The organism is Methylophilus sp. Leaf414 (assembly GCF_001425425.1).
Lineage (GTDB): Bacteria > Pseudomonadota > Gammaproteobacteria > Burkholderiales > Methylophilaceae > Methylophilus.
This window is the reverse complement of the sequence record NZ_LMQQ01000001.1, coordinates 230,687-461,372: the sequence shown is the minus strand read 5'-3', so window position 1 is coordinate 461,372 and position 230,686 is coordinate 230,687. Positions and strand designations below refer to the sequence as shown.

The 230,686-nt window shown below is 48.0% G+C and carries 226 protein-coding genes, 3 tRNA genes, 1 pseudogene and 1 riboswitch (2 of these 231 cut by a window edge); of the genes and pseudogenes, 133 read left to right on the top strand and 97 right to left on the bottom strand.

What is annotated here, in order from left to right; translation table 11 throughout:
- Together ASG24_RS02195 and ASG24_RS02190 are read right to left on the bottom strand one after the other, a co-directional pair.
- A protein-coding gene (locus tag ASG24_RS02195; RefSeq protein WP_055867356.1) for an inorganic phosphate transporter crosses the window boundary here: on the bottom strand, window positions 1-295 show its 5' end (the start). It extends 707 nt beyond the left edge of the window; the window shows 295 of its 1,002 coding nt (coding positions 1-295); it begins with the start codon at window positions 293-295; its stop codon lies off the left edge, out of view.
- Window positions 296-304: 9 nt separating this feature from the next.
- A complete protein-coding gene (locus ASG24_RS02190; RefSeq protein ID WP_055825894.1) occupies window positions 305-961 on the bottom strand; it encodes a DUF47 domain-containing protein in 657 nt (218 codons plus the stop codon).
- A gap of 168 nt (window positions 962-1,129) precedes the next feature.
- On the opposite strand from ASG24_RS02190, the gene prfB reads away from it, so the two are divergent.
- Window positions 1,130-2,234 (top strand): peptide chain release factor 2 gene (gene prfB / locus ASG24_RS02185; protein ID WP_156376504.1). Its coding sequence is split into 2 segments (ribosomal slippage): window positions 1,130-1,210 and window positions 1,212-2,234, totalling 1,104 coding nucleotides; the frame shifts between segments, so codons are not numbered across the junction.
- A 61-nt stretch (window positions 2,235-2,295) separates the two neighbouring features.
- Here prfB and ASG24_RS02180 read toward each other — a convergent pair.
- The 4 genes from ASG24_RS02180 to acs form a co-directional block, all read right to left on the bottom strand.
- On the bottom strand, window positions 2,296-2,676 hold the full coding sequence (locus ASG24_RS02180; protein ID WP_055867347.1) for a YchJ family protein: 381 nt from the start codon (window positions 2,674-2,676) through the stop codon (window positions 2,296-2,298).
- A gap of 79 nt (window positions 2,677-2,755) precedes the next feature.
- A complete protein-coding gene (locus ASG24_RS02175; protein WP_055867346.1) occupies window positions 2,756-3,220 on the bottom strand; it encodes a hypothetical protein in 465 nt (154 codons plus the stop codon).
- A gap of 28 nt (window positions 3,221-3,248) precedes the next feature.
- On the bottom strand, window positions 3,249-4,823 hold the full coding sequence (locus ASG24_RS02170) for a peptide chain release factor 3 (RefSeq protein WP_055825887.1): 1,575 nt from the start codon (window positions 4,821-4,823) through the stop codon (window positions 3,249-3,251).
- A 151-nt stretch (window positions 4,824-4,974) separates the two neighbouring features.
- Complete coding sequence (acs, locus tag ASG24_RS02165) at window positions 4,975-6,951, bottom strand: acetate--CoA ligase (RefSeq protein ID WP_055867343.1); 1,977 nt, start codon at window positions 6,949-6,951, stop codon at window positions 4,975-4,977.
- A gap of 156 nt (window positions 6,952-7,107) precedes the next feature.
- On the opposite strand from acs, the gene glnE reads away from it, so the two are divergent.
- Window positions 7,108-9,861: a bifunctional [glutamate--ammonia ligase]-adenylyl-L-tyrosine phosphorylase/[glutamate--ammonia-ligase] adenylyltransferase gene (glnE, locus tag ASG24_RS02160; RefSeq protein WP_055867339.1), complete on the top strand. Its 2,754-nt coding sequence runs from the start codon at window positions 7,108-7,110 to the stop codon at window positions 9,859-9,861.
- A 28-nt stretch (window positions 9,862-9,889) separates the two neighbouring features.
- On the opposite strand, the gene dhaK is transcribed toward glnE, so the two are convergent.
- Both dhaK and dhaL read right to left on the bottom strand, forming a co-directional pair.
- Complete coding sequence (dhaK, locus tag ASG24_RS02155; protein ID WP_055867336.1) at window positions 9,890-10,888, bottom strand: dihydroxyacetone kinase subunit DhaK; 999 nt, start codon at window positions 10,886-10,888, stop codon at window positions 9,890-9,892.
- 82 nt (window positions 10,889-10,970) lie between these two features.
- Complete coding sequence (dhaL, locus tag ASG24_RS02150) at window positions 10,971-11,600, bottom strand: dihydroxyacetone kinase subunit DhaL (RefSeq protein ID WP_055867333.1); 630 nt, start codon at window positions 11,598-11,600, stop codon at window positions 10,971-10,973.
- Between the two features lie 393 nt (window positions 11,601-11,993).
- On the opposite strand from dhaL, the gene rpsB reads away from it, so the two are divergent.
- From rpsB to rnhB, 15 genes are all read left to right on the top strand, one after another.
- Window positions 11,994-12,749, top strand: coding sequence for a 30S ribosomal protein S2 (gene rpsB / locus ASG24_RS02140; RefSeq protein ID WP_055867330.1), 756 nt, complete (start codon window positions 11,994-11,996; stop codon window positions 12,747-12,749).
- 142 nt (window positions 12,750-12,891) lie between these two features.
- Complete coding sequence (gene tsf / locus ASG24_RS02135; protein WP_055825873.1) at window positions 12,892-13,767, top strand: translation elongation factor Ts; 876 nt, start codon at window positions 12,892-12,894, stop codon at window positions 13,765-13,767.
- Between the two features lie 132 nt (window positions 13,768-13,899).
- A complete protein-coding gene (pyrH, locus tag ASG24_RS02130) occupies window positions 13,900-14,616 on the top strand; it encodes a UMP kinase (protein ID WP_055825869.1) in 717 nt (238 codons plus the stop codon).
- Between the two features lie 41 nt (window positions 14,617-14,657).
- Window positions 14,658-15,215 carry a ribosome recycling factor gene (frr, locus tag ASG24_RS02125; RefSeq protein ID WP_055825866.1) on the top strand — a complete coding sequence of 186 codons (558 nt, stop codon included), beginning with the start codon at window positions 14,658-14,660 and terminating at the stop codon, window positions 15,213-15,215.
- Window positions 15,216-15,240: 25 nt separating this feature from the next.
- Window positions 15,241-16,005 (top strand): polyprenyl diphosphate synthase, encoded by a 765-nt coding sequence (gene uppS, locus ASG24_RS02120; RefSeq protein ID WP_055867327.1) that lies wholly within the window; start codon window positions 15,241-15,243, stop codon window positions 16,003-16,005.
- A 13-nt stretch (window positions 16,006-16,018) separates the two neighbouring features.
- On the top strand, window positions 16,019-16,846 hold the full coding sequence (locus ASG24_RS02115) for a phosphatidate cytidylyltransferase (protein WP_055867323.1): 828 nt from the start codon (window positions 16,019-16,021) through the stop codon (window positions 16,844-16,846).
- A 9-nt stretch (window positions 16,847-16,855) separates the two neighbouring features.
- On the top strand, window positions 16,856-18,064 hold the full coding sequence (gene ispC, locus ASG24_RS02110) for a 1-deoxy-D-xylulose-5-phosphate reductoisomerase (protein WP_055867321.1): 1,209 nt from the start codon (window positions 16,856-16,858) through the stop codon (window positions 18,062-18,064).
- On the top strand, window positions 18,061-19,437 hold the full coding sequence (gene rseP, locus ASG24_RS02105) for an RIP metalloprotease RseP (RefSeq protein WP_055867318.1): 1,377 nt from the start codon (window positions 18,061-18,063) through the stop codon (window positions 19,435-19,437). Before ispC ends, rseP begins: the two co-directional genes overlap by 4 nt.
- 11 nt (window positions 19,438-19,448) lie before the next feature.
- Entirely contained in the window at window positions 19,449-21,770 is a 2,322-nt protein-coding gene (gene bamA / locus ASG24_RS02100; protein ID WP_055867313.1) for an outer membrane protein assembly factor BamA, read from the top strand.
- A gap of 52 nt (window positions 21,771-21,822) precedes the next feature.
- Window positions 21,823-22,320, top strand: coding sequence for an OmpH family outer membrane protein (locus tag ASG24_RS02095; RefSeq protein ID WP_055867310.1), 498 nt, complete (start codon window positions 21,823-21,825; stop codon window positions 22,318-22,320).
- 40 nt (window positions 22,321-22,360) lie between these two features.
- Window positions 22,361-23,419 (top strand): UDP-3-O-(3-hydroxymyristoyl)glucosamine N-acyltransferase, encoded by a 1,059-nt coding sequence (lpxD, locus tag ASG24_RS02090; RefSeq protein ID WP_055867307.1) that lies wholly within the window; start codon window positions 22,361-22,363, stop codon window positions 23,417-23,419.
- 8 nt (window positions 23,420-23,427) lie between these two features.
- Window positions 23,428-23,892: a 3-hydroxyacyl-ACP dehydratase FabZ gene (fabZ, locus tag ASG24_RS02085; protein ID WP_055825847.1), complete on the top strand. Its 465-nt coding sequence runs from the start codon at window positions 23,428-23,430 to the stop codon at window positions 23,890-23,892.
- 43 nt (window positions 23,893-23,935) lie between these two features.
- On the top strand, window positions 23,936-24,715 hold the full coding sequence (gene lpxA, locus ASG24_RS02080) for an acyl-ACP--UDP-N-acetylglucosamine O-acyltransferase (protein ID WP_055825844.1): 780 nt from the start codon (window positions 23,936-23,938) through the stop codon (window positions 24,713-24,715).
- 12 nt (window positions 24,716-24,727) lie between these two features.
- A complete protein-coding gene (gene lpxB / locus ASG24_RS02075; protein WP_055867303.1) occupies window positions 24,728-25,897 on the top strand; it encodes a lipid-A-disaccharide synthase in 1,170 nt (389 codons plus the stop codon).
- The gene (gene rnhB / locus ASG24_RS02070; protein WP_055867299.1) at window positions 25,894-26,511 is read left to right on the top strand and encodes a ribonuclease HII; all 618 of its coding nucleotides are present in this window, start codon (window positions 25,894-25,896) and stop codon (window positions 26,509-26,511) included. The genes lpxB and rnhB overlap by 4 nt, the downstream gene beginning before the upstream one ends.
- Before the next feature lie 63 nt (window positions 26,512-26,574).
- Here rnhB and fdxA read toward each other — a convergent pair whose 3' ends face one another.
- The 7 genes from fdxA to ASG24_RS02035 form a co-directional block, all read right to left on the bottom strand.
- Window positions 26,575-26,898, bottom strand: a complete 324-nt coding sequence (gene fdxA / locus ASG24_RS02065; RefSeq protein WP_055825835.1) for a ferredoxin FdxA — start codon at window positions 26,896-26,898, stop codon at window positions 26,575-26,577.
- Between the two features lie 106 nt (window positions 26,899-27,004).
- On the bottom strand, window positions 27,005-28,279 hold the full coding sequence (gene cysN / locus ASG24_RS02060; protein WP_055867296.1) for a sulfate adenylyltransferase subunit CysN: 1,275 nt from the start codon (window positions 28,277-28,279) through the stop codon (window positions 27,005-27,007).
- 78 nt (window positions 28,280-28,357) lie between these two features.
- Window positions 28,358-29,287 carry a sulfate adenylyltransferase subunit CysD gene (gene cysD / locus ASG24_RS02055; RefSeq protein ID WP_055825829.1) on the bottom strand — a complete coding sequence of 310 codons (930 nt, stop codon included), beginning with the start codon at window positions 29,285-29,287 and terminating at the stop codon, window positions 28,358-28,360.
- 76 nt (window positions 29,288-29,363) lie between these two features.
- Complete coding sequence (locus ASG24_RS02050) at window positions 29,364-30,122, bottom strand: phosphoadenylyl-sulfate reductase (RefSeq protein ID WP_055867293.1); 759 nt, start codon at window positions 30,120-30,122, stop codon at window positions 29,364-29,366.
- Window positions 30,119-30,736: a DUF934 domain-containing protein gene (locus tag ASG24_RS02045; RefSeq protein ID WP_055867290.1), complete on the bottom strand. Its 618-nt coding sequence runs from the start codon at window positions 30,734-30,736 to the stop codon at window positions 30,119-30,121. The genes ASG24_RS02050 and ASG24_RS02045 overlap by 4 nt, the downstream gene beginning before the upstream one ends.
- The gene (locus ASG24_RS02040; protein WP_055825821.1) at window positions 30,733-32,406 is read right to left on the bottom strand and encodes a nitrite/sulfite reductase; all 1,674 of its coding nucleotides are present in this window, start codon (window positions 32,404-32,406) and stop codon (window positions 30,733-30,735) included. The genes ASG24_RS02045 and ASG24_RS02040 overlap by 4 nt, the downstream gene beginning before the upstream one ends.
- Before the next feature lie 39 nt (window positions 32,407-32,445).
- On the bottom strand, window positions 32,446-33,216 hold the full coding sequence (locus ASG24_RS02035) for a sulfite exporter TauE/SafE family protein (protein WP_055825818.1): 771 nt from the start codon (window positions 33,214-33,216) through the stop codon (window positions 32,446-32,448).
- 106 nt (window positions 33,217-33,322) lie between these two features.
- On the opposite strand from ASG24_RS02035, the gene ASG24_RS02030 reads away from it, so the two are divergent.
- The 6 genes from ASG24_RS02030 (at window position 33,323) to ASG24_RS02005 (ending at window position 39,777) form a co-directional block, all read left to right on the top strand.
- Window positions 33,323-34,249 carry a CysB family HTH-type transcriptional regulator gene (locus ASG24_RS02030; RefSeq protein WP_055825815.1) on the top strand — a complete coding sequence of 309 codons (927 nt, stop codon included), beginning with the start codon at window positions 33,323-33,325 and terminating at the stop codon, window positions 34,247-34,249.
- Window positions 34,250-34,393: 144 nt separating this feature from the next.
- Window positions 34,394-34,894 carry a DUF302 domain-containing protein gene (locus ASG24_RS02025; protein WP_235562310.1) on the top strand — a complete coding sequence of 167 codons (501 nt, stop codon included), beginning with the start codon at window positions 34,394-34,396 and terminating at the stop codon, window positions 34,892-34,894.
- Between the two features lie 95 nt (window positions 34,895-34,989).
- Window positions 34,990-36,486 carry a helicase HerA-like domain-containing protein gene (locus tag ASG24_RS02020; protein ID WP_055867284.1) on the top strand — a complete coding sequence of 499 codons (1,497 nt, stop codon included), beginning with the start codon at window positions 34,990-34,992 and terminating at the stop codon, window positions 36,484-36,486.
- Window positions 36,487-36,525: 39 nt separating this feature from the next.
- A complete protein-coding gene (locus ASG24_RS02015; protein WP_055867281.1) occupies window positions 36,526-38,175 on the top strand; it encodes a formate--tetrahydrofolate ligase in 1,650 nt (549 codons plus the stop codon).
- 10 nt (window positions 38,176-38,185) lie between these two features.
- Entirely contained in the window at window positions 38,186-38,743 is a 558-nt protein-coding gene (locus ASG24_RS02010) for a YigZ family protein (protein ID WP_055867279.1), read from the top strand.
- 29 nt (window positions 38,744-38,772) lie between these two features.
- The gene (locus tag ASG24_RS02005; protein ID WP_055825798.1) at window positions 38,773-39,777 is read left to right on the top strand and encodes an AI-2E family transporter; all 1,005 of its coding nucleotides are present in this window, start codon (window positions 38,773-38,775) and stop codon (window positions 39,775-39,777) included.
- A gap of 64 nt (window positions 39,778-39,841) precedes the next feature.
- On the opposite strand, the gene ASG24_RS02000 is transcribed toward ASG24_RS02005, so the two are convergent.
- From ASG24_RS02000 to ASG24_RS01990, 3 genes are read right to left on the bottom strand one after another with little or no spacing between them, the layout of a single operon-like run.
- Window positions 39,842-40,756 carry a M48 family metalloprotease gene (locus tag ASG24_RS02000; protein WP_235562279.1) on the bottom strand — a complete coding sequence of 305 codons (915 nt, stop codon included), beginning with the start codon at window positions 40,754-40,756 and terminating at the stop codon, window positions 39,842-39,844.
- A complete protein-coding gene (locus ASG24_RS01995) occupies window positions 40,753-41,247 on the bottom strand; it encodes an SH3 domain-containing protein (protein WP_055867276.1) in 495 nt (164 codons plus the stop codon). The genes ASG24_RS02000 and ASG24_RS01995 overlap by 4 nt, the downstream gene beginning before the upstream one ends.
- An 11-nt stretch (window positions 41,248-41,258) precedes the next feature.
- Window positions 41,259-42,965 (bottom strand): CHASE2 domain-containing protein, encoded by a 1,707-nt coding sequence (locus ASG24_RS01990; RefSeq protein WP_055867273.1) that lies wholly within the window; start codon window positions 42,963-42,965, stop codon window positions 41,259-41,261.
- 444 nt (window positions 42,966-43,409) lie between these two features.
- Between ASG24_RS01990 and ASG24_RS01985 the strand changes: the two genes are divergently transcribed.
- The 8 genes from ASG24_RS01985 to ASG24_RS01950 all read left to right on the top strand — a co-directional run bounded on the left by ASG24_RS01985 (window position 43,410) and on the right by ASG24_RS01950 (window position 51,561).
- Window positions 43,410-44,156 (top strand): PEP-CTERM sorting domain-containing protein, encoded by a 747-nt coding sequence (locus ASG24_RS01985; RefSeq protein ID WP_235562278.1) that lies wholly within the window; start codon window positions 43,410-43,412, stop codon window positions 44,154-44,156.
- A 36-nt stretch (window positions 44,157-44,192) separates the two neighbouring features.
- Window positions 44,193-45,734: an alkaline phosphatase gene (locus ASG24_RS01980; RefSeq protein ID WP_055867268.1), complete on the top strand. Its 1,542-nt coding sequence runs from the start codon at window positions 44,193-44,195 to the stop codon at window positions 45,732-45,734.
- Window positions 45,735-45,954: 220 nt separating this feature from the next.
- A complete protein-coding gene (locus ASG24_RS01975) occupies window positions 45,955-46,701 on the top strand; it encodes a hypothetical protein (protein ID WP_055867265.1) in 747 nt (248 codons plus the stop codon).
- A 127-nt stretch (window positions 46,702-46,828) separates the two neighbouring features.
- Window positions 46,829-48,205 carry a DNA recombination protein RmuC gene (locus ASG24_RS01970; RefSeq protein ID WP_055827251.1) on the top strand — a complete coding sequence of 459 codons (1,377 nt, stop codon included), beginning with the start codon at window positions 46,829-46,831 and terminating at the stop codon, window positions 48,203-48,205.
- Window positions 48,202-48,459: a molybdopterin converting factor subunit 1 gene (moaD, locus tag ASG24_RS01965; RefSeq protein WP_055867262.1), complete on the top strand. Its 258-nt coding sequence runs from the start codon at window positions 48,202-48,204 to the stop codon at window positions 48,457-48,459. Before ASG24_RS01970 ends, moaD begins: the two co-directional genes overlap by 4 nt.
- A 2-nt stretch (window positions 48,460-48,461) precedes the next feature.
- Entirely contained in the window at window positions 48,462-48,953 is a 492-nt protein-coding gene (locus ASG24_RS01960; protein WP_235562277.1) for a molybdenum cofactor biosynthesis protein MoaE, read from the top strand.
- Entirely contained in the window at window positions 48,950-51,115 is a 2,166-nt protein-coding gene (locus ASG24_RS01955) for a Lon protease family protein (protein WP_055867260.1), read from the top strand. Before ASG24_RS01960 ends, ASG24_RS01955 begins: the two co-directional genes overlap by 4 nt.
- Before the next feature lie 8 nt (window positions 51,116-51,123).
- On the top strand, window positions 51,124-51,561 hold the full coding sequence (locus ASG24_RS01950) for an RNA-binding S4 domain-containing protein (protein WP_055867258.1): 438 nt from the start codon (window positions 51,124-51,126) through the stop codon (window positions 51,559-51,561).
- Window positions 51,562-51,574: 13 nt separating this feature from the next.
- Here ASG24_RS01950 and epsA read toward each other — a convergent pair whose 3' ends face one another.
- Entirely contained in the window at window positions 51,575-52,354 is a 780-nt protein-coding gene (gene epsA / locus ASG24_RS01945; RefSeq protein ID WP_055825772.1) for an XrtB/PEP-CTERM-associated transcriptional regulator EpsA, read from the bottom strand.
- Between the two features lie 224 nt (window positions 52,355-52,578).
- On the opposite strand from epsA, the gene ASG24_RS01940 reads away from it, so the two are divergent.
- From ASG24_RS01940 to ASG24_RS01900, 9 genes are all read left to right on the top strand, one after another.
- Complete coding sequence (locus ASG24_RS01940; protein ID WP_055867255.1) at window positions 52,579-52,911, top strand: hypothetical protein; 333 nt, start codon at window positions 52,579-52,581, stop codon at window positions 52,909-52,911.
- A 235-nt stretch (window positions 52,912-53,146) separates the two neighbouring features.
- Window positions 53,147-53,521, top strand: coding sequence for a 30S ribosomal protein S6 (rpsF, locus tag ASG24_RS01935; protein ID WP_055825765.1), 375 nt, complete (start codon window positions 53,147-53,149; stop codon window positions 53,519-53,521).
- A gap of 6 nt (window positions 53,522-53,527) precedes the next feature.
- Window positions 53,528-53,836, top strand: coding sequence for a primosomal replication protein N (gene priB / locus ASG24_RS01930; protein WP_055825761.1), 309 nt, complete (start codon window positions 53,528-53,530; stop codon window positions 53,834-53,836).
- A complete protein-coding gene (gene rpsR, locus ASG24_RS01925; protein ID WP_055825757.1) occupies window positions 53,837-54,070 on the top strand; it encodes a 30S ribosomal protein S18 in 234 nt (77 codons plus the stop codon).
- Window positions 54,071-54,091: 21 nt separating this feature from the next.
- Window positions 54,092-54,541: a 50S ribosomal protein L9 gene (rplI, locus tag ASG24_RS01920; RefSeq protein ID WP_055867252.1), complete on the top strand. Its 450-nt coding sequence runs from the start codon at window positions 54,092-54,094 to the stop codon at window positions 54,539-54,541.
- A gap of 159 nt (window positions 54,542-54,700) precedes the next feature.
- Entirely contained in the window at window positions 54,701-56,083 is a 1,383-nt protein-coding gene (gene dnaB / locus ASG24_RS01915) for a replicative DNA helicase (protein WP_055825751.1), read from the top strand.
- A gap of 18 nt (window positions 56,084-56,101) precedes the next feature.
- Window positions 56,102-57,169 (top strand): alanine racemase, encoded by a 1,068-nt coding sequence (alr, locus tag ASG24_RS01910; protein WP_055867249.1) that lies wholly within the window; start codon window positions 56,102-56,104, stop codon window positions 57,167-57,169.
- A 123-nt stretch (window positions 57,170-57,292) separates the two neighbouring features.
- Window positions 57,293-58,648, top strand: coding sequence for a DNA repair protein RadA (gene radA / locus ASG24_RS01905; protein WP_055867248.1), 1,356 nt, complete (start codon window positions 57,293-57,295; stop codon window positions 58,646-58,648).
- A gap of 501 nt (window positions 58,649-59,149) precedes the next feature.
- Window positions 59,150-59,434: a hypothetical protein gene (locus ASG24_RS01900; protein WP_055867246.1), complete on the top strand. Its 285-nt coding sequence runs from the start codon at window positions 59,150-59,152 to the stop codon at window positions 59,432-59,434.
- A 22-nt stretch (window positions 59,435-59,456) separates the two neighbouring features.
- Here the strand turns inward: ASG24_RS01900 and hpnE are convergent, their stop codons facing one another.
- Genes hpnE through hpnC form a run of 3 tightly spaced genes read right to left on the bottom strand, consistent with a single transcriptional unit; the run spans window position 59,457 to window position 62,473 of the window.
- Window positions 59,457-60,761 (bottom strand): hydroxysqualene dehydroxylase HpnE, encoded by a 1,305-nt coding sequence (gene hpnE / locus ASG24_RS01895; protein ID WP_055867245.1) that lies wholly within the window; start codon window positions 60,759-60,761, stop codon window positions 59,457-59,459.
- Window positions 60,762-60,770: 9 nt separating this feature from the next.
- The gene (gene hpnD, locus ASG24_RS01890) at window positions 60,771-61,607 is read right to left on the bottom strand and encodes a presqualene diphosphate synthase HpnD (RefSeq protein WP_055867243.1); all 837 of its coding nucleotides are present in this window, start codon (window positions 61,605-61,607) and stop codon (window positions 60,771-60,773) included.
- Window positions 61,604-62,473 carry a squalene synthase HpnC gene (gene hpnC / locus ASG24_RS01885; protein ID WP_055867240.1) on the bottom strand — a complete coding sequence of 290 codons (870 nt, stop codon included), beginning with the start codon at window positions 62,471-62,473 and terminating at the stop codon, window positions 61,604-61,606. The genes hpnD and hpnC overlap by 4 nt, the downstream gene beginning before the upstream one ends.
- A gap of 75 nt (window positions 62,474-62,548) precedes the next feature.
- Here hpnC and ASG24_RS01880 point away from each other — a divergent pair, with 75 nt between their 5' ends.
- The 7 genes from ASG24_RS01880 to pnuC all read left to right on the top strand — a co-directional run bounded on the left by ASG24_RS01880 (window position 62,549) and on the right by pnuC (window position 67,779).
- A complete protein-coding gene (locus tag ASG24_RS01880) occupies window positions 62,549-63,304 on the top strand; it encodes an S-methyl-5'-thioinosine phosphorylase (protein ID WP_055867237.1) in 756 nt (251 codons plus the stop codon).
- Between the two features lie 33 nt (window positions 63,305-63,337).
- Window positions 63,338-63,871: a peptide deformylase gene (def, locus tag ASG24_RS01875; RefSeq protein ID WP_055867233.1), complete on the top strand. Its 534-nt coding sequence runs from the start codon at window positions 63,338-63,340 to the stop codon at window positions 63,869-63,871.
- Window positions 63,872-63,895: 24 nt separating this feature from the next.
- Window positions 63,896-63,985, top strand: a tRNA-Ser gene (locus tag ASG24_RS01870).
- Window positions 63,986-64,061: 76 nt separating this feature from the next.
- Complete coding sequence (locus ASG24_RS01865) at window positions 64,062-64,337, top strand: cupin domain-containing protein (protein ID WP_055867231.1); 276 nt, start codon at window positions 64,062-64,064, stop codon at window positions 64,335-64,337.
- A gap of 173 nt (window positions 64,338-64,510) precedes the next feature.
- Window positions 64,511-64,614: riboswitch (TPP riboswitch) on the top strand.
- Between the two features lie 96 nt (window positions 64,615-64,710).
- On the top strand, window positions 64,711-66,825 hold the full coding sequence (locus ASG24_RS01860) for a TonB-dependent receptor (protein ID WP_055867227.1): 2,115 nt from the start codon (window positions 64,711-64,713) through the stop codon (window positions 66,823-66,825).
- Between the two features lie 49 nt (window positions 66,826-66,874).
- On the top strand, window positions 66,875-67,135 hold the full coding sequence (locus ASG24_RS01855) for a YkoF family thiamine/hydroxymethylpyrimidine-binding protein (protein WP_055867224.1): 261 nt from the start codon (window positions 66,875-66,877) through the stop codon (window positions 67,133-67,135).
- Between the two features lie 35 nt (window positions 67,136-67,170).
- Complete coding sequence (gene pnuC, locus ASG24_RS01850) at window positions 67,171-67,779, top strand: nicotinamide riboside transporter PnuC (protein WP_055867221.1); 609 nt, start codon at window positions 67,171-67,173, stop codon at window positions 67,777-67,779.
- A 27-nt stretch (window positions 67,780-67,806) separates the two neighbouring features.
- Here the strand turns inward: pnuC and ASG24_RS01845 are convergent, their stop codons facing one another.
- From ASG24_RS01845 to map, 4 genes are all read right to left on the bottom strand, one after another.
- Window positions 67,807-68,682 (bottom strand): hypothetical protein, encoded by an 876-nt coding sequence (locus ASG24_RS01845; protein ID WP_055867220.1) that lies wholly within the window; start codon window positions 68,680-68,682, stop codon window positions 67,807-67,809.
- Between the two features lie 110 nt (window positions 68,683-68,792).
- Complete coding sequence (locus ASG24_RS01840) at window positions 68,793-69,275, bottom strand: acyloxyacyl hydrolase (RefSeq protein ID WP_055867215.1); 483 nt, start codon at window positions 69,273-69,275, stop codon at window positions 68,793-68,795.
- Window positions 69,276-69,562: 287 nt separating this feature from the next.
- Window positions 69,563-72,136 carry a [protein-PII] uridylyltransferase gene (locus ASG24_RS01835; protein WP_055867213.1) on the bottom strand — a complete coding sequence of 858 codons (2,574 nt, stop codon included), beginning with the start codon at window positions 72,134-72,136 and terminating at the stop codon, window positions 69,563-69,565.
- 15 nt (window positions 72,137-72,151) lie between these two features.
- Window positions 72,152-72,946: a type I methionyl aminopeptidase gene (map, locus tag ASG24_RS01830; RefSeq protein WP_055825702.1), complete on the bottom strand. Its 795-nt coding sequence runs from the start codon at window positions 72,944-72,946 to the stop codon at window positions 72,152-72,154.
- Window positions 72,947-73,178: 232 nt separating this feature from the next.
- Here map and ASG24_RS01825 point away from each other — a divergent pair, with 232 nt between their 5' ends.
- Window positions 73,179-74,015: an HDOD domain-containing protein gene (locus ASG24_RS01825; protein WP_055867210.1), complete on the top strand. Its 837-nt coding sequence runs from the start codon at window positions 73,179-73,181 to the stop codon at window positions 74,013-74,015.
- Here ASG24_RS01825 and ASG24_RS01820 read toward each other — a convergent pair whose 3' ends face one another.
- Window positions 74,016-75,851, bottom strand: a complete 1,836-nt coding sequence (locus tag ASG24_RS01820; RefSeq protein WP_055867207.1) for a tetratricopeptide repeat protein — start codon at window positions 75,849-75,851, stop codon at window positions 74,016-74,018.
- Window positions 75,852-76,125: 274 nt separating this feature from the next.
- On the opposite strand from ASG24_RS01820, the gene ASG24_RS01815 reads away from it, so the two are divergent.
- Together ASG24_RS01815 and ASG24_RS01810 are read left to right on the top strand one after the other, a co-directional pair.
- Entirely contained in the window at window positions 76,126-76,665 is a 540-nt protein-coding gene (locus ASG24_RS01815) for a peroxiredoxin (RefSeq protein ID WP_055867204.1), read from the top strand.
- 10 nt (window positions 76,666-76,675) lie between these two features.
- Window positions 76,676-77,161, top strand: coding sequence for a dihydrofolate reductase (locus ASG24_RS01810; RefSeq protein WP_055867201.1), 486 nt, complete (start codon window positions 76,676-76,678; stop codon window positions 77,159-77,161).
- A 205-nt stretch (window positions 77,162-77,366) separates the two neighbouring features.
- On the opposite strand, the gene ASG24_RS01805 is transcribed toward ASG24_RS01810, so the two are convergent.
- The 4 genes from ASG24_RS01805 to gnd form a co-directional block, all read right to left on the bottom strand.
- Window positions 77,367-79,613 carry an arginine/lysine/ornithine decarboxylase gene (locus ASG24_RS01805; RefSeq protein WP_055825685.1) on the bottom strand — a complete coding sequence of 749 codons (2,247 nt, stop codon included), beginning with the start codon at window positions 79,611-79,613 and terminating at the stop codon, window positions 77,367-77,369.
- Between the two features lie 110 nt (window positions 79,614-79,723).
- Window positions 79,724-80,293 (bottom strand): dCTP deaminase, encoded by a 570-nt coding sequence (gene dcd / locus ASG24_RS01800; protein ID WP_055825679.1) that lies wholly within the window; start codon window positions 80,291-80,293, stop codon window positions 79,724-79,726.
- A 182-nt stretch (window positions 80,294-80,475) separates the two neighbouring features.
- Window positions 80,476-81,951: a glucose-6-phosphate dehydrogenase gene (zwf, locus tag ASG24_RS01795; protein WP_055867199.1), complete on the bottom strand. Its 1,476-nt coding sequence runs from the start codon at window positions 81,949-81,951 to the stop codon at window positions 80,476-80,478.
- 108 nt (window positions 81,952-82,059) lie between these two features.
- A complete protein-coding gene (gene gnd, locus ASG24_RS01790; protein WP_055825673.1) occupies window positions 82,060-82,965 on the bottom strand; it encodes a phosphogluconate dehydrogenase (NAD(+)-dependent, decarboxylating) in 906 nt (301 codons plus the stop codon).
- A 231-nt stretch (window positions 82,966-83,196) separates the two neighbouring features.
- Here gnd and pgl point away from each other — a divergent pair, with 231 nt between their 5' ends.
- Entirely contained in the window at window positions 83,197-83,883 is a 687-nt protein-coding gene (gene pgl / locus ASG24_RS01785; protein ID WP_055867197.1) for a 6-phosphogluconolactonase, read from the top strand.
- A gap of 69 nt (window positions 83,884-83,952) precedes the next feature.
- Here the strand turns inward: pgl and ASG24_RS01780 are convergent, their stop codons facing one another.
- Window positions 83,953-84,510 carry a DUF1003 domain-containing protein gene (locus tag ASG24_RS01780; RefSeq protein WP_055867195.1) on the bottom strand — a complete coding sequence of 186 codons (558 nt, stop codon included), beginning with the start codon at window positions 84,508-84,510 and terminating at the stop codon, window positions 83,953-83,955.
- 11 nt (window positions 84,511-84,521) lie between these two features.
- On the bottom strand, window positions 84,522-85,610 hold the full coding sequence (gene apbC, locus ASG24_RS01775; protein ID WP_055825664.1) for an iron-sulfur cluster carrier protein ApbC: 1,089 nt from the start codon (window positions 85,608-85,610) through the stop codon (window positions 84,522-84,524).
- A gap of 260 nt (window positions 85,611-85,870) precedes the next feature.
- On the opposite strand from apbC, the gene ASG24_RS01770 reads away from it, so the two are divergent.
- The 10 genes from ASG24_RS01770 to ASG24_RS01725 all read left to right on the top strand — a co-directional run bounded on the left by ASG24_RS01770 (window position 85,871) and on the right by ASG24_RS01725 (window position 96,292).
- Window positions 85,871-86,329 (top strand): fasciclin domain-containing protein, encoded by a 459-nt coding sequence (locus ASG24_RS01770; RefSeq protein WP_055867193.1) that lies wholly within the window; start codon window positions 85,871-85,873, stop codon window positions 86,327-86,329.
- A 232-nt stretch (window positions 86,330-86,561) separates the two neighbouring features.
- Window positions 86,562-88,610: a methionine--tRNA ligase gene (metG, locus tag ASG24_RS01765; protein ID WP_055867190.1), complete on the top strand. Its 2,049-nt coding sequence runs from the start codon at window positions 86,562-86,564 to the stop codon at window positions 88,608-88,610.
- A gap of 213 nt (window positions 88,611-88,823) precedes the next feature.
- Window positions 88,824-91,115 (top strand): cation-translocating P-type ATPase, encoded by a 2,292-nt coding sequence (locus tag ASG24_RS01760; RefSeq protein ID WP_055868381.1) that lies wholly within the window; start codon window positions 88,824-88,826, stop codon window positions 91,113-91,115.
- 4 nt (window positions 91,116-91,119) lie between these two features.
- Window positions 91,120-91,257 carry a cbb3-type cytochrome oxidase assembly protein CcoS gene (gene ccoS / locus ASG24_RS01755; protein ID WP_055825655.1) on the top strand — a complete coding sequence of 46 codons (138 nt, stop codon included), beginning with the start codon at window positions 91,120-91,122 and terminating at the stop codon, window positions 91,255-91,257.
- A 103-nt stretch (window positions 91,258-91,360) separates the two neighbouring features.
- A complete protein-coding gene (gene ccoN, locus ASG24_RS01750; protein WP_055825652.1) occupies window positions 91,361-92,797 on the top strand; it encodes a cytochrome-c oxidase, cbb3-type subunit I in 1,437 nt (478 codons plus the stop codon).
- A 10-nt stretch (window positions 92,798-92,807) separates the two neighbouring features.
- The gene (gene ccoO, locus ASG24_RS01745) at window positions 92,808-93,434 is read left to right on the top strand and encodes a cytochrome-c oxidase, cbb3-type subunit II (protein WP_055825648.1); all 627 of its coding nucleotides are present in this window, start codon (window positions 92,808-92,810) and stop codon (window positions 93,432-93,434) included.
- A gap of 11 nt (window positions 93,435-93,445) precedes the next feature.
- Window positions 93,446-93,586, top strand: a complete 141-nt coding sequence (locus ASG24_RS01740) for a CcoQ/FixQ family Cbb3-type cytochrome c oxidase assembly chaperone (protein ID WP_055825643.1) — start codon at window positions 93,446-93,448, stop codon at window positions 93,584-93,586.
- A 30-nt stretch (window positions 93,587-93,616) separates the two neighbouring features.
- Window positions 93,617-94,513: a cytochrome-c oxidase, cbb3-type subunit III gene (gene ccoP / locus ASG24_RS01735; RefSeq protein ID WP_055825641.1), complete on the top strand. Its 897-nt coding sequence runs from the start codon at window positions 93,617-93,619 to the stop codon at window positions 94,511-94,513.
- 15 nt (window positions 94,514-94,528) lie between these two features.
- The gene (gene ccoG / locus ASG24_RS01730; RefSeq protein WP_055867187.1) at window positions 94,529-95,974 is read left to right on the top strand and encodes a cytochrome c oxidase accessory protein CcoG; all 1,446 of its coding nucleotides are present in this window, start codon (window positions 94,529-94,531) and stop codon (window positions 95,972-95,974) included.
- A 69-nt stretch (window positions 95,975-96,043) separates the two neighbouring features.
- A complete protein-coding gene (locus ASG24_RS01725; protein WP_055825635.1) occupies window positions 96,044-96,292 on the top strand; it encodes a FixH family protein in 249 nt (82 codons plus the stop codon).
- Window positions 96,293-96,454: 162 nt separating this feature from the next.
- On the opposite strand, the gene fnr is transcribed toward ASG24_RS01725, so the two are convergent.
- Window positions 96,455-97,219: a fumarate/nitrate reduction transcriptional regulator Fnr gene (gene fnr / locus ASG24_RS01720; protein ID WP_055867184.1), complete on the bottom strand. Its 765-nt coding sequence runs from the start codon at window positions 97,217-97,219 to the stop codon at window positions 96,455-96,457.
- A gap of 239 nt (window positions 97,220-97,458) precedes the next feature.
- Between fnr and hemN the strand changes: the two genes are divergently transcribed.
- From hemN to ASG24_RS01675, 9 genes are all read left to right on the top strand, one after another.
- Window positions 97,459-98,844 (top strand): oxygen-independent coproporphyrinogen III oxidase, encoded by a 1,386-nt coding sequence (gene hemN, locus ASG24_RS01715; protein WP_055867179.1) that lies wholly within the window; start codon window positions 97,459-97,461, stop codon window positions 98,842-98,844.
- A gap of 9 nt (window positions 98,845-98,853) precedes the next feature.
- The gene (locus tag ASG24_RS01710; RefSeq protein WP_055867176.1) at window positions 98,854-99,558 is read left to right on the top strand and encodes a sulfite exporter TauE/SafE family protein; all 705 of its coding nucleotides are present in this window, start codon (window positions 98,854-98,856) and stop codon (window positions 99,556-99,558) included.
- Between the two features lie 116 nt (window positions 99,559-99,674).
- Window positions 99,675-100,511 carry a DNA ligase gene (locus ASG24_RS01705; RefSeq protein ID WP_055867173.1) on the top strand — a complete coding sequence of 279 codons (837 nt, stop codon included), beginning with the start codon at window positions 99,675-99,677 and terminating at the stop codon, window positions 100,509-100,511.
- 16 nt (window positions 100,512-100,527) lie between these two features.
- Window positions 100,528-100,947, top strand: a complete 420-nt coding sequence (locus ASG24_RS01700) for a hypothetical protein (RefSeq protein WP_055867170.1) — start codon at window positions 100,528-100,530, stop codon at window positions 100,945-100,947.
- Window positions 100,948-101,932: 985 nt separating this feature from the next.
- Window positions 101,933-105,925: an ATP-dependent RNA helicase HrpA gene (gene hrpA / locus ASG24_RS01695; RefSeq protein ID WP_055868378.1), complete on the top strand. Its 3,993-nt coding sequence runs from the start codon at window positions 101,933-101,935 to the stop codon at window positions 105,923-105,925.
- A gap of 40 nt (window positions 105,926-105,965) precedes the next feature.
- Window positions 105,966-106,883 (top strand): hypothetical protein, encoded by a 918-nt coding sequence (locus tag ASG24_RS01690; RefSeq protein ID WP_055867167.1) that lies wholly within the window; start codon window positions 105,966-105,968, stop codon window positions 106,881-106,883.
- Window positions 106,884-106,900: 17 nt separating this feature from the next.
- The gene (locus tag ASG24_RS01685) at window positions 106,901-108,454 is read left to right on the top strand and encodes a DUF4118 domain-containing protein (RefSeq protein ID WP_055867163.1); all 1,554 of its coding nucleotides are present in this window, start codon (window positions 106,901-106,903) and stop codon (window positions 108,452-108,454) included.
- Window positions 108,451-109,128, top strand: coding sequence for a winged helix-turn-helix domain-containing protein (locus ASG24_RS01680; protein WP_055825608.1), 678 nt, complete (start codon window positions 108,451-108,453; stop codon window positions 109,126-109,128). Before ASG24_RS01685 ends, ASG24_RS01680 begins: the two co-directional genes overlap by 4 nt.
- A 105-nt stretch (window positions 109,129-109,233) precedes the next feature.
- Window positions 109,234-111,114: a potassium transporter Kup gene (locus ASG24_RS01675; protein WP_055867159.1), complete on the top strand. Its 1,881-nt coding sequence runs from the start codon at window positions 109,234-109,236 to the stop codon at window positions 111,112-111,114.
- 91 nt (window positions 111,115-111,205) lie between these two features.
- Here the strand turns inward: ASG24_RS01675 and ASG24_RS14890 are convergent, their stop codons facing one another.
- Complete coding sequence (locus tag ASG24_RS14890; RefSeq protein WP_055867158.1) at window positions 111,206-113,695, bottom strand: methyl-accepting chemotaxis protein; 2,490 nt, start codon at window positions 113,693-113,695, stop codon at window positions 111,206-111,208.
- 375 nt (window positions 113,696-114,070) lie between these two features.
- Window positions 114,071-116,629, bottom strand: a complete 2,559-nt coding sequence (locus ASG24_RS01665; protein WP_055867153.1) for a methyl-accepting chemotaxis protein — start codon at window positions 116,627-116,629, stop codon at window positions 114,071-114,073.
- A 418-nt stretch (window positions 116,630-117,047) separates the two neighbouring features.
- Between ASG24_RS01665 and ASG24_RS01660 the strand changes: the two genes are divergently transcribed.
- The 3 genes from ASG24_RS01660 to ASG24_RS01650 all read left to right on the top strand — a co-directional run bounded on the left by ASG24_RS01660 (window position 117,048) and on the right by ASG24_RS01650 (window position 118,954).
- Window positions 117,048-117,380 (top strand): cupin domain-containing protein, encoded by a 333-nt coding sequence (locus ASG24_RS01660; protein ID WP_055867149.1) that lies wholly within the window; start codon window positions 117,048-117,050, stop codon window positions 117,378-117,380.
- A 180-nt stretch (window positions 117,381-117,560) separates the two neighbouring features.
- Window positions 117,561-118,337 carry a hypothetical protein gene (locus ASG24_RS01655; protein ID WP_055867146.1) on the top strand — a complete coding sequence of 259 codons (777 nt, stop codon included), beginning with the start codon at window positions 117,561-117,563 and terminating at the stop codon, window positions 118,335-118,337.
- A 71-nt stretch (window positions 118,338-118,408) separates the two neighbouring features.
- Window positions 118,409-118,954, top strand: coding sequence for a cysteine hydrolase family protein (locus tag ASG24_RS01650; protein ID WP_055825592.1), 546 nt, complete (start codon window positions 118,409-118,411; stop codon window positions 118,952-118,954).
- 105 nt (window positions 118,955-119,059) lie between these two features.
- Here the strand turns inward: ASG24_RS01650 and ASG24_RS01645 are convergent, their stop codons facing one another.
- Window positions 119,060-120,688: an inorganic phosphate transporter gene (locus ASG24_RS01645; protein ID WP_055867142.1), complete on the bottom strand. Its 1,629-nt coding sequence runs from the start codon at window positions 120,686-120,688 to the stop codon at window positions 119,060-119,062.
- 175 nt (window positions 120,689-120,863) lie between these two features.
- Here ASG24_RS01645 and ppk2 point away from each other — a divergent pair, with 175 nt between their 5' ends.
- Window positions 120,864-121,814 (top strand): polyphosphate kinase 2, encoded by a 951-nt coding sequence (ppk2, locus tag ASG24_RS01640; RefSeq protein WP_055867138.1) that lies wholly within the window; start codon window positions 120,864-120,866, stop codon window positions 121,812-121,814.
- A gap of 58 nt (window positions 121,815-121,872) precedes the next feature.
- Here the strand turns inward: ppk2 and ASG24_RS01635 are convergent, their stop codons facing one another.
- Window positions 121,873-122,262: a DUF6232 family protein gene (locus ASG24_RS01635; RefSeq protein ID WP_055867135.1), complete on the bottom strand. Its 390-nt coding sequence runs from the start codon at window positions 122,260-122,262 to the stop codon at window positions 121,873-121,875.
- Window positions 122,263-122,506: 244 nt separating this feature from the next.
- Here ASG24_RS01635 and ASG24_RS01630 point away from each other — a divergent pair, with 244 nt between their 5' ends.
- Window positions 122,507-123,211 carry a PEP-CTERM sorting domain-containing protein gene (locus tag ASG24_RS01630; protein ID WP_055867132.1) on the top strand — a complete coding sequence of 235 codons (705 nt, stop codon included), beginning with the start codon at window positions 122,507-122,509 and terminating at the stop codon, window positions 123,209-123,211.
- A 288-nt stretch (window positions 123,212-123,499) separates the two neighbouring features.
- Here ASG24_RS01630 and ASG24_RS01625 read toward each other — a convergent pair whose 3' ends face one another.
- From ASG24_RS01625 to ASG24_RS01565, 14 genes are all read right to left on the bottom strand, one after another.
- Window positions 123,500-124,039, bottom strand: coding sequence for a TIGR00645 family protein (locus ASG24_RS01625; RefSeq protein WP_055825577.1), 540 nt, complete (start codon window positions 124,037-124,039; stop codon window positions 123,500-123,502).
- 112 nt (window positions 124,040-124,151) lie between these two features.
- Window positions 124,152-125,189, bottom strand: a complete 1,038-nt coding sequence (locus ASG24_RS01620; RefSeq protein WP_055867127.1) for a GTP-binding protein — start codon at window positions 125,187-125,189, stop codon at window positions 124,152-124,154.
- Window positions 125,190-125,325: 136 nt separating this feature from the next.
- The gene (locus ASG24_RS01615; protein ID WP_055867126.1) at window positions 125,326-127,491 is read right to left on the bottom strand and encodes an AAA family ATPase; all 2,166 of its coding nucleotides are present in this window, start codon (window positions 127,489-127,491) and stop codon (window positions 125,326-125,328) included.
- Between the two features lie 34 nt (window positions 127,492-127,525).
- Window positions 127,526-128,104, bottom strand: a complete 579-nt coding sequence (mntP, locus tag ASG24_RS01610) for a manganese efflux pump MntP (RefSeq protein ID WP_055867125.1) — start codon at window positions 128,102-128,104, stop codon at window positions 127,526-127,528.
- A 389-nt stretch (window positions 128,105-128,493) separates the two neighbouring features.
- Window positions 128,494-129,978 (bottom strand): diguanylate cyclase, encoded by a 1,485-nt coding sequence (locus ASG24_RS01605; RefSeq protein WP_235562276.1) that lies wholly within the window; start codon window positions 129,976-129,978, stop codon window positions 128,494-128,496.
- 249 nt (window positions 129,979-130,227) lie between these two features.
- Window positions 130,228-131,457: a cation:proton antiporter gene (locus ASG24_RS01600; RefSeq protein WP_055867124.1), complete on the bottom strand. Its 1,230-nt coding sequence runs from the start codon at window positions 131,455-131,457 to the stop codon at window positions 130,228-130,230.
- Window positions 131,458-131,671: 214 nt separating this feature from the next.
- Window positions 131,672-133,216: a GGDEF domain-containing protein gene (locus tag ASG24_RS01595; RefSeq protein ID WP_055867121.1), complete on the bottom strand. Its 1,545-nt coding sequence runs from the start codon at window positions 133,214-133,216 to the stop codon at window positions 131,672-131,674.
- A 262-nt stretch (window positions 133,217-133,478) separates the two neighbouring features.
- Window positions 133,479-133,727: a hypothetical protein gene (locus ASG24_RS01590; protein WP_055867118.1), complete on the bottom strand. Its 249-nt coding sequence runs from the start codon at window positions 133,725-133,727 to the stop codon at window positions 133,479-133,481.
- Window positions 133,728-133,834: 107 nt separating this feature from the next.
- A complete protein-coding gene (locus ASG24_RS01585; RefSeq protein ID WP_156376503.1) occupies window positions 133,835-134,437 on the bottom strand; it encodes a membrane integrity-associated transporter subunit PqiC in 603 nt (200 codons plus the stop codon).
- 13 nt (window positions 134,438-134,450) lie between these two features.
- Window positions 134,451-136,214: an intermembrane transport protein PqiB gene (pqiB, locus tag ASG24_RS01580; protein WP_082487953.1), complete on the bottom strand. Its 1,764-nt coding sequence runs from the start codon at window positions 136,212-136,214 to the stop codon at window positions 134,451-134,453.
- Window positions 136,198-137,481, bottom strand: coding sequence for a PqiA/YebS family transporter subunit (locus tag ASG24_RS01575; protein ID WP_082487952.1), 1,284 nt, complete (start codon window positions 137,479-137,481; stop codon window positions 136,198-136,200). Before ASG24_RS01575 ends, pqiB begins: the two co-directional genes overlap by 17 nt.
- 189 nt (window positions 137,482-137,670) lie before the next feature.
- On the bottom strand, window positions 137,671-137,811 hold the full coding sequence (locus ASG24_RS14310) for a DUF2474 family protein (RefSeq protein ID WP_082487951.1): 141 nt from the start codon (window positions 137,809-137,811) through the stop codon (window positions 137,671-137,673).
- A 12-nt stretch (window positions 137,812-137,823) separates the two neighbouring features.
- Window positions 137,824-138,840, bottom strand: a complete 1,017-nt coding sequence (gene cydB / locus ASG24_RS01570) for a cytochrome d ubiquinol oxidase subunit II (protein ID WP_304437664.1) — start codon at window positions 138,838-138,840, stop codon at window positions 137,824-137,826.
- On the bottom strand, window positions 138,841-140,286 hold the full coding sequence (locus tag ASG24_RS01565; protein WP_055867115.1) for a cytochrome ubiquinol oxidase subunit I: 1,446 nt from the start codon (window positions 140,284-140,286) through the stop codon (window positions 138,841-138,843). It abuts the gene before it with no gap.
- Between the two features lie 347 nt (window positions 140,287-140,633).
- Here ASG24_RS01565 and ASG24_RS01560 point away from each other — a divergent pair, with 347 nt between their 5' ends.
- From ASG24_RS01560 to ASG24_RS01545, 4 genes are all read left to right on the top strand, one after another.
- Entirely contained in the window at window positions 140,634-142,952 is a 2,319-nt protein-coding gene (locus ASG24_RS01560) for an FdhF/YdeP family oxidoreductase (protein ID WP_055867112.1), read from the top strand.
- Window positions 142,942-143,274, top strand: coding sequence for a hypothetical protein (locus ASG24_RS01555; protein WP_055867109.1), 333 nt, complete (start codon window positions 142,942-142,944; stop codon window positions 143,272-143,274). Before ASG24_RS01560 ends, ASG24_RS01555 begins: the two co-directional genes overlap by 11 nt.
- A 109-nt stretch (window positions 143,275-143,383) precedes the next feature.
- Window positions 143,384-144,817 carry a PLP-dependent aminotransferase family protein gene (locus ASG24_RS01550; protein WP_055867107.1) on the top strand — a complete coding sequence of 478 codons (1,434 nt, stop codon included), beginning with the start codon at window positions 143,384-143,386 and terminating at the stop codon, window positions 144,815-144,817.
- A gap of 327 nt (window positions 144,818-145,144) precedes the next feature.
- On the top strand, window positions 145,145-146,176 hold the full coding sequence (locus ASG24_RS01545; protein WP_055867104.1) for a helix-turn-helix domain-containing protein: 1,032 nt from the start codon (window positions 145,145-145,147) through the stop codon (window positions 146,174-146,176).
- 38 nt (window positions 146,177-146,214) lie between these two features.
- On the opposite strand, the gene ASG24_RS01540 is transcribed toward ASG24_RS01545, so the two are convergent.
- The 10 genes from ASG24_RS01540 to ASG24_RS01505 all read right to left on the bottom strand — a co-directional run bounded on the left by ASG24_RS01540 (window position 146,215) and on the right by ASG24_RS01505 (window position 151,961).
- Window positions 146,215-147,264: a tyrosine-type recombinase/integrase gene (locus tag ASG24_RS01540; RefSeq protein WP_055867101.1), complete on the bottom strand. Its 1,050-nt coding sequence runs from the start codon at window positions 147,262-147,264 to the stop codon at window positions 146,215-146,217.
- Between the two features lie 18 nt (window positions 147,265-147,282).
- Window positions 147,283-147,486: a DUF4224 domain-containing protein gene (locus ASG24_RS01535; protein ID WP_055867096.1), complete on the bottom strand. Its 204-nt coding sequence runs from the start codon at window positions 147,484-147,486 to the stop codon at window positions 147,283-147,285.
- Between the two features lie 51 nt (window positions 147,487-147,537).
- Window positions 147,538-147,768 carry a hypothetical protein gene (locus tag ASG24_RS01530; protein ID WP_156376502.1) on the bottom strand — a complete coding sequence of 77 codons (231 nt, stop codon included), beginning with the start codon at window positions 147,766-147,768 and terminating at the stop codon, window positions 147,538-147,540.
- 85 nt (window positions 147,769-147,853) lie between these two features.
- Window positions 147,854-148,003 (bottom strand): hypothetical protein, encoded by a 150-nt coding sequence (locus ASG24_RS14555; RefSeq protein WP_156376501.1) that lies wholly within the window; start codon window positions 148,001-148,003, stop codon window positions 147,854-147,856.
- A gap of 11 nt (window positions 148,004-148,014) precedes the next feature.
- Window positions 148,015-148,188: a hypothetical protein gene (locus tag ASG24_RS14550; RefSeq protein ID WP_156376500.1), complete on the bottom strand. Its 174-nt coding sequence runs from the start codon at window positions 148,186-148,188 to the stop codon at window positions 148,015-148,017.
- Between the two features lie 2 nt (window positions 148,189-148,190).
- Window positions 148,191-150,074, bottom strand: coding sequence for a ParB/RepB/Spo0J family partition protein (locus tag ASG24_RS01525; protein WP_055867091.1), 1,884 nt, complete (start codon window positions 150,072-150,074; stop codon window positions 148,191-148,193).
- Between the two features lie 138 nt (window positions 150,075-150,212).
- Window positions 150,213-150,707: a hypothetical protein gene (locus ASG24_RS01520; protein WP_055867090.1), complete on the bottom strand. Its 495-nt coding sequence runs from the start codon at window positions 150,705-150,707 to the stop codon at window positions 150,213-150,215.
- A 2-nt stretch (window positions 150,708-150,709) separates the two neighbouring features.
- Window positions 150,710-150,967, bottom strand: coding sequence for a hypothetical protein (locus tag ASG24_RS01515; protein WP_055867087.1), 258 nt, complete (start codon window positions 150,965-150,967; stop codon window positions 150,710-150,712).
- A 2-nt stretch (window positions 150,968-150,969) separates the two neighbouring features.
- The gene (locus ASG24_RS01510; protein WP_055867078.1) at window positions 150,970-151,251 is read right to left on the bottom strand and encodes a hypothetical protein; all 282 of its coding nucleotides are present in this window, start codon (window positions 151,249-151,251) and stop codon (window positions 150,970-150,972) included.
- Between the two features lie 269 nt (window positions 151,252-151,520).
- Window positions 151,521-151,961, bottom strand: coding sequence for a helix-turn-helix domain-containing protein (locus tag ASG24_RS01505; RefSeq protein ID WP_055867073.1), 441 nt, complete (start codon window positions 151,959-151,961; stop codon window positions 151,521-151,523).
- Here ASG24_RS01505 and ASG24_RS14305 point away from each other — a divergent pair.
- The 32 genes from ASG24_RS14305 (at window position 151,960) to ASG24_RS01345 (ending at window position 178,345) form a co-directional block, all read left to right on the top strand.
- On the top strand, window positions 151,960-152,229 hold the full coding sequence (locus tag ASG24_RS14305; protein WP_082487950.1) for a YdaS family helix-turn-helix protein: 270 nt from the start codon (window positions 151,960-151,962) through the stop codon (window positions 152,227-152,229). The two genes, ASG24_RS01505 and ASG24_RS14305, sit on opposite strands and share 2 nt — an antisense overlap.
- Window positions 152,229-152,504 (top strand): hypothetical protein, encoded by a 276-nt coding sequence (locus ASG24_RS14545; protein WP_156376499.1) that lies wholly within the window; start codon window positions 152,229-152,231, stop codon window positions 152,502-152,504. Before ASG24_RS14305 ends, ASG24_RS14545 begins: the two co-directional genes overlap by 1 nt.
- 237 nt (window positions 152,505-152,741) lie before the next feature.
- Window positions 152,742-153,200 carry a phage regulatory CII family protein gene (locus tag ASG24_RS01490; RefSeq protein WP_055867066.1) on the top strand — a complete coding sequence of 153 codons (459 nt, stop codon included), beginning with the start codon at window positions 152,742-152,744 and terminating at the stop codon, window positions 153,198-153,200.
- On the top strand, window positions 153,200-155,692 hold the full coding sequence (locus ASG24_RS01485) for a VapE domain-containing protein (protein ID WP_055867061.1): 2,493 nt from the start codon (window positions 153,200-153,202) through the stop codon (window positions 155,690-155,692). The genes ASG24_RS01490 and ASG24_RS01485 overlap by 1 nt, the downstream gene beginning before the upstream one ends.
- Before the next feature lie 261 nt (window positions 155,693-155,953).
- Window positions 155,954-156,259, top strand: a complete 306-nt coding sequence (locus tag ASG24_RS01480) for a hypothetical protein (RefSeq protein WP_055867060.1) — start codon at window positions 155,954-155,956, stop codon at window positions 156,257-156,259.
- A 211-nt stretch (window positions 156,260-156,470) separates the two neighbouring features.
- Window positions 156,471-156,857: a hypothetical protein gene (locus ASG24_RS01470; RefSeq protein ID WP_055867055.1), complete on the top strand. Its 387-nt coding sequence runs from the start codon at window positions 156,471-156,473 to the stop codon at window positions 156,855-156,857.
- Window positions 156,854-157,306: a hypothetical protein gene (locus ASG24_RS01465; protein WP_055867053.1), complete on the top strand. Its 453-nt coding sequence runs from the start codon at window positions 156,854-156,856 to the stop codon at window positions 157,304-157,306. The genes ASG24_RS01470 and ASG24_RS01465 overlap by 4 nt, the downstream gene beginning before the upstream one ends.
- A gap of 93 nt (window positions 157,307-157,399) precedes the next feature.
- Entirely contained in the window at window positions 157,400-157,834 is a 435-nt protein-coding gene (locus tag ASG24_RS01460) for an HNH endonuclease signature motif containing protein (RefSeq protein WP_055867051.1), read from the top strand.
- A 128-nt stretch (window positions 157,835-157,962) separates the two neighbouring features.
- A complete protein-coding gene (locus ASG24_RS01455; protein WP_055867048.1) occupies window positions 157,963-158,520 on the top strand; it encodes a phage terminase small subunit P27 family in 558 nt (185 codons plus the stop codon).
- 3 nt (window positions 158,521-158,523) lie between these two features.
- Window positions 158,524-160,242: a terminase large subunit gene (locus ASG24_RS01450; RefSeq protein ID WP_055867046.1), complete on the top strand. Its 1,719-nt coding sequence runs from the start codon at window positions 158,524-158,526 to the stop codon at window positions 160,240-160,242.
- Window positions 160,243-160,246: 4 nt separating this feature from the next.
- On the top strand, window positions 160,247-161,497 hold the full coding sequence (locus ASG24_RS01445; protein WP_055867044.1) for a phage portal protein: 1,251 nt from the start codon (window positions 160,247-160,249) through the stop codon (window positions 161,495-161,497).
- Window positions 161,472-162,164 carry an HK97 family phage prohead protease gene (locus ASG24_RS01440; RefSeq protein ID WP_055867040.1) on the top strand — a complete coding sequence of 231 codons (693 nt, stop codon included), beginning with the start codon at window positions 161,472-161,474 and terminating at the stop codon, window positions 162,162-162,164. The genes ASG24_RS01445 and ASG24_RS01440 overlap by 26 nt, the downstream gene beginning before the upstream one ends.
- A gap of 60 nt (window positions 162,165-162,224) precedes the next feature.
- Window positions 162,225-163,562 (top strand): phage major capsid protein, encoded by a 1,338-nt coding sequence (locus ASG24_RS01435; protein ID WP_055867038.1) that lies wholly within the window; start codon window positions 162,225-162,227, stop codon window positions 163,560-163,562.
- 48 nt (window positions 163,563-163,610) lie between these two features.
- The gene (locus tag ASG24_RS14730; protein ID WP_200936956.1) at window positions 163,611-163,922 is read left to right on the top strand and encodes a hypothetical protein; all 312 of its coding nucleotides are present in this window, start codon (window positions 163,611-163,613) and stop codon (window positions 163,920-163,922) included.
- A gap of 76 nt (window positions 163,923-163,998) precedes the next feature.
- Window positions 163,999-166,080 carry an SGNH/GDSL hydrolase family protein gene (locus ASG24_RS01425; RefSeq protein WP_055867032.1) on the top strand — a complete coding sequence of 694 codons (2,082 nt, stop codon included), beginning with the start codon at window positions 163,999-164,001 and terminating at the stop codon, window positions 166,078-166,080.
- 9 nt (window positions 166,081-166,089) lie between these two features.
- On the top strand, window positions 166,090-166,326 hold the full coding sequence (locus ASG24_RS01420; protein WP_055867029.1) for a hypothetical protein: 237 nt from the start codon (window positions 166,090-166,092) through the stop codon (window positions 166,324-166,326).
- 45 nt (window positions 166,327-166,371) lie between these two features.
- Window positions 166,372-166,941 carry a phage head-tail connector protein gene (locus ASG24_RS01415; RefSeq protein WP_055867027.1) on the top strand — a complete coding sequence of 190 codons (570 nt, stop codon included), beginning with the start codon at window positions 166,372-166,374 and terminating at the stop codon, window positions 166,939-166,941.
- A gap of 12 nt (window positions 166,942-166,953) precedes the next feature.
- The gene (locus ASG24_RS01410) at window positions 166,954-167,301 is read left to right on the top strand and encodes a head-tail adaptor protein (RefSeq protein WP_055867025.1); all 348 of its coding nucleotides are present in this window, start codon (window positions 166,954-166,956) and stop codon (window positions 167,299-167,301) included.
- Window positions 167,294-167,821, top strand: a complete 528-nt coding sequence (locus tag ASG24_RS01405; RefSeq protein ID WP_055867022.1) for an HK97-gp10 family putative phage morphogenesis protein — start codon at window positions 167,294-167,296, stop codon at window positions 167,819-167,821. The genes ASG24_RS01410 and ASG24_RS01405 overlap by 8 nt, the downstream gene beginning before the upstream one ends.
- Window positions 167,818-168,162, top strand: a complete 345-nt coding sequence (locus ASG24_RS01400) for a DUF3168 domain-containing protein (protein ID WP_055867019.1) — start codon at window positions 167,818-167,820, stop codon at window positions 168,160-168,162. Before ASG24_RS01405 ends, ASG24_RS01400 begins: the two co-directional genes overlap by 4 nt.
- A gap of 14 nt (window positions 168,163-168,176) precedes the next feature.
- Window positions 168,177-168,356, top strand: coding sequence for a hypothetical protein (locus ASG24_RS01395; RefSeq protein WP_055867017.1), 180 nt, complete (start codon window positions 168,177-168,179; stop codon window positions 168,354-168,356).
- 69 nt (window positions 168,357-168,425) lie between these two features.
- Window positions 168,426-169,352 carry a hypothetical protein gene (locus ASG24_RS01390; RefSeq protein WP_055867013.1) on the top strand — a complete coding sequence of 309 codons (927 nt, stop codon included), beginning with the start codon at window positions 168,426-168,428 and terminating at the stop codon, window positions 169,350-169,352.
- 58 nt (window positions 169,353-169,410) lie between these two features.
- Window positions 169,411-169,755: a hypothetical protein gene (locus tag ASG24_RS01385; protein WP_055867010.1), complete on the top strand. Its 345-nt coding sequence runs from the start codon at window positions 169,411-169,413 to the stop codon at window positions 169,753-169,755.
- Between the two features lie 47 nt (window positions 169,756-169,802).
- On the top strand, window positions 169,803-170,147 hold the full coding sequence (locus tag ASG24_RS01380; RefSeq protein WP_055867007.1) for a DUF1799 domain-containing protein: 345 nt from the start codon (window positions 169,803-169,805) through the stop codon (window positions 170,145-170,147).
- Between the two features lie 2 nt (window positions 170,148-170,149).
- Window positions 170,150-173,857, top strand: a complete 3,708-nt coding sequence (locus ASG24_RS01375) for a hypothetical protein (RefSeq protein WP_055867004.1) — start codon at window positions 170,150-170,152, stop codon at window positions 173,855-173,857.
- A complete protein-coding gene (locus tag ASG24_RS01370; protein ID WP_055867000.1) occupies window positions 173,854-174,777 on the top strand; it encodes a hypothetical protein in 924 nt (307 codons plus the stop codon). Before ASG24_RS01375 ends, ASG24_RS01370 begins: the two co-directional genes overlap by 4 nt.
- 9 nt (window positions 174,778-174,786) lie before the next feature.
- The gene (locus tag ASG24_RS01365) at window positions 174,787-176,076 is read left to right on the top strand and encodes a hypothetical protein (RefSeq protein WP_055866996.1); all 1,290 of its coding nucleotides are present in this window, start codon (window positions 174,787-174,789) and stop codon (window positions 176,074-176,076) included.
- Between the two features lie 2 nt (window positions 176,077-176,078).
- Window positions 176,079-176,432: a hypothetical protein gene (locus ASG24_RS01360; protein WP_055866993.1), complete on the top strand. Its 354-nt coding sequence runs from the start codon at window positions 176,079-176,081 to the stop codon at window positions 176,430-176,432.
- 79 nt (window positions 176,433-176,511) lie between these two features.
- A complete protein-coding gene (locus ASG24_RS01355; protein WP_055866990.1) occupies window positions 176,512-176,859 on the top strand; it encodes a hypothetical protein in 348 nt (115 codons plus the stop codon).
- The gene (locus ASG24_RS01350; RefSeq protein ID WP_055866987.1) at window positions 176,860-177,426 is read left to right on the top strand and encodes a hypothetical protein; all 567 of its coding nucleotides are present in this window, start codon (window positions 176,860-176,862) and stop codon (window positions 177,424-177,426) included.
- On the top strand, window positions 177,408-177,782 hold the full coding sequence (locus ASG24_RS14300) for a DUF6527 family protein (protein ID WP_082487949.1): 375 nt from the start codon (window positions 177,408-177,410) through the stop codon (window positions 177,780-177,782). The genes ASG24_RS01350 and ASG24_RS14300 overlap by 19 nt, the downstream gene beginning before the upstream one ends.
- A complete protein-coding gene (locus tag ASG24_RS01345) occupies window positions 177,782-178,345 on the top strand; it encodes a hypothetical protein (RefSeq protein ID WP_055866983.1) in 564 nt (187 codons plus the stop codon). The genes ASG24_RS14300 and ASG24_RS01345 overlap by 1 nt, the downstream gene beginning before the upstream one ends.
- Window positions 178,346-178,866: 521 nt before the next feature.
- Here ASG24_RS01345 and ASG24_RS01340 read toward each other — a convergent pair.
- Window positions 178,867-180,147 carry a Y-family DNA polymerase gene (locus ASG24_RS01340; RefSeq protein ID WP_055866981.1) on the bottom strand — a complete coding sequence of 427 codons (1,281 nt, stop codon included), beginning with the start codon at window positions 180,145-180,147 and terminating at the stop codon, window positions 178,867-178,869.
- 67 nt (window positions 180,148-180,214) lie between these two features.
- Here ASG24_RS01340 and ASG24_RS01335 point away from each other — a divergent pair, with 67 nt between their 5' ends.
- A complete protein-coding gene (locus ASG24_RS01335; protein ID WP_055866979.1) occupies window positions 180,215-180,844 on the top strand; it encodes an SOS response-associated peptidase family protein in 630 nt (209 codons plus the stop codon).
- Window positions 180,845-180,921: 77 nt separating this feature from the next.
- Here ASG24_RS01335 and ASG24_RS01330 read toward each other — a convergent pair whose 3' ends face one another.
- Complete coding sequence (locus ASG24_RS01330; protein ID WP_055866976.1) at window positions 180,922-181,140, bottom strand: hypothetical protein; 219 nt, start codon at window positions 181,138-181,140, stop codon at window positions 180,922-180,924.
- A gap of 124 nt (window positions 181,141-181,264) precedes the next feature.
- Window positions 181,265-181,340: transfer RNA gene (locus ASG24_RS01325), tRNA-Asn, on the bottom strand.
- Between the two features lie 229 nt (window positions 181,341-181,569).
- On the opposite strand from ASG24_RS01325, the gene ASG24_RS01320 reads away from it, so the two are divergent.
- Window positions 181,570-182,148, top strand: a complete 579-nt coding sequence (locus ASG24_RS01320; protein ID WP_055866971.1) for a hypothetical protein — start codon at window positions 181,570-181,572, stop codon at window positions 182,146-182,148.
- Between the two features lie 63 nt (window positions 182,149-182,211).
- On the opposite strand, the gene ASG24_RS01315 is transcribed toward ASG24_RS01320, so the two are convergent.
- Window positions 182,212-183,426 carry a pyridoxal phosphate-dependent aminotransferase gene (locus ASG24_RS01315; protein ID WP_055868365.1) on the bottom strand — a complete coding sequence of 405 codons (1,215 nt, stop codon included), beginning with the start codon at window positions 183,424-183,426 and terminating at the stop codon, window positions 182,212-182,214.
- Between the two features lie 168 nt (window positions 183,427-183,594).
- Window positions 183,595-184,614, bottom strand: a complete 1,020-nt coding sequence (locus ASG24_RS01310; RefSeq protein ID WP_055866970.1) for a trypsin-like peptidase domain-containing protein — start codon at window positions 184,612-184,614, stop codon at window positions 183,595-183,597.
- 156 nt (window positions 184,615-184,770) lie between these two features.
- Here ASG24_RS01310 and uvrB point away from each other — a divergent pair, with 156 nt between their 5' ends.
- The 4 genes from uvrB to ASG24_RS01290 all read left to right on the top strand — a co-directional run bounded on the left by uvrB (window position 184,771) and on the right by ASG24_RS01290 (window position 188,606).
- The gene (gene uvrB / locus ASG24_RS01305; RefSeq protein WP_055825542.1) at window positions 184,771-186,804 is read left to right on the top strand and encodes an excinuclease ABC subunit UvrB; all 2,034 of its coding nucleotides are present in this window, start codon (window positions 184,771-184,773) and stop codon (window positions 186,802-186,804) included.
- Window positions 186,801-187,097 (top strand): SemiSWEET transporter, encoded by a 297-nt coding sequence (locus tag ASG24_RS01300; protein WP_055866967.1) that lies wholly within the window; start codon window positions 186,801-186,803, stop codon window positions 187,095-187,097. Before uvrB ends, ASG24_RS01300 begins: the two co-directional genes overlap by 4 nt.
- An 80-nt stretch (window positions 187,098-187,177) precedes the next feature.
- Window positions 187,178-188,047: a UTP--glucose-1-phosphate uridylyltransferase GalU gene (gene galU / locus ASG24_RS01295; protein WP_055825536.1), complete on the top strand. Its 870-nt coding sequence runs from the start codon at window positions 187,178-187,180 to the stop codon at window positions 188,045-188,047.
- A 13-nt stretch (window positions 188,048-188,060) separates the two neighbouring features.
- A complete protein-coding gene (locus ASG24_RS01290; protein WP_055866965.1) occupies window positions 188,061-188,606 on the top strand; it encodes a hypoxanthine-guanine phosphoribosyltransferase in 546 nt (181 codons plus the stop codon).
- Window positions 188,607-188,739: 133 nt separating this feature from the next.
- On the opposite strand, the gene ASG24_RS01285 is transcribed toward ASG24_RS01290, so the two are convergent.
- Entirely contained in the window at window positions 188,740-190,197 is a 1,458-nt protein-coding gene (locus tag ASG24_RS01285; protein ID WP_055866963.1) for an acetamidase/formamidase family protein, read from the bottom strand.
- Window positions 190,198-191,168: 971 nt separating this feature from the next.
- Here ASG24_RS01285 and ASG24_RS01275 point away from each other — a divergent pair.
- The 3 genes from ASG24_RS01275 to ASG24_RS01265 all read left to right on the top strand — a co-directional run bounded on the left by ASG24_RS01275 (window position 191,169) and on the right by ASG24_RS01265 (window position 192,825).
- The gene (locus ASG24_RS01275) at window positions 191,169-191,954 is read left to right on the top strand and encodes a hypothetical protein (RefSeq protein WP_055866957.1); all 786 of its coding nucleotides are present in this window, start codon (window positions 191,169-191,171) and stop codon (window positions 191,952-191,954) included.
- Between the two features lie 65 nt (window positions 191,955-192,019).
- Window positions 192,020-192,370, top strand: a complete 351-nt coding sequence (locus ASG24_RS14705) for a hypothetical protein (protein WP_055866955.1) — start codon at window positions 192,020-192,022, stop codon at window positions 192,368-192,370.
- Window positions 192,280-192,825 (top strand): DUF4393 domain-containing protein, encoded by a 546-nt coding sequence (locus tag ASG24_RS01265; RefSeq protein ID WP_082487948.1) that lies wholly within the window; start codon window positions 192,280-192,282, stop codon window positions 192,823-192,825. Before ASG24_RS14705 ends, ASG24_RS01265 begins: the two co-directional genes overlap by 91 nt.
- Window positions 192,826-193,922: 1,097 nt before the next feature.
- Here ASG24_RS01265 and ASG24_RS14930 read toward each other — a convergent pair.
- Window positions 193,923-194,129 (bottom strand): DUF3924 family protein, encoded by a 207-nt coding sequence (locus ASG24_RS14930; RefSeq protein WP_055866947.1) that lies wholly within the window; start codon window positions 194,127-194,129, stop codon window positions 193,923-193,925.
- Window positions 194,130-195,190: 1,061 nt separating this feature from the next.
- Between ASG24_RS14930 and ASG24_RS01250 the strand changes: the two genes are divergently transcribed.
- The 3 genes from ASG24_RS01250 to ASG24_RS01240 all read left to right on the top strand — a co-directional run bounded on the left by ASG24_RS01250 (window position 195,191) and on the right by ASG24_RS01240 (window position 197,758).
- A complete protein-coding gene (locus ASG24_RS01250; RefSeq protein WP_055866944.1) occupies window positions 195,191-196,012 on the top strand; it encodes an HNH endonuclease in 822 nt (273 codons plus the stop codon).
- A gap of 183 nt (window positions 196,013-196,195) precedes the next feature.
- Window positions 196,196-196,741, top strand: coding sequence for a hypothetical protein (locus tag ASG24_RS01245; protein WP_055866939.1), 546 nt, complete (start codon window positions 196,196-196,198; stop codon window positions 196,739-196,741).
- Between the two features lie 24 nt (window positions 196,742-196,765).
- Window positions 196,766-197,758: a DUF2971 domain-containing protein gene (locus ASG24_RS01240; protein WP_055866938.1), complete on the top strand. Its 993-nt coding sequence runs from the start codon at window positions 196,766-196,768 to the stop codon at window positions 197,756-197,758.
- Between the two features lie 80 nt (window positions 197,759-197,838).
- Here ASG24_RS01240 and ASG24_RS01235 read toward each other — a convergent pair whose 3' ends face one another.
- The 14 genes from ASG24_RS01235 to guaB form a co-directional block, all read right to left on the bottom strand.
- Entirely contained in the window at window positions 197,839-198,147 is a 309-nt protein-coding gene (locus tag ASG24_RS01235; protein WP_156376497.1) for a hypothetical protein, read from the bottom strand.
- A 112-nt stretch (window positions 198,148-198,259) separates the two neighbouring features.
- On the bottom strand, window positions 198,260-198,625 hold the full coding sequence (locus ASG24_RS01230; protein ID WP_055866927.1) for a DUF6232 family protein: 366 nt from the start codon (window positions 198,623-198,625) through the stop codon (window positions 198,260-198,262).
- 156 nt (window positions 198,626-198,781) lie between these two features.
- On the bottom strand, window positions 198,782-200,296 hold the full coding sequence (locus ASG24_RS01225; protein ID WP_055866923.1) for an ATP-dependent endonuclease: 1,515 nt from the start codon (window positions 200,294-200,296) through the stop codon (window positions 198,782-198,784).
- A gap of 57 nt (window positions 200,297-200,353) precedes the next feature.
- On the bottom strand, window positions 200,354-201,922 hold the full coding sequence (locus ASG24_RS01220; protein ID WP_235562275.1) for a site-specific integrase: 1,569 nt from the start codon (window positions 201,920-201,922) through the stop codon (window positions 200,354-200,356).
- A gap of 97 nt (window positions 201,923-202,019) precedes the next feature.
- A tRNA-Ser gene (locus ASG24_RS01215) sits at window positions 202,020-202,110 on the bottom strand.
- 84 nt (window positions 202,111-202,194) lie between these two features.
- Window positions 202,195-203,577 carry an ATP-binding protein gene (locus tag ASG24_RS01210; protein WP_055866917.1) on the bottom strand — a complete coding sequence of 461 codons (1,383 nt, stop codon included), beginning with the start codon at window positions 203,575-203,577 and terminating at the stop codon, window positions 202,195-202,197.
- A 14-nt stretch (window positions 203,578-203,591) separates the two neighbouring features.
- Window positions 203,592-204,353 carry a response regulator gene (locus ASG24_RS01205; protein ID WP_055825531.1) on the bottom strand — a complete coding sequence of 254 codons (762 nt, stop codon included), beginning with the start codon at window positions 204,351-204,353 and terminating at the stop codon, window positions 203,592-203,594.
- Between the two features lie 81 nt (window positions 204,354-204,434).
- Window positions 204,435-204,929 (bottom strand): Spy/CpxP family protein refolding chaperone, encoded by a 495-nt coding sequence (locus ASG24_RS01200; protein WP_055866915.1) that lies wholly within the window; start codon window positions 204,927-204,929, stop codon window positions 204,435-204,437.
- Window positions 204,930-205,169: 240 nt separating this feature from the next.
- Complete coding sequence (locus tag ASG24_RS01195) at window positions 205,170-206,765, bottom strand: ABC-F family ATPase (protein WP_055866908.1); 1,596 nt, start codon at window positions 206,763-206,765, stop codon at window positions 205,170-205,172.
- 72 nt (window positions 206,766-206,837) lie between these two features.
- Entirely contained in the window at window positions 206,838-207,443 is a 606-nt protein-coding gene (locus ASG24_RS01190; RefSeq protein ID WP_055866906.1) for a nitroreductase family protein, read from the bottom strand.
- A 7-nt stretch (window positions 207,444-207,450) separates the two neighbouring features.
- Window positions 207,451-207,948: a GreA/GreB family elongation factor gene (locus ASG24_RS01185; RefSeq protein WP_055866902.1), complete on the bottom strand. Its 498-nt coding sequence runs from the start codon at window positions 207,946-207,948 to the stop codon at window positions 207,451-207,453.
- Window positions 207,949-207,972: 24 nt separating this feature from the next.
- Entirely contained in the window at window positions 207,973-208,992 is a 1,020-nt protein-coding gene (gene trpS / locus ASG24_RS01180; RefSeq protein WP_055866898.1) for a tryptophan--tRNA ligase, read from the bottom strand.
- Window positions 208,993-209,036: 44 nt separating this feature from the next.
- The gene (gene guaA, locus ASG24_RS01175) at window positions 209,037-210,644 is read right to left on the bottom strand and encodes a glutamine-hydrolyzing GMP synthase (RefSeq protein WP_055866893.1); all 1,608 of its coding nucleotides are present in this window, start codon (window positions 210,642-210,644) and stop codon (window positions 209,037-209,039) included.
- 99 nt (window positions 210,645-210,743) lie between these two features.
- Entirely contained in the window at window positions 210,744-212,204 is a 1,461-nt protein-coding gene (guaB, locus tag ASG24_RS01170; protein ID WP_055866886.1) for an IMP dehydrogenase, read from the bottom strand.
- Window positions 212,205-212,382: 178 nt separating this feature from the next.
- On the opposite strand from guaB, the gene ASG24_RS01165 reads away from it, so the two are divergent.
- Complete coding sequence (locus tag ASG24_RS01165; RefSeq protein WP_235562274.1) at window positions 212,383-212,859, top strand: DUF4124 domain-containing protein; 477 nt, start codon at window positions 212,383-212,385, stop codon at window positions 212,857-212,859.
- Between the two features lie 17 nt (window positions 212,860-212,876).
- Here ASG24_RS01165 and ASG24_RS01160 read toward each other — a convergent pair whose 3' ends face one another.
- Complete coding sequence (locus ASG24_RS01160; protein ID WP_055866884.1) at window positions 212,877-213,251, bottom strand: RnfH family protein; 375 nt, start codon at window positions 213,249-213,251, stop codon at window positions 212,877-212,879.
- Between the two features lie 6 nt (window positions 213,252-213,257).
- Entirely contained in the window at window positions 213,258-213,692 is a 435-nt protein-coding gene (locus ASG24_RS01155; protein ID WP_055866876.1) for a type II toxin-antitoxin system RatA family toxin, read from the bottom strand.
- Between the two features lie 47 nt (window positions 213,693-213,739).
- On the opposite strand from ASG24_RS01155, the gene smpB reads away from it, so the two are divergent.
- Window positions 213,740-214,231 (top strand): SsrA-binding protein SmpB, encoded by a 492-nt coding sequence (gene smpB, locus ASG24_RS01150; protein ID WP_255352312.1) that lies wholly within the window; start codon window positions 213,740-213,742, stop codon window positions 214,229-214,231.
- Between the two features lie 28 nt (window positions 214,232-214,259).
- On the opposite strand, the gene ASG24_RS01145 is transcribed toward smpB, so the two are convergent.
- The gene (locus ASG24_RS01145; protein WP_055866874.1) at window positions 214,260-215,099 is read right to left on the bottom strand and encodes an NAD(P)H-hydrate dehydratase; all 840 of its coding nucleotides are present in this window, start codon (window positions 215,097-215,099) and stop codon (window positions 214,260-214,262) included.
- Window positions 215,100-215,230: 131 nt separating this feature from the next.
- Between ASG24_RS01145 and ASG24_RS01140 the strand changes: the two genes are divergently transcribed.
- The 4 genes and pseudogenes from ASG24_RS01140 to ftsB all read left to right on the top strand — a co-directional run bounded on the left by ASG24_RS01140 (window position 215,231) and on the right by ftsB (window position 218,940).
- Complete coding sequence (locus ASG24_RS01140; protein ID WP_055825496.1) at window positions 215,231-216,862, top strand: CTP synthase; 1,632 nt, start codon at window positions 215,231-215,233, stop codon at window positions 216,860-216,862.
- A gap of 145 nt (window positions 216,863-217,007) precedes the next feature.
- A pseudogene (locus ASG24_RS14780) lies at window positions 217,008-217,163 on the top strand (3-deoxy-8-phosphooctulonate synthase); the annotation flags it as partial.
- An 81-nt stretch (window positions 217,164-217,244) separates the two neighbouring features.
- Window positions 217,245-218,531 (top strand): phosphopyruvate hydratase, encoded by a 1,287-nt coding sequence (gene eno, locus ASG24_RS01135; protein WP_055825491.1) that lies wholly within the window; start codon window positions 217,245-217,247, stop codon window positions 218,529-218,531.
- 28 nt (window positions 218,532-218,559) lie between these two features.
- Window positions 218,560-218,940: a cell division protein FtsB gene (gene ftsB, locus ASG24_RS01130; RefSeq protein ID WP_082487947.1), complete on the top strand. Its 381-nt coding sequence runs from the start codon at window positions 218,560-218,562 to the stop codon at window positions 218,938-218,940.
- A gap of 61 nt (window positions 218,941-219,001) precedes the next feature.
- Here ftsB and ASG24_RS01125 read toward each other — a convergent pair whose 3' ends face one another.
- On the bottom strand, window positions 219,002-220,006 hold the full coding sequence (locus tag ASG24_RS01125; RefSeq protein WP_055866870.1) for a folate-binding protein YgfZ: 1,005 nt from the start codon (window positions 220,004-220,006) through the stop codon (window positions 219,002-219,004).
- A 56-nt stretch (window positions 220,007-220,062) separates the two neighbouring features.
- Between ASG24_RS01125 and ASG24_RS01120 the strand changes: the two genes are divergently transcribed.
- Window positions 220,063-220,569 (top strand): hypothetical protein, encoded by a 507-nt coding sequence (locus ASG24_RS01120; protein ID WP_235562273.1) that lies wholly within the window; start codon window positions 220,063-220,065, stop codon window positions 220,567-220,569.
- Window position 220,570: 1 nt separating this feature from the next.
- Here ASG24_RS01120 and ASG24_RS01115 read toward each other — a convergent pair whose 3' ends face one another.
- The 7 genes from ASG24_RS01115 to ASG24_RS01085 form a co-directional block, all read right to left on the bottom strand.
- Window positions 220,571-221,605, bottom strand: a complete 1,035-nt coding sequence (locus tag ASG24_RS01115) for a VWA domain-containing protein (RefSeq protein WP_055866866.1) — start codon at window positions 221,603-221,605, stop codon at window positions 220,571-220,573.
- A gap of 69 nt (window positions 221,606-221,674) precedes the next feature.
- Complete coding sequence (locus tag ASG24_RS01110; RefSeq protein ID WP_055825480.1) at window positions 221,675-222,703, bottom strand: vWA domain-containing protein; 1,029 nt, start codon at window positions 222,701-222,703, stop codon at window positions 221,675-221,677.
- 44 nt (window positions 222,704-222,747) lie between these two features.
- Entirely contained in the window at window positions 222,748-223,287 is a 540-nt protein-coding gene (locus tag ASG24_RS01105; RefSeq protein ID WP_055825477.1) for a hypothetical protein, read from the bottom strand.
- The gene (locus tag ASG24_RS01100) at window positions 223,272-224,258 is read right to left on the bottom strand and encodes a VWA domain-containing protein (protein ID WP_055866863.1); all 987 of its coding nucleotides are present in this window, start codon (window positions 224,256-224,258) and stop codon (window positions 223,272-223,274) included. Before ASG24_RS01100 ends, ASG24_RS01105 begins: the two co-directional genes overlap by 16 nt.
- Before the next feature lie 4 nt (window positions 224,259-224,262).
- Entirely contained in the window at window positions 224,263-225,264 is a 1,002-nt protein-coding gene (locus ASG24_RS01095; protein ID WP_055866861.1) for a hypothetical protein, read from the bottom strand.
- 11 nt (window positions 225,265-225,275) lie between these two features.
- Complete coding sequence (locus tag ASG24_RS01090; RefSeq protein WP_055866858.1) at window positions 225,276-226,133, bottom strand: DUF58 domain-containing protein; 858 nt, start codon at window positions 226,131-226,133, stop codon at window positions 225,276-225,278.
- 21 nt (window positions 226,134-226,154) lie between these two features.
- Window positions 226,155-227,171 (bottom strand): MoxR family ATPase, encoded by a 1,017-nt coding sequence (locus ASG24_RS01085; RefSeq protein ID WP_055866856.1) that lies wholly within the window; start codon window positions 227,169-227,171, stop codon window positions 226,155-226,157.
- 264 nt (window positions 227,172-227,435) lie between these two features.
- Between ASG24_RS01085 and fabA the strand changes: the two genes are divergently transcribed.
- Both fabA and fabB read left to right on the top strand, forming a co-directional pair.
- The gene (gene fabA / locus ASG24_RS01080) at window positions 227,436-227,951 is read left to right on the top strand and encodes a 3-hydroxyacyl-[acyl-carrier-protein] dehydratase FabA (protein ID WP_055825461.1); all 516 of its coding nucleotides are present in this window, start codon (window positions 227,436-227,438) and stop codon (window positions 227,949-227,951) included.
- Between the two features lie 175 nt (window positions 227,952-228,126).
- Window positions 228,127-229,350, top strand: coding sequence for a beta-ketoacyl-ACP synthase I (gene fabB, locus ASG24_RS01075; RefSeq protein ID WP_055866851.1), 1,224 nt, complete (start codon window positions 228,127-228,129; stop codon window positions 229,348-229,350).
- Window positions 229,351-229,458: 108 nt separating this feature from the next.
- Here the strand turns inward: fabB and ASG24_RS01070 are convergent, their stop codons facing one another.
- Both ASG24_RS01070 and ASG24_RS14775 read right to left on the bottom strand, forming a co-directional pair.
- Window positions 229,459-229,824 (bottom strand): prepilin-type cleavage/methylation domain-containing protein, encoded by a 366-nt coding sequence (locus ASG24_RS01070; RefSeq protein WP_235562272.1) that lies wholly within the window; start codon window positions 229,822-229,824, stop codon window positions 229,459-229,461.
- Window positions 229,791-229,991: a type II secretion system protein gene (locus ASG24_RS14775; protein WP_235562271.1), complete on the bottom strand. Its 201-nt coding sequence runs from the start codon at window positions 229,989-229,991 to the stop codon at window positions 229,791-229,793. Before ASG24_RS14775 ends, ASG24_RS01070 begins: the two co-directional genes overlap by 34 nt.
- Before the next feature lie 79 nt (window positions 229,992-230,070).
- Between ASG24_RS14775 and ASG24_RS01065 the strand changes: the two genes are divergently transcribed.
- A complete protein-coding gene (locus ASG24_RS01065; protein ID WP_235562270.1) occupies window positions 230,071-230,619 on the top strand; it encodes a DUF1439 domain-containing protein in 549 nt (182 codons plus the stop codon).
- Here the strand turns inward: ASG24_RS01065 and ASG24_RS01060 are convergent, their stop codons facing one another.
- Window positions 230,620-230,686 carry the 3' end of an Mth938-like domain-containing protein gene (locus tag ASG24_RS01060; protein ID WP_055868352.1) on the bottom strand. Its footprint extends 323 nt past the window's final position, so only the last 67 of its 390 coding nucleotides appear in the window; its start codon lies off the right edge, out of view — the gene reads right to left on this strand; it ends in the stop codon at window positions 230,620-230,622.

Below are 230,686 nucleotides of genomic sequence, written 5' to 3'. Positions count from 1 at the left end.
ACCAGGTGATCACGTTCCAGGCGATTGCGCCAAACAGGGCGCCGAAGATAATAGTATTGTTGACGATATTCGGGTCTATGATCCCTTTACCTACCGTGTCTGCCACATGCAAACCAAAAAACAGGAAAGCGACAAAGTTAAAGAAAGCAGCCCAGATAACGGCTGCCTGAGGGGTTAGCAAACGGGTTGAAACCATCAGGGCTATGGAGTTGGCGGCATCATGAAAGCCGTTCATAAAATCAAAGATCAGGGCGACGAAGACTAGCACCGCCATGACGATTATCACGTGATCCATGACGATTCCTTAAATGCGTTCCAACACGACGCCGTGAATCACATCCGCGACATCCTCACAGCTGTCGACAGCCTCTTCGAACAAATCATATAGTTGCTTGGAACGGATCAGGGTGCGGGCATCATGGTCTTCAGAAAACAGCCTGTGCATGCCAGAGCGCATAATGTGGTCGGCCTCACCTTCGATGGTGCTGATTTCCTCACAAGTGCGCAAAATGCGTTCGGCATCTTTCATATCTGACAGCATATGCACGGCATCGCGTACTTTTTCCGCCGCTCTTAAGAGGATCTGCGCAAGTGCTACCATTTCAGGGGTGAATTTGGTATGGCCGTAAATTTCCGCACTCTGCGGAATCGCTTCCATATAATCAATGATGTCGTCGAGCGCCATTGCCAGCTCACGGATTTCACGGCGGTCAAACGGGGTAATAAAGGTTTTATGTAGCGAGAGCAGGATCTCTTTGGTGTATTCGTCCGCTTCGGATTCAATTTTGCGGATTTCGGCAAAATGTGTGTGAAACCCGGCCTGATCTACCTCTGCGGCCATTAACGCCAATACTTTGGAACCACGCACAGCACAGTCGGCCAGACGGTTAAACAGCACAAAATAGTTATCGTTTCTAGGGCTGATTGCAGCCATAATGCGGCCAAAGGTGGCATGCGCCATTGAGGACTCCCGGACGGTTACAAAGTTTTGTGACCGTGATTTTACTATTTTGTGACAGTGTATGTGACAAAAATATGAATTCTTTACTAAATTGATGCCCATCTATGACCCTGAATCACGTGCCCGGCTGCGGTATAATGCTGGCTTTTACACTCTGACCAATCAAAAATGGAAGCCGAACACCTCAATAGTATCGCCAATGCGCTCAGCGATTTGACACAACGTCACCAGGCCCTTCGGGGGTATCTTTGACTACGAAAACAAACAGCAACGTTTAGCCGAGGTCAACGGGCTGCTCGAAGATCCCAAGATTTGGGACAATGCAGAAAAGGCACAAAACCTGGGCAAGGAAAAACGCATGCTGGAAACCGTGGTCATGACGCTGGATGATGTGCATCAGTCATTGTCTGATAGCAGTGAGTTGTTTGAGATGGCGCGTGAAGAGAATGATGATGACACCTTATTGAGTGTAGAAGCAGACACAAAAAAGATTGAGGAAATCATCGCTGCCATGGAATTCAAACGCATGTTCTCGCAGCCTTTGGATGCCAACAACTGCTTTATCGAATTCCAGTCTGGCAGTGGCGGTACCGAAGCACAGGACTGGGCGGGCATGTTATTACGTATGTATTTACGTTATGTCGAGCGCAAAGGTTTCAAAGTCGAGGTGCTGGAGGAATCAGAAGGTGATATTGCCGGGATTAAGGGCGCATCGATCAAAGTCAGCGGTGATTATGCGTTCGGCACATTGCGTACTGAAAGCGGCGTGCATCGCCTAGTGCGTAAATCCCCGTTTGACGCCAACTCCAAGCGTCATACCAGCTTTGCCAGCGTGCAGATATTCCCAGAGGTAGATGATTCGATTGAAATTGACATCAACCCGGCCGATTTGCGCATTGATACCTACCGCGCCAGCGGTGCCGGTGGTCAGCACATTAACAAAACCGACTCGGCGGTGCGTATCACCCACTTGCCGACCAATGTGGTGGTGCAGTGCCAGAATGACCGTTCGCAACATCGTAACCGAGAGGAAGCGATGAATATGCTGAAGGGTGCTTTGTATAACCTAGAGCTGAGCAAGCGAAACGAGGAAAAGCAGGCGCTGGAAGATGCCAAAACCGATATCGGCTGGGGTCACCAGATCCGAAGTTATGTGCTGGACCAGGGACGTATCAAAGACCTGCGTACCAATGTCGAGATTGGCAATACGCAGGGCGTGCTGGATGGCGACCTGGATCCGTTTATTATGGAAAGCCTGAAGCAGGGGCTTTAAGTTAATATTCAGGTAATTAAAAAGGCAGCGGAGTCGCTGCCTTTTTATATTGAATAATCACCTAGTCAGCTTGCCCATCAATATAAAGCCACTGCCCACTTTCTCGGCTAAATCGGCTATATTCGGTCAGCTGTTCTTTCTTCTGTTTAGCACTCTGAAAAGTCGCCACAAACTTTACAAACGCCGTATCCGCATCCGGCTGCTCATGTGAAAGCACCTGCAGTTTTAACCATTTGATACCTCCTAAATCTTCTTGAGTAAGGCTTTTAGGTTGTGTGTCTTGATGCCAGGTATGCAAAATATATTCTGGCAATTTTAATGCATAGGCGCTGTAACGCGAACGCATCAAACGTTCAGCATCTGGTGCGGGTGTGCCGTTATGCAAAGGCTGGCAGCAGTCTGTATAAGCTTTACCGCTGTAACATGGGCAGGCATTTTTCATTGGGTATTCCGAATCTCAGTATGCAAGTCGTTTAGCGATCAAGTGATTGTCGATAATCTGTTCTACGGTCGAGTCTGCATCAAAACAACTCTGTTTGTGCTGCCGGCGGGGCCGCCAATAACTGATCGATATCAAGCTCGAAGATACCAAGTTTGCCCGCACATGGCATTAACGGTAGCGGTCTTGCCTGTTCAAATAAAAAACCAAAATAGTCATGATGCACACCGCCGAAATGCGCGCGCTGATCGCGACTAACTCCTGTTGGTAGTTCCCCCGGTTTGCAGCACAGCACAAGTTTGGCAATGCCAACCACACCGCCATATTCCAGTTTATCCACATCAGGGATGGGAACGTCGGTGTTGTATTTAATGTGCTGATAATACTGCTCGTACAACCCTTTGCTGGCATGAATGAGCATGGGGCCGCGATATTGCGTGCCCCAGGTGCGGTCATCGACCAGCAAGTAGCCGTTTGCGATCAGCCAGGCAAACGGTTGCTTGAAAGATAAAGCCTTGATCACGCCTAACGGCATTGAAATAGACATAAGTCCTGCTGACAACGAATGTATGGATTTAAGCGATTTCCCGCGTTTCCATAAACTGGATATCCGGGTAACGTTCTTGCGCCATCTGCAGGTTGACGCGGTTAGGTGCCAGGTATACATAGTCATCTGCACTATCCAGGCCAACATTGAAACCGTATTTATCAGCGATGGCCTTCAGATCTGCATCTGAGCCTTTCAGCCAGCGCGCCGTATAACAGTCATATGGCTCGAAAATCATATCGACGCCATATTCATGTTCCAGGCGATGCGACACTACGTCAAACTGCAGCATACCTACGGCGCCAAGGATCAGATCGTTGGAAAGTAGCGGACGGAACAACTGCGCTGCACCTTCTTCGGAGAGTTGCTTGAGGCCTATTTGTAACTGCTTCATTTTCATCGGATTTTTAATGCGCGCACGGCGGAAAAATTCCGGCGCGAATGAAGGAATGCCGGTGAATTTCAGTGCTTCGTTTTCGGTAAATGTATCGCCAAGCTTAATGGTGCCATGGTTAGGAATGCCGATAATGTCGCCGGAATATGCTTCATCCATAATAGTACGGTCTTGCGCCATAAACGTAATGGCGTTATTGACGTTAAGCATTTTGCCGGAAGCCACTTGCTTGATTTTCATGCCACGTTCAAAACGGCCGGAACACACCCGCAGGAATGCAATGCGGTCGCGGTGTTTTGGGTCCATATTGGCCTGGATCTTGAATACAAAGCCTGCGAATTTTTCTTCATTAGCGGCTACAGAGCGGGTTGCCGTGTTGCGTGCCTGTGGCGGTGGCGATAAGTCTACCACTGCATCCAGCAAGGATTGCACGCCGAAGTTGTTTACGGCAGAACCGAAAAAAACCGGTGTCTGCTTGCCGCTTAAATAACGCTCTTTATTAAACTCATTCGATGCACCACGGACCAGTTCAATGTCCACGCGTAGCTCTTGTGCCTGATAGCCTATCAGCTCGTCCAGACGCGGGTTGTCGATACCCTGGATAGTTTCCGAAGTGCCTTTTTCAGCACGTGGATCGAAAAACAGAATACTGTCAGTCACCAGGTTATAAACACCACGGAAAGTTTTACCCATACCAATCGGCCAGGTCATGGGCGCACACTCCATGCCCAGTGTCGTTTCGATTTCATCCAGCAACTCAATTGGCGCACGGCTTTCGCGGTCAAGCTTATTGATGAAGGTGATGATAGGCGTGTCGCGCATACGGCAGACGTTGAGCAGCTTGATGGTTTGCGCTTCCACGCCATTGACAGAGTCGATCACCATCACGGCCGAGTCAACCGCTGTCAGCGTACGATAGGTATCTTCAGAGAAGTCATCATGGCCTGGTGTATCCAGCAGGTTGACCATGTGGTCACGGTAGGGAAACTGCATCACGGAAGAGGTGACTGAAATACCACGTTGCTTTTCCAGTTCCATCCAGTCAGACGTGGCATGGCGCGCAGCCTTGCGGCCACGCACTTCACCGGCGACCTGGATGGCGCCGCCGAACCACAGCAGCTTTTCAGTCAGCGTGGTTTTACCCGCATCCGGATGGGAAATAATGGCAAAGGTGCGACGGCGTTGGACTTCTTGCTGCAAACTGGACATGAAAAAATAGCGGCTCGTTTAAAAGCCGCTATTTTAACCTATTTGCCTGATGGGGATGGCTGTGAGTAAGCTGATTGCTATTTTCGCATCAGGAAAACAGCAATTGCGATAAATACCGCCAGGATAATCAGGCCTTCCATACTGCTCTGTCTTAACTCACTGGTTGTTTCAACTGCTCCAGAATCGCCGGGTTATCCAGGGTGGAAATATCAGAAGTGATTTCTTCCCCTTTGGCCAGACTGCGCAGCAAACGGCGCATGATTTTCCCTGAACGCGTTTTTGGTAAATTATCACCAAAACGGATTTCATCGGGCTTAGCGATCGGGCCGATTTCCTTGCCTACCCATTCACGCAATTCAGCGACGATTTTCTTGGCTTGTTCGCCTTCCGGACGTTTGCCTTTCAATACCACATATGCCACCACGGACTCGCCTTTAATCGGATGCGGTTTCCCCACGACAGCTGACTCAGCGACCAATGGGTTAGCAACCAGTGCCGATTCAATCTCCATGGTGCCCAGACGGTGACCGGAGACATTGAGCACATCGTCAATCCGGCCCATGATGGTGAAGTTACCAGTGGTGGCATCACGTACGGCGCCATCCCCCGCCAGGTAAATATTGCCACCCAGTTCAGCCGGGTAGTAACTGGCTTTGAAACGTTCTGGATCATTGTAAATAGTGCGGATCATGGACGGCCAGGGTTTCTTGATTACCAGCAGACCGCCATTGCCCCAGGGAATATCTTTGCCGGTTTCATCCACCACATCAATATCAATGCCGGGGAAGGGCAGGGTACATGAACCCGGAACTAGCTTAGTAGCGCCCGGTAGCGGTGTAATGACATGACCACCGGTTTCTGTTTGCCAGAAAGTATCCACGATAGGGCAGCGGCTGCCGCCTACTTGCTCGTAGTACCACATCCACGCTTCAGGATTGATCGGTTCACCTACCGTGCCCAGCAAGCGCAGGCTGGATAAGTCATATTTTCCAGGGTGCGTAGCAGCATCAGATTCGCCAGCTTTAATCAATGAACGGATTGCGGTCGGCGCAGTGTAGAACACGCTGACCTGATGGCGCTGTATCATTTCCCAGAAACGGCCCGCGTTAGGAAAAGTAGGAATACCTTCAAACACGATTTGCGTTGCGCCCATGGCCAACGGGCCGTAGGTCACATAACTATGGCCGGTAATCCAGCCTACATCGGCGGTACACCAGTAAATGTCATCCGGTTTGATATCAAAAGTCCAGCGCATAGTGTTCATGGCATGGAGCAAATAACCTGCCGAGCTGTGTTGTACACCTTTAGGTTTACCGGTGGAACCTGACGTATACAAAAGAAATAAAGGATGTTCGGCCTCGACCATCACCGGCTCGCACTCGTCGGATTTTCCTGCAATCAGGTCATGCCACCAGGTACATTTGCTGTCCCAGGCCACATCCTGTCCGGTTTTCTTGAACACCACCATATTGCGGATGCTGTCACAGCCCCCCATCGCGATACCTTCATCCACTGCTTGTTTCAATGGCAGTGTTTTGCCGCCACGGTATTGGCCGTCAGAGGTAATGACTGCGACAGCACCGGCGTCAATGATGCGCTCATTCAGGCTTTTGGCAGAAAAGCCGCCAAATACCACAGAGTGGATAAGGCCGAGGCGCGCACAGGCCTGCATGGCGACAATGGCCTCAATGCCCATAGGCAGGTAAATAATGACGCGGTCACCTTTGACCAGATTGAGTGATTTGAGGCCATTAGCAAACTGGCAAACCTGATGATAAAGCTCTTTGTAAGTGACATTTTTAATGTCGCCGTTATCGGCTTCAAAGATAATGGCTGTCTTGTTCGGGATGGTTTTTAAATGCTTGTCCAGGCAGTTGGCTGAAACGTTTAATTCACCATCTTCAAACCACTTGTAAAACGGAGCTTGCTCTTCATTCAGTGTTTTAGTGAACGGTTTGTGCCAGATCAATAATTCCCGTGCCAGGTTGGCCCAGAATCCTTCGTAATCCTGTGCAACTTCTTTGCACAAACGGTTGTATTCCTCCATGCTGCCCACGGCTGCCTGGCTGGAAAAAGCTGCGCCCGGTGCAAACACGCGGTGCTCATGAAGTACAGATTCGATAGACATAGCGTCCCCCAAAAATCAATGTCAAAAAATGCCAAAAATCAATCTTAAAAAATCAAACCCAAAATGCAGGTTTGGTGAACCTCAGGTATTATTGTTCTGGTTCTGATTGACCAACTCTCCGAGCACACAAAACACCCTCATTAAGAGCGATATCTCATGCAACAGCTTGCCGAAATTCTAACAGAAAAGCAGGTGCCGTCTACAGAAGCGGCCTATTTGCTGCATGCGGCGGCATGTAGCCCGTTTTTTGCCAGATTCGCTACAAAAAATACAGATTTCCTGACTGATCTGTTAGATAACTTATACAAGACCTATAAGACTACAGATGTCGCCAAGCTATTTTCAGTCGAAAAAAATCTGGATTCAACTGAAAAAAATCAGGCAGAAGCGGTTTTTTTGCAACAAATCAGGCAGATTCGTCAACGCTTGATGGCACACATGATAGCTCGCGACCTGAATGGTCTGGCTAATTTTGAAGAAGTTGTAGAGACCACCAGTGCGCTGGCGGAAGCGGCGATTGCTGCCGCGGCAGATTTCTATCACGCCGAACTGGTCAAGACTTATGGCACGCCGCGTAATGCGCAAGGCCATCCTCAGCAACTAATCGTAGTTGGTATGGGCAAGCTGGGCGGGCGTGAACTGAATGTGTCATCTGATATAGACCTGATTTTTGCCTATGAGCACGAAGGCGACACTGATGGGGAAAAATCCATCAGCAATCAGGATTTCTTTACCAGGCTGGGTAAAAAATTGATTGTGGCGCTGGATGATGTGACTGCCGATGGCTTTGTGTTCCGCGTGGATATGCGTTTGCGCCCGTATGGTTCTGAAGGCGCACTGGTTTGTAACCTGGATGCACTGGAAGATTATTACCAGAACTACGGACGCGAATGGGAGCGATATGCCTGGATTAAGGGAAGGGTGGTCTATGGGCCAGCGGGAGCTTTGAATAAGCTAATCCGGCCATTCGTCTTCCGTAAATACCTGGATTTTAACGCGTATGCCTCAATGCGTGATCTGAAAACCCAAATCCAGCGCGATGTGGTGCAACGCGGCATGTCGAACAATATCAAGCTGGGTCGCGGTGGCATACGCGAAGTTGAGTTTATTGCACAGGTGTTCCAGTTGATCCGTGGCGGGCAGTTGCCGGACTTACAGATCAAGCCAACATTGGCTGTGTTGGCGCGTCTGGCTGAACGCGGCATGCTGCCTGCGGAAGATGTCGCAGCACTCACAGAAAGTTATATCTACCTGCGTAACCTGGAGCATAGATTGATGTATATCGATGACCAGCAGACACAGGATCTACCGGATTCAGAGACCTATCGTGACTACCTGTTACGCATGCTTAAACATCAGAGCTGGAACAGTTTTATCGACGAGCTGAATCAGCACAGGGACCGTGTGCAGCGATTCTTTGATGATACTTTCAAGGATCAGAAAACTAATGATCAGCAAGCAAATGATTTAGAACAGGAAGTAGCCATTTGGCAAGGCACGATTGCCGCAAGTGAGGCTGAGAAATGGTTGCAGGAGCAAGGCTATACCCGAGCTGCCGATATTGTACAGCTGCTGCAAAACACGCGTGCCAGCCAGAGAATTCAGCAATTACCCGAACAAAGCAAACGCCGCCTCGATCAATTAATGCCACTACTGCTGCGTGAGGCGATACAGCAGCAAAGCATAGTGCCGGACACGGCATTGATTCGTACGCTGGATTTACTGGAAAGCATTTGCCGCCGCGCCAGCTATTTAGCCTTGCTGACTGAGTTCCCCGATGCTTTGGCTTTGATCGTGAAATTGTGTGCCGCCAGCCCGTGGATTGCACAATATGTGTCCGCACACCCGGTCTTACTTGATGAATTACTGAATAAACAAACCCTGTTTAAACGGCTGGATGCCGCGCAATTAAAAGCCGAATTGATCCAGCATATGGCGCATCTGGCGGGTGATGTGGAAGCGCAAATGGATGCCATGCGCCACTTCAAGCATGCCAATGTACTGAAAATCGCCGCACAGGATTTGATGACTGCATTGCCGCTGGAAGCGATTTCAGATGACCTGAGCGCGCTGGCTGAAGTGGTGCTACAGGTCAGCCTGCAAACTGTCTGGCAGAATGTTTCGTTCAAACATAGAGAAACGCCACAATTTGCAGTGATTGGCTATGGCAAGCTGGGTGGCAAGGAACTTGGCTATTTATCCGACCTGGACATTATTTTCCTGTATGACGATGACGCCGATAACGCGCAGGAAGTCTATGCCCGTTATGCGCAACGGCTGAATACCTGGTTCAATACCATCACCAATGCCGGTTTGCTGTATGACACCGATCTGCAATTACGGCCGGATGGTAACAGCGGCTTGCTGGTGAGTAGTGTGGGTGCTTTTGAGGAGTACCAGAGAAATAAAGCCTGGGTATGGGAGCACCAGGCCATTACTCGTGCGCGTTTTGTCGCCGGTGAAGCCAAAGTGGGGCAGCAGTTTGAGCGTATCCGTATGGAGATATTGAAGTCTAGGCGCAATCAGTCAGATATCAAGCAACAGATACTGGATATGCGGCAGAAGATGCGTTCTTCCCATCGTTTTGACCCTGCCATGTTTGACCTTAAGCATGAAGCTGGCGGCATTATAGATGTTGAGTTCTTAGTGCAATATCTGGTGTTATTGCATGCGGCAGATTACCAAAAATTAACCGAGAATATTGGTAATATTGCCTTGCTGGGGGTATTGGCAGAAAGTGGCTTGATCAATGCGCCACTTGCCGAGCTGGTGCAGCAGTCATACCGTCAGTACCGTGCCTGGATACACGCAAGTAAATTACAGGGTGAGCCGGCCAAGGTCGAAAAAGCATTGGCAGAACCATTGCAACAGTCAGTGATTGCCCTATGGCAGTCGGTATTTGAATCCTAAGGCTGACAAAGAGGAAGCCCCCAGATTCTTACACTCCCCAGCGCAGGCCCGCAGTATGCACCGGGCTATCCCAATGTTGCTTAATTTCTTCGTCCAGCAAGCAAACGGTCATTGATGCACCTGCCATATCAATAGCCGTGATGTAATTACCAACCAGGCTGCGGGCGACAGTAAAGCCTTTTTCTTTCAGCAGTTTGGCAGCGGTATTGTAGATCAAATAAAGCTCCATCAATGGTGTCGCTCCCAGGCCATTGACCAGCAATAGTACTTCGCCATTGAGCGGTAATTGTTTAGCTTCAATATCGTGCAAAATCGCAGCCACCATGTCACTGACGATTGCATCTGCCTCACGCATCTTTTCACGTCGACGGCCAGGTTCTCCATGAATGCCAACGCCCATTTCAATTTCGCTTTCTGAAATATCAAAAGTAGGGCGGCCCGCAGCCGGCACCGTACAGCTGGTCAACGCTGCGCCTATACTGGATGTGCGCAGGTTGATTTTTTCACCTAGTGTTTTGCATGCTTCCAGATCCGCGCCGGTTTCTGCCAGGCTGCCTACACATTTCTCTACAATCACGGTACCAGCCACACCCCGGCGGCCAGTCGTGTAAGTGCTGTTAACTACAGCGCAATCATCTGAGGTGTATACCGTTGCGTGCTCAAATGACAGCATTTCAGCCGCCATTTCAAAGTTCATCACATCGCCGGCATAGTTTTTCACGATAAATAGCACACCTTTATCGGCATGCACCGCTTCGGCTGCCGCCAGCATCTGGTCCGGTGTTGGCGAGGTAAAGACTTGCCCGGGGCAGGCGGCATCCAGCATGCCTTTACCCACATAACCTGCGTGTAAAGGCTCATGTCCAGAACCGCCGCCGGATATAATCGCGACTTTATTTTTTGCTTTCTGTTTGCGGATGACAAAGGTAGGCTCGAATTGCACTTCAACCAGATCGGCATGCGCAGTAGCAAAGCCACTCAGGCTTTCGACCAGCATATGATCTACATTGTTTAGAAATTTTTTCATATTTACTCCTGTGCCCGACATAGTAAGCCGCTAATCGTTTTTAATTGTTTGGTTTTGCATCGCGTATCAGTTTGCAGACGATTTAATTGCTTAAGACCAGATCACAAACGCTATGTATCATCACCTGGCAGCTTTTGGCGCCGGCATCCAGATGGCCGATAGCACGCTCGCCCAAGCCGGAAGCGCGACCTTTGGTGGCTAGCATATTGCGCGTAGATTCCAGGCCTTCACTGGCAACCACTTTTAATGCTGATGCGATTTCTTTTGCAGATTTATCTTGTTCGGCTAATTGTTTAAATGTAGTCGACACTGGAATCAGTACATCAAGCATGGTTTTTTCACCCGTCTGCGCTTTGCCGCGCTGCATGATTGCCTGCACGCCAGCGTCAAAAGCCAGCGCGATTTCCTTAATGGTTATGTTATCGAAGGCCTTGAGGGTTTTACCCATGCTCATGAAGAAGCTGGCGAACAAAGGGCCGGAGGCGCCGCCTATCGTGCTCAGCAATTTCATGCCGATTTTATTAAGCGCATCAGTGGCTGACAAAGCCTCCAGTTCCGGGGCAATGCCGACAATTGCCTCACAGCCGCGCTTCATATTAATGTAGTGGTCGCCATCACCGATTTCGCGGTCCAGGCCTTCGATATCCGCTTCATGTTGCAGAATGGCAGCGTGAATGGCTGCAGCCTTAAGGTTAATTGTGTCGCTATTCATCTTGGGTTAATGTCATCATCTATGTGTTTTCAGGCAGGCTTTTAAGTATGCAAACATTATGCTACTGATAAGCAATTGTGGATTGCAAGCTTGTTTTTTCTTCTGCTGGATTAGGCGTTTTGACCACTAGCGTTTAAAATGCTGCCGCTGTCCTCGTGGTGAAACAGGATATCACCAGCCCCTCCTAAGGGCTAGTTTCAGGTTCGAGTCCTGACGGGGACACCCATTTCGTATGAATAATCGTGGTAAGTGCTTGAAAACAAGCGTTTTCTGCCATATAATTGCGGATTGACTTTTTTGTCAATTAACTTGGCATGTATTCACATAGGGTGCCCGCAAGGGTGTTATTGAATGCATGTGAATGAATAACCCTTTGAAATAGAAAGACTTATTATGTCAGTGACTATGCGTCAAATGTTGGAGGCTGGTGTTCACTTTGGCCACCAAACTCGTTACTGGAACCCGAAAATGGCTGAGTTCATTTTTGGCGATCGTAACAAAATCCATATCGTTAACCTTGAAAAAACCCTGCCTTTATTTGAAGATGCACAAAAATATGTGCGTACTCTGGCAGCCAACAAGGGCCGTATTCTGTTCGTAGGCACCAAGCGTCAAGCCCGCGACATCGTTAAAGAAGAAGCGCAACGTGCCAGCTGCGCATACGTTAACCATCGCTGGTTGGGTGGTATGTTGACTAACTTCAAAACTGTTAAACAATCTATCAAGCGTTTAACTGACTTCGAAAACATGATGCAAGACGGCAGCATCGACAAGTTCGGTAAAAAAGAAGCTTTGGGCATCAAACGCGAAATCGAAAAACTGGAGCGTTCCATCGGTGGTATTAAAGAGATGGGCGGCTTGCCAGATGCGATTTTCGTGATCGACGTTGGTCATGAAAGTGGCGCGATTACTGAAGCACGCAAACTGGGTATTCCAGTGATTGGTATCGTGGATACCAACAACTCACCAGATGGTATTACTTATGTAATTCCTGGTAACGATGACTCATCACGTGCGATTCGTCTGTACGCTCGTGGTATGGCAGATGCAGTGCTGGAAGGCCGTGCTAACGCGATTACTGAAATCGTGAAAGCAGCACAAGAAGAAGCCGCGCCAGCAGCCGCGAATACAGAGGCTGTTGCCGAGTAATTACTCGCAGCGAAAAAAGGGGCTATGCGCCCCTTTTTCTATTGCATCGCATGCAATATGGCTGACACATCGTCAGTGTATTGTTGATTAAAAGAATATTTAGTAAATCCTCAAGCAGGAATCCTAACAAAAGGAGTAGTAAATGGCTGAAATTACCGCAGGCATGGTGAAAGAGTTACGTGAGCGCACCGATGCACCAATGATGGACTGTAAAAAAGCATTGACTGAAGCTGAAGGCGATATGACACGTGCCGAAGAAATTCTGCGTGTGCGTTTTGGTAACAAGGCAAGCAAAGCTGCTGGCCGTGTGGCAGCTGAAGGTACCGTAGGTATCAATATTGCCGCTGGTGGTAAAGTTGGTACTTTGATCGAAGTAAACTCTGAAACAGATTTCTGTGCCAAAAACGAAGAGTTCCTGAAATTTGTGTCTGAACTGGCACAAGTGGTTAATGAAAATAACCCGGCCGATATCGAAGCGGTTGCTGGTTTGCCTATGCGTGGTGAGACTGCTGAAGCTGTGCGTGCGCAACTGGTTGGTAAAATCGGTGAAAACATCACGCCACGTCGTTTTGTACGTACTGAAGCCAAAGGCCAGTTGTATAGCTATGTACACGGTAGCAAAATCGGTGTGCTGGTTGACTTGGTTGGTGGTGACGAGAATCTGGGTAAAGACCTGGCCATGCACATAGCTGCTGCGAAACCGAAATCACTGGATGCCAGTGGCGTGGATGCGGCTTTGATCGAAGCAGAGCGTCGCGTAGCGATTGAGAAAGCTAAAGAAGCTGGCAAACCAGACGCCATGCTGGAAAAAATCGCTGACGGTACTGTGCAAAAATTCTTGAAAGAAGTGACTTTGCTGAGCCAGACTTTTGTGAAAGATGACAAACTGTCGATTGAGCAATTGCTGAAAAATAACAATGCAAGCGTTGCTTCATTTACGATGTATGTTGTTGGTGAAGGCATTGAAAAAGTAGTGGTGGATTACGCAGCTGAAGTAGCTGCTGCGGCAAAAGTTTAATTGCTTTCAAGCAATCACTAAAAAGTGGAATCTGCGGATTCCACTTTTTTTATGCTTAACGGGTCGGTTTCTGGCCCAAGAAACCGCGTTTTGTGATTAAATAGGCACATTTTGAGTTTGGGAAAAATAGCAATGGCACAACCTGTTTTCAAGCGTGTTCTCCTTAAATTATCCGGTGAGGCGCTAATGGGCGATGATGCTTACGGCATTAATCGTGAGACAGTGAATGCGATTGTTTTGCAAGTCAAAGAAATCGTCGATATGGGCGTGCAAGTAGGGATTGTGGTTGGTGGCGGCAATATTTTCCGTGGTATCGCACCTGCAGCCGAGGGGATGGACCGTGCGACTGCTGATTATATGGGTATGTTGGCTACGGTCATGAATGCCATGGCATTGCAGGACGCCATGAAGCACGCGGGTGTCGCTGCGCGTGTACAAAGTGCATTGAATATCGAAGCAGTGGCTGAACCTTATATTCGTGGCAAAGCAATTCGTTACCTGGAGGAGGGTAAAGTGGTGATTTTTGGTGCCGGTACCGGTAACCCGTTCTTTACCACCGATACGGCTGCTGCATTGCGTGGCGTAGAGATTGATGCAGAAATCGTTTTAAAAGCGACCAAGGTCGATGGCATTTATACAGCTGATCCGAAAAAAGACCCGACAGCGACCCGCTACGACACCGTTTCATTTGATGAGGCGATTAATAAAAACCTGAAAGTAATGGACGCTACGGCGTTTACTTTATGCCGTGACCAGAAAATGCCAATTGCAGTATTCAGTATTTTCAAACAAGGCGCGCTTAAGAACATTATTCTGGGTGAGAACGAAGGCACACGCGTCAAGGCTTGATGCTTGACGGTTGCGGAAGTAAAGTGAGATTGGAGAAAAACATGGTTGAAGACATTAAAAAATCTGCCGAGCAGAAAATGCAAAAGTCTCTGGACGCATTAAAAACAGATTTGGCAAAGGTACGCACAGGTCGCGCACATGCCGGTTTGCTGGACCATGTCATGGTTGAGTACTATGGTTCTATGGTGGCGGTTAACCAGGTTGCCAACGTTAACCTGGGTGATGCACGTACGATTAATGTGCAGCCTTACGAAAAAAACATGATTGCAAAAGTAGAAAAAGCTATTCGCGACAGTGATCTGGGATTGAATCCGGCAACCAACGGCGATCTGATCCGTGTACCTATGCCTATGCTGACTGAAGAGCGTCGTCGCGACTTGACTAAAATTGTACGCACAGAAGGTGAGAGCGCCAAAGTGGCGATTCGTAATATACGCCGCGATGCCAACGATGCATTGAAAAAACTGGAAAAAGACAAAGCGATTTCAGAAGATGATGAGCGTCGTGCTGAAGAAGAAATACAAAAAATGACCGATAAAGCGGTGGTTGAAGTGGATAAACTGCTTCAACAGAAAGAAACGGATTTGATGGCGGTGTAAGCTGCTATCTAGTTGAGCGTATATTTTGGGTTTCTTTTCCAGTTCTACCAAGCAAGTCCCCGACACCAACGAGCTGCCGCAACATGTGGCGGTGATTATGGATGGCAATGGCCGCTGGGCAAAAAAACGTTTTTTACCCAGAGTTGCAGGACACCAGCGCGGCCTTGAGTCTGTCAGGCAGTTGGTGAAAGCCTGCGTGCGGTTGGATATCAAATTTCTGACCTTGTTTGCGTTTAGCAGCGAAAACTGGCGCCGTCCTTCTGAAGAAGTGACCTTCCTGATGGGTTTGTTCCTGGAAGCGTTGGAGCGGGAAGTCAGCAAGTTGCACGAAGCCAACATCATTCTCAAATTGATAGGCGACCGTAGTCTGTTTAATGAAGTGTTGCAACAAAAAATGCTCGAAGCCGAGCAGAAGACAGCTGGTAATAGCGGACTGACCCTTTCCATTGCCGTTAACTATGGCGGACGCTGGGACGTGATCAATGCAGTAAATGCTCTATTGCAAGCCAAGGACGGCAAGGTCACTGAAATCAATGAATCTGACCTGACGCCATATCTCTCAATGCCTTATGCACCGGAACCGGATTTGTTTATCCGCACCGGCGGTGAAACACGCATAAGTAATTTCTTGTTGTGGCAGCTTGCCTATACAGAGCTCTATTTCACAGATACTTTGTGGCCTGATTTTGATGAAGCCGCCTTTGAAGCTTCGTTAGTTTCTTACCGTCAACGTGAACGTCGTTTCGGGCGTACCAGTGAACAATTCAGCAGCGATAATAGCGCGACTTAATTTATTTATATCTATGTTGAAAACCAGAGTGATCACGGCAGTAGTATTGCTAGGGCTATTTCTCCCGGCGTTGTTTTACCTGCCCATGATGTGGTGGGCGTCTGCGATGTTACTGCTAACGCTGGTCTGCTTGCATGAATGGGCCGGTTTTTTGCAGCTAAGCCCGACGCAGACCTGGATCTATTTAACATTTTCTACACTCACTGGCGTGGCCTTGCTGTTTTTGTTGCAGCGATGGGGTTTCCATTGGTTTTTCTATCATGCCTTGCAAGTGTTTACAGGGATGACATTTTTCTGGTTAATTGTTGTGCCAGTGGCGATGTTTTTTAATGCCTTTTTCAAGCAGAAGGCAATTAATCTTTTCCTCGGCTGCTGCCTGATGCTGTCATTGTGGATGGCACTGGTGACTGCGCAAGAGGTCAATCCTTACGTATTGCTGGTTATCATTTCTACTATCTGGCTGGCTGACACCGCGGCCTACTTTTTCGGTAAAAAATTTGGGCAGCATAAACTGGCACCAGCCATCAGCCCGGGCAAAACTTGGGAAGGCGTGCTGGGTGCTTTGCTGGTGGTTGGGGTGTATGCTGTTACTTTGAAAGCTACCGGAGCCGTGACAACCTGGTGGGTACTGCCCGGCCTGTGGATTATCACCATTGTCGGTGTATATGGCGACTTATTCGAATCGTTTTTCAAGCGTCGCGCTAACCTGAAGGATAGTGGACAGTTTTTGCCAGGGCATGGGGGGTTTTTGGACCGTGTCGATGGCGTGATCCCGGCACTGCCGGTAGGTTTATGCCTGGTATTCTGGTTTCATTACTGGCAACAGTCTTACTCATTTTAAAAGGCCATTTTGCAATACGTCACTATACTGGGCAGTACCGGCACCATTGGTCAGCAGACGCTGGATGTGATTTCACAACATCCGGACCGCTACGCCGTGTTTGCCTTGAGCGCACACCAGAATGTGGATGCCATGTTGCAACAATGCGCGCGCTACAAACCACAATATGCCGTGATGCAGGATACAGATGCAGCGCAGCGTTTACGCCAACGTGTACAGTCTGAAAATCTTAAGATTGAAGTGCTCTCTGGAATTGAGGGGTTGATCGAAGTTTCAGCGCATGAAACCGTGAATGTTGTCATGGCCGCGATTGTAGGCGCCGCCGGATTATTGCCTGCGCTGGCAGCTGCCAACGCTGGCAAAAAGATATTGCTCGCCAATAAAGAAACGCTGGTGATGGCCGGCCAATTATTTATGAATGCGGTCAAGCAAGGGCAAGCGACACTTCTGCCGATTGATAGCGAGCATAACGCCATCTTCCAGGCCATGCCGGGCCAGGCGTATGAGGACATCGCGGATGTTGGCGTCAATAAGATAATCCTGACCGCTTCCGGTGGTCCGTTCCGCAGTTATACGCACGCGCAGCTGGCTGAAGTGACGCCCGCGTTGGCGCTTAAGCATCCCAACTGGGTGATGGGCGCAAAAATTACCGTTGACTCTTCTACCCTGATGAATAAAGGCCTGGAAGTCATTGAAGCGCACTGGTTGTTTAATGCACGTCCTGACCAGATTGAAGTGGTGGTGCATCCTCAAAGTGTCATTCATTCCATGGTGTCTTATGTGGATGGCAGTATCCTGGCACAATTGGGTAACCCCGATATGCGCACGCCGATTGCCTATGGTCTTGGTTACCCGCAACGGATCACTTCAGGTGTCAAACCGCTGAGCCTCGTCGATATAGCTAAGCTCGAATTTGAAGACCCTGATACTGATCGTTTCCCTTGCCTGCAACTGGCCTATGATGCGCTGGCCGCAGGGGGAACCGCGCCTGCTGTCCTCAATGCTGCCAACGAAGTTGCGGTGGCGGCTTTCCTCAAGGATAAAATTCATTATTTAGATATTCCGCGGTTGCTGCATGAAGCGCTGCAAAAACTGCCGGTCGAAAAAGTGAATTCCATAGAGCAATTACTGGAAATTGATGCAAAGGCGCGTACCTGTGTCCAGAATGCGATTGCGAAAACAACAGTCACCTCTGTTTTTAAAGCGGTAGCGCTATGACATCTGTATTGGCATTCATTATCGCCATCGGTGTGCTGGTCACCATCCACGAGTTTGGTCACTACCTGGCTGCAAGAAGTTGTGGCGTCAGGGTGCTTAAATTTTCGATTGGTTTTGGCAAGCCTATTTTTAAATACCAGCACTCGCCAGAATCCACTCAGTGGGTACTATCCTGGATTCCACTGGGCGGCTATGTCAAAATGCTTGATAGCCGTGAGTCCGAATCCCTCGAAACGCCAGTATATCAAGCCACCACCACCGACTGGTCGCGCGCTTTTGACCGCCAACATGTTGCCGCTAAAATGTGGATTGTATTTGCAGGGCCGCTGGCTAATTTATTACTGGCCTTTGTCTGTTACTGGGGCTTGATTGCGCAGGGCGAGGTAGGCCTGAAACCATATATTGGCCCGGTAGAATCAGGTTCACTGGCAGCCGAGGCTAAACTGCGCTCAGGCGACCTGGTGGTTTCCCTCGATAACAAACCGGTCACTACCTGGCAAGACGCCCAATGGCAGTTGCTTGAAGCCTGGGTGGCGCATCAGTCAATCAAAGTGGTCACCCGCACAGTGCAGGGCGAAGCGCATACGCATATCCTGCCAATGGCGGCCTTACCTGGCGAGCCAGAAGGCGATGTCTTGCAGAAAGTCGGCATTTCCATGCAGATGCCTGTCATTCCTGCAGTGGTCGGTGAGGTTCTGCCGGGCTCGGTCGCGGAAACCAGTGGCTTGCAGGTAGGCGATCATATTCTTAGCGTTAATAATAAACCGGTCGAAGACTGGCAGCAGTTTGTGAAGTGGGTGAGGGCCAACCCATCGAAACCATTGAAAGTTGAATATCAGCGTGGCAGCGAAATATTAAAGGTGAAATTGCTGCCGGAAACGGTGGTAGAAGCCGGACAAAAAATCGGGCGCCTTGGTGCAGCGGTCAATATGGAGGCTGTTGACCTGGCACCCTACCGCGTTGAACGCCATTACACCGTAGCCGAGGCAGCCATACGCGCAGTGCACCGTGTACAGGAAACCATCGTATTTACCTTAAAAATGATTGGTAAAATGCTGACCGGGCAAGCCTCTTTAAAAGCGATCAGTGGCCCTGTCAGCATTGCTGATGCAGCTGGGGAAACCGCTGGGCTAGGACTTAAGCCTTATATCGGCTTTATCGCATTGTTAAGTATCAGCATTGCAGTCATGAATCTGCTACCGATACCAGTATTGGATGGCGGGCATTTGTTGTATCATATGGCGGAATTGATTCGAGGAGAACCTTTGCCTGACAAGGTGCTGGAGATTGGCCAGCGTCTTGGTTTGGGGTTGCTGGGTGCTTTAATGTTCATCGCCTTTTTCAATGACATTAATCGTTACCTGGTAGGTTGAGAGCATAGTTAATGAGAATAAAGTCTAGTTCCAAGTTATTGTTGTGCCTGTTAACAGCAATTATCCATCTGAAAGCCTACGCGACAGAGCCTTTTGTCATCTCTGACATTCGTGTAGAGGGCTTGCAACGTACCGAAGCCGGTACGGTGTTTAATTACCTGCCGATGCAGGTAGGCGATGTGATGAGCGATGAAAAGGCCGCACAGGCGATTAAATCGCTGTATTCCACCGGTTTTTTCAAGGATGTACGTATTGAAAATGATGGTGACGTATTAGTGGTGACTGTCCAGGAACGTCCTTCCATTTCCCAGATTGACTTTAGCGGTAACAAATCTTTCCCAACTGACAAAGTAAAGGAAGGCCTCAAACAAATCGGTATTGCCGAAGGACAGATTTTTGATAAATCCTTACTGGATCGTGCCGAGCAGGAAATCAAGCGCCAGTACCTTTCGCAAGGCAAGTACAGTGCAGAAGTAAAAGCAACTTCCAGTCCGCTTGAGCGCAATCGCGTATCTATCCGCTTTGAAATCACTGAAGGCCCGGCTGCTAAAATCCGCGATATCAATATCGTCGGTAATCATCTATTCAAAACAGAGGATTTACGCGCTAACTTTTTGCTGACAACGCCAAACTGGATGAGCTGGTGGAATAAGGATGACCAGTATTCCAAGCAAAAACTGACCGCTGACCTTGAAGCTTTGCGTTCGTTTTATATGAATCAGGGTTATCTGGAATTCTCCATTGATTCAACACAGGTATCGATTTCTCCTGATAAACGTGATGTGTACATCAACGTCAATATCACCGAAGGCGAAAAATACAACATCAGCAAAACCAAGCTGGCTGGCGAGATGCTATTACCTGAAGAGGACCTGCGTAAGCTGATCAATATCCAGGATGGTGATGTATTTAACCGTCAAAAAGTGACAGATGCCAGCAAAAACATTAATGACAAGCTCGGTGAAGAGGGTTATGCGTTTGCCAATGTCAATGCAGTACCTGAAATTAACAAGCTTGAGCACACAGTAGCATTTACTTTCTTTGTTGATCCAGGCCGTAAAGTCTATGTACGCCGCATAAACGTGCAAGGTAACACCAGAACGCGTGATGCCGTTGTCAGACGTGAAATGCGCCAGCTGGAATCCGCCTGGTATGCCGGTGATAAGATTAAGCGTTCTAAAGAACGTATCCAGCGTTTGAACTTCTTTGATAGCGTTGAGTTAGAGACTCCATCCGTCCCAGGGATTAACGACCAGGTCGATATGACGGTGACGGTGGCTGAAAAAGCTACCGGTAGCGTCCAGTTTGGTGCAGGTTTGTCGAGTAGTGATGGTGTGGTGCTGGGCTTTAACGTCAACCAGCCTAACTTCCTCGGTACAGGTAACCGTGTGGCTTTGCAGGTGAACACCAGTAGCTACAATACGGTGTATTCATTGTCCTACACAGATCCTTATTTCACGCCGGATGGCATCAGCCGTGGCTTCGATGTCTATCGTCGAGATGTAGATACCAGCAGAAGAAACTCTTCCACCTTGAACGTGGGTACCTATAACAGCCAGTCTTACGGTGTGGGTATGCGTTTCGGGATGCCTCTGTCTGAAATGGATTTCCTCAGTGCCGGTGTGACGCTGGATTTTACCAGTGTTGATTTGTCCGCTGACAGTCCAATTCAATACCTGAGATTCTGTGAAAACAGTAATGGTTGTAGCAGTAACTCTGTGGTGCTCAATGCGGGTTGGACTTTCGACTCCAGAGATAATATTCTTTTCCCACGCCGTGGTGTGTTGCAACGGTTGTCTGGCGATGTGTCATTGCCAGGCCTGGATTTGCAATATTACAAAATGAGTTACCAACATAGCTGGTTTAAAGACATGGGCAAAGATTTCACCTTGATGTTGAATGGTGAAGCAGGTTATGCGAAAAGTTATGGCGGCAAAAATTACCCGTTTTTCAAGAACTTCTATGCCGGTGGTGTGAACAGTGTACGTGGTTTCCTGAACTCATCATTAGGCCCGCGTGATGTAAACCCGATTTCAGGTTCCGATTTTGCGATCGGCGGTACCAAACGGTTGGTTGGAAATATCGAATTGTTTATGCCAGTTCCATTTGTCTCGCAGTCTAACCAGTTCAGGTTAAGTGCATTCGTGGATGGCGGTGGTGTTTTTGGTGAGAACGATTCTATCAATTCCGATTATTTGAGATTCTCAACTGGTGTCGGTGTGACATGGGTGTCACCATTCGGCCCATTGAAGCTTGTTCTTGCCAAGCCGCTTAAAGAAAAAGAAAATGATGATACACAAACATTGCAATTCCAGTTTGGTCAGCAATTTTAATGGCATCCTGGCTTAAGTTTAGGAATAATGCATACGCAGAAAGGGTAGCTGCATGAGAAGTTTTCTGGTGGTGTGGCTGGGCCTTATGCTGTGGTGCGGACAAGCCTGGTCTGCCGATTTCAAGGTAGGCTACGTGCAGGTCGATAAACTGCTGCAAGAAGCACCGCAGACGGTTGAAACGGGCAAAAAGCTGGAGAGAGAGTTTAGTCCACGCTCTCTGGATCTGGAAAAACTGCAAAAGCAAATTCGTGATCTGGAAGCACAGCTTGATCATGATCGCACGAGCATTAATGAGTCTGATCGTCGTGTCAAAGAACGCCAGCTGAATAATATGCGCCTGGAATTCCAAAGCAAGCAGCGTGAGCTGCGTGAAGATATCAACTTACGCAAGAATGAAGAATTGGCCGTGTTGCAGGAACGTATCAACAAAGCAGTACAAACCGTTGCCGAAAATGAAGGCTACGATCTGGTTGCCTACAGTGGCATTGCCTACGCTAGCAAACGTATCGATATCACCGATAAAGTACTCAAGTTGCTTGGCAAAAAATAGCCTGCGATATAGTCAGAAAGCATTCTAAGGTCTGGTATCCATGACGCAACTTTTTTCATTGCAAGATATTGCGGCGTCATTGGGAGGCGAAGTCAGTACAGGGTCATCGCCTGAAGAAACATCCGTTAAAGTCTCTCGCATGTCTTCCCTGGCGCAAGCCCAGGCTGGATCCATCGCTTTTTTCAATGACACCAAATACACGCAGTCTTTGCAAGCGACGCAAGCCTCAGCGGTTATTTTGCGTGCTGAGCACAGGCATCTGACTGAATTACCGTGCATCCTGACAGAAAATCCCTATGCCTATTTTGCCAAGCTATCGGCTCTGCTAAATCCGCCCAAGCAATATAGCAATCATATTCATGATAGTGCTGTGATTGGCTATGAGACTAAACTCCCTCATGAGCTAACCATAGATGCGATGGTCACGATTGGTGACCGGGTGACATTAGGTAAGGGCGTACGTATTGGCGCAGGCTGCGTAATTGAAGATGATGTCATTATCGGCGAACATACGGTTCTCGAGCCGCGCGTAGTCGTCAAGCATGGCACTGTCATCGGTCATGACTGTCATCTGTTTTCTGGCAGTATTATTGGAAATGATGGCTTTGGCTATGCCGAAGAGCAGGGTCAATGGGTTAAAATACCCCAAATAGGCCGCGTCGTTATTGGTGATCATGTAGATATAGGTGCTAATACCACCATAGACCGGGGTGCCCTGGATGATACTGTCATCGAAGATGGTGTGAAGTTGGACAATTTGATACAGGTCGCCCATAATGTCCGCATTGGCGCGCATACAGTGATTGCAGGCTGTACCGGCATTGCTGGCAGCGCTGTGATAGGTCAGCATTGTAAAATTGGAGGCGCCGCAATGATATTAGGTCATCTGCAGATTGCTGATGGCGTAACGATATCACCAGGCTCCATGATCATGCGTTCAATCCAGCAACCGGGTACTTACACTGCGTTGATGCCGTTCCAGAAACATGAAGACTGGTTACGGACAGCTGCGAATATCCGGCATTTAGAACAAACCAATCTCAAGCTCAAGCAGCTTGAGCAAGCAGTAAGCAGTATAAAAAAACATACAGAAGATTGAGAGAATTTATGGCTGAGAATGCAGTGAATAGCATGGATATTCATGAGATTTTGGAACACTTGCCGCATCGTTACCCGTTCGTATTAGTGGATCGCGTTTTATCGATGGAACTAGGCAAGGAAATTGTGGCAGTGAAAAATGTCTCAGTGAACGAGCCGTTCTTTCCAGGTCATTTCCCTTATCATCCTGTGATGCCAGGTGTATTGATTGTGGAAGCAATGGCGCAAGCAGCTGCCATCTTGTCATTCAAAACCATGAACATTAAACCGACGAATGACTCTGTGTATTATTTTGCCGGAATCGATAATGTGCGTTTTAAAAAGCCGGTTTCCCCAGGTGACCAGATTATTCTGAATGTCAAAATTGATCGTATCTTAAAAGGTATCTGGAAATACAATGCGGTTGCCAAAGTGGCTGACGAAGTGGTGGCTGAAGCCAGCATGATGTGTATTCTCAAAGCGATTGAAAAATAACCCTTATCTACGTATTGCTGCGGTATGCAGCACACATTAAAAGATGCAAAGCCTGATTCATCCTACTGCCATTATTGACCCCAAAGCTGAACTGGATAGTTCGGTTGAAGTGGGTGCATTCACCACCATAGGCGCTGGTGTACGTATTGATGCGGGTACCAAAGTTGGCTCTCATGTGGTCATAGAAGGGCCGACCACTATCGGCAAACAGAATGAGATATTCCAATTTTCTTCCCTGGGTGCAAAACCCCAGGACAAGAAGTTCAAGGATGAACCGACGACACTGGAAATCGGTGACCATAACACCATACGCGAATTTTGTACTTTCAACCGCGGCACCATCCAGGATAAAGGCACGACTAAAATTGGCGACCATAACTGGATTATGGCCTATGTGCATATTGCGCATGATTGTATCGTCGGTAACCATACGATTATGGCCAATAACTCATCCCTGGCGGGTCACGTCACCATTTACGATCACGCTATCCTCGGCGGGTTTACCCTGGTGCATCAGTTTTGCCAGATTGGCGAACATATTATTACTGCGGTTGGTTCTGTTGTATTCAAGGATATTCCACCTTACGTCACAGCTGCCGGCTATGATGCGCAACCGCATGGTATTAACGCGGAAGGCCTGAAGCGCCGCGGATATACTCCGGAAGCGATTCAGCAGATCAAGCGTGCTTACAAAGTGCTTTACCGCCAGGGTTTGTCATTTGAAGAAGCAAAACTGGCTTTGGCTGAAATGGAAAAATCATGCCCTGAAATCGGCCTGATGACCCGTTTTCTCGCGCAAACTACGCGCGGCATTGTGCGTTAGTTCAAAAACACTATGGCTAAAATTGCAATGGTGGCGGGCGAGGCCTCCGGTGATTTGCTGGGTTACCACCTGATCCAGGAGCTCAAGTCACTGCATCCAGATATTCAGATTTTTGGCATTGCCGGACCTAAAATGATGAGTTTAGGGGCTAAATCTCTTTACCCGATTGAACGCCTTTCGGTACGTGGTTACCTGGAAGTGCTCCGGCATCTTTGGGGCTTGCTCAAGCTACGCAAAGAGTTACTCAAACAAATCCTGATACAGAAACCTGATGTGTTTATTGGCATTGATGCACCTGATTTTAATTTCTGGTTAGAAAAGAAACTGAAAGCCAAAGGCATTGCGACTATTCACTACGTGAGCCCTTCCATCTGGGCATGGCGCAAAAACCGTATTCACAGTATTAAACGTGCGGTATCGCATATCTTGGCACTGTTCCCGTTTGAGCCCCCCCTGTATCAGCAGATAGGCGTTCCTGTGACCTATATCGGTCACCCGCTGGCAGATGCTTTGCCTATGGAACCAGATGTGTCGCAAATGCGTGAAAAACTCAAATTGAAGAAGAATAGTGTAGTGATTGCACTATTACCTGGCAGTCGTCAGTCAGAAGTGATTTTTCATGCTGAGCTGATGCTGGAAACGGCCATTTCATTTGAGCGGTTGATGCGCGAGAATGGCAATACCGTGCAATTCCTGGTGCCACTGGTGACGCGTGAAACACGCGATATATTCCAGAATGCATGGCATCAGTTACTGACACAAAAGCCTGATATCGACATCGATATGCAGATCATGTTCGGCCATGCCCATGAGGCCATGATAGCCGCTGATGCTATTGTGGTTGCTTCAGGCACGGCAACGCTTGAGGCAGCCTTGCTTAAAAAACCGATGGTAATCACTTACAAAATGTCTAATATGAGCTGGCAACTGCTGAAACGCATGCGTCTGCAACCTTATGTAGGTTTGCCGAATATCCTGGCGGGTGAATTTATTGTGCCTGAGTTATTGCAGAAGGACGCCAATCCCGAACAAATTGCACAGACGCTGTATAACTTACTGGCAGATAAAACTGGCCTGGCGGTGCTGCGCGAAAAATATCGCGCTATCCATACGCAATTAAAACAGAACAGTGCGCAAAAGGCGGCTGCTGTCATCAGGCAGTTCTTGCCGGCCGCATCATGACTATTCAGCGGCTCTGTGGCATTGATGAGGCGGGTAGGGGTCCATTGGCCGGCGCGGTATATGCAGCGGCTGTGATTCTTAATCCAGAACGCCCCATCCCAGGGTTGGCGGATTCCAAAAAAATATCTGAAGCCAAACGTAATTCACTAACTATTGAAATTAAAGCACATGCCCTGGCTTGGGGCATTGCCAGTGTCAGCGCGCAGGAAATAGACGAGATCAATATCTTGCAAGCCAGTATGCTGGCGATGCAGCGCGCGTACCTGGCAATGGTGAACGATTTTGATGTGCATGCGACCTTGATTCAAGTAGATGGTAATCGGCGGCCAAAGTTTGATTTGCCTTGTGAAGCCATTGTTAAAGGCGATAGTAAAGTCGCTGTGATTTCTGCGGCTTCTATCCTCGCAAAAACAGCCAGGGACGCTTCTTTGCTGGAACTGGATACACAATATCCCCAGTATGGCTTTGCCCAGCATAAAGGCTACCCGACTGCGTTGCACCTTGAGCGCCTGGCGGAATACGGTGTAACGGCTGAGCACCGTCGCAGTTATGCGCCTGTGAAAAAACTGCTTGTTGTGGGTTTAAGCCATCAGTCCGTCACGGCAAGTGGTTAAAACCCAAGCGTGAACAAATAAAAAACCGCTCACTTGAGCGGTTTTTTATTTGGAGCAGATTGGTTACTCAACCAGCAATGCAGTTTTACCTGGTTTACCGTTCATATCGTCTGCTTCAGGCAGAGGATCTTTTCTCGAGGTGATGGTAGGCCATACCGTTGATAGACGCGCATTCAGTTCGATAAAGTGCTGCTGGTCGGCTGGCACATCGTCTTCCGAGAAAATGGCTTCAGCAGGGCATTCCGCGACACACAGGGTGCAATCAATACACTCATCCGGGTTAATGGCGAGAAAGTTAGGGCCTTCAACAAAGCAGTCGACCGGGCACACATCTACGCAATCGGTATATTTGCACTGAATACAATTTTCGGTTACTACATAGGTCATTTTTTCAAATCCTTAGCGGCTTGGTTTCAGCCAAAATATTAGGGTCAGCCAGAACGATATTTTATTGCAAATTAGTCTAATTGACGATGAGTTGCGTTGCGATTGATCAAACAATCATACCCGCGCCAACGGTATTGTTGGTACTTTCGTCGATGACGATAAACGCGCCAGTGGCACGGTTTTTATCATAACTATCCACCATCAACGGCTGGGCCAGTTTAAAGCTGACACGCGCAATGTCATTCATTTTCAAGTCAGCGGTCGATTGTTGTTCCAGCGTATTCACATCTACTTTGTATTGAATCATACCAATTTTGGCCTTGGATTCACGAGAAGTGTGGCGCACAACATACGTACGGGCTGGAGACAGCGGTGTTTCAGACAACCAGCAAACGTGAGCTTCAATCTGTTTCACCGGCTCTATCACTTCTGCGGTTTTCACAATCATATCACCACGCGAGGTGTCGATTTCGTCTTCGAGCAACAGGGTAATACTTTGTTCTGTTTGCGCGCTTTGCAACTGATCATTGCCAATCTGAATGGCTTTGACTTTGGATTGGTAGCCGTTAGGTAATACGGTAACAGCATCGCCTACAGCAATCTCGCCAGACTCAACTCTGCCCATAAAGCCACGGAAGTCATGCAGTTCAGGGTTGGCAGAATCATGTGGGCGACAAACAAATTGCACCGGGAAGCGGAATTGTTCTGCCGGGTCGCTGTGCGCTGCAGGCACCTGTTCCAGGATTTCCAGCAGCGTCTCGCCTTGATACCAATCCAGATTGTCCAGGCGGTCTACCAGCATGTCGCCGTTAAGGGCAGACATCGGGATAAACTTGATATCACGTGCTTGCGCCAAGCCAATTTCGGTAGCAAATGCCAGGTAATCCGCTTTAATTTTTTCATATGTGGCCTGGTCATAATCAACCAGGTCCATCTTATTTACTGCTACCACAATATGCTGCAGACCTACCAGATGCGCCAGGTAGCTGTGTCTGCGCGTTTGTGTCAGCACACCACGGCGGGCGTCGATCAAAATGATTGCCAGATTCGCTGTAGAAGCGGCAGTCACCATATTACGCGTGTATTGCTCATGACCAGGCGCATCAGCGATGATGTATTTACGCGTGCCGGTGCTGAAATAACGGTAAGCCACGTCAATGGTAATACCTTGCTCACGTTCAGCTTGCAGGCCATCAGTCAGTAATGACAGGTCCACGGCATCCATACCGCGTTTACTCGAGGTACGCTCAATATTACTTAGCGTATCGGTCAGAATGGTTTTAGTATCGTATAGCAGGCGGCCAATTAAAGTGCTTTTGCCATCATCCACGCTGCCGCAAGTCATAAAGCGTAGCAAAGAATCATTGTGTTGTGTTGTCATAATGTTCACTTAATTAAAATGCTGAAGAACTCTTGGGAAACGCCCTATGGAATGCTACCCATGGATTTATCTGCATTTTTAGAAATAACCTTCTTTTTTACGCTGCTCCATCGAAGCCTCGGAGGTCTGGTCATCCAGACGGGTCGCACCGCGCTCGGTGATAGTCGTTGTAGCCGTCTCTATCACGATTTTGCTGACATCATCAGCATCCGAAATCACTGGCGCCGTGCAAGTGATATCCCCTACAGTACGGAAACGCACCTGCATGTTGATGACTTCTTCAGCCGCTTTTGGCTGATTAATCAGGCTACCGTCAGACAGGGGCACATTCACCGGGAAAATCGAGCCATTACGCATCACGACATCGCGCTGATGCGCAAAGTAGATGCTAGGCAGTTCCAGTTTTTCGCGCTCGATATATTGCCAGACATCCATTTCGGTCCAGTTTGAAATCGGGAAGGCGCGGATGTTTTCACCCTTATGCACGCGGGCGTTGTACAGGTTCCACAATTCAGGACGCTGGTTTTTTGGGTCCCACTGACCGAATTCATCACGGAAACTCATGATGCGTTCTTTGGCACGCGCTTTTTCTTCGTCCCTGCGGGCACCGCCAATGCAGCAGTCGAAGCCGAATTCTTCAATGGCTTCCAGCAAAGTCACAGATTGATGCTTGTTACGCGGTTCATCGGCCGATTTCAATACCACCGTGCCGCGTTTGATCGAGTCTTCCACTGAGCGCACAATCAGGCGCTCACCCAATTCAGCCGCACGCTGGTCACGGAAGTTCACCACTTCCAGGTAGTTATGACCGGTGTCAATATGCAAAAGCGGAAACGGAAAACGGCCAGGGCGGAATGCTTTTTCTGCCAGGCGTAAAATACATAATGAGTCTTTACCACCCGAAAACAGCAATACCGGGTTTGAGCATTGGCCAGCGACTTCGCGCAAAATATGTATGGCTTCAGCTTCCAGCCAGTCGAGGTGGGACAAAGGTTGTTTAGTTGTCATTTCAATCTTCTATCAATCAGCCACAAATGCTTTCAGGTTCAACACAGCATATGGATTGAACCGTAGTCATTTGTCGTTACTTTTTAACATGCAGTCCGCATTCTTTATTCGTCGGGTCTTCCCACCACCAGCGGCCAGCACGGATATCTTCGCCCATGGCGACTGCACGCGTACATGGCGCGCAGCCTATACTTGGGTAAAACTGGTCGTGCAAATCATTGTAGGGCACGCTATACATGCGGATATAGGCCCATACTTCTTTTTCAGTCCAATCACTTAAAGGATTGAATTTTTCCAGCTTGTTGCCTGCATCGTATTCACGGGTCGGCAGGTTGCTGCGTGTAGTCGCCTGTTCAGCACGCATACCTGTGATCCATGCCCGTTTGCCGGAAAGGGCGCGCTGCAATGGCTCGACTTTACGCATATGGCAGCAGGCTTTACGCAGCTCAATGCTTTCGTAAAAAGCATTAATGCCTTGCGTGCGCACATAATTTTCAACCGCTTCGTGCCTGGGGAAAAACACCATTGGTTTAATGGTATAGGTATTTTCCACATCAGCCATCAATGTGTAAGTTTCAGCAGGCAGGCGACCGGTATCCAGTGAGAAAATCTCGATAGGCAGTTGCTCTTTTGCGATCAGGTCTGTGAGCACCATATCTTCAGCGCCATAACTGTTGGCGAAGGTGATTGCCGGAAATTCGGCAACGGCTGCTTTCAGCAATTCTAACGCTTGCGCACGCTTGGCCTGCACACTGCTGACCAATGCATCAATCAGTTCAGGACTGGTAGCCGGATTTTTAGCGGCCGGCTTAAGCATGCTGACAGCACCACTCATGAGCGATTTACTCTCCGCCAGACAGGCACGTCATCCACAGCACCCTGGTAAGGCTGGCTAAAGTCATTCAGGCTGGCGACGGCCTCTTGTGCAGAGCGGTCAGCGCGGATCAGGAAGCTGTTAAAGCCGGAACGTTTATGGAAAAACAACTGGTCGCGCAATACGTCACCAATGGCGCGCAATTCATTTTTGTAACCGAAGCGGGTGCGCAACCAGTTGCCGAGGGTGAAAATGCGGCCATCAGCAAAGCGCTCAACGAATACAGCAACTAGCGGCAGGCTATTCATATCTGAAAATTCTGCCTGCAAAGCTTCTGCTGTTTCATGGGTTGCCAGCACAATGCCAACATCACCAGCGTCAAAACGAGCTTGCAACTCAGCCTTGCGAGCCTGCCACACCGTCAGCGGTACCAGCACTTTGCCAGTTGCAGGGATTTGTGTGTCGGCAATTTGTTCAGGTGTAAAAGTGGTTTCGCCAGTCAACTTGAACAATACGACTTTACCCGCTTGCTTGCGTACAGACTCTTCACCGAGGGCAGGGGGGATCACACGTATCCATTCATCCTGCACGATTTCAGCTACACCTTCGGCATTCAGACGAATCAGGTTACTCATGCCGTGGCTCCTTTTTTCTGGTCTGCATAAACATGCGCTTTGAATGGCGCGATGCCTAACCGGCGGACAGTATCGATAAAACGCTCATCTTCATGACGTTCACGGATATACACTTCTATCAGTTTTTGCACTACGCCCGGCATCTCTTCAGCCGAGAAAGAAGGACCAATCACGCTGCCGATACTGGCGTCATTGCCTTGCTTGCCACCAATAGTCACCTGATACCATTCAGAGCCGTCTTTATCCACGCCAAGCACACCAATATGGCCTACATGGTGATGGCCGCAAGCGTTCATGCAACCGGAAATATTCAGTTCGATGTCACCAATTTCATGCAGGTAATCCAGATCATCAAACTGGTTTTGAATCGCTTCTGCAATCGGGATGGATTTAGCATTGGCAAGGCTGCAGAAATCACCGCCAGGGCAGCAAATAATGTCTGTTAGCAGGCCAATATTAGGCGTTGCCAAACCGGCTGCGCGTGCTTTTTCCCAAACGGCAAACAAATCAGATAGTTTCACATCTGCCAAAATCAGGTTTTGCTCATGTGAAGAACGCAGTTCGCCAAAGCTGTAAGCATCTGCAAGATCAGCAACTACATGCATTTGTTCGCTAGTGACGTCACCTGGCGCTTTGCCATGTGGTTTCAATGACAAGGTCACTGCACGGTAACCAGGTACACGATGTGGTTGTACTGAACGCTTCACCCAGGTCGCAAATGCCGGGTTGCAGGCAATAGCAGCATCAAATGATGGATCATGCGCTGGCAAGGTTTCATAAGGCATAGGCTCAAAATATTGGGCCACGCGGTCGAGTTCGGCATTGGTAATCGTGAGCGGGCCGTCTTTCAAATGCGCCCATTCTTCTTCTACCTGGCGTTTGAATTCTTCAATGCCCAGGGCTTTCACCAGAATCTTGATACGCGCTTTGTAAGCGTTATCGCGGCGGCCATGCACGTTGTACACACGAATGACGGCTTCGCAGTAAGACAGGATATGCTGCCATTCAAGATGCTCGCGAATTACCGTGCCCAGGATAGGTGTACGGCCCAGGCCACCACCAACCCAGACCTTAATTGCCATCTGGTCATTGCTGTCTTTGTAAAATTCCAGGCCGATATCATGCGCTTGCACAATGGCGCGGTCTTGCGTTGTACCGGAAACTGCAATCTTGAATTTACGAGGTAACAACGCAAATTCCGGGTGGAATGTACTCCATTGACGCATGATTTCTGCAATTGCACGCGGGTCAATAATTTCATCCGGTGCAATCCCTGCAAACTGATCAGTCGTGATATTGCGGATGCAATTGCCCGAGGTCTGGATGGCATGCATCTCGACAGTGGCAAGCTCCGCCAGGATATCCGGCGTATCTTCCAGTTTTGGCCAGTTCAATTGCAGGTTTTGGCGGGTGCTGAAATGTCCGTATCCGCGGTCATATTTTTTTGTAATATCTGCCAGTTTGCGCAACTGTTTGCTTGCAAGCAAACCATAAGGGATCGCAATACGCAGCATAGGCGCATGGCGTTGGATATACAGGCCGTTCTGTAACCTTAACGGGCGGTATTCTTCATCGGATAACTCGCCAGCGATGTAGCGGCGGGTCTGGTCGCGGTATTGGGCGACACGTTCGTTGACAATTTGTTGGTCTATAGGGTCGTATTTGTACATGCTTAAATCACTTTTTCGCCATTGCGAAGAGGCAGTATTTTAATGGAAAACCAGCTTAAAGCCTACATAAATCAATATCATAGCCAGCACAATACGCACCCAGTGCTCGGCAACCCGCGAACTCAGGTGGCTACCGAGATAGATGCCAGGGATTGAACCTATCAATAATGTGCCTAGCAAGGTGTAGTCTATTGTGCCCAAAGAGGCATGACCTACACCAGCCACCAGCGTCAATGGCACCGCATGCGCGATATCACTGCCGACAATAGTGGTGATCTTTTCTTTAGGGTAGAGCATGATGAGCGCAGTTACGCCCAAAGCGCCGGCACCGACTGAAGTGAGGGTCACTAATCCGCCAAGTATGATGCCGAGAATTATCGTCGCTGCGGGCACATAGCGGACGGGAATCCATTCTTCACTGGCAACCAGGGAGATCAGTTTGTTTCGCAGCAACACAGCGATAGAAGTGATAATCAGTGCAATGCCCAACCAGAACTTAATGGTGGAGACGGCACTGCTAGATTGCAAGTCCATACTTTGCAGCGCCCACAATGTGACCATAGAGGCAGGTACGCTACCGATAGCCAGGCGCTTCACAATGCGCCAGTCAATGTTCCCCAGTTTGCCATGCGCAAAAATACCGACAGATTTGGTGATGGATGCATAAAGTAAGTCTGTGCCGACTGCTACCGCTGGTTTCACGTTATAAACCAGCAACAAAATGGGTGTCATTAACGAACCACCGCCAACGCCTGTTAAACCCACCAAAAAACCGACAACAAAGCCTGCCAGTATGTATCCGAATTCCATGAGGAGTATCTTCTTAACTTTAGTGCGCGAAATGTACCAGATTTTTAATTATTGATTTAATAACCAGTTGTTCTATGATATAGCTTTTGGTTATATTGAGCAGGCAATGAAATTTCACCAATTACGCTATATACATGAGGTTGTCCGTCAACAGCTGAATATCTCTTCTGCTTCAGAAGTGCTGCACACTTCACAGCCGGGTGTGAGCAAACAGATTCAGTTGCTTGAAGAAGAGTTGGGCCTGCAAATATTCCAGCGTAATGGCAAACGCCTGATCGGTGTCACCGAACCCGGCCGTAAGATTGTAGATCTGGCAGCACGCGTGATCCTGGATATGCAGAATATCAAACGCGTGGGCGATGAATATAGCCAGGAAGATAGTGGTGAACTCACCATTGCTACGACACACACACAGGCGCGGTACCGTTTGCCGTCTGCAGTTAAACAGTTCATCGCGCAATATCCTAACGTCAAACTGGCGATCCACCAGGGTAACCCGGCACAGGTCACCGAGCATGTGGCTTCCGGTGAGGCCGATATCGGCATCGCAACCGAAAATATCAGTGATGACGAGCGTTTGTCGTGCCTTTCATGTTACGAGTGGAACCGCTGCCTGGTAGTGCCGCCGCAACATCCCTTGCTGCAAAAAGGCAAACTGACATTAAAAGACCTGGCGGATTACCCGCTGATTACCTATGACTTTGCATTTACCGGTGGTACTTTGGTTTCTAAAGTATTTCATGACGCCGATTTACAACCGAACGTTGTGTTTACCGCGATTGATGCCGACGTAATTAAAACTTACGTCAACCTTGGTCTCGGGATAGGTCTTATTGCGAATATGGCCTATGACGAAGTACGAGATGCGCCCCTTAAAAGCCTGGATTGCAGTCATTTATTCCCGAATAGCACGACTTATCTGGGCGTGCGTCGTGATGCTTTTTTGCGTGACTATATGTTGAATTTTATTACCATGCTGTCGCCGCAATACGACAAACGTACGGTGCAGCGCGCTTTTCATCAAGACTTATAAACCCTGCTGGTGATTTGCCGTGATTTTAGTCACATGACTGCTTAGGGCGCTGTGCTGTAATGAACTTCAATTAAAAAAGGAATGTTGACCATGCATCGCTGCATCTCGGGCTTATGTTGTTTGCTATGGCTATGTATGCCGATTATGGGATGTGCGCAGGCGATGGATAAAGGGCCGCACATGCGTGCAATCGGCCATGGCATGCCTGATGTAGATCTGGATAACGCGATTTATGAAGTACCGGTTCAGCCAAATGTCAGCTACCAGGATCTGGTGGATAGCTTAAAGTCTATTTCTGAAGGTTTGAATTTTGTCAGTCCGGCCAATTTCCCGATTGGCGAACATATGAAATTGCGCGGGCAAGACCCACAAGGGATCAAGGAGGTCCGCACCTTTTGTAACCTCAGCATGGGCACGGAAATTATCCTGGATCATCCCGAGTTCCTGGTATTTGCGCCTTGCAGGGTGGCTATATATGAGAAACCGGATGCGCAAGGCAAGCGGCGTTTATACCTAGGGCTGGATAGGCCTACGCATGATCTGAAAAATATCAAAAATCCTACCCCCAGGGCGCAGGCTTCAGCGCAGCAACTGGAAGATGCCTTGATTGGTTTGATGGAAAAAGCACGTCGCGGTGATTTTTAAGCGATTCTTGATCTATCGTTTGCCGCCAACTACCTTCCACTTTTCTGGGGCATCACCTATACTCAACCAAACAATTACTTAAACGAGTGCTTCCCATGATAGAACCGATGCTCATCGCCAAAAATAATGAAACCGACAGTGTGATGTTGCCAAAAATGGCCAACCGCCATGGCCTGATTGCAGGTGCCACCGGCACAGGCAAAACCGTGACCTTGCAAAGTTTGGCCGAACAGTTTTCACGTATTGGTGTGCCGGTATTTATGGCTGACGTCAAAGGGGATTTATCCGGCATGAGCCAGGTTGGCGGTGGCAATGCCAAAGTCGAGGCACGCGTGCAGCAGCTGGCGCTAACGGGTTACAGCAATAAAGCTTACCCGGTCATGTTCTGGGATATGTTTGGTGCTAAAGGGCATCCGGTTCGCACCACACTTAGCGAAATGGGCCCTTTGTTACTTTCCCGCATGCTTAACCTTAACGAAGTGCAAAGCGGTGTACTGAACGCGATTTTCAAGGTGGCCGATGACAATGGCATGCTGCTCTTGGATTTGAAAGATTTACGTGCCATGGCGCAGCACTGTGCTGAAAATGCCGCGACCTACCAGACGCAATACGGCAATATTTCAACCGCCAGTGTGGGCGCGATTCAACGATCATTACTGCAACTGGAAACTGAAGGCGGTGATGCTTTGTTCGGAGAGCCAGCGCTAAACCTGGAAGATATGATGCAAACCGATGCCAAAGGTTTGGGCTATATCAATATCCTTGCGGCGGATAAATTACTGAATTCACCACGTGTTTATGCCACTTTACTATTGTGGCTGTTATCCGAGCTATTCGAAAAACTGCCGGAAGTGGGTGACCTGGAAAAACCAAAACTCGTCTTCTTTTTTGATGAAGCGCATTTGCTGTTTAACGATGCACCCGCAATGTTGATGCAGAAAATCGAACAAGTGGTGCGATTGGTGCGTTCAAAAGGGGTAGGCATCTATTTCGTGTCGCAAAATCCGCTGGATATTCCGGATGTGGTGCTTGGGCAATTGGGTAACCGTGTCCAGCATGCTTTGCGCGCTTTTACGCCGCGTGACCAGAAAGCAGTGCAGGTCGCGGCGCAAACCTTCCGCGCTAATCCAAAATTGAATGTGGCTACTGCCATTACCGAGCTAGGGGTAGGCGAAGCGCTGGTTTCATTCCTGGATGAGAAGGGTGCCCCAACGCCTGTAGAGCGCACATTTATCTGTCCGCCGGAAAGCAGGGTGGGTCCCGCAACCGATGCTGAACGTAACCAGGTAATGACGCAGTCACTGGTTGCGGGAGTGTATGACAAGTTAGTGGACAGGGAATCTGCCTATGAGACTCTCAAGCAACGGGCTGAGCAAGCCGCTGCGGCCACTCAGGAAAAAGCCCCGCAAGAGCAAGAGTCCTCTTCCGGATTTGATCTGGGCGGAATTCTCAGTGGTAAAACAAGCCGCTCCGACTCGGTATTAGAGTCTGCAGCGAAATCTGCAGCACGGGCGATTGGCTCTCAACTGGGCCGTGCCATTATCAGGGGCGTGCTAGGATCTATTCTCGGAGGCAGCAAATCCAAACGTTAATCATCAAACTTGACCTTGAAACCTGAACCAGGGATACGCATGTTAAGTGATATCGAAATTGCGCAAGCGGCCACATTAAGCCCTATCACTGATATTGCCCGGCGATTAGGGCTTTCTGATTCAGATTTGCATCTTCATGGCCAGCATATGGCCAAGCTTACGCAATCCACCGTGAATCAACTGCGTACACAACCGGTGCGTGCCAAACTGATTTTGATGACAGCCATCAATCCGACGCCAGCAGGCGAAGGCAAGACCACCACGACGGTGGGTTTGACCGATGCCTTGAACCTGGCTGGCTACAAGGCATTGGCCTGTTTGCGCGAACCCTCTTTAGGCCCCGTATTTGGCATGAAGGGCGGCGCCACCGGTGGTGGTTACGCGCAGGTCGTGCCCATGGAAAATATCAACCTGCATTTCACCGGCGATTTTCATGCCATCAGTGCTGCCAATAACCTGCTGGCTGCTTTAGTGGATAACCATATTTACCATGGCAACGCCTTGCAGTTTGATCATATTAGCTGGCGGCGCTGTATGGATATGAATGACCGCGCCTTGCGCAGGATTACCATTAACCAGCCGTATGCCTATGACACCGGTTTTGATATTACGGTAGCCAGTGAAGTGATGGCGATTTTTTGCCTGGCGACTGATCTGGCAGATTTAACCCGTCGTCTGGGCCGTATGCAAGTGGGACAGTCAACAAAACGCGAGCCTATTTTTGCCAGTGATTTGCAAGCGGAAGGCGCAATGACCGCCTTATTAAAAGATGCCTTTCAGCCTAATCTGGTGCAAACCCTGCAAGGGTCGCCAGCGTTGTTACATGGTGGCCCATTCGCCAATATCGCTCACGGTTGTAATAGCCTGGTCGCCACGCAAACCGCTTTGCGGCTGGCAGATTACGTAGTGACTGAAGCGGGCTTTGGTGCCGATCTCGGTGCCGAGAAATTTATGGATATCAAATGCCGCCAATCCGGGTTAAGGCCGGATATGGCAGTAGTGGTGGCGACTATCCGCGCACTCAAATATCACGGTGGGGTGGAAGTGGCTGATCTGAATACAGAGAATCTTCAAGCGCTCTCTGTCGGTATGGCTAACCTGAAAAAACATGTAGATAACATGCGCCAGCATTTCGGTTTGCCGGTATTGGTCGCACTTAACCACTTTACGCATGATACCGAGGCTGAAGTTGCGTTGTTACAGTCAGCCGTTGAATCCTGGGGAAGCAGTCTACATGTATGCCGGCATTGGGCGCAGGGTGGTAAGGGTGCACTCGACCTGGCACATGCGGTTGCCAACCTGACGCAACAAACAGCCAATCCAACATTGCTATACCAGGATGATTTGTCACTGACTGATAAACTGCATGCCATTGCACGATCGCTATATGGTGCTAAAGATGTGACATTCAGCGCGCAGGCAGAACAACAGTTAGAGGCCATGGCCGAAGCAAGTCGCGGTTTGCCGGTATGCGTAGCAAAAACACAATATTCATTATCCTCTGATGCCAAGCTGCGCAACGTACCGGTAGGGCATACCTTGCATGTGCGAGAGTTGCGATTATCGCGTGGTGCCGGTTTCGTTGTCGCTGTATGTGGCGACATTATGACCATGCCGGGCTTGCCGAAACAGCCCGCCAGCCAGCGTATCACCGTGGATCCCAGTGGTAGAATAATCGGCCTTTCCTGAAATCTTAGTCATGCAGACGTTTAGTCAACTCGGCCAGGCCGACCAAACCATCAACAAGTCACGCTTTATTGCCCGCGCTGCGCGGTGTGAAAACGAACGCGAGCTCGCATTGTTTTTGCGCCAGTTTGCCAGTGAGCATCAAGGCGCAGGTCACCTGGCATATGCTTTCCGCATGAAAACCGCTGAAGGCATAGTCGCTCGCTTTTCTGACGCGGGCGAGCCTGCAGGCACTGCGGGCAAACCGATTCAGCAAATGCTGGACGGTCAAAATTATGTCAATTGCTGCGTCGCCGTGGTCCGCTATTACGGCGGGATTAATCTGGGCACTGGTGGCCTGGTGCGTGCCTATGGCGGCACTGCCAGGCAGGCCATGGATCAGGCTGGGACAATCCCGTTTATTGAAATGGTACACCTGAAAATTTCCACTTCTTACAAACGCGTTGATGAGCTGACGCGGGAAGTACAAAGATTAAACGGGGAAGTGCTGGACAAGCAGTTTGATGAAGCTGTCCACTTCCTGCTTAAATTACCGGTCGATGCTGCCCGGCAGTTGCAAGCCAAATATTAGCCATTCATGACGAAAGTCCGGAGTCTGCTGTGACCCAAACCCAAAAATTTGATACCGCCACCTATGTGCTGATGGCCGTTTTGATGTGGCTGGTATTAAAAGTACAGCTACTGCCCGCTTTACTGGTAGGCCTGCTGGTATTCGAGCTGATTCATGTGATTTCACCGATTATTGCGCGCAGGGTGCCTGGCAAATATGCCAAGTGGCTGGCAGTGGTTCTGCTCGCGACCTTTGTGATTGGTTTACTGGTGGCGATGGGTATGAGTATCGTGACCCTGATCCGCAGTGATACTGGCGGCCTGACCATGCTGTTTGACCAGCTTGCCCGTATTATTGAAGACTCGCGTGCAGTGCTGCCAGTCTGGCTGAATGACCGCCTGCCCGATGATGCCATTACACTGCAGCAAACGGTGATCGAATGGTTACGTGCGCATTCGGCAGATTGGCAGTTGCTGGGTAAAGAAGCCGGGCACCATTTTGCACATATTCTCATTGGTATGGTGATTGGTGCGATGGTCGCTTTGCATGACGTGCAAACCAAAACTAACCAGCGTCCGTTTGCACAAAGCCTATTGCAGCGAGTGGGGTTATTTGCACAGGCGTTTAAGAATATCGTATTTGCGCAAGTCAAGATTTCTGCGGTGAACGCCAGCCTGACTGCTATTTACCTGGCGATTATCCTGCCGCTTTGCGGCATCCATTTGCCATTTACCAAAACCATGATTTTGCTGACTTTCCTGGTTGGTTTGCTGCCGGTGGTCGGTAACCTGATCTCTAATACCGTGATTGTGATTGTGAGTATCAGTCACTCCTTTATCGTCGCCATCGGGTCACTGTTATTTTTAATTGTGATTCATAAACTTGAGTATTTCCTCAATGCGCGGATAGTCGGCAGCCAGATACGCGCACACGCCTGGGAATTGCTGGTCGCGATGCTGCTAATGGAAGCCACTTTCGGTTTAGCGGGCATAGTAGCTGCACCTGTGTATTACGCTTATATTAAAAATGAGTGCCGCGAGCGCGGTTGGGTATAGGTGCAGGTTGTTAGATTAAATAAGGCTCGCCACGGCGAGCCTTATTTGTTTTCAGCAATAAAGTTTACTTCAGCTTGTAAAGGCGGTTTTCCAGGGTTTTACCACCACTGATTTTATCTATCTGGTCACCGCTGACCAGGCTCAGTTGCGCCACACGGTCATCCGGGTGAGGGTGGGTCTGGAAAAGCAGCGCTACGCTCCCATCATTATTGCCTAGCAGTTCCATCTCCTGTAATACTTCTGCCAGGCCATACGCGTCATAACCGGCCCTTGCGGCTAATACTGTGCCCATGCTGTCAGCCTCGTATTCAGCGCTTTTATCCAGGTTGCGTGCACTGATTTCGGCACCGGTAGTCACGGCACGCTGCGTGATTTTATTTTTGCTGATCTTTTCTTTCAGGAATGATGTGCCGGCATCCATCAGCGCCTGTTTTTGCATCACTTTTAAATGATGCCTTTGTACGACATGGGCGATTTCATGACCCAGTACACCAGCCAGTTGTGCCTCGCTGGCTAAACGGTGATACAAGCCTTTGGTAATCAGTACATACCCACCCGGCGCTGCAAATGCGTTGATATCTGTACTATCAATCACGCCAAAATGCCAGGGCAGGCTGGTACGCTCGGACTGGCTGGCGACCCAGCGCCCGACTTTATTGACGTATGCTTGCAGCTTGGCATCATTGACCAGCGGCGCGGCGCCAAGTATGGTACCGGTCACGTTACGGCCTACTGCAATTTCGTCTTCCTGGCTGGGATTTTTCCAGTTGATATTGGCTAGTTTATCCTGCGCAGAAGTATTCTGGCCCTCAGTGGCTTGTGCAGGCTGTTCAGTCTTGCCGCCAAGTTGCTCATTCACCGCATCTTTAAGCACCCCTTTCAGGTCCAGGGCGACGGCGGTGCCAGCCATCATGCCGCTACAGATAGCCAGCATGACTGCCTGTTTTAACAGGTTTTTGTTCAATAATCTGTGATTCATGGCTGGCTGGCTCCCTGAAAGTATGGATATTGGCGGCTGCTTAAGCCACCGCTGGCGGCAAATTGTTTTGCCTCATCCGCACTGACGGTGTAACTCTCCATTTTTTTGGTTTCAGCTTCATTGAATTGTGCTGTTTTCAGATCCTCGGCACTCAGTCCGCGGATACCGGTCGTGGAAACCACTTTGCCCGTGCCACTGCGGCCGGTAGCCACACCAACTACGCCGGCGACATTATTACCGCCAGCACTGTTACGTTTAACCGTCAGCAAACGCACCCAGCCGGTTTTGCCTGCGGATTTGATTTGCAGCCAGGCGCCTTTTTTATTCAGAATATCTACAGCGTCGTTTTTATTCACATTACCGACTACTTTGGCATCGCTAAAAGCATCGGCGCGTAATTGATCAGGTTTTAATACAACGCCAGTCTCGGCTGCCATCGCGCTGCTGCAAGCGAGTGCGGTCAACAGTCCCAGTAGACTGTTCTTTATCATGCTTCTTTTTATCATCTAGGTGTCTCAACTTTCTCCGTGGTTGATAAATAGTCTTTTTCCAGTTCTATCATCGCCTGTGCAAACAATAGCCGCCATTGTGCCGCCAGTTGGTCGGCCCGGTTGACGATATTGCCCTGGTGCATGCCATAACGAAGCGTTGGGTGATGTGGCAGACCCAGCTTATTCAGCAATGACGGTAATTGTGTCGCCAGTTGCTGCGCATCTTGCGCTGCAGCCTCACGATAAGCGTCTTCAGGTTTATATTGCCAGCTAACAATGACCATGTCGCCAAACAAGCCCCAGATGCCGCTTTGGGTGCCAACCAGAATATCAGTCTGGTTGGGTGCGCGGCAGGCAAATTCGATTTCTTTGCGGACCAGTTTCATCACTGCGTCACCCAGGGTTTCCGGGCTTTCAATCGCTATCGGCATCAGCAAAACTTCCAGTTCTTCACTGTTAGATGTCAGCCCAAACGCCAGCCAGCGCTGCAGGGCACGGTCAGTCGCCAGTGCGTAAATTTTGGCGATACCGAAATAAGCGACTGCCCAGACAATAGGCGCGGCCAGGTCGAGATAAGTATGAATAAAGTTGATCGCCAGGTATGACAATACCAGCAGGCCGATCTGGCTGCCGGTAAAGATGCCATTGAAACGGTCGCGGTCTACCTTGAAATAAAACGCCAGTGTGGTCAGCCACACCAATAACAGGCTAAGCAAAATATAAGGCAGTTTGCCCCGCCAGACTTTCAGGTAATCCTGGTGCAAGGTGTTATCCAGCGCCGTTGCCAGAATCTCCACGCCGGGAAATTGCTTATCCATCGCAGTTGGCTTGATATCAAACAGTGCCGGCGCGGTGGAACCTATGATGACAATCTTGTCCTTGAATTCATCACCAGCACGTTTTGGCTGTGAGCTGGAGCTATCGGTGTAAACATCACTGAATGAAACATACTGGTAGGTAAACGGTTTGCCGCGCCAGTTCAGCAGCATGTCATCCGGTGTGTTGCTGGTCTCGAACTGCATGGCATCTGCCACCAGCAAGGGCAGGGCGGGTAAGGTCCAGCCTCTGTCGTGATGGCGCATGCGGTATTGGCGCACCACGCCGTCACTATCTGGGTAGACATTATGGGTACCCATACGCTGCTGCTTCCAGGCCCCTTTGAAATACGGGGGGATAGCCGCGAACGTCGCTTGCTGGTCTGCATCAGTGCTATGGGTCAAGCCGGGGATTTGCGCGTAAGTCAGCTGGCTTTTACTGTCCTGGCTGGCGTCCAGCCGCAACAACGGGAAGAAGCAGTTTTCACAAGCGGTAATGACATCATTGAAGTAGCTGTCACTATCCGGGTTATACACATCGGCATCCGAAAACACGATATCGAAGATGATCGCTTTCGGTTGCTGGCGCTGGATATTCTCGACCAATTCGCCTATCACCTGGCGCGGCCACGGCCAGCGGCCATATTCCTTGGACATCGCTTCCAGGCTGGCTTCATTGATATCGATAATGACGATGGCAGGATCAGGGTCCGGTTTGAAAATGCGGTTTTTCACCATCATGTCAAACGCCTTGTCACGCATGTTCTGCCCGACATGGAACACACCTGCATCCAGCAAAATAAAAGCGCTGAACAGCAATGCCAGATACAGGTAAAAATTATTTTTCAGCCTGCGGGTCAGGCTGGCCAGCCAGAACCCCAGCATGAGTTTTAGTTTTAGCATATCGCTCCCTTGTGATGACGTGTGACGCCAAGGTGGGATGGTTAGTATTATTGTCGTACGCCATGCCTGAATTGACCCAAACGGGCCATTGAGAGACAAATGCGATAGTCCTATTCTAGCAACATCACAAATGCACAGGGCCGTTTATGAGTTTAAATCTGAAAATTCTGTTTTTTGGATTTATGCTACTCATGATCATCAGCATGATGGATGCCTTCGTGTGATTGTGTCGTGTTTTCAAGTTAAAGTCATTTATAACCCCGTTTATTCGGGGTTTTTTCTTTTCTAGCACCTAGTCCAACTAGCCAGTAGTCTTACTAGTCACATAAGCTTCACGCGAGTGAAACCTTTCTGCAACAGATGTTTTTAACAATACTCAGGTAAGTACGCAGGCCTAAACACCCGCGTACAAGTTAATCACAGACAATCAGGGAGAATATTCACATGAAGCTTAACTCTTGGGCGATGACTGGCATGCTGGTAATGGCAGCACTGTCACCTGCAACACAGGCGGCCGAACTCATACAAAACGGCGGTTTCGAATCACACGGCGCGGATGTTTACGATATCACCGGCTGGCAAGTGGCGGAGCAGGGCTTTTTTGGCAGTGTGCTGGCGCAAACCGGCACTTCTACTGAAGTCACCGCAAACAATACCGTTGGCGCTTATCAGGGTAGCTACTATGGCATTCTGGATAACTACGGTAATGCCAGCAATGCATTGTTCCAGACCTTCAACACCGGCGCGGTTTCATCAGCTACTTTAAGCTTCCAGATGTTTGTAAATAATCAGAACAGCACCACTAATATCGATGCTGCAGGCTTGGATTACAGCGTAGATGCGACAGACAATCCTAACCAGCACGTGCGTGTAGATATTTTGAAGGCAGGTGCGGACCCTTTCTCTATCAATAGCGCGGATGTTGTACAAAGCCTTTATATCGGCGGCGCCAATGGTGTGCTGGCAGCGAACAACTATGTGAATTACAGCTTTGACCTGAGTGCTAGCCTGGCTTCAGGCGGAAGTTATATCCTGCGCTTTGCCACTGTGGCAAACCAGAATTCATTACAGCTGGGTGTCGATAACATCAGCCTGAATACAGTATCTTCCGTCCCGGAAGCCGATTCAGTTGCCATGTTGCTGGCTGGGCTGGGCCTGATGGCAGGTGTGATGCGCCGCCGCAAAGATTAATTAAAAATACTATAAACTCTAAATAAAGGAATCATCATGGACTTTTTAAACTTGAAACGCACTGCCGTGGTTGCCATGCTGCTGGGCTCACAACTCGCACTTTCTAACGTTGCCCTGGCTGAAGATGCACAGTTCTGGCTGAATGATGGCGCTGCCAGCCTGAATGACAGCAAAAAACTGGTGCCAAATGCTAAAAAAGCTAAAAACATCATCCTGTTTGTGGGGGATGGTATGGGTATCTCTACTGTAACTGGTGCCCGTATTTTTGAGGGCCAGTTAAAAGGCATAGATGGCGAACGCAACCGCTTGTCATTTGAAGAGTTTCCTTACGTAGCCTTATCCAAGACTTACTCTACTAACCAGCAGACTTCTGATTCTGCACCGACCATGACGGCGATCGTCTCTGGTGTTAAAACCAATGACGGCATTATTTCGCTGAACCAGTCTGTGGCAAGAAACGAAGCCAATCCATCTGTGATCAACGCTGGCAAGGTAACCACTATCCTGGAACAAGCTGAAGCTGCCGGTAAATCTACAGGCGTAGTGTCTACTGCGCGTATTACGCATGCAACTCCAGCGGCAACTTATGCCCACATTTCAAACCGCGACTGGGAAGCGAACTCCAACCTGTCATCCGCTGCTGCGACTAACGGCGTGAAAGACATAGCTGCGCAACTGATAGACAACTTTGGTAGCGGCAAGATTGGTGATGGTATTGATGTGGTGTTTGGTGGAGGCCGCAGCTACTTCCTGCCAAATACAGTGACTGATATTGAAGGTAGCAAAGGTCGTCGTACCGATGGTCGTAACCTTGCGCAAGAATATGTGAGCAAATTTGGTGGTGTATATATTCAGGACAAGAACGGGTTTGATGCATTGAACCCAGTGACTACCAACAAGGTGATCGGTTTGTTCAATCCATCACATATGGAATACGAGCAAGACCGTCCGAACGATATCGCTGGCGAGCCTTCATTATCTGAATTGACCGGCAAGGCGATTGATATCCTCAAGAAAAACCAGAATGGTTATTTCCTGATGGTGGAAGGTGGCCGTATCGACCACGCATCACACGCAGGTAACGCTTACCGTACATTTAAAGATGCAGTGGCATTGTCAGACGCAGTACGCGAAGCCGCAAGCAAGGTGAACTTGAACGACACGCTGATCATCGTGACGGCTGACCATAGTCATACACTGACTATCGGTGGTTACCCGAAACGTGGCAACCCGATTTTGGGTAAGGTCGTTGAGCCTGGCAAAACAGCGCCAACCCTGGCGGCTGACGGCAAGCCTTACACCACTGTGAGCTTTGCCAACGGCCCTGGCTTCCACACCAACTCACCAGGCGACGCTGTGTATAACGAAGCGATTGCTGCAGGTCGCGTCGTAGATATGTCAGGTGTGGATACTGAAGATCCTGATTTCCACCAGGAAGCTTTGGTGCCATTGAGCTCTGAAACCCACGCCGGTGAAGAGGTAGCGATTTACGCGGTGGGACCTAAATCTTACCTGGTACATGGCGTGCAAGAGCAAAGCTATATTTATCAAGTGATGAAAGACGCTTTTGGTTATTAATTGAGGAGCCAAGTGGCTGCGCGGGCAAATTACTGCGTTGCGCGGTACTCAAAATCCTCATGTACTCATCATGTACATTCCGGTTTTTGCGTGTCGTGCGGCTTGTACTTTATCCCGCTCGCTCACTTCCGGGTTCTTTAAAAAGTGTCCGTACCTAGTTTAGGTGTTTTGCAATACAGGGCGGCAATGTGTCGCCCTGTGCCACATGATGGAAAAAAGTATGAAAATAATTCAAACGCTAGGATTAGCGACAGTGTTGATGATGGCTGCCAAAGCAAGTATTGCCGAGGAAATCGTCAATGCACGTTTTGAAACGACACAGTGCGCGACACCTTGCACAGATGCCTCGGCGAAACGCTTGCAGTGGTGGTTAATGCGTGAAGACGACCAGGTCGAGATCCGCCACCTGTACCAGAATGGCCAGCCAGCACACAATAGCAGTCTGTGGATGAAAAAGCCGGCCGGGCAGTTTAACTACAGCTACCTGATGCATGAAGATGGCCGCGCCATTGATTATTCAGATGTAGACTTGAAACTGCTGGCGATTAAAACCGATGCGCAAATCTGGCAGGTGAAGTCACAACTGATCACTGATGAAGAGTTGGCGAAGTTAAAAAAAATACCGGCAGACAAGCAACAGCAATATGGCCAGGATGTGGAAAAGTATGCTGGTGAACTAGGTAACGGTGTGCGTACAGAAGTATTGTGGATGCCTGCGCTGAAATTGCCATTTACAGTGCAATACCACTATCCGGAGCATACAGTCACCATCCAGATGCAAGCTTTGCAAACCGGAGCGCTTGCTGCCACCGATGCTGCCAAGCCGCCCAAGGCAACACTGGCGACATTAAGCAATTACCAGCATGTAGATTATGCCGACCTCGGTGACATGGAACATAACCCATCAGAAATGCAGTGGCTGGCGCGTGCGCATGGTGCACCTGGCTTGCAGGAGCACAATCATTAGTAAGTGCCTGGCTTAAAAGTATTCATACTTAATCTTTAAGAGTTTCCCGTGCCGGGAGACGCAACCCCGTTAGCCGTTATTTTCCTGAGTCCATGTGGCTGCTATTGTCATCGGCTATAATGCCGTCATGGCACTTCAAATTATTCAATTACTGTTATTACTGCTGATTATCGGCATTCTGCTCTGGCATTCACGCAAGCAGCAACAGAACTCACAGCAAGCCCTGGCGCTATTGCTTTCACAGCAACTTGAAGAAAAGCATCGCTTGATGATGGGGGAAATGCATCAATCTCTCAATCTGCTGGCAGATAGATTGCAAAGCCTGAACGCTGACCAGCAGGACCGTTTGCGTGCGCAGTTGTCACAGGAATTGACCGCTACGCGCGAATCCATGCAGACATTGCGCGTCGCCATGCAGGAGCTACAGGTTGCCCAGCGTGATCATTTAACCCAAAGTACAGAGCAACTCAGCCTGAGTTTGCGGAATGGCCTGGCTGAACAAGGCATATCGCAGCAAAACATGCTGAAGACTGCCTTGCAAACGACCACACAAACATTGTCGCAAAGCGTTGAAGCGCTGACCAAGATTGTAGATTCGCGCCTTGAGGAAATGAGCGGCAAGGTTTCCGAGCGTCTGGAAGCCGGATTCAAGAAAACCAACGAGACTTTTGTCAGCGTGATGGCACGCCTGGCCACCATTGATGAAGCACAAAAGAAAATTGACGGTCTCAGCGTCAACATGGTCAGCTTGCAGGAATTATTGGGAGACAAACGCAGCCGTGGTGCCTTTGGTGAAGTGCAACTGGAAGGGCTGGTGCGCAATGTGCTGCCCAGCAACAGTTTTGCCATGCAGCACACTTTCAGTAATGGCGCACGCGTGGATTGCGCGTTGTTCCTGCCTGAACCAACAGGGACTGTGGCGGTGGATAGCAAATTCCCGCTCGAAAATTACCATCGCATGTATGAAAGCAGCCTGGGCGAAGTATTGCAGGCGCAAGCAGGGAAACAGTTTAAGGCGGATATCAGGAAACATATCGACGATATCAGTCATAAATACATTATTGCCAATGAAACCTCGGATGGTGCGGTGATGTTTATCCCGGCTGAGGCGGTGTTTGCCGAGATTCACGCCTACCATAGCGAAGTCGTGGATTATGCCATGCAGAAACGTGTGTGGCTGGTATCACCAACCACCCTGATGGCCGTGCTGAATACTGCCCGCGCTGTGTTGAAAGATGTGGAAATGCGTAAGCAGGTGCATATCATTAAAGATGAACTCGGCAAGCTCAGCAAAGACTTTAACCGCTTTGATACGCGCATGAAAAAACTGGCTGATAATATCCGCCAGGCGCATGAAAATGCCCAGGATGTGCATATCAGCAGCCAGAAGATCACCCGGCGCTTTGCCCAGATTGAAAAAGTGGAGCTGGCCCAGGAAGAAGGATTGGGTACGTTGGAACTGCTGGATGAACTAGAAGAAATTGAGAAGAGTAACCCGTCATGAAGATCACCATTTTGTATTTTGCACGCATCAAGGAAGTTGTTAATTACTCGTCCGAAGATGTGGTGTTGCCTGAGGGTATAGAGACTATTATCGCCTTGAAGTCATGGCTGTCTAAACGCGGTGAAACCTGGCAGAAACTGTTTAACGGCAGTGGCGTGGTACGTGCTGCAATTAACCATGAACTGGTTGATGATATGGCGACCATGGACGAAGGCGATGAAGTGGCATTTTTCCCGCCGGTGACAGGAGGCTAAGCTTGAGCACGCCTGTGTATCTCAAGATTTCTGTACAGCCGGAGGATTTTGATACCGGGGCTGAGTTGCAGCAGCTAAAAGCGGCCACGCCGCGGGCGGGGGCATTGGTCAACTTTATCGGCATGGTGCGAGATTTATCGGCAGATGGCAAACTGGATGAAATGGTCATTGAACACTATCCGGGCATGACGGAAGCCGCTTTGCAGCGCATTGCCGAACAGGCTTGCCAGCGCTGGCCATTGCTGGGGATACGCTTGATCCACCGTGTGGGATCATTGGCTGCACAATCACAGATCGTGCTGGTGGCGACTACCAGCCTGCACAGGCAGGCGGCATTCGAAGCCTGTGCTTTCATGATGGATTATTTAAAAACAGAAGCACCTTTCTGGAAAAAAGAAATAGGCGATTTTGGTGAGCGCTGGGTAGAAGCCCGTGCGACCGATGAACATGCCAAACAACAGTGGCAAAAGAATAATGGAAAGTCACCTACATGATGCAAGTATTAAACCCTAATGAACTGACCGTTTCTTACAAACTGTCGCCGATGTCGTTTGAATCAACCGAAACGCTGCTGGAAGCCAGCGACTTAAGCCTTACCGATTATGGCTGGAAGCTCCAGCCTGAGGCACAGAAAACGCTGATGATGGGGTTGTCGATGCAGCAGTCCGGTTGCAATGTGCTGGTGCAGGGTACACCAGGCTCCGGCCGTGCCGGGCTGACCATGGCCGCCATGAAAGCGGCAGCCGTGACCGGTATTGATACTTCACTCACAGACCTGGTCGCCTTGTACGATTTTAGCCAGCAATCCGGTGTTAATTACATCAAGCTTCCCGCCGGACTGGGTTCACAGTTGCGTACGGTAATGGATATATTTATCAAGACGCTGATGGCAGAAATGCCGCAGTGGCTGGATAGCAATGGGCAAGCCAATCTTTCGCTGGCTGAAGTTTGGCTGGAAGAGCGTATTGATAGCATGCGCGCGCAGCTGAGCAGCGCCAAATTATCTCCACTTTTCAATGTGATCAAGCCTGAAATTTTGGCCTATTTGCAGGCTTGGCAGCAATTAGGTAATGAACCCGAAAATAACGCGGATGGCCTGGTAAATGAAGGCTTTTTGTCGCGCTTTAGAGTCAATCTGCTGGTGGATCAGCGCGCCAACCTGACTGCAGGAGTTAAGCAGCCTATCGTGGAAGAAAAAGACCCTGGCTTTGCTGCCTTGTTCGGCACGCTGGAGAGCGCTGCCGGCGAAGCAGCGCAATGGCCTGAGTTTTTACGCTTGCGTGCCGGTAGTTTGCACCACGCCGACGGCGGTATGCTGATGTTGCATTTGCGTGACCTGATGCAGGATGAAAGTAACGGCGGCGCCTTGCTGGAGAAGCTGTACCGTTTGATGCGTAATCATGAGATTCAGATCGAAGACTGGGCCAACCATGCGCAACAAGGCACAGGCGGTAATCGTCAAAGTGCGTTGCCTGTCAATGTGAAGCTGATCATGATTGCCAGCCGCGAAGATTATTATGATTGCCTGGAAGCGCAGCCGGATTTCTTTGATTTTTTCCCGGTCAAGGTTGAGTTTGAGGACCGGGTATCGGCGACACTGGAAAATTATGCCTGGGTGGCAGGTTATATCGCACAAAAATGCCAGCAGCAAGCGCTGCCGCATTTTAGTGGTGCAGCCGTCAATGTGTTGCTGCAATTCATGCACAGGCTGGAAGAGGATCAAAGCCGCTTCAGTATCCGCTTTGCACACCTGGATCAACTCATGCATGAAAGTGCAGCCGCAGCCGGGGATGAGCGTCTGGTGACAGATACGCATGTGAATCAGGCATTATCTGCACGCCTGTTGCGCCAACAGTTTTTTGAAGCACAAATCCGTGATTCGATTATTGATAATGAACTATTAATTCAGGTCCATGGCGACGTGGTCGGCCAGGTAAATGGCTTGACCCATATTGAATTGGGCGATGCCAGTTTTGGCTCGCCGATTCGGATTACTGCGCGCTGTTACCCTGGCCGTAGCGGAGTGATTAATATTGACCGCGAAGTCGAGATGAGTGGTCCCAGTCACGATAAAGGCATCTATATTCTGCAAAACTGGTTAAGCGCCAGCTTTTGGGCACTGGCACCATTAAGCCTGAGTGCTTCATTAGTGTTTGAGCAGGAATACAACGGCGTTGAAGGCGACTCCGCCTCATGCGCGGAATTGTTTGCATTATTGTCGGCATTGACCGGTTTGCCTATCAAGCAGGGCATCGCGGTCACAGGTGCCCTCAACCAGTTTGGTGAAGTGATGCCAATTGGTGGCGTCAACGAAAAAATTGAAGGTTATTTCCGAGTTTGCCAGGCATTGGGCTTGAATGGAGAGCAGGGCGTCATTATCCCGAAACGTAATCAGCGTCATTTGATTCTGGATGAAAGCGTAGTGACGGCAGTTAATAATGGCATGTTCAAAATTATCACCATCGATCATGTGCTGGAAGGCATTGCCTACCTCACCAATAGTGAAGCAGGCACACAAGAGGAGGATGGTACTTACACCGGTAATACGCTGATGGCGCGCGCGCAAACGGTGCTCGCTAGCTTCAGGGCCACGCTGGAACGCAATCAGGCGCACATGGCTTACATTCAACAGCAGGCTGACACAAGCAAGCCTTAATAAAGATAATGGCCAGAGCACACAACCAAAAAGCAGAAAAAAAAGCCACGTCAGAGAATGACCAAAACGACAGTTGCCGCCTGGATAAATGGTTGTGGGCGGCACGCTTTTTTAAAACGCGTAGCCTGGCAGCAGATGCGGTGGATGGCGGTAAGGTGCGGGTAGATGGTGACCGCGCCAAAAATGCCAGGGAGATGAAGCCGGGTATGCGCGTCAGCATCAAAAACAAAGACATGCAAATAGAAGTTGAAGTGCTAGCGCTTAGTAATGTGCGTCGTGGAGCGCCAGAAGCAGCCTTGCTCTACCGCGAAACTGAAGAAAGTTTGCGTGTGCGGCAACAGGCCCAGGAAAGCGGCGCTGATCACTTTGCCGAACGGGATCGGGGTGTAGGCCGCCCCACCAAACGGCAATTGCGTGATATTCAGCGCTTTACTGGTCGGGATTAAATATGGAGCTAGCCTAGTTAGGCTTGGAGTAGGCCGTCACAGTACCTGTTTTGGCCACCGCCTGGGCACGACAAGAAACATCCAGTTTCTGGAAAATACGTTTCAGGTGATTTTTCACTGTATTGGCACTGATCTCCAGGATCATGCCGATTTCCAGATTGGTTTTACCGCTGCGTACCCAATGCAGAATTTCCTGCTCGCGATCTGATAATCCACCTTGCGCCATAGTATCGAGCAGGTCTTCATCCTTCACAATTGGCTTCAGGTGTTCAACGCGGCGAGTGGCTGCGTCCAGGTGCGGCATGATCATGCCTAATAACTGGTCCGGCACATGAAATTCTTTGCTGCGGTCAAAAAATACATAAATGCAATCAGCCTGGCGGCGGGTATCGCGAACCCCATACACCATCAGTGAGTGCATCTTTTTCAATTGCTGGGTAAACGGGTTGGGGGATTGTGTATAAATGCCATTGGCATCGAATTGATTAACGACATACCACTTTTCTTCGTTTTCAATCCAGCGTTTGTACAGGTTGCACATCAGGTAATTTACGATGGCTGAGTCTTGTAACAGGCACTGCGTTGTCACATCTGGTAATGATGAGCACACATCAAAATGCAGGTCACCTGTGCTGAAATTGCCCCATGCGGCAAGCAGTACATCGTGACGCATCAGTGGATGAATGTCCTGTTTCAGCCAGTTAAACAGGTCAACATGGCGTTTAATGGCATAGGAAGTCTGTATGGCATGCAAGACGCCTTCCCAATGAGTTTGTTTTTTTTGTGCCTGCATGAAGCCACCTCAGTTGTTATGCTCAGGGCAAACTTTGCCCGTGAATATTCATGGTCTGAGTTTTTTACGGCTGAATTCTGGGTTTCTTTAATATGAGATTTTATGCAGAGCCAAGCTTATCGAATGAAACAATCATTTAAGAATATCTGAATGACACTGGATTAGAATGAAACAATCACTATTTTTAGTGTCTACCAAGTTAAGTAGTTTAAGTGAGTAATGAGATGGGATTGTTGAACAAGCTTCCGAATGGTGTGCGTTACCCAAGCCATAAAGAATGGCAGTTATTAAAAAAACTGCCAAAGTGGTGGTTATTGGGAACCCTGATATTTGCCAGTCCGCTAGTCTATACCTGGTGGCAGCAAGGCGAATTGCTGACGCAGAACCTTGAGCGGACCTCCATGTTTTTGGGGTTGCTATTCACGTTCTGGTTTTTTATCGGTGCCATGATCATAGGCCTGGTGGTGATTATTATCATGAAGGGGCCAGGCTATGTGGCTGACCCTTATTACCTGCCCAAAGAAGATAAAGAGCTTGAGAATAAAATTCAAAAGTGATTTAAGAAAAAGTGCTTTAAAGCATTGGTAAATTTAATTCTGGAAGGCAAACTTTTCCGGTTTTCTTTGAAATCCCTGATGCCAGGTATTTTTTCCCTGGCGAAACTAAGCTCCCTTTGAGGCATTCAAGATAAGTCCTTGATTCAAACTGGACTTATAGTCTATAATCCCGCTCTTTTCCAACCTTGCCACACCTGATTCGCATTTAGGGTGGCTTTAACCGTAAGGAGATCTCATGCGACATTATGAAATCGTATTTATTGTCCACCCTGACCAGAGTGAACAAGTGCCTGCGATGATTGAGCGTTACCGTACGCAAATCACCGGCAATGGCGGCAACATCCATCGTCTGGAAGACTGGGGCCGTCGTCAACTTGCCTACCCAATTCAAAAAGTACACAAAGCACACTATGTTCTGATGAATATTGAAGTGAGCCAAGAGTTGCTGGAAGAGTTGGAACACGGCTTCAAATTTAACGATGCTGTATTACGTCACCTGACTATTTCGACGAAAACAGCAGTAACTGCACCTAGCCCAATGATGAAAGAGGAAAAATCCAAAACCATCGTTGGTGACGCACCTGCAGCCACTACTGAGGCAGCCGCCTAAATCGTTGTGAATACGCTGGTGATTGCAGCGACGGTGCAAGCAATTGAACCGTTACGCTATACACCGGCCGGGTTACCCTTGTTGCGTTTGCAGTTGCAACATGATTCAGAGCAGCAGGAAGCAGGTCTGAATCGCAAAGTGCAGTGCCAGTTAGCGGCAGTGTTGATTGGTGAAAAAGCCAACCTGACATTGCAAAGCGGAGATCAGATCAAAGTTAAAGGTTTCCTGGCGCAGCGCAGTGCAAAAAGCACACAAGTGGTCATGCATATACAAGAAATACAGCTAATACAGCATAAAGAATTGAAGGAGTTTTAAATGGCAAGAGATATGTACAAACGTCGCCGTTACTGCCGTTTCAGTGCAGAAGGCATCAAACACGTAGATTACAAAGACGTAGATCTGTTGAAGGATTTCGTTTCTGAAAACTTTAAAATCATTCCAGCCCGTATGACTGGTACTAAGGCTAAATACCAACGTCAACTGACAACTGCGGTTAAACTCGCACGTTTCTTAGCGTTGATGCCTTACACAGACAAACACCCAGGTTAATTGGCGGCTTAGGAGAATAACATGCAAGTAATTTTATTAGAAAAAGTAGCAAACCTGGGCACTTTGGGTGACGTGGTTCGTGTGAAAGACGGTTACGGCCGTAACTTCCTGATTCCTCAAGGTAAAGCAAAGCGTGCAACTGAAGCTAACCAGGCTGAGTTTGCTTCGCGTCGTGCAGATCTGGAAAAACAACAAGCTGATTTGCTGACTGTTGCGCAAGCACGCGGCGAAAAATTGGCTGGTTTTGCTTTGACAATTGCACAAAAAGCAGGTGTTGATGGTCGTTTGTTTGGTTCTGTCACCAATCTGGACATCGCAACCGGTCTGCAAGCACAAGGTCATGAAGTGAAAAAATCAGATGTACGTTTGCCTAACGGCCCGTTGAAAAATGTGGGTGAGTTCGTTGTGAGCGTTGCACTGCATCATGATGTTGTTGTTGATATCAATGTCACAGTGGTTGCTGAAGCTTAATTCAAGCGTTTAGTAACACATGAAAAGGCTACTTCGGTAGCCTTTTTTATTTTGTAAAAGATACATCCTCAACTAATAATCTACTCACTTTAACTGCCTTGGCCCACAGTTAATTTCAAAACTCGAAAACGCTGATTCGCTTTTCGGTATAATCGCCAGATGGCTGATGAACAACTCGAATTTCTCAAACTTCCCCCGCATTCTATCGAAGCCGAACAATCCGTCTTAGGCGGCCTGTTGCTGGACAATGAAGCGCTGGACAAAATCGCTGATATTTTATCGGGACAAGACTTTTACCAGCACGACCATAAGCTGATTTATGAACATATTGCCAGGTTGATTGAACGCAATCAGCCAGCGGATATTGTGACTGTCGCCGAATCGCTCGAAAGCACGGCTGAGCTGACTACCATTGGTGGTGTCGCCTATCTGGGTGCGCTGGCACAAAACACACCAACTGCTGCGAATATTCGCCGCTATGCTGAAATCGTGCATGAGCGATTCGTGATGCGCCAGTTGGTGACTGTAGGTACCGATATCGCCGAAAGCGCTTATCTGCCAAATGGGCGTAATGCGCAGCAATTGCTGGATGAGGCTGAGGCCAAGATTTTCCAGATTGCTGAAGGCGGCAACCGCAAAAGCCAGGGCTTTTTGGGGATGCAGGTATTGCTGCCACAAGTTGCTGACCGGATTGATTACCTGTATTCGCGAGAAAACCATTCGGATGTGACTGGTACGCCTACGGGTTTTAGTGATCTGGATTCCATGACTTCAGGCTTGCAGGGTGGCGATCTTGTGATTGTTGCCGGCCGTCCTTCCATGGGTAAAACTGCCTTTGCGATCAACATTGCCGAGAATGTCGCTTTGGAAACCAACAAGGCAGTGGCCATTTTCTCGATGGAGATGGGCGCCACACAATTAACGACGCGTATGATCGGCTCCATTGGCCGGTTGGACCAGCACAAAATGCGTAACGGTAACCTCGAGGATGAAGATTGGGAAAAACTGACCACTGCGCTGGGTAAGCTCAACGAAGCGCCGATTTTTATCGATGAAGGTGCAGGCTTAAGCAGTTTTGATGTGCGTGCACGTGCGCGGCGATTGCACAGGCAAACGGGTGAACTGGGACTGATCGTGATCGATTATTTACAGTTGATGTCAGCACCTTCTGGCCGCTCAGGTGAAAACCGCGCGACGGAAATTTCCGAAATTTCACGTTCTCTCAAATCGCTGGCAAAAGAGCTGAACGTGCCGTTGATTGCCATTTCCCAGTTAAACCGCAGTGTGGACCAGCGTCCGGACAAGCGCCCGGTCATGAGTGACTTGCGTGAATCGGGCGCGATTGAGCAGGATGCTGACTTGATCATGTTCGTGTACCGCGATGAGTACTACAACCCTGACAGTGCTGAAAAAGGCTCTGCCGAGATTATTATCGCCAAGCAGCGTAACGGGCCGATTGGCCGGGTGCGCCTGACCTTTATGGGCGCGCATACACGCTTCGAAAATTATGCCAATGCGGCATACATGCAAGACGAATATTAACGCACCGGGTTTTTCAATATGCGTCCTATCGTTGCTTATATTTCAGAAAAAGCATTGGCACACAACCTGGCACGAGTCAGGCAGTATGCGCCAGAGTCCAAAGTCATTTCCGTAGTAAAGGCGAATGCCTATGGTCATGGTTTGCTGAATGCTGCGCGTGGGCTAAAAGAAACCGATGCGTTTGCGGTCTTGAATATCAGCGAGGCCGTCACTTTGCGGGATGCCGGATATCAGCATCCCATCCTGTTGCTGGAAGGTGTTTTCTCAGCTGAAGAAATAGCACAGGTGGATCGTTACCGGCTGGATATGGTTATTTCTCACCAGGGTCAGCTGCAATGGCTACTGGAATACCAAGTGAATTTACCAGTCCGTGTCTACCTGAAGCTGGACAGCGGGATGCATAGACTGGGTTTCCAGCCTTCTGCTTATCAAGCAGCTTTAGATCAATTGGCCGCCAGCGGAAATGTCAGTGAAATCGTGCTGATGACCCACTTTGCTAATTCAGATATTGCAGACGGTGTCACTCAGGCCATGACTATCGTTGGGCAAGTCATGCCAATACAGCCTTTCAAGCGTTCACTGGCTAATTCAGCGGCGATAGTCCAGCAGCCACACACCCATGCTGATTGGGTACGCCCGGGCATTATGCTGTATGGTGCTACACCGATTGCAGATAAAACGGCCGTTTCATTGGGGTTGCGGCCGGTGATGACATTGCAATCCGGGTTGATCGGCGTACAGGAAATTCAGGCGGGCGAGAGTGTAGGTTATGGCAGCTTGTTCACTGCCGATAAACCCATCAGAGTAGGCATCGTCGCTTGCGGCTATGCAGATGGCTATCCTCGCCACGCACCTACCGGAACGCCTGCCGCTGTCAACGGCGTGCTGACACGGACTTTGGGCCGAGTGTCTATGGATATGCTGGCGGTTGATATCACGGATATTCCGGATGCCAATATTGGCAGTAGGGTTGAATTATGGGGCAGTTTGGTCCCTGTCGATGCAGTGGCACAGGCCAGCGGAACTATAGGCTATGAGCTGCTTTGTGCAGTGACAGCACGCGTGCCTATGCACGTGATTGATTAGTCGCAACCGTTCGGCTTGTGAAGAAAAATCAGTTGAGATTTACGGGTGATCTTTAACCACGGTTAGGTTACAAACGCAGTCTCTGTCATTCATGGTCACACAATAAGCAAAATCAAGGTCTTCATGGCTAAAGCAAAAACACAATATACCTGTACCGAATGTGGTGCTAGCGAGCCTAAATGGCAAGGGCAGTGCCCTAGTTGCCACGCCTGGAATACCTTGGTGGAAACAGTGCCGGAAACCGTTACCCAAAGCCGCTTTGCCAGTTTGGCACCCACGGCACAGTTGCAGAAGCTGGCAGATGTTGAAGCACAGGATGTTTCGCGTCAGCCAACCGGAATCGCTGAATTTGATCGTGTGCTCGGTGGCGGTCTGGTGGCTGGTGGTGTGGTGCTGATCGGTGGTGATCCCGGCATCGGTAAATCGACGCTATTGTTGCAAACGGTATGTAAAGTTTCTGAAACCCTGAAGTCGTTTTATATCAGTGGCGAAGAATCCGCCCAGCAGATTGCCATGCGGGCAATGCGTTTGGGCTTGAATGCCCGCCAGGTGGATGTACTTGCTGAAATTAACCTCGAAAAGATCAGCCAGATACTTCAGCAACATCAACCTGATGTGGTGGTGATTGACTCGATTCAAACCGTTTATTCCGAAGCTTTGCAATCCGCGCCAGGTTCGGTGGCACAAGTACGTGAATGCAGTGCGCAGCTCACACGTATCGCCAAGCAATTAGGCATCAGCATGATACTGGTCGGCCATGTCACCAAAGAGGGGTCATTGGCAGGGCCGCGTGTGCTGGAGCATATTGTCGATAGCGTGCTGTATTTTGAAGGTGACCAGAATTCGAGTTTTCGGCTGATCCGCGCCTTCAAGAATCGTTTCGGTGCCGTGAATGAGCTAGGCGTGTTTGCCATGACCGAAAAAGGCTTGCGCGAGGTCAGCAATCCGTCTGCCCTGTTTTTGTCGCATCACGATACCCCTGTTCCAGGATCATGCATTACAGTGACTCAAGAGGGTACCCGTCCCTTATTGGTTGAAATCCAGGCATTGGTTGATACCTCCCATGCCCCGAACCCCAAGCGATTGTGTGTTGGGTTAGAGCAAAACCGCTTGGCAATGCTGCTGGCGGTATTGCATCGACATGCCGGCGTCGCGTGTTTTGACCAAGATGTATTTATCAATGCAGTGGGCGGCGTGAAAATCAGCGAGCCCGCCGTGGATTTGGCTGTACTGTTGTCGATTGTTTCATCCTTTAAGAATAAGCCATTGCTAAACAAATTAATTGTGTTTGGCGAAGTAGGGCTGGCGGGAGAAGTTCGGCCAGTACAACGCGGTCAAGAGCGTCTTAAAGAAGCTGCCAAGCTGGGATTCACCCATGCCATTATCCCCAAAGCCAATGCGCCTAAAGGGGGCGTGCCTGGGTTGCATATTGATGCGATTGACAGGCTGGAACAAGCCATCGAGCTGTTGAGGGGATAAAAAAATGGCAACGATGTCAGGGATTGGCATCGTTGCCTTGAGTGGTGGTTGTTCAGAAGAGGTTGAACAGCCACAGGGAAGTGGGTTTGATATTTGATAATCTAGCTTCGCGATTTATCTGCCTGTAGTTTTTTCAATTTTATTCACTGTGCCAGCAGGCATTTCCAGGGCAACTGCCCGCTATGCATAAAATCCTGTTTTATTCTTAACAGAGCATTTTAAAGACTGTGTATTGATTCATGACTGCGTATTGATTCCAGTGAGTGCAGTATAAGAAGTTTAAACTGGTAAGTCAGTTACAAAGCGCCCGGTTTTGTAGCAGTTTGTAGCCGTCTGGATACAAGTCTGTGTAAGGCTTGGCGTTGAATCGACGCGGTTATTTTCACAAAATCTTCATGAAACTATATGGTTCGTTTCTTGCCTTATTCTGTGTGTGTCCTTAACACACCAATATGACAATAATATGACGGGATGTAATAAAGGTGGAAATGGAGAGAAACAATGAAAAAAACGCTAATACTGATTTCCCTGCTGCTATCTGCTTGCGCAAGTAACCAGCCAACGCCACACGCTACCAGCGATGGCAGGCCGGGTTACAAACTTACCTGTAGCGAATTTAATACCACGCTGGAGCAATGCAAGGAAAAAGCCAGTGAAAACTGCTCACATGGTTTTGAAGTTGATCCGCATCTTTCCTATCGTGAGACTTATCCGGATGCAGGTGACGGTATCTATGTCCCGGCCAGAAACCATTTGGTAGTAGGCTGCAAAGATCCGCAAGCTTGAAGCTGGCAGAGCGGAGTTCGGTCTAGCCCAATATCAGATTGGCAGCCGCGACACCACTTCTGACAGCGCCTTCAATGGTGGCTGGATAGGGCCCGGCAGTATAATCGCCCGCAAGGTAGATATGCGGCTGGGAAGTCTTGTTTTGCGGGCGATGTAAATATGGCGTGCAACTGAACGTGGCGCGCTTTTCGGTAATGATTTGCGTCCACAATGGTGCTGTTTCAAGTTGGATGTCATGCAATGACAATGCCTGATTCAACTCATTGATACATTGTTGTATCAATGCTGCCTTATCAACATTTAATGGCCCATGTGCACTGATCACTACCGCCAGCAAACCTGCCTGGCCACAGCATTGCCCTCTGTCGAATACCCATTGTGCCAGACCGTCATACAATCCCATGACTGGGTAAGGTAGCCTGAAATGAGTGGAATATTGCAGGTACACCGTGGTGATCGGCTTGTATTCAAATGTTGGCACCGCAATGTCACTAGCCACGGTTTTCAATTGATGCGGGCCTACAGCCAGAATCACATCATCGAATAACTGTGTGCCTTCTGAGGTTTCCAGCACGCAATGAGAGTGTTCGTTTTTGACAGAAATCACAGGCGTGCGCAATGATACTTTGCCACCTGAGATGGTAATTTTCCCCAGCAAAGGCTCAATCAGGCTGCTGGATAAATCCGACTTCAGAATCAGAAAGTCACTGTCTGACCGCTTTTGCTGAAAGCTGTCACGCAATACATTCAGAAATACCTGCGCACTGGCAATCTGGATAGGGGTATTCAATGCGGCCAGGCACAAAGGCTCCCATAAGGCCTTGATAGCAGTTTCTGTTTGGTGGCCTTGCTGTAACAGGTTTTCAACAGTGGTATCTTGCGCTAATGTAAATGCAGATTGTTTTAACCACAACATCCAGCGGACGGCTCGCCATTTGCTGTTAACAGTCAATCCACGCGCGGTGAGCAATCCCCACAATAAATGCAGCGGAGCAGGTAACCAGGTGGATGTAACGAGTGACATGCGACCTGAGCGATGATGCATATGCAACGTCAGGGGTAAACGGATAAAGAGATGCTCAGTGTCAAGGCCAGCTTCAGCTAATAATGCCAGCGTCGCCTGATAGGCTCCTATGCATAAATGCTGGCCATTATCTAGCATGGCTTCAGCATGTGGCACACCACGCGCACGGCCACCGGCTTGCAGGGCAGCTTCAAATAGCGATACCTTATGTCCTGATTTCAGTAAGGTGTATGCGGCCGCCAGCCCGGCCAGCCCGGCACCGACAACCGCGATATTGCGGGGAGTAGGCGTGTGGTTAAGCATTCCAATGTATCAGCGGCGTTTAAACCATACGCCCAGGGCCAGTTTCAGTTTCCTGAAAGGGGGCAGCATGACTTTGTGGTTAAGCACCAGATTAGGGTCTTGCTTGATTTCCCGCAGTAGTGCGCGGTAAATGGCTGCCATCATCAGGCCAGGTAGCTGGGTTTTGATATCAGCTTCAGGCAACTGGTTGATGGCTTTGTCATAAAACATTTCTGCACGCTCAATCTGCTTGAGTAATAAAGCCTGTGTTTGTACAGAGGCCTGGCTTTGCAGTAACTGCTGTTCAGTCACACCCGCTTTTTCCAGTTCATCAATCGGGATATAAATCCTGCCGCGTCGCGCGTCTTCGCCAATATCGCGAATAATGTTGGTCAGCTGGAAAGCCATCCCCAGGTCATGCGCATAGCCCAGGGTGGATTTATCACTGTAGCCAAAAATTTGCGCCGAGAGCAGGCCGACGACGCTGGCGACGCGGTAGCAATATAATGCCAGTTGCTCAAAATCGGCATAGCGGTTGTACTGCGTATCCATTTGCATGCCATCGATAATTTCTATGAAATGCGCTTCTTGCAAGCCAAATTCTTCCACCACTGGCTTCAATGCCTTGGTGACCGGGTGCTGCGGGGTTTCATGAAATAAACGATGTATTTCCTGTTTCCACCATTGCAGCTTGGTTTGTGCGATCTGGTAATCCGTACATTCATCGACGACATCATCCACTTCTCGACAAAATGCATACAGCGCAGTCATTGCTTCACGTTTTTGCCTGGGCAAAAACACAAAGCTCAGTGTAAAGCTGGAGCCGCTTTGTTTTGTTTTTTGCTGGCAGTATTGTTGCGGGGTCATTGTTTAAACAGGGCTTTCAGCAAAATAATCGGCCAATCAAAAGCATTCAGTGTTGGACGGTGATGGTAAATATCGCCACGGCAACGCTTCAATTTGTAAATAATACGTTCGCCACCGGCGACTATCATGCGCAGCTCGAACCCGATACGGCCAGTCAAATGTCTGCCCAGCGGTTTACCGGCCTGCAATAATTGCTCGGCGCGGGCTACATTGTACAAAAAGAATGCCTGCCAGATAGCATCTAATCGTTGCTGGCGTAAATCCTGTTCGGTGATACCGGCAGCGAGCATTTCGTCCTGGCATAGATAAATGCGCCCGTTTAGGCCATGCTTTTGCAGGTCAATGGCAATGTCCTGGTAGAAATTAATCAACTGCAAAGCGGTGCAGATTTGGTCTGACCATTGCCGGTTTTGCGCTGTATCCGCGCCATATAATTGCAGCATCAACCTGCCAACCGGATTGGCGGAGCGGCGGCAATAATCCAGTAAATCTTCAAAATTGGCGTAGCGGGTTTTAACGACATCTTGCTTAAAGGCACTGATTAAATCCAGCAGGGATTGCACCTCAAGCTTGTGTGCTCTGACTACATGCTGCAACGTTTTAAACAGCGGCCGTTCAGCCTGAATATAGGCCTGGATCAGTAATAACTCATCTTCGTAGGACTGTAGTGCCTGCAAACGCTCCGATTCACTGGCGTCGCCTTCATCGGCAATATCATCGGCTTCTCGCGCAAACTGGTAAATCACACTAACTGCATAGCGTAAATGCGCGGGGAGCAACAATGAAGCTACCGGGAAATTCTCATAATGTGTCTGTGCCAGTGGCAGGCTGGCCGGTGTCTTCACTGGCTTGGAAAAGGCTTGCATGGCTTAAGTATGCCATAAATCCGTGATACGCTTACACCTTGGATATAACTAGCGTTAATAGAGAGAGATCATAGGATGTTAGGCATTATTGGGGGCACCGGGCTGACAGAGCTCACCAATCTGAATATTTCAAAACGCCTGATTGTGCGCACGCCATATGGCAAACCTTCACAGCCACTGGTTTTTGGTGAAATAAACGGTAAGGAAGTGGTTTTCCTGGCGCGACACGGCGGCGGACATACCATTCCACCACATGCAGTCAATTACCGCGCTAATATCTGGGCGTTGCATTCGGTAGGTGTGAGAGACTTGCTGGCAGTAGCGACAGTAGGGGGTATTTCACAAAACCTTATTCCTGGCGATATCGTTTTGCCTAACCAGATTCTGGATTACACCTATGGCCGGGATAACACCTACCACGACGGTGTGGAGTTGCCGGTAAGGCACATTGATTTCACCCAGCCTTATTCGCAAACCATGCGTGAGCGCTGCCAGAAAGCAGCTCTTGATGCAGGCTGTGGATTGGTGGAAGGTGGCGTTTATGCCTGCGTACAAGGGCCCCGACTGGAAACCGCCGCTGAAATTGACCGATATGAACGAGATGGCGCAACCGTTGTGGGTATGACTGGTATGCCGGAGGCGGTGTTAGCACGCGAGCTGGGTGTTTCCTATGCCGCGCTTTGCCCGGTAGCTAATTTTGCTGCCGGTCGCGGCGATAGCGCGCAAGCCATTCATTTTGAGCAGGTGATGCCTTTATTGCAGCAAACCATGGAAAAAGTGAAGTGTGTGATTGCGCAATATTTATCTGACCACAACTGCGCGACCGCATGATCTATTTTTCGATATATGTAATGGAGCCTGATCATGGCTATTAAACCAGTGCTCAGAATGGGCGACCCGGTGTTGTATCAAGTGGCTGAAAAAGTCACCGAGTTTGATACAACAGACTTGCATGCATTAATACAAGACATGCATGACACCATGACCGAGATGAATGGTGCCGGGATTGCCGCGCCTCAAATTGGCGTGAGTCTGCAGGTGGTCATGTTCGGTGTCGGCAAAAATCCGCGTTACCCGGATGCTGAGGAAGTGCCATTTACCATCCTAATTAATCCTGAGCTCATACCTGTTGGAAACGAAGAGGAAGATGGCTGGGAAGGGTGCTTGTCGGTACCCGGCATGCGTGGTGTTGTTCCAAGGTTTCAGCATTTACGTTATAAAGGTTTTGACCCGCAAGGTAACGTGATAGATCGCACTGTCAGCGGTTTCCATGCAAGGGTAGTGCAGCACGAATGTGATCATCTTTTTGGCATACTTTACCCCATGCGTATCCGCGATCTAACAAAATTTGGCTTTAATGATGTACTTTTTCCTGGAATAACACTTCCAGACGACTGATTGTTTGCTATAATTCTGCCTTCCGGAAGAGTGGCAGAGCGGTTTAATGCTACAGTCTTGAAAACTGTCGAGGGTTCACGCCCTCCGTGAGTTCGAATCTCACCTCTTCCGCCAGTTACCAAGATGCCGCATAAATGCGGCATTTCTATTTAAAGTTTTATAATCACTTTAATTTATTAAGGAATATGTCATGACTCAAATCATCATCGACCACAATCCATCTGAAGAAAAATTGAATGACCTGGGCGTAAAAAGCTGGAATACCTGGGATTGCGCACCTTCAAAATTCCCTCTGGATTTCACTGCGACTGAAAAAGCTTACGTGTTGGAAGGCGAATTCAAAGTGACTCCACAAGGTGGCGACACAGTAACAATCAAAGCTGGTGACTACGTTGAGTTTCCAAAAGGCCTGAAATCCCAGTGGGAAGTTGTAAAGCAATTGAAAAAACACTACAAACATTTCTAATAGATTGTAGTAGCAAGTATTCAATAAAAAAGCCCTGCATCGCAGGGCTTTTTTATTGAATCAATCTTTATCTTTAAATTTTGCAAAGTATGCAGAGTATTTAAACGCAATACAGCATCACTCTCTAGCAAAGTAATCGATATCAACCTACAATCTCATCCTGATTGAAAAATCAAATCGCCTTGGGGTGGCTAACACCTGAGATCTCGCGCTAGTGAGAAACCCAATGAACCTGACCCAGATAATGCTGGCGTAGGGACAGGCAGAGCATCTACAACGCAAATGTTTTTGGTTTGTTGTCCCTCAACAAACCTACTCACGTCATTGTCACTCTCCCCCTGTCCTTTTTATGTGTCTTATAGAAAGGATTTTCATGAAACCGATTACAAAACCCTTGTCCCTGATTGGGCTTTTACTGAGCACGCCATTGCTGGCCGCCGAAGATGATAAGGCAGTGAAGCTCCAGGACGTTGTGGTGAGTGCGGATTTCCGCCCTAGCAACGCTCAGAAAACCGCTGTCAGCCTGACTGAAATTGATAAAGAAACCATAGAGGCGCGCAGCGCGCAGCATCTGGAAGAAGTTTTGAATCTGGCACCGAATGTTAATGTGTCAGCAGGCGCATCGCGAGGGCGATTTTTCCAGATTCGCGGGATGGGGATACTCAGTCAATATGATAATCCTGTGAATCCATCCGTTGGTCTGATCATTGATGGCATCGACTTTAGCCGACTTGGCGGTGCCGCGACCTTGTTTGATATCGATTCTGTAGAAGTGCTGCAAGGACCTCAAGGTACAAAGTTTGGCCCCAATGCAATCGCTGGCGCGATTACTATGCGTAGTGCTGAACCTACCAAAGAATTTAAAATGCGTGCACAGGCTGGTGTGGGTGAATATAACACGCGTAATTTTGGCGTAGCAGTTGGCGGCACTATTGTTGAGGATCAGTTACTCGGGCGTGCTTCCATCTATACTCACAAATCTGATGGCTATATGCAGAACGACACTTTAGGCCGTGATGATACGCAAAAACAGGATGAATTAACGTTCCGCAGTAAATTCAAGTTATTTGCGACCGAGGATTTAACCTTAGATTTCACCTTGATGCATGTGAATGTGAATAACGGTTATGACGCATTTACCTTAGACAACTCAAGGCGCAGTAAATCTAATCAACCAGGTGCAGATACACAGAATACCAATGCTTTTAGAGTAAAGGCTAATTGGCAGGCCTCAGATGCGGTGATTATTCAGTCTGAAGCCACTTATTTAAACTCCTCATCGACTTATAGTTTTGATGGTGACTGGAGCACAGCAACTGATGGTGAAAAGTATAATCGTGACCGAGATAATTATTCGTTTGAGTTGCGTGCGTTATCTGACAAGGCTGGCCGTATTTTCAACGGCACAACCGATTGGACGGTTGGTATTTATCGCTTTGTGCAAGATGAGAATTTTAAGTCTTTTTCAGATTACAGAAGTACCTATGGGCCTACCTACTTGAATCAATTGGCGGGTGATTATAAAACTGAAAATACCGCGATATTCGGACAATTTGATAGTCATTTGACAGACAAATTAACCTTGGTTTCCGGTTTGAGAGTTGAGGATTTCAAGGCGAAATATTCTGATGCTGGCATCGTAGAGTTAGCACCAAGCAGTTTGCATAAAAAAGTGAATGAAACACTATTGGGCGCCAAGTTAGGCTTGAATTACCAGGCTAACGCGGATCAACTCCTTTATACCTCATTGACGCGCGGTTATAAGCCCGGGGGCATTAATAACAAGGCTGGTTTGCCTCAAAGTCAAAGACAGTTTAACACTGAGTATATGTGGAATTTTGAAACAGGACTTAAATCCAGTTGGTTGGATGGGGCCTTGATTACCAATCTGGCTGCGTTTTATGCAAAGCGTTTAGATGCGCAAACACAAAGCTCAGCACAAATACCTGGATCAGGCAGTTTTGTAGAGTTTTATGAGAATGCTTCCAAAGCTACACATCAGGGCTTGGAAGCCAGTGTGGACTGGTTTGTTACTGATAAATTTCGCATGCTGGGTTCACTAGGATACTTAGATGCAACATTCGATAATTATAGTTTTATTAAGAATGTAGCCAGTGTACCAACAACGATTAACTACGATGGCCGCCAAGTAGCCCATGCACCTAGATATACCTTGAATCTCGGTTCGGAGTTTTATGCCAATGCAGCCTGGACGTTACGCGCAAATGTAGAGGGTAAGTCAGACTTCTACTTTTCAGACAGTCACAAGGCAAAATCCAACGGCTATGCCTTATTAAATGCCAGTGCTGAGTATAAGTACGATAAGCACTGGAAAGTCAACGTGTGGGCGAGAAACATATTGGACAAAGACTATGCCACGCGCGGTTTTTACTTTGGTAACAACCCGGCCAAAAACTTTATAGATGAAAAATACGTTCAGTTTGCCGAGCCACGCGTTGCTGGTGTCACGGTCACTTACGATTATTAAATCAAAAGGCCGCCCTGGCCTTTAAACTATTTTACTTGTTGGAGTTTATATGCGTATTTCAGTCGATATCAGTTTATACCCTTTAACCGAAGGTTATGTAGAGCCTATTCTCGAGTTTATTAATAAACTCGAAGTCAATAAAAATCTGGTGGTAAAGCGCAACAGCCTGGCGACGCAAGTATTCGGTGAATATCGCGAAGTGATGGATTGCCTGGATGCGGAAATGGAAGCAGTGTTCAATGCGCTGCCACACAGTGTGTTTGTAATGAAGTTTATCGGCACTGACAGGGCTGATGTTGTTGATGTATAGCCACCATTTGTTAACTTCTTAGGTGCTTTCCAGCCATGAACCAAGATAATCTTCAGCCTGTCCTGACTGCATTTCAGCAAATGTCTTCATGGGAAATTGCCGCAGCCTTGATGGGTGTTGCCTATATTCTGCTGGCATCTAAAGAGTCGCAGTGGTGCTGGCTGTTTGCTTTCTTGAGCACGCTGGTTTACACCGCGCTGTTTTGGGAAGGTCAGCTTCCTATGCAGGCGCTGCTGAATTTCTATTATATGGGTATGGCGATTTATGGCTTTTGGCTATGGCATACACATGGCAAGCAAACTGACACGTTATCGATCAGCCGTTGGCCCTGGCTTTGGCATGTTGGTTTTATTGCTGTCGGCGTGGTCGTGAGTGCTATGGTAAGTGCCTATTTGCAAAAAAGCGGACAATCGCAAAGCCCTGTCTTAGATGCATATACGACGGTTTTTTCTGTCATGAATACCTGGCTGATCGCCAGGAAGGTGTTGGAGAACTGGCTATATTGGGCGGTGATTGATGGCGCTGCCACGCTTTTGTATATTCAAACAGGTTATTACGCTACTGCCGCTTTATTTGTGCTGAACACTATCCTGGCGATTGTAGGCTTTATCAGTTGGGTGAAGCTTTACCGGCAACAAGCTTGAATGCTAAAGGCGATAAAAGTGATTGATTTATATACGCTGCATCCACTTTGCCAAATCAGTTTCACCCAGTATATTCATCAAAAATAACAGTAGCTGGTAGCAGAGTGTATTGGCAGTGTGGTCAGGCCAGCTATGCGTTTGAATATAATGTTGCTTAAATAAAGCCAATTGCGCGGGTGTTAATACATATTCAAGTAAGACCAAATCCAGTGCACGTGGTGCAATCACGAACGCATCAAGATCAATCAGCGCCAGATTATTGTTGCTTAAACAACGGAACTGATCCCAACGCAAATCCAACATCACGGGGACGAATTCGATTTCCTGGATATTTTTTGCTTGCGCTAACACTTCAGTAAGTAACGGTTCAGCAATGGGCGCGTCGTGCTGCTCAAGCAAAAAAACTAGGGTTTCCCGCAAACGACTGGCCCAGTCTTTTGCAGAAAGTTCCGGCGCATGTAGCTTGCCCCAGCTGGCGTATGTGCATTGATGCAGTTTTGCGATATGTTCGGCTAACTGTATTACCCACAAATCGCCGATAAGCTCCGGTTTTACATCTTCCCCGGTTAAAAAACGGCTGATTACAAATCGATTGCTACTTGCTGAGGCAAAATCAGGCACGGTGAGGGCACCATTTCTTTCCAAAAAATTGTGCGTCAAATGGATAGTGCCCAAACTGTTTGGAAAGTCAGCGGCAAATAAACGGTTTGCGCCTAGCCAGAAGTGAGATTTTCCTATATTCGTCTGATTGCAAACTTTCAACACCATTTCACCATCCGCCGTTTGGCAATAAAACAGCTGATGCGTACTATCCTCAAATTTATTCGGGATAGCACTTGGTTGGGCAATCAGTTTCGGTAAACTGGCTTGTTCGAGTGGAGTGAGTTGCGGATAAGTAAACATGTGAGGCTATATTTTAAGCCATCATCGGGTTTAAATCATCCGCTGGTCACAAGTCGCTGGCGTGAGTATGGGGATAAAGCTGATGAATCGGTGCTATCGATATATTAAGGCTAGAATTTATAGTGCCAATAAACACTTAATACTTCAACGCCAGGGTTTTCATTGCCTAGATCGGCGTTTGATAAGTGGCTGACTGCCAGTCCAAGGCTTTGTTGATCGTTGATATCCTTGGCAATTTCCAATTGCGAACGAAACTCTAGCGGATGGCCCAGATCAAGATCGCTGCTGCCGCGGCTATAGTAACCGGCGCCCAGGCTGGGTTTCAAATGCCAGGTTTGAGTAAACTGCCAGTCGTACAACAATCCACCTCCCAGCCAAATAGTGCCGTCGGTGGTGGTTTGCACAGCCGCCCAGGGTTTAAGATTGTCCAGCCATATATTGGAATCAGCCTCATATTCCAGGCGAAAGTCAGCGGCAGAATGCGAACCGTCGAAATCATAACTACCGGCCGCGATTCCTAATGTGCCAGCTTGTGAGAGTGATATTGAAGATGCTGCGATAATAAGGGATACAATGAGATGGGCTGTTTTCATTGTTGTCATTAACCACGAGAAATAATAAGTTATAGTGGTTGAAAATATAGCAAGCAATGCAAAAATAAAGCTAGACCGATCTGTCTTCAGCAACAATGAATTTCATCTTTTTGTATTTTTGCCACATTCATATTGCTGTGTAATGTAGAAATGTTTAACCAAATAATTTATACGATAATTTTTTAACTTTATGAAATTTGTAGTTTTTTTAATGGCTAAATTGATAGGGATAGGATGCAGTTGAATGTGGTGAGTATGTGGGGTACTGTGATCCCGTATGAAGAATATCAAAGCTCGCTAAAAGCCGCTTTCAATGCGTCGATTTGAGTATCATCAAGTGGCTTTCCATCACTGGTTGAGATTAGAAAGCTATCTTCCACCCGATTGCCCAAGGTGTTAATTTTGGCATTGTGCAAAGCGACATCATTGTGTAGTAATGCCAGCGCCATACAGGCAAGTAACCCAGGCCGGTCATTGGCAATCACATCCAGCTGTTGAAACTGTTGTTGGTCGTTGTGCGTACTGGCAGGGCGAATGAAAATTTGCGTTGTTAATGGCATGTGTTTCACCTGCCGGCTGACGCGGCCCCGGATAGGCGTTGGAATCGCTATGGTGCCGGAAAGCTGTTCAGTCAGGCCTTGCTCAATATGCTTTAACAAGCCGTTGTAACTGATTTGATGCGTGTCAGGCTCCAGCACAATGAAGTTATCCAGCGCATAGCCATGAGCGGTGGTGTAGATTCTGGCCTGTACGATGTTGTATTGCATGCTGTCGAAAAAATGGCAAATACGGGCAAAAATCTCTTTCTGGTCCCGGCTATAAATCATGACCTGGATGCCGTCGCCTTTGGGGCTAAGTCTGGCACGCACGATGGCGGTTTCAGTTAGCATATGCGGGATGAGCAAGCGGCTTTGCCAGGCGATTTCATCACTGTCAAATCGGTTGAAATAGCTTTCGCCGAACGCTTGCCACAACGGCAGTACTGAATCTTCTTTCATGTTGAAGCTGCTGAGTTTTTGCAGGACTTCCTGCTTGCGCAGGCTTAGTTGTGCGTCGGTATTCAATGATTGCTGCAATACGCGGCGTGTTTGTAAAAACAGGCTTTCCAGCAATTTGGCTTTCCATGCATTCCACACATTCGGGCTGGTGCCCCGAATATCGGCCACCGTGAGTAAATACAAAGCCGTCAGGCGATACTCCGAGCCTACCAGTCTTGCGAAAGCTTCAATCACATCAGGGTCAGATAAATCACTTTTCTGTGCGGTGCTGGAGAGTTTCAGGTGTGCTTCAACCAGCCAGGCGACCAGGTCAGTGTCTGCTTTGGGTAAGCCATGTTTTTGGCAGAAGCGTTTGGCATCGATGGTACCAAGCACAGAATGGTCGCCACCACGACCTTTGGCTATGTCATGGAAAATAGCTGCCAGGTAAAGCAAATGCGGCTGGCTAAATTCTGCAAATAACTGGCTGCACAATGGAAACTCATGGCGCAACTCAGGTTTTGCAAAGCGGCGCAGGTTGCGCAACACATTCATGGTGTGTTCATCCACGGTATACACATGGAACAAGTCATGCTGCATCTGCGCGATGACGCGGCCAAACACAGGGATGTAGCGCCCCAGGATGCCGTAGCGATTCATGCGCCGCAGGCTACGGTGGACACCTTCTTTGGCTTGTAGAATTTGCAGGAATAACGCCTTGTTCACCGATTGCTGACGGAACGTGTTGTCAATCAACGGTTGCGCAGCCTGTAACGCCCTGACTAATGGCGCGCTGAATCCTGCGATGGCAGGGTGTTGCTGTAGCAACTGAAAACAGCGCAAAATAGCTTCGGGCTTGCGTTGAAACAAGTCAGGCGCTTGTGCGCTTAGCAGGCCATGCGACAGGACAAAATCTTGATCAATGACCGTCGCAGGCTCATTCTGGGGAGTGACACGCGCATGCATCAGCTTCAGCAAGACTTCGTTTTCGATAATGATGGCTTTGGCGCTTCGGTAAAAGCCTTGCATCAACTGTTCGCTGGCGCGTTTTTGCGTAGTGGTCTGGTAACCCATTTGTTCAGCCAGGGTATTCTGGAAGTCGAATACCAACCGGTCTTCGCGTCGCTTGGCTAACAAATGCAGGCGGATACGCAAGTTTTGCAGTAAACGTTCGTGGCTTTTGAGTTGTCTTGCCTGTGCATGGCTGAGCAAACCCGTATGCACCAGGTCTTGCCAGTCGTGGCCTAGTCCTTGACTCTGTGCTATCCATAAAATCATATGCAAATCACGCAAGCCACCCGGGCTTTCCTTGATGTTTGGTTCAAGGTTGTAAGCAGTGTCGTGAAATTTTGAGTAACGGATCTGCTGCTCACGTAGCTTTTCCGCAAAGAAACGCGGTTTATCTAATTGTGCATGCAATGATTGCATCAAGGTTTTGAAAGCAGGCTTGTGGCCTGTGAGCCAGCGTGCTTCCAGCAGGTTGGTCATAATCGTCACGTCAAGTTGCGCTTCAGCCAGACACTCGCTCAGCGAACGTACGCTGTGACCAATATTAAGGCCGATATCCCACAAGGCGCCAATCAGCGATTCAATCTCGGTTTGCAAAGCAGCAGGGCACTCTTCCGGCATTAAAATCAGCAGGTCGATATCTGAATGCGGGAACATGTCGCCACGGCCATAGCCGCCGACAGCGATCAGGCTGACTGTCGCGGGTAATTCGAATGCGATACAGATGTCACGTAATAGCTGGTCCAGCTGGCGGGTATTTTGCTGTAACAGGACTTTGGCATTAGGTTTTGCCAGATAAGCGGCAGCAAGCTGTTGCTGTGATCGCTGGAACGACTCACGCCACTGCTTGAGTTGTTCTTTGGCTATCACTGGCATGGTATGGAATGGATATTACAGGGTTGGACGTGGGGGAGACCCGTCGGAAACGGTCATGATTTCAAAACCATCATCGGTGACGACGATAGTGTGCTCCCATTGTGCAGACAGGCTGCGGTCTTTAGTCACTACTGTCCAGCCATCAGACATGAATTTGATCTCGCGCCGCCCGGCATTAATCATAGGCTCAATGGTGAAAATCATGCCAGGTTTAAGGGTGACGCCGCTGCCAGGCTTCCCGTAATGCAGCACCTGTGGTTCGCAATGAAATTTTTTGCCGATGCCGTGGCCACAAAACTCACGCACCACACTGTAGCCATTTTTTTCTGCGAAAGATTGAATCGCATAGCCGACATCGCCCAGGGTATTGCCAGGTTTTACTTTCTCGATACCACGCCACATCGCCTGATAGGTGATTTCGCATAAACGCTTGGCCTGTGGTGAGACGGCGCCAATGAGGAACATGCGCGATGTATCGCCATGGTAACCATCTTTGATTACTGTAATATCGAGGTTAACGATGTCACCATTTTTCAGTTCTTTTTCACTAGGCACACCGTGACAAATCTGCTGGTTAATCGAAGTGCATATTGATTTTGGGTAAGGTGTGTGACCATCCGGTGCATAATTGAGAGGCGCAGGAATGGCCTGTTGCACATTGACGATATAGTCATGGCATAACTGATCCAGTTTATTGGTAGTGACGCCAGCGACGACAAAAGGCGTGATGTAGTCCAGCACCTCTGAAGCCAGCCGGCCAGCCACGCGCATTTTTTCAATATCTTCGGGTGTATGCAGAATAATTGCCATAAATTTGGTCACAGGGGAGTCGCGGCATAGCACCTGACTCTGAAGCTAGTCACAAAGACTGCATTCTAACATAGCAGATTGGGTCTCATGCCTAAAGAAACAAGCCTTTTATAGCCCTGAAACAGTCAGCTCATGATGAAAACTGGCAGTGAATTCAGTGACTCATCGACACATTCGGAAGCTTGGCATTGTTTTATACTCAGGCGGACAAAACTAAAGCAGGAGCGTTTAGATGGTGACACTTACCGAGGCAAGAGCCAACCGGAACATTTCCGATTGGGTGGCATTTTTTGAAAATGCTGATATTCCTGTATTGCGGCAAACCGCCAGGGAGCTCGCACAGCTGCATGAGCACGAAGATGAAACCGGCGCACGTGATATTACACGCGTTGTGATTAATGACCCGCTGATGACTTTTAAGGTGCTGACCTTTGCCAATAACCATCGTAGCCGCCACCAATTGCAAGACCTGGTGCAGGTAGAGCAGGCAATTATCATGATGGGCACCAGTACTTTCTTTGAGCAAATTCCTACCGTGCCGCATGTGGAAGAGATGCTAAGCAAACATGTGGCTGCACTGGTCGATTTAATCAAACTCGTTGTGCGTGCCCATCGCGCTGGCTATTTTGCTGCGGAATTTGCATCCCATTTAATGGATTTGCATGCTGAAGAATTACGTGTGGCAGCCTCACTGCATGACTTTGCCGAAATGCTGATGTGGTGTTTTAACCCGGATGCCATGAGTGAAGTGCATAAGCGCCAGTTAGCTGATAAAACGTTACGCAGCCGCGCTGTTCAGCAAGAAGTGTTGGGATTCAAGGTCATTGATTTGCAGGCTGAGTTGGTGCGCACCTTTAATTTACCTTCATTGCTGAATGACCTGATGGATGAGCAACGTGCGCACCTGCCGCGGGTGCGGAATGTGCAATTTGCCGTCAACCTGGCCAGACATTCTGCCGATGGATGGGATAACGCGGCGTTGCCGGACGATTACAAAGACATTGCGCAGTTGCTGCATGTGGATGTGCCACGTGTCATGCACATTGTTGGCGTGCCTAACGCGCAATAGTTATTCCGCTCGGTAACTTTGGCTAAGTACATCGGTAATGGCCTGATGCACCGTATCAATCAAAGCTTCCCATGAGGTGTCAGGCGCCTGCCTGAATAATCGCATGCCCGGGTACCACGCGCAGGTTTCCGGCTGTTGTAACCAGCGGAAATGGGCTTGTTCAGGCAGTAGTAGCCATACTTTTTTGCCCAGTGCCGCAGCCAGGTGCGCGACAGCCGTATCTACCGAAATGATAAAATCCATTTGCATGATCAAGCCGGCAGTATTGGTAAAATCAGCCAGTAAAGGATGATGGCATTCCAGCATGGGGAATCGTTTGAGCATGATGTGATCTTCACGCCGGAACTCTTTTTGCAAGCTGTGCCATTCAACTTCCATTTTCAATAATGGCGCCATCAAATGTAGCGGAATACTGCGCTGGCGGTCATATTTGTTATGCGCATCACCGCACCAATTCACACCGATACGCAATCGTCTTGCCGGGCCAAGGAGATCTTGCCATGGCTGCGCATGCCGCTCTGCAATCTGCAGATAGGGTAGCGCAGCAGGAATTGCCTCAGTAACAGTCTTGAACGCCAGCGGCAAACTCAGCATGGGGCAATACAAATCAAAATGTGGCAGGGCATGGCCATCCTGCCGGATGACCTGAATCACCTCGGCATGACCCCATAATTCATTGAACAAGTTGAACAATGCATCTGGCACGGCGACTATTATCTGGTTGGGCTTGAAAGCCTTGACTAACTGGATATAGCGGCAAAATTGAAGAGTGTCGCTCAGCGTTTGTTCGGCAAGAATTAGAATTGTTTTGCCAACCAGGGACGTGTCACCTGTCCATAACAATTGTCGATTAGGCAATGCGCCAGCTGGTAAAACCTGCCAGCGTGATTCGTACATCGGCCAGCCATCTTCGTATTCACCACGTGCCAGTTTTAACATGCTGAGGACGTAGCGTGCCTGTGCATGCGCGGGTGCGTGCTTTAATGCCGTTTCCAGGCACTCATAAGCCTCATCGGTATCGCCGTTTTCGTAAAGTGCAAGGCCAAGATTGCAGTAAGCAGACGCATAACCGGGATTCAGCTGTAATGCCTGCCGGAAGTCAGCAATTGCTTCCGGGTATTTACCAAGCTGGCAAAGCACGACACCGCGATTATTGTAGGGCACCGGCAAGTTGGGTTGATAGGCGATAGCATGATGAAACGCTTTCAATGCATCTGCATGTTGCCCTTGCATTTGCAAAATCAATGCACGCTGATGGTGTGCTTCGGCAAAGTCAGGCTGAATTTTGATGGCGGTATCCATGCAGGCCACTGCTTCAGCAGGCGCATGTAATTGCTGGTGTAACACGCCGAGCCGATAGTGAAAATGTACGTGTTCAGGATGTGCGCTGACTGCCTGTTTAAGTACAGTCACCGCCTGTTCAAACTGCTGAGTTTGTAGCATCAAATCGACGCATTCGGTAAATGCCTGGATGTGCTGCGGATCCAGCTTGGTCACCGTGCGCAAACGCAGAATTGCCTCTTGTGCGCGACCAAGGTTTTTCAGTGCGCGAGCATCCAGGTAATAGCTCTGTGCCTGCCTGGCATCCAGTTTAATCGCCACCTTGTATGAGTCATGCGCCGCTGAAAACTGCTGGGTGCGCATCTGCAAGTTGGCAAGTTGCAGCCGCAATTGCAGTGCCTTCGGCTGCAAGTTGATTGCCTGCAACAGATATTGCTCGGCAGCATGAAACTCATCATTTTGCAGCATCAGCCCCGCCAGTTTCTGATATGCCTCCCACCTCAGCGGGTCGGCGGCGATCAGTTTCAGCAGTTTTGCGATGGCTTCATTATTCATGTGGATGACTGCGATACTTCACGCGTTTGTAGTGTGCCTTAAAAGTAAATGGCGGATTTAAGTATGCATAGCTTGAACACTCTTTAAAGCTAAACATGTTGCTCTAAAAAATTTCTCCTTATATATCAGATATATACCGTGTAAAAATTTTATATTTGCACCAAGTTTGGCTTGGAAGCTGCTCTTAACCATAGCTTCCTTAAGGTACAATAAGCAGCTTATTGCGTCAACGGCCCATCCGCCTTGGGGTCTGATTTAGAGAGGAAAAATGCGAATGCTTGTCAAACTGGTTATGTATGGGCTGATATTGTGGTTGGCCGTATGGGGCTATCGTCAGTATAGCCAGCCTTCAGCAAGACTCAGTGTAGGCATGAAAGCACCAGACTTTAAACTATCGGATGCACAGGGCGGAACGCGTCGCCTGGCCGATTGGCAAGGCAAATGGGTGGTGCTTTATTTCTACCCTAAAGACGATACACCCGGCTGCACCAAAGAAGCCTGTCAGTTTCGTGACGATATCCAGCAAATTCATGCTTTGGGCGCCGAGGTAGTAGGCATCAGCGTCGATACCGTTGCCAGCCATGCCGGGTTTGCGCACAAACATCGTTTACCGTTCCCCTTGCTTGCCGACACCAATGGCCAGGTTGCAGATGCCTATGGTGCATTATTTAACCTGATGGTGATCCAGATAGCCAAACGCACAACCTTTGTCATTGATCCGCAAGGCACCATTGCGGAGATCTACAGTAATGTGAATCCCGACGGGCATAGCCAGGTGATTATCAATGACTTGAAACGCCTTTCAGCTTTTTAAGAAGAATACGATGCAAGCACTTTCCCTGATCGTAGCGCACGCGGATAACCGTGTGATTGGTCACAATAACCAGCTGCCCTGGCACCTGCCGGAAGATTTGAAACGTTTCAAGAAACTCACCATGGGGCATCATATTATTATGGGCCGCAAAACGTATGAGTCACTGGGGCGATTGTTGCCGGGGCGGACGACTGTCATTGTTACTCGCGATCTGGATTACAAGGTTGAAGGGGCGAAGGTGGTGCATTCGATTCCCGAGGCGCTGGCGGCGTGTGCGGGAGATAGCGAGCCATTTCTGATTGGTGGGGCTGAGCTTTATCTGCAGGGCTTGCCAGTTGTGACACGCTTGTATCTCACACGTGTGTTTTCAGAAGTACGAGGGGATGCATTTTTTCCAGCCATTGAAATGGCTGATTGGGAGCTGGTTTCTGAAGAGGCTAATGTTTCGGAAAAAGGCTTGCACTACAGTGATTTAGTGTATCAGAGGCGTGTCTAGCACACATTAACTGTTGGTTTGAGTACTGTTTACATAGATATCTAGTTTTAGCGCTAACCAATGTTTTCCGCCCCACGGCGCGGCGAGTTACTGATTCTTTGGGTAAACAAGAAACGTAACTCGCCGGGTGGTGAAATGTAGCGGAGCATAAAGCATATACAGTTAACTTTTCATTGCGCTAACTCTATGACAATTTAGCTAATTCCTAATCTTCCTGCTTAACACAATCAACAAAATACTCTGCTTTACCATTCACCAACTGCTTCACCAATCCATGGTTATCCGTCTCAAAACCAGGGAACTTCTCGTTAAACTCGCGTGCAAATTTCAGGTAATTCACAATTACCTTATTAAAACGCTCGCCAGGAATCAGCAATGGAATGCCAGGCGGGTAGGGCGTCAGCAATACTGCCGTGACACGCTCTTCCAAATCATCAATCGCCACACGCTCAATCTTGCGGTGTGCCATTTTTGAGAAGGCATCAGTAGGTTTCATGGCAGGCACCATATCCGACAAATACATTTCCGTTGTCAGGCGTGCGACGTCATTGGCTTTGTAGACTTCATGGATTTGTGTAGACAAATCTTTCAGGCCTATGCGCTCATAACGCGGATGTTTCTGTACGAATTCCGGCAATACCTTCCATAATGGCTGGTTCTTGTCGTAGTCGTCTTTAAACTGCTGCAACGCAGCCACCATGGTGTTCCAGCGGCCTTTGGTAATGCCGATAGTGAACATGATAAAGAACGAATAGAGGCCGGTTTTTTCTACAATCACACCGTGTTCAGCAAGATATTTGGTCACAATGGCTGCAGGGATACCAAATTCTTCAGAGAAATCACCATCCACGTCCAAGCCGGGAGTAATGATAGTCGCTTTAATCGGATCCAGCATGTTAAAGCCTTCGGCCAGGTTGCCGAAACCATGCCAGCGCTCGTTGGCTTTCAGCATCCAGGCATCGCGCTCTTCCAGGCCATCTTCGGACAAATCTGTTGGTCCCCAGACTTTAAACCACCAGTCGGTGCCCCATTCTTCGTCCACCTTGCGCATGGCGCGACGGAAGTCCAGCGCTTCTTTCAGCGACTCTTCCACTAAAGCAGTACCGCCAGGGGCTTCCATCATGGCAGCAGCGACGTCACAGCTGGCAATAATCGAATATTGTGGACTGGTCGAGGTGTGCATCAGGTAGGCTTCGTTGAATAAGTCCCTGTCCAGATGATTGTCCTGTGCATCTTGCACCAGAATCTGCGAAGCCTGGCTTAAGCCGGCCAGCAGTTTGTGGGTGGATTGGGTAGAGAACACCATGGACTCTTTACAACGCGGGCGGTCAGCGCCAATGGCATGGTAATCACCATAGAAGTCATGGAAAGTCGCATGTGGCAACCAGGCTTCATCAAAGTGCAGGGTGTCGATCTTGCCATCCAGCATTTCCTTGATTTCTTCCACGTTATATAACACGCCATCGTAAGTAGATTGTGTAATGGTCAATACACGTGGTTTGGCATTTTTGTCACTGGCAAACGGGTTGCGCGCGATTTTCTTCTGGATATTTTCCCAGGCGAACTCGCTTTTCGGGATGGGGCCGATAATACCGAAATGGTTACGGGTCGGCATCAGGAACACCGGAATCGCGCCGGTCATAATAATCGAGTGCAACACGGATTTATGGCAGTTACGATCAACCACCACAATGTCACCCGGGGCAACAGTCGAGTTCCAGACGATTTTGTTGGAAGTCGATGTGCCGTTGGTTACAAAGTACAAATGGTCGCAGTTATAGATGCGTGCTGCATTGCGCTCTGAAGCTGCCACCGGGCCGGTATGGTCCAGTAACTGGCCCAATTCATCAACCGCGTTACAGACGTCGGCACGTAGCATGTTTTCACCAAAAAACTGGTGGAACATCTGGCCTACTGGCGATTTCAGGAAAGCCACGCCACCAGAGTGACCAGGGCAGTGCCAGGAATAAGAGCCATCGGCAGCGTAATGTGTCAAAGCCTTGAAGAAAGGCGGCGGCAGGCTATCAAGGTAAGCTTTAGCTTCACGGATAATCAGACGCGCCACGAACTCGGGCGTGTCTTCATTCATGTGAATAAAGCCATGCAGTTCACGCAACACATCGTTCGGGATATGGCGGCTGGTACGCGTTTCGCCGTGCAGGAAAATCGGGATTTCCTCATTGCGGTAACGTATTTCCTGCACAAAATTACGCAGTTGTTCGATCGCTTCCGGTTTTTCTTCGACGATTTCTTCATCATCAATTGACAGGATAAACGCAGAGGCACGGCTTTGCTGTTGTGCGAATGAGGTTAGGTCGCCGTAACTGGTGACGCCCAGTACTTCAGTCCCTTCCTCTTCAATCGCTTTAGCCAATACGCGGATGCCGAGACCGGAAGAGTTCTCGGAGCGGAAGTCTTCATCAATAATGACGACGGGAAATCTAAATTTCATTCAATGAGTCCTTAACTTATCACTGAAACGTGTAGCTCAAAATATAAAGGCACTGAGAAAGCCATGCTTTTACTCCGTGCCTCTGTGGTAGTTGTTAGTTTTTTCAAAAGCTATATTTTTGGCAATGTAACGCCGACCTGGCCCTGATATTTGCCACCGCGATCTTTATAGCTGGTTTCGCACACTTCATCAGATTCAAAAAACAGTACTTGGGCGCAACCTTCGCCTGCGTAAATTTTGGCAGGTAGCGGGGTTGTATTGCTGAACTCCAGTGTGACATACCCTTCCCACTCTGGTTCAAATGGTGTGACATTGACAATGATGCCGCAACGCGCATACGTGGATTTTCCCAGACAAATAGTCAATACCGAGCGCGGGATGCGGAAATATTCAACCGTGCGGGCTAATGCAAACGAATTGGGCGGAATCACGCAATAGCCTTTGCCAGATACTTCGACAAATGATTGCGGGTCAAACTGTTTGGGGTCGACAATGGTGCTGTTGATATTGGTGAACACGCGAAATTCGTCAGCACAGCGGATATCGTAACCATATGATGACGTACCGTATGAAACGATTTTCCCGCCATTCTCTTCGCGTATCAGTGTCGGCGAAAACGGCTCAATCATGCCGTGTTGTTCAGCCATTCTGCGTATCCATTTGTCCGACTTAATGCTCATTCCGATATCCAGTCTTTGCGCGTTTTTTGGCGCTTGTGTACTTGCAAATAAAGAGAAAAAAGCGGAGTTTCAAACTCCGCTTTTAGTAGGTGCAAATAATAACAATAAATACTGTCAGTTTTGCAAACTTTTTATGAATTTTTGGCGATTATTTAAGCCTGCGGCATTCCTACCGCAAGTGCTTATTTGTCGCCGCCCAATTCAATGCTGTAACGCCAGAACTGATCTTCACTTTCGAAGATCACTTTAGACGCAGCCGGGTCACGGCTGCCAGCAGGGTATTGATATACCGGACGCTTGTCTTCAGCCCAGGCTTTAACGACCGGATCAACCAGGCGCCATTGCGCTTCAGCTTCAGAAATGTGCAGGTAGTTGGAGTTGTCACCTTGCATCAGGTTCAGCAATAAAGCTTCGTATGCGTCTACAGAGTCATCACTATCCCAACGGTTGGCGGCATCCAGCTGGATGGTGCGCGTTTGAATATCCAGGCCAGGGATCTTGGACTGGATTTCCAGTTTGATGCATTCGCGTGGCTGAATACCAATGATGAGCCAGTTCTGGTCCTGGTCATTGATTTGCAGCGGCGCTTTTTTAAAGCGGATAGCAATACGTGTATCGGCTTCGTGCAGGCGTTTAGCGGTGCGGATGTAAAATGGCACGCCTTTCCAGCGTGGATTGTCGATAAACAGTTTCAGTGCGGCATAAGTCTCAACCACGCTGTCATTGTTGCCCAGCTCTTCCAGGTAGCCTGGTACTTTTTCGCCATTGATTTCGCCAGCGCTATATTGCGCACGGAATGCGTGTTTTTCCAGTTCATCAACCGGAATCGGGCGAATTTGCTCCAGCAATGCGATTTTTGCGTCACGCACACCTTCAGGAGATAAGTCCTTAGGCAATTCCATCGCGGTCAGTGCCAGGGTTTGCAAAATGTGGCTTTGCAACATGTCACGCAATGCACCGGTGCTGTCGTAGAATTGGGTGCGGTCGCCTACACCCAGCATTTCGGTGTTGGTGATTTGTACGTGGTCCACATACTGGTTGTTCCAGATCGGCTCAAGCACAGTATTGGTAAAGCGTTGCAGCAAGATATTTTGCAGTGCAGATTTACCCAGGTAATGATCGATACGGTAGATCTGGCTTTCTTTCAGGTGCTTGGTAATTGCTGCTTGCAGTTCTTTCGCAGATGGCAGATCGGTACCAAATGGTTTCTCGATCACCACACGGCGCCAGTATTTGTCTTCTTGTGTCAGGCCGACATTCGCCAGTGATTCCACTACCGGAGCGAAATCCACCGGACGTACTGACAGGAAGTAGGCCAGATTCTGCGGGAATACAGACTCATCGCTCAGCTTTGCTTTCAGCTTGCTGAATGCATCAGGGTCGGTTGGCGGATTGGCATGATAAAAGTTACGCGCAATAAAGCGCTCAAACACGACCTGGTCGTAGCCTTTTTTAAATTTGGCATCCAGCATGCTTTTGATGTCTGCACGCCAGGCTTCAAGATCAACCACTTGGCGGCCAACGCCGACAATTTTCAGTTCTGCTGGCAAGCGGCCCAGTGAGTCCAGCCTGAATAAGCCAGGATAAAGTTTTACTCTGGCCAGGTTACCACTAGCGCCAAACAGCACCAGTGTGCATGGATCAATTTTATTCGTCATTTCTAACCTTAAGATAAAAATGTAAACGGGAAAGGGCAAGCCTTTCCCATATTTTAAACATCACTAGTAATAAGCAAAAAAGCCTCTCATCAAGAGAGGCCTGTTTTATTACTTGGTTTTTACTGCGTGACCGCCAAATGCATTACGCATCAGGGAAAGCAGTTTATAGCTGTAACCTTTTGAGTCCTGGCTGCGGAAACGTGCTTGCAATGCCACTGTCAGTACTGGGGCGGCAACGCCTTGCTCAACCGCTTCAACCACTGTCCAGCGGCCTTCACCTGAGTCAGCCACATATGGTGCAATGGCTTCCAATTTCTGGTCGTCTTTCAGGGCTTCTGCAGTCAGGTCAAGCAACCAGCTGCGTACTACAGAACCATGACGCCACAATTCAGTGATTTGCGCCAGGTCAAGATGGAAATCTTCTTTGCCTTTGATCAGGTCCAAACCTTCAGCAAATGCTTGCATCATGCCGTATTCGATACCGTTATGGATCATTTTGGTGAAGTGGCCGGAACCGACTGGACCAACGTGTGCCCAACCGCGGTCAGCGTGTGTTAATGCTTGTGCATAAGGTGCCAATACGTCAGCGTATTGTTTTTCGCCACCGTACATCAGGCAATAGCCATTATCCAGGCCCCAGATACCACCGGAAGTACCACAGTCGATAAAGCCGATACCATGTTCAGCTAATAAAGCGCCACGACGTTGGCTGTGTTTGTAGTTAGAGTTACCACCATCAACGATAATATCGCCTTTGTTCAACAGTGGAATCAGGTCTTTGATTTGGTTTTCAGTGATTTCACCAGCTGGTAACATCAACCAGACGATTTTTTGGCCTTCCAGTTTGCTAACTGCATCAGCAACTGAGGTTGCTGCTTCCAGGCCTTCGTCTTTTACTAATTTGTTTACGAATTCGGTATTAAAGTCAAAACCAACCACGTTGATTTTGTGACGAAGCAAACGTGCAGCCATATTGCCGCCCATTTTGCCCAAGCCAATCATTGCTAATTTCATCAGGATTTTCCTATGGTGTAAGGACAGTTATTGAAACACCCATCTTTTGGATGGCATGAACCCGAGCGGGTTATTTGATAATTTTGCAGAATTATCATGTCGAGTCGGTTATAATTATAACAAATGCAGCCAGCGACTGAAAGGCTGCATTTTGTTATTTAACAAAAATGTCACAAAGTGTTTTTGTGAATGACTTAAAGTTGTTTTGTATCGTTTTCTTACAGGTTTTTTATGTCTTTGAACTCTCAAACACGTTGGCACACTTTTCAATCACAAGATGAAATTAACCAGGCAGCTTTACAGCGCATTTTAGCCGCAGCTGATGAAGCCATCGCCAAGCATGGTAATTTCCTGGTGGTGTTAGCTGGGGGCAGTACGCCTAAAGCTGTCTATCAGTTACTGGCGAAAGCCGATGCAGACTGGTCAAAATGGCATATATATCATAACGATGACAGATGCCTGCCAGCCGATCATGCCGAGCGCAATAGCAAAATGGCGCGTGAAGCTTGGCTAAACCACGTAGCGATTCCACGAAGCCAGATTCATGATATCCCTGCTGAGTTGGGCAATGTTGAAGGTGCCAAGGCGTATGCACAGACTTTAAAAGGTGTGCGTACATTTGACCTGGTCATTCTAGGGCTGGGCGAAGATGGCCATACTGCGAGCCTGTTCCCGGGCCAGCTGGTTGATAACACTGCTGACGTGGTGCCAGTCTACAACTCGCCAAAACCACCTGCCGACCGGATTACCATTAGTCAGGACCGTTTGAACAATACCAACGAAGTCATGTTTCTGGTGACTGGTGCCGGCAAACAAGAGGCGGTTGATAACTGGCGTAAAGGTGTTGCGATCCCGGCAACACTGATTCAGTCGCCAAACGGAGTGGATGTGTACTGTTTCGGTGTTGAGCTGAAATAGAACTGTAGTTATAGCGAAAATAAAAAAAGCGCCCACAGGCGCTTTTTTTTATACTTTAATTTAGATGCTTTATTTACTACTCTTTTCAGTGAGTAATTTTTCCAGTAATTGAATTTGCTGTTGCTGAAACTGAATAAGCTCCTGCCACTGGTGCTCGCGTAAATCATCCAATTTCTCGTGTAAAAGCAGAATCTCTAATTCTGCTTTGAGATTCACTTCGTAATCATGTTCGGCCTGCCTACGGTCAATTTCGGCTTCGCGGTTTTGTGACATCAATATAATCGGCGCCTGTATCGATGCCAGCATGGATAAAAACAAATTGAGCAGGATGTAAGGGTAGGGGTCAAATGCACGGTCATAGTGAAGCAAGATGACAGAGTTCAATATAACCCACGCAACGAGAACAAAAATAAACGCAAAAATAAATGTCCATGACCCACCAAAACGCGCCACGGCATCCGCCGCACGCTGGCCGAGATCGGAAGGTTGGCCGGATTTTTGTGATGGGTTACGTGAAATATGGCGGCGCTCGGTCAGCTGTCTCGCCACTTTTTGTGTACGCTCATCCATGGCCTCGTACTGCGCGCCAATCAGGTCTTCTGCGATATGGTGCTCACGGATGGTCATGCGATTTCTTTCTAGGTTTTTTGAATCACAATGTTGGGGAACTTGGCGCTATGGTCCAAATTGGCAATCGCAATCTTGCTGGCCGCCTTGCGGGCGATCTGTTTATACGTGCTTGAAATTTTGCTATCCGGGGTAGCAACCACAGTCGGTTGGCCGCTATCCGCCTGCATGCGGATATTAATATCCAGCGGCAAGCTTCCCAGCAGATCCACGTTGTAATCCTTAGCCATCAATTCGCCGCCACCCGCGCCAAAAATATGCTCTTCATGACCGCAGTTGGTGCAAATATGCGTGCTCATGTTTTCGACAATACCCAGGATAGGGATGCCGACTTTCTCAAACATTTTGAGACCTTTGCGCGCATCGAGCAGGGCAATGTCCTGTGGCGTCGTGACGATAATCGCACCAGTGACCGGGATTTTCTGAGCCAGGGTCAGTTGGATATCGCCGGTGCCTGGTGGTAAATCAATCACCAGATAGTCTAAATCTTGCCAGCGGGTATCTCTTAATAACTGCTCCAGCGCACCCGTCACCATAGGCCCGCGCCAGACCATAGGCGTGTCAGTGTCTACCAGAAAACCGATACTCATGGCCTGAATACCATGTGCGCGCATAGGTTCTATGCTTTTACCATCGGCGCTATCCGGGCGTCCGCTGATACCCAGCATTTGCGGTTGGCTAGGCCCGTAGATATCTGCATCCAGCAAGCCTACAGTTGCACCTTCAGCCGCCAATGCCAAGGCCAGATTCACTGAGGTGGTGGATTTGCCAACGCCACCTTTGCCTGATGCCACGGCAATCACGTTTTTCACATTGGGTAGCAAGTTAACACCACGCTGTACGCTGTGTGCCACGATACGCGAACCGACATTGACCGTGATGTTGCCTATGCCATCCATAGTTCTCAGTGCATCCGCCACTTGCTGGCGAATCACATCAAACTGGGTTTGTGCCGGGTAGCCCAACACTACATCCAGGCTGACATCATTACCGTTAATCTGGATATTTTTGATGGATTTGGCACTGATAAAATCTTTACCAGTGTTTGGGTCTATGCAAAGTTTTAAGGTGCTTTGAATCAATAATTCGCTGATGGCCATGCCTGGGATTCCTGAGGTAATGCCTGACTAAAGAGAGCGGGTATCTTACTCCATTGAGCACTCCTAGTCATGCAGACTCTATGCGATTAGACATTAAATTAGGTGCCAAGGTACGTTCTCCGTCAGGCCAGTAAGGTGGCTGTAAGCTATAAGTATGCTCTGGTAAGTTAGCCGTAAGGCTCCACGGATAATGTGGATACATCGGTAACAGAGATTTGTGCCCGAACATTTAAGTTACCCATTTATCAGGAGAAAATAATATGAAAAAAATACTCGCACTCACTGCCCTGGCCATGAGCCTTTCCAGTGTTGTCTATGCAGATACCTTGTTACAAACAGCTCAACAAGATGGCAGCTTTAAAACTTTTTTAAAAGCGGTAAAAGTGGCAGGCCTTGAAAGCACCTTGAATGGCGATGGGCCGATTACCTTGTTTGCACCCGATGATGCTGCCTTTGCCAAACTTTCCAAAGCCAAATTAAATGCATTATTAGCTAACCCAACCGAGTTGAAAAAAGTGCTCAGCTATCATATATATCCTGGAAAAATTACACAGGCTGATGTGAGTGCCGGTCAAATAAAATCACTAGAAGGCACAAATTTGAAGCTATCTGTTACCGAAGGCGTAAAAGTAAATAATGTTGCAGTGGAAGGCAATGAACTCAATGCCGATAATGGTGTGATTCATACTGTGAGTGCTGTGCTGATTCCTAAAAGTTAGTGAATTGTGAGCGTAATCATTCTTTGCCAAAGCTTAAGGCCAATCAAGCATTATTGATTTCGCCAATGTTGCTGCAATAAATGGTTGTGGCATTGCTACTCATTATATTGCCTGCTAATCGCAGGCAATATGATTTACGGCGAGTGATTATGTAGTGTCGAATGGCATAAAGATTCGTTGAAACCGCAACGGGTTTGCTAAAATAGTCGTTTTAAGTTTTGGTTACGGTGTCATGACACGCAAAATATTGGTCACTTCTGCACTTCCTTATGCCAATGGCAGTATCCATTTGGGGCATCTGGTTGAATATATTCAAACCGATATCTGGGTGCGTTTTCAGAAAATGCAGGGCCATACTGTGCATTACGTTTGCGCGGATGACACGCATGGCACACCGATCATGCTGCGGGCGGAAAAAGAAGGTATCACGCCAGAAGCGCTGATCGAAAAGGTGCATGTTGAGCATAGCCAGGATTTCGCCGATTTCCTGGTGCAGTTTGATAACTACTATTCCACCAACTCGGAAGAGAACCGCCAGTTGTCCGGTAATATCTACCGTGCGCTCAAGGCTAATGGCAAGATCGCCAATAAGACGATTGAACAGTATTTTGATCCGGTTAAAAGCATGTTTTTGCCGGACCGCTTTATCAAAGGTGAGTGCCCCAAATGCCACTCCAAGGATCAATATGGTGATAACTGTGAAGTCTGCGGCACCACTTACAGCCCGACAGAATTAATCAATCCTTATTCTGCAGTGTCTGGCGCGACACCGGTACGTAAAGAGACTGAGCACTACTTCTTTAAATTAAGCGAATGCGTGGATTTCTTGCGTGACTGGACCCGCTCCGGCACGTTGCAAGCTGAAGCTGCCAATAAAATGAATGAGTGGCTGGGCGAAGCGGGTGAGAACAAGTTATCTGACTGGGATATTTCGCGGGATGCGCCTTATTTCGGTTTTGAGATTCCGGATGCGCCGGGTAAGTATTTCTACGTGTGGCTGGATGCGCCGATTGGTTACATGGCCAGTTTCAAGAATCTGTGTTCTAAAGCAGGCCTGGATTTTGACGAATACTGGAAAAAGGATTCCACCACCGAGCTGTATCATTTTATCGGTAAAGACATTCTCTACTTCCATGCCTTGTTCTGGCCAGCGACACTGGAGTATTCCGGTCACCGCACGCCGACACAGGTATTTGCACATGGTTTCCTGACCGTGAATGGCGAGAAAATGTCCAAGTCGCGTGGCACGTTTATAACTGCGCGCAGTTACCTGGATCACGTCAAGAATCCTGAGTATTTGCGCTATTATTATGCCGCCAAATTGAATGGCAGTATGGAAGATATCGACCTGAATCTGGAAGATTTTGTCGCACGTGTCAACAGCGACCTGGTAGGTAAATACATCAATATTGCCAGCCGTACTGCCGGATTCATTGCCAAGAAATTCGACAACAAAATCATTCCTGCCCAGCATGCGGTGATCGATGATATGCGTGCTGCTGCACCGGCGATTGCTGAAGCTTTTACAGCGCGTGATTTTGCGCGTGCCTTGCGCGAAGTTATGAAACTGACAGATGCAGCCAATGCGTATGTGGCGGAGGCGGCTCCATGGGTGGTGGCGAAAGATGAAAGTAAATCGCCGGAATTGCATGCCATTTGCAGTAACGCGCTGGAAATGTTCCGCCTGCTGACGATTTACCTGAAGCCGGTGCTGCCAAATATTGCAGCGGCTGTTGAGGCTTTCTTCGATGTCGAACCTTTGCAGTGGGCCGATGCGGCATTTGGGTTGGGTTCGCAAACCATACAGCCGTATTCACATATGGTGACGCGTCTGGAAGGCAAGCAGATCGAAGCTATGGTGGAAGCCAACAAGGAAAACTTGCAGGCAACTGAAGCTGCGCCAGTCGTTAAAGCTGAGGCGAAAGTCGAAAGCAAGCCAGCAGAAGAGGGCGCTTATATCTCGATTGATGATTTTGCCAAGGTGGATTTACGCATTGCAAAAATCGTCAGTGCCGAGCATGTGGAAGGCGCAGAAAAACTGCTGAAATTAATGCTGGATATTGGCGAAGCACAGCCGCGCCAGATATTTGCAGGCATTAAGTCTGCCTATGACCCCGCCACCCTGGTCGGACGCCTGACCGTGATGGTGGCAAACCTCGCGCCACGCAAGATGAAGTTCGGCATGAGTGAAGGCATGGTACTGGCAGCCAGTGATGAGCGTGGCGGACCGTATATTCTTTCACCAGACAGTGGAGCGCAACCTGGTATGCGTGTCAAATAATGCACACTGAATGATGATGTCCCGGAACGGAATGCGCCGACATTTGTCATAACTGGGTTGTCTTATTTAGCAATTCCTTGCGCTAAATCAAAGAAAATACAGCCGTTTTCGGTGTTAATAAACATTTCAAATCCCGGCTAAATCATTGTTTTATATTATATTCAATCATATAATATAAAGTTGTATAATGTTTCACGAATGGTCCATATTGCAATGGCAGCGTCCCAAGCACTGAGCGGTGCAAATCCCTGGCAAGGGCTGGATATCCAGTCCGAATGGGAACGTTTTAGCCAGCGTGATGCCAGTTCTTCGCATGTGTGGACCTCGCACGTCTGGGTCGATTCTATGCACTGCGCCGCTTGCAGCGGGCGCATTGAGCAGACCATCAAGCAACTTCCCGGTGTACTTGCAGTGTACGCCAGCGCAGCTTCGAAACGCGTACGCGTGGTTTGGGATGCACAAAAAATTTCCCCTTCGCAATGGTTTGCCAATCTGGATGAGATTGGCTATACCGCTATGCCGGTCAACGAATACAACGCCATTACCGATAGAACCGTCCAGCAGCGCAAGATGCTCTGGCGGCTGGTAGTCGCGGTTTTCTGCATGATGCAGGTCATGATGTACGCTTACCCGACCTACACCGCCGATAGCAATGACATGGCACCGGATATGGTGCAATTGATGAAGTGGGCATCATGGGTGCTGACGTTGCCGGTGATGCTGTTCTCGGCAACGCCGTTTTTGTCCCAAGCCTGGATTAGTCTCAAGCAGCGCCAGCTCGGTATGGATGTGCCGGTGTCGCTTGGCATTATCACTGCCTTTGTCATGAGCACACTGGCAACCTTTGCGCCTGGCGGCTGGTGGGGTGATGTGGTGTATTACGACTCACTCACCATGTTCGTCAGTTTCCTGCTGATCGGGCGCTGGCTGGATGTGAAACTGCGCAACCGTACCGCCGGTGCACTGGAAAACATGATGCGCCGCTTGCCGCATGCAGTGCTGAAAAAAAGTGAAACAGGCGAGTGGGTACAGATTGCGGCCAACAATATCAATGTAGGCGATATTCTGTATGTTCGCCCAGGCGAGATATTTGCGGCAGATGGTAAGGTCATTGTCGGCAATACCAGTGCCGATGAATCCATGCTTACCGGCGAATCTGATCCAGTGATGAAACCAACCGGGGCGCAGGTCATTGCCGGTTCCGGCAACCTGACTTCAGTGATTGAGATGCAGGTTGAGCAGGTGGGCGAGGGCACGCAATACCATGCGCTGGTGAATTTAATGGCATCCGCATCGACTGAAAAGCCTGGCATTGCTTTGCTGGCTGACAAAGTCGCGCAACCTTTCCTGTGGGGCGTGTTGTTAGCCGCGTTGGTGGCAGTTGGTTACTGGTGGTCTATAGACCCGGCCAAAGCCGTGATGTCGGCGGTCGCGGTGTTGGTGGTGACTTGCCCATGCGCGTTGTCTCTGGCGACACCGGCGGCGATGCTGGCCAGTGCGGGCACGTTTGCCAAAGGTGGTGTGCTGATCCGCCGCTTGCAGGCGATTCAGGCCATGAGTGAAATCGATACCATCGTGTTTGATAAAACCGGCACGCTGACCGAGAATCTGCAACAGGTACAGTTGGCTGAAACACATCCTGATTGGGGCAATACCCTGATTCTGGATATGCTGGCTTCGATCACCCGCGATTCCCTCCACCCGGTGGCAAAGGCGCTGCATACTTATGCTGTACAACAAGATGCGCTCACTGACCTGGTCATGCATGACTGGCAAGAAGTTGTCGGTGGCGGTATTTCGGCGACCCTGGATACGCAAGCCGAAGCTGCTGTAGCCGTGAAACTGGGCAATGCGCAGTTCAGTGGCGTGATGGAATCGGATATTGGGGCAGAGCGCCAAGTGTATTTAATGGCTGGCAACGTGATGGTGGCGCGATTTACGTTGACCGAGCAGGTGAAGCCACATGCCAAGGCGGCAATTTCACAATTAATTTCACAAGGGCTTGATATTCAACTGTTATCTGGTGATAGAATAGCGCCGGTAAAAAATCTGGCATTACAACTCGGTATTCAGAGTGCGTCAGGTCTGCAAAAAGCAGAAGATAAGCTGCAACACGTGATGTTGCTGCAAAAACAGGGGCGGAAAGTTTTAATGGTTGGTGATGGTTTGAATGACGGCCCTGTCATTGCAGCAGCGCATACTTCTATTGCAATGGGTACCGGCGTCCCTTTGACGCAGGCACAAGCCGATATGGTGGTATTGGGTAATGATATCGGTGTGCTGGTTTCGCTCATTTCGCACTGTAAGAAAACTATCCTCATCGTCAAACAAAATTTGTTATGGGCAGCGCTTTATAACGCTGCCGGAGTGCCTCTGGCGATCATGGGGCTGCTACCTGCCTGGTTGGCAGGTTTAGGGATGGCGGTCAGTTCGCTGTTGGTGTTGCTTAATGCATTGCGGCTGACGGACTGGAATAAGTCCGGCTGGCAGAAAGGTCAGGCATAGCTCCATGGAAATTGCGTTTTTATTGATACCGCTGGCGGTGTTGCTGGTGTTTGTAATACTGGGTGGTTTTTGGTGGGCCATCCATACAGGACAATTTGAGGATCTGGAAGAAGAAGGATCCCGAATATTAGAGCAGGATTGATATGTGTCAAATCGTCGCCACTTAATGTGTGCGACATTGGGCATACATCAAAAAAAGTAGTTTTTTCATGTTGGGTGTTTGTTTTAATGATTGGGAGAAATCCATGCAAGATGCAACCGTGAAGGCGGCGACCTACAATGACAAAGTAGTTCGCCAATTCGCAATCATGGCAGTGGTTTGGGGTGTGTTTGGCACATTGATGGGCGTGATTATTGCGTCCCAGCTGGTGTGGCCTGATTTAAACCTGGGCTTGTCATATACCTCTTTCGGCCGCTTGAGACCACTGCATACCAATGCCGTGATTTTTGCATTTGGTGGCTGTGCTTTGTTCGCGACTTCATACTATGTCGTACAGCGTACCTGCCAGACCCGCTTGTTTAGTGATAAGTTGGCGAGTTTCACTTTCTGGGGCTGGCAAGCAGTGATTGTTGCTGCGGCCATCTCCTTGCCTTTGGGTTACACCCAGGGTAAAGAGTACGGCGAACTGGAATGGCCAATTGATATCCTGATTGCGATCGTATGGATTTCGTATGCGATAGTGTTCTTCGGTACCATCGGTATCCGCAAGGTCAAGCATATTTACGTGGCCAACTGGTTCTACGGGGCGTTTATCCTGGCGGTGGCTTTGTTGCACATCGTTGAGAGTGCGGCGATCCCTGCGGGCTGGTTCAAGTCCTACTCTGCTTACGCAGGTGTACAAGACGCGATGGTGCAGTGGTGGTATGGTCACAACGCGGTTGGTTTCTTCCTGACAGCGGGCTTCCTGGGCATGATGTACTACTTCGTGCCAAAGCAAGCCGAGCGTCCTGTGTATTCTTACAGCTTGTCTATCGTCCACTTCTGGGCGCTGATCTTTACTTATATGTGGGCGGGTCCTCACCACCTGCATTACACCGCATTGCCTGACTGGACCCAGTCTTTAGGTATGGTGTTATCCCTGATCCTGTTTGCACCAAGCTGGGGCGGTATGATCAACGGTATCATGACCTTGTCCGGCGCCTGGCATAAACTGCGCACAGACCCTATCTTGCGCTTCCTGATCGTTTCATTGTCTTTCTACGGTATGAGTACCTTTGAAGGCCCGATGATGGCGATCAAAACAGTGAACGCGTTATCTCACTACACTGACTGGACCGTAGGTCACGTGCACTCTGGTGCATTGGGCTGGGTGGGTTTCATCTCCATCGGTTCCCTGTACTTCCTGATTCCACGCCTGTTCGGCCAGAAACAGATGTATAGCGTAAAAGCGATTGAAGTGCATTTCTGGATGGCGACCATTGGTGTGGTGTTATACATCTCAGCATTGTGGATTTCCGGTGTGATGGAAGGGTTGATGTGGCGTGCGATGAACGCTGACGGTACTTTGGCTTATACCTTTGTAGAAAGCGTAAAAGCAAAATTCCCGTACTACCTCACACGTGCGATTGGTGGTTTCCTGTACATGAGCGGTTTAGTCATCATGTTGTGGAACACCTATAAAACAGCAACTAGCGGCAAACCAGCCACGGTAGAAATACCGGCTGTGGTTGCACACGCTTAAGGAATTCATCATGGCATCTCATGAACAAAATAGTGGCAATCTGCACGAGAAGATCGAAACCAATAACTTTTTGCTGATCGTGCTGACTTTAATCACCATCTCTTTCGGTGGTTTGGCAGAAATCGTGCCTTTGTTTTTCCAGAAGACACTGACAGAGCCTATCCGTGGTTTGCAACCTTACACCGCATTGCAGCTGGCTGGTCGTGACATCTACCTGCGTGAAGGTTGCTACAACTGTCACTCACAGATGATCCGTCCGTTTCACGCTGAAACATTGCGTTATGGCCATTACTCTGTCGCGGGTGAATATGTGTATGACCATCCGTTCCAGTGGGGCAGCAAGCGTACGGGTCCAGACCTGCACCGTGTAGGCGGTAAATACAGCGATGACTGGCACCGTGTACACCTTAACCAGCCTCGCGACGTCGTGCCTGAGTCCATCATGCCGGCGTACCCCTGGTTGAATGAGAATCTGGTGGATGATGCAACGATTGGTGACCACATGGCTGCGCTGCGTAAAGTAGGCGTGCCATACACCGATGAACAGATCAAAGAGGGTAGTGCGGCCATTAAAGGCAAAACCGAAATGGATGCGCTGGTGGCATTCCTGCAGGTACTCGGTACTCATCTTAAATAAGGAGTTGCGCCATGGACATCATCAGCATATTACGCATACTGTTTACATTACTGACCTTTGTATTGTTTGTAGTGATCGCAGTGTGGGCATGGCGCAACCGCAATTCCAAAAATTTCAAGGACGCGCAGAACCTGCCGTTCGATCAAGACTAAAACCTCTGCAAAAAGGTTAAGGAAAACATCATGAATGATTTTGTAAGTGGATTTTGGCCGATCTGGATTTCGACCATTACCCTGGGTGGCATTGCGTTTTGTGTTGGCTTGCTGATTTTCGCCAGCCGCGTAAAAGTGACGCTGGACAGTGATAATACCAATGGTCACGAGTGGGACGGTATTAAAGAGATGAACAACCCGCTGCCAATGTGGTGGGTTGGCCTGTTTATCATCACCGTCATCTTTGGTCTGGCTTACCTGTTCCTGTTCCCGGGTTTGGGTGAATACCAGGGTAAATTTGGCTGGACTGCCGTTAAACAGTACGAAGCCGAAAAAGCCAAAAACAACGAAAAAATTGCACCGCTGTATGCCAAATATGCGGCGATGCCAGTGGAAGATGTTGCCAAGATCCCAGAAGCGCGTGATATCGGTAAGCGTATTTTCCTGAATAACTGCGCAGCCTGCCATGGTTCTGATGCCAAAGGCAGCCGTGGTTTCCCTAACCTGACTGACACTGACTGGTTGTACGGTGGCAGCCCGGAAAGAATCAAGGAAACCATCACCGGAGGCCGTATTGGCATGATGCCGCCAATGGCAGCCGCTGTCGGTAGCGAAGAAGACGTTAAAAACGTGGCTAACTATGTATTAAGCCTGTCTGGCAGTATCCATGACTCCGGTCGTGCCAATGCCGGTAAGGATAAATTCGTGGTATGTGCAGCCTGCCATGGCGCTGAAGGCAAAGGTAACCAGATGATTGGTGCACCTAACCTGACAGACAACACCTGGTTGCATGGCCAGGGTGAAGCGGCCATTATCAAACGTATCCATGAAGGTAAAACCAACCAGATGCCAGCCTGGGAAGAGAAATTCAGTCCTGAGCAAATCCATCTGCTGACTGCTTATGTTTGGGGTCTTTCAAACAAGTAAGGCATGCAGAAATCCATGGGTGACATTGGAAAGAACGCTGTGAAAATAACCACCATTCCTGAGCAGGAGGTGGTTTTTTCGCTTTATAAATCTGAAGACAAGGTATACGCACGTAGTGTTTCAGGTTTTTACAACAACTGGCGCTGGGTCATGGTGTGGGTCACGCAGCTGTTTTTCTACGGTGTGCCATGGCTGCAATGGGATGGCCGCCAGGCCATGCTGTTTGACCTGGAAGGCATGCGCTTTTATGTGTTTGGCCTGATCTTTCACCCGCAGGATTTGATTTACCTGGCCTTCCTGCTGATTGTCTCAGCGCTTTCGCTGTTCCTGTTCACCGCCATTGCCGGGCGGTTATGGTGTGGCTACACCTGTCCACAAACGGTATACACCGAGATTTACATGTGGATGGAGCAGAAAATCGAGGGTGACCGTATTGCGCGTATGCGCCTTGATGACAGCAAATGGAATCTCAACAAGGTGACGCGTAAATCCCTGAAGCAATTCGCCTGGATAGCATTTGGGTTATGGACTGGCGTCACCTTTGTTGGTTACTTCACGCCCATGCGCGAGCTGGTGCCGAGCTTGCTGCAATTCCAGGCTGGTGGCTGGGAAACCTTCTGGGTGTGTTTTTACGGCTTTGCCACCTATGGCAACGCAGGCTATATGCGCGAGCAGGTCTGCAAATACATGTGCCCGTATGCGCGATTCCAGAGCGCCATGTTTGATGGCGATACCATGAACGTGACCTACGACGAAGCTCGCGGCGAACCACGCGGTGCACGTTCTAAAAAAGCCAGCGAAAACGTTAATGGCCTGGGCAGTTGTATCGATTGCAATATTTGTGTGCAGGTATGCCCGACCGGTATCGATATCCGCAACGGATTGCAATATGAGTGTATCGGGTGTGGTGCCTGTATTGATGCCTGTGATGATGTCATGGATAAAATGGGCTATGCCAGAGGCCTGATCAAATACACCACGCAAAACGGCATGGATAACCGCTGGAGCCGCCAGCAGATGCTGGCGCGTTTGTTAAGGCCACGTGTGCTGATTTACTCAGCTATTCTCATGACCCTGGTTGTCGGCATGGTTGTCAGCATCTACTACAAAGCTGATTTCAGGCTGGATGTATTGCGTGACCGCGCAGTGATGGCGCGTTATACCAATGATGGCAAGATTGAGAACGTCTACAACCTCAAGCTGGAAAATGAGACTGAAGAGATGCGGGATTACGATCTGAAAGTCACCGGTATACCTGACTTGGCCGTTCATTTCTCAGATAACAATGTCCAGCAAATCAAAGCGCTCAAACCTTTTGAGAAGCGCAATGTCATTGTAGAGATACAGTTGCCGGATGGTGAAATACGTGCCGGATCGCACAAGATTTTGTTTGAAATGACAGATATTCAAGCCAAAGAAACCATCAAGGAAAAGTCTGTATTTATCGTGCCCAGTAATTAATGGGTAACCAGGTACGAACAAAAGGAGTAGAGCAGCGTGGCACAAAGCATTATGCACAAAGGAACACAGATGGCTGATCGACAAAAATGGTACCAAAACCCCTATGTCTGGCTGATTATTGGTGGCCCGGCATTAGTGATAGTGGCTTCCTTTATCACGCTATATCTGGCGATTACCCATCCTGATCCACCGATTGACGACTATTACCGCAAAGGGATTGAAATCAATAAAACACTGGATGCTGAGAGAGATGGTATGGCACCTGCCATTGCGGCACGCAACCACGCACAAACCGGTATGAAACCGGCTGATGACTAAACACTAACTCACTACTTATTTCTAACTAAAAATGCGCGCACGTGAAGCTCCTGTGCGCGCAGTCTCCCCCGCATAATCCTGTATCGCTTTGTCTTAAGTAGGTTGTAAGCTTATTGAATAGCGCTTGAGCTTGGATCTGGATGACTCGCACTTATATTTGCATTAGCAGGTGCTGGCGTTAAAGATCGCTTTCAGCTTGTCGTGATCCAGGATGCGGATATTCTTCTGTTTGACTTCGATAATACCTTCTTCGCTGAACTTGGAAAATGTGCGGCTGACCGTTTCCAGTTTCATACCTAGATAGCTGCCGATTTCCTCGCGCGTCATACGCAAGATCAGTTCGCTTTTTGAGTAGCCCCTCGCGTGCAGGCGTTGCAGTAAATTCAGCAGGAAAGCAGCCAGACGCTCTTCAGCGCGCATATTGGCTAACAGCATCATGACGCCATTTTCACGCACAATTTCGCGGCTCATGATTTTATGCACATGGCGTTGCAGCATCGGGATTTGCCGTGAAAGGTCTTCTACGTGGTTAAACGGCATCACACACACTTCGGCGTCTTCCAGCGCAATCGCATTGCAGTTATGTTTATCGCTAACGATGCCATCCAGGCCCATAATTTCACCAGCCATCTGAAAACCGGTGACTTGTTCTCGACCATCTTCAGAAACCACGCAAGTCTTAAAAAAGCCGGTACGAATCGCGTACAGCATGGTAAATGCATCACCACTGCTATACAGATGCGCACCTTGCTTGATTTTTTTGCGGGTGGCGACCATGCCATCCAGCTGTTGCATTTCATCTGAGCTCAGGCCTATGGGCAGGCAAAGTTCGCGCAGGTTGCAGTTAGAACAGGCGACTTTGAAACTGGATTCCGGTTGTTTGGCATCGGCTTGCTGGTGTTCAATTGGCCTTGGCTCAGTATGCATAGAGACAATCCTGGACTGGTGTTGAGTATCTGCCAAATTATACGCGTCCTGGCTTGATGTTTCATTGAACATGTTGTGAGCTCTCTTCCCATTTTTTAGGTGACCCTATTGTGCGCGCGCACGACCGCTATCCATTTGATGTGCATCAAGTAGCCGTCAATTACTTTGTGGCAAAGTGAATCCCATTGCATGACAGGTATTACAGTCAACCCAACCGGACAGGAAACAGTTTGCTAGCTATGAAACAAACGTTGATGATTACGCAGGAGCATATCGAGCGTTATGACGTCTCGGGACCCCGTTATACCTCTTACCCGACGGCAGACAGGTTTGTTGAGGCGTTTGATGCCGCGACCTATTGCAAGGCGATTGAGCAGCGCAATATCAACAGCTGGACGCAACCGTTGTCGGTATATGTACATATACCGTTTTGTGCATCATTGTGTTTTTACTGCGCCTGCAACAAGATCGTCACCAAGCGCTATGAGCAAAGTGCAATTTACCTGGACTACCTGCAACGCGAGCTGGATTTGCATCTGCAATCATTAGGTCAGCAGCAAAAGGTCAACCAGTTACATCTGGGAGGTGGCACACCTACATTCTTTAGTGATGAAGAATTATCCAGTCTGGTGCGCATGTTGAAAAAGGCATTTACGTTCAGCGCAGAAGGTGAGTATTCGGTTGAAATAGATCCACGCACGGTAGACCAGGCACGTTTGCAACATTTGCGAAACCTCGGCTTTAATCGCCTGAGTTTTGGGGTGCAGGATTTTGATGCCGATGTGCAGGAAGCTGTGCATCGCATCCAGACGTACAAACAAGTCGCCAGCCTGATGCGTCAAGCGCGCGAGATAGGTTTTCAGTCATTGAACACTGACCTGATTTACGGTTTGCCCAAGCAAACACCTGTTACTTTCAGGCAAACCATTTCACAGATAATTACCTTAAAGCCAGATCGAATTGCACTATATGGCTACGCGCATTTACCTTCACGCTTTAAACCGCAACGCCGTATATTGCAGGATGATTTACCTTATGCGGTTGATAAAATCCAGATGTTGTCAGAAGCCATTCAGCAGTTGATGCAGGCAGGTTATGTCTACATAGGCATGGATCATTTTGCCTTGCCTGAAGACGCGTTGGCCATTGCCAAGCAGCAGGGCAGGTTGCATCGCAACTTCCAGGGTTACAGCACCATGGCTGACCAGGATATCCTGGCTTTAGGTGTGTCAGCGATTGGTAAAATGGGGGCGACTTACAGCCAGAATGCCAAAACGCTGGAAGAGTATTATGACTGTCTGGATCAACAACAATTGCCGATTGTCCGTGGCCTGGCCCTCAGCCGTGATGACCTGATCCGCCGTGCGGTGATTATGGCCATCATGTGTCATGGCGAGTTAAGCTATGAGTCCATAGAATTATCTTACATGATAAACTTTAGAGAATACTTTAAGTCAGAGCTTCAAGAACTTGTAGAAAAAGAAAAAAATGGCCTAATCATGATAGAAGAAGATGGGATCAAGGTGACTGAGATAGGCTGGTTCTTTATCCGCGCCATTGCCTTGGTATTTGACCGTTATTTACAGCACGATGCCAACCGTGCAAGGTTTTCCAAAATCCTTTAAACTGCCGGCATGTTAGCCAGTTTACTCCTGACCGCCTTCGTCATGGGGCTGGCAGGCGGGCCTCACTGCATAGCCATGTGTGGTGCAGCTTGCGGCGCCATGCAAACTCCTTCCCACGTTAAATCCATCCCGATACGCCTTGTAAAGACTGTCCCCTGGAGCTTTTACCTGGGGCGCATGCTTGGTTATGGCACGCTAGGCGCATTAGCCGCGCAAAGCCTGCGTGGCCTGGCCTGGTTGTCCAATCAAAGCCAAGTGTTCCAGCCCTTGTGGACGTTTTCGCATACCCTGATTTTCGCCTGGGGCTTTTTGTTGCTGGTCACCGGTCAACAACCGCAATGGGCAGTGCAGGGTGCACAAAAGGTCTGGGCCTGGATTAAACAACACACCCGGCACGCCAGATTTAATTTTCTGTTTACCGGCATGGTCTGGGCCTTATTACCGTGCGGCTTGCTATATTCGGCCGTGATGCTGGCCTCCCTGCAATCGCAATGGCTGCAAGGTGCATTGGTCATGATGGCATTCGCTATCGGTTCTGCCACCGTGATGGCGATCGTGCCTGTGCTATGGCAGTCTGGCCAGCAGGCATTACCGAAGTGGTTTAAAGAAACCACCGGCATGCGTATCAGTGGCATGATGCTGGTTGTATTGAGCTTGATAGCCTTATGGATGGACCTCATGCATCACGATAAGTTATGGTGCCAAGTACTTTGATTATTAGATATAAACTACTTTAATTTTTTGCTTTATAAATAAGAAATATTGCCGAAATCACCAGACTGATGTAGTTTACTCTTGTTAATTTAAATTAATTATTCAGGGGTAATTGGATGAGCATCATTAAAGCCTGCATCATTTTGGTATTCACTTTGTGGGTTTTTCCAGCCTTTGCTAAAGCGCCGGATATCCTGTTGGCGCATATCTACCAGCAAGGTTTAGATGTCCGCGAATACCTGGTAAGCGAAAAACTGGATGGCATCCGCGCAGTCTGGGATGGCAAGCAATTAGTCAGCCGTCAGGGACATCCGATTCACGCACCAGCCTGGTTCACCAAACAATTCCCCGCTCAGGCACTGGATGGCGAGTTATGGATAGCGCGCGGCCAATTTGAATTATTGTCGGCTACCGTCAGGCAAACAGTGCCGGAAGATGCGGCGTGGCGAAAAGTGACTTATTACGTATTCGAGCTACCGAATGCAGAAGGCTCATTCGCAGATCGCGCCCGGCAGCTGGAGCAACTCGCACGAAAAGTAAGCAGCCCCTACCTGAAAGCCATTAAACAATTTCATGTGCAAGATGAACAATCCCTGAAACGCACTCTCGATAACGTCGTTGCAAAACACGGGGAAGGGCTGATGTTGCATCGTGCTGATGCGCCATATCTCACCGGCCGCAATCATGCTTTACTTAAACTCAAACCACAACTGGATGCCGAAGCCACAGTGATTGCGCATGTGCCCGGCAAAGGCAAATACGTTGGTAAAATGGGTGCCTTACTTGTAGAAATGCCGGATGGATTGCAATTCAAGTTAGGTACAGGTTTTAGTGATGCAGAACGTGCGAATCCGCCACCAATCGGCAGCCAGGTCACTTATACTTACCGTGATATCACTAAAAAGGGCAAACCAAAATTTGCCAGCTTTGTACGGGTGCGTCCACCTGAATAATGTTAGGAAAAAGAATATGAAATATTTTGCAGCGCTAATGATGGGATTACTAGTCACCAATGCTTATGCGGTTGATCTCAGCGGCATCTATGATTGCCGTGGAGAGGATGCACATGAAGGGGAATATACCGGCATAGTGACGATGAAGTTGCGCAAGGAGCATAGCAAGGGTGCAGATACCAGTTATGACTTTCAGTTGGAAGTGCCTGATTATGGACTCTATAAAGGCCACGCGGCGGCAAATGGCATGCATGCGGCGATGCACTTTGCCTTGCCGATAGAAAATGGCGAGTATGGTGGCAAGACAAATGATTTTGGCACCGGGATTGCGGAGTTTAAGAAGGGTGCCAATGGCAGATTGCAGTTCAGGAAGTTTTATTTTGAACCGGCGTTTAAGGGTGGCAATACGGGAGTGGAGGAGTGTGTTAGAAGGTAATTCTTAGTTTGTCATTCTGGCGTAGGGTGTAGCAGGGGTTTCATAGAGCATGCTCTATGCCTGCGGAACGACTGGCTTCTGCAGAAGCCAGTGCGCCCTGCAAGGGAGAATCCAGGCAAGGTTTATGTTCAGCTTAGTTGCTTCTGCTGAGAGAACATTAAATTTCGGTAGGTTTTAATAGTTATTCTCTGGATATTTGGCATTTTCTTTCGCCCATAGGCGAGTTACTTTTCTTTGCTTGCACAAAGAACAAGTAACCAAAAGAAAAGGCACCCTAGCTTCCGCTTTCTTCCTGCGTTGCTCGTCAACGTGGGCGTCCAACGAAACTCGCCCTAGCGGCTTGCAAACTGCGCAAGCCACCGCGGAACTCGAACAGCCGCTGGCCGACCCCTTTCACGCTGACTGCGCTACTCGGCGCGTCAGATAGGGGCCCGTGAAAAGCACACGCTTTCGCTTGAGTGTAATTCTTTACATTGCAGCACGCTCAACCACTGTGGGAAAAAGAAACAAAAGAATTAGATTTATTAGAATTTGAGTTTTGTCTTCAAGGCTCAAAACGCACTTATCGTGGTGGTTTTAAACGGGCCCCTATCTGACGCGCCGAGTAGCGCAGGCAAAACAAGATGAAGGGAGCGTTTGTTTGAGTCCCGCAGCAGCTCACGATGTGTGTGAGCTGCCAGGTCGAGTTTCGCGACCGCTTGGCCTAAGTCCGGTAAAGCAACGGACGAAAGTCCTAAGTCGAGCAACGCAGGAAACAAGCGGAAGCTAGGGTGCATTTCTTTTGGTTACTTATTCTTTGTGCAAGCAAAGAAAAGTAACTCGCCTAGGGGCGAAATAGAACGCTACCAGTTTCAATAAATTCTCCGCTTATCTTAATCCAGAGAATGAATGGCCATATGCGCCGTCATGTTAAAATCCCACCCCTATGACCGCTGTCTCCCCCGAACAACTCATCAGCCAACTCGAAAAACAACTCCCGCAATGCATGCTGGCTGACCGCTTCCCTCTGAAGCGCCGTTTAAACCAGCTACGCGATGCGCTAAAACAAAACAAACCCGTCGATAAACCCCTGGTGGATATCGCACATAAAGTACAGGCATCACAACAACGGTTGCAGGCACGATTAGCCGCGTTACCAAAACCAGAATACCCGCAAGAATTACCGGTCAGCGGCAGGAAAGACGAAATCGCAGCGGCGATCCAGAAACATCAGGTGGTGATTGTCTGCGGTGAAACCGGTTCAGGTAAAACCACACAATTGCCTAAAATCTGCCTGGAACTCGGGCGTGGCGTCAGCGGCCTGATCGGGCATACGCAGCCACGCCGCATCGCGGCGCGCTCTGTCGCTTCCCGCATTGCACAGGAACTGCACAGCCCACTAGGCGAGGTGGTCGGTTACAAGGTTCGTTTTAACGACAAATTATCCGAGCGTAGTTATGTCAAGCTGATGACCGACGGTATTTTGCTGGCGGAAACGCAGAGTGATAAATTCCTCAATGGCTATGACACCATCATCATCGATGAGGCACATGAGCGCAGCCTGAACATCGATTTTCTGCTGGGCTACCTCAAGCAGTTATTACCAAAACGGCCAGACCTGAAAATCATCGTCACTTCGGCGACGATTGATGCGGATCGCTTCTCCAACCATTTTAATGGTGCACCTGTGATTGAAGTGTCGGGGCGAACTTATCCGGTGGAGATCCGTTACCGGCCGCTGGGTAATAAAACCACCATGGTGGCAGTCGAAGTGCCGATTGATGACGGGCTGGATGATATAGACCGTTTCGCGCAAGATCTGATGGGCATCAAGCGCAAGCCGCCACGCACGGAAACACGCTGGCTGGAGGAAGATGACGAAGAAGAGGTGATGGAAGACGCCATCCTCGATACTGCTGAGGACCTGCTACGGCAGGGTGATGGCGATATCCTGGTGTTCTTGCCGGGTGAGCGCGAAATCCGCGATACCGCCGACCATTTGCGTAAAAACCAGGGCAGTTCACTCAAGCTGAAGTCGGCCGAAATTTTGCCTTTATTTGCGCGCCTGAGCATAGAGGACCAGCAGAAGATTTTCCGTCCCGGCGGACAGCGCCGGATTGTGCTGGCGACCAACGTCGCAGAAACCTCGCTGACTGTGCCTGGCATTAAATATGTGATTGATGCCGGCTTGGCACGGGTTAACCGTTACAGCCCGCGCGCAAAGGTTGAACAATTACAGATTGAGAAAATCTCGCAAGCAGCGGCCAAACAACGGGCAGGGCGTTGCGGCCGGGTTTCCAGTGGTATTTGTGTGCGCCTGTACTCGGAAGAAGATTTCAACCAGCGTCCGGAGTTTACTGAACCTGAGATTTTGCGCAGTTCGCTGGCCAGCGTCATTCTGCGTATGGCCGATTTGCGCCTGGGGGATGTCGCCGAATTCCCGTTTATTGAAGCGCCTTCTTCCCGTCTCGTCAGCGACGGTTACCAGTTGCTGCAAGAGCTGGGTGCGGTAACCGAGCGGCGTGAGATTACCGAGATCGGCCGGCAGATGGCCCGTTTGCCATTGGATCCGCGCGTGGCACGCATGATACTGGCGGCGAAAAAAGAAAGCTGCCTGCGCGAAATATTGATCATCGCCAGTGTGCTGAGCATGCAGGACCCGCGTGAACGGCCTATGGATAAACGCGAAGCGGCTGATCAGGCGCACGCTAAATTCAAGGCCGATGACTCCGATTTCATGAGTTATCTCAAATTGTGGGAGTGGTACGACCAGGCCCTCAAAAACAAAAAATCCAATAAAGAGTTGTTGAACCAGTGTCACCAGTCTTTCCTGTCTTTTCTGCGTCTGAAAGAATGGCGTGAGTTGCATGCGCAACTGCGGGAAATGGTTGAGGAAATGGACTTCAAGCTGGGCGATAAGGAAGCCAGTTATGAGCAAGTGCATAAAGCCTTGCTGTCCGGTCTGCTGGGTAATATAGGCTTTAAGGATGGTGACGGCGAAACCTACGCCGGTGCGCGTGGCATCCGTTTCACCATTGCGCCAGGTTCAGCATTGAAAAAGACGCGGCCGAAATGGGTGATTGCTGCAGAACTGGTGGATACGACCAAGCTGTATGCACGCATCGTCGCCAAGATAGACCCGGACTGGATTGAACCGGTCGCCCATGAAGGCGGGGCACGTGATTTAACGCAAAGCCATTACAGTGACCCGCGCTGGGACCGCAAAACCGCGCAAGTGGTCGCGTGGGAACGCGTCAGCCTTTATGGCCTGACCATCGTACCGAAACGTCGTGTGCATTATGGTCCGGTGGACCCGGCGCAGTCGCGCGAGATTTTTATACGCGAAGCGCTGGCTAATATGGAGTTTGATACCCGCGCGCCTTTCCAGGAAGCTAATCGTCGCCTGATTTCAGAGGTGGAAGCGCTGGAACACAAGGCGCGCCGCCAGGATGTGCTGATTGATGAGCATCAGCTATTTGCCTTCTACGACAAGGTAGTGCCGGAAATTAGCGAACAGTACCGGGTTTTCAATGGCATTTCGTTCGAGAAGTGGCGGCAGGATGCAGAAAAGATTAACCCGAAAGTGTTATACCTGACCCGTGAATCGCTGATGCGACATGGCGCCAATGCGATTACCGAGGTGCAGTTCCCCGAACAGATGACCATCGATGGGGAAACAGTGCCATTGAAGTACCGGTTTGAACCTGGGCATGTGCTGGATGGCGTAACGGCGACTATCCCGTTAGCGCTACTAAACCAGCTGGATGCCAGCGTGACCGAATGGCTGGTGCCCGGCATGATACGTGACAAGCTGACTGCCCTCATTAAAGCACTGCCCAAGACCTTGCGACGCGTGTGCGTACCGGTGCCTGATTTCGTGACCGGCTTTTTGCAGGCGCACAAGACAGAGGGCGCTTTATTGCCGGCATTGTCACAATTTATCCAGCACAAAACCTCGCTCAAGCTGAAGCCGGAAGAGTTTGACCTGGCCGGGCTGGATGCCCATCACCTGATGAACTTCCGCGTGGTGGATGAAAAAGGCCGCGAGCTGGGCATGGGCCGTGACTGGAGTGCACTCAAGAAACAACTGGGTTCTGCGGCGCAATTAACCTTTAGAAGTGGCTCACCGGATATTGAAAAGACTGATCTCAAGCAGTGGGACTTTGGTGATTTGCCGGAAACGCTGACCTTCAGCAAGGATGGGCGCCAGCTGACCGGCTATCCGGCAATTGAAGATAACCAGGAGAGTGTGGCCGTCAAGCTGTTTGATACCGTTGAGGAGGCTGCGCTTGCGCATCGCAAAGGCGTGTGCCGCCTGATGCGCTTTGAGCTCAAGGAGCAGATGAAGCAGCTGGAAAAAGGCCTGCCCGGATTCAACCAATACGCTTTGTTGTTACGCGCCGTCATGAACCCTGAGCAGTTACGCGAAGACATGCTGCAAGCGATTGCCGACCGCGCGTTTATCGCCGAAGACGCCTTGCCGCGCACCAATGCCGAATTTATGCAGCTTAAAGCCCGCGCACGCACGCGTTTGCCGGCGGTGGCAGAAGCGCTAACACGGCAGGTGCAACTCATTGCCAGCGAATACCAGGCATTAACCGCGCAATTGCAGAAAATGACACCAGTGACGCAGAAAATCAAACGTGAATGTGAACAACAACTGAATGCGCTGGTCTATCACGGTTGTTTCAGTCGCACGCCGTGGGAGCAATTGCCGCATATTCCCCGTTATTTAAAAGCGATACGCATGCGTATAGATAAATACCCGACCAGCATAGAGCGGGATGGAAAGCATGCGCAGGCGATTGTGCAACTGGAGCAGCGATGGCAACAGAAAACTGAACAATTGCGTAAAGCCAACCTGTCTGTAACAAGCGGGTTACAAGACTTTGCGTGGCAGTTGCAGGAGTTACGTGTATCATTATTTGCACAGGAATTAAGGACGCCTTATCCTGTCTCAATCAAAAGACTCGAAAAACTTTGGCAAGAAATACAATAGTCATGAATGACATCAGCAACCTCTGTGATTAATCCTGTTCATGCAAAAGCCTTCCCCATTTGAACCCTTCAGCACGCCCAACTGGCTAAGACCAAAGCAGCGGGACCGTGTGTTGCGCATCCCCGCCAGGTTGATGTGGGGGTTTTTGCTATCGCTGATTTTTCACGCGATCCTGTTCTGGGGTTTTTTGCTGGATCTGCTGAAACCCATGAAAGAGCCTTCGCAAGAGCCTATCAATGTAGTGCTGGATCTCGGATTACCTGTTAAAAGTCAGCCGAAACCGGTAGAGCCGCCTCCTGAAATGCCGCCGGAACCACCGAAACCGCAGCCAAAACCCAAGCCACAACCTAAAGAAGTACCCAAGCTGCCTAAGAAGATTATCCAGTCGCAGAATCCTGACAGCGCATTCAAGTTGCCTGAACCCAAGCTGCAGCCTAAACCTCAGTCAACGCCGCAACAATCCCCTCCACCGGTGGAAGATTTTTCCAGCATGATCAAACGTAAGCAGACTGACCGCTATTCGGAGGAGATAGCCGCCAAGGAAATTAATGATGCAGCCGCAGCAGCGGAACGTGGCCCTTCCGAAGATGAGCGGCGCACCAAAAACATCATGAACAACCTCAAGTTCGGTACCAATGGTTTGTTTATGATCAAGCGTATGGATCCGTACAACGCCAGTTTCAGCTTTAAAGGCTGGGTCAATGATTACACCTCGGCCAATACCCAGTTTTACCAGGTCGAAGCGGGTAGTGGCGAAGATATCCGCCTGGTGATGGTGCGACGAATGATCGCGATCATCCGTGAGCATTACAACGGTGACTTTGACTGGATTTCTAACCGGTTGGGTCGCACAGTGACCTTGTCCGCAAGGCCAGCTGACAGTGCCGGGCTGGAAGATTTCCTGATGAAAGAATTCTTTGGCCCAAACTATAAGAGCCAGGATTTATACGGGCACTAACGTTTAATAAACCAGCCATGCCACATTCACCTGCTGATACCCGATTGCCGAAACAGAATAGATGGCGTAAGGGGTCAGCACTGGTGACATTTTCGTTTTCTACTCTGAATTTATTACTTCTGATCAGCTGGCTGGCAGTGGTGACCTGGCTGGGTCTCGCCTATTTTGCGGAGTTAGGGGTCACCGTGATCACAATGTTCTATCTGCTGGGAGTATTGTGGGCGGCCTATTTCCTGCGCTTTTCTGCCGCGTTACTGACGGCCATCACTGCTTTTCTGCTGATCAATTACTGTTTTATCGAACCTCGTTTCAGTTTAGGCGTCGCCAGCACCCAGTCCTGGGTCATTCTGCTGGTATTCGCCATCGTCGCCTTGACGGTTAGCAGCGTGATGCAGCGCTTAAAGCAGCAAATGCTGCAATCCCGCCAGGCGGCACAGCAATCCCGTTTTTTCCAATCACTGGCTGAGCTACTGGCTGCACAATCAGGCACCGAAACATTAATGCAAGCCGCTTGCCAGCATATAGCCGAAGTCTTTGCCTTGCAGGCACGCGTGATGAGACTGACTGAAGCGGGTGAATTGATCAGGCTGGCAGGATCGGATGTACAAGATACAACATTCATTCCGGTTCAGGCTGCCAGTGTTGAATGGGCGCTGGATTTTAACCGGCCGGTGGGGACGGGGACTAATGACTGGCCATCGCTGGGATATTGCCTGCTCCCATTCGGGTTTCCGCAGCGAGAAGTCATGGTACTGGATGCGTCGGATACCATGCCAGACTTGCATTTCCTGCAATTGTTGACGCATCAATGCGCGCAGGCTTATATCAAACTCAGCCAGCAGATTGCACTTGCCCAAGCCGAGCTCGCCGCTAGCGAAGCGAATTTCAAGAAAACACTGCTGACCGCCTTGTCGCATGATATGCGTACACCATTAACGGTCATTCTAGGCGCAGCAAATGTGCTGACAGACCGCCAGATCCCGCTCACCGAAATCCAGTCCGAACAATTATTGCAAAGCATACAGGCCGAAACCACTTACCTCAGCCAGGCCACTGAAAATATCCTGACCCTGGTCAAACTCGATGCTGGTGCCAGCAGCCTGCAACTGGACTGGCAGTCGCCGCAGGATGTGATTCAGCATGTAGTCAGCAGGTACCAGCGCCGCTCGCCGCCGGAAGCATTGCAGGTGAATATCAGCGATGAGGAAGTGCTGGTGAGGATGGATGCAGTGCTGGTTGCACATGCACTGGCTAACCTGATCGACAATGCTATTTGCTGGCGAAGCGCAGGGTCTGCGATTGAAATCACACTTTCCATAAATGACTTATGGTTACAAATTTCAGTGCTGAATAAGGGGCCGGGTTTCCCTGAAGGATTTGCCATTTCGGCGTTTGCGCCGCACACGCAACGACCTGCCGGTACCCGTGGTTTTGGGCTTGGCCTTTCTATCGTCAATACCGTGATGCAATTACATCAGGGTACACTGGAGATCAGTTCAGGGCCCAATCAGCAGACTTGCGTGCAGTTAATGTTCCCGTTTGTACGCGCGAGTGAGTTAATTGCACCATGAGCGATAAACAGCCAACTCTATTACTGGTCGAAGATGACGCAGGGGTTTACCAGTTTCTGGTGCCAGCCTTATCTGCCCATGGCTATCGGGTGCTGCATGCGCGTGACCTCGCGCAAGCCCGGCAAGCCAGCGATTTTGCGATGGTCATTCTTGATTTAGGCTTGCCGGATGGCGGCGGTGAGCAATTTATTTCCCTATTGCGCGCCTATTCTGATGTACCGATTCTAGTATTGTCAGCCCGCCAGGATGAGGCAGATAAAGTGCACTGCCTGAATCTGGGCGCCGATGATTACCTGATGAAACCGTTTGGCCTGCCGGAATTGCTGGCACGTATCCAGGTGGCTTTACGCCGCACTGCCATGATGCAAATGCGAGACCACGCGTATCAACACGAAGGATTACTGATTAACCGCGCCAGCGGCATAGTCACCAAAGAGGGCGTGCAACTGCATCTCAGCCCGATTGAGCATGCATTGTTGATGTTACTGGCCAGTAAACCCGGCACTATTTTCACGCATAGTCAGTTATTGACCAGCGTGTGGGGCGCTGAATATGTAGATGACACGCATTACCTGCGTATTCATATTGGTCGTTTACGCAGTAAGCTGGAAACGACACCTGCCGAGCCTCGATACCTGCTGACTGAACTGGGCATTGGCTATCGCCTGGCTTGATCCTTTTGTTTATTTTCTATCTCTGGTCTTTGCGTTAGTTGTTTATGCGTTTGATATGCGCCCACGCGCATATTGATACCCATCAATCACTAACAAGAGGATGAGATGGACAATTTATCAATCAAGAAGAGCGGATTGGCGGCACTGGCACTGGGTGCCATCGGCGTGGTGTATGGTGATATCGGCACCAGCCCGCTGTATACCATGCAGGTTATTTTCAGCGAAAGTACCGGTGTGCCGCTTAACCAGACCAATATTCTGGGCGCCGTGTCGGCCATTTTCTGGCTGCTGACCTTTGTGGTGACTTTTAAATATGTGTTACTGGTTTTGCGTGCACATAACAAAGGCGAGGGCGGCGTGATGGCTTTGCTGTCGTTAGCACTGTCTACTTTAAAACCGCAGGATAAACGCGCAAGCAGCTTGTTATTGCTGGGCGTGCTAGGCGCTGCCCTATTCTACGGAGATAGTGTGCTGACACCAGCGATCTCGGTGCTGTCCGCAGTAGAAGGGTTGCAGGTCGTGTCGCCAGCATTGGCCGCGCAAGTATTGCCTATCTCCATCGGGATTTTAATCGGGCTGTTCTGGTTTCAGCGCCATGGTACCCATGCAGTCGGGCGGTTTTTTGGCCCGATTGTGATTGTCTGGTTTTTGGCCCTGGCAAGCATAGGCATGTGGCAGATTGCGCAAGTACCAGAAGTGTTGCAGGCCATACAGCCGCAATATGCATGGCAGTTCCTGCAATCCCGTGGTGGTGCCATGTTTATTGCGATAGGTGCCATTCTGCTGGCGGTGACCGGCGCAGAGGCGTTGTATGCTGATATGGGCCATTTTGGAAGGCCGGCCATCCAGATGGCCTGGCTCGGACTGGTATTCCCCTGTCTGGCGTTAAATTACCTGGGGCAGGGTGCCTTGCTGTTGCAGCACCCTGAAGCTGTCAGCAATCCGTTTTACCTTTCTTTTCCGCAACCATTGTTGATCCCAGCCGTGATTCTGGCAACACTAGCCACCATTATTGCGTCGCAAGCGGTCATTTCCGGTGCTTTTTCCATGACGCGCCAGGCGATCCAGTTAGGCTTTTTGCCACGTATGCGCATTATCCATACATCTGCCAGTGAATCCGGGCAGATCTACATGCCGGCGGTGAACTGGGCGTTATTGCTGGCGGTGATTATTGTCTGTCTGGCGTTCCAGAGCTCATCGGCGCTCGCGTCTGCTTACGGCATTGCCGTTACCGGCACCATGCTTATCACGACAGTATTGATTTATTTCGTGATGCGTCACCGCTGGAAATTCCCGATGTGGCTGAGCTGGTCATTGGTAGGACTGTTGGGCTTGGTAGATGGCGTATTGTTTGGCTCGGCTTCGATGAAATTTATGCAGGGAGGCTGGTTTCCGATAGCATTGAGCTTGGTGTTGATTGTATTGATGACTACCTGGAAAAAAGGCCGCCATCTGTTATTGACCGGATTGGTGCAGACCGATCCCAAACTCTCAGCATTGATTGCCAGCATTGCAGAAAGCAAACATCCACGCGTACAGAGAACCGCGGTATACATGGTCTCCAATCTGGAAACTGTGCCGCAGGCGCTGTTGCATAACCTCAAGCATAACCAGGTATTGCATCAGCGTAATCTGTTGGTCAATGTGGTGTTTGAGGATGTGCCGTTGCTGAATACACAGTCGCGCATTCATGTGCAAAAACTGGCAGAAGGTTTCTGGCAGGTGGAGTTACGTTATGGCTTTATGCAGCATGCCGATGTGCCTCAGGCTTTGCTTGGTTTGACGCTGGATGGTGAATCCCTGGACCCGTTCAGTAACTCTTACTTTTTGAGCCGCGATATCATCGTGCCGGATGTCGGGGGCGGTATGCCACGCTGGCGGGACCAGTTGTTTGCAGTCATGTCGCGTAATGCCAGCAGTGCCGTGGAATATTTTAATATTCCGGCCAATAGCGTGATCGAACTGGGCAGCCGGGTGCAGATATAAAAAAAGCACCTTGCAGGACCATGCAAGGTGCCAGAACAACTTTCCCATTTAGCTATGTGATAGGCAGGCAACGAGGTTAATCACCCCAAGCCTATGCGGCAGCGGCATATCTGGCAACTTTTTCCACCTTGGCCGGATGTGCCGTTTTTGATTCCGGCAGTTTGTACTGGCTGACCGCCTCATTTAGTTTGTCTGCCTGTTCAACCAGTGACATCGCCACTGCAGCAGCTTCTTCCACCAATGCCGCATTTTGTTGCGTCACTTCATCAATCTGGTTCATCGCCGAGTTGATCTGGTCCAGCCCGGTAGTTTGCTCAGCAGAGGCGGCAGTGATTTCGGCAATGATGTCTGTCACATTTTTGATGGCAGTCATCATTTCTTCTATGGTGCCGCTGGCCTGATCCACATACTGGGAACCACTGGCAACGATATTGGTTGAATCAGAAATCAACTGCTTGATTTCCTTGGCAGCTGTGGCAGAGCGTTGTGCGAGGTTGCGCACTTCATTGGCCACCACTGCAAAGCCGCGACCCTGTTCGCCTGCCCGTGCTGCTTCTACCGCAGCGTTTAATGCCAGAATGTTGGTCTGGAACGCAATGCTGTCGATTACGGTAATGATTTCTTCAATACGTGAGGAGCTTTCGGTAATCTCCGACATGGTCTGCACCACTTTGGCAAACGTTTCGCCGCCTTTATTGGCTACTGCACTGGCTTTATTGGTCATGATGTTGGCCTGTTTGGCGCTCTCGGCATTATTCCTGACAGTGGCGGCAATCTCTTCCAGGCTGGCTGCCGTTTCCTCCAGTGAGCTGGCCTGTTCTTCGGTGCGCTGGGACAGGTCGTTATTACCCATGGAGATTTCATGGGCAGACAGGTTAATGGTCTCACCGGATGTTTTCACCATGCTCAGGATATCGGTCATGGCATCAATGATGATATTAATACCTTCACATAACTGCTTGATTTCGCCGGATTTGTCCGATGTAGGGATTCTGTGCGTCAAGTCACCGGTTTGGGTATAACTCACTACATCATCCACTGCCTGTTTCATGGCGTGGGTTTCTTTGACTTTGGCAGAGATATCTGTTGCGTATTTCACCACCTTGAATGGTTTACCATCCATATCAAAGATCGGGTTATACGTGGCCTGCAACCAGATCTCCTTACCGCGTTTGCCAACACGCTGGTACTGGCCGCTATCAGGTTGACCACGACCTAAATTTTCCCAGAATTGCCTGTATTCCTGGCTGGATTTATAAGCACTTTCAACAAACATACTGTGATGATTGCCTATGATCTCCTCAGCACTGTAACCGCTCACTGCAGCAAAGTTATCATTGACCGCCAGGATATTGCCTTTAAGATCAAACTCAATCACGCCCATCACTTTACTAATTGCAGCAATCTGTCCGGAAAAGTCAGCGTATTGCAGTTTTTCTCGGGTGATATCGGTTGCGTATTTCACTACTTTAAATGGCTTGCCATCCATATCTAGAATCGGGTTATAACTGGCTTGTAACCATAGTTCACGGCCGCCTTTGCCAATACGTTTATACTGCCCGTCATTAGCCACGCCGCTGGCCAGTTGTTGCCAGAGCTGCTTGTATTCTGCGCTGCCTTTATATTCCGGTGCCACAAACATGCTGTGATGGTTGCCTACGATTTCGTTGGCGCTGTAGCCAGTCACTGCGGCAAAATTGTCGTTGACTGACAGGATATTGCCTTTGAGGTCAAACTCAATCACGCCCATCACTTTACCGATAGCGGCGATCTGGCCTGAAAAGTCTGCGTGCTTGAGCTTGTCACGCGTGATATCGGTCGCATATTTCACCACTTTAAATGGCCTGCCATCGTCATCAAAAATAGGGTTGTAACTGGCTTGCAGCCAGATTTCCCTGCCGTCCTTGCCAAAACGTTTGTATTGACCGTTATTGGATTCGCCTAATGCCAGGCTTTCCCAGAACTGTTTGTATTCGCTGCTATCTTTGTAATCTTCCGCCACGAACATACTGTGGTGTTTGCCTACGATTTCGTCTGCGCGGTAACCGGTGACTGCCACAAAATTGTCATTGACCGCCAGAATGTTGCCTTTGAGGTCAAATTCGATCACGCCCATCACTTTACCGATCGCCGCAATCTGACCTGAAAAGTCTGCATGCTCAAATTTTTCGTGGGTGATATCGGTGGCATATTTGACCACTTTGAATGGCGTGCCCTCCGTATCCAGAATCGGGTTATAACTGGCTTGCAGCCAGATTTCCCTGCCGTTTTTACCCAGTCGTTTATATTGGCCATCATAAGCCTGGCCCTGAGCAAGTCTTTCCCAGAACTGTTTATATTCAGCACTCGTTTTATATTCAGGATCCACAAACATGCTGTGGTGATTACCCAGGATTTCCTGGACGCTGTAGCCGGTCACCGCAGCAAAGCTGTCATTGACCGCCACTATGTTGCCTTTGAGATCGAATTCGATCACGCCCATGACTTTATGAATAGCGTTTATTTGACCGCTCAGATCCATCTGCTTGTGTAAAAGCGCTTTGCTGGCCGAATTTGCACTACTTTTAAAGATATTGAGCATGTCAAATCCCTTGGTAATAAATTAAGATGAATGAAGTTTAAATTATATTAATTTAGGTGCTCAGATATTAAGCGGTGGAAAAGAAAGGTATTTATCCGTTATTTAATTGAAGTAAATATATATGGTTTATTTCGTATGCTTACCCAGTGAAAATAAAAGAGATTTTTTGGACAATCTAATCAAGAATCAGCATAAAAAATGCAAATAAGAAGGAAATATTGATGATTGAGTAGCAGACCGCAATCAAGCTTATTTATCGTCAGCCCAGTCAGTGACCTCATTAATTCCACATATAAATCCAGCAAGGTCAGGCAATAAAAAACCCGCCAGCAGGCGGGTTTGAATGTAATTCTGTATTAGGTATGGGCAGTGTAATTAAAACGCGTCCCAGCCCGCGTTATCGGTACCTGTTCTGACTTTCTTTGCATAACTCTGGCTTCTGGCCTGCAATTGCGGTTTTGAAGCTCTTGCGGATGAGCCGTTGCTATCCTGATTAACAAATCTGTAATGGCTGACAGTCTCTTGCAGTTTTTCTGCCTGGTTGACTAGCGACATTGCTGCGGCCGCGGCTTCTTCAACCAGGGCAGCATTTTGCTGGGTCACTTCATCCATCTGGTTAACGGCAATATTGATCTGGTCTATGCCGCTACTTTGCTCTACCGAAGCGGCAGTGATTTCGCTAATCAGTTGTGAGAAGCGGTCAATCACAGTCACTAGCTGTTCCATCGTGCCGCTGGCCTGTTCTACATATAAAGAGCCGTTGGCGACTTTGGTGGCAGAATCATTAATCAGTAATTTGATTTCCTTAGCGGCGCTGGCTGAGCGTTGTGCCAGATTGCGTACTTCGCTGGCCACCACTGCAAAACCACGACCCTGTTCACCGGCACGAGCGGCTTCAACCGCAGCGTTCAGTGCCAGGATATTGGTCTGGAAAGCAATGCTATCAATCACGGAGATGATTTCTTCGATGCGGGAAGAGCTTTCGGTGATTTCAGACATGGTCGAAACCACTTTGCCAAATACCTCACCACCCTTGGCGGCAATGCTGCTGGCCTGGTCGGTCATCGTATTGGCTTCTTTTGCGTTTTCAGCGTTATTTTTCACATTAGACGCAATTTCTTCCATGCTGGAAGCGGTTTCTTCCAATGAACTGGCTTGTTCTTCGGTGCGTTGAGATAAATCATTATTACCTTGCGAAATTTCACTTGCAGCAGAATTAATCGCTTCACCGGCGATTTTGACGGCAGACAAAATGTCTGTCATTTCGTCAACAATAGTGTTCACGCCCTCGCAAAGCGTTTTGATTTCGCCTTGCTTGTTATCTGTATCTATTCTCTGTGTCAGGTCACCGCTCTTGGTGGCCGCGACTACTTCGGCAGTTTCTTGCACTGCCTGTTTCATGGCATTGGTTTCTGCCACCTTGCTCGTCACATCGGTCGCATATTTAACGACTTTGAATGGTTTTCCATTCATGTCAAGAATCGGGTTGTAGCTGGCCTGTAACCAGACTTCCTTGCCGCCTTTCCCTATGCGCTTGTACTGGCCTTCATCCGCTTTGCCTTTGCCCAGGTTTTCCCAGAATTGCTTGTATTCCGGACTGTTTTTATAAGCCACTTCGACAAACATACTATGGTGCTGGCCAATGATCTCCTGTGTTGTATAACCGGTTACCGCGGCAAAATTAGGATTAACGTCAGTAATCTTGCCTGTCAGGTCAAAGGTAATCACGCCCATGACTTTGCCAATCGCATCAATCTGGCCGGAGAAATCGGCGTTTTTCAGTTTCTCTGCCGTAATGTCGGTAGCATATTTCACCACTTTAAAAGGTTTGCCAGCCGCATCAAAAATCGGGTTGTAGCTTGCCTGCAACCAGACCTCTTTACCACCTTTACCAACACGTTTGTACTGGCCTTCATCTGCTTTGCCATTACCCAGCTTGTCCCAGAACTGCTTGTATTCGGGGCTGTTTTTGTAAGCGGCTTCTACAAACATGCTGTGATGCTGGCCAATGATTTCCTGTTTGCTATAACCGGTGACGGCGGCAAAGTTGTCGTTCACGTCAATAATATTGCCTTTCAGGTCAAAGGTGATTACCCCCATGACTTTGCCGATGGCACTGATCTGGCCGGCGTAATCTGCATTTTTCAGTTGCGCGCCTGTGATATCAGTCGCATATTTCACAATCTTGAAAGGCTTGCCGGCCGCATCAAAAATCGGGTTGTAACTTGCTTGCAGCCAGATTTCACGGCCACCTTTGCCTACGCGTTTGAACTGGCCTTCGTTGGCTTTGCCATCGCCTAACTCTTCCCAGAACCGTTTGTATTCCTGGCTGGATTTGTCAGCGGAATCGACAAACAGGCTATGGTGCTGGCCGACGATTTCTTCGCGGCTGTAGCCGGTGACGTCGGCAAAGTTGTCGTTGACCGCCAGGATATTGCCCTTAAGATCAAACTCAATGACGCCCATGATTTTATTGATCGCGGCGATCTGGCCTTGCGATTCGGCATCACGTTGTTTTTCAGCGGTGATATCGAATGCATATTTAATGACTTTGAATGGTTTGCCGGTTTCATCGATCACAGGCACATAGCTGGCTTCAAGCCAGATTTCCCTGCCAGCTTTGCCTAATCTCCTGAATTGGCCATTATCGGCCTGGCCACGGCCAAGATTTTCCCAGAACTGTTTGTATTCCGCGCTTTTCCTGTAGGTGGCGTCTACAAACATGCTGTGGTTCTGGCCGACGATTTCCTGCTTGCTGTAACCGGTCACTGCGGCAAAGTTGTCATTGACCGCCAGGATATTGCCTTGCAGGTCAAATTCAATCACGCCCATGACCTGGTGAATGGCCTGGATCTGGCCATTGTCATCGCGCTGTTTGGCCGCGTCAGATTTACTGGTTTTGCCTGTCAGTTTATTCAGAAAATCGATACTCATAAGTGGTAGCCTCAATGGGAGTTGCTTTCAAACGATTGTTGGTTTTTGATACTGGATATTAAATATTAAAGGTGCGCAAAAGGATTGCGCGATAAGGAATGGATTTATGTTCCATTTCGCTCATTAAAGTGCTTTTCGGGCTTTGTTCTACGTTTATTAAATATTATTTATATAAGTAAACGATTATGAAAGAAATAAGAAAATACTGTTTTATATGAGTTAAATGATTAAATCGCCATAAGGTAAAACCCTTATAATGATTTGGTCGCAGACATACTTGATCAGGCTCGATTCAATAGTCATCTTCATAGTCTTTGCATTTCGCAATCGCGAGTCTTGTGTTCTTCACCAGATTGGAAAGCAATTCCAATCGCGCTAGAATCAAACCACATCCTTACCAAAATAAAGGCGTACGCTGATGAGTATTCAACATTTTGCACCAGGAGAAGTGATAAATATCCGCCCGTATGGCGACAATTTCGAGGAAGCCACCTCTGAGACCCTGATCCGTGAAAGTCACATTGAGGTGTTCAGGTTTATATTAAAGGCGGGTAAAACCACGCCAGAACATACCGCCGCAGGTGCCATGACTATGCAGTGCATAGAAGGCGAAGTAGAGCTGGATCTGGCGGGGGATAAGCGGACATTGCAAGCGCATAACCTGGTGTATTTAAGTGCCGGTGCAGCGCATACAGTGAAAGCGCTTGCTGACACCACACTATTGATTACCATCCTGTTGGAGCGGGAATAAGCAAGCATATAAAACTCAGGGGGAATGATTTTGAGTCCTTTTGTTTGAATGCCGGATGAACTAATCTGCAATGTCCAAACCTAAATTAAGAGTCATTTCAGTGATCAATGCTGTCACTAAAACTGCCAATCGATTTTCCCCTCAACCAACTGCGTTTCAAACAAAAATAAGAGAAATCTGATGAGCATTATTCTTCGACTACACAAGGTCTGCAATGAGTGCGGGTTTATATGGTATCCAAAAGACGAGGCTGTATCGTCCAGCTGTCCAAATTGCGGTAGCGAAAATACCACCAATGAAAAATTCAACTTTATCGCCACTGTCTTATTCTATTTAGTGGGAGTGATCGTTTTAGGTTTGGTGATATTCAGCTTGAATCAGTCCGAGCCACCGCCAGCGGTTGAGCCTTTAAGTGATGTGGCTGATTCTTTAACCAAAGCAGAGCAGCAGATTAATCTACCGGAAGTCGAGGAAGAGTCCGAAAGTCCTGCCCAACCACCGCGAGTGGCGCCAACGGTGATTCCTGCTGCCCCTGAAAAACCTGCCCCAGCGATTGAACAGGCAGACGTCGTGCAGCCGCCGCAATCTGTGGCCGAAGTGCCAACGCCACCAAAAGCTGAGCCTGCACCGGTAGAGGATTTGCGACCGCTCAGGAACGTGTCGACTACCCAAATCACTTTCAGCCTGTGGAGTGTCTCTGAGCTCAGGTTGAGAAGGGCATATACCAACCTGCTGAATAATGGCTCAGCCAGTGCCGAGGCGAACAAAAAAGAGTATTTACACTTTGTGAGCAGCAGGGCCAAAAAATGCGGAGAGTTGAATCCGGAATTTGAAAAGAATATTAATTCTATCGAGAAGATTAAATTCAAGGATGGCGATTCCAAAGTTCTGGAATGTTATGCCTCGGAAAACACGAGTGAATACAATCGATTGAACATAGCGATAGAAGAGTATTAAGGCCCAAAGCCACCAGTTTTAAATCGCTTATGTTTATTCGCCACGCTTAAAACCCGCATCAGGAGAGCAATATGAAAAAAAGCGGTCTGATTGTTGTTGATTTGCAAAACGAATACCTGCCTACTGGCAAACTGCCCTTATCTGGTATTGAAGCCGCTGCTGCCAATGCAGCCAAGGTCATTGCCCATGCGCGAAAAAATGGGGTTCCGGTGTTTCATATCCGGCACGAATTTGCCAACGGTGAGGCGCCGGTATTTGTGCCCGGTACGGATGGCGTCAATATCCAGCCAACCGTGGCGCCAGTAGGAGGCGAGCCTGTGATTGTGAAGAATCACATCAATGCCTTTCGTGATACTGATCTAAAACAACAGTTGGATGCGCAAGGGGTGGAAGAAGTCATTGTCGTCGGCGCGATGAGCCATATGTGTATTGATGCGGTGGTGCGGGCGGCGGTGGATATGGGCTATGTCGCGACCATATTGCACGATGCATGTGCCACGCTTGATCTCGAGTTTGATGGAGTGACCGTGCCTGCGGCACAAGCCCATGCCGCAGCGATGGCTGCACTTGCGTTTGGTTATGGTTCGGTGATTTCCACGGACAAATATCTTGCCTGATTGCTCAGGAACTCAATAGACACTTGTAACACCAGTCATCCCTGCAATAAAAAAGACTCAAGGTGTGCAAACACCATTGAGTCTTTTTATTAAAACAAAACAGCCTTAAATCAACTGCGTGAACAGCCAGTACAGACTGCCGGACAAGATCATTGCCATTGGCAGTGTCAGTACCCAGGCCATCAGCAGGTTGCGGATAGTCGACATTTGCAAGCCTGATTTATTCGCCGCCATGGTACCCGCCACGCCAGACGACAGTACGTGAGTCGTTGATACCGGTAATCCGTACATATCTGCTGCACCAATCATGGTCATGGCCACCAGTTCAGCAGAAGCGCCCTGGCCGTAAGTCAAATGTGTTTTGCCGATTTTCTCACCTACAGTCACCACAATACGTTTCCAGCCGACCATGGTGCCTAAACCCAGCGCAATCGCGACCGCTACTTTTACCCATAAAGGAATAAATTTGGTCGCGCCATCGATTTCCTTTTTAAAGGCAGTCACGTTGGCTTTGGTATCGGCGTCAAAAGTCACAGATTTATCTTTGTCCAGCAAGCGGATCGCTTCAGAAACCAGGTACATATCGTTACGCACGTTACCCACTTGCTCAGCCGGCACGGCAGCAAATGTGCCGTAGGCTTTTACCTGTGCACCAATGCTGCCGGTCATGGCTGCCAAAGCAGGAATCAATTCCGGAGTCACTGTTTTTGTACGCACATATGCAGTCAGGTCGTGGCGCGCAGCCTGGTCGTTTGCAGGTGGTGAAATATTGGTGTTTTGCGCTAACGACTCTTGCGTGACATGGGCTATCGCCACGAACCTGGTCATTTGATCGACTGGCATGGCACGGTTCAAGGCATAGGCCATAGGCACCGTACCCACCAGGATTAGCATGATTAAGCCCATGCCTTTTTGACCATCGTTGGAGCCATGCGCAAACGACACGCCGGTGCAGGTCAAAATCAGCAAACCACGAATCCACAGCGGAGGTGGTTTGTTGCCTTTAGGCTCCTGGTAAAGCTCTTTACTTTTGACGAATGCTTTGAGTGCCAGCAATAACAGCGCAGCAAAGAAGAAACCAATAATAGGGGAGAGCAGTAACGAATAGCCAATTTTAGTCGCTTGTGCCCAATCTACGCCACTGGTGCCATCACGGCCATGCATCAATGCATTGGCAACGCCCACGCCAATGATAGAGCCAATCAGGGTGTGTGATGAAGAGGCAGGCAACCCTAGCAACCAGGTACCCAGGTTCCATATGATTGCGGCGATCAGCAAGGCAAAAACCATGGCAAATCCGGCGCCGGAGCCTACCTGTAATATCAACTCGACCGGCAGCAGTGAAATAATGCCGAAAGCTACCGCACCACTGGAAACCAATACCCCGAGAAAGTTGAACATGCCCGACCAGATCACTGCGAAGTTGGCAGGTAATGAGTGCGTATAAATCACCGTTGCCACTGCATTCGCAGTGTCATGGAAACCATTGACGAATTCGAACCCAAGCGCAATCACCAGTGCCACGCCTAATAATATAAACGGTAGCCAGGTGGTGGTTGGTGCACCGGTGTCATTCACATCGCTCATCAGGCTGAAGCCGGTGTAAATTAAACCTATCAGCATCAGGCCTATGAAAATAACCGTGGTCAGTGTGCTGGGTTTTTTATCCAGATTTGGCCTGGAAGGTGACACGCTCTGAAAACGTGACGAAGGGCTAGCCGCTGAAATATCCATAAATATTCGCCTGATTTTTTTATCGAGATATCAGCAGTATTGTTTTTGAAGATGACAGTTTGATGACAACGCCTGACTGTTTAGAAATGCCTGAAAATTAAATAGTCATCAAACTGTCATAAAAAAAATCTAGCATTTTTTGATTATTCAATTAAATAGACTTTGGGAAAAACACATGACCATCTCTGACGAAATCCCCAATGCTGATGAGCGATTCAATAATGAAATGATGGATAGTTTTGATGAAGAACTCGAGATGGAGCTCGACGACGAGCGCATGGACCAGATCCTGAATGAGTTTGCGGACGCCTCTGAAATCTATGGTCTGCACACAGAAAAATCGCAAACCTCGGTATCTCAGCGCCAGACTTATTTTAAAGAGCTATTCCGGCTGCAGGGTGAGCTGGTCAAGCTGCAAGACTGGGTAGTGCAAAACAAGCTGAAAGTCGTGGTGCTGTTTGAAGGCCGTGATGCCGCAGGCAAGGGTGGGGTGATTAAACGCTTAACCCAGCGCCTGAATCCACGTGTGTGCAGGGTAGCCGCATTGCCGGCACCAAGCGAGCGTGAACGCACACAATGGTATTTCCAGCGCTACATCTCACACTTGCCAGCCGGGGGCGAAATCGTACTGTTTGACCGCAGCTGGTATAACCGCGCCGGGGTAGAAAAAGTGATGGGCTTTTGCAACGACGATGAATACGAAGAGTTTTTCCGCTCGGTGCCCGAGTTTGAAAAGATGCTGGTGCGTTCCGGCATCATCCTGATCAAGTACTGGTTTTCAATCACAGACGACGAACAGCACTTGCGCTTTATGACCCGTATTCACGACCCGTTAAAACAATGGAAACTGAGCCCCATGGACCTGGAATCACGCCGCCTGTGGGAGCAATACACCAAAGCGAAAGAAGTGATGCTTGAGCGCACGCATATCCCTGAAGCGCCCTGGTGGGTGGTTGAAGCGGTGGATAAAAAGAAAGCGCGCCTCAACTGTATCAGCCATTTGCTCAGCCAGATTGAATATGGCAACGTGGAGCATAAGCCTGTGGTATTGCCGAAACGCGTGCATAACGCCGATTACATACGCGGGCCGGTACCAAAAGAAATGTTTGTCCCAGCCAAATATTGATCCTGACCGCAGGTTGGGTAAGCAAGGGTTAGTATTCAGCCATTATCAGGGTTTAATACTAGCCTCTGCTGACAATTGCCTGGTTCAGCGCTTGCAGCACATGCTCGATATCCTGCTTTTTCTCGCTGATTAATGCGTGGTGCTCACCGGCTGATGTGTTCAGAATCACCGAGTACCTGGGTTTTTCGATAAACCATGCGACCAGGCCTATCAAGATGGCAACAGCGCCTGCAATCAGCAATACGCCAGCGTCATATAACTCCAGCATTTCGCCGATCAATAGCAAAAAGCCGATGAAAAGAAACAGGATAGCCAGTCCGTGTTTCGGCTCAACGATACCCGGCTTCACCGAAGTCACGCTTTGCATGGCATACGTCTGGCTACGGACGATAAACCTGCTATTGCTGACAGTGACGCCGTCAAAATTGAAAAATACTTTTTCTTCCATAATTCAAGCCTTACCAAGCATGATTAATAATACTGACCTTTGTTGCTGTTTAAAATTCATCAGGCTTATAGTTTTATATAAATTTACAAGCATGGTTTGCACCCTTATTGTGTATGGATAGCTTCCATTCTGCGGACTAGAGTAGGGCAGATTTTTTCAAATAGCTGAAATATTCCAAGGTTAATTTGGCTGTGTTAGAAAGCGGTTCTAACATCGCGCCATCGCCAACCTTAAGGAAAAAATCATGACCTCATCAGCATTAAAAATGAAAGTAGTTGCCGGCCTGTTGCTGGCTTTCGCCGGTAGCGCATCAGCGGCGGTTTACACCAACGTGCCAGCTGGCGCCAACACTGGCTTGCCATTTGCCTCTTTCGGCAATGCAGCCAACCCGAGCGGTGATTCACCTAAAGTCGGCCAGGTGTTCTCACTGACATCCGACAGCCTGCTGTCATCGTTCAGCTTCTACGCAGTTGGTAATACTTCAGCCTCTTTCCAGTTGAACGTCGCGCAGTGGAACCCAGATACCAACGCCCAGAACCAGGCAGTAAATACCGTTGGCAGCAACTTGTTAACCTCTACGTTCAACGCGGTGGATACATACAATGCTGCAGGCGGTTACACAACCTTGTCATTTGAAAATCTGGGCCTGAACCTGAATGCTGGCACCAAGTACATTGCCTACCTCACCAGCAGTGACGCTAGCGTGACTGGCATTCAGCTGTCACGTACCCAAACTGCAGCAGACGCATCGGGGTTTGGTCTTGGCAATGTCTATAACAGCACGATCCCGGGACAAGGCTGGCAGTTGCCCTTCAACGGTTTCCTGAGCCTGCAATACACTGCTGTGACATCTGTAGCTTCGGCAGTGCCTGAGCCAGAAAGCCTGAGCTTGATGATGGTGGGTCTCGGTATCGCTGGTTTCATCGCACGTCGCAAAAAAAGTGCTTAATTAACAAATCCAGCAAAACAAAAAGCCTCACAGATGTGAGGCTTTTTTTATTTCAATCAAGTAATTTAGCAATTACCTTTTTTAGCCTGGCCCGGCGGGCAATGATCCCGGTCACGCAAGACGACACAGCTTGAAAGCAACATACTAACTAAAGCTAATAAAACAATTTTTTTGATCATACTGGTTTTCCCAAGGTTATCTGATTAATTTTTGAAATAGTTCTCACGAACATTTCCGGATACAGTCTTCGCTGTTTGAATCAGTATAACTTCTGCGCTGACAAATTACTTAATGATCTGACTTACCTTTGCCATGACTGTGACCGGCAATTTTATCCATCCAGGCGAACAGCACGCCGGTGATGATAAAGGTCAGGTGTATGCCCACCAGCCATGCCATTTGCTCGGTAGTGAAGCTGGCAGTGCCTGAGCTCTGGTGCACAAACGCTTTCAACAGGTCGATGGCAGAAATCGCCACAATCGAACCAATCAGCTTGATCTTCAGGCCGGAGTAATCGACTTTACCCATCCACTCAGGTCTGTCTTCACTGTTTGCGGTATCAATGCGCGAGACAAAGTTTTCATACCCGCTGAAAATCACCATGATCAGCAGATTGCCAACCAGCGTAATATCCACCAGCGCCAGCAGTGATAGCACGGTTTCCTGCTCCGAGAACGAAGCCAGGTGCGAAACAATGTGGAAGAATTCCTGGCCAAACTTCACCAGCAAGATAAACAGGCCACCGACCAAACCAAGGTACATCGGTGCCATCAACCAGCGGCTCTGGAAAATCCAGCCTTCTAATATTTTTTCTAAATAACGTCCCATTACTTACTCCAAAAAATCCTGTGCTTTTGCACATTAAACTTCTACAGCGTCACTTCTATGACAAATGATTAATCCATTCTGATGACGCTGTTTTTCTTAAATTGTTCCCAGATCAAAATTGCATCAACATCTCGCGGATTGCTGCTTCGTCGATACCTTTGCCAATAATCACAATCCGGCTGATCGGCTCATCTTCATCCCAGCCTTCCAGCAGCGTAGGCGGGTAGGGCGTAAAATGCACCGCGTGTATCGCTAATGGTGCCGGCGCGTCTTCTACGTGCAGAATACCTTTTAATCTCAGTAGATGCTCACCATGCACCTGGCACAGCTTGAGGATCACGCCTTTGAAATCCGACCATGCCATCGGCTTGGGTAAATAGACGGTAAATGTCGTTACATCATCATGCGCTGGTGCTTGAGGAATCGTGCCTTTCTTAGCTGTGCTAAAGCCGCTAGCAGGCGCTTTTAACCAGCGCTGCGGGTTAGCCTGCTTATTGGCAAAATCAAACAGCCCGACATCAATAATCTGCATCGGGTCGATTTCACCATGCAACACAAACTGTTGCGTCGCATTCGGGTTAATCGCACTCAGTTTTGCCTGCAACGCGCTAATCTGCTCAGGCGTTGCGGTGTCTTTCTTGGTAATCAGCAATACATCCGCCACTGCCGCCTGTTTCAGGGCTTCTTTTTGCGTTTCAATCTGCTGCAAACCGTAAGCCGCATCAATCGTCACCACCACTGCGTCTAATCTGTAAACCGATTCAATCACCGGCTCATTCATCAGGTTGGCTAAAATCGGGCCAGGGTCAGCCATGCCCGTGGTTTCAATCACCAGGCGGTTAAACTGCGGCACCGCTTCCAGGCTGCGCTTAAAAAACAAATCGCGCATGGTGTCAGCCAGCTCGTTTTTGAGCGAGCAGCACAAACAGCCAGAACTCAGCAACACCGTGTTATCGGCAATATGCTCGCTCTCGATGGTTTGCGAAATCTGGCTATTGGCAAAAATCTGATCCAAACCTGCTTCGCCAAGCTCATTGATGATCACTGCGGTGTCTTTCATCGCCGGGTTATGCAGCAATTTATTGAGCAGGGTAGTTTTGCCGCTGCCCAAAAAACCAGTGAGCAGCGTGACGGGGATACGTTTATCCATATAAATTCTAATAAAACGAGTGTTGGCGGTATTTTAACGCGGATGATTGTTGGTGATGCTAAGTGTTTCGACTTATATAGTGTCGAAAACGCTATTCGCAAGCCACATATGTTGAATAAATTTAATTGCTACTTATTTATATGTTCAATCCCCGAACTTCATCATATAAAGAAATCAGATGTTCAATAGTTAGATCAAGAATTGGTTCAAACATGAAAGAGTTCAGATGAATATTGGAGCTAACCGTGATACTGACTTTTTCCAATATCCGAATTGAAGGGTTCTGTTGGGTTAACTGTATATATTCCTTCATTAGCTTCCCAAATTGACTTTTAGCTGTACACCAATAGGTTGCATCGCCTTTAAGTATACGTAGTTCATTCGTTAAGTAGATTTCGGCCTGCATACGTATTGCGATAGACAAAAGAATTTTGTCTTCAAGATTTAATCCGTTATGCACTGCGGATTGGCAGATATCAATAGCTTCTGCGAAAAGCAAACCCTTTAAAGATTGCGTGCTATTAATGTCGTATGTAGATCCAAATAAGCGATTATAAATATCCAAATAATTGCCAACGGTTATCTGATCTGTATTGCTCTTCCAATGTAGCATGCTAGTCAAAGTAAGATAGTCGGCATCATCGTCTCCCTTTATGTATTCAAGTAAATTTCTTGTAAAGGGAATAGTTGCACACATGATTCGGTCATTAGCCGTAACATTATTTTTCCATACATTAATAAAGTAATTATTTATACCTTCAGCTTGAGTTAAAGTAATCGAAGCATTATCCCGATTTGCCATTAAGCAATTATTACGGTGCACAAAGTTATTGGCTAGCGTCCTGAAAAAATCAAAATTGTGAGTTAAGATAATTTGGTAAAAATTATCTGCATCATTAATATCCTCAAGATATTGCACAATTGCATGCTTGTTTTTGTAATCAAATGAATCCGCAATATCATCTATGATAAAAAGAGTTTTTTGATTAGCAAGCTTCCTAGCTTCAACCTCAAAAATAAGATTGAGAAGATAAAGAGCTCGCTCTTCTCCGCGACTGAGGGTTTTTATTTCATCACGTGACCATGAAACAGTATCGGCACCATCTTGAAAAACGAATTTCAGCTTAGCTTGTTCTTTACCCAAAGCTGCTTCAACCTGATTCGCAATCTTTAGAGTAAATGGCATATCAACAAAGCGCTCATTGAAAAGCAAGACTGCATCCACCCATTTGGGAGCAAGTTCTGCCGCAGCATCTTCAATTGCTTTTAATTCATCTTTACTTGCAGTAAATGTATCTAAATAGTTCTTTGCGTCTTGACTGTTTTGAACAATAGATGCCCAAAGTTCTTTTCTAAACTGGGCTTGATTTTGAGGTTTAAGTCTTTCAAGTAAAAGCTCGACTTCAGCTGATGAAAGTTTCTCAATAAGGTCTGCTAATGCTTGTGTTTGAGCATTCTTAGCTAAATTTGTACGAAGTTTTTTAAGCTCTTCATCCCCATCTATTTTTGAATGAATTGCTTGTATTTTTTGATCTAACTCAGCCTTATCGATAGAGACTTCATCACCATGTAGATGAACACGATGACCGCCAATAAAGAAGCCTTGTTTGTCTAGTGTGTCAAAAGAAGTTTCTGCTTTGGCAGGATTGAAAATTCCCTTTTTATAAATTGTTCCAGCTTGTTCAAAAAGCTCTTGATATCGCTGATTAAACTCTTCAGCTTTGGTTATGAATTCCTGACTTTTAAGAATGTCATTAGTTTTTGGATCAAAAATAACTACATACTCATAGGGACTTAAATCATTCTTTAATGCTATAGAAATTGCTTCTGTAATTGATGCTGGGAAGTCATTAGAACTAAAGTCTTGCAGAATGTATCGCTCGACATCAGTTTTTTTGATTTTTGATTGCTTTTGTAATGAGCCAATTAGTTTGGTTTTTAATTTGTCTAGGTCTGTAAGGAGCTCATCGTATCTAGCCTTATGAGTGGGGTTCACTAAAATATTAGTTATAGCGGAGCAGTCGGATTTAATATCTATTTCCGATTTAAGAACATAGATTTCTTCTTTAGAGATAGGGTTTCCATCACATTCAACTACGCATGTTGAAGGGCGATTGTAACGTTCTTCTTTAGGCTGCTCATCTTTAGACAAATCGTCAAAAGATCGAGTAAAAGAAGTTTTCATTAATCCGTTGGGAGCATAAATAGAATAAGTCTTGCGCTGTGGAGTAGAGAAATCAAATGTTTTATCTAGTGCTCGAATGCCATAACAATTTCCAAACTGAACACGAAGGTTATTCATATCCTTGCTCCCTGTTTTTATTTATTAATCTATTTTACATTGCAAGATGCTCATAAAGAATATAAGAGCCAATCGCAATCAGCACCAAACCACCCACAATCTCCGACCGCTTCCCAAACATTAATCCTAATACGCGCCCAAGCATCACACCGATAGTCACCATGGTAAAAGTCGCAAAGCCAATCGCTGCTGCAGTGACGAATATATTCATATCCATAAATGCCAAACTTACGCCAACAGCCATGGCATCTATGCTGGTGGCAAAGGCGGTGATGGCGAGTATGTAGAAGGAGTGTTTGCTTGGTTTATCTTCTTCAATTTCTGCAGGTTGAAAGCCTTCGTAAATCATATGCAGGCCAAGGGCGAGCAGAAGAGTGAAGGCGATCCAGTGATCCCAGTCGGTAATGTAATGTGACGCAAAAGTTTTGATGGTGAAGTTGGCGATGGCCCAGCCGATGAGTGGCGTGATGGCTTCGATCACCCCAAAAATCAAGCCGGTGCGTAGTGCTTCTGACAGTTTGGGATGTTTGAGCGCTGCGCCTTTGCTGATCGCTACGGCAAACGCATCGGTGGACATGGCAAGCGCGATCAGCGCGATGGAGGTGAAGTTCATGTTGGGTTCTCTAGTCGGGACGAAATTAACAGATAGCAGCACGCCCGACGTTTGTCGCACTGATATCCATTAGTCTCGCCAACCGAAAACGGCCGCCTGCACCACGACTTACGTCGATTATGTTGACACAGGCACTTCGCATCCCAAAAACTGATTAGACCGAAGCAGGCTACTCCCCAAAGGTGGCGGCATTGTAACGGATGTGGTGCTTTCAAATGATGAATTTGTGAACGTGCAGAAGTAAAAAGCCTCGGCAAGGGAGGCTGGGCACAAACATGATTATCAAGCTGTTGATCGCTTTTTCAGCCGGAACGCCCCTAGTAAGAGAGCTGCACCCATCATTGCGCTGGGGGACGGTTCAGATTGAGGGAGTGTAGTGGTGGTGGCTTTTAAGCGCGCTCGTTTTGAAAAACCTGCAACATTTCCTTGCGGTCTTTGCGTGCGCGTTTGTTGGCGTACATACGTTTATCGGCAATGCGCATCAGCTCTTCCGGTGTGCTGGCCTCATTGGCAAAAACCACGCCCTGACTGGCGCCTGCACCAATAAAACCGGTGTTTTGCAACTGCTTGTTGGTGGCTTCTATCTGGTGCTCGCACCATTCAACTTGGTCCTGATGGCATAAAATCGCGAACTCGTCACCGCCCAGCCGGTATAACTGGGCATCGCCCTCCAGGCGCTGGTTGAGGAACAGGCTAAAGTTTTTCAAAAGGTTATCGCCTACGTCATGGCCGAAATGGTCGTTGAAGTGTTTGAGATTATCCATATCCAGAAAGATCAGGCAGCCATGTTCAGGAAAATTCACCATTTTGCTTTCCAGCGCATGACGGTTGGGGATGTTGGTTAACCTATCGGTCATGGCAAGTGAACGCGTATTCTGCAATTCAACCAGCATGCGGTCTTTGTCTTTGTGCAGGTGATTGATCTGGTAGGCCAGCACCAGCGCCAGTAGAACGGCTTCTACAGTCACGGCGATCAGGCCCATTTGCTCTATGGTCCAGATATTGGTGCTGAGTTTCTGCGCGCTGATAGACATGCCGCCCAGCACGCCGAACACCGTGATGGCGATCAAATAGAACTGTGCAGTGCGCTCGTTACGCCAGCTAAAGTAGCTGCCGCAAATAAAACCAAAGGTCAGGAAGATTGCGACGCCGGTGCGTGCCATTTCCAGCATCCAGTTCGGGTTGGCAAACCCGTTGATCAAGAGCGCGAGCAACACCGCATAGACCAGCAATGCAAGTTTATGCAGCTTGGGCGTTTGCGTACGGTTGATCCCCAGCAGGTTGCAGACAAAGCTGACATAAGCCATATTGGAAAGCAGGATAGGGGCGCTGCTGAGGTAAAACCAGTGTGTATTAGCCAGTTGCGCAAAGGCACCCAGGGCTGTGCCCTGGAATATCAGGTTGCCCAGGATGAACAGGGCATACATGCGCTCGGTGGTATGGCCGGGTGCGATGCCGATAGAGATGTAATAAAAGAAGATGCCCATCAAAACACCCAGCATCAGGATGGCGCCTGCCGAACTCTTCAGTATCTGGTTCAGGTAATCTGGCTCGCTGGCGATAAACAATTCAGGTTGCGCCAGATAGTAGGGAGAGTTGAGCTCGGTGGTCAGCTGGTAGGTACCTGGCGTCAGGTCAAACCTGCGCCCGTGACGTAACAGGTAAGTGTTCGTTTCACGGCTGCTTAAACCGCCATGCGCATCATAGGTTTTGCCATCAGCCGCGGTGAGGTGATGGCTAAAGTTGGCGATGACTGTGGTGTTTTTAAAATCAATGACATAGCTGTCAGCTTGCGTAATCTTGAGTGTGGTGTGGCAGGAAAATTTTCCACCGTGTAGCGGAATGCTTTCTACCGACTGCTCATGTTCATTCACACACCCTGTTAAGCCTAGCACCGGGTGGGCAAATACTGAGTTAGCAAGCAGCAGGCTTGTGAACAGTATTAAACAATAATGAAAAAGTCGGGAAAGCAACAAAAGTTAGCCTTAGGCATTAGCGACTAGGAATTCGCTATTATGTATGAATCTTAGCTGGTTATTTTGAACCCGCAAAGAATTTTCAAGTGTCAGAATGCTTTAATAAAAGCGCACAACCTTGGCTAACCTTATTGCTGAACCTGATTTTTATTGCTGGCGCCGTGAAGATGCCTCGCTGGCTCTGGCTTCTAACTGCGGCATGATCCATTTTCTGAACATCAACGGCGTGATCATGGTGGTAATCACCCCCATTAATATCAGCACCGAGAATAGTTCCTGGCCAATAAAACCGCGCTCGTAGGCGATGCTGGCAATCACCAGTTCCATCACGCCGCGGCCATTGAGGATAAAGCCTATGCCCAGTGCATCGCTCTTGGGCAAACCGATCAAACGCCCGCCCAGCCAGCCAGCCAGTATCTTGGTCGCAATAGATACGATGAGCACGACTGTCACAAACCAGAATGATTCGATGATCTGCACCTTGAACTCAAGCCCCAGGTAGGCAAAGAACACCGGCGCCAGAAAACCGCCCGTGATAGAACCTAGCGTTAACTCTAATTCTTTGTAGCGGGAGGGCAGGAAGAAGTTACGGTCTATGAGCAGTGCACCAAAGAAAGCACCAATCACAAAGTGAAAGCCGAGCGCTGCACTGACCGAGCCGAATACCAGCACAAATAACAGCAGGATGCCGAACAGGGCTTCATTACCGATCAGCGCAACCAGTTTCTCTGACCATAAATGCAGGTTGACGCCTGTATCCACCACTTTTTTGATCAGCAGACTGACACCGAGAATCATCAGTATCAGCAGGATCAATTTTGAGCTGGCATTAAAGATGGCGATGCTGACCGCGTGGTAAGATTTTTGTTCGGGCAGATTCAGGATGACGCCTAGTACAAGCAGGGCGGCAATGTCGTTAAAGATGGCGGTAGCGACCGAGTAACGGGCAATGTCTGAATCGAGTAGCTTGAAGCTTTGCAGGATGCTGACGGTGACTGGGAGCGCGGTAATGGACACGCATAAGCCCAGGAAAATAGTACGACTGACATCCAGCCCAAAGCTGACGCCGATCAGGATGCCGCCGGTGAGCGGCAGGATAAAACCAAGTAAGGCAATCACGATGCCTTTACCGCGCATGGAGTCGATGACCTCCTTGAAATTCATTTCCAGACCTGCGGATAACACAATCAGGAATACCGCCAACTCGGAAATACCTGACAAGGCGGGTGTAGGGGTGATCAGGCTGAGAATGCTGGGGCCAAGAATGACACCAGCAACCATTTGGCCAATGATGGCGGGCTGATTAAAGCGGCTGAAAAGTTGCCCGAGCAGGCGGGCGCAGACTATCAGTACAAGCAGGGTGGTGAGTAACGGCATTACTTCTTTCTTTAATACTTTCTGCAATCACCTGTATGTGCCATGAGGATTTTACTAGCGCAGCGTGTCTGTATATGACTGGCGCTTGATTAAAAATGCCCGATTGAAAATTTCACATGAGATGAAATGCGAGAGTACTGAATAAATAATGGATTTTGCTTGAGTATAAATCATTCCGGCGCGTGGGGTACACAGATGCACTTTCTGGACGACACTAAGGGCGCATGACGTGCAGCATTTCTTTGCGGTTTTTGCGTGCACGCTTGTTTTCGTACATACGCTTGTCGGCAATGCGTAATAGCGCTTCTGTGCTGTTGGCCTCATGCGCAAATACAACGCCCATACTGGCACCTGCACCGCCAAAGCCTTCTTTGTGTAATTGCAGGTGGGTATATTCAAGCTGGTGCTGGCACCACTCCACATCATCTTCATGGCAAAGGATGGCGAATTCATCACCTCCCAAGCGGTAAAGCTTGCCATGCTCGCTGAGTTTACCGGATAAAATCTTGGTAAAAAGTGTGAGCAGATGGTCACCCGTTTCATGGCCGAAATGGTCGTTCAACTGTTTCAGGTTATCCATATCCAGAAACATCAGGCAGCTATGCTGCGGCATTTGTAACAGCTTGTTTTCCAGCGCGTGACGGTTGGGAATGCCGGTCAGCCTGTCGGTCAGTGCCAGCGAACGCGTATTTTGCAGTTCGACCAGCATCAGCTCTTTCTCTTGATGCAGGCGGGTGATTTTGTAGGCCACCAGCAATGAGACCAATATGGCGTGCACGGTAACCGCAAACAGCCCGAGTTGTTCTATGGTGAAAGTGGGTTGCGTGTTGTTTGCAGCCATCATCGCGAGCAGGCCGAAGCTGATAGTGGCAAGCAGGTAAAGTTGCGCGATGATTTGGCGTTGCAGGCTCAGGCGCAAACCGCAGGCCAGGCCAAAGCCGAGCAACAGAAGGATGCCTACACGTGCCATATCCAGCATCCAGTGAGAAAAAATCATTCCTAGGATGATCAACGCGATCAGCAGCCCGCTGATGATCAGCGAAAGCCGGTAGAGACGCGGGCGGTGAAATGGATTGATACCTAGCAGGTGGCAGACGAAATTGACATATGCCAGGTTGGCAATCAGTAAAGGCAGGCCGGTGAGGTAAAACCAGTGCCACTCAAAAAACTGGTTAAAAATGCCAAGCGCCGCCGCATGAAATACCAGGTGTCCAAACAGGAAAGACGCGTAAAGGCGCTCGGTAATGCGGCCGGCTAACATGCCTATCGTCGCATAATAGGTAAATAATCCCAATAAAATACCTAGTAATAACAGGCTGATTGCCGCACTGATATTGGTTTGCTGTTGATAACTGGCGAGGTCGGAAAGCATCAGCACGGGCGGCGCCAGATAGTAGGGCGATTGCAGCCAGGTGATCAGGCGGTATGTGCCGGGATTGAGGCTGACGATGCGCCCATGCCGCAACACGAAAGGGTTACGTTCAGAACTGCTTAAGCCGCCTTTCATCATTGCCAACATGGCCGGCTTCTCAATCAATTTGTTTTCAGCAATATTTTCCTCGAAAATTTCGTGCTGGAAACGGGCGATGGTCGAGGTGTTTTTGAAATCGATGACGTACCGGTTGGCTTGTGCAATTTTCAGCACGCTCTGGCAGACAAACTTGCCGCCCTGTAATGGAATGCTGGCGACCAGCACACCTTGCTGATTAATGCAGGTTGTGCCGAGCAATGCCGGAGCCGTTGATGCCGGCGGCATCATGCTAAACCCTGAAGATATCAGGCCGAATCCTAGCGGAATAAGGCTGATCCAAAGCGTTATGAGCGTCCAAAACCGATAACGTGGCAATTTAAATTTTCCAGTAAACGCTGCAAATCACGGGGCAGTGTACATGAAAAATTCCTGGGTTATAGCTGGGCCAGTTGATTAAGAAAAGCAAAGGTTTACTAACTAACGTTGCTGCATGACATGAAAAACCCGCATATGAAATGCGGGTGCTTTATGAATCAAACGGCTATCAATCCTAGTGATCGGATACTGCTTTTTCAGTAGCCTCGGTGGTTTCTTTAATGTGCTCTTTGGCTACTGCCGCTGCCTCTTTAGCGGCCTCGACAGCCTCTGATGTCGCCGCTTTAATTTCTCCAGCGGCCTCCTTTGTCTCTTCGTGAGCAGACTCATAGGCTTTTTCAATGGAAGCTTCATTGTCGCTACAGGCAACCAGCAAACTCATGCTCAAACCGGCGATGCTTAATAAACGAAAAAATGAGAACATGTCAGCGGCTCCTAAATTAATTAACTTTAACTTAATTAAATCATTCCAACCTTACAGTCCGCTTAAATCAATCCTGTAGTCACTATCAGCGTTATCAATGCGAATGTCTATTGCTTATGTTGTATTTGCGCAGCAATCTGCTCGCTGAGCAAGTCAAGATTGTTGCCCAATGCGCGTACCAGTGCAGGATAGCCACTTTCGCTCAATGGCGTTGTAAATTTGAATGACTGGTTTTGCAACGGCGCACGGTCGGCTGAAAGTAATTGCCAATGGCCGCTAAGCACCGCATAGCCCTGCATCTGGCCGTGGAACTGGTCTATGGTGAGTTGCAGGCTGTTGGTTTTTAACGGTGCGCCAGGCAGCGGTTCAACCACTGCGGTATCAGCAAGACGGCTGGAAAGGCGGGTACGCAAGCCGCGGCTTAATTCTTGTGACAGATTATCTACCCATAAATGGTCACGTGCCGGATGTAGAGTAATATCGTCCAGTTGAACTACGATCCTGTCACTGTCCAGGTAATCAGCCAGCTGGATTTTATTGAGTACCAATGTTCTGGTAGCCGATTTATCCTGTACCGCGCTGGCTGATGCCTGCACTTCAGGCAGGCTGTAACGTTCGCTTTTTACCGGTGGGTTGGATTTCAGGCAAGCGCCTAGGCTGCATGCCAGAACTAGCATCAGGCCGTTACGTAAGTAGTTTGTAGTGATCATGATTGCGAATTCCTTACGGGTTGGCCGGTGCTTGTATATTAGCCGGTGCTTGCGGCACCGGGTCATTGCCAGGCTTGCGACCAAACAGCACCGCGCTTGGCTCTTCATTTAAAGTACGCGCCAACGGTTGTATATCACGCAGGGCTTTATCCAGGCGTTGCAAGGTAGTCGTCAGCTCCTGATAAGCAGGCGAGTCCGGTGACAACCCTTTGAGCGTCGCTTGCAGTTCCTGCATGGTCTTATTCAGGTTGGCAGGCATCTGCTGCAATTCAGGCTGGCTGATAAACTTGTTCACTTGCTCACTCAGCGCCCGAATCTCTTTCATCGTTACTTCTGATTGCTGCAGGTTTTTATCCAGGCCGGAAAGCACAGGCTCCACCTTGAGCTGATTCAGTTTATCCAGCAGGTCAGACAGTTTCTGTTCGATCTGGGCCAGGCTGGTGGCACTGGTCGGCAATACCGGCAAACCTTCAAAGCGCTCGCGCTTATAGGGTTTGTGTGATTTTTGATCCATATTCAAATCGACATAAACCGAACCGGTGAGCAGGTTGCCGGATTTAAGGGTGGCATGTAGCCCGCGCTGCAGCATATGACCAATGCGGGTTTTCCATTCTTCCAGGTTTGCCTGGCCGTTATCGGCCAAGCGTCCGGGTTCAAGGTGAATCAGCACCGGAATTGCATAACGGAATTCTTTTTTACGCTCAGGCGAATTGAATTTCCATGGCACACTCATGACGGTACCAATGCGCAGTCCGCGGAATTCCACAGGCGCGCCCTTGTTCAGGCCGCGCACGGTGTCATCCACCAGCAGCACATATTCAATGTACTGGTCGTAGGTTTGCTGGCGTGCGGCTTCTTCATTGGCAAACAGTTCAAAGGTGGTCTCCGAGCGTACCGGTTGCCCCATCGGGATATCATCCGGATGACCGAAGCTGACGCCACCGGCAATCAATGACTCCACCGTAGGGATATTCGCCCTGAAGCCTTGCGCATCCAGTTTTACGTCTATGCCGACAGCGGTCCAGAAACGCGAATTCTTGGTGACTAATACATCGTAAGGGTGTTCGATAAACAGCTCGTGCTGCATCTTGCGCTGTTTCGGGTCAAAGGTGGCACTGACGACACGGCCTACACGCAAACCCTGGTAAGTGACCGGATCACCGACACGTAAGGCGTTGCCCACTTTACCTTCGAGGTTTACATGCACACCCTTGGCGCCATTCAGGGAAATAGGCGGTTGATCAAGTACAGTAAACTGGTCAGTTTCTTCCAGGCTTTTGCCCGGTTGCAGTTGAATATAAGAACCCGAAATCACGGTATTTAATCCACTAATGCCTTCCAGCCCGATACGTGGTTTAACTACCCACAGTTGAGTATCTTTGACCAGCATAGGCTGGGCTTTAGGCGTGATGCGGGCGATGACTTCAATATGGGTAAGGTCATCCGACAAGGTCACTTGCTCGATCTGGCCGATATCGACGCTATGTACCTTGATTTTTGTTTTACCGGCTTCAATGCCTTCGGCATTGGTCATGGAGAGCGTGATCTGTTTGCCAACCTTGGTGTAATTGTCATAAGCCAGCCATAAGCCTATCAGCAGGGCAACCACAGGCACAATCCAGATAGGCGAGATTCTGGCTGTGTTGACGTTTGCCAGCTGGTGATCCTTTTGTGGCAGGTCACCAGTATTTTGATTATCAGCTTGCTGATCGTTTTTGCTCTGATCATTAGGCGGCAGCGCATCATTGGGCGGCTGATTATTAGAGTGCTCTGTCATTAGGTTTTCCTTGTGTATCCCACAATAAACGGGGATCAAATGCCATGGCGGCAAGCATGGTCGTAATCACCACTGCGCTGAATGCCAGTGCCGCAGGGCCGGGTAATACCGACATCAGGTTGCCGGATTGTATCAGTGCCACCATGATGGCGACGACAAAAACATCCACCATAGACCAGCGGCCAATTAATTCGGTGATCCGGTACAACGCAGATTTTTGATGCGCATTCAACGGGCCGGGATGTCGCGCCAGCCATAGCAGGAGTGCCAGTATCAGCATTTTGATAATCGGCACCATGACGCTAGCGACAAAGATGATCACCGCCACTGGCTCCGAGCCGTGCTGCCAGAGTTCTATCATGCCACCAATAATGGTCGAAGAATGACTTTGGCCCAGCGAGGTCGTGATCATCATCGGGTAGGCGTTGGCCGGAATATATAACACGGCCGCTGTCAGCAACAAGGCCCAGGTAAATTGCAGGCTGTTGGGTTTGCGCTTGTGCAAGGTACTGCCGCAACGGATGCAGATAAATGCGGATGGAGTTTTGGTTTCGGGTATCGCGTTGACCAGGCCACAGGTGGAGCATCCGATCACATGCTGGTCTCTCGCGTTAATGCCGCAAAGGATGGATGGGTCCGGCGAGGGTTCGCCAGCCAGTTTTAACCATAACAAATCAATATCCACTGAGCGCGTGGTCATCAATAATAATATGGCAAATACGCAATATGCCCAGAATGAAGCGCCCAGATGCACTTCGCCAATGTCAGTCAGCTTTACCAGGCTCACCAGCGCCGCGATGATAAATACATCGGCCATCATCCACGGATGCAGTTGCGAGAATAACCGGGCAATCACGTCACTGTAGGCGCGCGGCACTCTACGCAATACGTTTGCCTGCATCAGGATGACACCGATCAGGTACAACCCGGGCAGGATGATCGCCGTCGCACTCACGATCAGCGCCACCAGTGGCTGGTTCACATTCACCAGTGTCGCCGCGGTTTCCGGCAAGGCAATCTGGCTATCCAGGCCATTGGTATCCATGCTGATAAACGGGAAGGCGACCGCGATCATCAAGCTCAACAGGGCAGTGACAGCCAATGCAATACTACGCTGTACCGGGTGCAGATGCCGCCTTGCCAGCACATGGCCGCAGCGCGGGCAGTTGGCGTGCTCACCCGGCCGCAACACCGGAATGGCACTGACCAGATCGCAGGCACTGCATGCACGCAAACGCCGCCATTTTATTTTTTGCTGCTCTGTCATCGCGGTTGAATGGAGTGGTTATCGGTTAGTTGACTTTGACTTGCATGTTAAACGGGCCATCTTTGAACAGGCAAGATGTTTATAAATATAAATCTGATTTAAAAGGCCATCTCTATGGTGACCGGAAAAAATGAAAAAGATTCGCGGCTGTTGATTCATCGTGCCTGTCTGTTATGTAGTGTTGGCTGTTTAGCTATTAAAGCCTGCTGCTTTCATGAGTAACTTAATCATAAAACTCACAAGCGTGAGAGCGGCGATACTGCCTAGCCAGATCAGTAGCAACCAGCCTAATCTTTTAGCAAAACTGCTTTTCTGTGTTGTGCCAGTCATCGCATGCCTCTATCAGTGATAAGCATCTTCCGGGTTCACCTTGCCGCGGAATACGTAATATGCCCAGCCTGTATAAATCAGGATAATCGGGATAATAACCAATGCCCCGACCAGGGCAAACATCTGGCTCTGTGGCGGTGCAGCCGCGGCATGAATGGAAATATGTGGCGGAATAATGTTAGGCCAGATACTGATGCCCAGGCCCATGTAGCCAAGCAGGATCAGGCAAAGGGTGTAAATAAAAGGTGTGGTTTCGGATTTATCGCTGAGTGATTTCTGCAGCCGGTAAAAGAAAAATGCTACCAGCAGCGGCACCGGCGAAAGAAGTAGCAAATTGGGCATGGTGAACCATCTATCAGCGATACCGTGATCCATCAATGGCGTCCAGATACTAATGATGACGATAGTGGCAAACAGGAATACTGAAATCTGGCGTGACAGCTTGTAGCAGGTTTTCTGCAAATCGCCTGATGTTTTCATGATTAGCCAGGTACATCCCAGCAAGGCATAAGTCACCAGCAAGCTCAGGCCGGTGAAAATCGAAAAAGGCGATATCCAGTCTAACGGCCCACCGGCATAAGCATCGTTGACAACTTTGATTCCTTGCAGATAAGCCCCTAGCGTCATGCCCTGGAAGAAAGTCGCGGCAATCGAGCCACATAGAAAAGCCTTGTCCCAGAAATGCCGCTCTTCATCAGTCGCCCTGAACCGGAATTCAAATGCCACCCCGCGAAAAATCAGCGCCATCAGCATAAACAACAGTGGCAGCGAAAGTGCGCTTAAAATCACCGAGTAGGCGAGGGGGAACGCTGCCAGCAAGCCGGCCCCGCCCAAAACCAGCCAAGTTTCATTGCCATCCCATACCGGCGCCACGGTATTCATCATCAGGTCACGGTCATGCTTCTCCTGAAAAAACGGGTAGAGGATACCGATGCCCAGGTCAAAGCCATCCATGATGATGTACATCATGATGCCGAATAAAATGATGATCGCCCATACCAATGATAAATCCAGTGATAAGTCCATCATTTATTGATCCTTTTTATCAGTAGGGCCAGGCGCTGCTGGCACTTTGTTATCCGGGTGAAATTCTGGCGCAACTGCAAACTCATCCACATCGGTCGGGTTGATAGAGATAGCATCGCCTTGCAATGCTTCTCCGGTTTTCGGGCCGATATTAATCAGTCGCAACACATATAAGGTGCCCATGCCGAATAGCGCCAGATAAATCACCACGAATAAGCCCAGCGTGAGTGCAACTTCGGTTGTCGTATGTGGCGTTACCGCATCTGCGGTGCGTAACACGCCGTAGACTACCCATGGCTGGCGGCCTATTTCGGTGGTGTACCAGCCCGCTAATATGGCAATCACTCCGGCGGGTCCCATGGCAATGGCGAATTTCTGGAATGGGGTGCTCTGGTACAACCGGTCTTTGACACGCAACCATAACGAAGTCACTGCCAGCAAAATCATCAGCATCCCCAGGCCTACCATCAGGCGGAAGGTCCAGAACACAATGGTGGCATTGGGTCTATCCTGAGCCGGAAAGTCTTTCAGTGCCGGGATCTGCTCAGTCAGTGAATGGCGTAAAATCAAGCTGCCCAGCACAGGGATTTCAACCGCAAAATGCGTTTTTTCTTGTGCCATATCCGGCCAGCCAAATAAGACCAATGGCGTTGCCTGACCAGGCGGATTTTCCCAGTGACCTTCTATTGCCGCGATTTTAGCGGGTTGGTGCTTGAGGGTATTCAGGCCATGCAGGTCACCAATCACGGCCTGCATAGGCGCGAGCAATAATATCAGCCATAAGCCCATAGACATCATCTTGCGCACGCCAGGATTGTTTTTGCCTTGCAGTAATTGCCACGCACCCGCAGACACGACGAATAGCGCGGTTGCCAAATAGGCGCCGACCACCATATGCACCAGGCGGTAGGGGAAAGATGGGTTGAAAATAATCTTGAACCAGTCCACCGGGATCACTTTACCAGCCACCAGCTCAAAACCTTGCGGGGTATGCATCCAGCTGTTGGAAGCTAATATCCAGGTCGCTGAAACCAGGGTGCCAATCGCTACCATTACCGTAGAAGTGAAGTGCAGGCCGGGCCCGACTTTGTTCCAGCCGAACAGCATCACGCCTAAAAAACCAGCCTCAAGAAAGAAAGCGGTCAATACTTCATAAGCAAGCAGTGGCCCGGTGACGCTGCCAGCCACAGAGGAAAAACCAGCCCAGTTGGTGCCGAATTGGTAGGCCATCACCAGGCCGGACACCACGCCCATGCCAAAACACAGCGAAAATATTTTTACCCAGAAGTGATACAGGTCGAGATAAACAGTATTTTTGGTTTTTAGCCAGCTGGCTTCAATCACCGCGAGATAGCTTGCCAGGCCGATGGTGATTGCCGGGAAGATGATATGGAACGAGATGGTGAAGCCAAACTGGATTCTTGCTAACGTTAATGCCAAATCAGACATTCTTAATCCTTTGTAACGCGTTTGATGCTAACGGCTATCCACAGGGCAGGCTAAATCATGCTTCATGAATATTATCAGAGTGCCCAAGGTTATTACATTGAGCAGGTTTGATTGGGGATAGTTGCATGCATACTAAAAGTTTGCTGTTCAAAGCTTTTAATGCTTGGTGATGGATAACTGTACTCTAAAAATTTGGCGTTTCTGTATCTGTTTTCCTTGCATTGGCTGGCTTAGGATGTAACACATCATTCATCCGTTTGCGATTTCTGGTTATACCCACTACATCCATCCCAGATTTAGCCGTTATTAAGGTTTTCGCCAGAAAAGTTTGCCGAACAGCAGGAACTATGTCTCAACCAAAAGCTACAATCAAGCCATACCATCACCCTGCCGCAGGCTGGGGAGCACTCAAGCAAGTCGCCGCACAACTCGCCTTGCAGAAGATTCCTGTGAAAGGCGTGCTGACCCTGCTTGCGCAAAACCAGCCGGATGGCTTTGATTGCCCTGGTTGTGCCTGGCCGGATAAAGAGCATACCTCGACTTTTGAGTTCTGCGAAAACGGTGTGAAAGCGGTAGCTGCTGAGGCCACCAACAAACGGGTTCCTCCCGAATTTTTTGCCAAGCACACGGTGACCGAGTTAATGCAGTGGAGCGATTTCGACCTTGAAAATGAAGGCCGTTTAACCCACCCGATGCGCTACAACCCGGTCACAGATAAATACGAAGTTGTTTTATGGGATGATGCTTTTGCCTTGATGGCTGAGCATTTAAATGCCCTGGCAGACCCGGATGAAGCTGTGTTTTATACCTCTGGACGCGCCAGCAATGAAGCCGCTTTCCTGTACCAGCTGTTCGTACGTGAATTCGGTACTAATAATTTCCCGGATTGTTCTAATCTTTGCCATGAATCCACCAGTATTGCTTTGCCGGCAACCGTTGGTGTAGGTAAAGGCTCGGTGACCCTGCAGGATTTTGAGCATGCCGACACCTTACTGATTTTCGGCCAGAACCCGGCGACCAATCACCCGCGTATGTTGGGTGAGCTGCGTGAAGCTGCCAAGCGTGGTGCACGGATTGTGGCTATTAACCCATTAAAGGAGCGCGGCCTTGAGCGTTTTGCCGACCCGCAAAGCCCGTTCGACATGCTGTCCTTCAAAGGTAGCCAGATCAGCAGCCTGTTTATCCAGCCAAAACTGGGAGGGGACCTGGCGCTGATCAAGGGCATGATCAAGTTTGTAATCCAGTGGGATGATGTCGCGATAGTCAAAGGTACTGAGCGTGTGGTAGATGTGGATTTCATCGCCCAGCACACCAATAATTTTGAAGCGATTGCTGCTGACGCCCGCCAGGAAAGCTGGGACGTGATTGTTGAAGAGTCTGGCGTATCATTAGCGCAGATTGAAGAAATCGCCCGTATCTATGCCACCGGCGATCGTGTGATTTCCACCTGGGGCATGGGTATCACCCAGCATAAACATGGTGTGGCGACGATTAAGACGTTAGTGAATTTAATGTTGCTGCGCGGTAATGTCGGCAAGGAAGGCGCTGGCCTGTGCCCGGTGCGCGGCCACAGCAATGTGCAAGGTAACCGTACTGTTGGCATTTACGAAAAAATGCCGCTGGAATTCCTGCAAAGCCTGGATCGTGTATTTGATCTGAATGTACCGAAAACGCCAGGTTATGATGCAGTCGCATCAATTGAAGCGATGATAGACGGCAAGGTGAAATTCTTCTTCGGCCTGGGCGGTAATTTTTCGATTTCCACACCCGATACCGATCGCACCTGGCAAGGCATGCGCAATTGCGAACTGACCGCGCATGTAACCACCAAGCTCAACCGCAGCCACCTGGTGCATGGTAAAGAAGCGCTGATACTGCCATGCCTGGGACGAACAGAGATCGATACTCAGGAAACCGGTCCGCAGGGCGTCACTGTTGAAGATTCCATGAGCATGGTGCATATCTCCTACGGTATGAACAAGCCAGCTTCACCACAACTGCTGTCCGAGCCTGCCATTGTCGCCCGTCTGGCACATGCCACGCTGAAAAACAGCAAAACGCCGTGGCTGGAATATATCAAGGATTACAGCAAGATCCGCGACATCATCGAGCAGACGATGCCGGTGGCGTTCAGGGATTACAACGAGCGCATCAAGACTCCGGGCGGTTTCCGCATGCCGGTCCCTTCAAGCCAGCGGATCTGGAATACGCCTTCTGGCAAGGCTGAATTCACGTTACAGGCTATCCCGCAAAATTCGCCTATCCACCAGGCACGCGAGCAATATGGTGACCAGTTGTTTGTGTTAATGACTACCCGTTCGCATGACCAGTACAACACCACCATCTATGGCATGGATGACCGTTACCGTGGCGTCTTCGGCCAGCGTCGCGTCATTTTCATGAATCCTGCCGATATTGAGCGCCAGGGTTTGCAAGCCGGTGACTGGATAAACCTGGTCAGTGTCTGGCAGGATGGTATCACCCGTCGTGCTGATAACTTCATGGTCGTTTCATACGACATTCCGCAAGGTTGCCTGAGTGGCTATTACCCGGAGACCAATAACCTGGTGCCGTTAGAAAGTGTTGCCGATCATTCACGAACACCGACTTCAAAATCGATTCCGGTGATCATCGAGAAAGCTTCTGAGGTTGCCAATGCTGCTTGATTACGACCAGTATGACACTTCCATAGAAGAAAGTATCAGTGTTGATCATCCTGACCGGATTGATCCTTCCCCGCTAGATACCAGTGCTGTGCGTATGCTGGGCATCCTGGCTTTGCTACATGCAGAACATGCGCAGGGACGGGCACAGGTTCCGCTGGCGGCTATCTGCAAGCGTCTGGAATTACGCATGAGTACACTGCAACGCCTGATGACTGCACTCAGCGAGCAGCAACTTGTCGATGTCATGATGGAAAAAGAGCGCCTGGTTGCGGCTCTGACACCCGCAGGAGAGGAAATCACGCTCGCGCTGCAGTCGGCTTAGATTGAGTTTATCTTAAATTTAAGCCGCTTTATATTTCATCAATATCGCCGCTACGCCGCATATCGCTGGCGTATAATGGTCCGTATCTGCGTTCCCCAGTCTTACCACCATGAAGCTTTATGTCTCGTTTGCCGCCCGCATACGCGCAATGATAGATGAAGGCGTTTTGCGACCGGGAGACAGAGTCCCTTCAGTCCGCCAGGCCAGCGAAAAATATAGTCTCAGCATCAGTACGATTTTACGTGGTTACTTACTGCTGGAACAGGAAGGCGTGATCAGCAGCCATCCGCAATCGGGCTATTACGTCACTCCACGCAAACGCCTGCAACAGAAACAAACTTCAGCTCTGGCAAAAGATATCAATCTATCCGAAGTCGATGCCAGCAAACTGGTCCTCACCACACTCAAATCCATTCGCGAATTCGGTACGGTGCCGTTAGGCTCGCCATTCCCTGATCCGCAACTGTTTCCGCTCAAGAAAATCCACCAGTATGAAAAAGCCCTGACCGATGACCAGGGTGAGTGGGGCGTGCTTAGCGACTTGCCACCAGGCAATGAAATGCTACGCCAGCAGATTGCCAGGCGTTACCTTACCAATGGCATGGATGTATCGCCTGACGATATCGTCATCACGCACGGGGCTACCGAAGCCATCACCCTTTGCCTGCAAGCCGTGGCCAAAGCAGGGGATACCATCGCGCTGGAATCCCCAGGCTACTACGCGCTGGCCCACACCGTAGAGCGCCTGGGCATGAGAGTGGCTGAGGTCCGCACTTATCCAGACTCCGGTATTGATCTGGATGCGTTACGTGCCGTTACCGACAATGTGCGCGTCGCTGCCGTTATCCTCACCAGCAACTTCCAGAATCCGCTCGGTTTTGTGATGCCAGATGCCAAAAAACAGGCCTTAGTGGAATTTCTTGCAGAAAAGCAGATTCCGCTGATTGAAGATGATGTGTATGGGGAACTGTATTTCAGCGAGCAAGCGCCTTTGCCCGCCAAGGCTTTTGACCGTACCGGTATGGTGCTGCATTGCTCGTCGTTCTCCAAATCGCTGGCCCCAGGCTATCGCGTTGGCTGGATGGCTGCTGGCCGTTACCGGCAAGAAGTTGAGCGGTTGATGTTCCTGAACAGCCTGTCGCTGACTTCAGCCCCGCAAATCGCAATTGCCAAATTCATGCAGCGCGATAGTTTCGAGCAGCATCTCAAACAATTACGTCATACCTTGCGTTCAAACTATGTGCTGATGCGTAATGTGATCGAACAGAGCTTTCCGGTAGGTACGGAGCTTTCTGTGCCCAAGGGCGGTTACGTCATCTGGGTAAAGCTGCCTCAAGCGCTGGATGCGCTGGAACTCTATCGTGCCGCCATCGATAATGGCATCACGGTTGCGCCAGGTACGATTTTTTCACTCAGGAAAGAACTGACGCACTACATAAGGCTTAACTTCAGCCATCTGTGGACTTTGGTGATAGAAAAAGCAGTCCGTGATGTAGGTGCACTGGCTTGTGAGATGCTGGCAGCAGAAAAACCGCAAGCATAGAAACGCGTAGAAAATGTAGAGACTAGAAAAGCAAAAAGCCTTGTATTTCTACAAGGCTTTTTTATTTGGCTCCTCAACCTGGGCTCGAACCAGGGACCTACGGATTAACAGTTCCTGTGTTAAATCCATATTCTATGCGGGCTGCAAGCTGGTTTTGATTCCGCAAAATTCTGATTACTATACCTTTTAAACCCGCGTATTTGCTTGATTGTTATTTTTTTGCGGAACAATAATTCATTGATTTATTATTAACAAACTCGTCTAATAAATGGGGCGGAAAATGATAACTAATTTAAATCATGCTTCAATAATTGAGATATAAAACCAATGAAAAATAAGCTACTACAATTAAAAATTGATGAAGAGAAATTATTAGTTAAAAATCATGAAGGGGAACATCGGGAATTTAAACTTCTTTTCGAAAAAGGGTCAATTTGGAAGTATGCAAAAACGTTAGTTTCATTTGCAAATAAAGGCGGAGGTGTTATCTTTTTTGGGATTAGAGACAAGCCTCATACGATTGAAGGCTTTAATGGACCGGAGCCAGAAAGTAAAATAATCTCGGATACTCTAAGACAGTACTTCGAACCTGAAATCAATATTTCTTTAGATACCGTCGAATTTGCAGGTAAAAAAATAATGTACGTGGCCGTTGAAGAGTCACTTAATAAACCAATAATTTGCAGAAAGAGATTAATTCAGAAAATGGAGACAGGTCCTGATAAGGAATTGCTCAGAGAAGGCGCAATTTATTATAGATATGACTCCTCATGTGAGGAGATTAGATACTCGGAATTACGGACAATACTAGATCAAAGAATTCAAAGTTACTTTAAATCACTTGTTGAGAACATAACTGTGATGAATGAAGTTGGTATTAATCAAGCCGCAATTGTCAATGCACATGATTTTTCTGGTAGCGGAAAATCAAGTTCAATATATGTAAGTACTGAAACTGCTAAGAGAATAAATTGGATTAGAAAAGGGAAATTCACTGAGGATCAGGGTAATAGTGAAAAAGCTTATTATGTTACCAGAGAAGTAATTCTTAGCCGTGGAGTAGAGGTCGAGAAGGCTGTTGATCCGGGCGAAAAATATACGATGACGAAAACCGCTGTATGTAAGGCAGTATCCATTTCCGCAAATTATATTGATCCCATACTCCATAAGCTAAACTTGAATACTAAAGAGCACCATCACCACTCATGGCATGGAAAGAATCCAAATCATAAATATACTCCTGATACTGTGGACATTATTTTGAGTAACTATCCGTTAGGCGATGAATCGAGAACTAAAAAAATTAGTGATTTAAATGCAGAATATAGATTACAAAAACTAAAAGAAGCAAGCAAATAGACAGTTGTTAAAAAGACATAAGCTTTATAGAGTTTAAATCATTTGGTTGGGCCTACTTTCTGACCCTTCCGTTTCCGCACGTAATGCTCTGTCATTGAGATATTACTATGTCCGAGCAGTTGTTGGGCTGCGCGAATATCATCCAAGTCTGCTTTATCTGTGGCGCCTTTGGCACGTAGATCGCGAAACTGATAGTTTTTGATTTGCTCTTCAAGCCCTGGGTGTTTCTTAATTGCCTTTGTCCTGGCTTTCTTCATGCGCTCTTCAATGGCTTTTCTGCTTAGCGGCCGGCCGTATTCATTGACGATCAGACGTAAGGACCGGACCTTGTGTTTTGACTTGCGCAATTTGATGCGTTTGATCAGTTGCTCGAGCTCGCCCTCGATGCGGATCCGGAGCTTATACTTTGTTTTGCCCTGGGTAACAGCGAGCGTTTCATCACTGATATCAGTCTCGCTCATGGTGATCACGTCGGTGGGGCGTTGGCTGGTTAAATATGCCAGGTCACATGCATCGCGCAATGGTTGGCAGGACGATTCATAGACTGCCTCAAAGATATTGTTCTCTATGTAGACGTCTCGACCAGTCTCTGTATAGCCCTGGACGCCTGTACAGGGGTTTACGCCGGTATACATTCCCCAGTTGATGGCCATGTTAAACATGTGAGAGAGCAGGGCTCTTTCACGGTTGGCACGTGTAGTGGCTTCGGTGCCTTTCTTTGTTCGCCAGTCCAAAAACTTGCGGACGTGCATTTGTGTAACGCCTTGCAGTGGTGCTGGATCCGGATCACAGAAGTATGTGCGCAGTGACTTCATTTCGCGAAGGTTGTCGACTTGGGTGCGCGCTGCTTTTTTAGGGATCACTTCAGCTGTGTATTTGAATTCCAGGTCAGTGAAATTGAATTCTGTTTTCTTGGTTCCACCTTCGAGCTCTGCCCATTTTTGCACTGCGGCCACATAGTCTTTGCCGAGCGGGATCTCCTTACGTGGCTTGCCGCCTGCGTCGTAATAGTAATAAACTGTATCGCCACGTTCGCGGATCCGCATGTGTGCCGGTAGGTTAAGATTCTTGGTCGGTTTTCTTCCCATTGTTTAAACAACCCTTATTTAAGCTGACATTGCAGATTGCCAAGCAGGCTTGTCGGCCTTTTGTTTTTTCTCTGTAGTACCTTCAAGTGCTGACCTGCAGACGATAGGCTCCCCACGTGCGTTAACGCGAAATGCCACGCCTTGCCGGCGCAGCTGCTCGCATTGCTTAGCTTTATGTTTCCAGCCTGTGAGTGTGGCTAATTCATCTTTGGATAAAAACATATCTTATTCCTACGAATAAACCAAAAATACATTTAATTGAAAAGGCAATGTTCACCGGCCAGTCTTGAAAAATCCAATAGGCTTGCATGCACCCGTTCCATTAATAACATCGTGAACAAGTTGGTCCCTGAGCTCAGTTTGAAGCTTTACATGGCTTCTAATTTTGCGAATGGCTTCAGGACTCATAACAATCATATTTTCTTGCTCCATAACAATGGTATCTACAGTGCCAAACATATCGAGCAGCCATTTATTTATTTCTGATCGATATGTTTCAGTCATAGGGCAGTTGCTTGAAATTTTCAATCTCTGAAATGGAAGCATCGGTGACTCCACCAATCTCAGCCCGTAAAAGGTCATGGGTTGATCAAGCATTCTTATCCTCATTCTCTTTAGCGATTTCATGGCCATGACGGAAGCCAGCATCATAGATATCCCTGTTGGTCATGTTCTCCAAGCCCTGGGTACTAACCCATTCGTTAAATGCTTGGTCTATTGCTTCATCAATATCGCTCATTGCTGACTCTCCTAAGTGTGGCTAGTTGAAATATCAATGCAGCGTTTAATGTCAGCCGGATCCGGAGACACAAACATGGCATCGTGAGGGGTAAAAAGGACATAACAACCGGCTGGCAAAATGGCGCGCAATGACTTAATTGCCTGCTCGGTCGTTACGTCTGGTAATTCTTGTTGCTCAGCCATGGTTAATGCTTCTCATCCGTTAAGTAGTGGGCAGGGGTTGCGCTGGCCACTTGGTCAGCGCCTGGTTGTGCGTCCGGCTGGCCGGACACCTTTTTGTCCTTGAGTGCTTTTCTTCGCGCAGCTTCTTTTTCACCCTTGATCCTAGCTTTATCAAAACCGGATAGCGGAGCATCAGCCGCGTTAGATTCACTCGCCTGCGCAGCGGGAGTGGGGTCTACGGCCGTTTCGGCCGGTAAAATATAAGGCAGCGCGCCAGGCGCGATGTCCTCATTCGCAGACGTTTCGACCGCCTCCGCAGGATCCTCGGCCGGTGTTTCGGGTAGCGCTTCGCCCTCGGGCTGGCCAGGTGCTTCATCCTGGCTTTCGGCGTTTAATTCTTGCGCTTGCGCAGCAGGCAAAGGGGGTAAAGCAACTCCGGTCATTAATTCGAGGGCTTGGGCATCATCAAAAATAGAAGAATAGTCAGCATCCAGTGTCAAGTTCTCATCGATATGGTGCGGTTGAATATCAAAACTGTCTGCCACATTCAGAAATGCTGCAGAAATTATTAGCTCATGCAGCGTGAACTCATCAATGTGTGCATGGTTGAAGGCATCAAAAAATAGGTCTCGATCTTGACCGTAAAGTGTTGAGTCATCGAATTTACTAATAATGGCTTGTTTAATTTCAATGTCATCTGCAGCAAACAAGTCGCGCAGTTGCACCATGCGCTCTTTAAAATATGCCTGATACACAGGCTTTAATTCTTCTGCGCGGGCCTTCTTCTTCTCATATAAACCTGTTGTCCGTGGTTGTGAATTTGTTGCAGATTCAAATTCTCCGGATGCTATTTTTTCTTCAAGTTTTACTCTGGCTAGCTCAATAATTCCTTCTCGGTGATATACCAATCCAAGGTTATTTTTTTCATCGATGAGCGTGAAAGGTTCTGGAATATCATCACCAAGCAACTCTTTAGCTGGATATTTGCCATCAACCATTACGTTACCAATGTCTTTAACATAGCCATTGGTTACATAAACGTCGATGCCATAAGGGGCAATCTGCTTTGCCTCTTCACCGTGTATAACGCGAGGCATGGTTTTAATAACGCGATCTGCATATGCAGCTTTTTTTGATGAATAGCAAGTAGGGTTAGTACAGACGTCTGGACTCTCGATATCTTGATGTAGCTCAGGATAATTGCCGCTACGATTTGGGCATTTTGCGCAACTGGGAGCGCCTACAAGGACGGTTTCATCGAACTTATCCCATGTTGCTTTGGTTAAGTCGAAAGTAAAGTCGCGGTGAATGTAATCTTTGGCTGCACGAAATGATAATTCACTCTCTGCAATTGTTTTCACTAGACGTTCTTGGAGTTTTTCACCTGGTATACGCGCAATAAGAAGTGCAGTTTCACGACCAAACTTGCCCTCTAAAAATTTATCTTTGGCAAAGTTGCTCATGTCGCAAAGCTTTAGGCTGGCATAGACATAGCTGCGTGATTTACCAATCTTTTGGCCTAACTCTTCAGCTGTCCACGGTTTGTGTTCATCTGATGCCGTAGCATTTAGCATTTGACGGAAGCCCTCAGCCTCTTCAAGTGCATGCAGATCTGAACGCTGCAGGTTCTCAATGATCTGCAGCTGCATGGTCTCGATGTTGTCTAGCTCTTTAATAATGGCGGGGATGGTCTCTTGCTTTGCCAGCTTGCTAGCTCTCCAGCGACGTTCGCCGGCGACAATCTCATAATGTGAAAATAAACCAGGCACAGGCCGCACAAGGATAGGCTGCATGACGCCATGCTCTTTGATACTTGTGGCTAGATCCTGCAGGTCCTTTTCATCGAACCGCTTGCGTGGGTTGGTTGGGCTAGGTAAAACGCTGTCGAGTTTTAAAGCTTCAAGCATGGTAAGTCCTTAAAGGTAGGCGAATTAATTACCTGGCGGCTTGTTGCCAAGCCAGGCGGAATGAGTAGCGGGTGGTTAGATATAGCCGTACTGATTTGAATGGACGTGCAAAGGCACGCCAGGCGCGGATGGCTTGCATCACCATGTTTCCCCCAATGGCAAGATTTCCATGCCGATCAGGATCCAAGTGAATAGGGCAACTCCGCCTTTAGCAATACCCCAGGCCAAAGCAAGGCTAAATGCGCCGAGTGGTATACCTATGAGTACACCTTTGATGGCTCCAAAATCGGTTAAGGGAAGTGGATCGGTGGTATCTAGCAACTCACCTTTACGTTTGTTAGCGTCTACCCTAGCATTAGCCTCGGCAAGTAACTGCTCCCGTAATTTCGCCGTAGCCAACCAGCGAATGCTCTTTGTGGTCTCCAGCGGCCAGAAACGCCGATTGTCTGCGTTATTAAGCCCATCTGAGCACTCGACAGAGGTGATGAAGACTGTAGAATTTGCAAGTTTCTTAATCTGATCACGTCTACTGACTATCATGCCGCTGATATCAGGGTCGGGCTGTATTTCTAGTCCAGACGTCTGGACAGTTTCAATCGGTATCCCTAGTGGTAATTTTTCACGAAGTGACATGATCAAGCGGCCTCCTGTTGTTGGATGACAGCAAGCGCTGCAGTCGCTTGCTCTATGTTTTTGATGTGCTGCTGCAGTGCCTCTATGAGGTTTTGAGATTCTGGTAAACCGAGATTGAACTCAGCCTGAAAGCCAATGCCACCTTGTCCCAGTCGAATTATCCCGAGGTGTGCAACATATTCTTGATCAAGCAAGTCCTTGTGGATCCAACTGGTGAGGGTGAGGATGCCGGTGCCCAATGCAATGTGTTTTGCATGCATAGTCACACCTTGTCCTTGTTCCACCAAAGGCGTGGATCATCGGCTGCAATGTTGTGATGTTTCGCTTTGGGCTTGTCCGCTTTTTCTTGATGGTCAATCGCGTAGATAACATCTGCGCGTACAAGCTCAGGTAGTGATTCCCAGGCCAGATGCTTCTGGTATGGATCTCTGGTTGCTTGCTTTAAAAGCTTTGCACGAGTAGCTAATGAGGCATGATTCCAAGCATCAGCATGATGCTGATCAAGACTTGTGTCGTGAATCCAATTCAATGCAGCTGCACCCATTTCAACACTCCAGTAGTGGTAAAGTGGTTGCAGAATATTACTAAAGTATTAATTGTGTCAATACTAAAGTATTAATTTGATATTAAATAAGTCACAAGTTACTTATTTTTTTATGCAAAAAAACCGCTCAGAGGCGGTTTTTTATTGTTTATGTATTACGTGATATTCAATAATCTAATGATTCATACAGGCTAATAAATACACATAACAATAATTTGATTAAATCAGATCCAAAATCAAGATTTAGTTGAATTTGTAATATCGATATTTTATTGTGAGTTGGTGTGACCGTTTGAGTCGACTGGTTCAGCAAGTGAATTAAGTAATCTCACTGCCTGGTACTTCGTAGCTTCATCCATTTGCTGCATCACTGAAAGGGCTTTAGATTCTGGGGAGTTGGGCGGGTAGTGAAAGTCTGGCTCAGCCATTTCCCCGGTTTCGGCGTCAAGCCAGTCGACATTGACTTTGCAGGCTCTGGCAATTTTAACCACATAAGCAGTCTCTTCTTGCTCGCCGCGTTCAATTTTAGATATGAGTCCTTGAGAGCAACCAACTGCTAAAGCCAAACTTTCCTGACTCATCTTGGCGTACTTTCTTGCCTTCTTAACTCGCTCTGAGAATTTCATATCCCGATTTAATACCCAATCAGTATTTTTTTCTAATACTGGGGTATTTATTTTAATTAATACTATGGTATTATTTTCCTCCATGAAAACGCCTCTTGAACAAGTTATCGATATTTGCGGCTCACAAACAGCACTTGCTGATCGTGTGACTGAACTTGATGCATCCAAAAAAATAACCCAGTCGACTGTGGGTGCATGGATAAATAGGTTTAATCATCGTGTAGGTGATGGATATGTGCTTGTTGTCTCACAAGCGGGAGATTGGATAGTGACTCCTCATGAATTACGCCCTGACTTATATCCACACCCCGAAGACGGTTTGCCAGCTGAATTAAGAAAGCAGGTTGCGTGATGAATGCTTTCATTGCCGATGACATTGAATTCTCATTTAGCTTCACCCACGCTGGCATAGAGGTCACTTTAACCGCGAAACTGCTTGCTGGAGTTTCTGCAAGCTTTGTTGACTCTGTGTCAGACCGTGAATCGTGCTTGCGTGAGGCGGCAGCCGTTGTGCTTCCGCAGGTAATTGCATCAGGGCATGAACAATTGATGAAATTTCACCATTCAATTGAACAATCTTTAGGGATAGCTCTTGCTTCTGCGCTTCAGTCACGGGTGGCTCCTTGATGATTATTTGTGTGTGGAAACCAAATAATAGCAGAGGGGCTGCCCACCCTTTAAACAGGTCTGGCATGAACCTGGTTTTTGAATCATGCCGCGTGGGTCTGCTGATGGTTGGCGAACTTGCATATATATCCTCCCTTAACCGCCCTTAGTCTTTTGACTGGGGGCGGTCTTTTTTTGATGGGTGGATTTTGACAGTGAATTTTAATAATAAAAACGTGTAATTTTTGGGAGGCACATGTGGAACTGACCGCATTACTACAGCAGCTGGTTGCTGAAATACCTCATGGGCTAGAGATAGCTCTTGCTGCCATCAATGCCACTCGCGCAAACAAGATGAGTGCGCAAGTTTTAAATAACAAACTCAATCCGTATTACCCAGCTGATCAACTTAATGAGTCTCAAACTGAGGCCATCATTAGAGTCCATAATCTTTACCTTCAGGTTTCACAGTTTTACGCTTCTAAGGCAAATGCAGTGGTATTTGTATTGCCGGCAGTTTCTGAAAATCGCATTAATGTATCTGAAGCGTTTATGGACATCACACGCGAATTGGGTGAGGCGTGTGCCGATTATCAAACAGCCTATGGTGACAAGCAGATCACCCGTAAAGAGTTTAAGAAAATTGCCAGGGGATTTGACGATGTTGTTTCATCAGTCGCCCGAGCTAAAGCAATTGTTGAAGCAGGCGTTAAGTAGTGGCGAAACTCACACCAATTCCGTTTAGTGAGATAGCCAGCGCAGCACTCAATTCAATTGACACCTTGCTTAACCACTGGTTACCAGGCGGAAAAGAGCAGTCAGGTGAATACAAAGTAACGAACCCGCTGCGAGCTGACAATAAGGTCGGCTCTTTCAGCATCAATATGCGCACAGGGAAGTGGGGGGACTTTGCCACCACTGATGGCGCCGGTAATGACCTGATCAGCCTTTATGCATACTTAAACGGACTTGATCAGCATGAGGCAGCTTTCGAGGTTGCCGACCAGATCGGCTTTAGATTGCCGGATGGTTGCCGAATTGATGCTAATCAAACGCGTGAGCGTAAAGCGCCGATTGTCGACCCTTCAAAAGTTAAGCCATCGAAACCCAAAGAGGAATCACCCTGGCACCCTGTTTTGCCGGTGCCTGTGAATGCTGAACCGGCGCCGGAAGCGCACCCTCATCGTCGATTCCCCGATAGCAAGTGGGCTTACCTTGACGAAAATGGCCAGCTGCTTGGATATGTGTATCGATTTAACACATCTGATGGTGGCAAAGAGACTATACCGCTCACTTATTGCAAAAACGACCAGACGAATAAATGTGAATGGCGCTGGATGCAATGGGAGGAGCCTAATCGCCCTATTTATGGATTGGATAGGCTTGCAGCAAAACCCGATGCCTACGTGGTACTGGTAGAAGGGGAAAAGTGCGCCGACGCACCTGGCGACATGCTTCAAGGAGTGACTGTTAGCTGGCCTGGTGGCAGCAAGGCGATTGATAAAGTTAACTGGTTAGCCTTGGCTGGCCGCAAAATTTATGCATTCGCTGACTGTGACGCGAAGCGCGAAAAGTTAAGCAAAAAAGAAAAAGAAGATGGTGTAGACCCTCTCAGCAAACCGCTATTGCCTGAAGCAAAGCAGCCGGGCATGCAAGCGATGCTTAAGATCCGCGAGAAGTTAATGGCGTTGGATCCATCAACAGAATTTCATCTGGTAGATATACCAAAGCCTGGAGAAAAACCAGATGGTTGGGATATTTATGACGCTATTCACGCCGATGGAATGAACGCGCCTGCGCTTACCGCTTTTATCACAAATACACGTCCACCTCTAACCCTTGTTGCTGATAACTCAAAACAGCAATTAACCGCTGAACCCGCTGACGCGGAAGAGGATGAAACTCCGAAGTGGGTTAAATGCATGCTCCGGAAGAACGGTGACTTGACGCCGTGCCTGGCTAACATCGTGGACATTCTTGAAAATGATAGTCGCTGGAAGGGTGTGCTGGCGTTTGATGAATTCGCTCAGCGTGTTGTGAAATTAAAGCCGCCACCTTTCTGGAATAACAGGGGCGTGGCTGGCGAGTGGGATGCGCAGGATGATGCGCGCCTGGCGATGTGGATCACCAAGATATGGCGGTTCAATGTCTCCAGCTCCATCGTTGCGGAATCTGTCGAAGTAGCCGCCAGAAATAATGTGGTAAACCCACCTAGGGAATGGCTGGAAGGTTTGAAGTGGGATGGCAAGAAACGCCTGCTTAAATGGATGAACCAATACATGGGCGTGGCTGATAACGAGTACACGCAGCGTGTTGGTTGCTGGTTTTTTATGGGTATGGTTAAGCGGGTGATTGACCCGGGCTGTAAGTTTGACTATTGCCTTGTGCTTGAAGGGCCGCAAGGGCGCAAGAAGTCATCCGCGCTTGAAATTATCGGTGGACCTTGGTTTGGTGATACCGACCTGGATCTGCACAACAAAGATGCAATGAGTGCCTTGCGCGGCAAGATGCTCTATGAGATCAGCGAAATGGGCGCTCTGGCTAAAGCTGAGGCTAGTAAACAGAAGTCTTTCCTTTCCCGCAAATATGATGAGTACCGGCCAGTATATGGCAGGCGTGAGATTCGCGTGCCACGGCAAGTGATCTTCGCCGGTACGGTGAATGATTGGGAGTGGAATAAAGACCCGACAGGTGGTCGACGCTTCTGGCCAGTTGAGGTTTCCATTCACATCGATGGTGAAGGTTTAAAAGAAGTCAGAGAGCAGCTCTTTGCCGAAGCCTATGCGCGTGTGATGGCAGGGCAGCGCTACTGGCCGACGCCTGAAGAGCAGGAAACTCTGTTTGATAAAGAGCAACTGCAGCGCACGATTCATGAAAGCTACATCGATGGCCTGGAAGAGTGGGTTATTCAACGTGGTAGTGAACTGCACCCTGAATTCACCCTGTTTGATGCAGCAACGAAAGGATTAAATATTGATGCCAAGGGGATTGGCAGAGACATACAGACCAGGATAGGCAATGCACTGCGCCAGCTTGGTTGTAAGCGAGTAGAAAAACGCAACAGTGAACACCGGTTTTGGTACAAGCCTCCAGAAAGAAAACAGGCGACGTCGGATACCGGCGCTGAAGCGAGTCAGCAAGGTCCAGTGGATGATAGATATCCAGCAGATTTACCAGGAGAGTTCGATGACGATATCCCTTGGTTATGACGTTAGAAGCTCCACACCTTCCACACCTAGGCTGATAGGTATGGAAGGCTGCAAGCCAGTAACGGCGCGGGGTTTCCATACCTTCCACACTTTCCACACCATTCCACACACGTACATGCACAGGCGCACACATACGCGCGCGCACGCACGTGTGTACATATCCAATTTCAGTATGGAAGGTTTGGAAGGTATGGAACAACAAGGAAATACAAGGCTTTCAGGGTTCCATACCTTGCTTGTTAGGTCTGGAAGGTGTGGAACATGAGCGAATTTGGTGAGTTTGATAAACCACTCAAGCCTGTGGCTGAACAAAGCCAGCAGCAAAGCGAGTTGGCAGATCACTTGCCAGCCAGTGCGGCCTTGATTGATGAGTTGCGGACAAATTTTCCTGATTTGTTTGGTAGTGCCAAGGTGATTTATGCCAAAGACCTGGAAAGTGGCAAGGAAGTTAAAACCAGGGTGTATCGGTTGGTAGAACGCATGTCTGTGCTATCGGTTGATGATTATGTCGGACTTAGCCAGGTGGCCGCTCGGATTAATATTTTTGCTAATAGGAAAAAACGGTAATGGCTGCAGATTTACCAGGACGATATTACCGGCAGGATCCTGCAACCATTGTCGAAAATGATCAGCTGCACAAGTTAGGGTGTCGAGGGTGTGACCATGCTGTATCAGCTTTAAATCGGTGGTATTGCAGCAATGACAAAGCGGAAAAGAATCACAAGCGGGTGCCGCATATTGGACCTAGCTGCAAGTTTTATAAATTGAAGGGGTAGTTATGACATATTCATTTGTACAGGATCAGTTAATTATGTGGTCAGTCTGGCGTTTGCGTCGTGAGGATGGTGGCCTGGGCTGGCCTAAGCATGTTGCATTCTTTAAGCAGAATATGGGTGGGGGCTTCTGGACGCCTGAGATGGACTCGGCATGCCTGGATGTCGACAAGGCAGTGTGTGCTTTGAATGATGAACTGAAAGAAGCAGTGATCATTTGTTATTGCGGTATTGGTACCAAAGAAGATAAGTCTAGACGACTCGGGTGTTGTGTCCGTACTTATGACAATCGCTTGAAAGCTGGTGAGAAAGAGATACTCGGGCTGCTTAACGACCTGGCTGCGGGGATCCCGATGCGAGTCCAGACGTCTGGACAAAGGGAGGCAGCATGAAATTCCACAAACAGTTATACAGTCATGATCCTGAAAACGGTCAGTTCGGTGATTGTTTGAGAACTTGCTATGCCTGCCTGCTTGACTTCCCTGATGTAGAGCAAGTGCCAAACTTCGGAGTTCATTACGGCGATATTAAAGCTTTTAACAATGCCAAAGATAATTGGCTATTAGGTTGGGGTTATAAGGAGATATCCTTCCCCATTACTGGTGAAGTTACCCTTGATTGGCTGCTGGAGTGTATGACTTCCTGGAATCCTGATACTACCTACATGCTTACAGGTCTTGGAGCAAGGGGAGTTAATCATGTGGTTATTGCTCGTAACAGGGAAATCATACATGACCCTCATCCTAGTAATGCGGGCTTGGTTGGACCATGTTCAGAACCGGACCAGCAACCAATATGGTGGGTGCACTTCCTTGCGCCTTTGGATATGCATTTAAAATAATGCTTGCACCTTTTGCCGGTTTTCGTTACGATTCTGGCAAGCTGTTAATCAGTCCGTCCAATAACCCGCCTTCTGGCGGGTTTTTTCGTTTCTATGCCCACTAGATCACCCAAGCCATGTAAGCAGTTTGGGTGTCGGGCTTTAGTAACGGATGGTGCTTATTGCCCGCTTCATACCAAGGTTAAACAGAAGCAGGTTGAAGAAACCCGTTTAACTAGTAGCGAGCGTGGATATGACTACAAGTGGCAGCAAGCCAGCAAGGGTTTCTTAGGTAAGCACCCGTTGTGTGAATGCCCTGATTGCGAGGCTGGAAACATTCGTGTCAGGCCATCGGAAGTGCTGGATCACATCATTCCTCACAAGTTAGGTGACGCAATTGAGAGTGGTGATCCGGAAAGAATTGCGATAGCACGCAGTCTTTTTTGGGATCGTAACAACTGGATGGCAATGAACAAGCAATGCCATGACAAGAAAACTGCCACACAAGACGGCGGCTTCGGTAGGGGTAGGGCGGGTCAAAAGTCCTGAACTATTCCGCTCTAGACCGTATGCCTAACCAGATTTTTTTCTGCGGGAGTTTTAGGGCATAGGGGGGGGGTGGGGTTATCCATCCCAGGCTAAGTTTTACAAAATAATTTCGATTTGGAGGTAAAAAAATGACAGGTTCACGCGGTCCAAATTCTTTACCTGCAAATGTTCATGCCTTGCGCGGTGCCAGCAAAACGCCGATCGCAAATTTAACTGACTCGCTCCAGCCCGAAATTGAAATACCTGGTTGCCCTAATCATCTGCTGAAAGAGGCCCGGAAAGAATGGAAACGGATTACTCCGGAGCTGGAAAAATATGGATTAATTTCAAAACTTGATCGGGCTGCGCTGGCTGCTTATTGTCAATCATGGGCCCTGCTGGTTTTTGTTGAAGAGCAGCTGCAGCGTCGTATGGCTATCTATGAGAAAAAGCGCCTGGATGCTGAGGCACGCGGCGAGGTTTATGAAGGCGGTGACGGCCTGGTAGAGTTTACAACCAACGGTAACATCATTCATTCGCCTTATATTGCGATGCGCAGCCGGTTGATTTATACGCTGCAGCAAGCATTAGTAAATTTTGGATTCACTCCCGCTGCGCGTGGACGTGTGACTCCGAGCACCAGATTGAACCGCGATATGTTTGATGATCAGCCTGATACCGGTGGTGGTTTCGCCAATATTGGTTAATTTATGGTTAAGGATTTTGGGGCAGTTGCCACGCAATACGCCCAGGATGTAGTCGACGGCAAAATTGTTTCAAACAAATACCATCGTCTTGCTTGTCAGCGGCATTTAGCTGATCTTAAGAAAGCGGAGAGCTCTGATTTCCCTTATGTTTTTAACCCATATCTGACAGACAAAACCGGTAGGGAGTACCGGCCAGCACAGAAGGTGTGCATGTTTGTCGAGAAAATGCCTCACATCAAGGGTGAGTGGGCATCCCGGGGCGAGTTAATTTTCCTAGAAACCTGGCAGATTTTCTTCCTGGCTTGTTCGTTTGGATGGGTAAATCGTGAATCCGGATTGCGCCGGTTTTTGTATGTAGATCTTCTGGTCCCTCGCAAGAATGCTAAATCGACTTTGGCAGCTGCGATAGGCTTGTACATGCTAACTGCTGATGGTGAGTATGGTGCTGAGGTTTACAACGGTGCTACAAGTGAAAAGCAAGCTCAGGAAGTCTTCGGACCCGCAAAAAAAATGGCGGCATCAAGCCCTGAGTTTTGTTCGTATTATGGGGTTGTCAGGTCAGCTAAAAACCTTTCAGTAACAGAGACTTTCAGTAAGTTTGAAGCCGTTACTGGCGATCCAGGCGATGGCGCATCGCCCCATTTGTGGATTGTGGATGAATACCACGAACACAAAACCGAGAAAATGTACGACACCGGCAGCTCGGGTATGGGTGCCAGGCTTCAGCCGATGGTGTTGATGATCACTACTGCAGGGTCAGACCTGAGCGGTCCGTGTCATGCGCACCAGGTGACGCTCCAGAAGATTCTCGAAGGCACGTTAATTGATGAACGTCGATTCGGTATCATTTTTGGGATTGATCCGGAAGATGATTGGACCACTGAAGCTGCACTGATAAAAGCAAACCCAAACTATGGTGTGTCGGTCAACGCCGATATTCTAAAAGCATCATTGAATTCCGCAAAGAGTGATTCGCGGAAACAGATGACTTATAAGACCAAGCACCTGAATATTTGGGTGGCAGCTCGCAGTCCTTGGTTGAACATGGCAAATTTGCTGAAGTGTATTGATAGCACTTTAACACTGGAAAAATTCCGGGGGAGATCCTGCCGCATAGGGTTAGACGTAGGAAGCACAACGGATATCACCAGTGTGGTGTACGAATTTGATGAAGTGATTGCGGGCAAGACTCACTATTACTTCATCAGTCGGAATTATTTACCTGAAGCCAAGGTGAAGGATCCCAAAAATACCCATTATCAGGGCTGGGTGAAAGATGGTTACATCATTCAAACACCTGGGAATATGACAGATTTGGAGTTGATCCAGGAGCAAATACTCGCCAGCTGCGAGATTGTTCATGTAGAAGAACTTGCTAAAGATCAGTGGAACAGCGCCCAGATGGGTTCTAACCTCGAAAAAGAGGGTATGACTGTCATTGATGTCCCACAAACGACAGGTTATTTAAGCCCTCCAATGAAGCACCTTCAGGCATTGGTCGATGATGGCCGTGCACACTTTGACGATAACAAGGCATTCCAATGGATGCTTTCCAACGTCGAGTGCTATGAAGATGCCAATGAAAATATTTTCCCGCGCAAGTCGCGAGAGGAAAACAAAATTGACGGCGCCAGTGCAACAATCACTTGCCACAGTCGAGCCATGTTAGGTGAAACGGCTGGCAACCTAGATGATTTTTTAAATGATCCTATAGTCGGATAACCGGATGAATAAATACCTCACACAGCTGTATGGCTATTTCCGGTTTGGCGGTTCTGCACTCGGCGCAGCCAAAGGAACGCAATCAAACTTACCAGGTGTATCTCTGGTTGAAGATGTGCCAGCTACCAATGTGGATGCTGCATTGCAAATTTCAGCCGTTTATCGCGGCCTGGAGATACTTGCAAGCGTCGTGGCCACCATGCCCATCATGGTCTATGACAATGTGAATGGCAAACGGACGTTGGCTAGAGATAGCGCTCTGTGGTATTTGCTGCATGAATCACCTAATAGCCGCATGACACCCGTTGAATTTTGGACGGCAATGCGCCTGAATGAGAAATTACGTGGTAATGCTTATGCCAGAATCCAGCGAAATCCTGAGACTGGTATTGCTGAGGCGCTGTGGCCTATGCCTGCAGACCAGGTAGAGCTGCGAATCCTTGATGATGGCAGTGAGGTTTATTTCTACCGCATCGGCACCGATGTTGCTGCGCTAGCGTCCGAGAATGTACTGCACATTAAGGGCATGGGTAATGGCACTATTGGTTTGAGCCGGCTGGATTACATGCGGGCTACTATTGGTGAAGTTAAAAATTCACAGAATGCAGCCAATAAGCTGTTTGCAAACGGTGGAAAACCAACTGGTGTCTTAATGGTTGACCGTGTTCTAGATAAGACACAGCGTGCAGCACTTAAGGTTAATTTTTCCGAAATGGCTGAGGGCAGCTTGTCCAGGCTGCATGTTTTAGAAGCTGATATGAAGTATCAGCAGATCAATCTATCTCCAGAAGATCTTGAGCTTTTATCTACCCGCAAGTATTCGGTTGAAGAGCTTGGTCGTTGGCTGGGAATACCTGGCATTTTGTTAAACCAGACCGAAGGTACCACTACACTCGGCAGCTCAAGTGGCGACATTATCGACAGCTTCTACAAACTTACAGTGCGTCCGGATGTAACCAATATTGAGCAAGCCATACGCAAGCGCGTAATGACTTCGGCGCAGCGTGTACGCCAAACGGCTGAATACAACATGGATGCCTTATTAAGGGCCAGTTTGAAAGATCGTGTCGAGATCTATGCCAAGCAGGTGCAAAACGCACTTAAGAATCGCAATGAGGTCCGCCAGCTTGAAAATGATGAGCCTTATGCCGGCGGTGAGCTGTTCACCGTTCAATCGAATTTGTTACCAGTAGATATGCTGGGTAAAGTCAAACCATCAGGAGCCACAAATGAACCCGCAACTATTGCTCAGTGACCTAGACCTGGATAAATGCGATATTAAATTCGCTGAGACTGAAGGTACTTTCAGTGGGTATGGCAATGTATTCAATGTGGTCGACTCAAAAAATGAAATCGTAATGCCAGGCGCTTTTGCCAAGGTTATCAAGGCTGGCGATCCAGTTGATCTCTATGTGAATCATGGTTGGCTGAAAGGTCAATTGCCCATTGGAAGCTGGACTGACTTAAAAGAAGACCACTATGGTTTGTTTGGTCAAAGCTCGATTGTTATGGAAATGACCACTGGCCGTGATGCTTATTGGGCTGTTAAACGAAACCTTGTGAAAGGGTTATCGATTGGTGCAAGGCCAAGCAAAAACGGTGTTGAGATTAATACTAAAGGTCAGCGCCTGATCCACGAGTATGAATATCTCAAAGAGATTTCGATTGTAGGTGCCCCAGCAAATCATTTATCTGAAGTTACAAGCATCAAGTTCGATGGCGATGAGATCAAATCCATCGAGACAATTAAAGACTTTGAGCATTATCTGCGAGATGTAGGTAATCTCAGTCGTGACCACGCCAAAATGTTGGTCGCCCAGGCGAAGATCATTCTCAATCAGCGCGAGGCTGATAATGGTTTGGACCAAAAATCAGTTGATCTGCTTGCAGAGAGACTCAGCAAATTCAAAGTACCTGAGTAATACATTCATTAAATTTTAGCCGCCTTGAGCGGCTTTTTTATTATCTGAAGGAATGAACAAATGAAAATGAAAAAACTGTCTACATCACTGATCGGCCTCGCAATTGCCTCGATTGGTACTCCAGCAATGGCATATGAAAAATCTCTAGGGGTTGCAGTTAGTCTTGCTCATACTGCACATAATTTCTTATTTGCCGCCTTAGTCAAACAGGGCTTTATCTTTTTCGAATCCGATGCAGCACTCAAACCTGTCCTGGAGCAGTTGGACAAGATCGAAACAAAAATGAGTGCTTACGATACTAAGTCTCAGAAAGAGTTTGAAGAGCTCGGTAAGGTTACTAAAGAAACCAATGACGCACTCACTGAGTTAGGCCTGAAGCAGAAAGAATTGGCTGATGAGTTGCTGCAAATCAAACAGCGAGCCACTGCTGCAAAAGAAGAGCCAAAGGTGGAACTGGCTGGTGACTTGTTTATCAAGTCTGATCAATACAAAGACTTCGCATCTGGTAACGCACAGAAAGCGCGTGTTGAAGTTAAAAACACAATTACTAATACTGTCGGCAACACTTTCACTGATCGCAGGCCTGGGATCGTCGGCGGTGCCTTTCGTGAGCTGACTCTTGAGCGTTACCTTAATACACTGCCAACTACCCAAAATGCAGTGGAATATGTGCGTGAAAACGTATTCACGAATAACGCTGCTGAAGTAGCTGAGGGTAACGTTAAGCCTGAAAGTAGTATCACAACGACACTAATGAATGAGCCTGTAGCCACTATTGCTCATTTCCTTAAAATTTCCAAACAGCTTGCTCAGGATAATCCTGCACTTGCAGCGTACATCAATCTACGCATGATCTACGGTGTGAATCTTCGTGTTGAGAATCAGATTATTTCCGGCAACGGTACTGCTCCAAATATGTCTGGTTTCACCAAAGCAGGTAACTTTACTGCGCACGGTTATACAGCAGCTGCGTTAACTGCACTGGGCTTGTCTCCAAGTAATCGCTTCGATGTGATTGGTAAAACTTTAGGTGATTGCGAGGCGGCTGATTATCCTGCAGATGTCATTATCTTGAATCCTGCAGATTGGTGGACGCTACGCTTGGCAAAAGACTCTACTGGTCGCTATTTGTTGGGTGATCCTGGTGACAACGTGGTACCAGCATTGTTTGGAGTGCCGGTCGTTTCAAGCAATGCAATCACTGCTGGTAAGTTCTTGGTGGCCAGCCTGGCTATGGCTGCTACTTTGTACATCCGTGAAGGTGTGGTCATTGAGCTGTCTGATTCCGACACTGACAACTTCCAGCGCAACTTGATTACAGTTCGTGCAGAGCGTCGAGTATTGCTTGCTGTAGAGCGTCCTGCAGCAGTTCGCTACGGCGATCTGGTACCAGCGTAATTTCACAATGGAGGGCAGTGCCCTCCATTTTTATATCTACCGGAGAATATGATGAAAGCATTGGTTCAAGTGATTATGTTGACCACTGGGTCCATGGCTCAGTTTGGCTCATACAGTACTGATGATAAATTCAATGTATCACCAGAATTTGCACTGCACCTGGTGAATGATTGCAAGGCTGCCAAGTACGCAACTAAAAAGGACCAGCAATTAGCTGAAGCCTCAGATCCTGAAGTCAAGGCCAAAGCTGATCAGGATGCCGCTGATAAGGCAGCAGCTGAAGCCAAGGCCAAAGCTGATCAGGATGCCGCTGATAAGGCCGCAGCTGAAGCCAAGGCCAAGAAATCCAGCAATAAATAATTTAGGTTTAAATTCAAAAAGCCCACTCACTTGTGGGCTTTTTCATTTTCAACCTTAACAAATTAAGGAAAAGATCATGACGGTTCGTTTTACAAAAGCCTGGAACGGTAACTCAGAAGGACAAATAGTCAGCGCACTATCGACACAGGAAGAGGATCGTTTGATAAACCTTGGTTTCGCAACGCGCGATTTGTATGGTACTGGCGGGCTCCCACCTTTGAGTGGGGCAATTAAATCAGTGTTGTCTGATGTTCAAAAAACAAATGCAAACATAATAGGTGTTGCGGGCGTAGGCAACGGCAAGATTTATGATGAGAATAATCAAGAAATAAAACTCAACGTAAATACAATCAAAGCCTGCATCTCTAAATCATTCCCTTCAGCAGGTAGCAACATATCTTCATTTATATCAGAAACTAGTTCATTTACAGGTACTACTTACATTAAGCGGAAAGTATCTGGTCGTCCGAATAAAGTTCGTTTTTATGTTACACATAAATTTATTCGTTCAGGTGATGCTTACTCTCAGTCCGGTAACCAAGTAACTGTCAATACAACATACACAAAAGGGTTTGTTGCCGGTGATTTGATCTATGCGTTTCCAACCTCCGGAGCAGCTCTAGAGGGCTGGTATCCTGTGGCTTCGGTAGTTGACGGAACTAGCGTTACATATACTGCAGAGGATTCTCAAACTACTTCGGGAAGCATGAGCTGGTCTAAGGGGGTGAAGGGGTTAAAAATTGCTGTTGCGCTGACAGAGGTAACTGCAAATGATACGTCAGACAATCTGTACACTCCGAAAGTTGGTGGCGTTTCCTATAATAGTGCAGCCACTCAAGGTAGCCCATACGGCTGGCGTACTGTAGATTTTAATAGTGCACCAGGTCAAAAAACGAACAAGTGTACTGCAGCCAAGGTACGCGCGACTTCAAACGTTGAGTGTGCCCTAGATAAGCCGAGTGCCTGGTTATCATTGCCAACAGTTACACCTGATGATAACGGTAATGCAAACATCTTGATGCGTATTTACCATGATGCAACTGTGAGTGGGTCACGAGGTGCAACCTCCGGTATCGATATGATCCGCATGAATAATTCACTTTTACGCTCAACACTAGGCCTTGATGCTTCACCATATTTCCGCCCTGAATTTCAGACGCTAAAAACCACCGCTGACGGTATTGGTGATTTCACAAACTTGCCGACAACCTTATACGCTGGTACCGGTTTCTATATCGCTGCTGAGTATGGATATGATTCAAGTGTTGATCCGGTTGGGGTCATGGTAGCCACTGACAGTACTGGCGCGCACAATAAATATATGTTTGACTACGGCCCAAGCAATGCCGTGCAGTGCAATATCACTGGCACGACAATGACGCTACTTGCAGACATAACTTCAACAGTGGGCGGTGCACCGTCTCCATACCCAATCTCACCAGGTCAGCCCCTGACATTCTCAGGACAGGCAAGTCATGCTGATAACAATACCGTTTTTGTGACTAGCTTGGCATCTGGCCAGAATGGTAAATCTGGCGCGGTATACAACCTGTCAGTTAATCAGAGCACGCTAAATAACATATCTGTAACTGTCGGTGTAAATAGTATTCAGGGCTGGACTTCTTGGGCTAATAAAGCTGTATTCCAAAAATCTACTGTTGCCAAACCTTATACGATTTACAACGGCGGTATGGCAGCGCACCGTACACACGAATATTTGGGACAGGTTATCTCGGCTCTCAAAGCTGGTGTAGTACCTACAAAGCTGTTTTTACAAGGGTACAGTATCAACAACACTGGCACACCAACCGGTTTCGATACATTGATCGTTCAGCAGCAATTGATGGATTGTATTGACCTTGCATTTAAAGTCGGGGTGAAAGATGTTTATGTTACAACATGGCCATTAACGGGCAGTCTTGCAGGAAACCCTACATACAAGGCGGTAATCGACGCACACAACGCCTGGATTCAGAATTTAGCCGTCACAAAAGTTATCACTGGTGCCCCGGATATTGAACAGATTCGTATTGATATGGGAACCAATGCCTTTTACAGCCCGGATGGAGATCCAGCCAATGTTGGATTTGGGGACCTGATCCACTTTGGCCGGGCGGCAAGTGACAACATTGCGGCTTTAATTTCCAACTATTTATAAAGGCAAATTATGAAAATTCTAGAAATTATTTTCAATGACATCATGCAGGCAGTTCAGCCGAAATATCAGTTAAAAGATAAAGCCGGTAAATTAATTTCAGAAGGTTCGCTACAAATTGCTGAGTGTAATTTAATTGATGTGGAAATTATGCCTGGTGATTATGAATTGATTATCCAATTAGATGAGCAAGTAACAAAATCATTGAGTGTGACTGAAGAACTAAGTCACTATTCTGTACAGGTTTAATCTGAGTGATCAACCCGCTTCGGCGGGTTTTTTTGGCATTTAATCATGAAAACTAAACTAATCCAGGCACCTCAAACCGAACCGGTAACCGTTGAATTCGTCCGCAAGCATGCTGAAATTGACGATGATATCGATTCGGAAAACATATTGCTTGAGGCACTAATTTCCGCTGCGCGTGAACATGCGGAACATATCTGTGGTCGTGCCTTTGCTGATCAGACCTGGGAAGGTGTGCTGGATAGCTTTAGCTTGAGCAATATTGGTTTGCCCTTGACGCCAATATTATCAATTGCTTCAATTAAATACATTGATGTGAATGGGGTAGAGCAAACGTTGAATAACACCGTTTATGGCTTGGATGATTACGGTATGGCACATTCGGTTGCCTTAATGCCTGGTCAGAATTGGCCGGCTGTTTCATCCAGTGTGATTAATCCAATCAAGATCAGATTTGTTGCAGGCTATACCGCTGACACAGTCCCTAATGTGGTTAAACACTGGATTTGTTTGCGCGTCGCTCAGGCCTTTAAAAATCGTGAGGCATATGCTGAATCTGGCTTTGTAGAAATGCCCTTTGTGGATCGCTTGCTCGATTCAGTGCGCACATATAAATGATAGGGACCTGAAATGCCAGCACCAGGAGCCGGAGAGTTAAACCAGAAAATCACTATCCAGAAAAATCAGATCACCAAAGGTGGGCTTGGCGGTAAGGTAAAGACCTGGTCGGTTTGGCTGGAAAAGGTTTCTGCTAAAAAGGTGAATTTAAGTGGCAACGAGCGAGAAGCAACAGCCCTCGGTGGTGTGGTGGGGGAAGCTCGATCAGTATTCACTATCCGATATCGTCCTGGTTTAACTACGACTGACTACAGGATTCTGCATAAAGGTCTAATCTACAACCTCAAACATATCAACAATTTTGAAGAGAAGAGCCGGTGGCTTGTGATCACATGCGATACCGGTGGCACGAATGGCTGATGCGATTATCGGGGTCGCTGACTTGGTAAAAAAATTCAAGTCACTGGATGACGATATCAAGACAAAAACAGGGCGTCGGATGGTTGCATCAGCTGCCGGTGTTATCAAGCGTCAAGCCAGGCAAAACGTAATGACTAAGGGCTTGGTCCGGACTAAAGCGCTTTTAAATAATATAGCTGTTAAACGGGAGACTAAGGCGCCGGCAAATACTATCCAGTATAACGTCGGCGTGCGTCATGGACGCGAATTGACTCGTAAGCAAAAGCTGAACAGCAAGATCATTTTAAAGCGCGCCAATGGCCGGATTCGTGTATTCAGGCAAAACGATCCTTTCTACTGGAGATTTGTACACGAAGGCCATAAAACTACTGCGTCATCTTTGAGAAATAAGGGTCGTGCTGCGACACGATCTATTCCACCTGAACCATTTTTAAAAGATGCTGCAGAGCAAAAATACAATGAGGCAATCGCACAGATGGGTAAAGTGTTAGATAAAGAGCTGCTGAAGGCTGGAAAATGAAAATAGAGGAATTGCTACTGGCCACGATTGAGCCACATTTACCAAATGTCTGGGCGGTAGATCTTCCGGATGATTCAGCATTCCCTGCAATCGTTTTTAATGTGGAAACCACGCCTGAAACAACATGGGTGCAAGGCGGTGGTTATGATCGCCACCTGGTGACACTGTCATTTTTTGCTGAAACAAAAGAAGCGGTCACCACTTTGGCCAGGTCGATCATGGACGCCATTGAATTAAGGCCTGAATTTCTGGAAACCGGTGATTTTGGTGATGCTGATTTTGAGGATCTGCCGGAATTGTTTGCTTACTATTCAACCCACACTCTGCGCATGCGGACTTAACTTACGGAGCTTATATGAAAAAAACTCAAGAAACTGTCCAGACGTCTGGACTTACTCAGGACGCCATGAAAGAAAAGCTGATAGCTTATGGCATAACAGATGCTTCCCATCTGGAAATCATTACTGATGAGTTCGCCGGGCAGGGGGGAAGTTTCATGATTGATGAGAGCGGTAAACGTACTCGCATTGACTAACTAACATTTTTAAAACTTTTAGCCACCTTCGGGTGGCTTTTTTTATTGCCTGGAAAGGATTAAGACACCATGAAACTGATGCGGAATATGCTGATTGCTGTAAAGCTAGAAACAATTGAAGGGACAGATGCAGCACCATTGGCAACGGATGTCATGTTAGTGAGTGGTGTCCAGCCAACTCCTATCAATGCCACATTTGCAGACCGTAACAATATCCAGCCATTCTTTGGCCACACGGGGAACGTTCAGATTTCAAGTTATTCGCAGATCAGCTTTTCTGTTGAGCTGGCTGGATCCGGCACACTGGCAACGCCTCCAAAACATGCGCCTATGCTGAAATCGTCCGGCTTCTCTGAAACTATTACTGCCAGCACCAAAGTGGATTATGTGCCGTTAACCACTAACCAGAAATCAGCCACGATTGATTGTTACCTGGATGGAGTGTTGCATAAGATGGTCGGTTGCAAAGGAAGCGCTGCGTTTAGTCTGAGTGCAGGCGGTATTCCAATGATCACATACACATACACTGGTTATGCTGCGGTGATCACCGATACGCCAAACTTGAGTGGCTTGGATTACTCTGCCTTTAAAGCACCGCTGGGCGTGAATAAAGTGAATACGCCAACTTTCACATTGCATGGTGTAAATGTGAAAGCTAAAGAGTTGAGTATCGATATGGCCAACGTTATTGAGTACCGCAACTATATCGGTGCTGAAGCGGTGGCATTCACTGATCGTAAGCCAACTGGTAATGCAACCATTGAGTATGACAGCATGGCCACCAAGAATTGGTGGAATGCTTCAAACCTCGGAACCTTAGACTCATTGAATATGGTGCATGGCACAGTTGCTGGCAACATCGTGCAGCTGACCGCTCCGAAAGTAAGGGTAACGACCACCACCATCAATGATGATGGTGGCGTTGCCATGTTGCCATTGGGCTTGATCCTGCAGCCGAACTTGGGCAACGATGAGCTGATGCTCACATTTAAATAAACAATCAATCAGAGAAACCCGCCACTTGGCGGGTTTTCCATTTATAGAGGTTCAAACCATGGCTTTTAAAGTCGACTTAACACCAACTTATCAAACCTCAGTATCAGTAGAAATTCCTAATGATGGCGGAAGCGTAGATAAGTCAACTTTCAGTGTGAAATTCAAACGTTACAGCGTGCTAGAACTTGAAGGTGACGATGGTAAAGGGGGCTTTAGGCAACTAAGCCAGCCTGAAGTGTTGCGCCAGGCTGTAACCGGCTGGGGAGGAATTTCTTCTGATGACGGCACTGTTTTTGATTTTAGTGCTGACAACCTGGAAATCATGATGCGTATTCCGCAAGTATTGAAAGCGCTTGCAGAAGCATTTTGGACAACGCAATACGGCGCTAAACAAAAAAACTAATTGAGGCGGCCAGGCTTTGGGCTGGCGGTGACAAAGATGATTCTGATGTGTTTGGTCAGGTCGATGATGGAGTCATTGCCAGCCTCAAGGCGATGGGGGCACCGCCTGAAGTGATTGAAGAGTGGGAGGCAAAAAGAAGCCCACCTCCAGCCGACTTTGGTATCCATGAGGATAACTGGGCAGTTTTTATGATGTTTTCCCAGAATCTTTCAAGTCAGTGGGATCTCGGCGTCGGGTTTGGTGGGGTGATTCATATAGGCATCCCGATCCCGCGCATTGAGTCGCTTTTCAATATAAAAAAAATACCTACTGAGCAGCAAGAAACATTGCTTGAAGAAATTCAGCTGATGGAACGGTCTGCGCTTGCAGTTTTGAATAAAGTTAAAGGATAGCCATGTCGGCACTAGGTAACCTGGTTGTAGCGCTTTCCCTTGAGTATGCGTCATTCTCCAAAGGAATCGACAAGAGCGACCAGCAAACCTTGCGTTTTGCTAAAAATACGCAAGATGCAATGAGCAAAATGGAAAAATCCGTCAGCTCATATATTAATCGAGTTGTCGGTATTGGCGCCGCATACCTATCTATAAACTCTGTTTATGCTTCCATCAATAAGCAGGTTGATGCCTTGGCTCAACTTGACGATGCGGCGCAAAAAACCGGTGCCAGTGTTGAGCTGCTTTCCAAAATCCAGAAAACTGCCACTGCTTTTGGTGTCGACTTTGCTGCGCAAATTGAGCCAGGCATTACTAAGCTGGCAAAAGGTGTGGCTGGTCTTGATGACCCGTCGAATAAAGCAAATGCGGCTTTAAAAGCACTTGGCATTGAGGTGCGCGATAGCAATGGCAATGTCAGGGACGCGGCCGAGCTGTATATCGAAGCCTCCAAAAAGTTACAGACCTATCGTGATGATGCAAGCAAAACTGCTTTAGCCAATGATGTACTGGGCAAATCTGGCGCCGAGCAACTGCCTTTCCTGAATGACCTGGCTGAGAATGTCGACAAATTCAGTGCTGTGAGCGCTGAAGCAGCTGCAAATGCAGCCTCATTGCAAGATAGCCTCAATGGTCAAAAGCAGCGGTTTGATGAATATGTACAGCAGCTGACGATTGACGTGTTGCCAGCATTAAATGATATGGCTGGCGCCTTCCTGGATATCCAGACTCATGGCAATAATCTGGCGAAGGATCAGAATGTTTCAAATTGGGCTGATAACCTGGCTCTCACCATTTCCCCTGCCTATGACACCCTGGTCAATCTCAAAAATGAAATTTACTCCATTGGTAAAAGCTTCCAGGTTGTCTACGCAGATCTGGCTGTCCATACGGCTCGATTTAAGTCGCTTAATCCTGCCGCCTATTTAACAGGCGATCCACAAAAGTCCCTGGCAGAAGCTGAAGCATTCCGTGCGCGCGTACTTAAAGAGGCCAATCAGGCATGGAGTGAAACAGCCAGCCGGCCGCGTGATGAATATGAGCAAGCGCTGCGTGCCCGGATGGCAAGCCGCCCAAATACATATGCCAGTCCATCCGTGGCTGGCTCCGGATCCGGTAAGCCATCCGTGGGTTATGTCTCTGGCCAGGATGCAAAAGATGCTGCTGATGCCAAAGCAAAAGAATCAGCTGCAGCTGCTGCCCAAAAAGCCTATGACACGCTTACAAACAGCATCGAAAAACAGATAGAAGCTAAGCGTGCCGAATACTCTGTCACAGGGTCACTCAGTGAAGCTGAAAAAATGCTCCTGGACATCAATGCCAAGCGCGCTGACGGCCTGCTTACATTAGATGCCGGGCAATACAAATATGTCCAAAGCCTGATTGCGACCTGGGAAGCAGAAATCCAGAATAGTGAAATGGCAGCACTGCGCCTGGAGAGCGAAAAGGAATATCTCACTGTCCTAGAAAGCGCTACCCAGGCGCGTGCTGAGCAATACACCACAATGCAGGATGAGACCCGGGCGCTTGAAGAGCAAGCCCAGGCAAAGCTTGATGAGATCCAGCAGCTGACCATGACCAAAGAGCAGATCGATGCGCTCAATATGGCCAGGTACGATGAACAGATCGGCATGCTGGAAACGCAAAAAGCCTACCTGCAGACACAGGTTGACCGCGAAAACGAGATCGAGCTTATCGAGCGCCAAATTGAAGCCCTCGGGATTCTGCGTGATTCTGTAGGTAAGTCTGAAGCGATCAACAAATCCAAAGCTGAAACTGCCGAAATGTTTGGCAGTATGGAGCAGGCATCGCGCCTGGTGTGGACCGTGTTTGCAAACAGTGGTGATGATGCCGCCAAAGCCGTGGGTAAATCGCTCAAGGCATCTGTTTATGACTTGCTGTATCAGATGACTATCAAGAAATTCCTGATCAGCATCGAAGCAACTGTCTCCGGATCCGTGGCGAATGCCGCAGTGAATAGTGTAGCGGGTCAGAATGGCGTGGGTGGTACATCTGTCTTTGAGAAGGTTACCGAATCTCTTAAAAACTCAAATATCGGGATAACCAATTCGATTGAAAAACTAGGTGCATTCTTGTCGAGCGGTGATGGCGGGATCATTGATCAGTTTGGTGGATTGCTTGGCAAATATAGCACTCAGATTGCGGACGGCATGGGTTACCTGGGCGCTGCCTATATGCTTAGTCAGGGCAATATTGCCGGCGCCGTACTTACGGGTATCGGCACATACTTTGGCGGGCCAATCGGTGCTGCTATTGGTGGGGCTATCGGCAGTTTGTTTGGCGGCAAAGTATCCACCAAAAAATACAGCACTGGTGTAAGTGGTGTCTATTCTGACGGTCAGTTTTCATCCACCAATCAATCTGGGATTGCCGGTTATGGCCGCGCACTGGGTGGTAATGATTCGCTTGCTAGTGTATTAAAAAATTACTCTGAAGTAGTTAGTGGTTTATTTAATGCTTATGGCATAGGTGGAAACATCAATACTGGCATTGATATGTTCCAGCGCTCTGGTAAAAAGACACGCGCCTGGGGTTATTTCGGTGCCAACGGAGGTGGTGGATCAGTTAATTTCAGTTCTGGTGATACGGCATTTGGCAGCTCTCAAGAAGCCATGACTGCATTGATTGAGAAAATACTCACCCAGGGTATTACCGGCCTAGTCACATCATCTAACCTGCCTGAAGGCATTCGTGCATTGTTCGATGGCCTGGGTGATAAAGAGTCAATCCAGGCAATTCTCACCGCCTCAATTAATATCGGGAATGCGCAAGATGCGCTGGCTAAACAATACAATCTGACCGCTGATCAAGCAGGCAAGGTTTCTAAAGCATCTGGTCTGGCCGGAGTGCAATTAGCCAACTTCGCAAACTCCCTGGTCGCTACAGCCAATGCATCGCTCACCACGAGTGAGCAGATGATCAAACAGCGCGACGCTCTCAATTCTCAAATCACTGCCTTGGGTGGTAATGCATCTATTAGTGGCGATCTCAAAGCGTTTGATGCCTTCCTTAAGGGATTGCCTAAAGATACTGCTGCTGCTCAAGAACAGTTTGCCGAACTATTCAAGCTTCGCACTAGCGTTGGCAGTGTGCAAACAGCTTGGGACCAGGTGATTTCCGGTGTTAACGCATCTATATATGACTTGCTAAGTCCGGCAGAGCAGGCCGCCAAAGACTCTCAGGCCTTATATGACCTGTTCAATGAATATGGTTTGCAAGTACCGAAAACAGCCGCTGATCTTGCTGCCATAGGTCAGGCCATCCAGCAGAACTTTAACGCGGCAGATGAGGCTAGCATCGATCTCGCGCTTGCATTCCCCACCTTGGTGGCGGCTTTCACCTCAGCCAAAGACAAGATCATCGACAACGCCCGTGAAATGAACCAATTCACCAACCTGGCGGATTACAGATTTTATAAAGGGGTAGCGAATAACTATGGCGCCCAGATGGCAAATGATTATGCCGGCGTAAGTAAGTTTTTCGGAAGTAATGCGGAAGGGCAATCGACGCTAAACGGGCAAGATGTCTCCGATCTGGTGGCATTGTTAAAAGACCTGAGAGATATCAATAAATCAGCATTAATTACACAGCGCGGCACGACAGAAGCGTTAGAGCGAATTCGCGTAGTAGGGATTAAAACAACATCATGACAAGTTTATTAACGATCGGCATCCCATCAACCATTGCTGATGCAAATATCCTTGCCAACAGCGTGGGAGAATTTGATTATCCGGAATGGAGCATTGCAGAGACTTATGGTTTAGGCGATTACGTGATGATCAGTGAGGTTGATATTCATAAGGTATATCGATCTGTACTGGCTGGTAACGTCGGCCACAATCCGCTGGAAGAAGCGGATATCAATAATCCGGTGTATTGGTCATTTGTTGGTGCCACTAATGGTTACAAGATGTTTGATGACTACATCAACACCCAAACGCTGGCGGATGGCTTGATCAGTTTCACCCTGGGAGGAATGGGGCAGGTCAATACATTCCCCTTATTTGGCCTTACTGGTGAGGCATTGTTATTTGAAATATCTGATGAGGATGGCACACCAATTAGCAGCCAAACGGTGGACCTGATCAGTTACTCAAGTTTCGGCAGCTTTTATGATTGGTTATTTACACCTTTCTTGAGCACCAGCTTTGTGGTTTTTGAAAATATCCCACCTTATTACAACGCAAAATTCAAAGTCACTATTACTGGCGCTGGTCAGGTAGGTATTGGCGCGGTTGTCCCTTGCTACGGTTATCAATTTAATTCTGTTACCAGGGAAAGCTCAATTGATCAAAAGGACTACTCACTTAAAGATGAGTTGACACCTGGGATATTTCTTTTCGAGAAGGGACCGACCGTAATTGTCGGGGAATTTGAGTTTTATTTTGAGGAATCTAAATTTGATCTATTGAACAACCTTGTCCGGCAAAGAGCTGGATTGCCAACCTTGGTAATCGGGAATAGTAGTTATGAAACTATGACCCTATACGGCGTGATCCAGGGCGCGCCAAATAACTTGCCAAGTGCAGTTGAAGGCTTATGCCGTTTGAAAATTGAAAGTCTGTTTTAAGGAACCAGAATGAGCGCTACCGACGAACTACTCCCCATCCCGCCACAGCCGGAAATTTCAGAGGGCAATAAGGTTTTTCATCAGAAAGCCTATGATCTCTATAAGTGGATGCGCACCAAGCTAGGGCCGGCCATTATTGAAGTAAGCAACTTGATGCGCAATGCTGTCACGGGCGCTTTTACTGCTACCTCATCTTCATCAATGGCAATAACAGTAGGTGAAAAAACACTTGAAATAAGCCCTGGTAGAAGTTTCGTCCCTGGCACACCTGCAAGGGTGGCATATAAAACCGATCCAACAAAATACATCGATGGCATCACTAAAACATATGATCCTGTAACCGGTGATTTTGTATTTGATGGTGTAACACCCAATGGCGCAGGTACTTTTACGGATTGGAGTATCAGCATTATTCCGTCAAGTGCTGGTGGGTTAGCTTCACTGTTTACAAACAAATTCACAGGGCTGCAGTCGTTCGCAAATGAAGCAATAGTTGCCAGCGCGACTACTTTGGATTTAACTGCAGCCGGTAGCAATCAAATAAAACTTACGGGTGCTGTCGATATTGTAAATGTCACGATGCCACAAGGGGCTGTCATTACTGCACGCGCTGTAAGTACTCCCAAGTTGAAAAACTCAGCGACTCTCATCGTGCAAGGGGGTGAAGACTACACCTGTGCAGCTGGCGACATTTTGATATTTATAAAAGATGGGGACGGGAATGTTAGGGTTTCAATATTCAATATCAAAACTGCATTAAATGATTCTGGCTTTACTTCAAACGATAGTAGCGTGGTTTCATCAAGCTGGGTTAAGGGGCTATTCAAAATTGGCACCCCAGCTATTGCAAACGGCGCATCTGCGTTTGACTTTGCAATTCCGTCCGGCGCAAAACGTGTGAGATTTCTTTTCAACGAAATCTCTACAAATGGTTCAAGTTTTATTATTGCTCAGGCAATTGTTGCAGGGTCTCCAGTTAATGCAGGTTACCGCTCAACTGTATGGAGAAGGTCGGCTGAAAATTTTATATCAGTAGGATTCAGCGTAACTGTAAACACCTCTCCCAATGTTAATTTCAGAATCAGGGGTATTTTAAGTATAGAGAATGCTGGTGGAAACGTTTGGGTGAGTGCGGGTAGTATTGGCTCTGATGATGGTGGATCTCCGGCAACAGGGGATGCTTCTTCAGGTTCAATTACGTTGTCCGGCGCCCTTCAAGGGGTTCGAATAACAATGGTAAATGGTACCGATATGTTCGATTCACCTGCAGGCACAATCACACCAGTTTGGGAGTTCTAAAAATGGCTACAGTAGCGAAAATCGGGTTAGACGGAAAAGTTAAAAAAATCGAAGAGGAGCTGCCAGATTTGACTCCTGATTTAAGTAATGAGCAGAGAGCTGAGTTAGTTCGCCAAGCGTTGCAGGAGGCAATTGATTTAAAAGCGCGCGATTTAGGTTTTAGTGGTGGCAACGCTTTAATGCTCTATGTAGGATTCGAAAATCACTATCAATCTCTGGCGCAGGTTTTCGCAACCTGGGAGGCTTCTGTATGGGTTGAGGCTGACGAATACAAAGCTGAAGTCTTAGCCGGCATAAAACCTATGTTGACTGGACCTGAAGCCGTAGCATTGATGCCTATGTACCCTGAATTATAAATTTCAATAACAAGTTCCAGCCGCCTCCGGGCGGTTTTTTTATGTCTATTAGCCGGGGGTGGAAATGAGGGAAGTTTTGATGGATCCAGCAATCTTGAAGAAAACAGAATCTGCAATGATGTATGGCGGGGCAATCGTAAGCTTTCTTTCTGGCATCGCCAGCTTGATTGCCGGCATTAGTTTAAGTAACTGGGGCGTTATCCTGGGTATTTTTATTTCTTTATCTGGTTTCTGGATGAAATGGCGTGAGCACCGGATGAAAGAGATCGAGCACAAGCTGCACGTTGAAAGAACCAATGCCGAGATATTGGAGATTAAGACCCGCACCATAGCTGTGGATCGTGCGGCGGTTAACCAGGTTAGTTATCACACGGCGCCGCCGGCACTTGAAGCAATGAAAAATCCGCAAGATGGGCAGGCAGCCTAAATGACAAAATATCGTACTTTAGTCGCAGCACTGTCGCTTTCTGCAGCTGCTCTTGTCGGGCTGGTAACTAGTGAGGGCTACAGCGATAAAGCAATGGTCCCGACCAAGAATGATCGCCCGACCGTTGGCTTTGGCAGCACATATCATGCTGATGGGCGACCGGTAAATATGGGCGACGTCATTACTCCGGTGCGCGCACTGATAACTGCCCAGGCGCATATCTCAAAAGAAGAGGTGATTTTCAGAGATAGCCTCCCAGGTGTCGCTCTCCAGCAGGGTGAATACGACATTTATATGGACTGGGTTTATCAGTATGGCACTGGTGCCTGGCAAACCTCTGGCATGCGTAAAGAGCTGCTTGCATTGGATTACTCTGCCGCGTGTTATGCCATGCAGGAGTATCGATTTTTAACAAGCAATGTAGTGACAGCCGGCTGGATTGAGTACCAGGATCAGAAGGGGCGACGAAAGTGGAAATTTGACTGCTCGACACCTGGTAATAAAGTTTGTGCAGGCGTCTGGACTCGCCAGCAGGAAAGGATGCGTAAATGTCTAGCACTCCAGTAATTAAAGAGTTCGAAGGTGGCCAGGTTAGTTTTTGGTGTCCTGGTTGTAATGAATCTCACACTATCAGTGTTGGTCCCGGCAGCGGACCGCGATGGGGTTATAACGGTAATCCCGAAAAACCAACCTTCACGCCCAGTGTGTTTGTCAAAACAGGACACTTTGTACCAGACCGTGCGAACGAGGGGTGTTGGTGTACATATTACAAGGAGCATCCCGATGAGACTCAAGACTTCCACTGTCGGCAGTGCCACTCATTTGTTAATGATGGCCATATTCAATTTTTAAGTGATTGTTCTCATGAGCTGGCCAACAAAACAGTTCCGCTGCCGGTATGGCCAGTGGATAAGGAATATTGATGATTGCTAAACTTTTCCCGCCCTATACCTGGCAAACGAAATTAATCGCAACGGCCGCACTCTGTGTGGCCTTTTTTTTAACTGGTTGGGTGGCGCACGGCTGGAAAAAAGACGCAACCCTAGCCCGTAGTATTTCCAAGGCAATTAAAACGGCTCGTACACTTCAGGAGAAAGCTGACCCTATTGTCGACCAGGCAGTAAAAGAGAAAGAAACGGTGCGCATTGTCTACCGAACCATTAAGGAAAAAATACATGAACAAAACGATAAGTCTGTTTGTTTTAGCAATGACTCTCTCAAGTTGTGGAACGATGCCATCGGCGCAAATCCCGATTCACATAGATCAAAGCCTGTTGCAGAAGTCTCGACCGTTGAAACCTCTGCAGGGGAAAGTGGTGAAAAAAGAAAACAGGATCCAGGCACAGAAATCGTCGCAACCGTAGAACAAGTACTTAGTAACGCGGCCGACAATTTTGAAACATGTAATCTAAACGCAATCGATCATGACAGATTGGTCGACATGCTTAATATTTATAAGGGCAGAATTTGTGTTTGCGGACGTTAAAAAGGGGCTTTCGCCCCTTTGTTGTTTATTTCTTCTTACTTGGTGATGACTTTGGCGCTGGGATAGTTTCTCGTACAACTCTATCCTTTGGCATCTGCTTAGCCTTCTGGTCAGTTAAAAATTGTCCAGTTCCTGCATCTCGGTAACGTTTAGTATCGGTCATATATTTTTCCTTGGGTTATTCCCAAAAAGGTAGTTTTTGACTATTATGACCTTCCGGCCATAATAGTCGGATTTGTAAGTCCTAACTCGTGATGGTATCTTGGCGGATGGTGTCACGAGTTTCCATTTTTTCGATTGCTATAAGCGGACTCCATATAGCAATCTGATCGTCTTCTCATTCCTTTCTCCTTTTGTTGTTGGCGCTATATTCATACAATTTCTTTGGCTCTTCAAGTCAATATAAATCAATATATAGATATATTTGACTTGACAGTACCCAACTGATTGATTTTATTTGTTTTTATTTTTATAAAAAAATTTAAATAAATTCTAATTAGTCAATACTTTAAGTCGTAAAGTTAATCAATTTTGAGTAATTCTTCCCAGTTGGTAGTATAACTTGGACTTTTCTGCTGTTGTTTCATCGCCCACGGCTGACCATATCCCTGGCTGCCTACAATCAATTTACCTTTTCCCATTTTTTTATTGACAGCATCCATGGCCTGCATTAATCGGTCACTTTTGGTTGTAGACCTACTATGACTAAACATATCCTCCTGTACACCCGCTGCAGGCACAATCTCGCCAAGCATTACGCCCGATTTTGAATAATTAAAGCCAGGCAGATAAATCTGCTCTAACGCCCACATAGCAATGCTGGCCAGCCTAGTTGTGCTATTTGTATGAGAGGATAGGGCAATTGTTTTGCTGTTGCTGTATTGTGGGTCATTCTCCCTGAAACGACTTGTGTGTATGAAAACAGTAAGTGATCCGGCATATGACTGTTGATTTCGTAACTTTTCGGCGGCTCGGCTGATGTACAGGGATATTGATTGCGCCAACTCTTCCAGCGTTGTTACAGGCATGCCAAAGCTACGCGAGCTGACAATCTGTTGCTTTGGCGGCGCCACTTCCTCAATCTCGATGCAAACTGTGCCATTTAATTCACGGATAGTCTTTTCCATCACCACGCTAAAGTGTCGGCGTAATCGGGATGGGTCTGCACGTTTTAAGTCAAACACAGACTTTATGCCAAGGTCATTCAACTTTGGCGCTAGTTTCCTACCGACACCCCAGACCTCACCAACATCAATACTCATCAGCAAACTCTCCAATACTTGAACCGGCATACTATTGAAGTTGCACACACCATCAAATTCCGGCCGTTTCTTTGCGCAATGATTGGCCAGCTTTGCGAGTGTCTTAGTTGATGCAATCCCCACGCAAACAGGTAGCCCGGTCCCCAGAAGTATCATGTTTCGCATTTTCTGACCATATTGCACCAGGTCACGCCGCTCAAAGCCAGTTAGATCGAGAAAGCTTTCGTCAATGCTGTAAATTTCTTGAACTGGCGAGAATTGCCTTAGTAGTGACATTACGCGGTTTGACATATCTGCATACAGCGCGTAATTTGAGGAAAACGCAATAATGCCATGTTGCTTAGCAAGCTCTTTGTATTTGAACCAGGGCGCGCCCATAGGTATACCTAGCGCCTTTGATTCGTTTGATCTGGCAACCGCACAGCCATCGTTATTAGATAAAACGACAACCGGCTTTCCATGCAATTTTGGGTTAAAAACCCGCTCGCAAGATACATAAAAGTTGTTGCAATCTATTAATGCTATTGAGCGATTAGTCATGATTTTCTGAGTTACTGAAAAAGGTTTTTATTGTAACAATAATCAGTTTTGAAAGATGTAGGACACTATGTGCAGCAATTACCAACCAATAAAAAGAAGTAGCAATCCTTGGGTAAAAAAACACTTTGATATCGACCTTCCTGATGCTGATTGGAAAGGCCATACCTGGCCGATGGATAAGGCGCCATTTATCTTTATAGATAATGGAGTTATCAGGTGTGAATTGGGAAAATTCGGTCTAGAACCGCTCTGGGCTAAAGCCAAGAAAAATTATGGTAGGTGGACTTACAATGCTCGCAGTGAAACAGTTGATAAAAAACCATCATTCAGCCCGGCCTGGAAAGAACAACGTTTCGGACTAGTGCTTGCTCAACAATTCTTTGAGCCTTTATATCGAGACGGAAAACCAGACTGGGCAGCAATCAGCCGCCAAGATAACGAGCCGACTGCAATAGGTTCTATATGGGAAAGCTATATTGACGCAAAAACAGGAGAGGTTGTACGCTCGTTCTCAATGTTAACGGTCAATGCTGATGATCATCCGTTCATGCAGCAATTTCATGAGCCAGCCAAAGAAAAGCGATCCGTTGTGATTGTAGAGAATGGAGACTTTCAAAAGTGGTTAAATGCGTCACACGAGCAAGCTCGGCAATTGATAAAACTGCCGCCAGATGATTACTTGGAATTTGAATTGTGATATATTGTTAAGATCATTTCCTCCCGAGATGATCAAAAGTGAATCTGCTAGCCATCGAAAGGTGGCTTTTTTTTTCGCTATGCGATACCGTTCACCACTGTAATTCCTTGAACCTTGTAAGGTGTTTCACCACTGGAAAGGTGGTCGATGTCATCAACTGATAAATCATCAGAAGCCACTAGTCTTATCTCGCCATGGATATTGTCCGAAACAGAACCGCCGATTAAAGCGACTTTATGTTTAATGCAAATTGCCGTTAGTTCGTCGATGATTACCTGGGCATTTTTAATATCCATAACTAGATTCCAATCAGAGCTAAAGTTAGTTGGATATTATGGGTGACAAATAGTTTTTGCGGAAAAAACCATATTTTGCGGAAAAAAAGCAAAAAGCCTGCATCGCTGCAGGCCTTTATCTATTTGGCTCCTCAACCTGGGCTCGAACCAGGGACCTACGGATTAACAGTCCGGCGCTCTACCGACTGAGCTATTGAGGAATCGGTACGTCGTTTGAAGGCGCTATATTACTGAGACCGTGCCCCTTGGTCAACCACTTTTTGCGAATTTCTCCATATTTTTCGATGCGCAGTTTAAATGCCGGTTTTGCTTGATAGGCAGTCATAAAAGTCAAGAGGTTTGCATGGTCAGATCGCACTTTTGTTACCCAAACGGGTCAATTTTTTATTGGGGCAAGGTCGTTTATAATAGCGGTAACAGGAGATGCTTATGCGTACAGTTTTAGGAAAAGTGGTTGGTCTGACCGGTGCTGCGGAAATTGTGGATCAGTATGGTCACCATATTCAGTTGAAAGCTGGAGATACATTGCATGCCGGCGATCAGTTAGTGACCGTGGCTGGCGCACAGGTTGCCATGCAGACCGTGAGTGGCGAGATGGTTCAATTTGCCGAACAACAGTCGGTCACATTGTCTGACGAAGTGTCTGCATCGCCGCATACCATGGATATCAGTGAGCATGCAGTGAATCCAGCGGTGATTCAACATGTGCTGGCTGCTTTACAATTGAATGATGCGATTGATTTAACGCCGCCGCTGGCATCCATGCTGCAAGAAGATGCAAGCGCTTTTGTTTCAATCGCGCATACTTCAATCACCGAGCAGGCGCTGCAAGCTACAAGCCCTGCAGATGCTTTGAATATTCATGATGTATTGGTTTCCGGCGATCATCATGCGGTAGTGTCTCCAGCCGCCATGCCGATTACGGAACTGGCAGACCTGATGACACAAACGGCAAGTGCAGATATCGGGTTACCGAACAGCCCTCTAAAAGATTTTCTGAATGACTAGATAATCTTAGTGTTGGAATAATAAAAAAGCGCCTGATGGCGCTTTTTTATTTTGAGTGCAGGATTAGACTTTAAGCGCTTGTTCTATTCTGTCCAATGCTTCGCGCAGGTTATCCATGCTGGTAGCAAACGAGATACGGAAATACCCTTCAGCACCAAACGCAGAGCCTGGCACTACCGCGACATTGTGTTCTTCCAGTAGGTATTCTGCCAGCGCCATGTCTGAAGTTTCTTTGATTTTGCCAGCCTGATGCAGATTTGCAATCGCCTGACGCGCATCCGGGAAAGCATAGAAAGCACCCCCAGCCATTAAACAGCTTAAGCCCGGCATGGCATTGAATCGGTCAACCACATATTGATGACGCTCTTTAAAGGCAGCGACCATCGGTTTGATACAGTCCTGTGAGCCACTCAGGGCGGCTTCAGCAGCATACTGGGAAATAGAAGTCGGGTTGCTGGTCGACTGGCTTTGCAGGATTTCCATCGCCTTGATGATGTAAGCCGGGCCAGCCGCATAACCAATACGCCAGCCGGTCATGGAATACGCTTTGGATACGCCATTAAGCACGATACAGCGGTCTTTCAAGCCAGGCGCGGCATTGAGGATGTTATGGAATTGATCACCGGTCAGGTTGACGTGTTCGTACATGTCATCGGTAGCGATCAATACATGTGGATGTTTGAGCAGCACTTCGCCCAATGCTTTTAATTCTTCCAAAGAGTAGACTGCGCCGGTCGGGTTAGAAGGCGAATTGAACATCACCAGTTTGGTTTTGCTGTTAATCGCTGCTTCCAGCTGGCCAGGCAGTAATTTGAAGCCTTGCTCAATACCACATTCCAGGATCACCGGTTTGGCCTCAGCCACCATGGCGATATCGGCATAACTGACCCAGTAAGGCGCCGGGATGATCACTTCATCTCCAGGGTTCAATACTGCAAGACACAGGTTGAAAATGGTTTGCTTGCCGCCTACGCCAACAATCACTTCATTCACGGCATAATCAAAACCGTTTTCATTCTTGAATTTGTTAACGATGGCTTTTTTCAGGGCTGGAATGCCACTGACGGGCGTGTATTTTGTGTAACCTGCGTCGATGGCTGCTTTGGCTGCATCTTTAATATGTTGCGGTGTATCGAAATCAGGCTCACCTGCTGCCAAGCCAATAATCGGACGGCCTTCGGATTTATATTTGGCGGCTTTGGCGGTGATCGCCAAAGTAGGGGATTCTTTAATGGATAAAACTCGCGCAGATAGCACGTTGGCGGCAGGTTTGCTCAAAATGGCGTCCTTGTTGATCGGTATGTGCACAAGCAGGCTAGACTTTCGTGCCTGCAAAAAAATGAAAAACGCAACATTTTACGCAAAAACCACGTGCGGTGGAAGTGAATGACACCAGTTTTAAACAGATTTTTGGCGCAATCAAACGTGTTTCATAGATCGTTTAACTTACTGTTTCTGGCAGTTTTGCTCGCAACTAAGATAGTTCTGGTAAACCGACACCAGTAACGGGTCAATTTTCTGCAGTTGCAATTCAATGTCTTTTACGGTTTTGTCGTCGCCCAAGCGCTGTGCGACTTCACCACGCCTGAACCACGCTTCTACAAACTGGCCATCCAGGCTGACTGCTTTTTGATAGGCAGTGGCTGCTGCATCAAATTGTTTCAATGATTGTTCAGCCAGTCCCAGGCTAAACCAGGCATCTGCGTTGCTGGTTTCATTCTGGGTCCATATGGCACTAATTTTCTCCATGTTAGCCCAATCCTGGCGTGATTCTGGCACCGCTGCTTGCATGTAGTAGGGTTTTTTATCTTCATCTTCTTCCCATAAGGCTTTGCCACGCACGGGGAACTCGGTACTGGCGGGCATTTTCTCCAAAGTGTCCAGCCATTCCACTGGTAAAGCAAAATGGATGCTGCGGCCGTAACCCGCGGTTTTAAAAGTGTTGATGCCAACCAGTTTGCCATCCATATCGAATAATCCGCTGCCGCTGGCGCCCATCAGGAATTTAGCGCTGCTGCGTATCATATTGCCGGAAGGGGTCGCGTAAAGACCTTGAATCTCACCAATGGAGGTGATGGGGGCGGGCACGCCATTGGAATGGCCGATGGCGCTTATTTCCTGCCCACGTGTCAATGCATAGCTATTACCGCGTACGACCGGCTTAAGCGGGAGGGTCGGTGATGTCACCAGGCACAAGTCGTGCCATACATCGGCGCGGACGCTGGTGATCGGATAGGCATCTTCACCACGCGAAACCCATGGTTGTTTGGTGGCGCGCAGCACATGGCAATTGGTCACCACAGTATGGTCAGCGACCACCACGCCTGAACCGTAGGCCATGCCGCCATCCTCGTTGTAGCCACGGATCATGACGACGCCAAAATAAGCTTCCATCAATGCCTGCTGGTTATAAGCATGCGAAGAGGCAGAAAATATTACAATAAATACCGATAGTAAAAGCTTCAAGCCAATCTCCAGAGTGATTTTTCAGACATCCAACAGAGGACTACTTTCAAAGCCAATAGTTCTCCTTAAATGCTGCGTTGTCAAATGTAAATCACACGCCCATTGAACCAAAAGCAGTTAAAATGAGACTATTGTTTATTTAATCAGATTGTTTTCGTGATCGTCACCTTTCCAGGTAGCAAGTTTGAGTTACACCAGCCTTTTCCTCCGGCCGGGGATCAGCCTCAGGCCATAGAAAAACTGACTAAAGGTATTGAAGATGGTTTGAAGTTTCAAACCCTGCTCGGTGTGACTGGCTCCGGTAAAACTTACACCATGGCCAATGTGATTGCACGGACCGGTAAACCGGCCATCGTCATGGCGCCAAACAAAACCCTGGCGGCCCAGCTCTACAGCGAATTCAAAGAGTTTTTCCCCAATAATGCGGTGGAATATTTCGTCAGTTACTACGACTATTACCAGCCGGAAGCGTATGTGCCCTCACGCGACCTGTTTATCGAAAAAGACTCCAGTATTAACGAACACATCGAACAGTTACGTTTGGCAGCGACCAAGGCGTTGCTTGAGCGTGAAGATGCGGTAATCGTGGCAACTGTGTCAGCCATTTATGGTATCGGAGACCCGGGTGAATACCATGGCATGGTGCTGCATGTGCATCAGGGCCTGAAGATTGAGCAAAAAGATATTGTGGCGCACTTGATTGCGATGCAATACGACCGTAACGATTTTGATTTTGGCCGTGGTTGCTTCCGTGTCCGTGGCGATATTGTGGATGTATTTCCCTCTGAAAACAGTGAAACAGCGGTGCGCATCAGCATGTTCGATGACGAAATCGACAGCATCCAGTTGTTTGATCCACTGACCGGCCAGGTATTCAATAAAATCCATAATTTCCGTATTTTCCCATCCAGCCATTATGTGACTGCGCGGGAAGCGACGGTGCGTGCGATGGAAACCATCAAAGCCGAATTACGCGACCGCGTTAAAGTCTATCTGAGTGAAAACAAGCTGGTTGAAGCGCAGCGGATTGAACAGCGCACGCGGTTCGACCTGGAAATGCTCAATGAAATCGGCTTTTGCAAAGGCATTGAGAACTACAGTCGCCATTTAACAGGCCGTAAACCTGGCGACCCGCCGCCGACACTGATCGATTATCTGCCGGAGCATGCATTGATGATCATCGATGAAAGCCACGTCACGGTGCCGCAAATCGGCGGGATGTACCTGGGTGACCGATCACGCAAAGCAAACCTGGTGGATTACGGCTGGCGTTTGCCTTCAGCTATGGATAACCGCCCGCTCAAGTTTGAAGAGTTTGAGCGCATTATGCGTCAATGCGTGTTTGTATCTGCGACGCCTGCAGATTACGAAAAAAACCATCAGCAGCAAGTAGTGGAAATGATTGCGCGTCCGACCGGCTTGATAGACCCTAAAATCATTGTTAAACCCGCCGATACGCAAGTGGATGACCTGTTGGGCGAAATTAAAGAACGCGTAGCGATTGGCGAGCGCGTGCTGACTACAACGCTGACTAAACGCATGGCAGAAGACCTTACCGATTATTTGTCCGAGCATGGCGTTAAAGTGCGCTACCTCCATAGTGATATTGAAACGGTAGAACGGGTAGAAATTATCCGTGATTTGCGCCTGGGGGAGTTTGATGTGCTGGTGGGTATCAACCTGTTGCGTGAAGGTCTGGATATCCCCGAAGTTTCATTGGTAGCGGTGCTCGATGCCGATAAGGAAGGCTTCTTGCGCTCTGAACGCTCGTTGATCCAGACAGCCGGCCGCGCGGCGCGTAACCTGAATGGTAAAGTGATTTTTTACGCCAACAAGATCACACGCAGCATGAAACTGGCGATGGATGAGTCTGACCGTCGCCGTACTATCCAGGAAGCGTTTAATGCAAAACATGGCATCACGCCTAAAGGGGTGACCAAGCGGATTAAAGACCTGATTGAAGGCGTGTACGATAAAGATGAAGCACACCGTGAACGTAAAGCTGCGCAAGAACAGGCTAGTTACGAGAACATGAGTGAGAAAACGCTGGCCAAAGAACTCAAGCGTGTAGAAAAAGCCATGCATGATGCAGCCAAAAACCTGGAGTTTGAAAAAGCCGCCCAGTTACGTGATCAGCTGAAAAAACTCAAGTTGCAGGCATTTGGTGCCGAAGTAGATGATTTGAAATGAGTTTACTAAACACCTGTATTGGCTCGATAGCGGCGATATGCACTACGGTAGCATTTGTGCCGCAAGTCATCAAATCCTGGCGCACGCGTGATTTAAGCGGGATATCGTTGCCTATGTATACGATTTTCACGTTAGGCGTTATTTTATTGCTGGTTTACGGGCTTTTAATTGGCGATTGGCCGGTGATCATCGCCAATGCGATTACAGCGTTACTTGCAGGTGGTGTTCTTTTGTTAAAATTGCAGTCACTCAAAATGAAATCTCCAAAAATGAAATCTATGACACAGCTTTAATACCAGATTATTTTTTTGATGATTGATCACTTTTACTGATTATTTATTATTTAAAACTAGAAATTTTTTAGGATACGACCATGAAAAAAATTACAAAAGCAGTATTTCCTGTTGCCGGATTAGGCACACGTTTCTTGCCGGCAACCAAAGCCAGCCCTAAGGAAATGTTGCCTGTGGTTGATAAGCCATTGATTCAATATGCTGCTGAAGAAGCTATTGCAGCGGGCGCCACCGAGCTGATTTTCATCACCGGGCGTAATAAACGCTCAATTGCCGATCACTTTGACAAAGCTTACGAGCTCGAAGCTGAGCTGGAAGCTGCAGGTAAACAAAAATTACTGGATATCGTGCATAGCATTTTGCCTAAAGGGGTCAGCTGCGTATTTATCCGCCAGTCACAAGCGTTGGGTTTAGGTCATGCGGTGTTATGCGCCAAACCAGTCGTGGGTGATGAGCCGTTTGCCGTATTGTTAGCCGATGACTTACTGTGCGGTGATGTATCGATTACCAAACAAATGGTTGATGTCTATGAGCAAAATCAATGTTCTATCCTGGGTATTGAAACCGTTGCGCCTGAGGAAACCAGCAGCTATGGCATAGTGGATGCGGTTGCAGAAACTGATGATCTGTTACTGGTCAAAGGCATGGTTGAAAAACCAAAACCGGAAGAGGCGCCTTCTAACCTGGCAGTCGTTGGCCGTTATGTATTATCGCCACGTATTTTTGAATGCCTGGAAAAAGTTAAACCAGGCAAGGGTGGTGAAATTCAACTGACTGACGGTATTGCTGCCTTGATGGAATTTGAAAAAGTAAAAGCTTACCGCTACAAAGGTAAACGTTATGACTGCGGCAGCAAGCTGGGCTTTATGCAAGCCAACGTTGAACTGGCATTGCAGCATGATGAAATTTCCGGCAGCTTCAGGGAATACCTGAAAACCCTGGCTATCTAACCAGCTTTTGATCATGCAAGATCCCGATAACCAGTCGCCAGACTACTGGCTTGCACATTCTGACATCGTCTTTACCGTAGCTGATGTCACAAAGGCACTGGATCAGATAGCGCAAGAATTGCACGATAAACTGGCTGGCCAGTCAATATTACTATTGTGTGTGATGCGCGGCGGACTTTACCTGGCCGGGCAGCTGATGCAAAGGCTGCAACTGCCAGCACGGCTCGATTACCTGCAAGCCAATCGCTACCATGGAACGTCAGGCAGCGAAATCGTCTGGGCCAAGGAGCCTGAGTTTGATATGACTGCACAAACAGTGGTCGTACTCGATGATATTCTGGATGAAGGTATTACCCTGGCAGAAGTCGTGCAGTATTGCCAGAAAGCAGGTGCCACACAGGTATTGACTGCCGTACTGGCTGATAAAGATAATGGTTGTGTCAAACCTCTGCAAGCGGATGTAGTTGGCTTAACGGTGCCAAACCGTTATGTGTTTGGCTGTGGCATGGATGTCTATGGCTGGTGGAGAAATTTGCCTGAGATTCGTGCGTTAAAGTAAAGCAGTGAACATTCAATTTTCTGAATCAAGAAGCCGGTTATTTAGCCATGTGCAAAACAACCGGCTTTTTAGTATTTAAACACCTGAGATAACTGGGATGGTGTTTTGTCCCTGTTAGTTACCAGCAGTTCAATCAGGTTTTGCGTGGCGGGAAAATACTTTTTTTCACCAAAGCATGCACGCCCCAGTTGCCATCGACTACCTGGGTAATCCCGAAATCTACTGCAATCGATATCAGTGAAATGGCCTCATCCTCAGTCAATCCCTGCGTGCTCATCAGGAAGTCACGCATTTTTCGATAGGCATCACGCAAAGCCAAATCTACTGATGACTTGGCAAAAATACTGTTCTGCGCATCCGCTCCCAAGTCTGCCAAATAATTAGGATAGCTAAAGCCATGCAGCAACCATTCATCCTGCGTTTCCAGCAATGGATACTTCAGGCTTTCCAGAGGGGTGCCTGGCAGGCTGGCTTTTTTGTGCAAAATCAGCTGGAATGTGCCGGTGAGTGAACATTCGATCGCGGTTCCACACAGTTCGGAATCGCCCTGTGAAGCATGGGGGTCGCCTACAGAGAATAATCCACCGCTAACCGAGACAGGGTAGTACAAGGTAGCGCCTTTGCCTATGCGCCAGTTATCTATATTGCCGCCGGTATAACTGGGCGGAATGGAGTTGACCATATCCGCTTCGGCAGGCGCCACGCCCATGGTGCCAAAGTGCGGGCGGATAGGCACCCGCACGTTTTTAAGCACATTGTGGTTTTCCTGTATGGTTTTGTGGTCCACCGGTACACCAGGATAATCAATGATCGGGTGCACCACGCCGAAAGGGTCGGTCTGCGGTGTCCAGCGAAAGTTATACACCGCACTGGCGTAGTTTCTTTCACCCGTGGCATCGACTTCATAAATAGTGATGACCTCGCGTTTCTTAGGTTCTTCCACCGTGTCGCCATAATGAAATCCCCACCAGGCTGCCGCATTACTGCCAAACGCCTTGCCTTTGTAAAGTGGATTGGCACTGGCTCTTGGGGTGACATCTACAATACGTACTTCCAGTATATCGCCTGGTTCAGCACCCTTGATGGCAACAGGTCCTGTACAGATATGCACGCCCAAACCACCACCTGCACCCACTTTGGCATTCATCGCACCAATGCCGCGGCGGTCAACGCCTTTGCGCTTGCTGTCCCAGTAAAACACGCTTTCTGCACCAGGGTCACCGCGCACCATACGCTCGGCGTCGTCATTGGCATGATGGGTGAGGGTTTCAAGCGTGACATAGTCACCGGACTCAACCTCGATCAATGGCTTGAGGGATTTACTGAAAAAGCCCCAGTGAACGGTTTTATCATTGGCTGGCACATAATAATGGCTGGCACGCCCTGCACCGGCCCCTACTTTTGGGCTTTGTGCAAACGCACTTTGCGACATGGTAATTCCCAATGCTCCCAAGGCGGCCGTGCTGCTGCCAACAGCAAACGCATCTTTCAGAAATGATCTTCGAGCTTCGTGAAACTCTTCTTTGATCAACCCCTCGTTTTCCGGGGTGATGCCATGATTACAACCGGGACTGCAAGTATGTTCCGCCATTTTGAAAGACTCCACTGAGTTAAAAATACATAAAAAACTTTTATCAAAACCGCCAGGTTCTGAATGGATGGTCGTGGGGCGATGGCGGGTTGTATGCTAGGTGATTACTGCATAGGCTAACCATCAGCCAAGCTTGTTAAAGCGTTAGTTTATGGCACTATGCTCGCACCTAAGCTGTTGTTTATTAATACGTTAAACTACGTAGGCAGCTTTTGGATGGGCTGGAGAGGAAAGATATTTTTACTCTAACAGGGTCATGATATGGGGCGAGACTTAAACGTCCAGTCCCACAAAAGAAAAAGGCATCCTGTAAGAGATGCCTTATAAACTCGGAAATACCTGCTAAATCGGGGATGGGGCTGATTCACCACAGCTTGAAACAAATAACAACCTCATTTCAATCCGTCCTAGTTGGCAAAAAAGCCCTTAGCTAGAATGCAGGGAATCATTAATTGTGTACATGGGAGTTCTTCCTGAGTTGATTAAGTGTGTATTGAGCCCACTCAAAATTGATCAACGGAAATTACCGAAAGACTCTTTCCTGCAGCTAAATTTTAGCCAAATAATTTTGGCGGAGAAGGAGGGATTCCTGAGTAGTTTCAGGTATTACTTAATAATCAATAACTTAGACGGGCTCAAGTGCGTCTATGCGTAACAGTGGTGTGGAACAATTTCCATATACTAAACTAATCAAATATTCTCAAGCAACATATTTAGGAGGGATTGGCGTACCCATTGGATTCGAACTCCGATTACCTCCACTGAAGGTAGGAGTTTTCCTAAACCTCTTGATTGGGTAAACTCAAAAAATCGGTTGCATACTAATTACCTATTTAATTGAGACCATCCAAATGAAAGACGTAACTTGTTTTATATGTAACTCACCAGCGCGAGGGGCTTTCATAGACGATTGCGAAGTTTGTACCTGTCCAAGATGCGGTAAATATGTATTCAGTGGTACTGCTGGAGCTATGTTAGAGCAGGGTGGAATAACAGACAGGCAGCGGGCTAATATCTCAGGATGGCTTAGAGAGAATCAAGGACTGTTAATAACTTCAGAACATGTTGAGATGCTTAAGACTCTGAGGGCGCCTACCGTTGCAGAAAGAGCTATGAAAATTCTGCAAGCAATGGAAAAAGAAACAACAGTTATAGGGGCTTCTGTAGATATCCTTACCCTCGAATATATCGGGATATCATGGTCCATTAATCTAGACGAACTTTCATATCTCGTTGATAAGTTTCTGATTAAAGAAAAGGCGTATATCCGATATGAATTTATGGATGCTCCTAGCATCATGCCCAATGGATATGCGGCACTTGAAGAGTTAAAACAAACTAATACTGATAGTCAAATCGGATTTTGTGCAATGTGGTTTAGCCATGAGGTTCTCCCTGCATGGGCTGAGGCAATATATCCTGCGATTATTGATTCAGGTTATGACGCGAAACGCATAGATACACACGATCACAACAACCGAATTGATGATGAGATCATTGCCATGCTACGCAAGAGTAAGTTTGTTGTAGCAGACTTTACAGGTCAGCGTGGTGGTGTTTATTTTGAAGCTGGATTTGCCTTAGGCTTGGGACTTCCCGTAATTTGGACTGTAAGAAAAGATGCTCTTCACGAGGTTCATTTCGATAATCGACAGTATAACTTTGTGGTTTGGGAAGAAGATAAGCTTAGTGAGTTCAAAAGCTCGTTACAGAATAGAATCGAAGCTACACTTGGGCGTGGAAAGCTCAGCAGCTAAATATCTAGAAATCCTAAATTGACGAATTCTGAACAAATATGGCTTAACGCTTAGGGTGAGCAATAATGGCTAACGATGATCTTGAAGATGAGAAAACAGCTGCCGAAGCGATTGGTACGCTTATCGAAGCAGCGGGGGATAGTCCAAAAGTTAAAGAGGCTGGCAATGAGTTAGGCCAAACAGCTTTGACAATCACAAAGGCGTTAAATAACTGTCTACTCCCCATAGCAGCCTTTAATTACGGATTTGATAAAGCTAGAAAATACTTTTCAGAAAAGTTTGCTGAAGATGTAGCTGAGAAAACTAAAGATATACCGCCTGAAATTTGCAAGAACCCAAAGTCTCTATTGCTGGGCCGACTATTCAAGCGCTGGCATTTGCTCATGAGGAGGATGCGCTCAGGGAAATGTACCTAGAGCTACTTAAAGCAGCTATGGATAGCAGAGTATCAACAGAAGCTCACCCGGCATTTGTTGAAATCATTAAACAATTAAGCCCTGAAGAGGCCAACCTTGTGAAGCCCTTATTGGACTCTAATACCCCTGCAATAGAAATAAGGCTAGTAAACTCTGAAACTGAAGCTTGGAGTCTATTGGTAACCAATCTTTTAAATTATCATGATATTGAAACAGGTAAACCACTTGAAAACCCAAGAATTCCAAGCATAGTTAGTAATTTTAATCGTCTAGGGCTAATAACAATCACCTATGATATTACATTACAAAACTCAGACCTATATAGCTGGGCAGAAAACAGGCCAGAATATATAGCTGCGCTAGATAATCATAAGGATAAGAGGGTAGATATCAAAAAGGGGTTTTTGAGGCCAACTCCACTGGGTAAGCAATTTGCTAAAGTAGTTGGTATTTGAAAAAAAACCCTCAAGGATTTCTCCAAGAGGGTTGGGTGCTACTTTGTGGCTGGTGCTGGTGGTTTATAATGTTTTGCTTGCTGGCTTATTAATCTAAAGTAGTTGGTGTGTATCTGTAGCTGCTCATATGATAATTTCCCATCTCGATAAGCTTGAGCGGCCTCAGATGGACTGTTGTATCTAATACGTCCACTGAATACAGCCAAGGTGTCTTTATCTCTATCTCCTCTTCTTTTTAAATAGCGGTCGGCAATCTCTTCGCGTAGTTTCGATAAGTCTTGCTTAGATGCACTCTCGGCTCTTTGAGCGAACTCTAATAAAGCTTCAGCTCGTTGTTGTTGCGCAAGTCGATCTCCTACAGTGCATGGCAAATGTCCAAATACTCTTGAGCATATCTTGCAAAGGCTTTCGGTAAAGAGTCAGCCACGGATGTACAAAGTAGCCAGGGAATGCCTGTGTGTTCTAATCCTGGGGCAGGGCATACGCCTAGCGTACCTAGGGGAAGTCCGTTGCTGTCCCTGATAGTGAGGATTCAAAGGCATTTTGAAGTGTCCTTTCAGCGTCTTCAGTTGTGTGTGCGTTACATTCTTCACGGTCACTAGGGCGCAAGTAATGGGCTACAAATAGAGCATCGTCTAAGGTAGCTTCATTGAAATTTAAGTACATGTTTATCCTTTGTTGGAGTAATTACCAGGGGGCTTCTGTAGTGTCATCTGTTGAGATAACCCTAGAGACTATGGTTTGAGGAGTAGGGGTTTCAGGCGAGGAAGTAGGGAACTCGGGCGGGAACAGTTCGTGTCCTCTGCGTTCATCTTTCATCTTCTGTACATTCTTATTGTGATCTCCACGAACGCTATCCATAGCGGTGTCGTAGTCAGTCCCAGGGCCTAATTTACGTTGTCTGATTAGCGCTTGTTGAAGCCACCAGTCGGTACTTTTAGCTTGTTCTGCTGCTTTCCTGGCTGTGTGATCTCGAAGCTGTGTCTTGTCTTTAGATAACTCAATCCAATGTGTACAGCCTTTACACTTAAATTTGCTGCCATGATTAGGTTCAGGGTGAAGGTGTCCACATAAGGGGCAGGGGAGTAACTCGGACATTAGCTATTGCCCTTAGTGATCGCTTGAGCAGACTCAGCGAAGAAGTAATCGAGAAACTTAGACTGAGACAAGGATTTGCCAAGTTGCTTTTCGTAAGCTTCCTTAAGGATGTCAAAGTTAACTTTGCCTTGATCGGTTAGAGAGCATCGAAGCTCCCATCTAGTGTTGTGCAGTGTTTCTCTGCGGGTTGCTTTGTTTCTAAGCATGGGTATTTCCTATTCCAAAAAATAGAGGGTTAATACAGATAGGGTATTTAAGAGGTTGATGTACGAGATTCTGTACACCTAGTTAAGCCATACTGAAGATGACTTTAAGCAGTCCTTAAGGGCTATCGTTAATGGGGTAAATCAAGCGATAGACGATCTCTAGGGAGACTTAAGGACTGCTTAAAATGATCTTAGGTAGGGCTGGAGTGTTGCTTAGGTGCGACTGAGGTTTGATGTATTACATGGATGTACCTTGATAGGTACTCCGTCCATAGAGGACACTGAAGTTAAAACTTAATATGAGCTTTAGCTGGATTGGTACAGGGATGTACTATCCAGTAAGGGATACTTAAGTGTTACTGAAGTTAATCGTAAGTAGTATTTGTATTAAGTATTCTAGGTAAGTATTAACACTACAGTTAACACTTAAGTTTAAATCTTTAGTTACCACAACTATATGTTCACCTTTAGCTTTTCCCGCATCCACAGCCATTTACCAAAGCCAGAGGGTGCATCACTTCCTCTGCTGTTACTTTCGGTGTACCTACTAGATCAACCTGCGGATGCGGATAGAGGATGTACAACAATCAAGCGTAACTCATGGTAAACGGTGTCCATCTGCTGTGCGCTGTAAAGAGCCTAGGGGAAGACTCAATGATGGACTTATCGGAACTCACTAGCACCTTCCGAGTGCTAGCTACTGTGTACCTGCAAAGCTAAAGCAGGAATTTAGTTATGGTATAGGTACAAAAGAAAAACGCTTCTTTATACTATAGGTAGGGTTTATCCCTTGTTTTTCCCTAAGTATCTGATAACAAATAGAATACGTCTATTTTGTAAAACCGCTGTATTAAATGTATTTCATGCGGGCAGATTTTAGGGGTAAAGAGTGACTCTTAAAAACTTATATTTACCGATGGTGAGGGCTTATACCCCCATATATATGTAACATATTGATAAATATTGTGTTTCATCTGGTTCTTCGAAGGTGGGCCTTTATATCCTAGAATCATGTAATGTGATGAAAAAAAGAATTAGAGTTATCAGGGTAAGGAGTGTTTATGAGCCGGGCTTTCTCAATAAGAATGAAGAAAAAGAAGTATCCAGGTATTGGTATTTGCATTTATTGCTTAAAACCATACCCACCAGAGCAGCTAACGGATGAGCATATTATTCCTGATGCACTTAAGGGTACTTTGATATTCAAGAAATCGGTTTGTATTCCCTGTAAGGAAGTAACCGGTGTACAGGAAAGGGAAGTGTTGAAATTAGAACTACTGATTCCGAGAGTTCTTTTAGAGTTAAAGCCGCCTAGCATAAAACACAGGCTTCCAAAGTTTTCATTTACAGCAAACATCGGGGACACAAACGCTGTGTTTGATACTGATATCCCCAGAGAAGACTATCCTCAGATTATTAGTTCAGTGATGATCGAGCCGCCAGGTCTTCTATTAGGAAAGAACATCGATGGCATAAGTAGGATGGCGCTCCAGTATATAAATCTTCATAGTTCAAAGAACCCACCTAAACAGCAACAATATGCAACTCGTCACAGCCATCTCGCAGGTGCTATTCAGCATATGGTAGCCAAAATTGCTTATTCATATGCTATAGCAGAAAAGGGATTGGACTATTTTGACTCCACAGAAATAAGAAAAATTTTATTGGATGATAGTGATGAGCTTTTTAATTACGTTGGTTCTGCTCCTCCTGAAGACTCCGGAAAGTCCCAGGACTTACATTGGTTGTCTTTTTTTGAGGAAAAGGGCTATTTCGTTTGCCGTGTTCAATTGTTTGGTTCTATAGGAATGCATCCTCACTACGTAGTTTTAGGTAAACGTGTTACTACAAGTTTTGACAGCCAAAATGCAATCAAGCTATAACGCATTATTTTAAATAGGTTGCGGCAAAGGTATAAATCAGCTTAAAGAAAGCCTTGAGTATCCCTTAGCAGAAACCTGAAGAGGCGAAGAAAGCGGGACTAGCTCCGCATATACTAGAAGTCGTTTCTGTGTGTGCCTTTTCGAGCATAATTACCTAGAATAAGACTAAATTGGAGAAGTCCTGTGATTGCAGAGTTCGTGGAGTTTCTAAAGAGTATCCCGCTGGCTGCTTGGACTGCATTCATAGCATTTTTTGGTGTGTGGCTAACTAACTGGAATAATCGGCAATCGCTTAAGCTCCAGCGTGAGCACGATATAACACTTCAGAATAAGCGTATTTCTAAAGAAAGACTGGAGGAACTACATATTCTGGTAGGGCATTGGAGTCGCTTAGGTGTACAGCGATTTGTTAGAGGGCAAGCATTAATGTATGGAGATACAACACTAAAACAATATCATGACACGAAGTTCGAGCCTCCCCCTAACTATGATTACAGTCGGCTAGAAATGATTGTTGGCATCTACGGCGAAGCTTTCAGTGTAAGGTTTCAGTCAGTCAGAGACGTCCTCAGCAAAATAAAAAACATTGAGGATGAGTATATTCAAACATATGAAGCGGACTTACCAAAAAGTGAACTGATAGAGCCTTATGCTAAGCAGCACTTGGAGTTTATGAAAGCCATAAATTTATTGAAAAATGAAATTGTTAAAGCCGCTAAAGAGCCTTAAATTTACGATATTTTAGAAAGTTTAATGATGGATGAAAAAGGCGATGTTCAAAAGGTATCTGATAAGTATCCAGAGCTCTTTCACTATACAACTGCTGCTGGAATCGAAGGCATCATTAGCAGTAATTCTTTATGGGCAACTCACTATGCATATGTAAACGATAAAGAGGAGTTCAACGCGTTCTTTGATTGCCGGTTGCCTGAAATAATACAAGAATGTGCTCGCTCTGTAATCTCAGAACGTTATCAAGTAGATGCAACAGCTATGAAAGAAATTGATGCCTCTGGAGGCCTTGAGGTAAATATTAGTAATGTAGTGGAGGCTCTCTCTTCAGCAATCAAAGACGTTTCCAAAAACATTTATGAACCTCACTTTATCTCATTTTGCGGCGTGCATTCAAACAATCAGGATAAAGATGGCTTGCTAAGCCAATGGCGCGGATATGGTACAGATGGGGGCTACATTATTGCATTTAAGACTAAGGAGCTTGAGGAACTCTTACATGTTGAAAATGAAAGTTTTAATTACTCATGGATGAATATTGGTGACGTTAATTACTACGACAATAAGGCGCTTGAGGAGTCTGCATTACTTGAAATACGAAAGCATGAAGCAGATATTGCAATTGCTATCACTAACTTCTTAGTATCAGATGGAAGTCTTGAAGGAGCGCACGAAGCCATCATTGCAATGGCAACAGCGCATAAGCACAAAGGATTCATCGAGGAGGCTGAAGTCCGAATAGTATGTTGTCCAACAACCAAAGAGCAAGTTAAGCAGTTCAACCTTGGTGGAGTAGAAAACAAGTCCTTTAAGGATTACTCTTTCCTTAACCGAAATGGTTTATTAGTGCCTTATATAAAGTTGTTTGAAGGCGGTGAATTACCTATTTCAAGAATAATTATCGGCCCTCATTCAGATAGAGATAGAAGAAAGAAGTCCGTCGAAAAGCTTCTAGCCAAACATGGAATCAACGTTGAGGTTGCTGTCTCAGATATTCCCTATATAGGAAAATAGCTTGGCGCTATAGGTTATCTTCAAGCTCACTTCACGGTTATTTGTTGGCAGAGAGTTCATTGGGTTCTGAAGCTCCAACATCATTCGAACTGGAAGTGGGCAACAATGGGTATTAAGATTGCGGTCATCAAGTCGCTTTGAATTTGTTGCATTTCGTCAGAAAGATTGTACATTTCATTAAGTGAAACCGGCGTTATTTTCTCCAACCGCTCGTAGCGTTCAATAAATAGCTTGCCAACCGCTGGGGCACCCTCTTGAACTGTCCACACCTGATGAACATATATTGCACGCCGTTTGAAAGCTTCATTAATTCTTGTACCAATTCCTGCCATGCGATCATTGAGATGTGGGGATTTGTATTCTATTAAAGCTTTAAGCGTTTCGACCAATTCATTAATCCGAGCTTTACCTGTGAACGCCCGGCCTGTGATGCTATCTAATCCCGCAACATGCCAGATAAGTGTGAGTGCGTCATGTTGGGGTTTTCATTTTAGTAGGTCATCACTTTAATGATAACGCTTCATTCAAAGCATCAATTATTTTTTTAATTGACTCTTGATCGCTTCGTGTTAAGGCGTTGACTTCCCCTGAAGCGTTAACTAGTACAACTATATACTTGGGTTTGGCAACAATCCAGGCTATAAAGCCCATTAGAAAACAGAGCAATGGAGGCAGGATGCTACTGAAGGGGGTAAACAACTGGCCTATACCAATAAAGAATAAGAAATCCGCTATGCCTCTTCTTGCAGGGGTATGTTTTAGTCTTACCGAAGTGATATCACTGATTAGATGCGTCTTTCCATCAGCTACAAAACGAGTGCTACTTACGCTAACTCTTCCATCATCGAAGAGTGACGTCTCTTGCATTTAATGTACTCCAGCCAAGATTATAGTTTGCCCGATTGTATCTACATTTTAACAAGTTGATAACTACAGGTGGCCTGGAGTGTAACTGTAGGGGCTATGGGGGGTATTTTCTGCTGGTGAGACTACCATATACCCTGACGGAATTTTGTAGTAAATTTAAGCAGTACCCTCTTTAAGTTGTGCTGCAATGACTTTTAGATCATCGATGATTTCTCTGGCGGAGGCTGCTAGCGCTGCTTTAGCTATTACCTTGTCCTCTTTATCCAACCAGGCTCTTACTTCATCCAATAGTTGTTTCTTTGCTTCGCTTTTTTCTTTTGATCGTGGGAGATTCAGTACCCGCACAACTTGTTTCTCGAACTCCTTAGGGTAGTACTGTTCAAACTGTGGGTAAGTATAAGTTGCGAATCTATTGGATTCCCACGTTCCATAATCATTTTTAAGGCGATCAACTATCTCTGTGCCTATTGAATCACCGTCTACTCTGACCCATCCTCGATTCTTGTAAGCTTTCTCTAGATGAGTAAAACGTACTAAACGGTTGAAGTCTGCAAACGTTGCTTCCACAGAGTTAACACCCCCTGCGGATAGTGTTCTCACTCTCGTTAACTCAGGTACAAACCAAGGTATCAAGTAATCTCTAATTATTCTTTCAGCAGAAGCTTCTTCGAGAATTAGCCAGCCGTCCCATAAATCAAAGTCAGAGAAGGAGTATCCAAGCTCACTAAGAACCTCCATTCTTGCCTCAACCGTTGGGGGTACTAATACGATTTCCGCTTTTGTAGGTAAAACTCCAGCTACAGCTTTAATGTTATAAAGTTTACTGTCCGCTATTGATGCAAGATGTCTTACAACGATATTTGAGTGGGTGGAGACAACGAACTGATTATGTTTAGAACTTTCAATAATCAGGTCAAGTATTGCTTTTAGAGCTTTGGGGTGAAGATCATTTTCCAGCTCTTCAATTAAAAATAGCTTTCCCTTTGAGTCAGCTAAGCTAATCAGAAAGGCTACAATGTTAGGTACACCTTCGCCCATTTGCTCTATAGGAAGTGTGCTGCCATCATCAAGGTAAATTCCAGGTCTTAAGCCGCTATCACTTGGAATCGCTGAAACCAGAAACCCCAATACCGCTATACATGTGCGTTTGTAGATTTCATGTGTAGGGTAGCCAGGGGTTGAGATTCTCGATAGCTTCGCAGAAAGGTATTGAAGGTCATCTGCAATTGCCTTCGCGTGCTGTACTCTGACATCTTGATTAAACTGGGCTGTTTTTCGTTTGGATAGAAACGGTATAACGAAATGGTATGGTTCCTCAGCTGGAACAGGATTTGTGAAAAAGCTGCCAGACCCGTAATCGAATGTGTAACTCGTTCCGCCTTCTGACGTTCCTATAATCGACAGCGAACCTTGAGTGCTTGTTCGATCTCGTAATATTGGATGACCGATTGGAATTTCATTTAAGTACATCTCTACTCGGAATGCTGCGCTACCAACCCTAACTTCGGGGGAAGGATTTATTGACCGTTGTAGTAAGTGTAATGCTTTCAAAACGGATGATTTCCCAGCGTTATTTGCCCCTACTAGTACATTTATACGACTTAATTCTAAGTTCGGCTGAGTGTGCTCAATTGATCTAAAATTTTCAATTTGAATACGTGAAACAAACATATGAACTTTCCCGAACTTTCTAGTTTTAGTGCGTGAGCTCAGAGCATAACAAATCAGTTAAGTTATATACAAATGCGTCAAATCTAATCCTCTAAACTTCAACTTCAGTATTTCTTCATACAAAGGCTCAAGTGGATACTGGCTGCTCCCATAGATTTTAAACTCCACTGTATTCGGGGTGTGTCCCTCAATAATCCTTCTTAACTCTGATTCCATTTTAGATATACGACCATGCTCTACGAAAGTATGTCTGAAAGCATGAAAGGGCTGGGGAATTCTAGTAATGCCTAATTCTTTCCTTATGTAATTACTCCACCAGCTCCCCCATTTATCACCAAGCTTCCCCCCTGAGCGTGTAATTGTAAGCTCAGGGAATAGCTGAACCTGCTTCTCAAGCTTCATCTTAGCGACATACTCAAGCAGCCCGATGCGTACTAGATCAGGGTGGATAGGTACACGTCTTTTCTTGCCATCCTTAACGCTTCTGCCTGTAGCTGAATCAGGCTTAATTAAGAAATAGGGTATACCGTCTAGCTCGCCCACATCCTCAATGAATATCTGTGCGCCTTCATTCAATCGGCATCCTGTGTACAGTCCAATTAAAGGGAGCCAGAAGGCGGCTTCACCTTTGCCCTGGTTTGGCCTGTAGCCATCTTTGAATACTGGGGAGTTGAATATTAGTTGTAGCTCTTCAATAGAATAGGGAGCCTCTTCTTCTCTTTCCGGTACGGATAAATCTTTCCAACCTTTGAAGGGATTTGTAGGTAACTTGGAGTTTGCTTCTGCTGTGCTAAAGATAGCCCTAAGTATGCCCATATCTTTATTGATGGTTGCGGGAGCCGTGCCTTTCTCTAGCAACTTATCCTTAAGCTGAATAGTGTGATGCTTAGTGACTTCACTAGGCCGCACATTACCGACTAGCTCTCTAAACTTTTTAATAGCTGTAGTGGCTATCCTTAGGGCTGACTTACTTTTACCAGATTGCATAAACCAATAGTCACGCAATGCTTCAAAGGTATCGGATTCATGGTGTACGTGCTGAGCTGGTGGGTTAAGTTTAGCAACAACGGGGGTTTCTATTACTTCTCCCTGATGTCTTAGTGCTTGCTGCTTGTTAGCTTGAACAGACGCTTTCAGAAAGGCGTAGCTAAGTTGCTTATGGGCGTCACTACCTTTAGCAATCTTGAAGCCTTGGGACTCGCAGAAGTCCTCCATCTCAAACTCAATCAGGGACGTGTTACCACGAGCTAAGGCTGCTTTCCCTCCAGTCTCGGTAATATCTAAAGATTCGGTTAGCTTATCGTACTCACGTTCAGATAAGCCCTCCATACGTGACTCTTCATCTTCCTCAAGGATATGGGCTGTCCAAAGGTCTGATAGAGATTTGATAAGATCGGGAGATATAGCATGTAGCTCAGGGATTAATTGGCCCTTACGAATACGCCTGAATTCTTCATCAAGCTTTACTGATTCTTGACGCTGAAGACGGTCGGCTTCTGAATGCTCGCTAGTCTTTAAACTAAAGATGATCTCATTTTTTTTGTAATGGGAAACTAAGTCTTTAGGAATTCTACGTCTGAAATAGTAGACACCATTTCGGTTAATCATATGGATTTGTTTGCGCACTCTAATACCTTAAGTGTAACAGTTATGTGTAACACTTGAGGTATCTATCTATATGAGTCTATTGATTATTTTTGTAATTCAATCACTTAGGAATCACTGGCGGAGAAGGAGGGATTCGAACCCTCGATACGCTTTCACGTATGCCTGATTTCGAGTCAGGTACATTCAACCAGCTCTGCCACTTCTCCGTTTTTCGCAGCAATAGAATACTGAAAGGGCGCTAGTCTACACCTTGCTAACGCACTGATTCAATAGATACTTAGGCTATAGATTCAGTTCAAAGGCAAATCGATTTGAACCACTAACCCTGATTCAGGTGACGGTTTATTGCTCAAGGTCATACTACCACCGTGTTTTTCAACAATCATGCGCGCAATGGATAAACCTAGACCAGTACCGCCAGTATGTCTGGAGCGTGAATCTTCCAGCCTTCTGAAGGGTTCCAGCACATTATCAAGCTCTTGAGCCGGAATGCCCGGGCCTTCGTCCGAGATAGTGCATAGTACGCGAGACGCTTTCACCTGAATGGTGAGGGTAGGCGATTGTGCATAATGAATGGCGTTATTCAAGAGGTTGTTCAGGCAGCGCGTGAGCAGGTGTGCCGAGCCCATGATGGTGATGGCTTCGTTGGGCAGCGTTTTATGGATAGCATGTCCTGCTTCTTCAAAATCATCGCAGACAGCAGTCGCCAGGGCAGTGAGGTCTACCCGGTTTTTATCGACGTTCTCGCTGCATAGTCTTGCAAAGTCTAGGCCTTCACGCACCATTTCCTGCGTTGCGGTCAGGTCGTTGACCAGGCTTTGCTTGAGTTCTGCGTCTTTGACTTTCTCCAGGCGCAAGCGTAGCCGGGTCAGCGGGGTTTGCAGGTCATGCGCAATCGCACCGAGAATAAAGCCACGTTCCTGCACATGCTTGAGGATACTGCGCTGCATTTCATTGAAGGCTTTAGCAGCATGGCGTACTTCAGTTGACCCCTGATTCTCTGGCAACGGCGGATTTTCTATGTTGTGCGCCAGTTGCAGGGCGGCGTTTGCCAGTTTGCGTAATGGTTGCGTTGCCACGGAGGCAACCACCCAGATAATGCTGATCAGCCCCAGTAACGCCAGCATGAAGGCAAGCGGATTACGCTCAGGCGGGTGGCCTGGTGGTGGCCGATGCCCGCCATAGCGTAGCTGGATTAATACGGGTGTGTTGTCCTGCAAATGTGTGTATACCGCCAGACAATAGCCTGGTTGAGGCGGTGGTGGCGGGCCAAAGTCACGTGGGGGTTCAGGCGGACGGTTACGTGCACTACAGCGGCCCTGGGTGGTGATGCTGATCACATCGGCAATTTCCGGTACCAGCAGGGTATTCAGGTTTTCCAGTTCTGCCGGTAAGGCAGGTATGTTTTTAGGAGGCACGGCGCCCAGCTTTAAACTGCTGCCCATACGCTTGAATACATCCTGGATTTCAGAGCGCTTTTCGGGCACGGTGATTTCCAGGATGCGGATCATGCTTTCGATGCGGTCAAACGCAAACTGGTCGCGCAGACGGGATTCGTTGACACGTGAATCACGCTGACCCAGCACATTGACGACTGTGGCGGTGAGCAGGATGCCGATGACGGCTATCAGGAAAATCCTGACTGACATGGCTCCTAACAGATTTTTCAGCATATCGTCAGGTCCCTTTATTTGACATAGCGCACATCTGCGGTGAGCAGGTAACCTTCATTACGCAAGGTCTTTATCACAGTGGGATTTTTGCTGTCGATTTCGATTTTTTGCCTGATCCTGCTAATTTGTAAATCAATGGATCTGTCGAAAGGTCCTGCCTCGCGGCCATGCATTTCTTCCATTAACTGGTCACGGCTAAGCGGGCGGTTGGCGTGTAACAGCATAAAGCGCAAAAACTTGAATTCTGCGTTGGAGAGCGGGATGCTGGTATTCAATTTATCAATCAGTGTGCGGTTCTGGATATCCAGCGTCCATTCGTTAAACGCAATCTGGCGCAAAATGCCGTTATCCAGTTCTTCGCTTTGCTTGCCAGCATTTTCTGCCACCATACGGCTACGGCGTATCACGCTGCGTATACGCGAGAGTAGTTCCAATGGCTCAAACGGTTTGGCTACGTAATCATCCGCACCCGTCTCCAGGCCCATGATGGTATCCAGCGAGCTACTACGTGCGGTAAGCATGATAATGGGAATACTGTGGTACTTGGGTGATTCGCGCAGCTCGCGACAAAGTTCTATGCCGTTGCGTTGCGGCATATTGATATCGAGAATGATGACATCTGGCACTTTTTGTTGCAGTACTTGCCACATTTGCGCATGATTGGCGGCCTGATATGTGCTCAGCTGATTTTCCTGCAGAAAATCACAAAGCAGGTCGCGGATTGCGTCATCATCATCTACCACCAGAACATGGGTATCGTGGCTGGTTTCTGTCATCGCTGGGTATCTCTATCAGTTGAAGTAAATATTTGAGCACAAAACCGGCCATTCAGGCCGGTTTATATGTATTACCTGTGATTATGATTGTGGCTTATCGTGGTGTGGTTTGTCATGCTGAGGGCCGCCATGATCATGACCGCGTCTGCCATGGTGAGGATGCGGGAAAGCATTCTCATCAAACACTTTTTTCTGCGAGTCGTTCAGCTGTGCATAGAACGTACGGATTGCTTTAGCACGTTGTGCTTGTTCAGCATCGCGTTCTTTGTCCAGCGCTTCCATTTTATCAAGACGCTGTACAGTGTTCAGTTTTTCCAGAGCAGCGACGTCAGGGCGTTCAGCTTTGTCTTTAGGCTTGATTTGCGACTGGTAAGTATTCCAGGCACTTTCCTGAGCGGCAGTCAGTTGCAGCACGGTGTGCAATCTTTCCTGGTGCTTTTCAAAATGTTCTGCGCGGTGCTCTTGCCAGGTTGTTTTGTCGAATTTGCCTTTACCGCAGGTAGCGCCATGATCTGCTAAGGCAGTCATGGATACCAAAGCCAAAGCACTTGCGATAGCCAATTGTTTTAATTTCATGATGTATCCTTTTCAATCATCATTGCGAAATTGCAATGTTGACATTAAAACACCCGAATGTATCGGGTGTTTGTCAGGAGCGGAGGTCTATGTATCGGAATGTATCACTTATTCATTCCCAAGCATTCAACCAATGAGTGAGCTAGGTGAAGAGCAACCAACGAATATCAAAGTACACGGGATTTCGAGTTCACAGGCAACGTCGGTATTCGCTCAGGTAGTCAATAGATGGTGCTGGGATTATTCAATCCCTTGGCTGGCTAGGTAGTCTTCATAATTGCCAGTGAAATCAACAATGGCATCAGCCTTGATTTCAATAATGCGCGTGGCGATCGAACTCACAAATTCACGGTCATGGCTGACAAAGAACAGGGTGCCTTTGTATTTATCCAGCGCGGTATTCAGCGCTTCAATGGATTCCATGTCCATATGGTTGGTCGGCTCATCCATCAGCAACACATTGGTTTTAGCCAGCATCAGCTTGCCGTACAGCATGCGGCCTTTTTCACCACCGGAAAGCACTTTCACTGACTTCTTGGTTGCTTCGGTAGGGAACAGCAAACGGCCCAGCATGCTGCGCACAGTGTTGTCATCATCGCCTTGCTGGCGCTGAGCGGTCATCCATTCGAACAGGTCTTCACCTTTTTCAAACTCGTATTCGTGGTCCTGCGCAAAATAACCGAGTTTGGCTTTTTCTGCCCATTTCACTTCACCATGCTTGGGCTGTAAATCGCCGGCCAATGCACGCAGGAAGGTGGTTTTGCCAATGCCGTTTTCACCAATAATCGCGACTTTCTCACCGGCTTCAAACATCATTTCCACATTTTTAAATAATGGTTTGTCGAAGCCATGACTGAGCTTTTTCAGCTCTACCGCGTTACGGTGCAGTTTTTCCCTGTCATCGAATTCAAAGCGGATGAATGGATACTGGCGGCTGGAAGGCTTGAATTCTTCCACTTTGATTTTATCAATCTGCTTTGCACGGCTGGTAGCCTGTTTGGCTTTAGACGCGTTGGCAGAGAAGCGGCGTACAAAGTCCTGCAGATCAGCAATCTGCTGTTTAGCTTTGGCATTGTCTTTGGCCTGCTGATTACGCGCAGCAATACTGGCTTCCATGTAATCGTCGTAATTACCTGGGTAGGAGGTAATTTTTCCGTAATCCATATCACAGGTATGTGTACAGACCTGGTTAAGGAAGTGACGGTCATGCGAAATGATGACCATGGTGCAGTCGCGGTTGTTGACGATATCTTCCAGCCAGCGGATGGTGTTGATGTCCAGGTTGTTGGTTGGTTCATCGAGCAGCAATACGTCCGGATTAGCGAATAAAGCTTGCACCAGCAATACACGCAATTTCCAGCCCGGAGCTACCGCACTCATTAAGCCTGTATGTTGCTCGATAGGAATACCTACGCCTAACAGCAACTCGCCAGCACGTGCTTCAGCGGTGTAGCCGTCATACTCAGCGAATTCACCTTCGAGTTCGGCGGCGCGCATATAATCGTCTTCAGTGGCTTCCAGATTGGCGTAAATCGCATCACGCTCCTGCATGGCTTTCCACATTTGTTCGTGGCCCATCATGACCACATCAAGCACACGCTGGTCTTCGTAGGCAAACTGGTCCTGTTTCAGGAAAGCCATACGCTCATTGGGATCCAGGCTGACATTGCCGCTGGTAGGTTCCAGTACGCCGGCCAGGATCTTCATGAATGTGGATTTACCGCAACCGTTGGCGCCGATCAGGCCGTAGCGGTTACCGTCGCCGAATTTAACGGAAACGTTTTCAAACAGTGGCTTGGAACCAAACTGCATGGTGATATTGTTTGCAACTAACATGCAAGAACTCTCAAAAAATAGTTAATTAAATCGCTAATCAAGGTCGCGCGCTTTATTCAAGGTCACGCAAAATTATTCAAAACGGTTGTAAATGACGACTTCATTTAGTGGCAGTTGCCCGCTACGCGGCTTGGCAGCTTCTAGTGGTTTGCCTACTACTACAAACATCACCGGCACATGGTCCGCCGGCAGGTTAATCAGTTTGCCAACCGCATCGAAGTCAAAGCCATCCATAGGGCAGGTGTCATAACCCATTTCCTTGGCGGCCAGCATCAATGTCATGGCTGCCATGCCACCCGAACGCATGCCTTCATCCCGTTCGGCCTGGGCGTGATCTGTGTAATAGTCATGGATAGCCTTCACCAGGTAATCACTGGCTTGCTTGGGCGCATTGACCCAGTACCGTGCAGGGTCTTTCTCCCAGGCTTTAAGGTCAGCAGTCAAAATAATCAGCAACGAAGCATCGGTCACTTGCGCCTGGTTCCAGCTCACAGCACGAATCTGGTGACGCAGCACCGGGTCAGTCACCACCACAAAACGCCAGTGCTGGATATTGAATGCGGTCGGAGAGAGCATCGCCAGCGACATCAGTTGCTCAATTTCCGCTTCTGTCATGCGGTGGTCAGGGTCGTAGCTTTTAACAGAACGCCGTTCGTTGATGGCTTGTGATACTTTCATTTAGTCTTCAATATTCAATATTTAAAATGTCTAATTGCAATGGTCCTGCCGGGCGTTGCCAGATAGTGCTGTCGCCGACTTTGCGACCCAGTAATGCTTTAGCCAGCGGAGATACATAGCTAACCTTATGCCGGGCAATATCGGCTTCATCTTCGCCGACTATCTTGAACTGCAACTGCTGGCCTTCCTCATCTTCTACAGTCACTGTCGCGCCAAACAATACCGTATGTCGCGGTTGCATGGCAGGATCTACCGGCTGTACAGATTCCAGCCTGGCAAATAAATAGCGTAAATCACGGTCTATCTCGGCCAGTTTCTGTTGCGCGTTCGGGTCTTCCTTGCGCGCGGCATATTGCGGACGCTGGCTTTCCAGTGTTTTTACAGACTGCTGCAATTGTTGCAGGCCATCTGGAGTCACGTAGTTTGTATGCAGGCTGACCGGTCTTTCAGGCAGGTCGGTACCCGCCAGTTCCAGATCATCTTCTTTTACAAATCCGCGACTCATTATGTAGTGTGGTGGCCCAGGTAATCAGAAGTAAGTTAATCCCAGTGCAGCGCGTACTTCACTCATGGTCTGCGCGGCCACTTCACGCGCCTGCTCAGTGCCTTCACGTAACAGCTGCAAGATATAGCCTTTGTCGCCAGCCAGTTCGGCACGGCGGGTGCGGATAGGTTCCAGCATTTCCTGCAAAACCGCTTCCAGGCGTTTTTTTACAATGCTGTCCGCCAGGCCGCCACGCGTGTAATGCGCTTTCAGTTCAGCAACAGCGGCTTTGTCGATATCAAATGCATCCAGGTAAGTGAACGCAATATTGCCTTCAACATGGCCAGGGTCTTCGATTTTTAAATGTAATGGGTCTGTGTAAACGCGTTTGACTGCCTTGGTGACTTCGTCAGCTGTTGCACCGAGGTTAATCACATTGCCCAGAGATTTACTCATTTTCGCTTTGCCATCAATGCCCGGCAAGCGGCCCAATTCCGGCACCAGGGCTTTGGTTTCCACCAGGATTTCCTGCTTGGTGCTGGCGTTTTTATAAGTACGGTTAAAGCGGCGTACGATCTCGTTGGTTTGTTCTATCATCGGGATCTGGTCTTCACCTACCGGTACTAATGTCGCCTTGAATGCTGTGATATCTGCTGCCTGGCTGACAGGGTAGGTGAGGAAACCGGCCGGAATATCTCGCTCAAAGTCACGCAGGCGGATCTCTTCTTTAACGGTCGGGTTTCTTTCCAGGCGCGCAACGGTGACCAGGTTCAGGTAGTAGAACGCCAGTTCAGTCAGCTCTGGCACCTGAGACTGGATGAAAATGGTCGATAACTTGGGGTCTATGCCCACCGCCAGGTAATCCAGCGCCACTTCGACCACATTACGGTGCACTTTATCAATATCATCCATATTGTCGGTCAGCGCCTGTGCGTCAGCCAGCATCACATATTGCTTGTATTCATGCTGGTATTTCACGCGGTTGCGCAAACTGCCGACAAAATGCCCCAGATGCAAAGGTCCGGTAGGGCGGTCGCCAGTGAGGATAATCGGTTTTGTGCTCATTGTCTTGTTCTCTGTTTAATATGAGATCGAATCAAAGTTAAGGGTTATTCCCACTCGATAGTGGCGGGTGGCTTGCCGGAAATGTCGTAAACCACACGGTTGATGCCGCGCACTTCGTTGATGATGCGGTTAGACACTTTGCCGAGCAGGCTGTAAGGTAATTCTGCCCAGTGTGCGGTCATAAAGTCGCTGGTAACCACCGCGCGCAAGGCTACTACGTAATCATAAGTACGGCCATCGCCCATCACACCAACGGATTTGACCGGCAGGAACACGGTAAACGCCTGACTGGTCAGGTCATACCAGGTTTTGCCGGATTTTTCGTCTACGGTATTACGTAATTCTTCAATGAAAATGGCATCGGCACGTTGCAACAGCAAGGCGAATTCGGCTTTCACCTCACCCAGAATGCGCACGCCCAGGCCAGGACCGGGGAAAGGGTGTCTATAGACCATATCGCGCGGCAAGCCAAGTGCTACACCTAGTTCGCGCACTTCATCCTTGAACAGGTCACGCAAGGGTTCAAGCAGTTTCAGGCCTAGTTGTTCGGGTAAACCACCTACATTATGGTGGCTCTTGATGGTGACTGCTTTTTTCGATTTAGCGCCGCCGGATTCAATCACATCCGGGTAAATCGTGCCTTGTGCAAGGAAAGTGGCGCCTTTATGACCCACGCCACTGGCTTTTAGTTTGGCCGCTTCAGCCTTAAATACTTCTACAAACTCGCCGCCGATAATCTTGCGTTTGGCTTCCGGGTCGCTGACACCGGCCAGCTTGCCCATGAACTGCTCACTGGCATCGACACGGATTACGTTCGCATGTAAACGGCCAGCGAACATTTCCATCACCATATCGCCTTCATTGAGGCGTAACAGGCCATGGTCTACGAATACACAGGTAAGCTGATCGCCAATGGCGCGGTGAATAAGTGCAGCTGCCACTGAGGAATCGACCCCGCCGGACAAACCTAAAATGACTTCTTCATCACCTACCTGCGCCTTGATACTGGCTACTGCTTCAGCAATGTAGTCGCCCATGATCCAGTCAGGTTTTGCGCCGCAAATCTCCAACACAAAGCGCTCCAGCATGGCTTGACCTTGTTTGGTGTGGGTGACTTCCGGGTGGAATTGCACCGCGTAAAATTTACGCTCTTCGTCCGCCATCGCTGCAATCGGCGTCGTATCATTGCTGGCGATCACTTTGAAGCCGGTCGGTAACTCTGTGACTTTATCCCCATGGCTCATCCAGACATCGACCAGGCCATGACCTTCAGCATTGGTTGCATCCTGGATATCGCGGAACAGGGCAGAGTGGCCGCGGGCGCGCACTTGCGCATAGCCAAATTCACGTTTATGGCCGGCTTCAACCTTGCCGCCCAGCTGTTGCGCCATGGTTTGCATGCCATAGCAAATACCCAATACAGGCACACCGAGCTCAAACGTGGCTTGGGGCGCCTTGTCGGTTTCCTCCTCGTAGACGCTGGCATGACTGCCGCTGAGGATGATGCCATCGGCACCAAAGTTGCGGACAAATTCGTTAGACACATCGCAGGGATGGATTTCACAGTAGACGTGTGCTTCGCGCACACGGCGGGCGATCAGCTGGGTAACTTGCGAACCGAAATCAAGAATAAGAATTTTTGAGTGAGACATTTTTTAGCCACAGAGTGCACAGAGGACACAGAGGTTACAGAGTAAAATCTCTGTGCGCTCGGTGTCCTCTGTGGCCAGGTTTAGTTTAAACAGTAAGATTTAATCAATACGGTAGTTCGGTGCTTCTTTGGTAATTTGTACATCGTGTACATGCGATTCGTGCATGCCGGCACTAGTAATTTGTACAAATTCTGCTTTGCTACGCATATCTTCAATAGTAGAGCATCCGACATAGCCCATGGAAGCACGCAGGCCGCCCATTAATTGGTGCACAACTGCGAGTACGCTGCCTTTATAAGGCACACGGCCTTCGATGCCTTCCGGAACCAGTTTGTCAGCATTCGCTGTGTTGTCCTGAAAGTAACGGTCAGAAGAACCTTTTTGCATGGCGCCAATGGAGCCCATGCCACGGTATGATTTGTACGAACGGCCCTGGTATAACTCGACTTCGCCAGGAGCTTCTTCAGTACCGGCGAACATGCCGCCCAGCATCACACTGTTTGCGCCAGCAGCAATGGCTTTTGAAATATCACCGGAGAAGCGGATACCGCCATCGGCAATAAACGGCACGCCGGATTTTTCCAGTGCTTTTGCGACGTTGCTGATGGCAGTGATTTGCGGCACGCCGACACCAGCCACAATACGCGTGGTACAGATGGAGCCTGGGCCAATACCAACTTTTACGCAATCGGCACCATGATCTACAAGGGCCAATGCGGCATCAGCTGTGGCGATATTGCCACCGATAACTTGCAGGTTGGGGTAACGTGTTTTTGCCCATTTGACGCGATCCAGTACACCTTGCGAGTGGCCATGTGCAGTATCGACAACAATTGCATCAACACCAGCTTCTACCAGAGCGGCAATACGTTCATCGGTACCATCACCTACACCAACCGCAGCGCCCACCAGCAAGCGGCCTTTTTCATCTTTACAGGCTAGCGGATGGTCGGAGGATTTTTGAATATCTTTCACCGTAATCAGGCCTTTGAGCTCAAATTGCTCGCCAATCACTAACAAACGCTCCAGACGGTGCTTGTGCAGCAAGCCCATGATTTCTTCACGGCTTGCACCTTCACGCACTGTCACCAGGCGGTCTTGCGAGGTCATCACGTTGCTGACGGCCTGGTCGAGATTAGTCTCAAAACGCAGGTCACGGTTAGTCACAATGCCAACCACTTTGCCATCTTGTAATACGGGTAAGCCTGAAATTTTATGGTGCTTGGTCAGCTCAATCACTTCACGCACTGTCATTGCCGGGTGTATCGTCACCGGATCAATCACGACACCAGATTCAAAGCGTTTAACGCGTGAGACACGTGAAGCCTGCATTTCTATCGACATATTCTTGTGAATAATGCCCATGCCGCCTAGCTGTGCCAGGGCAATCGCCATGCGGGCTTCCGTCACGGTGTCCATAGCGGCAGAGAGTAGGGGAATGTTAAGTGTGATGTTTTTTGTAAGTTTTGTGCGCAGGCTTACATCGCGGGGCATCACAGTAGAATGGGCTGGAACGAGTAAAACGTCGTCAAAGGTTAGAGCTTGTTGCAACAAACGCATGTGGAATCCTTATCTCCAAAATATAATTATACCGATTTCGTTTTGCCTTGACAAAGCGTTTTGCGTTTTTTGCAGTCAAATTGAGGCTGTCTGGCATGGTTTATGCATAGTCATTCCGGATGGTAGTAACGAAGTAGTGACTGGTGAGGCGGAAATCAAAGTGAAATTTATGGAAGTGATGCGGAATATAGTATTGATAGCCTGCTTGATGCATGTGACCGCGCACGCGGAGATTTACAAATGGCGTGATGCCAAAGGCGTGGTCAATTATTCGGATATGCCGCCACCTGCCGGCAAGGAAGGTACGCAGAAGATTAAAGCGGCTACCGTCACCAGTGAATACCCGTTAACCCGCGCAGATGCTTATAAAGAGGATCCGACGGCAGCACCCGCTGACCAAGAAACTGCTTCTGGAAAAGGCAAACCAAAGACACAAATGTCTGATGAAGCGGCGGCTGTCGCCAAAGCTGCTGAAACACGTATGAAAGCGCAAAACTGTGCCGCAGCCAGATCTAATTATCGTAACTATGCGGTTGGCGGTCGGATGCAGACGGTAAATGAGGTGGGCGAAAAAGAGTATTTAAGCGATGAGCAAATTCGTGAAAACCTGGCGCGTGCGCAGTTCGAAATTGACGAAAATTGTCCAGTTGAATAGCGAAATCTATTGAAGCATCATTCTTTTTGGCGTTTTTGCTGACTACTTTTGGCAGCACGGCCTCTTTTCGCAGCAACTTCTTTGTTTGTTGCACTTCCTTTTTTTGTTGTAACTCTTAAGCGTCTTGCTTCTTTAGCGTCGGCAATCAATGGGCGATAAATCTCCACCCTGTCCAAAGGCTTTAATACGGCATCGAAGCTAGCGACTTTGCCAAATATACCAATCTTGCAATTTTTCAATGATAGCTCCGGATACGCCAGCAATAATTGTGACTGTTGAATTGCTTCCAGTGCCGTCGTGCCCGTTTTAACATCAATTGAAATAATCACCTGCTTCTGCGGGAGTGCATAAGCAACTTCCACAGTCATCAGGTCAGAAATCTCTTCAGTCATGTTTGGTTATTTAGAGTAAAGCTTGTTTGCCTGCTTCACAAAGCTATCGACAAAGGTGTTGGCAATGTGACTGAACACTGGCGCAATAATGCGCTCAATCAGGCCGTTGGCGAATACATATTCCAGCTTGAATTCTATTTTGCAGGCATCTTCGCGCAGGGCAATAAAGTGCCAGTGGCCAGTTAGTTGCTTGAAAGGACCATCGACCAGGGTGATGTCCATCTGGTGCGGAAACTGTTTGTGGTTGCGGGTTGTGAAATGCTGCACGATACCATGATAACGGATATGGATAGTGGCTTGCGTCACCTGTTCGGTGCGTTCGATGACGTCACTGCCGCCGCACCATGGTAAAAAGCTGGCGTAATCTTCGACAGCATCGACCAGCTGAAACATGGTTTCGCAGGAGTGCATCACTAATACGGTTTTTTCTACTTGAGCCATTATTGAATATAGCGCCGGAACGGAGTTTGGTTTTGGGTTAAAATGCTATTTTAAGTGATTTAAGCCGGCAAACCAGCGTTATGACCATCGCGCAAAATAAAAAAGCGTTTTTTGACTATTTTATCGAAGATAAGTACGAGGCCGGCGTCGTGCTCGAGGGCTGGGAAGTGAAAGCCATCCGCGATAACCGCATTAACCTTAAAGAAGCCTATGTGGTGATTATGCGTGGCGAAATTTACCTGATTGGCTGCCATGTGACGCCATTGGGCGCTGCTTCCACGCATGTACGTCCGGATGCTATACGCTCGCGTAAGCTGTTATTGCATAATGAAGAAATTGCCAAGTTGATTGGTAAGGTCGAGCGTGCCGGTTACACCATTGTCCCTTTAGATATGCACTTCACGCGTGGTAGGGTGAAGGTGCAGATAGGCCTGGCTAAAGGCAAGAAGCAACACGACAAACGAGATGTCGAGCGCGAAAAAGACTGGAAGCGCGAACAGAACCAGTTAATGAAAAACAAACAGCGTACTCGGGAATAATATTTCTGATGCTTGCTGAGTGTTAAGTTCAGGCAAGCAACTGTTCCAGTACCTGTGGCACCAATTCCGGCAAATCTTCTGCCATTAACCCGATCCCAAATAATCTTGCAGCTTCGCTATGGATCCAGGCAGCCGCTGCTGCCGCTTCCAGCGCAGGCATACCTTGCGCCAATAAGCTGGAGATCATTCCAGCCAGCACATCACCTGCGCCAGCCGTAGCCAATGTCGGTGGCGCATCCTCGTTCACAATGAGTCTGCCATCTGGCGCTGCAATCACAGTGTGGGCGCCTTTAAGAAGTATCACTGCATTGGTCTGCTGACTTGCCTGAAGTACCTGGCTGATTCTTTCATCCAGGTTGCTGGCAGGATTAATGCCAAATAAACGTTGAAACTCGCCAGCATGCGGCGTCAATACACAAGCGGCAGTGATGGTTTTGCTTAGCTTATCAAGTTGTCGCGTAAATGTACTGAGTGCATCTGCATCAATCACCACCGGTTTCCCGCTTTGCAACATGGTAAGCGTTGTCTGCCGTGTGTCTGTCGAATTGCCAGCGCCTGGCCCTATCAGTAAAGCGCCGACTCTTGCATCCAGAATAAGTGCATGCAATTCAGCGATGTTTGAATAGGGTTTCGCCATCACGCTTAACAACTGGCTGGCGTAAATGCTGAATGCGTTTTCCGGCACGGCAATGGCAGTGATCCCTGCACCACTGCGTGCAGCAGCTAGCGCAGCCAACCTGGCTGCGCCTGTCATAGGGTATCCGCCCTGGATCAATACATAACCACGGCTATATTTGTGGCTGTTGGCATCAGGTTGTGGTAATAAGGATTGCCACAGGGCAGGAGTGTTCGATTGATAGTCTGGCATGATTTAATTGTATGCTTGAAGTGGCTGGTTGGCGAGTTGGTGCGAGATTTTATCCCTAACCTTCATTGTCGGCGAGGGGGCTTTGCGGTAAAATGTTCTCCCGTCTGCAACAATCTCAAAGTACCTCATCCATGACCAAATATGTATTCGTAACCGGCGGTGTAGTTTCTTCTCTTGGAAAGGGTATCGCAGCGGCTAGTTTAGGCGCTATTCTCGAATCGCGTGGCATTAAAGTGACCATGCTCAAGCTTGACCCGTATATCAACGTTGACCCAGGCACCATGTCGCCTTTTCAGCATGGCGAAGTATTCGTCACCGATGACGGCGCGGAAACTGATTTGGACCTCGGACATTACGAGCGCTTTATCAGCAGTAAAATGTCCAAACGCAATAACTTCACTACCGGCCAGATTTACGAAACCGTGATCAAAAAAGAGCGTCGTGGTGAGTATCTGGGCAAGACTGTACAAGTGATTCCACACATTACTGACGAAATTAAATCACATATTAAACGGGGTGCCGAAGGTGCCGATGTGGCGATTGTGGAAGTCGGCGGTACGGTGGGTGATATTGAATCATTACCCTTTCTTGAAGCCATTCGCCAGATGGGTTTTGAAGAAGGTAAAAATAATGCCTGTTATGTGCATTTAACTTTGTTGCCGTGGATTCCGACTGCAGGCGAATTAAAAACCAAACCAACCCAGCACTCTGTTAAAGAGCTGCGTGAAATTGGAATTCAGCCAGACATTTTATTGTGCCGCGCCGAACGTGAAATCCCGGAAGATGAAAAGCGCAAAATTGCCTTGTTCACTAACGTGCCGTTCGAAGCGGTGATCAGCGCGATCGACAGTGATTCCATTTACAAAATCCCGGGCTTGCTGCATGAGCAAATGATGGACGAAATTGTCTGTCATAAACTGAATATTCTGGCTAAAGCGGCGGATTTATCTGCCTGGCAGAAAATCAGCTATGCAGTGGCCAACCCTAAAGCGCAGGTGGATATTGCCTTTGTCGGCAAATATGTTGATCTGACCGAGTCATATAAATCTTTGACCGAAGCATTGATTCACGCCGGTATTCATACTGAATCCAAGGTTAAGATCCATTATATCGATAGTGAAGATATCGAAAAGTCCGGTACCGATGCTTTAACCAGTATGGATGCTATCCTGATTCCAGGTGGCTTTGGTGTGCGCGGTACTGAAGGCAAAATCAAGGCAATTCAATTTGCCCGTGAAAATAAAGTGCCTTACCTGGGTATCTGTCTGGGCATGCAACTGGCGGTGATCGAGTTTGCCCGCAATGTTGCCGGTTTCAAGGATGCTAATAGCACGGAATTCAATCCATCGACCGAACATAAACTGATCGGCCTGATCGACGAATGGCAAGATGCCAGCGGCAAAATTGAGAAGCGTGATGAACATTCTGACCTGGGCGGCACTATGCGTTTGGGCGCACAAAGCTCGCCGATCGAGCCTAATACGCTGGCTGCCAGCATTTATGGCAGCGAAGTGAACGAGCGCCACCGTCACCGTTATGAAGTGAACAATCATTATGTGGATCAGTTGAAAGCTGCGGGCCTGGTGGTCTCTGCACGTACTCCTCGTGAAGAGCTCTGTGAAATGATTGAATTGCCACAGACAGAGCATCCATGGTTTGTCGCGTGCCAGTTCCACCCGGAATTCACTTCCAACCCAAGATACGGTCATCCTTTGTTTAAAGCCTATGTGCAAGCGGCACTGGCGCAAAAAAGCAAAGTTTAATTTTCAAGCAAGGGATTATCATGAAGTTATGTGGTTTTGATGTAAGTATCGAGCATCCGCTATTTTTGATTGCAGGCCCGTGTGTGATTGAATCCAGGCAAATGGCGATTGATACTGCCGGTCAATTCGATGCCACCCACTCGGTGCCGGTATCTTTATGGAAACTCACCCTGACCCAAGTAAAGCGCTATCAGATGGCCCGAATGCCTGGCCTTTAGGCAAAATGGAAGATTTGCTGCATCTGCTGGTTGATATGGACAAGCTGGTTAAAAAAGCCGGTTTCGCCGAACATACCCTTTAATGGATTTTGCCTGGAGCAAACTCTTTAAATTGATTTCGCATGTATTCGTAAAGTTTAAGTTAAAAACATAAGGAAAATAGAATGAGCGCAATTGTAGATATTATCGCCCGCGAGATAATGGATTCACGCGGCAACCCAACGGTTGAAGTGGATGTATTGCTGGAAAGTGGTGTCATTGGCCGTGCAGCCGTGCCTTCAGGCGCATCTACCGGTACCAAAGAGGCCGTAGAGCTGCGTGATGGCGACAAAAGCCGCTATCTAGGCAAAGGTGTATTAACTGCAGTTGAAAACGTGAATACCGAAATCACCGAAGCGATTCTGGGCCTGGATGCGGAAGAACAAAGCTTTATCGACAGAACCCTGATTGAGCTGGATGGCACAGAAAACAAAGACCGCCTGGGTGCCAATGCAATTCTGGGTGTTTCGATGGCCTGTGCCCGTGCTGCCGCTGAAGAAAGTGGCTTGCCTTTGTATCGCTACCTGGGCGGTTCAGCCTTCATGCAATTACCAACACCAATGATGAACATCATTAATGGTGGTGCGCATGCTGACAACTCTGTCGATATTCAAGAGTTCATGATTGTTCCGGCTGGCTTGCCAACCTTCCGTGAAGCGTTGCGTGCTGGCGCTGAAATTTTTCATGCGTTGAAAAAAACACTGCATGACAAAGGTTTGGCAACCACAGTAGGTGATGAGGGCGGTTTCGCACCTAATTTGCCATCTAACGAATCAGCTTTGCAATTGATTATGGAATCAATTGAAGCTGCTGGTTACGAGCCAGGTAAAGATATCTATTTGGGCCTGGATTGCGCGAGTACTGAATTCTATAAGGATGGTAAATATCACCTGGAATCAGAAGGCGCTTCATTGAGTTCTGCCGAGTTCAGTGATTACCTGGCGACTTTAACTGGTAAATACCCAATCATTACCATCGAAGATGGTATGAGCGAGTTCGACTGGGACGGCTGGGACCTGTTGACCAAACGCCTGGGTAAAACCACGCAACTGGTCGGTGATGATTTGTTCGTCACCAACCCGAAAATCCTGCGTGAAGGCATCCAGAAAGGTGCAGCTAACTCTGTGCTGATCAAAGTGAACCAGATCGGTACCCTGACTGAAACTTTCCAGACGATCGAGATGGCTAAACGTGCTAACTATACCGCTGTGGTTTCACACCGCTCAGGTGAAACGGAAGATACGACGATTGCCGATATTTCTGTCGCTACTAACGCGTTGCAAATCAAAACCGGTTCCCTGTGCCGCTCAGAGCGCGTAGCCAAATACAACCAGTTGCTGCGTATTGAAGAAGAGTTGGGCGACGCGACTAGCTACGCTGGTTTGTCAGCGTTCTACCAGTTGTTCAAGTAATCAAGTCTGATAACGCATCTAGGTCGATGTGCGCAAACTGACTGTGATCTTCATTGTCCTGATTGCCCTGCTGCAATATCCATTGTGGTTGGGCAAGGGCAGTTGGTCACGTGTCTGGCAATATTCGCAGCAGATTGAAGCGCATGAAAAGCGCAATGATTATTATAGGCAACGGAATGAAACATTGCGCGCTGAAGTGCGTGACCTGAAACAAGGTCAATCAGCAATTGAAGAACGTGCGCGCAGTGAATTAGGCATGATCAAGCAGGACGAAGTGTTCTATCAGGTGATGCAACGCAAAAATGCTAATCCTCCGGCATCCAAAGGGGTCGTCACCAATGTGCCGTCTAAGGAGTCCATTGTGAATCCTGGAACGCCGGATGTCCCAGCTGCTATACCGGAGCAATAGTAATTAGATATAGTTGAAAAAAATGGCGCCTGAAGCGCCATTTTTTATGTTTAGAGTTTGCTTATGGCAATGCGTAAGGGAGCTCAGTAAAAGCCAGCTCATATTCTTGCCAGAAAATACTGCCGGCAGCTTTGGCTTCCAGCCTGCATTCTGCTAATACCCACCAACCACCTTGCAGATTTGGCGCGGCACGCACTATCTGGCCCGCTTCCTGTTGCTGGGCATCATGCACTGCATCACCGGGATTTGGCGTGACTGTGGTAGCGGGTAAAGTGGCAAGTAATGTGCGGCGTTTTACCTTGCCAAGGTAATGGGTACGTGCGACGATTTCCTGACCGGTATAACACCCTTTTTTGAAGTTAATGCCATTGAGTGCATCGAGGTTGATCATTTGCGGTACGAATTGCTCGCGCGTGCTTGCATACACCTGCGGAATACCAGCCTGGATTTCCAGTGCATCCCACTGATTGGTACTGGTTGGGCTCAATGTGGCCGAAAATGTTTTCCAGACTTTTTCTGCCTGATCTGCATTCACCACCAGTTGCGCGCGCTGCTTTCCATGGCTATCAGTCAAACGAATTAATGTACCTAATGCACTATGGCTGGTTTGATGCGGGCGTAATGGCAGGTGTTGTATGTGGGCTGCCGAGTCAGCACTGGCCAGTCCGATACACACAAATTGCTCACTGACATCTTCGACCACTACTTTGCTGCGCATGACAAACATGCGCAAGCGTTTTACCAAATCTGGAATCAGTGCGCGCGGGCATTGCAGATAAATCACTTCGTCAATGCTGAATGCATAAAACAGTGCCAGCAGGCGGCCTTTTGCCGTACAGTAGCCGGTAAATTGTGAGGATTCAGCCAACTGCTTAATATCGTTAGTGAATTGACCTTGCAGGAAGGTCTGGGCATCAGCGCCGCTGACGGCGATCAGGCCATCCACTGAGAGGTCAAATAATTGGCCTGAAGCCGGAATATCAGGCGCGACAAATGAAGCTTCGCCTGATTCGTTAAATAGAGCACCCTGTGAAATTAAGAATTGTTGCCAAGCTGCGCTGGACATAAATGACTTTCTGTTGATAGTGTGGATGTTGTCACCAACAGCTTCACACAAACGTGATGAAAAAACCTATTCTACCAAGTGAAATAACCTTGCGCTTTCACCCTTCTAAATTTTTATGGGGGTGGTGGCTGGTATTTTCAATCGCTGTGCTGTTTTCTCTCTGGTTAAGCTTGTCGCCGCGGTGGGCATTCGCAGGCACTTTTTTCTATGCCACAGCTTGCTTTTGGCAATGGACACAGCTTGTCGCTACTCATTGGCGATTCAGCGTGCAACAGTTGAGTGTAGATGTGTTCGGGCAGATGATAATTATGAATGCACTGGGGCAGTTATGGCGGATTGAAGTATTGCCCGATAGCGTGGTGCATCATGGATGTATGGTGCTACACATTGCCTATACAGAATTAAAAACTGATGCATCCGAGCAGATGAATAATGCCCATCATCAAAAGCCGCTGTTATGGCAATGGCTACGACCCAAGCGCTTGCTGATATTGTTTGATCAAGCAGATGCCATTTCCCAAAAAGCATTGCGTGTCTGGTTAAAGTGGGGGCTGCGCGAATAAGCTATTGAAAATGGTTGTCGTGCGCGACAACTTCACTGCGGTTGAACAATTTAGATTTAAGCTGTTTGCGATAAATGCCAAACTTTTGTTTAAGTTGACGCAGGGTCTCATGATGCAGACTGGTGCCTAGCAAACATATGCCCGCCAGCGTAGCCAGTAGCCAGCCAATCGAAAAGGGCACAATTTCATAGCGTGGCGATTTGTGCGATTGGATGGTTTGCAATACATCGTAGGTATCATCGCCATTGATATATTGCGCGCCGATTTCCTGCGCCAGTTTTTGCAGATAAGTCGAGTCGCGCTTGGAGATGAAGCGATCATAGTCAGAGAGCGCGACGCTGTCATCGCGGCCACTGCTTTTGCTGGCGGTGACTTGTGCAATGTTCGGTTGCACGGCAAAACTTTCATTCGACCAGTAACCAATCATCTGGTTGTCTTCTGTCAGTTTTGGGATTCCAGTACCTTTTTCAGTGCCTATGCCAACAAAAAACCAGCCATCCCCGCCCTGAAAATCCCTGAGGTTGCGGGTATTGAATGCATGCAACAAAGGCGCCTCATCGCCATCGGTAAAAAACACCGCTTTAGTCGCTTCGGGCATTTGCCGTAGCAGCTTGGCTGTGATAGCTAAGCTTTCGCGCAATTGGCTGTTGCCGGTCCATGCCATCCGCCAATCCAGGTGATCTATGGTTTCGTGCAAGGCAGAAAAATGGCGGCAAACATGCAAAGGCGTATATAGTGCGGCAACTGCATCCCCTGCGAATAAACCTATGCTGACGCGGGTGTGGCAGGGCAGTTGAGCGACTATTTCGTGCATCATGCGCTTGGTATATTCCAGGCGGCTGACGGGCCGGTGGTTTATCAACATATCCGCAGAGTTCATGCTCTGGGTAATATCTGCGATCAGGAAGTAGCTATGTACATTGCGTTTGATGGGGATGCTAGGCACCAACACAGCGCCAAGCAGGCAGAGCAACGCTGTAGTAAGTAAAATGGTGTCGCGATGGTGCAGCCAGACTCTTAGCCAATGATTTTTCATGGTGACTTCTCATGAGTGCCTGCATCACTGGCCTAGGATGACAGAGGTAAATCAGGCTTGTTTATAAAGTTATTGAAAATGGTTGTCGTGGGCAACTGCCTCGCTACGTGCAAACAATTTTGCTCTAATTTCATTGCGGTAGATTTTAAGATTCTGCTTGATCTGGCGTAATGGATGACGGCTGGCATAAGTGCCTACAATACACAAACCGCCCAAAGTGGCGAATAACCAGCCCAGGGGTAATGGGGCAATATCACGGCGTGCAGGTTTTTGGGCCTTCATGGCCTGGATCACCGTGTAGCTGCTATCACCTTTAATAAACTTGGCACCTATCTCCTGAGCAAGGCTTTGCATGTATTCAGCGGCCATTTTGGATATATAGCGATCATTTTCACCCGCGACGTTGTCATCACGCACACCCAGGGTGCTTTCAGAAATCTGCGCAATGCCTGGTTGCATGGCGAAGCTTTCATTAGACCAGTAACCGATCACCTGGTTATCTTCGCTGAGCTTGGGGATAGCATCGCCTTCTTCTGAACCTATGCCGACAAAAATCCAGTCGTCACCACCTTGAAATTCTTCCAGATTTTTAGTGTTGAAAGCATGCAATCTCGGGGCTTCTTCGCCATCTGTAAAATAGACTACCTGCGAAGCCTCAGACATGCCGCGAACCACTTTTGCGGTCACTAGCAGGCTCTCACGCAAGCGGCTGTTGCCTGACCAGGCCATACGCCAATCCAGATGATCTATCGTATCCTGGATGGCCGCAAAGTTTTTGCAGACTTCAATCGGCGAATACATGGCCGCGACTGAGTTACCTGCAAAAAGGCCAATGCTGATTTTAGTGCCGCACGGCAGCGAGCCAACGACTTCATGCATCATGTTTTGCATATATGCCAGACGCGTGACTTTTTTGCCACGGATAGTCATATCTGACGTATTCATGCTCTGCGAAATATCTGCAACCAGAAAGTAGGTGTAGATATTATGTTTGAACGGAATACTAGGGCGTAAAACTGCCGCCAGCAGGAATAGCAGTGCTAATCCGAGCAGGGCAGAATCACGGTGTTTAACAAATCGTCTAAGCCAGATATTCATACTTTTAACTGATCAAGTGAGTAAGCAAGCATAAGCGCCTGCATTTAAGGCAGACCATTAGGGATATTGCCCATGATCAAACCCGGATTATCAGATTCGCCTACACCTGGCGTGGGTTTCTCAGGCAACAAGCTCATGACGCGGTCATAATTGCGGCGGGTGCCCCAGTGGTTGTTATCTGCCTTAAGTGCACTTTTATAAGAGGTCATCGCCTGGGTTAACAGGTATTCAACTTCATCACGCGTGCTGTTATCGTTGCCACCAGTGACCTGAATCGCTTTCAGGAAAAACATATTGCCAATGTTATGCAAAATGGCTGCGCGTTGCACAGGCGTTGATCCATCTATCAGCTTGGCAAACAGCAAGGTAGCTTCTTTGTAACGCTCATTTTTTGCCAGCCAGTAAGCCACTGCATATTTGGCTTCAAAACTTTGCTGATCCGTTTGCGGTGTCTTGGCCGTGGTGATCGCTTGGTTGAAATCCTTGGCTTGCTGAATCCGTTGCCAGCTATATATGATGGTCGCCGTCGCGGCAACCGCTACTACGATCAGGCCAATGACCAGTTTTTTTACGCTGAGCGCCATGTGTTGATCTCCAGATATTTAACCGCCAGCAGAATCGCAATCATGACGATGGCAATCCAGTAACACACATTGGTGTAATCATGGCCGGGGATTTTTTCCATATATTGAATTGGTTTTTTTTCTTTGCTGTTAATGTCGGCAATTGCTGCTTCCAGCGAGCGCGGGTCTGATGCCTCATATGCACTGAAAGGGGTGCGCAAGGTCTGGAAATATTGATAAAGCAATACTTCTGTTGGCATATGGCCGTCGTAACCACTTTCGGTATATTTAGGGTCAAAAATGGTGATGCCGCCAGGCTGGCGCAACACAATCCAGTAAAGGCCGATGTTGTAGCGTTGCAGCCAGTCACGCAGTTTTTGTTGCACCATATCGCTGACGCGACCGGCACCATCCGAGATCAGGATAATCGCGCGTGAACCGGAGTCGGGCACATCCTTAAACAGTTCCACCGCACTGGTGAGGCCGCCACCGATATTAGTTTGAAATAAAGAGTTACCGGCAGTGGCCTGCACCGCAGATAGCACCGCCTCTTTATTCTCTGTCAATGGCAATACATACATGGCTGAGTTACTAAAGGTAATCACGCCCATCATGTCATTACGGCGACCTTTAATAAAATTGGTGATGATACGCGCAGCCGCGACTGATTTGGTTTCGCCGATATGGCCATCTTTGTCGCCTACAAAAGCATCATCCATACTGGCACTACGGTCTAGCACCAGACCGATTTGAGCGCCAATACCGGTGCGCAGTGCTTTTTGCTCAAGTGTATGCGGGCCTGCCAAACCTAAGATCACAAATAAGATGCTTAATGCAGCCAGGGCTTTTAACAGCAGGCCAATGATGCTTGATAATGGATCCGGAGGTAACAGGCCTATCCATGAATAATGTTTGCTATGTGAGCGTTCAAGCAACAGCGGCAGCAAGGCCAGCGGTAACGCCCACAAAACCCAGGGGTGAGTGAATGCCATAATGCTATTTTGCCCCTGGTTTCGAGACTGAATTTAAGTCAGGTGTCAGGCCGCGTTCGCAATCACGCATATGGCGGCAAAAAGTACGTAACCATTGCTTGGCAGGCATGCCAAGATCTAGCGGTGTTTTGGAGTCAAAAAAGACTTGGCGTGATAAATTGAAGAAACGCTCGATCTCTGGTTTTACGGGCTGGTAGGCAGGTTTTTCCTGCAAAAATTGGTCTACATTATTACCAAATACGCTATGCTCGGCGACTTTTTGGATTGCCTGATGGACAACCTCAATCGCCTGTTGCAAGCCTTGCTGGTTGTCGGGTAACTTGCCTACACTCCGATAAGCCTTGGCAAAGGCACCCCCCATGCGCGGCAGCCAGGTGCGGGCGCCCAGAATATATAATAATCCCAGCAGGCTAAGGGCAAGTACGCCGGCAGCGATCTTCAGGGCTTGTTCTTCTTTTTTGGTATCTATAGTGAAGGGCGGAATGAACGGGCTCATCTCGTTTTTCAGGTTGACTTCACCATATACAGAAAGTGGCGAAGTCCTGAAATTAAACGATGGAAAGCGCAGTTGGCGTAACTCTGTTTTACCGTTGTGACGTAGTTTGACGATTTCACCGCGCAGGATGGCCGGACGCACTACGCGACCAGATTTAAACACTTGATAAACAAGGTGGATAGTATGCACACTGCGGTCAGAGAATGTTTCATCTTCAACACTGATGTTTGCCAACTCGACGCCGGATACCTGGCCACGATAGCGATGTTCATAACCGACAATCGGCAATGATTCTTTAATCAGTTCATAAGGCTTCTTCACGGTCAGGATGATGGTGCGTTCCAGCTTGTCACCGACCACATAGCCTGCATCACGCGTAGGATTGATTTCCTTCACCGTCACATATTTATTGTCTACATTCGGCAATGTTACATCGGCAATGGCTGGCAACGTGGTTGCGGTCAGCATTGCCATGAGCAAACAGGCGAATAAGGTTTTTTGCGCTTTCATCAATCGCTTCCTCAGACAGTCACATATTGATGGAAATAATCAGTCAGCATATCTGCATCAAACTGATCTTCCACAAAAAATGGCTGCATATCAAATTTCATAAACATATCTTCAATCGCCTGGCGACGCGCGGCAAAGGTATCCAGAATCCGCTGGCGGTAAGAGGCACGCAGAAAAAGCGTACGGCGCTCGCCGGTTTCCGGATCATTTATGCTGGTTACGCCAAATTCCGGCAGGTCTTTGTATTCGGTGCTGTTCCATAGCACAATCGGCACAATGTGGTGGCGCAACATCAGCAGCAACGCTTCTTCGAGTTGCCCTAGCGGCATATGGAAGTCAGAAACCAGGAAAATCAGCGAGCGTTCGCGCGGTAATACCCTGGCGCTATCCAGCAATGCCCCGGCACCTACTTCATTTGGCAAATGATTTTCCAGCCTGTCTGCTAGTTCCAGCATGCTGTGCGGCCTCGCTGAAAGCGTGCTCAGCCATTCATCGCGTAATTCATCATCAAAGCCGACGAACGCTGCCGGGTCACCATTTCGAGTGGCAGACTGTGCCACTGAGCGTGTAATTTCTGCGGCGGTGGTCAGTTTGGTATGTGGCACGCCATACTGCATTGAACCGGACAAGTCACACATGACAAATACCGGCGTGGCACTTTTCTGGTTGAAAATACGCACGTATACCTGTTCCATCGGGTCGCGGATGGTTTGGCGTATATCAATCCGGCGCGGATCAGGGTAGGCAAGTAAAGTTGTGTGCCCGCGAAATTCCATACCCATGCCGCGCTGGTTGCTTTTGTGGCGGCCAGGACGGCGGGAGCGGGAGCGCCAGCTGATGTGATAACTGAATTCCTTGATGTAATCCATTACTATGAACTCAAACCCGCATTAAGGCGCAGCAACGGCGTTAACAATACCGGAGAGCATTTCACGCGCAATTTCAGTACGGCGCATTTCATAAACAGGGCTGAATACCAGGCGGTGAGCAATCGTTTCGTGGAATACAGCATGAATATCTTCCGGAATGACGGCATCGCGCTCGTTTAACCAGGCATTAACACGTGCTGCACGTAACAACATACCCATACCGCGCGGGCTGGCACCTGATAACACAAGGCGTTTCATATCAACGTTAGATACTTTAATGCCATACGCCAGTGGGTCTTTAGTTGCCAGCCACAGGTTCAACGCATATTTACGCAGGGCAGGCGTGGCAGAGATGTTGTCTTGGATCACTTTGGCAAAACTGTTGAGTTGATCAAACTTCAAGATGTCTTCTTCAACATTGCTGATCAGTTGATCCACATCATGGAAGCGCGTATCAAAAATCAGCGACTCCATAATGTCGTGCGCAGGAGGCACCAAAATCGGAATTTCCATCATAAAGCGGTCACGCGCCGCAGACGGAATATCGAATGTTTCCTCACGCTCTACCTGGTTACGGTCAGCGAATACCAGCATGTGCGGGAAGTAATGTTCTTTATTAAACGCAGTCAAGGTGCGCTCGGCCATCACCCGCAGCATCAGCGAATGTACCTGTGGGCGGGCACGGTTAATCTCGTTAAAGAAGAAAATAGACAGGTTCTGCCCGGACATAAGTAACGGGCCTGGGCTAACGTGCGGTTTGCCGTCTTCACCCAGATAAGTGTGATAGACCAGGTCATTCGGCATCAGGTCTATCGTACCTTCGATACGCTGGTAGCCGCCACCAATACCGCGGGTAAATGCACGTAACAAAGTCGTTTTACCAACACCCACATCACCTTCAAGCAATACATGGCCGCGAGCAAATACGGCTGTAGTGATCAGACGCACTGGGCTTTCCTGACCCACCACCACTTTATTGACTTCTGATTCAAGTTTTAACGCGTGTGCTCGCCAATCGGCTAATTGTTGATCTTGCATTGCTGATTTCCTGACGTAAGATAATTTTTTGAAAGGTAATTGTAACTAAATTGTAATTTCTAAACAGCCGTTTGTTGCGAATTATTATTCAAGCCTTAATAAAACCTTGGTTTTGAATTTGTAAAATTCCGTAACAATTAAGGGAATCTTACCTAGGTTTTATTTAAAAGTATACAGGTCTGTATATTTTTGAAATGACAAAAAGCTTTGACTAAACGCAATTTCCGGCGAAAATATTGTTTTATACTAATAAATCAAAATTACATGTCTAGGAAAAGTAGTTTCAGTAAAGAAGAGTTGTTGGCCTGTGGCCGGGGTGAGATGTTTGGTGAGGGCAATGCACAACTGCCTTTGCCTCCTATGCTAATGTTTGACCGGATTGTAAAAATATCTGATGATGGCGGCAAATACGGGCAGGGTGAAATTATTGCTGAGTTGGATATCACTCCTGACTTATGGTTTTTTCAATGCCACTTTACTGGTGACCCGGTAATGCCTGGCTGTCTTGGCTTGGATGCTATGTGGCAACTGGTTGGTTTCTTCCTGGGCTGGAAAGGTGGCCTGGGTCGTGGACGCGCGCTTGGTTCAGGTGAAGTTAAATTTACGGGCCAGGTGTTGCCTAAGGCTAAACTGATCCGCTATCACATCGATTTAAAGCGGGTGATCATGCGTAAGCTAGTGATGGGTATTGCAGATGCACGTATGGAAGTCGATGGCCGCGAGATTTATAATGCCAGTGATTTACGTGTTGGTTTGTTTACCACCACCGATAATTTTTAGGGAAGCTTTTATAGGTTTAACTTTTAAGCCAGACTTGGTGAGTAAAAAATTTGACGCGTTATATAGTTGATATATCAGTAAAATTTTTTACAAGTAACAATGTATGGTAACGAAGGTGAGCTGATCGTAGCTTACCTGGAGGTCCTTACAGTTTTTGAAGTCTTAAGGAGGCGCAATGCGTCGCGTAGTGATTACAGGATTTGGTATCGTATCAAGTCTTGGTAATAACAAACAGGAAGTGCTGGACAGCCTGAAAGCAGGCCGTTCAGGGATTACCTATCAACCGGAATATGCTGAGCGCGGTTTGCGTTCACATGTGGCTGGGTCTATCAAAAATCTGGATATCGAAGCGCTCATCGACCGCAAGTTATTGCGTTTTATGGCGAAAGGACATGCTTATGCCTGGCTAGCCATGCAAGAAGCGATTGCTGATGCCAACCTGCCTGAAGACCTGGTTTCCAATGTGCGCACCGGCCTGATTGTAGGTGCGGGCGGCACATCGACTGAGAGTATGCTCGAAGGTACTAATACGCTGCAAGAAAAAGGCATACGCCGGGTTGGCCCTTATATGGTGACCAAAACCATGAGCAGCGGTATTGTTGCCTGCCTGGCCACTGGCGCCAAAATCAAAGGTGTGAATTACGGTATCAGCTCAGCTTGTTCAACCAGTGCACACTGTATTGGTGCTGGTGTTGAGCAAATCCAGCTCGGTAAACAGGATATAGTGTTTGCCGGTGGTGGCGAAGAAGAGCACTGGACCATGAGCTACCTGTTTGATGCCATGGGTGCGCTATCCAGCAAATATAATGATACACCGGATAAAGCTTCGCGCACTTATGATGCTGATCGCGACGGATTCGTGATATCCGGCGGTGGCGGCATTGTGGTGCTTGAAGAGTATGAACATGCCAAAGCGCGTGGTGCCAAGATTTACGCCGAGGTTGTTGGCTACGGCGCAACTTCAGATGGCTACGACATGGTCGCACCTAGTGGGGAAGGCGCAGTGCGCTGCATGCAGCAAGCTTTGCAGGGGCTGGATATCAACGAGATTGATTACATCAATACGCATGGTACCAGCACACCGGTAGGTGATACTAAAGAGCTGGAAGCTATCCGCACGGTATTTGGCGATAGCAAAACTGCAATTGCTTCCACCAAGTCATTGTCAGGTCATGCATTGGGGGCTGCAGGTGTGAATGAAGCTATTTACACCTTGTTGATGATGCAGCACGGCTTTATCGCTGCCTCTGCCAATATTGATAATCTGGACCCGGCTGCAGAAGGCCTCAACATCGTGCGCGAGCCTATCAAATCGGCCAAGATTGAAACTGCACTCTCAAACAGCTTTGGTTTCGGTGGTACTAACGCTACTTTGACCTTATCAACCAAAAATCTCTAAAATAAATAAAGTGTGCTTCTGGCTTCAGAAGCACACTTTATTTTATTCCGGTTTCTAAATGCCTGATTCTAACTTTCGCGTTTTCCTTCAGGCTTCATTCCCAAGTTTTTAACAGCCACTGCTATCAATAGTGACAGATAATGCTGAAGGTGTAGATGGGGCGGAAGTGATGCTGTATTCCAATTTGCAATGATGCTCGTCACGTGAGCCGGCCAGGAAATAAGTGGCGCGATTGATATCCGAAAGTTCAGGCTGGATGGTGAATCTGCTACCGGGCTGTATCAATTGATCCAGGCCCGCGGCGTCATTAGGAGCTAAGCCTACCGGGTATCTGCCGGTGAATAAAATGTTATTACCTTCAATCATGGTGGATGAAGTGACATTGCCGTGATCAATATCGCACTGGGGATCCGCCATGCATACGCCTTTTGCCATGGTGGCTACCGACAGCACCGTTGCTTTAAATGATTGCAACGAGGCCAGTCTCTTGCCTGGGAGCCGGTTTGCGAGATACGGGCGTAAGCGGTGGCCGCCAGGATTGATAAAATCAGCATGACAATGACTAGTTCAACTAATGTAAAACCGCGTGCAACAACAGGCTGTTTAAACGAGTCTAGTTGAGAATAAGAATTTTTCTTCATTGCGAAGCATTTTATAATAGCTAGGAAAATTGAATGTCAATTTTTGACCAATGTTGCAAGTGTTAAAGAAGGCTTACAAATGCGTCTTTTTAAAATTATTTTTTCAGGATTGTTAGTCATATTTTTGCTCAGCCGGTGTGCCACCATGATGGGCGAACGCACTGTCAGGATGAGTGCGAGCCAGATTCAGCAGAAACTGAATCACAAGCTGGAAAAACCATTTACCGTCATGCGCGCGTTTCATGTGCAATTGTCTAATGCACAGGTGCAGCTTGATCCGGCGACCGGCCGGGTACATACCACTATGGACGCCAGCATTGCAAGTGATTTATTGGCGAATACGGCAACCGGCAAGGCGACTCTGTCAGGCTTATTGAAGTTCGATACTGCGCGAAATGCCGTGGTTTTGGATCAGCCAGCAATCGACACGATTCAACTCGATGGCGCCAACAACCAATGGAATGGCATGTTGCAGCAGGTGGCTAAAGATATGGGCGGGAAATGGTTGAATCAGTTGGTGTTGTATGAAGTAAAACCGGAAGAGTTGACCTATGGCGGGACACGATACCAGCCGACTAATTTGCGTGTAACCGCTGACGAAGTGCAGGTGACATTAAAGCCACAATGATTAGTCAGTCACCAGGTGTTTTTCCAGCAGCAGGGCAGCGACGACTTTGCGTCCTTCTGCTGTCAGT

What these genes read in the sequence shown, in the direction of transcription:
- ASG24_RS02190 (WP_055825894.1), bottom strand. Translation starts at nt 961, where the DNA reads ATGGCGCATGCCACCTTTGGCCGCATTATGGCTGCAATCAGCCCTAGA.
- ASG24_RS02180 (WP_055867347.1), bottom strand. Translation starts at nt 2,676, where the DNA reads ATGAAAAATGCCTGCCCATGTTACAGCGGTAAAGCTTATACAGACTGC.
- ASG24_RS02175 (WP_055867346.1), bottom strand. Translation starts at nt 3,220, where the DNA reads ATGTCTATTTCAATGCCGTTAGGCGTGATCAAGGCTTTATCTTTCAAG.
- ASG24_RS02170 (WP_055825887.1), bottom strand. Translation starts at nt 4,823, where the DNA reads ATGTCCAGTTTGCAGCAAGAAGTCCAACGCCGTCGCACCTTTGCCATT.
- acs (WP_055867343.1), bottom strand. Translation starts at nt 6,951, where the DNA reads ATGTCTATCGAATCTGTACTTCATGAGCACCGCGTGTTTGCACCGGGC.
- glnE (WP_055867339.1), top strand. Translation starts at nt 7,108, where the DNA reads ATGCAACAGCTTGCCGAAATTCTAACAGAAAAGCAGGTGCCGTCTACA.
- dhaK (WP_055867336.1), bottom strand. Translation starts at nt 10,888, where the DNA reads ATGAAAAAATTTCTAAACAATGTAGATCATATGCTGGTCGAAAGCCTG.
- dhaL (WP_055867333.1), bottom strand. Translation starts at nt 11,600, where the DNA reads ATGAATAGCGACACAATTAACCTTAAGGCTGCAGCCATTCACGCTGCC.
- rpsB (WP_055867330.1), top strand. Translation starts at nt 11,994, where the DNA reads ATGTCAGTGACTATGCGTCAAATGTTGGAGGCTGGTGTTCACTTTGGC.
- tsf (WP_055825873.1), top strand. Translation starts at nt 12,892, where the DNA reads ATGGCTGAAATTACCGCAGGCATGGTGAAAGAGTTACGTGAGCGCACC.
- pyrH (WP_055825869.1), top strand. Translation starts at nt 13,900, where the DNA reads ATGGCACAACCTGTTTTCAAGCGTGTTCTCCTTAAATTATCCGGTGAG.
- frr (WP_055825866.1), top strand. Translation starts at nt 14,658, where the DNA reads ATGGTTGAAGACATTAAAAAATCTGCCGAGCAGAAAATGCAAAAGTCT.
- ASG24_RS02115 (WP_055867323.1), top strand. Translation starts at nt 16,019, where the DNA reads ATGTTGAAAACCAGAGTGATCACGGCAGTAGTATTGCTAGGGCTATTT.
- rseP (WP_055867318.1), top strand. Translation starts at nt 18,061, where the DNA reads ATGACATCTGTATTGGCATTCATTATCGCCATCGGTGTGCTGGTCACC.
- bamA (WP_055867313.1), top strand. Translation starts at nt 19,449, where the DNA reads ATGAGAATAAAGTCTAGTTCCAAGTTATTGTTGTGCCTGTTAACAGCA.
- ASG24_RS02095 (WP_055867310.1), top strand. Translation starts at nt 21,823, where the DNA reads ATGAGAAGTTTTCTGGTGGTGTGGCTGGGCCTTATGCTGTGGTGCGGA.
- lpxD (WP_055867307.1), top strand. Translation starts at nt 22,361, where the DNA reads ATGACGCAACTTTTTTCATTGCAAGATATTGCGGCGTCATTGGGAGGC.
- fabZ (WP_055825847.1), top strand. Translation starts at nt 23,428, where the DNA reads ATGGCTGAGAATGCAGTGAATAGCATGGATATTCATGAGATTTTGGAA.
- lpxA (WP_055825844.1), top strand. Translation starts at nt 23,936, where the DNA reads ATGCAAAGCCTGATTCATCCTACTGCCATTATTGACCCCAAAGCTGAA.
- lpxB (WP_055867303.1), top strand. Translation starts at nt 24,728, where the DNA reads ATGGCTAAAATTGCAATGGTGGCGGGCGAGGCCTCCGGTGATTTGCTG.
- rnhB (WP_055867299.1), top strand. Translation starts at nt 25,894, where the DNA reads ATGACTATTCAGCGGCTCTGTGGCATTGATGAGGCGGGTAGGGGTCCA.
- fdxA (WP_055825835.1), bottom strand. Translation starts at nt 26,898, where the DNA reads ATGACCTATGTAGTAACCGAAAATTGTATTCAGTGCAAATATACCGAT.
- cysN (WP_055867296.1), bottom strand. Translation starts at nt 28,279, where the DNA reads ATGACAACACAACACAATGATTCTTTGCTACGCTTTATGACTTGCGGC.
- cysD (WP_055825829.1), bottom strand. Translation starts at nt 29,287, where the DNA reads ATGACAACTAAACAACCTTTGTCCCACCTCGACTGGCTGGAAGCTGAA.
- ASG24_RS02050 (WP_055867293.1), bottom strand. Translation starts at nt 30,122, where the DNA reads ATGAGTGGTGCTGTCAGCATGCTTAAGCCGGCCGCTAAAAATCCGGCT.
- ASG24_RS02045 (WP_055867290.1), bottom strand. Translation starts at nt 30,736, where the DNA reads ATGAGTAACCTGATTCGTCTGAATGCCGAAGGTGTAGCTGAAATCGTG.
- ASG24_RS02040 (WP_055825821.1), bottom strand. Translation starts at nt 32,406, where the DNA reads ATGTACAAATACGACCCTATAGACCAACAAATTGTCAACGAACGTGTC.
- ASG24_RS02035 (WP_055825818.1), bottom strand. Translation starts at nt 33,216, where the DNA reads ATGGAATTCGGATACATACTGGCAGGCTTTGTTGTCGGTTTTTTGGTG.
- ASG24_RS02030 (WP_055825815.1), top strand. Translation starts at nt 33,323, where the DNA reads ATGAAATTTCACCAATTACGCTATATACATGAGGTTGTCCGTCAACAG.
- ASG24_RS02025 (WP_235562310.1), top strand. Translation starts at nt 34,394, where the DNA reads ATGGGATGTGCGCAGGCGATGGATAAAGGGCCGCACATGCGTGCAATC.
- ASG24_RS02020 (WP_055867284.1), top strand. Translation starts at nt 34,990, where the DNA reads ATGATAGAACCGATGCTCATCGCCAAAAATAATGAAACCGACAGTGTG.
- ASG24_RS02015 (WP_055867281.1), top strand. Translation starts at nt 36,526, where the DNA reads ATGTTAAGTGATATCGAAATTGCGCAAGCGGCCACATTAAGCCCTATC.
- ASG24_RS02010 (WP_055867279.1), top strand. Translation starts at nt 38,186, where the DNA reads ATGCAGACGTTTAGTCAACTCGGCCAGGCCGACCAAACCATCAACAAG.
- ASG24_RS02000 (WP_235562279.1), bottom strand. Translation starts at nt 40,756, where the DNA reads ATGAATCACAGATTATTGAACAAAAACCTGTTAAAACAGGCAGTCATG.
- ASG24_RS01995 (WP_055867276.1), bottom strand. Translation starts at nt 41,247, where the DNA reads ATGATAAAGAACAGTCTACTGGGACTGTTGACCGCACTCGCTTGCAGC.
- ASG24_RS01990 (WP_055867273.1), bottom strand. Translation starts at nt 42,965, where the DNA reads ATGCTAAAACTAAAACTCATGCTGGGGTTCTGGCTGGCCAGCCTGACC.
- ASG24_RS01985 (WP_235562278.1), top strand. Translation starts at nt 43,410, where the DNA reads ATGAAGCTTAACTCTTGGGCGATGACTGGCATGCTGGTAATGGCAGCA.
- ASG24_RS01980 (WP_055867268.1), top strand. Translation starts at nt 44,193, where the DNA reads ATGGACTTTTTAAACTTGAAACGCACTGCCGTGGTTGCCATGCTGCTG.
- ASG24_RS01975 (WP_055867265.1), top strand. Translation starts at nt 45,955, where the DNA reads ATGAAAATAATTCAAACGCTAGGATTAGCGACAGTGTTGATGATGGCT.
- ASG24_RS01970 (WP_055827251.1), top strand. Translation starts at nt 46,829, where the DNA reads ATGGCACTTCAAATTATTCAATTACTGTTATTACTGCTGATTATCGGC.
- moaD (WP_055867262.1), top strand. Translation starts at nt 48,202, where the DNA reads ATGAAGATCACCATTTTGTATTTTGCACGCATCAAGGAAGTTGTTAAT.
- ASG24_RS01955 (WP_055867260.1), top strand. Translation starts at nt 48,950, where the DNA reads ATGATGCAAGTATTAAACCCTAATGAACTGACCGTTTCTTACAAACTG.
- ASG24_RS01950 (WP_055867258.1), top strand. Translation starts at nt 51,124, where the DNA reads ATGGCCAGAGCACACAACCAAAAAGCAGAAAAAAAAGCCACGTCAGAG.
- epsA (WP_055825772.1), bottom strand. Translation starts at nt 52,354, where the DNA reads ATGCAGGCACAAAAAAAACAAACTCATTGGGAAGGCGTCTTGCATGCC.
- ASG24_RS01940 (WP_055867255.1), top strand. Translation starts at nt 52,579, where the DNA reads ATGGGATTGTTGAACAAGCTTCCGAATGGTGTGCGTTACCCAAGCCAT.
- rpsF (WP_055825765.1), top strand. Translation starts at nt 53,147, where the DNA reads ATGCGACATTATGAAATCGTATTTATTGTCCACCCTGACCAGAGTGAA.
- rpsR (WP_055825757.1), top strand. Translation starts at nt 53,837, where the DNA reads ATGGCAAGAGATATGTACAAACGTCGCCGTTACTGCCGTTTCAGTGCA.
- rplI (WP_055867252.1), top strand. Translation starts at nt 54,092, where the DNA reads ATGCAAGTAATTTTATTAGAAAAAGTAGCAAACCTGGGCACTTTGGGT.
- dnaB (WP_055825751.1), top strand. Translation starts at nt 54,701, where the DNA reads ATGGCTGATGAACAACTCGAATTTCTCAAACTTCCCCCGCATTCTATC.
- alr (WP_055867249.1), top strand. Translation starts at nt 56,102, where the DNA reads ATGCGTCCTATCGTTGCTTATATTTCAGAAAAAGCATTGGCACACAAC.
- radA (WP_055867248.1), top strand. Translation starts at nt 57,293, where the DNA reads ATGGCTAAAGCAAAAACACAATATACCTGTACCGAATGTGGTGCTAGC.
- ASG24_RS01900 (WP_055867246.1), top strand. Translation starts at nt 59,150, where the DNA reads ATGAAAAAAACGCTAATACTGATTTCCCTGCTGCTATCTGCTTGCGCA.
- hpnE (WP_055867245.1), bottom strand. Translation starts at nt 60,761, where the DNA reads ATGCTTAACCACACGCCTACTCCCCGCAATATCGCGGTTGTCGGTGCC.
- hpnD (WP_055867243.1), bottom strand. Translation starts at nt 61,607, where the DNA reads ATGACCCCGCAACAATACTGCCAGCAAAAAACAAAACAAAGCGGCTCC.
- hpnC (WP_055867240.1), bottom strand. Translation starts at nt 62,473, where the DNA reads ATGCAAGCCTTTTCCAAGCCAGTGAAGACACCGGCCAGCCTGCCACTG.
- ASG24_RS01880 (WP_055867237.1), top strand. Translation starts at nt 62,549, where the DNA reads ATGTTAGGCATTATTGGGGGCACCGGGCTGACAGAGCTCACCAATCTG.
- def (WP_055867233.1), top strand. Translation starts at nt 63,338, where the DNA reads ATGGCTATTAAACCAGTGCTCAGAATGGGCGACCCGGTGTTGTATCAA.
- ASG24_RS01865 (WP_055867231.1), top strand. Translation starts at nt 64,062, where the DNA reads ATGACTCAAATCATCATCGACCACAATCCATCTGAAGAAAAATTGAAT.
- ASG24_RS01860 (WP_055867227.1), top strand. Translation starts at nt 64,711, where the DNA reads ATGAAACCGATTACAAAACCCTTGTCCCTGATTGGGCTTTTACTGAGC.
- ASG24_RS01855 (WP_055867224.1), top strand. Translation starts at nt 66,875, where the DNA reads ATGCGTATTTCAGTCGATATCAGTTTATACCCTTTAACCGAAGGTTAT.
- pnuC (WP_055867221.1), top strand. Translation starts at nt 67,171, where the DNA reads ATGAACCAAGATAATCTTCAGCCTGTCCTGACTGCATTTCAGCAAATG.
- ASG24_RS01845 (WP_055867220.1), bottom strand. Translation starts at nt 68,682, where the DNA reads ATGTTTACTTATCCGCAACTCACTCCACTCGAACAAGCCAGTTTACCG.
- ASG24_RS01840 (WP_055867215.1), bottom strand. Translation starts at nt 69,275, where the DNA reads ATGAAAACAGCCCATCTCATTGTATCCCTTATTATCGCAGCATCTTCA.
- ASG24_RS01835 (WP_055867213.1), bottom strand. Translation starts at nt 72,136, where the DNA reads ATGCCAGTGATAGCCAAAGAACAACTCAAGCAGTGGCGTGAGTCGTTC.
- map (WP_055825702.1), bottom strand. Translation starts at nt 72,946, where the DNA reads ATGGCAATTATTCTGCATACACCCGAAGATATTGAAAAAATGCGCGTG.
- ASG24_RS01825 (WP_055867210.1), top strand. Translation starts at nt 73,179, where the DNA reads ATGGTGACACTTACCGAGGCAAGAGCCAACCGGAACATTTCCGATTGG.
- ASG24_RS01820 (WP_055867207.1), bottom strand. Translation starts at nt 75,851, where the DNA reads ATGAATAATGAAGCCATCGCAAAACTGCTGAAACTGATCGCCGCCGAC.
- ASG24_RS01815 (WP_055867204.1), top strand. Translation starts at nt 76,126, where the DNA reads ATGCTTGTCAAACTGGTTATGTATGGGCTGATATTGTGGTTGGCCGTA.
- ASG24_RS01810 (WP_055867201.1), top strand. Translation starts at nt 76,676, where the DNA reads ATGCAAGCACTTTCCCTGATCGTAGCGCACGCGGATAACCGTGTGATT.
- ASG24_RS01805 (WP_055825685.1), bottom strand. Translation starts at nt 79,613, where the DNA reads ATGAAATTTAGATTTCCCGTCGTCATTATTGATGAAGACTTCCGCTCC.
- dcd (WP_055825679.1), bottom strand. Translation starts at nt 80,293, where the DNA reads ATGAGCATTAAGTCGGACAAATGGATACGCAGAATGGCTGAACAACAC.
- zwf (WP_055867199.1), bottom strand. Translation starts at nt 81,951, where the DNA reads ATGACGAATAAAATTGATCCATGCACACTGGTGCTGTTTGGCGCTAGT.
- gnd (WP_055825673.1), bottom strand. Translation starts at nt 82,965, where the DNA reads ATGAAATTAGCAATGATTGGCTTGGGCAAAATGGGCGGCAATATGGCT.
- pgl (WP_055867197.1), top strand. Translation starts at nt 83,197, where the DNA reads ATGTCTTTGAACTCTCAAACACGTTGGCACACTTTTCAATCACAAGAT.
- ASG24_RS01780 (WP_055867195.1), bottom strand. Translation starts at nt 84,510, where the DNA reads ATGACCATCCGTGAGCACCATATCGCAGAAGACCTGATTGGCGCGCAG.
- apbC (WP_055825664.1), bottom strand. Translation starts at nt 85,610, where the DNA reads ATGGCCATCAGCGAATTATTGATTCAAAGCACCTTAAAACTTTGCATA.
- ASG24_RS01770 (WP_055867193.1), top strand. Translation starts at nt 85,871, where the DNA reads ATGAAAAAAATACTCGCACTCACTGCCCTGGCCATGAGCCTTTCCAGT.
- metG (WP_055867190.1), top strand. Translation starts at nt 86,562, where the DNA reads ATGACACGCAAAATATTGGTCACTTCTGCACTTCCTTATGCCAATGGC.
- ASG24_RS01760 (WP_055868381.1), top strand. Translation starts at nt 88,824, where the DNA reads ATGGCAGCGTCCCAAGCACTGAGCGGTGCAAATCCCTGGCAAGGGCTG.
- ccoS (WP_055825655.1), top strand. Translation starts at nt 91,120, where the DNA reads ATGGAAATTGCGTTTTTATTGATACCGCTGGCGGTGTTGCTGGTGTTT.
- ccoN (WP_055825652.1), top strand. Translation starts at nt 91,361, where the DNA reads ATGCAAGATGCAACCGTGAAGGCGGCGACCTACAATGACAAAGTAGTT.
- ccoO (WP_055825648.1), top strand. Translation starts at nt 92,808, where the DNA reads ATGGCATCTCATGAACAAAATAGTGGCAATCTGCACGAGAAGATCGAA.
- ASG24_RS01740 (WP_055825643.1), top strand. Translation starts at nt 93,446, where the DNA reads ATGGACATCATCAGCATATTACGCATACTGTTTACATTACTGACCTTT.
- ccoP (WP_055825641.1), top strand. Translation starts at nt 93,617, where the DNA reads ATGAATGATTTTGTAAGTGGATTTTGGCCGATCTGGATTTCGACCATT.
- ccoG (WP_055867187.1), top strand. Translation starts at nt 94,529, where the DNA reads ATGGGTGACATTGGAAAGAACGCTGTGAAAATAACCACCATTCCTGAG.
- ASG24_RS01725 (WP_055825635.1), top strand. Translation starts at nt 96,044, where the DNA reads ATGGCTGATCGACAAAAATGGTACCAAAACCCCTATGTCTGGCTGATT.
- fnr (WP_055867184.1), bottom strand. Translation starts at nt 97,219, where the DNA reads ATGCATACTGAGCCAAGGCCAATTGAACACCAGCAAGCCGATGCCAAA.
- hemN (WP_055867179.1), top strand. Translation starts at nt 97,459, where the DNA reads ATGAAACAAACGTTGATGATTACGCAGGAGCATATCGAGCGTTATGAC.
- ASG24_RS01710 (WP_055867176.1), top strand. Translation starts at nt 98,854, where the DNA reads ATGTTAGCCAGTTTACTCCTGACCGCCTTCGTCATGGGGCTGGCAGGC.
- ASG24_RS01705 (WP_055867173.1), top strand. Translation starts at nt 99,675, where the DNA reads ATGAGCATCATTAAAGCCTGCATCATTTTGGTATTCACTTTGTGGGTT.
- ASG24_RS01700 (WP_055867170.1), top strand. Translation starts at nt 100,528, where the DNA reads ATGAAATATTTTGCAGCGCTAATGATGGGATTACTAGTCACCAATGCT.
- hrpA (WP_055868378.1), top strand. Translation starts at nt 101,933, where the DNA reads ATGCTGGCTGACCGCTTCCCTCTGAAGCGCCGTTTAAACCAGCTACGC.
- ASG24_RS01690 (WP_055867167.1), top strand. Translation starts at nt 105,966, where the DNA reads ATGCAAAAGCCTTCCCCATTTGAACCCTTCAGCACGCCCAACTGGCTA.
- ASG24_RS01685 (WP_055867163.1), top strand. Translation starts at nt 106,901, where the DNA reads ATGCCACATTCACCTGCTGATACCCGATTGCCGAAACAGAATAGATGG.
- ASG24_RS01680 (WP_055825608.1), top strand. Translation starts at nt 108,451, where the DNA reads ATGAGCGATAAACAGCCAACTCTATTACTGGTCGAAGATGACGCAGGG.
- ASG24_RS01675 (WP_055867159.1), top strand. Translation starts at nt 109,234, where the DNA reads ATGGACAATTTATCAATCAAGAAGAGCGGATTGGCGGCACTGGCACTG.
- ASG24_RS14890 (WP_055867158.1), bottom strand. Translation starts at nt 113,695, where the DNA reads ATGCTCAATATCTTTAAAAGTAGTGCAAATTCGGCCAGCAAAGCGCTT.
- ASG24_RS01665 (WP_055867153.1), bottom strand. Translation starts at nt 116,629, where the DNA reads ATGAGTATCGATTTTCTGAATAAACTGACAGGCAAAACCAGTAAATCT.
- ASG24_RS01660 (WP_055867149.1), top strand. Translation starts at nt 117,048, where the DNA reads ATGAGTATTCAACATTTTGCACCAGGAGAAGTGATAAATATCCGCCCG.
- ASG24_RS01655 (WP_055867146.1), top strand. Translation starts at nt 117,561, where the DNA reads ATGAGCATTATTCTTCGACTACACAAGGTCTGCAATGAGTGCGGGTTT.
- ASG24_RS01650 (WP_055825592.1), top strand. Translation starts at nt 118,409, where the DNA reads ATGAAAAAAAGCGGTCTGATTGTTGTTGATTTGCAAAACGAATACCTG.
- ASG24_RS01645 (WP_055867142.1), bottom strand. Translation starts at nt 120,688, where the DNA reads ATGGATATTTCAGCGGCTAGCCCTTCGTCACGTTTTCAGAGCGTGTCA.
- ppk2 (WP_055867138.1), top strand. Translation starts at nt 120,864, where the DNA reads ATGACCATCTCTGACGAAATCCCCAATGCTGATGAGCGATTCAATAAT.
- ASG24_RS01635 (WP_055867135.1), bottom strand. Translation starts at nt 122,262, where the DNA reads ATGGAAGAAAAAGTATTTTTCAATTTTGACGGCGTCACTGTCAGCAAT.
- ASG24_RS01630 (WP_055867132.1), top strand. Translation starts at nt 122,507, where the DNA reads ATGACCTCATCAGCATTAAAAATGAAAGTAGTTGCCGGCCTGTTGCTG.
- ASG24_RS01625 (WP_055825577.1), bottom strand. Translation starts at nt 124,039, where the DNA reads ATGGGACGTTATTTAGAAAAAATATTAGAAGGCTGGATTTTCCAGAGC.
- ASG24_RS01620 (WP_055867127.1), bottom strand. Translation starts at nt 125,189, where the DNA reads ATGGATAAACGTATCCCCGTCACGCTGCTCACTGGTTTTTTGGGCAGC.
- ASG24_RS01615 (WP_055867126.1), bottom strand. Translation starts at nt 127,491, where the DNA reads ATGAATAACCTTCGTGTTCAGTTTGGAAATTGTTATGGCATTCGAGCA.
- mntP (WP_055867125.1), bottom strand. Translation starts at nt 128,104, where the DNA reads ATGAACTTCACCTCCATCGCGCTGATCGCGCTTGCCATGTCCACCGAT.
- ASG24_RS01600 (WP_055867124.1), bottom strand. Translation starts at nt 131,457, where the DNA reads ATGCCGTTACTCACCACCCTGCTTGTACTGATAGTCTGCGCCCGCCTG.
- ASG24_RS01595 (WP_055867121.1), bottom strand. Translation starts at nt 133,216, where the DNA reads ATGATGCCGCCGGCATCAACGGCTCCGGCATTGCTCGGCACAACCTGC.
- ASG24_RS01590 (WP_055867118.1), bottom strand. Translation starts at nt 133,727, where the DNA reads ATGTTCTCATTTTTTCGTTTATTAAGCATCGCCGGTTTGAGCATGAGT.
- ASG24_RS01585 (WP_156376503.1), bottom strand. Translation starts at nt 134,437, where the DNA reads ATGATCACTACAAACTACTTACGTAACGGCCTGATGCTAGTTCTGGCA.
- pqiB (WP_082487953.1), bottom strand. Translation starts at nt 136,214, where the DNA reads ATGACAGAGCACTCTAATAATCAGCCGCCCAATGATGCGCTGCCGCCT.
- ASG24_RS01575 (WP_082487952.1), bottom strand. Translation starts at nt 137,481, where the DNA reads ATGACAGAGCAGCAAAAAATAAAATGGCGGCGTTTGCGTGCATGCAGT.
- ASG24_RS14310 (WP_082487951.1), bottom strand. Translation starts at nt 137,811, where the DNA reads ATGACTGGCACAACACAGAAAAGCAGTTTTGCTAAAAGATTAGGCTGG.
- cydB (WP_304437664.1), bottom strand. Translation starts at nt 138,840, where the DNA reads ATGATGGACTTATCACTGGATTTATCATTGGTATGGGCGATCATCATT.
- ASG24_RS01565 (WP_055867115.1), bottom strand. Translation starts at nt 140,286, where the DNA reads ATGTCTGATTTGGCATTAACGTTAGCAAGAATCCAGTTTGGCTTCACC.
- ASG24_RS01560 (WP_055867112.1), top strand. Translation starts at nt 140,634, where the DNA reads ATGTCTCAACCAAAAGCTACAATCAAGCCATACCATCACCCTGCCGCA.
- ASG24_RS01555 (WP_055867109.1), top strand. Translation starts at nt 142,942, where the DNA reads ATGCTGCTTGATTACGACCAGTATGACACTTCCATAGAAGAAAGTATC.
- ASG24_RS01550 (WP_055867107.1), top strand. Translation starts at nt 143,384, where the DNA reads ATGAAGCTTTATGTCTCGTTTGCCGCCCGCATACGCGCAATGATAGAT.
- ASG24_RS01545 (WP_055867104.1), top strand. Translation starts at nt 145,145, where the DNA reads ATGAAAAATAAGCTACTACAATTAAAAATTGATGAAGAGAAATTATTA.
- ASG24_RS01540 (WP_055867101.1), bottom strand. Translation starts at nt 147,264, where the DNA reads ATGGGAAGAAAACCGACCAAGAATCTTAACCTACCGGCACACATGCGG.
- ASG24_RS01535 (WP_055867096.1), bottom strand. Translation starts at nt 147,486, where the DNA reads ATGTTTTTATCCAAAGATGAATTAGCCACACTCACAGGCTGGAAACAT.
- ASG24_RS01530 (WP_156376502.1), bottom strand. Translation starts at nt 147,768, where the DNA reads ATGACTGAAACATATCGATCAGAAATAAATAAATGGCTGCTCGATATG.
- ASG24_RS14555 (WP_156376501.1), bottom strand. Translation starts at nt 148,003, where the DNA reads ATGAGCGATATTGATGAAGCAATAGACCAAGCATTTAACGAATGGGTT.
- ASG24_RS14550 (WP_156376500.1), bottom strand. Translation starts at nt 148,188, where the DNA reads ATGGCTGAGCAACAAGAATTACCAGACGTAACGACCGAGCAGGCAATT.
- ASG24_RS01525 (WP_055867091.1), bottom strand. Translation starts at nt 150,074, where the DNA reads ATGCTTGAAGCTTTAAAACTCGACAGCGTTTTACCTAGCCCAACCAAC.
- ASG24_RS01520 (WP_055867090.1), bottom strand. Translation starts at nt 150,707, where the DNA reads ATGTCACTTCGTGAAAAATTACCACTAGGGATACCGATTGAAACTGTC.
- ASG24_RS01515 (WP_055867087.1), bottom strand. Translation starts at nt 150,967, where the DNA reads ATGCATGCAAAACACATTGCATTGGGCACCGGCATCCTCACCCTCACC.
- ASG24_RS01510 (WP_055867078.1), bottom strand. Translation starts at nt 151,251, where the DNA reads ATGGGTGCAGCTGCATTGAATTGGATTCACGACACAAGTCTTGATCAG.
- ASG24_RS14305 (WP_082487950.1), top strand. Translation starts at nt 151,960, where the DNA reads ATGAAAACGCCTCTTGAACAAGTTATCGATATTTGCGGCTCACAAACA.
- ASG24_RS01505 (WP_055867073.1), bottom strand. Translation starts at nt 151,961, where the DNA reads ATGGAGGAAAATAATACCATAGTATTAATTAAAATAAATACCCCAGTA.
- ASG24_RS14545 (WP_156376499.1), top strand. Translation starts at nt 152,229, where the DNA reads ATGAATGCTTTCATTGCCGATGACATTGAATTCTCATTTAGCTTCACC.
- ASG24_RS01480 (WP_055867060.1), top strand. Translation starts at nt 155,954, where the DNA reads ATGAGCGAATTTGGTGAGTTTGATAAACCACTCAAGCCTGTGGCTGAA.
- ASG24_RS01470 (WP_055867055.1), top strand. Translation starts at nt 156,471, where the DNA reads ATGACATATTCATTTGTACAGGATCAGTTAATTATGTGGTCAGTCTGG.
- ASG24_RS01465 (WP_055867053.1), top strand. Translation starts at nt 156,854, where the DNA reads ATGAAATTCCACAAACAGTTATACAGTCATGATCCTGAAAACGGTCAG.
- ASG24_RS01460 (WP_055867051.1), top strand. Translation starts at nt 157,400, where the DNA reads ATGCCCACTAGATCACCCAAGCCATGTAAGCAGTTTGGGTGTCGGGCT.
- ASG24_RS01455 (WP_055867048.1), top strand. Translation starts at nt 157,963, where the DNA reads ATGACAGGTTCACGCGGTCCAAATTCTTTACCTGCAAATGTTCATGCC.
- ASG24_RS01450 (WP_055867046.1), top strand. Translation starts at nt 158,524, where the DNA reads ATGGTTAAGGATTTTGGGGCAGTTGCCACGCAATACGCCCAGGATGTA.
- ASG24_RS01445 (WP_055867044.1), top strand. Translation starts at nt 160,247, where the DNA reads ATGAATAAATACCTCACACAGCTGTATGGCTATTTCCGGTTTGGCGGT.
- ASG24_RS01440 (WP_055867040.1), top strand. Translation starts at nt 161,472, where the DNA reads ATGAACCCGCAACTATTGCTCAGTGACCTAGACCTGGATAAATGCGAT.
- ASG24_RS01435 (WP_055867038.1), top strand. Translation starts at nt 162,225, where the DNA reads ATGAAAATGAAAAAACTGTCTACATCACTGATCGGCCTCGCAATTGCC.
- ASG24_RS14730 (WP_200936956.1), top strand. Translation starts at nt 163,611, where the DNA reads ATGATGAAAGCATTGGTTCAAGTGATTATGTTGACCACTGGGTCCATG.
- ASG24_RS01425 (WP_055867032.1), top strand. Translation starts at nt 163,999, where the DNA reads ATGACGGTTCGTTTTACAAAAGCCTGGAACGGTAACTCAGAAGGACAA.
- ASG24_RS01420 (WP_055867029.1), top strand. Translation starts at nt 166,090, where the DNA reads ATGAAAATTCTAGAAATTATTTTCAATGACATCATGCAGGCAGTTCAG.
- ASG24_RS01415 (WP_055867027.1), top strand. Translation starts at nt 166,372, where the DNA reads ATGAAAACTAAACTAATCCAGGCACCTCAAACCGAACCGGTAACCGTT.
- ASG24_RS01410 (WP_055867025.1), top strand. Translation starts at nt 166,954, where the DNA reads ATGCCAGCACCAGGAGCCGGAGAGTTAAACCAGAAAATCACTATCCAG.
- ASG24_RS01405 (WP_055867022.1), top strand. Translation starts at nt 167,294, where the DNA reads ATGGCTGATGCGATTATCGGGGTCGCTGACTTGGTAAAAAAATTCAAG.
- ASG24_RS01400 (WP_055867019.1), top strand. Translation starts at nt 167,818, where the DNA reads ATGAAAATAGAGGAATTGCTACTGGCCACGATTGAGCCACATTTACCA.
- ASG24_RS01395 (WP_055867017.1), top strand. Translation starts at nt 168,177, where the DNA reads ATGAAAAAAACTCAAGAAACTGTCCAGACGTCTGGACTTACTCAGGAC.
- ASG24_RS01390 (WP_055867013.1), top strand. Translation starts at nt 168,426, where the DNA reads ATGAAACTGATGCGGAATATGCTGATTGCTGTAAAGCTAGAAACAATT.
- ASG24_RS01385 (WP_055867010.1), top strand. Translation starts at nt 169,411, where the DNA reads ATGGCTTTTAAAGTCGACTTAACACCAACTTATCAAACCTCAGTATCA.
- ASG24_RS01375 (WP_055867004.1), top strand. Translation starts at nt 170,150, where the DNA reads ATGTCGGCACTAGGTAACCTGGTTGTAGCGCTTTCCCTTGAGTATGCG.
- ASG24_RS01370 (WP_055867000.1), top strand. Translation starts at nt 173,854, where the DNA reads ATGACAAGTTTATTAACGATCGGCATCCCATCAACCATTGCTGATGCA.
- ASG24_RS01365 (WP_055866996.1), top strand. Translation starts at nt 174,787, where the DNA reads ATGAGCGCTACCGACGAACTACTCCCCATCCCGCCACAGCCGGAAATT.
- ASG24_RS01360 (WP_055866993.1), top strand. Translation starts at nt 176,079, where the DNA reads ATGGCTACAGTAGCGAAAATCGGGTTAGACGGAAAAGTTAAAAAAATC.
- ASG24_RS01355 (WP_055866990.1), top strand. Translation starts at nt 176,512, where the DNA reads ATGGATCCAGCAATCTTGAAGAAAACAGAATCTGCAATGATGTATGGC.
- ASG24_RS01350 (WP_055866987.1), top strand. Translation starts at nt 176,860, where the DNA reads ATGACAAAATATCGTACTTTAGTCGCAGCACTGTCGCTTTCTGCAGCT.
- ASG24_RS14300 (WP_082487949.1), top strand. Translation starts at nt 177,408, where the DNA reads ATGTCTAGCACTCCAGTAATTAAAGAGTTCGAAGGTGGCCAGGTTAGT.
- ASG24_RS01345 (WP_055866983.1), top strand. Translation starts at nt 177,782, where the DNA reads ATGATTGCTAAACTTTTCCCGCCCTATACCTGGCAAACGAAATTAATC.
- ASG24_RS01340 (WP_055866981.1), bottom strand. Translation starts at nt 180,147, where the DNA reads ATGACTAATCGCTCAATAGCATTAATAGATTGCAACAACTTTTATGTA.
- ASG24_RS01335 (WP_055866979.1), top strand. Translation starts at nt 180,215, where the DNA reads ATGTGCAGCAATTACCAACCAATAAAAAGAAGTAGCAATCCTTGGGTA.
- ASG24_RS01330 (WP_055866976.1), bottom strand. Translation starts at nt 181,140, where the DNA reads ATGGATATTAAAAATGCCCAGGTAATCATCGACGAACTAACGGCAATT.
- ASG24_RS01320 (WP_055866971.1), top strand. Translation starts at nt 181,570, where the DNA reads ATGCGTACAGTTTTAGGAAAAGTGGTTGGTCTGACCGGTGCTGCGGAA.
- ASG24_RS01300 (WP_055866967.1), top strand. Translation starts at nt 186,801, where the DNA reads ATGAGTTTACTAAACACCTGTATTGGCTCGATAGCGGCGATATGCACT.
- galU (WP_055825536.1), top strand. Translation starts at nt 187,178, where the DNA reads ATGAAAAAAATTACAAAAGCAGTATTTCCTGTTGCCGGATTAGGCACA.
- ASG24_RS01290 (WP_055866965.1), top strand. Translation starts at nt 188,061, where the DNA reads ATGCAAGATCCCGATAACCAGTCGCCAGACTACTGGCTTGCACATTCT.
- ASG24_RS01285 (WP_055866963.1), bottom strand. Translation starts at nt 190,197, where the DNA reads ATGGCGGAACATACTTGCAGTCCCGGTTGTAATCATGGCATCACCCCG.
- ASG24_RS01275 (WP_055866957.1), top strand. Translation starts at nt 191,169, where the DNA reads ATGTTAGAGCAGGGTGGAATAACAGACAGGCAGCGGGCTAATATCTCA.
- ASG24_RS14705 (WP_055866955.1), top strand. Translation starts at nt 192,020, where the DNA reads ATGGCTAACGATGATCTTGAAGATGAGAAAACAGCTGCCGAAGCGATT.
- ASG24_RS14930 (WP_055866947.1), bottom strand. Translation starts at nt 194,129, where the DNA reads ATGCTTAGAAACAAAGCAACCCGCAGAGAAACACTGCACAACACTAGA.
- ASG24_RS01250 (WP_055866944.1), top strand. Translation starts at nt 195,191, where the DNA reads ATGAGCCGGGCTTTCTCAATAAGAATGAAGAAAAAGAAGTATCCAGGT.
- ASG24_RS01240 (WP_055866938.1), top strand. Translation starts at nt 196,766, where the DNA reads ATGATGGATGAAAAAGGCGATGTTCAAAAGGTATCTGATAAGTATCCA.
- ASG24_RS01230 (WP_055866927.1), bottom strand. Translation starts at nt 198,625, where the DNA reads ATGCAAGAGACGTCACTCTTCGATGATGGAAGAGTTAGCGTAAGTAGC.
- ASG24_RS01225 (WP_055866923.1), bottom strand. Translation starts at nt 200,296, where the DNA reads ATGTTTGTTTCACGTATTCAAATTGAAAATTTTAGATCAATTGAGCAC.
- ASG24_RS01210 (WP_055866917.1), bottom strand. Translation starts at nt 203,577, where the DNA reads ATGCTGAAAAATCTGTTAGGAGCCATGTCAGTCAGGATTTTCCTGATA.
- ASG24_RS01205 (WP_055825531.1), bottom strand. Translation starts at nt 204,353, where the DNA reads ATGACAGAAACCAGCCACGATACCCATGTTCTGGTGGTAGATGATGAT.
- ASG24_RS01200 (WP_055866915.1), bottom strand. Translation starts at nt 204,929, where the DNA reads ATGAAATTAAAACAATTGGCTATCGCAAGTGCTTTGGCTTTGGTATCC.
- ASG24_RS01195 (WP_055866908.1), bottom strand. Translation starts at nt 206,765, where the DNA reads ATGTTAGTTGCAAACAATATCACCATGCAGTTTGGTTCCAAGCCACTG.
- ASG24_RS01190 (WP_055866906.1), bottom strand. Translation starts at nt 207,443, where the DNA reads ATGAAAGTATCACAAGCCATCAACGAACGGCGTTCTGTTAAAAGCTAC.
- ASG24_RS01185 (WP_055866902.1), bottom strand. Translation starts at nt 207,948, where the DNA reads ATGAGTCGCGGATTTGTAAAAGAAGATGATCTGGAACTGGCGGGTACC.
- trpS (WP_055866898.1), bottom strand. Translation starts at nt 208,992, where the DNA reads ATGAGCACAAAACCGATTATCCTCACTGGCGACCGCCCTACCGGACCT.
- guaA (WP_055866893.1), bottom strand. Translation starts at nt 210,644, where the DNA reads ATGTCTCACTCAAAAATTCTTATTCTTGATTTCGGTTCGCAAGTTACC.
- guaB (WP_055866886.1), bottom strand. Translation starts at nt 212,204, where the DNA reads ATGCGTTTGTTGCAACAAGCTCTAACCTTTGACGACGTTTTACTCGTT.
- ASG24_RS01165 (WP_235562274.1), top strand. Translation starts at nt 212,383, where the DNA reads ATGCGGAATATAGTATTGATAGCCTGCTTGATGCATGTGACCGCGCAC.
- ASG24_RS01160 (WP_055866884.1), bottom strand. Translation starts at nt 213,251, where the DNA reads ATGACTGAAGAGATTTCTGACCTGATGACTGTGGAAGTTGCTTATGCA.
- ASG24_RS01155 (WP_055866876.1), bottom strand. Translation starts at nt 213,692, where the DNA reads ATGGCTCAAGTAGAAAAAACCGTATTAGTGATGCACTCCTGCGAAACC.
- ASG24_RS01145 (WP_055866874.1), bottom strand. Translation starts at nt 215,099, where the DNA reads ATGCCAGACTATCAATCGAACACTCCTGCCCTGTGGCAATCCTTATTA.
- ASG24_RS01140 (WP_055825496.1), top strand. Translation starts at nt 215,231, where the DNA reads ATGACCAAATATGTATTCGTAACCGGCGGTGTAGTTTCTTCTCTTGGA.
- eno (WP_055825491.1), top strand. Translation starts at nt 217,245, where the DNA reads ATGAGCGCAATTGTAGATATTATCGCCCGCGAGATAATGGATTCACGC.
- ASG24_RS01125 (WP_055866870.1), bottom strand. Translation starts at nt 220,006, where the DNA reads ATGTCCAGCGCAGCTTGGCAACAATTCTTAATTTCACAGGGTGCTCTA.
- ASG24_RS01120 (WP_235562273.1), top strand. Translation starts at nt 220,063, where the DNA reads ATGAAAAAACCTATTCTACCAAGTGAAATAACCTTGCGCTTTCACCCT.
- ASG24_RS01115 (WP_055866866.1), bottom strand. Translation starts at nt 221,605, where the DNA reads ATGAAAAATCATTGGCTAAGAGTCTGGCTGCACCATCGCGACACCATT.
- ASG24_RS01110 (WP_055825480.1), bottom strand. Translation starts at nt 222,703, where the DNA reads ATGAATATCTGGCTTAGACGATTTGTTAAACACCGTGATTCTGCCCTG.
- ASG24_RS01105 (WP_055825477.1), bottom strand. Translation starts at nt 223,287, where the DNA reads ATGGCGCTCAGCGTAAAAAAACTGGTCATTGGCCTGATCGTAGTAGCG.
- ASG24_RS01100 (WP_055866863.1), bottom strand. Translation starts at nt 224,258, where the DNA reads ATGGCATTCACTCACCCCTGGGTTTTGTGGGCGTTACCGCTGGCCTTG.
- ASG24_RS01095 (WP_055866861.1), bottom strand. Translation starts at nt 225,264, where the DNA reads ATGAAAGCGCAAAAAACCTTATTCGCCTGTTTGCTCATGGCAATGCTG.
- ASG24_RS01090 (WP_055866858.1), bottom strand. Translation starts at nt 226,133, where the DNA reads ATGGATTACATCAAGGAATTCAGTTATCACATCAGCTGGCGCTCCCGC.
- ASG24_RS01085 (WP_055866856.1), bottom strand. Translation starts at nt 227,171, where the DNA reads ATGCAAGATCAACAATTAGCCGATTGGCGAGCACACGCGTTAAAACTT.
- fabA (WP_055825461.1), top strand. Translation starts at nt 227,436, where the DNA reads ATGTCTAGGAAAAGTAGTTTCAGTAAAGAAGAGTTGTTGGCCTGTGGC.
- fabB (WP_055866851.1), top strand. Translation starts at nt 228,127, where the DNA reads ATGCGTCGCGTAGTGATTACAGGATTTGGTATCGTATCAAGTCTTGGT.
- ASG24_RS14775 (WP_235562271.1), bottom strand. Translation starts at nt 229,991, where the DNA reads ATGAAGAAAAATTCTTATTCTCAACTAGACTCGTTTAAACAGCCTGTT.
- ASG24_RS01065 (WP_235562270.1), top strand. Translation starts at nt 230,071, where the DNA reads ATGCGTCTTTTTAAAATTATTTTTTCAGGATTGTTAGTCATATTTTTG.